Origin of the sequence: Arthrobacter sp. LjRoot78 (genome assembly GCF_964254335.1) — a bacterium.
In the GTDB taxonomy this organism is placed as follows: Bacteria; Actinomycetota; Actinomycetes; order Actinomycetales; family Micrococcaceae; genus Arthrobacter.
On sequence record NZ_CAXUTG020000001.1, the window covers coordinates 3,572,801 to 3,797,711 of the forward strand.

A 224,911-nucleotide genomic window follows, 5' to 3' on the forward strand; every position below is an offset into this window, starting at 1 on the left:
TCACCGGAGAGCTCCACCCTGGCACCGGGGGTTCCGGTTCCTGCAATGCGCTCGAGTGCCGTGAGTGCTGCGGCCTCTCCCGGCGTCGAAATGACGGGTGCCGGCAGCTCGGCCGGCAGCACCGTGACGTCGAACGAGCTGGCGCCGGAATGGCTGAAGCCGTTGACGGTTTCCGCTGTGAATCGCAGCCGGCCCGCCGGGGAGGGAGCGGTGAACTGCCACTGCCCCGAGGCGTCCACGGGGACGTCCATCGGCGCCTCGCCGAGCACGGTGATGCGCACCTTAGAACCGGCGGCTACCGCGGAGGCCGGGGCCGCAGGGACCTGCCCGGTGATGGGCTGGCCGAGCGCCACACCGGCGCCGTCAGCCGGACTCGTGAGGGAGGGTTTGTTGAGGAACAGCTGGAGCTGGACGCCGGGAAGCCGGGTCATGGCGTCCTCCAGGGTGGTGGCCACGGCGAAGTTGTTGATCGGCTGGCCGGCAACCACCTGGTCCCCCGCGGAGTGTGTGCCGACGGCGAAGTTGCCGCTGATCCAGGGTCCGCCGGAGTCGCCGCCGCTGGACTGCACGGAGGTGGACAGGAAACCGCGGAAGGCCCGGAGGTCGGCCGGGTCCGTGGTGAACCCGCCCACGACGTAGATGCCCACCTCGTCCACGGTGCCGCAGGACCAGCCGGCCGTACGGCCGGAGCGGCAGACTGCCTGCCCCGGCGACGGCGAGGCGGTTCCGATGATCTTCACGGCCGTGGATCCGGGATCCGTGGGTGCGTCCCAGCGGCTGGCTGCTGGCTGGACCTCGACGCCCGGCCGGATGCCCTCAATGACCGCGATGTCCGTGCCGACGTTTCCGGGGTTGGCTTCGTCTCCGGTGATCCAGGAGTTGCCCGGCCCGCCGAACTGGCTGAAGCCGAGGGCACCCAGCAGTGTGTTTGCCGGTGATGCCGGACGCTCCAGGTTTGCCGTGGAAAGGGTGCCGTCTTCGGTGCAGTGGCCTGCTGTGAGGACCAGCGGCTCACCCTCCGGGCTGTATGCGCCATAGCCGGCGGAGCAGATGATGCCGTTGTTGAGGACGTAGCCCTGCCCGCCGAAGAGGTCCTCCTCGGGGGCTAGCGGTGCGCCTTGCTCGAGCCGGACGTTGGTGTAGCGCGCCACGAATTCCGACGGCGAGGGCGAAGCCGCTGGGGTTCCGGGAGCCACGGTGTTCGCCGGGGTGCCGCCGGCCTCCGGCTGGTTGGTGCCGCCGGTGCGGATCACGAAGCTGCCGTTGGCGTAGGCCACTGCCTGAAGGCCTTCGGCACCCACCTCGCGGACGTAGTCCTTGAACAGCTGGTCGGTGCTGGCCGCGAAACGTTCCGGGGCGGCCGGCTGCGGCTTCGCAGCGCCGACAAGCGGCGCAGCGGCGACAGGCGGCGCGGATGCCACAGCCGGCGCAGCGGCCGCAGTCGTCGTGGCAGCCACCAGCACAAAATCGCCAGGTCCGGCCGCATTCAGTTCAGCCACCCGGGCTTCAAGCTCGGGGCCGCCCCCTTCGACCACAATCCGGCCGTTTTTCAAGCTGATTCCCACATAGCCGGGCAACGCCCGCAGGGAGGCAACGGCGTCGGCCGCGCGTTTGCCCTGGTCACCGGCCGCGTTGAACTGTTCCAGCGTCATGCCCAGGTCGCGGAGAACGGCCTCCGTCAGGCCTGCGTCGCTGATTGCGGGTGCGGAACCGCCCGCGGCGGGCGCCGACGTCGAAACCGGAGCCGATGCCGAAGGATCGGGGACCGGAGGACCGGACTCGGCGACGGCGGGAACCGCGAGGAAGGTGGCGCCGAACGCCAGGGAGGCCGTTGCGGCCAGTGCCAGGGCGCGGTTGAACGGATGCCGGCCGGAATGAAGCGTCAAGGTGTCCCCCATAGTGTGTTCACGTCGTCACCCTGCTTGCCAGCCGCGACTGGATGGCAGCCAACTCGGCCGGGGTGATCCCGTGCCGCAAAAGGTAGTTTCGGGTGTCCAGCCCCCGGACGAATTTCAGGGCTCCGCCGCCGCGTTTCTCCAGTAGTGGCACCAAAGCGTCCTCATCCAGGTAGCGCTCATGTTTGTGGGGCGGACCGACTGTCCGGTGGCGTTCGTTGATGCCCCGCATGGCAGCCTGGTAGCCGGCCACGATCTCGTGGTCTCCGGCACCGGTGAGATCCTGGAGCATGGCGGCGATCATTCCGCTGCGGTCCCGCCCGGCCGAGCAGTGGATCACTACGCCGGCGGGGGCCGCGGCTATCGACCTAAAGACGGCCGCAAGTTTGTCCGGGAACAGCCGGGCGTTGGCCGCGTAGCAGGCCGGATCGTTCAAGTAGGGGAAGCATAGTTCTTTGAACTCCGGGTGGTGCGGGTCCTCGGTGGGGGCGTGCACCACGTCGAACGCCGCCAGCACCTCCGCGCTCACCTCGGGGTCGGTGTCCCTCAGCCCTTGTTCCGACGGGTTCCGGAGGTCGATCACGGTGCGGACGCCGTCGTCGTACGCCTGTTTCCAGCCCGACTCGGTGACCCATTCCCGGCGCCCCATGCGGAAGACGCTGCCCGAAATGCGCCAGGCGTTCACGGCTCCGTCCCAGTGCACGGGCTGTCCAGGCTGTTCCATCCAGACAGCTAACCACAGACCCCCGACATCCGGCACGCGTAACGGCTGAAGTTTAGAGTGGCGTCCGGCAAATAAACGGGTACTCCGGCCCGTGTCCGGCGGGCAGGCGTCAGCGTACCGTTGGGCGTACTTGCGGCCTGGCCGCGGCCCGTGGCTCCGCAGCCCCGGTGCACAGTTCAGAACAAAGGGGAAACTGATGAGTGACCGGAAATTACGACGGCGGCGCGCGGCATTCGCGGCCGGTTTGGCAACAGTGGCGCTGGCAATGGGAACCGCGGCGGGGCCGGCGGGTGCGGCACCTGCCCTTTCCTATGTGGCGCTGGGCGACTCTTTCGCGGCCGGACAGGGTGCGGGATCGTACTTGGATTCGTGCTACCGCAGCTCACTCAGCTATCCGGCCGACGCCATTGCGAAGAAGACCGTGCGCCTTGCCGTCAACGCGGCGTGCGCGGGAGCAACAACGGACGTGGTTGTGTCCACGCAGCTCGAACGGCTGAATAAGAGCGTTGAGGTTGTGACCATCACGGCAGGCGGCAACAACCTCGACACGACCGGCTTGCTCGCGGACTGCACACCTGATCCCACCAGCCTTGCGTGCCTGCTGGGGCTCCAAGAACGCTCGATCGTCCTTGCCCAGGCAAGTCTAGACTCAGGCCCCCTCTACCAAAGCCTGCTAACCATGGTGAGCACGGTGAAAAACAAAGCACTTGATGCCCGTGTCTACGTGACCGGCTACCCTTTGCTCTTCCACTCACCGACAGTTCCCGCAGAGGTCATTGCCAACCAGCTCACATTAGGCCTGAACCTTGCTATCAAAAACGCCGTCGAGGACGGGGGTGCCACGTATGTCGATGTAGCTCCGGCCTTCTTCCGTCACGGAATCGGGTCCGGGGAGCCGTGGATCAACGGCCCCGGAGCGGGTCCAATAGATGCCTACCACCCCAACGCCGCCGGTTACCTGGCCTATAATGCAGCCCTGGCCGAAGCTGGAGCCTACTCCACGCCAACCCCCTAGCGCTGCTTGGCCAGCCTGAACTCCAGGCCGGCGCGGACCATGGGCCACTCGTGCTCCAGGATCGAGAACACCACGGTGTCCCTGAGCTGCCCGTCAGCGGTCCTGGAGTGGCTGCGCAGCACGCCGTCCTGTTTGGCTCCGAGCCGCGCAATCGCCTCGCGGGACTGGTGGTTGAGCCAGTGGGTCCGGAACTCAACCGCCGGGCACCCCAGGGTTTCAAAGGCGTGCCGCAGGAGCAGCAGTTTGGAGTCCGGGTTGGTCCCTGTGCCGTGCGAAGAAGCCGCGTTCCAGGTGGAGCCGATCTCCACGCGGGGAGTGGCGGCGTCGATGTTCATGTACGTGGTCATCCCGATCACGCGGCCGGGACCGCCGGTGGCCGGGTCAACAAGGCGCGCGGTGAACGGGAGCATGGAGCCCAGCTCCTGGAGTCCGAGCCGGCGGTCGATCTCTGCAGCCATGCCCTCCGGGGTGGGCACGCTCGTATACCAGAGCTTCCAGAGCTCACCGTCCCGGGCAGCCTCCACCAGGCCGTCGTGATGCGCGTGGCTCAACGGCTCGAGGACGACGTGTTGACCGGTCAGCGTGATGGGTTCAATGGAAGTCACCGCACCATCCTAGGGCGCAGCGGCTAGGCTGTCGGCATGATCACAGTAGCGGGAACCGTCAGCTCTCCCCTCCGGGCAGAGGAAGCCTTCACCTACCTGTCAGCGTTCGAGAACACCGCTGAATGGGATCCCGGGACCCCGGTGGTCAAGAAGCTCTCCGAGGGTCCCGTCGCCGTGGGCCACCGGTACCACGCCGAAGCCGAATTCCGGGGCAAACGGCAGACGCTCATCTACGAGGTGGTGGAGCTGACCCGGAACCACATCAAGCTGCGGGGCGAAAACAAGACCGTCATTTCCGAGGACTCCATCGACGCCACACCCGACGGGACCGGCTGCACGGTGAAGTACACGGCGCAGTTCCAGCTCAAGGGTGCCCTGAGGATCATCGAACCGTTCATGAAGCCGGCATTCATGTCACTGCGGGATCCCGCCTTGGACGGCCTGAAGTCCGCGCTCGACGCGCGGGCCGGGCACTAGGCAGCCGGGCGCTCAGCCGCCCACGCCAGGCGGGAACGCCGCCGTCGGACGCTAGGCCGGCCAGTCGAAGAAGCCCTTGCCGGTCTTCCGTCCCAGTTCGCCGCGGGACACTTTGTCGCGCAGGATCTGCGGCGGAACAAAGCGCTCCCCCAGGGTCGACTGCAGGTATTCCGCGATGCCCAGCCGGACGTCCAGTCCCACGATGTCCGTGGTCCGCAGCGGTCCGGTGGGGTGCTTGTAGCCCAGCACCATGGCGTTGTCGATGTCTTCGGCGGACGCGACGCCTTCCTCCACCATGCGCATCGCTTCCAAGGCAATGGCCACGCCCAGGCGTGACGAGGCAAAACCGGGAGCATCATTGACGACGACGGCGGTCTTGCCGAGCGCCTCAACCCACCTTTTCGCTGCGGTAGCCAACTCCGGTGACGTCCGCTCGCCAAGCACCACTTCGATCAGCGTGGACGCCGGAACCGGGTTGAAGAAATGCAGGCCCAGGAAGTTCCCCGGACGCTTAAGCTCTTTGGCCAGTCCGTTAACTGACAGCGAGGACGTGTTGGAGGCGAGGTAGGCGTCTGCGGCGAGGCGCTCCTCGATTCCGCGCAGGGACGCCACCTTCAGGTCCCAGTCCTCCGGAACGGCTTCCACCACCAGTTGGCGGTCCTTGAAGTCGTCGTAGTCAACAGTGACGGAGAGCCTGGAGACCATCTCGTCAAGGTTGCCGTCCGTGGCGCCGCGCTCGATGCTCTTGGCCGCGGCGGACTCCACGCTTTCCCGGGCGGCTTCGGCCGAGGCTTCGTCCCGTTCCACCACCAGGACGTTGGCACCGTTGATCAGGAAGGCGTGGGCGATGCCCGCCCCCATCCGGCCGCCGCCGAGGACGCCCACAGTTGCGGGAAGGCCCGCCGGAAGTACGGAATTGCCCATGGTTACTTCGTCCCGTCTGATTGGTCTGAATTCTTGACTGTTTTCTTATCTGTTTTCTTATCCAGGAAAGCCTGCATCCGGTCGAACTTCGCCTGGGATTCGAAAAGGATCCCCTGTGCCAGCTGGTCGATCAACGGGTGCGCCTCGGCCGGTGCGTGGAACACGGATTTGGTGATCCGCACGGCCAGCGGATCCTGTCGCGCAATACGGTCGGCGAGGCTGTGGGCGCCGTCCATCAGCACCGGTGCCTCGTGGATCTCGGTGATGAGGTTGACGGCGAGGGCCTGCTCAGCACGCAGCACCAGTCCGGCCAGCAGGATCTGCTTGGCAACGGGTTCGCCCACCAGCTCCTTCAGCCGCCAGCTTGCGCCGGCCGCGGCGAGGATGCCCAGGCCCGTCTCCGGATTGCCGATGCGCACGCTGGGCGTGCCGATCCGGAAGTCCGCGGCGTACGCGAGCTCCGCGCCGCCGCCCAGGCAGTAGCCGTCCAGGGCCGCAATGACGGGCATGGGCAGCTTGGCGATCCGGACGAAGATCGTGGAGTTGATGCCTTGGAGGGCGTCGTCCCGGCGCCGTTCACGCAGCTGGGCGATGTCCGCGCCCGAGGCGAACACACCGTCTGTGCCGGCGATGATGAGCACCTTGGGGTTCTGCTCAAGCGCGGCGCAGACGGCGTGGAGTTCGTCCACCATCTGCTGGTCGATGGCGTTCCGGACTTCGGGGCGGTTGAGGAGCACCACCACGCGGTCGTCACGCTCCTCGACGAGGAGGGTTTTGAAGTCAGTGGTGCTCAAGTGTCCGTTCGCGCTTTCCGGGGCCGACATTACACGCGCTCCAGCAGCATCGCGGTGCCCTGGCCGACGCCGATACACATGGTGGCGAGGCCCATCTTGGCGTCCTCGCGTTCCATCCGGCCCAGCAGGGTGATGGCGATCCGTGAGCCGCTGGAACCGAGCGGATGCCCCAGGCTGATGGCGCCGCCGTCGCGGTTCACGATCTCCGGGTCCAGCCCGAGCCGGCGCATGCTGGCCAGCGACTGGGTGGCAAAGGCTTCGTTGAGTTCGACGGCGCCGAGGTCGGCCACGCTGTAGCCGCTCCGGCCCAGCACTTTCTGGGTGGCGGGGACGGGGCCGATGCCCATGATCTCCGGTTCGCAGCCGGCGGAGGCGCCGTCGACGATGCGGGCCCGCGGGGTGAGGCCGAGCTTCTGGATGGCCGCTTCGGACGCGACAATGATGGCGGAGGCGCCGTCGTTCAGCGTGGAGGAGTTGCCTGCGGTGACGATCGAGCCGCCCTTGACCACGGGGCGGAGCCCGGCGAGGACGTCCATGGTGGTGCCGGCACGGGGGCCTTCATCGGTGTCCACCACCGTTTCGCCCTTGCGGGTCTTGACCGTCACGGGGACGATTTCGTCCTTGAACCGGCCGGCGGCGATGGCCGCGAGCGAGCGTTCGTGCGAGCGGACGGCGAAGGCGTCGGCGTCTTCGCGGGAGATTCCGTCAAGGCGGCCCACTTCCTCGGCCGTTTCGGGCATGGAGTAGGTCATTTTGCCGTCGCGGGACAGCTCGCCCTTCTGGAACAGCGGGTTGGCGAAGCGCCAGCCGATGGAGGTGTCGAAGATGGCGCCGGGCTTGGCGAAGGCCGTCTGCGGCTTTTCCTGAACCCAGGGCGCCCGGCTCATCGACTCCACGCCGCCGGCGATCACGATGTCCGCAGCGCCGGACTTGATCATCTGGCTGGCCATGATGATGGCGCTCAGGCCGGAGGCGCACAGCCGATTAACGGTGATGCCGGGGATGTGGAGAGGCAGGCCCGCGAGCAGGGTGGCCATGCGGGCCACGTTGCGGTTTTCCTCTCCGGCGCCGTTGGCGTTGCCGAGGATTACCTCGTCGATCGAATCGGGGTCAAGGCCTGCGCGGGTGACGGCTTCGCGGACCACGAGGGCGGCAAGGTCGTCCGGGCGCACGGCGGAAAGCGCGCCTCCGTAGCGGCCCACCGGTGTCCGGGCACCGCCCACCAGAAATGCCTGCGGTCCTGCTACTGATGAGGCCATGGAAACACCCTTCACGCGATTAACGGCAATGTCATCTGCGGCGGCCAGAGCACGGGGCTCAATTTACCGACCGTTCGTTCTATAAAGATTACACTGCGGCCGCAAGGGGTCAACCGGATTACGCAGCAACCCGCCCCCCGCCCCTCCGGAGGCTAGAGAACGGTGACGCCGAGATGCGCTGCGAGGAGCGGGGCCAGCAGGCTCAGCTGGTAGTCGTCGATCACCACGCCGGCCAGGCTCTCGAGTCCATTGATGGTCCGGAAGTCGGTGCCGCGCAGGTCGAAGTCCTTGAGCTTCGCGCCGGCAAGGTCAAGGGTGCCGATAGTGCAGTTCTTCAGCGCCACCCTGGTACCCGTCACGGAGCCCAGGTCCAGCTCGCTGATGATGCAGTCGCTGATCTGCACGTCTGTCAGCCTGGAGCCGCGCAGGTTGACGTAGTCCAGTTTTCCGCCGTCGATCCGTACCGAGGTCCAGCCACTCTCGTACAGCTCCGCGGAACCCCACCGGGGATTGCCGATCTCCACATCACGCAGCGTGGCCCGCGCGGCGGTAAACACCGGGGCGTAGACGTCGGCAAGGATGCAGTCCCGGAACGTCGCTCCGCGCAGCTGCGTCTCGTTGAATGATGCCCCTTCGAATTCACACTCGGCGAAGTCCGTGCCGCTCAGTTCAAGGCCGTCGGCGTCGGCTCGGCTGAACCTGAGGCCGTCGTACCGCTCACCCCGCTGGAAGTCCGGGGCGGGTTCATCCCTGAGCTCCTCGAGCCTCACCGGTGAAAGCCGCGGCGCTGTCACCTTGGGCGCTTTTCCTGCGGCCGCCCGTCCTCCGGTGGCACTTCCTGCGGCCTGCCTGCCCGCCATCAGAGGGACTCGGCCTTGGCCGCAATGTCGGCAAGGTCCTTGGCGAGCGCCTTCCGGGTGATGCTCATGCCGATCTTGCCGAAGAGGGCCATCATGACCTTGCTCAGGACGGTGGGTTTGACCACCTGGGCGCCAAAGGTCAGCGTAAGGTCCGTCCCGCCGTCGCGCTCGGCAAGAATAAACCGCGTGGTGTAATCCGCGCCGCCCTGGAGCGCCTTGACGGTAGTGGTGCCGGCCCTGGCGGACGACGGCGGTTCGGCCTGGGACACCCACATTTCCACAGTCTCGGCCCGGCCCATCATGGTGCGGGTTTCCTTCCACCGTGTGCCTTCGCCGTACCCTCCCTCGCTGAGCATCTGGACAGAGTCCACTCCTGAGAGGGTGGCAGCGGAGCCCGGGATGTCCGAGATCACGGCCCACACTTTGTCCGGGCGGGCATTGACGTGACGCGTGAGGGTGGTCTTGTGGTCCATGCCTTCGAGCCTATCCGGCATCGCCGACAACCGTCACGGGCGACGCCGACCGGACCGTCCCACGTGGTGGATTCACTTCTTGAATTAGTAAGCATGCTTTGTGTTATGGTGAAACCGCTTAGTTTTTTAACCGGCAACGAGAGGTGGAATACACCATGGGTATCGGCGACAAAATTCAGAACGAAGCAGAGCACCTCGGCGGCAAGGCCAAGGAAGCGGCCGGCAACGCCACGGACAATGACCGTCTGCGCGCAGAGGGTCAGAAGGACCAGGTTGTTGCTGACGCCAAGAAAGTTGGCGAAAACGTGAAGGACGAGTTCAAAAGAGACTAGAGCATCCCAGGCGGTGGCTTCGGCCGCTGCCGCGGGCAACGCGGCGGGCATTCCTTTGGGGGATGCCCGCCGTTTTTGTGAGATTCTCGGGTGGATAGCAACCGCCAACGGAAGGTCCGCCCCCATGACGATTATCGACCTCAGCGGGCCCGGCACTTCAGAGGGCTCCCGCAACCTCCGCGGATACCTGGCGGAACCGGCAGGAACGGGCCCGTTTCCCGCAGTCGTGATGATCCATGAAGCGTTCGGCCTCAACGATATTGCACGACGCCAAGCGGACCGGCTGGCAGCCGCCGGGTACCTGACCCTGGCGGTGGACCTCTTCAGCGACGGCGGAGCGCGGCGCTGCCTGGTCTCCACCATGGGCTCGCTCCTGTCCGGCTCGGGCAAAGCCTTCGCGGACCTGGCCGCAGCGCGGGACTGGCTGGAAAAGTCGGGGCGCACCAACGGCAAGATCGGGGTCATCGGCTTCTGCATGGGCGGCGGCTTCGCACTGCTGATCGCCAAGAACGGTTTCAACGCCGCGGCCGTCAATTACGGCAGGCTGCCCAGGAACCCGGAAGAAGCGCTGCTCGGCGCCTGCCCCGTGGTGGGCAATTTCGGCAAGGCGGACCGCTCCCTGCCCGGCGCAGCAGCGAAACTGGAAACCGCGCTGGACAAGCTGGGCATCGAACACGACATCAAGGAATTCGACGGCGCCGGGCACGCGTTCATGAACGACGCCGAGGAAGGCCCCCGCCTGCTGCGGCCGCTGTTCCGGGTCATGGGCGTCAAGCCGGACCCGGAAGCTGCGGTGGAAGCCTGGCAGCGGATCGAAGACCACTTCGCCCGGTATCTGAAGGACTAGGACCTGAAGGACTGACCCCCGGGCGCGAACGGACACTTGAGGCCCTGCGCAGGGGCCTCAAGTGTCCGTTCGCGCTTCTCACAGGGGCCTCAAGTGTCCGTTCGCGCTCACACCTGGGGAACGACGACGGCGGCGGCCACCGTGGAAGGTGACCGCCGCCGTCGTCGTACTGCCTTGGTGACAAGCGTTAGCTGAAGAGCTCGCTCTTCGGTTCGTTGTTCCTGACCTTCTGCCAGCCGAGCCACAGCACCAGGGCGAAGAACGGGATGGTGGCCAGGGTCCAGAGGCCGAGGTGGAAGACCTCGCCGGTCTTGCTGGTCATGGTGTCGAAACCGATCAGCACCGTGATGGCCAGCAGGGCAACCAGGCCGGCCCAGCTGCTCCAGGTTCCGCCCGGCGCGGGCAGCGAGGAGACCTTGCCCTTCTTCTTGCGCAGCGCGATCTGGCTGGCGAAGATGGCACCCCAGGTGAAAATCACGCCGATCGACGCCGAGTTGAGCGCCAGGTCGAAGGCGTGCGAGCCGCCCAGCCAGATGTTGAGCAGAATGCCCACGAGGTACACCGCACCGATGGCCAGGATGGCGGCGTACGGCACGTGGCTCTTGGACATCCGGGTCAGCCACTCCGGGGCGTGGCCGTTGTTGGCCATGGTGCGGAAGATCCGGCCGATCGAGTACAGGCCCGAGTTGCAGGAGGACAGGGCGGCGGTGATGACGATCATGTTCATGACGTCGCCCATCCAGCCGAGGCCCATCTGGCCGAACACCGTGACGAACGGCGAGGTGCCGGCCACGTACTGGTCAGACGGCAGCAGCATGGCCAGGAGGGTCACGGAACCGACGTAGAAGACGACGATGCGGAACACGACGGCGCGGATCGCCTTGGGGACTTCCTTGGCAGGGTCCTGCATTTCGCCGGCCGTGATGCCGACGAGTTCAATGCCGTTGTAGGCGAAGATCACGGCATTCAGGACCAGGATCATGACGAGCGCGCCCTTGGGGAACATTCCGCCTTCGGCCGCGAAGAGGTTGTTGACCGATGCGTGGCCGTCGCCCACCTGGGCGTTGGTGACCACCATGAAGGTGCCCACGGCCAGGAAGATGACGATGGCGCCGACCTTGAGGCAGGAGGCCCAGAATTCGAATTCGCCGAACGCCTTGACGCTCAGGAGGTTGACGCCCACCAGCAGCAGCAGCGCTGCGATGGCGGACAGTTCAACGGGCACGTTGGGGAAGAAGAACTGGAAATACAGTCCGATCGCGATGAGCTCGGCGATGCCGGTCATGGCCCAGTTGATGAAATACATCCAGCCGGACAGGTACGCGCCCTTTTTGCCGAACATTTCGCCGGCATAGCTGACGAAGGAACCCGATGTCTGGCGGTACATGATGAGCTCGCCGAGGGCACGCATCAGCAGGTACGCGATGACACCCGCGATGGCGTAGGAGAAGATCAGCGCGGGGCCGGTGGAGGCCAGCCGTCCGCCGGCGCCCATGAAGAGGCCGACACCGATGGCGCCGCCCATGGCGATCATGGTGACCTGGCGGCCGCTCAGGGACTTCTTGTAGCCCTCGGCGCTGAGGGTGGAGTCGACGACGGTGGATTGCACCGTCGGGCTCTCGAGTTCTGTGGGGGTACTTTGTGGCACAACTGTTCCTTGTGGGTCGGGGGATGGCCGGCTCAGGAACGCGGAGTTTTTGTACAGATAATTCGGGTTTATCCCCCGTTTGGGGCAATTATCCGGACAAAACTCACAAAGCGTCGAAGTTCGCGCGGCCTCCCCAGTTTACAAGGCCGGCAGAACCATCAGTGACGCAGACAACAGCTGGAAGGAGTCATGCCGAACTAATTCCCCTACCTGGAGGATGTTCGCAGAATAATATTCTGGTGATTGTCGATTTGGACGTCATAGCTGGTCAGAGGTTCGGCGCCGGTAGTGGAGCAGCCGGTGTCCAGCTCAAAGGCATTCTGGTGCAGCGGGCAGATCACCACACTCTGGTCGATGGTGCCGTCCGCGATCGGACCGCCCTTGTGCGGGCAGACAGCGGACAGCGCCCGCAGGCTGCCGTCGCGGAGCCGGAACACCGCCACCTGTTCGCCGTCGACGCCGAACGCCCGGCCCTCCCCGAACGGCACCTGCTCGACAGGGCCGAGGTTGAATCCCGCGCTCATCGGACCGGGACCTGTGGCAGCACCGTGAGCGGCAGCGAGGTGCGGAACTGTCCGGGCGTGAGCGGATCGTCGCGTTCGGTCCAGGGATCCACGTAGCTGTCCACGGAGGCCTGCATGGCGGCGTCCAGCCCGGCTGCAAGGCCCTCGGCATCGTCCACCACCACTGCCCGGATGTGGTCGATTCCCACCCGCGGCACGAACGCGTAAGTGCGCTCCAGCCAGTTGGCGTTCTCCCGGTAGTACTGCATGAACCGGCCGGTCAGCACCTTGACCTCCTCAGGGTCGTCAACGGTGGCCAGCAAGTCGCCCTTGCGGATGTGGGCGCCGGCCGCTCCCCCGACATAGATTTCCCAGCGGCCGCCTTCCACGGCAACCACACCGACGTCCTTGACCAGCGACTCGGCGCAGTTCCGCGGGCAGCCGGACACCGCCAGCTTAAGTTTGGCCGGCGCCTCGATTCCCTGGAACCGTGACTCGATGTCGATGCCGAGCCTGGTGGAATCGCCGGTTCCGTAGCGGCAGAAGTCCTTGCCCACGCATGTCTTGACCGTGCGGAAGCTCTTCCCGTAGGCGTAGCCGGACGGCATGTCCAGGTCCGCCCAGACCTGCGGCAGGTCCTCCTTGGGCACCCCCAGCAGGTCGATGCGCTGCCCGCCGGTCAGCTTGATCAGCGGGATGTTGTGCTTTTCGGCGACGTCGGCAATCCGGCGCAGCTGCTGCACGGAGGTCACGCCGCCCTTCATCTGCGGCACCACGGAGAACGTGCCGTCACGCTGGATGTTGGCGTGGACGCGGTCGTTGATGAACCGCGCGTCCCGCTCGTCGATGTACTGGTCCCCGAGCATCATCTTCATCAGCGACGCCAGGCCCATCTTGGATTTCGCATCCTCCGCGCTGCCCGGCGCCAGCGCGGCGAACACTGAGGACACAGAGCGGAGCCCCTGCTTGCGGATGGCCGCCATCAGCGAGGGCTTGTCCAACGGGATGCCCGGGACGTAGTAGCTGGCGGCCGGGTCCTCCGCCACGTCGCCGTCGGCCGCCCATTCCACCACCTGCTTCACCAGCAGCTTGCAGGAACCGCAGCCCTTGCCGGCCCTGGTGGCGTCCATGGCTCCGGCCACGGTGTTGCACCCGCCTTTGACCACATCCACCAGGGATTTCTTGCTGACGCCGTTGCAGTTGCAGACCTGCGCGTCGTCGCCGAGCTCGGCCACGCCCTGTTCCTCCCCGGGGCCGCCCAGATCGAACATCAGCGAGATCCGCTCCTCCGGCAGCGGCAGCCCCTGGTCGAAGGCCTGGGTCAGGTAGGCCACCTTGCGGCTGTCACCGAGGAGCGTGGCGCCCACCATCTTGTTGTCCCGGATGACGATGGACTTGAACACCCCGCGGCTGGGCTCGGAGAACACGATGTGCTCGTCCGTCTCCCGTTCGGGGCCCTGCAGGCCCATGGAGGCGACTTCGACGCCGGCAACCTTGAGTTTGGTGGCGATCCGGGAGCCGAGGTAGGCCGCAGCGGAGTCCGCGCCCGTGACGTGGTTGGCGAGCACCACGGCCTGCTCCCACAGCGGCGCCACCAGCCCGTAGACCTCCCCTCGGTGCTGGACGCATTCGCCCACGGCGTAGATGTCGTCCTCGTCCACCACGCGCAGCTGGTCATCCACCACAATGGCGCGTTCCACATGCAGTCCGCTCAGGACGGCGATGTCCACGTTGGGGCGGATGCCGGCGGCCACCACCACCATGTCGCAGTCGATGTCCGGCCGGTCCCGCAGCCGGACGCCGGTGACCTTGTCCGTGCCCAGGACCGCTGTGGTGCGGCTCCCGGTGTGCACCCGGATGCCCAGGGCCTCGACGCTCCGGCGGAGGATCGCTCCGCCGTCGGGCCCCATCTGGGCGTTCATGAGGTGCCCGCCGGAGTGCACGACGTCGACGTCGATGCCGTGGCTCTGGAGCCCGCGCGCGGCTTCGAGCCCCAACAGTCCGCCGCCGATGACGACGGCCCTGCGGCGCCTGTCCGAGGGATGGTCTTCCACCTGCGCGTGCTTCACCATGTTGCGGGTGTCATCGATGGTGCGGAAGGTGAAGACGCCGGGCTTGATGGACCCGCTGGGGGTGTAGAGGCCGTCCATCGGCGGCATGAACGACTGGCTGCCGGTGGCAATGATCAGCACGTCATAGGGAACCACGTGGCCGTTGTTGGCGAAGACGTACTTGGTGAACCGGTCGATCCGTTCCACCCGGACTCCGGCGTGCAGCGTGATGTTGTTGTCCTGGTACCAGTGCAGGGAGTTCAGGAAGATGTCCGCATCGCTTTCCTCGCCGGAGAGGACGTGGCTGAGCATGATCCGGTTGTAGTTGCCGTAGGGCTCGTCGCCGAACATGGTGATGGTGAACTGCTCGGCCCCGCCGCGCGCCAGGATCTCCTCCACCGCCCTGGCACCGGCCATGCCGTTGCCGATCACTACCAGCCGGCGGCGGGCGTCCGGTGTTCCCGGCGGCCGCTTGCCTTTCGCCGCGGGAACGGGCCCGGGCATCCTGTGCTGTTCTTTGTGCTGGGACTTGGGCTGCGTCTTGTCGGTGACGGCGGTCATCAGTGTTCCACCATGCCCAGGTCGATCACGACGAAGCCCGCCACGCCCTCGGCCGCCAGCAGGAACGCCTCAATCACCGAGCCGCCCTCGATGTCCTCCACCACGCGGAGCGGCACATGGACGTCGCTCTTGGCGCCGATGGGGAAATACCGCATGGGCACGCCGTCGCGCATCAGGACCACGGTGATCAGCTCGGAACTGGAGTTCCCGCCCCGGAAGTAGAGGGTCTGGTTGATGATTCCGTCCGGAACAAAGTGGGCAAGCTCCCGGTGGATGGGAGCGGGCTTGTCGAGGCCCGCTCCTTCAAAGGGGAAAACGCCCTGCAGGAAAAGCTTCTTGGTGATCACGGGAGGGATCCTTTCGGCCGGCTGGGTAGGCCCGGCGGCTGAGCGCGCGGGTGCTACTTGAGCGTGGGAATCACTGACTCCCTTCCATCCTGCTCCGCAGTTGTTTCGGCCCGGCGTGTGCGGAGTAACGATCCTTTAACGCAAACCTCACCGTTTTCCGGGCTGCTGCCGCGCCCCGCCACTGGACGGGAAGCTACACCAGCGCGCCGTCCAGCATGGAGTACCGCAGCCAGCTCCCGCCGTCGCCCTCCCGTGCGGCGCATTTGTTGAACCACTCCCCCAGGGCACGGTCGTGGCTCACCATGATCAGCGTTCCGCCGAATTCCGAAAGGGCCGCTTCCAGCTGCTCCACCAGCACCGGTGCCAGGTGGTTGGTGGGTTCGTCCACCAGCATGGTTCCGAAGCCCCCCAGCAGCAGCCGGGCCAGGGCGAGCCTGCGCTGCTGCCCTGCGGAAAGGCTGCCCACGGGCACGTGGAATTCGGTGGTCCGGAAGAGGCCCAGCCGCAGCAAAGCCTCCGCATGTTCGTCGATGTTCCCGCCCAGGCCGGACACGAATGCCGGAAGAAGGCGCTGCCCCGGGCGGCGCGGCGGCTCCAGTTCCTGTTGCAGATAGCCGATCCGGCCGTGCCGCACCACCGTGCCCGCGTCCGGTTCCAGTGTTCCGGCGAGGACGGACAGCAGCGTGGATTTGCCGGCGCCGTTGGGGCCCGTGATCAGGATCTTCCGGCCCGCCTCCACCCGGAAATCAGTCCGTTCAAGCCGGCCGTGAACTTCCACGCCGCGGGCTTCCAGGGCGGGGGTTTCGCTCGCAGCGGAGCCGTCGGTTGCACCGGAGCCGCCGGTCGCACCGGGGCCTTCCGCAGCGGGACCGGCGTTCGCGCCGGATCCGTCCTGCAGGTCCACCGCCAGCTTCAGGGGTACGGGCGGGCGGTCCACCGGGTTGGCCTCGAGCCGGCGGAGCCGCTCCTGGGCGTTGCGGACCTTGCTGCTCGCCGCCTGCTGCCAGGTGCCGGCCTTGAAGTCGAAGCCCATCTTGTCGCCGTCGCGCCGGCGGGCGTAACCCATTTTCCCGGCCACGGTGTCCGCCTGGAGGCGCTCGGCAGCCATCGCATCGAGCCAGCCCCGGTACTGCTGCACCCAGCGTTCACGCTCGGCTGCCTTCTCCCTCAGGTACCCTTCGTAACCGTTCCCGTAGCGGTTGACGGCGCACCGTTCGGCGTCCACTTCGATGACGGAAACGGCCACCTTGCGCAGCAGCGCCCGGTCATGGGAAACCACGACGACGGTACCCCGGTGAGCGGCCAGCCGCGCCTCGAGCCAGGCCGTACCGCTCGTGTCCAAATGGTTGGTGGGCTCGTCCAACAGGAGGATGTCCGCGGGATCAGCAAGCACACAGGCAAGCGCCACCCGGTGCTGCTCCCCGCCGGAGAGCGAACCCAGCGTCCGCTGCCGGTCCAGTCCACCCAGGCCCAGGCGGTCCAGTGCCGCTTCCACCCGCGATTCCGCGGCGTAGCCTTCGCGGAGCTGGTATTCGGTCTGCAGGTTGCCGTAGCGCTCCAGCTGTTCCTCGTCCGCATCGGCCAGTCCGGATTCCAGGCTGTCCAGCTCGGCCTCGACGGCGCGGAGTGACGCCAGTGCCTCGTCGATGGCGTCTCCTACCGTGAACGACGCCGGCAGGCCGGTGGTCTGGGCAAGGTAGCCGATGCGGCCGTGGCTTTGGGCGGTGCCCTCGTTCGGCGGCTCGAGCCCGGCCAGGATCCGCAGCAGGGTTGATTTGCCGGCTCCGTTTTCGCCGACGACGGCCACGTGCTCACCGGCGCCAATCGTGAGGTCCACGGCGGTGAAGAGCCGGCGGTCACCATAGCCATGGGTGACGCCGGTCAGGGAAAGATGTTCAGTCAAGGGAATGTCCTAGCGGGTCCGCAGTGTACGGCTGTCGCCGATATTAGTGCCGGGAATTGTGTGCGGGAATGCAGCCGGATCGAAGGGCTGCGCTTAGGACTTCATCGGTCCAGACTGCCGGGCGGAGGCATCACAGTCAAGCAGTGACACCACCATGACACCATAAATCACCAAAGGGTATTGACGTGACACCATAGTGACGCCATGATGGTGTCATGCAATTGACTCAGTACGTCGCCGCCGTCCAGTCCCAGCTGGACGTTGCCGCGGAAGCCGGCGGGCCGGACGCCCGCGCACTCAGCGAGCGCCTCACGGCCACCCTGGAATCAACGGTCAGGCTTGTCCTGCTGGAAGCACTCTCCGACGCTGCCAGCGAGATCACCCTCGAGCTGGCCCCGGCCTCGGTGGAGGTCCGGCTGCGGGGCCGCGATCCCGAGTTCGTGGTGACCAACCCGCCCGCCGCCGACGACTTCGAGACGGTGGTTGAGCGGCCAAGCCAGCAAGGCCGGCAACCCACGGAAGATTTCGACGGCGCCAGCACCTCCCGTACGACGCTCCGACTTCCGGATCACCTCAAGCAGCAGGTGGAAGAGGCAGCCGGCCTCGAAGGCCTGTCCGTGAACTCCTGGTTGATCCGGGCTGTCGCGGACGCTCTCGCCGGCCAATCAACACAACGCACCGTTCGCCGGGATCCCGGCGGGCAGAACTTCACAGGATGGGCACGCTAATGAAGACGTTCGAGACACCGCAGCCAATCGCCGTCGTGGTTGATGTTTCCATCCGGGCCGATATCTGGATCGTGGCAGGCAACCGCTCTGACACCGTGGTCAACGTCCAGCCGCGCAGTGCTACCCGCGCCCTGGACGTCAAAGTGGCCGAGCAGACCACAGTGGATTATTCGGAGGGTCGCCTCCAGGTCCGGTTGCGGCCCCTGCGCCGGTACACCTGGTTCAGTGACGGCGGCGCAGTGGACATCACTGTTGAAGTCCCCATCGGCTGCAGCCTCGAGCTGAAGTCCGGCATGGGTGACCTCCATTGCGAGGGCGAATTCAGCTCCGCCGAGCTCTCTACCGACATGGGCCACGTCCGGATGGACCACTGCACGGATCTGCGCGTCCACACCGGCATGGGCGACGTGACCGTGGAACGCGTCGCGGGCCGGGCCGAAATCAAGACCGGATCAGGCAAAGTCCGCATCCGGGAAATCGACGGAACGGCCAGCGTCAAGAACGGCAACGGCAGCACGCACATCGTTGACGCGGCCGGTGAGCTCCGCGTCAGTGCCGCCAACGGAGACGTAGCCATTGAACGGGCGGGTGCAGCCACAACCATCAAGGCCTCCAACGGAGACATCAGCGTCGGCGAGGTGGCCCGCGGGACCCTCACCCTCCAGTCCGCCGCGGGCTCACTGGCCATCGGAGTCCGCGAAGGCAGCGCGGCGTGGCTGGACCTCAGCACCAAATACGGGCGCGTCCGCAACGGACTCGACGCCGCCGCCGGGCCGGGCGATACCGACGCGAAGGTGGAGATCCGGGCCCGCAGTGCCTATGGCGACATCACCGTCCGGCGCTCCCCCGTTCCCACCGTGTAAGTACCTGACAGGCAGAAACCCAGCGAAGGAGGAACCATGGCAAGCACCACCCCTGCGGCCGTTGCAGTGGCCGGGCTGCGCAAGGCATATGGCAGCAAGGAAGTCCTTAACGGCGTTGACCTCACCGTTCCGGCGGGAACCGTCTTCGCCCTCCTCGGCCCGAACGGCGCCGGCAAGACCACCATCGTCCACATCCTGGCCACGTTGATCCGCGCCGACGGCGGGGAGGTCGCGGTGGGAGGTTTCGACGTCGGGCGCCAGGCCGACGAGGTGCGCGGGAAGATCGGGCTGACCGGGCAGTTCTCGGCCGTGGACGGCCTGCTCACGGGCGAGGAAAACCTGGCCCTGATGGGCAGGCTCCGGCACCTCCAGCCGGCCGAGCTCAAGCGCCGCACGGCAGAGCTTCTGGAAACGTTCGACCTTGTTGCGGCAGCCAAGCAGCCCCTTGCCACGTACTCGGGCGGCATGCGGCGGCGGCTGGATTTGGCCATGACCCTCATGGGCGATCCCGAGATCATCTTCCTGGACGAACCGACCACGGGCCTGGATCCCCGGAGCCGCCGCACCATGTGGGAGATCATCCAGGGACTCGTGGCCCGCGGCGTCACCATCTTCCTGACCACCCAGTACTTGGACGAAGCAGACCAGCTTGCCGACACCATCGCGGTACTGGACCAGGGCCGGATCGTGGCCCAGGGCACCCCCGCCGAGCTGAAGCGGCTCGTCCCGGGCGGGCACATCCGCCTCACGTTCGGTGACCTGGCCGCTTTGGAGCGGGCCGCCGTCGTGCTCGATCCAAGCAACCGCGACGACGACGCCCTCACCCTGGACGTCGCCGGCGACGACGGCGTCCGGTCCTTGAAGGACGTGCTGGACCGTCTGGAGCGCGCCGCCGTGGATGTGGCCGACCTGTCAGTCCACACGCCCAACCTGGACGACGTCTTCCTCGCCCTGACCAGCCAGAAGGAGAACGCACGATGAGCACCGTCAGCTATGCAGCCAGTGACGCGGCAACCATGCTGCGCCGGAACCTCAAACACGTGCTCCGCTACCCCTCGATCCCGCTGTTCGTCGCGGGGACCCCGATCATATTCCTGTTGCTCTTCGTGTACGTTCTCGGCGGGACGCTGGGCTCGGGACTGGGCGGCGGCAGGGATGACTACCTTGCGTACATTGTGCCGGGCGTGCTGATGCTCACCCTCACCGGGGGTGCGACGGGAACCGCCATCTCGGTGTCCACGGACATGACCGAAGGCATCGTGGCCCGTTTCCGCACCATGGCAATCTCCAGGGGCGCCGTTCTCACCGGCCATGTCCTGGGCAGCCTCATCGAAACCATGGCCGCCATGCTGCTGGTGGCGGCCGTGGCGGTGCTGATCGGCTTCCGGCCCACAAGTTCCCCGGCAGGCTGGCTCGGAGCCCTGGGCGTGCTGACGCTCATCGCATTCTCCGTGACCTGGTTGTCCGTGGCCATGGGCATCAACGCCAAGAGCGTCGAAACAGCAAGCAACCAGCCCATGATTTTCCTGCTGCTGCCGTTCCTGGGCAGCGGCTTCGTGCCGACGGAGTCCATGCCCGACGCGTTGCGCTGGTTCGCCGACGTGCAGCCGTTCACACCGTTCATCGAAGCCGTCCGCGGGCTTCTGATGGGCACACCCGTGGAGGCCGGCACCATGCTTGCCGCGCTTGCCTGGTGCGCAGTGTTCAGCGTGGGCGGGTACGTGTGGGCGCTATGGCTTTACAACCGCAAGTCCGTCCGGGCCTAACCGGCCACGTGCGTGCCTGCGGCGCACCGCCGCAGGCACGCGCCGCCGTCGTACGCCTCAGGCGGCGAGTGCCACTGCCTTCCGGCGGCGGGCCTTCGCCAGCCGGGTGCCGATCAGCCCCTGGCGCGGGCTGAACAGGTAGACGACGGCGAAGATGGCACCCTGGGTGAGCACCACCATGGCACCGGACGCGGTGTCCAGGTAGTAGCTGAGGTAGATGCCGGCGATCGAGCACACGGCGGAGACCACCGGAGCGATCACCAGCATGCGGGAGAACCGGTCCGTCAGCAGGTACGCCGTGGCCCCTGGGATGATCAGCATGGCCACCACCAGCACCACCCCGACCGTCTGCAGCGCCACCACGGAGGTCAGCGCGAGGAGCCCCAGCAGCAGCGCGCCCAGCCGTTTCGGCGACAGCCCGATGGCGTGGGCGTGCGTGGGATCGAAGGCGTACAGCGTAAGGTCGCGGCGCTTGAGGATCAGGATGGCGAACGCCACCACACCCAGCACCAGGACCTGGATGAGGTCCGGGATGCTGACGCCGAGCAGGTTGCCGAAGATGATGTGGTTCAGGTCGGTCTGGCTGGGCGTGACGGAGATGAGCACCAGGCCCAGGGCGAACAGCGAGGTGAACACGATGCCGATCGCCGCGTCCTCCTTCACCCGGCTTGTGTTCCGGACCACCCCGATCAGGGTGACGGCGATCAGCGCGAACACCAGCGCCCCCAGGGCAAACGGCGCGCCCACGATGTAGGCCAGCACGACGCCGGGCAGCACGGCGTGGGACACGGCGTCGCCCATGAGCGACCAGCCGATCAGCACCAGCCAGCAGCTCAGCACGGCGCAGACAATGGCGGCGAGCGCGGTGGTGATGATGGCGCGCACCATGAAGTCGTAGCTCAAAGGTTCCAACAGGATGTCGAAGAGGTCCATGGCTTAGCTCCAGTCCTGTTGCTTGGAAAGGCGGCGCTCCTGGCCCACATCAAGCACCGGGCCGACGTCGAGGACCGGGACGTCCCGGGCCGGAAGGTCCCGGTTGAGGACGTCCAGGCCGAAGGCCATGGCCAGGTGCTCGGGCTGCAGGACCACGTCGGGCGGCCCGTGCATCAGGACCTTGCGCATCAGCAGCACGGCTTCGTCGCACAGCTGCGGCAGGGCGTGGAGGTCGTGCGTGGAGATGAGGATGGTGCAGCCGTCCGAGGCGAGTTCCCGCAGCAGGCGGGTGATGGTGGCTTCGGAGCGCTTGTCCACCCCGGCGAACGGCTCGTCCAGGAGCATCATGGTGGCGCCCTGGGCGATGCCCCGGGCCACGAACGCGCGCTTCTTCTGGCCGCCGGACAGCTGGCCGATCTGCCGGTTCGCGAACTCGGACAGTTCCACCCGGTCCAGGGCGAGGTCGACGGCGGCGCGGTCCGCCTTGGAGGGGCGCCGGGTGAAGCCCTGGTGCCCGTAGCGGCCCATCATCACCACGTCGCGGACGGACAGCGGGAACTGCCAGTCCACGTCCTCGCTCTGCGGGACGTAGCCGATTCCCCCCTCCTTGCGCGCCTTGGCGGGTGACTGGCCATTGATGAGGACGCGGCCGGCGTCGGGCTTGATCATTCCCATGATCACTTTGAACAGCGTGGACTTGCCGGAGCCGTTCATGCCGATCAGGCCGCAGATCCGGGCGGTGTCCAGGCTGAGCGATGCTGCGTCCAGCGCCAGGACTTCGCCGTAGTGGACGGTGACGTTTTCAACGAGAATGGCGGGTTGGCTCATGATGCCGCTCCCGCTGGGGCACTAACCAGTGCTTCGGTGATGAGTTTGGAGTCGTGCCGGATAAGGTCCAGATACGTGGGCACGGGGCCGTCCGCCTCGGACAGCGAGTCAACGTAGAGTACGCCGCCGAATTTCGCACCCGTGGCTCCCACCACCTGGCGCATGGGGGCGTCGGACACCGTGGACTCGCAGAAGACGGCCGGGACCTTGTTCGCCTTGACGAATTCGATGGCCCGGGCGATCTGCTGCGGCGTGGCCTGCTGTTCGGCGTTGACTGCCCAGATGTAGACCTCCTTGAGGCCGGCGTCGCGGGTCAGGTAGGAGAAGGCACCTTCGCAGGTCACCAGGGCACGCTGCGCCGCGGGGACGGTTGCGAGCTTCTGCACCATCTCGTCCTTCACCGCCTGCAGTTTGGCCTTGTAGGCCGCGCCGTTCGCCTCGAACGTGGCGGCATTCTCCGGATCAAGCTCTGAGAACGCCTTCACCATGTTGTCCACGTAGATCTGCACGTTTACCGGCGACATCCAGGCGTGCGGATTCGGCTTGCCCTGGTAGGAGTCCTCGCTGATGGACATGACCTTGACGCCCTCGCTCACCACGGCGTGCGGGACATCCAGGCCCTCGACGAACTGGGCAAACCAGGCCTCCAGGTTCAGGCCGTTGTCCAGGATCAGGTCCGCTTTCGAAGCCTTCCGGATGTCGCCGGGCGTGGGCTCGTAGCCGTGGATTTCGGCGCCGGCCTTGGTGATGGATTCGACCTGCAGCTTGTCCCCTGCCACGTTCTGGGCGACGTCGGCCAGCACGGTGAAAGTGGTCAGCACCACGGGCTGCTCATCGCCGGGTCCCTGGCCCGGGGCGGCACCCCCGCACGCGGCCAGTGACAGGAAGAGGAAAGCGGCGACGACGGCGGCTCCGGCAGAGCGAAGGAAACCGGTTCGGCGGACTACTTTGGCGCACCGAAACAAAAATTTAGGCATACCGAATATTCTACCGGGCGCCGTAACGCCACTGCAACGCCGGGCCCCCGCTCCACCCAACTGACTCGCACTTAACGTCGTCATTTGCCGTTTTCACGACGTCAGCTGCCAGTCAGTTGGGGAAGCTAGGCTGGACACATGGGAACAGCTGTCCGCAATTCCCCGGCGCCACGGCCGGAGCTCTACCGTTTTTCCGCGCTCGACTACACCACCGTGGGGCTCTACGTGGCCGTCGCGGCACTCTTTGCCGTAGCCGGACCGCTGCTGCAGCCGTTGCTGCTGCAGCTGTCCCCGGACCCCACCGTGGCCGTGTACTCGGTCAACCTGCTGTTCTACGGCGGCGTGGGGATCCTGGCCGTGGCCGCTGCCCGCCATGTCGCCGCCCGCGACCTCCGCGTGCTGGCCACCAGGCCGTGGTTCACGCTGATCATGATCCCGGTGGCAGTGGTGGCCATGCTGATCCTGACCGCCATCCTGGTGGCCCTCACCGGACCCGTGCAGGGCTCCGCCAACCAGGCCAACGTGCAGGCACTCGTGCAACACGTGCCGCCCTGGCTGATCGTGCCCCTGCTGGTCATTGTGGGCCCGTTCGTGGAGGAGTACATCTTCCGCCACCTGCTGATCGGCAAGCTGAGCCGGCGCGTCAACATCTGGGTGTGCTGCGTCCTGTCCACCTTCCTCTTCGCAGCACTGCACATCGTGGGCCAGGAAACGCTGACCCTGCCCGTGCTGATGCCATATCTCGCCATGGGCGCCACGCTGGTGTTCGTCTACGTGTGGACCGGGAAGAACCTGATGTTCTCCTACTTCGTGCACGCCGCAAAGAACCTGTTGGCCGTAGTGTTCATCTACGCCATCCCGCCCGAACTGATGGAGCAGCTGCAGCAGGTCCAGCCCTAGCAGTCGCAACGCTCCCCCTACCGCCGCACGCGCCGCCGTCGTACTTTTGGGTAATGGGACTCAACATTCAGATCGTCATCGACTGCAAGAACCCGCACGAGCTCGCCGACTGGTGGGCGGAAACCCTGGACTGGGCCGTGGAGCCTCACGACGAGGCCTTCATCCGGTCCATGATCGCGCAGGGGTACGCCACCGAAGCCGAGACCAAAACCCACAAGGGCAAGCTGGTCTGGGAGGCCGGCGCCGCAATCAGGCCGGTGGAAGAGCTCGACGTCAAGGCGCCGGAGCGCCGCCTCCTGTTCCAGACCGCGCCCGAGGGAAAGACCGTCAAGAACCGGGTGCACTGGGATGTCCGCCTTGCCGGCAGGGACAAGGACGAGGTGCGCAAAGAGCTGGAGGCACGCGGCGCAACCTTCCTCTGGACGGCCAGCCAGGGCCCGCACGAATGGCACACCATGGCGGACCCAGAAGGCAACGAGTTCTGCATCAGCTGAGGCGATTACTAGACTCAATCTGTGAGCAACGTATTTCCAGCCAAGGTATCCGACGTCTTTGACCCCTCCCGGTGGCGCACCGTGGCCGGCTTCGACGACTTCCAGGACATGACCTACCACCGGCAGGTGGAGCGGGATTCGGACGGCGCGGTGCTGCGCGACCTGCCCACGGTCCGGATCGCCTTCAACCGCCCGGAAGTCCGCAACGCCTTCCGCCCCGGCACAGTGGACGAGCTCTACCGGGCCATGGACCACGCCCGCATGACCCCCAACGTGGCCACCGTGCTGCTGACCGGCAACGGGCCCTCGCCCAAGGACGGCGGGCACTCGTTCTGCTCGGGAGGCGACCAGCGGATCCGGGGGCGTGACGGGTACCGCTATGCAGAGGGCGAGACCAAGGAGACCATCGACCCCGCCCGTGCCGGCCGGCTGCACATCCTGGAAGTCCAGCGGCTCATGCGCACCATGCCCAAGGTGGTCATCGCCGTCGTCAACGGCTGGGCGGCCGGCGGCGGCCACTCGCTGCACGTGGTCTCTGACCTCACCATCGCCTCGCGCCAGCACGGCAAGTTCAAGCAGACGGACGCCACCGTGGGAAGTTTCGACGCCGGCTACGGCTCGGCGCTGCTGGCCCGCCAGATCGGGCAGAAGGCCGCCCGCGAGATCTTCTTCCTGGCCCGCGAATACTCGGCCGAGGACATGGTCCGGATGGGCGCAGTCAACGAAGCCGTGGACCACGAACGCCTTGAGGAAGTCGCCCTGGAGTACGCGGCGGACATCGCCCGGCAGTCGCCGCAGGCCATCCGCATGCTCAAGTTCGCCTTCAACCTGGCCGACGACGGCCTGGCCGGACAGCAGGTCTTCGCCGGCGAAGCGACCCGGCTGGCCTACATGACGGACGAGGCCGTGGAGGGCAAGGAAGCCTTCCTCGAGAAGCGCGACCCCGACTGGTCCCAGTTCCCGTACTACTTCTAAAGCCCGCCCAACTGACGAAGGCAGCCTCCGTGACCTCCCAGCCGCTGAACACTGAACCTGCAAACATCGAGCCGCCCAACATCGAGCCCGCACTCAAGGCGCTGGCGGACGCCCTCCACGGCGAGGGTCCCGCCGTAGAGCTTTCCGCCGACGCCGACGGCAATCCGGTGGTCTCCGCGGTGGAAACGCCGGGCTTCGAGGACGCCGCCGTGGTGGTGCGGACCTCCGGTTCCACCGGTGCCCCCAAGGCAACGGTCCTCACGGTGGAGGCCCTCGCGGCGTCCTCCGTGGCAACCGCCTTCGCGCTCAAAGGCGAAGGCCAGTGGCTGCTGGCCCTCCCCGTGCAGTACGTGGCCGGCGTGCAGGTCCTGGTCCGCTCCCTCTTCGCCGGCACGCGGCCGTGGGCCATGGACCTCTCCGGCGGCTTCACGCCGGAAGCCTTCACCGCGGCCGCCCAGGAGCTCACGGACAAGATCCGGTTCACGTCCCTGGTACCCACCCAGCTGCAGCGGCTGCTGGACTCGCCGTCGGCCGAAACGCTGGCCGCCCTCCGCCGCTTCAACGGAATCCTGCTCGGCGGCGGCCCCGCCACACCCGAACTGCTCGCCGCAGCCCGGGACGCCGGCGCGCGTGTGATCACCACCTATGGCTCCGCGGAAACCTGCGGCGGCTGCGTCTACGACGGCTTCCCGCTCGAGGACGTGCTGGCCCGCGTGGACGGGGACGGCCGTATCCTGCTGGGCGGCGCCACCCTGGCCGCCGGCTACCTCGGCGACCCCGCCCTCACCGCCGACGCCTTCTTCGAGGAGGACGGCGTCCGCTGGTACCGCACCAGCGACCTCGGCTCCATCGACGCCACCGGGAAGCTCACCGTGCTGGGCCGCGCCGACGACGTCATCATCACCGGAGGCGTCAAGGTATCCGCCACGCACGTGCAGGCCGAGCTGGAGAAGCTCGACGGCGTGCTGGCGGCTTTCGTAGCCGGCGTCCCGTCAGCGGAGTGGGGACAGGCAGTGGCGGCCTACGTCGCCGTGGAGGATGCCACGCCCGCCGGCATCGAAGGCTTCACCGCGAAGCGGCACGATGCCCTCGGCGCCCTGGCGCCCAAAACAGTCCTGGCTGCGGGCGAACTCATGATGCTGCCCAACGGCAAACCTGACCGCCTCGGCATGACCGTTCTGCTGGACGCCCGGCATCAGGGAAAATAGAAAAGCTCTTCCCAAGCTGAACCGAACAACGAACCAATCGGAGTACTGACCGTGGCTACAGCCGCACAATGGATCCAAGGCGCCCGACCGCGCACCCTGCCGGCTGCCATCGCACCGGTCCTGATCGGCACCGCAGCGGCCTTCGAGCTGGACGCGTTCAAGCCCGTCAACGCCATCCTGGCCGCGCTGGTGGCCCTGCTGCTGCAGGTGGGCGTGAACTACGCCAACGACTACTCGGACGGCATCCGGGGTACGGATGAGGACCGTGTGGGCCCGCTCCGCCTGGTGGGCTCCGGTGCTGCGAAGCCGGAGATGGTGAAGCGCGCCGCGTTCGCCGCGTTCGGGCTGGCGATGCTGTTCGGCCTGGTGCTGGTGCTCATCACGCAGGCATGGTGGCTGATCCTGGTGGGTCTCGGCTGCGTCCTGGCGGCCTGGGGGTACACCGGCGGCAAGAACCCCTACGGCTACATGGGCCTGGGCGACGTGTTCGTGTTTGTGTTCTTCGGCTTGGTGGCCACCCTTGGCACCACCTACACGCAGGCGGGGCAGGTCAGCCTGCCTGCCATCATCGGCGCAATCGGCACCGGGCTGATCGCGTGCGCGCTCCTGATGGCAAACAACGTCCGGGACATCCCCACGGACATGCAGGCAGGCAAGAAGACCCTGGCCGTGCGGCTGGGTGACAAGCACGCCCGTGAAAGCTACGTCCTGATGCTTGCCGTGGCCATCCTGCTGGTGATTGTCCTGGCACCGGCGCGCCCGTGGATGCTCATCGTGCTCCTCCTGATCCCGGCCAGCCTGATGCCCTCATGGCTGATGATCAACGGCCGGAAGCGCAAGAGCCTGATCCCGGTCCTGAAGCAGACGGGCATGATCAACCTGGGCTACAGCGTGCTGTTCTCGCTGGGCCTCGTGCTAAGCCACGGGCTCTAAGCGTCCGTGCCTCTAAGCGTCCGTGCCCCTAAGCGTCCTTGCGGGGACCTTCCGTGCGGGGGATTTCTGAGCGGACGGTGATGTCCGGGTTGGCATCCACCAGGGTGTCCTCGGCGTCGGCGTCTTCAACCTCGCCGGCGGTCCGGATGGGCTTGGCCCGGCCGGAGAACCGCTCATGCAGGGTGGCCGTGGCGGCGTCGCGCTGCTTCTGGAAGAACAGGTAGCTGATCGCGAAAGCGATGAGGCCGGCGCAGACCGCAGCGAGCAGGATTCCGATTTGGAGGAAGCTGAACAGCACGAACAGCGGCACAAACAGTGCCAGACGGATCAGGGAGTATTTCATAAAGGCCACAGTCCAAGTTTAGCCGTCCGCCGCCCGGCGCCCGGACGCTAGACTGGTGGTATGCCCCGTGTATTGGTCGCCGTTGCCGTTCTTGCCATATTCGTCTATGGCCTCGTGGACGTGATCCGGACTGACAAGCACCTCACCAGGGGTATCTCCAAGACGGCCTGGATCGTGGTGATGGTTGTCCTCCCGGTAGTGGGAGCGGCACTTTGGTTCATCATCGGCCGGCCACGTGGAAGCAGCCCCGCCCCGCAGTCGTACACCCACACCACGGCGCCGGATGACGACCCCGATTTCCTGCGCAACCTGGAAATCCGCCGTCGCAACCAGGCCGAAGCGGACCGCCTGAAGAAGCTCAAGGATGAACTCCAGGCCAAGGAACGCCAGGTCAATGGCAGCGCTGCCGGCGGCGCCGAGGGCAAGGGAAAGCCGAACGGCACCCATCGGGGCGACAAGCACACCGAGGAATCACACCACCCCGAGACCGACGCGCACGGCACCGACGAGGTCAAGTAGCGCCATTCGCGGTTGAGTAACGCCTCGGGGGAAGTAACTCGGCCCGGGGTCAGACGACGGTCGACCGCCGCTCAATCAGCACGGTGTCGCGCCACTGCCCGGCGCAGGGGCCATGGACCATGAGGGCGATGCGCCGCCGTCGTCCAACAACCGTGTAACCGTTGGCGAGGTGGAGCCTGAGGCTGGCTTCGTTTTCGGGAAAGACACTGGCCTGGATCGTCCAGATCCCGCCGGCCTCCGTGGAATCCGCCAGCGCCTGAAGCAGCAACCCGCCTACGCCCATGCCGCGGGCGTCCGCCGCCACGTAGACGGAGTGCTCCACAACCCCGGCGTAGGCCGGGCGGGAGGACACGGCCGAGACCGCCGCCCAGCCAAGGATTCGGTGTGCCGGCGTTTCGCACACCAGCCGGTGCGGAAGCAGCCGCGATGTGTTGAACCGTTCCCAGTCCGGCGCCTCGGATTCAAAGGTTGCGTGACCGGTCTCAATGCCTTCGCGGTAGATCCGCTGGACGTCCGGCCAGTCAGCGCCCGTCATGGCGCGGATCGTGAGGCCTGGTGCCGACTGCGGGTTCACAGGCTCTCGAGGAGTCCGGCCGTCTGTTCCAGCGCGCCCGGGACCAGGGAGTAATAAGCCCACGTGCCGCGCTTCTCGCGGTGCAACAGCCCGGCCTCCACCAGGATTTTCAGGTGGTGGGACACGGTGGGCTGGCCCAGGTCCAGCGGTTCAGTGAGGTCGCAGACGCAGGACTCACCCGAGTCGCCCGCCTTGACGATGGACAGCAGTCGCAACCTGTTCGGGTCGGCAAGGGCCTTGAAGACCAGGGCCCGCTGCTGGGCCTCGTCAGCGCTCAGCGCCGGCTTCACCGACGGGACGCAGCATGAGGCGTCCACCGGAGCTTCGACGATCTGCAGAGAGTTCATAGACCAATTATGCACATAGATTGACATTCATCGATATAGGTGGGGATACTCTCTATATCGATCCTCATCAATTTATCTTTTTTGGTTCCATCGGGACAAAGACCGGCCGGCGCCGTCGGGCCCTTGATTGAAGGCCCCGTCCTTGTTGCACTTGTTTACGCAGCGTTGCGGCACAGCGCTTACGAACCACTACCCAGGAGACCACATGACCGCCGAAGTGAGCACCGAACAGCTGATCATCATCGGTTCCGGCCCCGCCGGCTACACCGCTGCGATCTACGCCGCCCGCGCGGGCCTGAAGCCCCTGGTTCTGGCCGGCTCGGTAACGGCCGGCGGCGCCCTGATGAACACCACCGAGGTGGAGAACTTCCCGGGTTTCCCGTCCGGGATCCAGGGCCCGGAGCTCATGGACGGCCTGCAGGAGCAGGCGCAGCGGTTCGGCGCGCAGGTGATGTTCGACGACGTCACTGAAGTGACGCTGTCCGGGCACCTCAAGCGGGTGGTCACCGGCGCCCGCGCCACCTACGAGGCACCCGCCGTCATCCTGGCCACCGGCTCCGCCTACAAGGAACTCGGCCTGCCCGAGGAGAAGAAGCTCAGCGGCCACGGCGTCTCCTGGTGCGCCACCTGCGACGGCTTCTTCTTCCGCGACCAGGACATCGTCGTCGTTGGCGGCGGGGACTCAGCCATGGAGGAAGCCACGTTCCTGACCCGCTTCGCCCGGACCGTTACCGTGGTGGTCCGCAAGGGTGAACTCCGCGCCTCCCGCATCATGGCCCAGCGCGCCAAGGACAACCCCAAGATCAGCTTCGCCTGGCACTCCGCCGTGACCGCCATCCACGGCGACCCCAAAGTCACCGGTGTCACCCTCACGGACACCCGGACCGGGGAAACCCGCGAGCAGGCCGCCACGGGCATCTTCGTGGCGATCGGACACGTGCCGCGGACGGAACTCGTCGAGGGCCAGGTTGAGCTCGACGCCGAGGGCTACATCAAGGTGGACTCCCCCACCACGGTCACCAACCTGACGGGCGTCTTCGCCTGCGGCGACGCCGTGGACCACCGCTACCGCCAGGCCATCACCGCCGCCGGGACCGGCTGCGCCGCCGCACTGGATGCGGAGCGGTACCTGGCCGCCCTGGATGATGCGGACAGCATCGCGACGGCCTTGGTCGAGGAACCAACCCACGCCTAGGGATTCGCTGAATAGAACTTCCCAACAGGAAGGAGGTGAGCTGTATGGATACCGGATGCTGCACCGACAACGGCTGGTGCGAGGACGAATCCTGCACGGATCAGGACTGCTGCTAGCCGCCCTTCCCGCCGCCTTCCGCCTTCCGCCTTGCTTGCGAACCGCCACACCTACTCACGAAAGAGAACACCTTGGATTCGACGTCGAACCTTCCCGTCGCTGTGATCGGCGCCGGCCCCGTGGGCCTGGCCGCTGCCGCCCATCTTCTGGAACGCGGCCTGGAGCCGCTGATCTTCGAGGCCGGTACGACGGCGGGAGCCGCCATCGAACAGTGGCGCCACATCCGGCTGTTCTCACCGTGGCGGTTCAACCTCGACGCCGCCGCCGTCCGCCTGCTCGAAGCCTCCGGCTGGGAATCACCCCGGCCCACGGCCCTCCCCTACGGCGGCCAGCTGATTGATGATTACCTCGCACCGCTCGCCGCGCTCCCGGCCATCGCTTCCCGGCTGGAGACCGGTGCCCGGGTGGTCGCGGTGACCCGGTCCGGCATGGACAAGACCCACACCCGGAACCGGGACACCGCACCGTTCGTGGTGCGGGTGGAAGGTGCGGGCGGAGAGGTCCGCGACCACACGGTGGCCGCCGTCATTGATGCCTCCGGCACGTGGTCAATCCGCAATCCGCTCGGCATCTCGGGCCTGCCCGCCATCGGCGAAGAGACCGCCGCGGACCGGATCTCCTCGCCGCTGCCCGACGTCACCGGCCGGGACCGCGCCTCCTTCGCCGGCCGCCGTGCCCTGGTGGTCGGGGCAGGGCACTCAGCCGCCAACACGCTCATCAGCCTCGCGGACCTCGCCAAGGCGGAACCCGAAACCCGGATCCTGTGGGCCGTCCGCGGCGCCTCCGCCGAGAAGGTCTACGGTGGCGGCGAAGCCGACGGACTGCCCGCCCGAGGCCAGCTCGGCAGCCGGCTGCGCCGCCTGGTCGAGGCCGGCACCATCGAACTGCATACCGGCTTCGGTATTTCCTCCCTCAAGTCCCTGGACTCGCACGTCACCGTGGCAGCCGTTGACGGACGCACCCTGGACGCCGACATCGTGGTGCCCTGCACGGGCTTTCGCCCGGACCTGGATATCCTGCGCGAACTCCGGCTCGAACTGGACCCTGCCGTGGAGGCGCCCCGCCGGCTTGGCCCGCTGATCGACCCCGAATTCCACTCCTGCGGCACCGTGCCCCCGCACGGCGCCAGGCTCCTGGCACACCCGGACAAGGACTTCTACATCGTCGGCATGAAGTCCTACGGCCGGGCCCCCACTTTCCTGCTCGCCACCGGCTACGAACAGGTCCGGTCGGTGGTGGCAGCCCTCGCCGGGGACCGCGAAGCCTCGGAGACCGTCCAGCTCGAACTCCCGGAGACCGGCGTCTGCTCCTCCGACGCCGGCACCAGCTGCGACGTCCCCGCCACAGCCGCCGCGGACACCGAATCCGGCTGCTGCGCCGCTCCGGAGCCCGTGCTGGTCGGCTTCCCCACCGGGCTCTCCCACGGCCGCTCCGGCATCAACTAACGCCCGCTTCGACCCCGCAGGCATCACCGCTCACGAAGGAACCAACACCCCTATGACCCAGGAACCCAGCAGTACACCGAAGATCCCGGCCGTCCTCTTCGTCTGCAGCAAGAACGGGGGCAAGTCCCAGCTTGCCGCCGGACTGATGAAGCAGCTGGCCGGCGGGACCGTCGCCGTCTACTCCGCCGGCACCAAACCGGGGAAGTCACTGAACCCGCAGTCCGTGGAGTCGCTGGCCGAACTCGGGATCGACATCACCGGAGAACACCCGAAACCGGTCACCGAAGAAGTCGTGGACGCAGTGGACGCCGTCATCGTCCTGGGCACCGAAGCGAAACTCGAACCCCGCGAAGGCACCCGGTTCGAGGTCTGGGAAACGGACGAGCCTTCCGAACGCGGCATCGAAGGCATGGAACGCATGCGCCTGGTCCGGGACGACATCAATGCCCGCGTCCGGAAGCTGTATGCGGAGCTGACCGGGAACTAGGCGTGCCCGCCCCGGCCGACGCCCCGGCCCTGGTTGCGGAGGGTGCACCCCGCGGCGGCCTCGCCGCCCTGTGCATCACCCAGACCACCGGCTGGGGCATCCTCTACTACGCCCTGCCAGCCGCCGTCCTGCCGATCTCGGGGGACACCGGCTGGGAGCCGGCGCTGGTCACGGGAGCTTTTTCGGCCGGGCTCCTCGTGTCCGCCGGCGCCGGCATCCTCGTCGGCCGCGCCCTGGACAACACCGGCCCCCGCACCCTGATGATCGGCGGCTCGCTGGTCGGAGTCGCCGCCCTGGCCCTGGTGGCCCTTGCACCCGTCCTGCCGCTGTTTGCCGCCGCCTGGCTGTTGGCCGGGACTGCGCAGGCAGCGGTCCTGTACCAGCCGGCGTTCACCGTGATCACCCGCTGGTACGGCACCGGGCGGGTCCGGCCCCTGACCATCCTGACCCTGGCAGCGGGGTTCGCCTCCACCATCTTCGCGCCGCTCACCGCAGCCCTGAGCAGCAGCATCGGCTGGCGGGCGGCCTTCCTGGTCCTCGCCGGGCTGCTGGGACTGATCACTGTGCCGCTGCACGCCCGCTACCTCAACAAAACCTGGAATGCCGGCCCTCGAAGGGGTGCGGGAACCCTGGACCTGAGCAGCGTGCGCGCCATCCGCCGCAGCCCTGAGTTCCGCCGCCTGCAGGGCCTGATGGTGCTGCTTTGCCTCGGCCTCTACGCCACGACACTGAATATCATTCCCCTGCTGATGGAAAAGGGCGCCAGCTATGCCGCAGCCGCGCTGGGCCTCGGACTCGTGGGCGCAGGCCAGGTCGGAGGCCGGCTGCTCTTCGGCTTCATTCCGGTCCGGACGCGCCTGCCTGCCATCACCGGCGCTGCCGCCGGCGCGGTCTTGCTGCTCGCCGCACTGCCGGGACCCCTGCCTGTCCTGATCGCAGCAGGCATCCTGGCCGGCGCTGTCCGCGGCTGCCACACCCTGCTGCAGGCCACTGTCGTCGCCGACCGGTGGGGAGCGCGGAACCTCGGCACCCTGCAGGGAACCTTCGCCGCACCGCTCACAGCAGTCACCGCCGTCGCCCCCGCTGCCGGCCCGGCGGCCGCGGTATGGCTCGGCTCCTACACGGGCATGGCGTACGCCATGGCCGGCGTGGCAGCGGTCGCTGCCCTTATGGCCGTTCTGGCCTCACGGCGCGGATAGTCCGGCACAGATACTCCGGCGCGGTAGGCCGGACCGGCGGCTTGCTACAGTCCCGAGTACGAGTGCAGGCCGTTGAAGAACTGGTTCACGATGGTGAAGTTGAAGACCACGCAGAGGTAGCCCACGATCGACAGCCACGCGGCGCGGGTGCCGGTCCAGCCGCGCGTGGCTCGGGCGTGCAGGTAGCCCGCGTAGACCACCCAGATCACGAACGTCCAGACTTCCTTGGTGTCCCAGCCCCAGAAGCGGCCCCAGGCCTTCTCGGCCCAGATTGCGCCGAACATCAGGGTGAAGGTCCAGCCGACGAAGGCGATGGCGTTGATGCGGTAGGACAGGTTTTCCAGGCTCAGCGCCGAAGGCACCAGGCGCATGAAGCCCAGCTTGTCCGCGCCGCCGGAGGCGATGGTCTTCTGCCGGTGCGCCTGCACCAGCTGCAGCGCGGACATCGCGAACGTCAGCGTGAACAGCGCCGAGGACAGCACCGCGATGGACACGTGGATGACCAGCCAGTAACTCTGCAGCGCCGGCACCAGGTGCCCCACGGGGGTCCAGTAGGCCACCGAGGCCGCCACAAGCATGATGATCGCCAGGCCGATCACGAACGTGCCCAGGAACCGCAGGTCGCGGCGGATCAGGACCAGCAGGAAGACAGCGACGGCTACGAAGGCGCCGGTGGTGAGGAACTCGTACATGTTGCCCCACGGCACTCGGCCCGCACCGAGGGCACGGGTGAGCACGCCGGCGCCGTGGATCACAACGCCCAGCACCGTCAAGGCAACAGCGACGCGGGCGGGAACGCGGCGTTCGGCAGCGTAGCGCATGCCGGCGTCGGCCGTCTGCCCGGCGCCAGCTACGGCACCCTTGGAGGCGCGTCCGGTGGCCGACGACGGCCGCTCGGCACGGCCGGCAGGTCCGCTGATGTCCGAATCGGCGCGGTCAACCGGGGCGTCGTCGGCGTCGGCAAGGTCTCGTCCTGCACGGTCAACGGAGCCTCCGGCACCGACGCCGGCAGCCACGGGGACTTTGGCCGTCGCTGCCGCGGACGCCTCGGCCGCGGCCGCAGCTTTGAGGTCCACCGCGAGGAGCGCCTTGCTGCTCTTGGCCAGGTCCCAGGCGAAGGCGATAAAGGCAACCGTGTACGTTCCGGCGGCCAGCAGCATAAAGAGCTCGCTGTACTGGCCCATGGTTTCGTTGATGGCGAGCATTACTGGTCCTTCTTCGACTCGGATGAGCCGGCTGTTGACTGGATGAAGTCTTCTGGGCGAGATTCCGAGGAGGCGCCCTTGGTGGCACTCTCCGCGGGGCCATTATCCTCCGGCCCGCTGGGAGCTGTCTGTGAAGCCGTCCGGGAGTCCAGGCCCCATTCCTCCGTCAGCAGTCCGCGGATGGTTTCCGCCTCCGCCGCGAGCCGGTGGTCTTCGCCGCGGGCCAGGAGACCGTACTCCACCATGGTGCGGCCGTCCGGGTGCGTACCCGTGCGGACCCAGACCCGCCGGCGGTTCACATACAGGGAAGTCACGAGCCCGGCCACCGCCAGCAGGGCGAAGATCAGGGCGTAGAGCTGGCCCGGGTTGTGGTGGATGTCCACGCCGATGTAGCGCTTCACGCCGTCAAAGCTGATGGTGCCCTTGCCGTCCGGGAGCGTATAGGTGCTGCCGGGAGCCAGGGTAATGCCGCCGGCGTCGAGGTTCCGGGCATTGAGCGGCGTCAGCTTTTTCACGTCGAGCTCGAACACGTTCTGCGGTGCCCCGGCGTTCAGTCCGAGGTCGCCGAAATACGAGTTCAGCGTGAGCTGCGGGTTGATCAACTCCGGGTCCCCGCTGAAGGACACGCCTTCCTCGGTGACGAACGCCGTGGGCAGGAAAAACCCGGCGAACCCGAGCTGGTCCGGCTTGGCGTCCGGGACCTTGATCACCACGGAGGAGTAGTAGTTGTCGCCCTGCAGCTTCGCCACCACCGGGCCCTGCATGGCGACGTTGCCGGCGCCGTCGCGGATGGTCACCACGGGGGCGTAGCCGTTGCCGGTGAGGTAGATGCTGGTGCCGCCCAGGCTGACGGGGTCGTTGACCTTCAGCACCTGCTTCTCGGCCGGCGCATCCGGGGTTTCCCGGGTGGTCACGTCCGCTTTGAAGTCGATGGGCTGGCCGAACTTGCCCTTCGATTCACGGTCGAAGGTAATCTGGAACTTGTCCAGCTGGATGGAGTAGGGCTGGAGCTGGCTGCTCTGGAAGTTGGTGCCCGGGGTGAACTGGTCGTAGCCCACCAGGGTGTTCACGAACGTGTCGCCCTCCACCAGGATCCGCTGCCCGCTGTACCCGAACAGGCCACCGGCCGCCACGGAGACCAGCACGCCGATCAGCGACGTGTGGAACACGAGGTTGCCCACTTCCTTCAGGAAGCCGCGCTCGGCCCCCAAAGAGGGCCGCTCGCCGTCGTCGTCCCTGACATCAACGCGGTAACCGCGTTTCTTCAGCTTCGCGGCAGCGTCCGCAATAGCGTCCGACGCCGGGATCCCGGCATCCGCGGGGATCACCAACGTGCCGTACTCGGGCAGGCGGGAGAGCCTGGCCGGGGTGCGCGGAGGCTGGGAGCGCATGGCCCTGTAGTGGGCGATCGCGCGGGGAACCACGCAGCCGATCAGCGAGATGAACAGCAGGATGTAGATGGCGGAGAACCACGCGGAGGAGTACACGTCGTAGAGCTGGAGGGAGTCCAGGATCTTGCCGTAGTCCGGGTGGTCCGCAATGTACTGGGTGACGATTGAGGGGTTCGCAGGGCGCTGCGGGAACAGCGATCCGGGCACGGCCGCAACGGCCAGCAGCAGGAGCAGGAACAACGCGGTGCGCATGCTGGTCAGCTGGGTCCAGGCCCAGCGCAGCATGCCCTTGACCCCCAGCGCCGGCATGGCAGCTTCGGCCTTCGCCTTCGCCACGGGGTTCGCTGCAGCGTTGTCTGCGGGTGCAGGCTTCTTCTTTTCGTTCACTCGCTCGCTCATCAGATCGGCAATTTCACATCGGTTTGGAACCAGTACTGCAGCCCGGACACCCAGGCTCCCCATACCCCGCTGGCCATCAGCAGGCCGAGGACCACCAGGATTCCCCCGCCGATCCGCTGGATGGCGAGCCGGTGCTTGCGGAAGAAGGACATCACGCCCACGCCCCGGCGCACGGCCAGGGCAATCAGCAGGAACGGGATACCCAGCCCGAGGCTGTAGACGAAGGCCAGGAACGCGCCCTTGGCGGCCGAGGACCCTCCGGACATGCTCAGGAGCTGGACGGCGGAGTAGGTGGGCCCGATGCACGGCGCCCAGCCGAGGCCGAAGGTGATCCCCAGCAACGGCGCGCCCCACAGTCCGGCCGGCGGTTTGGCGTGGATTTTGGCGTCGCGCTGCAGCCAGCTGAAACCGCCCATGAACACGACGCCCATGATGATCACCAGAACGCCCAGCACCTGGGTGATCCAGGCATTCTGGCCGCCGCTGAGCATCGAGCCCAGCTGGCCGAACGCTCCGCCGAGCAGGACGAATATCACCGAGAAGCCGAGCACGAACAGGCCGATTCCGGCCAGCATGCGGCCGCGCTTCTGCTTCTCCAGGTCCACGCCGGTCAGCCCGGTCACATAGCCCAGGTATCCCGGCACCAGGGGCAGGACGCACGGTGAGAGGAAGGACACGAATCCCGCGAGCAGTGCCACCGGGATGGCAAGCAGCAGGGAACCGTTCAGGATGGCTTCGGCGAAGGGGCTGTTCACGTGGGAGCGCCGCCGTTACTCTGCCACGGCGGCGGCGATCAGGGCCTTAAGCGTGCCCTTTTGGATTTCCCCGAGGACACGGGAGGCCACCCGGCCCTGCTTGTCGAGCACCAGCGTGGTGGGCACGGCACCAGGAGGAACCAGTCCGGACACGGCCAGGAGCACGCCGCCGTCCTTGTCGTGGAAGCTGGGGTAGGTCAGGTTGAACGTCTTGTCGAACGCCTCGGCTGCGGCCTTTTCGTCGCGGAGATTGACGCCGTAGAACTGCACTCCCTGGGGCTTGAACTCCTGGTGGAGGGCTTCGAGGGACGGCGCTTCGACGCGGCACGGCGCACAAGCTGCGAACCAGAAGTTGAGCACGGTGACTTTTCCGACGAAGTCCGCCGGCTCCACGGTGGTGCCGTCGAAGAGCGTCCCCTTGATGCTGACGGCGGATTTGCGGTCGGCAGCAGCGAACTCGGTCACGGATCCGTCACCGGCCACGTAGTTCTTGTTGTCCCCGGCCTTGGCCTGCTTGGCCAGGGCATCCTCCTGGGCGCATGCGGAAAGCCCCAGGGTGAGCGCGGCCAGCCCCAGGCCGCCGGCGGCCAGGACACTGCGGCGGGAGGCGGCGTTGGTCGCTTCGTGTGCGCTGGCTGCCTTGTTGAACTTGAATCCGGCCACGCTCAGGCCCCCGGGGTGTTCGAGGCGCCGGGCAGGAGTGCGGCGGCAGGCTCGCTGTATTCCACGCGCAGGAGGGTGCCGTCGTCGTCGAACACCAAAGACGTGATGGACGTGAGGGTGCATTCGCGCTTGCGCGGATCGTGCCAGAGGGGCTTGCCCTCGGCGCTCAGGCGGGTGGACCAGATGGGGAGCTGGTGGCTCACCAGGATGGCTTCCGCCTGATCGCCGCCCAGCTCAATGGCCCGGAGGCGTGCATCCTGGACTGCGGCGATGACGCGTGCAGCCTGGGCTTTGTACGGCTCGCCCCAGGACGGGGTGAACGGGTTGCGCAGATGCGGCCAGTGCCTGGGCTTGAGGAGCTCGGCCTTGTTGACCCGGAGCCCTTCGAAGTGGTTGCCGGCCTCGATGATGCGCGCTTCGGTGTGGATTTCGAGGTTCAGCGCTTCGGAGATGGGGAGGGCCGTTTCCTGGGCGCGGGTCAGCGGCGAGGCCACGAGATGCACAATGTTCGCCCCGCCGGCAACGCGGTCGCTGAAGTGCACAGCGAGCGTCTTGGCCATCTGCTGCCCGAGTTCGGAGAGGTGGAATTCCGGCAGCCGTCCGTAGAGGATTCCGTCCGGATTGTGGACCTCGCCATGGCGAAGGAGATGAACAGTGGCTTGGGGCATGTTTACCAGTTTCTCAAAGATGTCGGGTGATCTGAAATCTTCTACAGGAAGTAGAACTGAGAAGTTTGGAGAAATGTTCCCTGGAGTTGGAATAAAAGATGCATATGCATGTTTATACTGGGTGAAGCAGTTAGTTGAGACTTCAAGCAAAGAAGTTTCGGCTGGCGATCAGATGTCCTTCCGCAAGAGAACTTCCACCCCAGATCACAAGGAGCAACACCATGGCACTGCCCGCCAACATCACCACCGGCACCTGGACCCTCGACAACTCGCACAGCGAAATCGGCTTCACGGTGCGCCACGCAGGCATCAGCAAGGTCCGCGGCCAGTTCACGGACGCCGTGGCCACGCTGGACCTCGCCCAGAACGTTGCCGACTCCAAGGTCAACGCAACCATTCAGACCGCCAGCTTTGACTCGGGCGACGCCAACCGCGACGGCCACGTCCGCGGCGAAGATTTCTTCGACGTCGAGGCGTTCCCGGAAATCTCCTTCGTCTCCAACGCGATCGTTCCCAAGGGCGACGCCTACGAGCTCCAGGGCGATCTCACCATCAAGGGCGTCACCCGCCCGGTGGCGCTCGAGACCGAGCTCCATGGTGTGGCTGTCGATCCGTTCGGCAACACCCGCGCCGGCCTCACCGCCGAAACCACCATCAGCCGCAAGGACTTTGGCCTGACCTGGAACGCCGTCCTCGAAGCCGGCGGCGTGCTGGTCAGCGACAAGGTTGCCATCAACCTCGAGCTCGCGTTCATCGCTCCGGCGGCCTAGTTCTTCGCCTTATAGTTCTGCACCCCACAGCACCCCGCTCCGTCCCCGCGACGGAGCGGGGTGCTGTGCTTAATCCGGCTGCTGAACCTGACCGGCCAGAATACCTCTGCGGAATGATCCATCGGGCCACCGCAGCGGGGTACGGTGGAACCAAACCATGCTGGGGGCAGGGGAACCGTCACTGATCCCGGTACCCGTTTTGTCAGTAGTCGACCCGCGAAGGACCAACTATGAGCACGCCTCCAGCCACCCCGAACGAACCCGAGAACGGCAAGCCTGGCCCCGACGCTCCCCAGTACGGGCAGAACGCGCCGCAGTCACCTGCCGCCCCCCAGTACGGCCAGCAGCCCCCGGCCACGCCGCAGTACGGCCAAAACACGCCGCCGGCCGCTCCCCAGTACGGGCAGAACGCGCCGCAGTACGGGCAGCAGCCTCCCGCTGCCCCCCAGTACGGGCAGAACGCGCCGCAGTACGGGCAGCAGCCTCCCGCTGCTCCCCAGTACGGCCAGCAGCCCTACGGCCAGGCGCCGCAGCAGTACGGCCAGTCCCCCTATGCCCAGTACCCGTCCGAACAGCCGCAGGGTCCCGGAGCCGGCGGGGTTCCGAAGATGGTCAACAATGCCTTCTGGATGATCATTGCGGCGGGCGCCCTCTGGCTCATCTCCCTTCTGGTCGCCATTCCCGCGCTGGATGATCCCGCCATGCGGAGCACGTTCGAGGAGCAGATGCGGGCAGGCGGTGCAGACATCGATTTTGAATCGATCAAGGGCGTTGTCATCGGAACCATGGTTGTGATGGGCCTCATCGGCGCCGGGCTCTACGCACTGGTTGCCTTCAACGTGCGCAAGGGCAAGAACTGGGCGCGCATCCTGGGCACCGTTTTTGCTGCCCTCTCGATCTTCAGCCTGCTTCCGCTCAGCATCGGCACCATCGCCGTCCTGCTCGGGATCGCGGCCATCGTGATGCTCTACCTCCCGGCATCGGCCCCGTACTTCCAGAAGCAGCAGCCGTTCGGCGGTCCGTACGCCCAGCCGGGCAACCCCTACGGCCGCTAACTCACACCGAAGCACCACACCACAGCACCACTATTCCACACCCGGAGGGCGTGGACTTTGGACGGCACCCGCGGCATCAGTCGCGAGCCTCCGGAGTCCGCGCCCTCTGTGTTTGGCCGGCAACCTCTTGAGCGGAAATTGAGCCGCAAACTATGCCCAGAACGCCCTTCCGCACGGTACCGTGTTACCAAAATCACGCTGGGGGCAGGTGAGGTGGCTGATCCCGGTGCCGATTACTGAGTAACCGACTCGCAAAGGATCACTAATGAGCACTCCGCCCGTCCCGCCGTCGTATCCCAGCGATCCAAGCGGCGGTTCCTACGGCCAGCAGGCACCGCAGTACGGGCAGGATCCGTCCGCCTTTGCGCAGGCACCGCAGTACGGGCAGGATCCGTCCGCCTTTGCGCAGGCACCGCAGTATGCGCAGGCGCCCCCGTACAGCCAGCCCGCGCCGCAATACGGCCAGCCGCCGCAGCAGTTCGGGCAGGCGCAGTACGGGCAGGCTCAATATGCGCAGCCGCAGCAGTCCGGGAAGCCCCAGTACTTCGCCTACCCCTCGGAATTGCCGCAGCAGGGAAACTCGGGCACCGCCGCTCCCCCGCTGGTCAACCTCTCGTTCTGGCTGCTGATCGTCGCGTGCGCGCTCTGGGTGGGCTCCGTGTTCCTGTCAATAGGTTCCATCGACGACCCCGCGATGCGGAGCCAGTTCGATGCCAGGCTGGCCACCAGCGGAGCCGACGTGGATTTCGAGGCCGTGAAGGGCGTCATTGTGGGAATGGTGGTGCTGATTGCCGCCGTCGGCGTGCTGCTGTACGCGCTGGTGGCGTTCAACATCCGAAAGGGCCGCAACTGGGCCCGTGTCCTGGGCACCATCTTCGCGGCGTTCTCCCTACTGGGCGTTCTGCAGATGGGACTCGGAACGCCGTCCATCCTGGCCGGCGTCGCGGCGATCGTACTCCTGTACCTCCCCGGGTCAGCGCCGTATTTCCGGAAGTACCAGCCGTACGCCGGCCCCTACGGGCAGCCGGGCTACCCCTACGGCCGTTAGCGGCGGCACTCTTAGGGCGGGATTACCCGACGGCGGGAGACCCGACGGCGGGATTACTCGCCGTCGTCGGGGTTCTGGATCCGCTGGGCGTGGTAGGCCAGGATCTGCAGCTCGGTGGCCATGTCTACCTTGCGCAGGTTCACGCCCGGCGGCACCTGGAGCATCACGGGCGCAAAACTGAGGATGCTTCGCACGCCGGCCGCGATGACGCGGTCGCACACGCCCTGGGCCACGGCGGCCGGCAGGGCGAGCACCACCATGTTGGCACCGGTCCGCTGGAGGACAGGCTCCAGGTCCGCAACGTCGCTGACGCGCAGCCAGCCCACCTCGTTGCCCACCACCATCTGGTCGGCGTCAAAAATCGCCACCACGTCGAAGCCCCGCGATTCGAAACCGCCGTACCGTGCCAGGGCCTTGCCGAGGTTACCGGCGCCCACGATTGCCACTTTCCAGTCCCGGGTGAGCCCGAGTGCGGCCGAGATGTTGCGGCTGAGGTACTGCACTTCGTAGCCGACGCCCCGGGTGCCGTAGGACCCGACGTGCGAGAGGTCTTTGCGGAGGGTGGACGAGCTGACGCCGGAGGCTTCAGCGAGGGACTCGGACGAGACGCGTTCGACGCCTTCGGCCAGCATTGTGGTGAGGGCGCGCAAATAGATGGTCAGCCGGGCCACGGCTGCGGGCGGAATCTGCTTGGCCGCAGTTCCGCTATCCCCATGGACAGCCTCGGGGGATGAATCCAGCGAAGTCACTATCTGCTCCATTGCGTCGCGTTGTGAGTCCACTCTAGAGCCCCCTCCGCACTGCCAACAAAGCAGAAGTCGCTGCGCCTATTTGGCCACAGCCTGGCGTAGGATCCGCTCCAGCCGGGTTTCGTCGATCTTCCAGAAGTCCCGCTGGATGCCGTCCACCAGGACAACGGGGATCTCTTCGGCGTAACGCTCGCGCAGCTCCGGCTGGTTGTCCACCAGTTGTTCCGTCCACTCGAGTCCCAGTGCCGCTGTGACCCGTCCGACGGCGTCGCGCGCCGCCTCGCAGAGGTGGCAGTCAGCTTTGGTGATCAGGACGACGTCGGGTTTTGCCATGCCTTAACCGTAGCCCGGCCGCCACCCGGCTGCGACGGCAAGCCCGCGACAGCGTGGACTCGACGGCGTGGACTCGACCATTGACTAGACTCAAGTCATGCCCGAGGAGAAGTACGTCGCCGTAATCCGGCAGCCGGCCGGTGCGCTGCAGCACGGCGAGGCCGCCTTCTTCGACGTCGACAACACCCTCATGAAGGGCGCCAGCCTCTTTCACGTGGCCAGAAAAATGCATCAGCGCGGCGCGTTCACCCTGCCGCAGGCGGCAGGCATGGCCTGGAAGCAGTTCAAGTTCATTCTCCGCGGCGAGAACATGGATGACGTCCATGCGGTCCGGGACTCGGCCCTGACGCTGGCGGCCGGCATCACCGTGGAGGACATCAAAGCCCTTGGCGAAGAAGTCTTCGACGAAATGATCGAGTCCAGGATCTGGCCGGGCACCAAGGCACTGGCCCAGCAGCACCTCCGGGTGGGACGCATGGTGTGGCTGGTGACGGCGACACCCATCGAGGTGGCGACCGTGATATCCACCCGGCTGGGCCTGACCGGGGCCCTGGGCACCGTCGGCGAAGTCAAGGACGGGGCGTACACCGGCCGGCTGGTGGGCGACATCCTGCACGGCCAGGCCAAGGCTGTGGCTGTCCAGGGCATCGCAGACGCCGAGGATCTGGACCTCAAGCGCTGCTGGGCCTACAGCGACTCACACAATGACATTCCGCTGCTGAGCATGGTGGGCCATCCCGTGGCGATCAATCCCGACGCCCGGCTCCGCCGCCACGCCCGGGACAACAACTGGCCGGTGTACGACTTCCGCTCCGGACGCCGCGCGGCCACGCTTGGGCTGAAGGCCGCCACTGTCGGCGGCGCCGCCTACGGCCTGTGGCGGGGCTTCACCCGCTTCCGCGGCCCCACGGTTTAGGACTCCGCCGCGGCGGCCGGCCCGGACGCGCCCGGCGCAGCACTGCGGCCGGGGCCTGTCAGGGCCCAAAGAAAAATGCCCGCTGCCAAAGGCAACGGGCATCTCACGCTGTAGGAAGTATCTCTACTTCTTGTTACGGCGCTGGTGGCGGGTCTTACGAAGCAACTTGCGGTGCTTCTTCTTGGCCATACGCTTGCGACGCTTCTTAATAACTGAACCCACGAAAGTTCCTTACAAACTAGATGGAGTACCTGTCTGATGGAAGAGGTCCGTGGACTAGGCAACAGACTAAACAACAAACAGATTCTTACAATAACGAAAAACGTTCCCTAACAGGGTACCGCTTATCCGGCGCTCCCACTGACCCCGCCTGACCGCACACCTTGGTTGCGGCCGCTGCGGAGGTTAGGCGGTGTCCGTCTGGCCTTCCACAACAGCACCTTTGACGTACTGTTCGACGGCGGACTCGGGCACCCGGAAGGAGCGGCCGAACCGGACGGCCGGCATCTCTCCGGAATGGACAAGGCGGTACACGGTCATTTTGGAAACGCGCATGAGCTCGGCCACTTCGGCCACAGTCAGGAACTGAGCGTTCGAGAAGTTAGACTCTGCGGACATTTCCCTTATTCCTTTGTTAACAGCTGATAAAGGCAACCCCATTGAAACCCCATTGCGGTGTGCCGATGCTGAGCCATCAACCTACCCTGTGCTAGTTACTCTAGTGGCTGATGGTGCCATTGTGAAAGTCATTTTGAGTAACCACTTTCGCTGAACCACTAGGGACTTTCAGCCCTGGCAGGCGCCCCGGCGCTTGCGGGCTGACGATGCCAGCTGGCCCAGTACCGACGCCGTGACGTCCCATTCCATACAGGCATCCGTCACGCTCTGGCCGTAGACCAGTTCGTCCGTACCGGCGGCGTGCTCGGCCACGTCGAGGTTCTGTGCCCCGCCCACCAGGAAGCTCTCCAGCATGACGCCGGCAATCGCCGCGGCTGCCGCTCCGCCGTCTTCCAGTTGCGCGCCGATTTCAAGGGCCACCTCGGCCTGGCGGTGATGGCTCTTGCCGCTATTGGCGTGGCTGGCGTCCACAATGAGCCTGGGGTTGAGCTGCTTGGCCGCCAGCTTGGCGGAGGCGGCTTCGACGTCGGCCGCGGAGTAGTTGGGTCCCTTGCGGCCGCCGCGGAGGATCACGTGCGTGTCCGGGTTGCCGGCCGTGGCCACCAGCGCGGCCCGGCCGTCGCCGTCGATCCCGAGGAACGCCTGGGAGGCCGCTGCCGCACTGCAGGCATCCACTGCCACCTGGAGGTCGCCGTCGGTCCCGTTCTTGAACCCGATGGGCATAGACAGCCCGGACGCCAGCTGACGGTGGATCTGGCTTTCCGTGGTGCGTGCACCGATGGCGCCCCACGACACGAGGTCGGCCATGTATTGCGGGCTGATGGGTTCCAGGAATTCCGTGGCCGTGGGAAGGCCAAGCGACGTGACCTGCTGTAGGAACCGGCGGGCTGCCCGCAGGCCGGTGGCCATGTCGTGGCTGCCGTCCAGGTGGGGATCGTTGATGAGGCCCTTCCAGCCCACCGTGGTGCGGGGCTTCTCGAAGTACGTCCGCATCACGATCAGCAGGTCTTCCTTGTGCTTCTCGGCCTGGCTCACCAGCCTGCGGGCGTATTCCAGGCCGGCCTTGGGGTCGTGGATGGAGCAGGGGCCCACGATCACCAGCAGGCGGTCGTCCACGCCGTCCATGATGGCCCGGACTTCGTCCCTGCCGCGTTCGACGACGTCTGCGACCCGGGCGTCAAGCGGCAGTTCCGCGATCATGTCCTGGGGTGACGGCAGGGCCTGGAATTCGCTGACGCGCAGGTTTGAGGTGGACTTGGAAGGCTGTGTTTCGGTGGCTGCTGCGGTGCTCATGGGTGCGGGGTCCTGTTCCGGAAGGTGCGGAGCGGGCCCAAATCAGAACCCGCCGGAGAAATGGCGAAGGGCAGAGAATGATCTCTGCCCTGTTGGCTCTGAAGGAAAGTTGGATGCGTGTCAGTTAGACGCGGGCCCCTCCAGAGCCAACGAAAAATACGCATACCAACGGTTAGTCATAGCCAAGACCATAACCGCGGAAACCATCCGCCGCAAACCCGGAGGCGTCACAAAACTCCACCGACGCCCTCCCCCGGCTCACCGCCCTCCCCAACTGACTCGCAGTTAACGCTCCGAAATCGCGTTTTCGGAGCGTTAACTGCGAGTCAGTTGGGAGGCGTAGGCATTACCCGAGCAGCTTGCGCAGGTACTCGAGCTGGCGGTTCCACTGGTGTTCCTGGCCGCCCTCATGGTTGTTGAACCGGTACACCTCGATGTCCTTGGCCGGCGCCCCGCTCCCAGCGCCCGCGCCGTAGGCGCTGAAGCTGGCAAAAACGGTCGACGGCGGGCAGATGTCGTCCGCCTGCGCGGCCGAGAACAGCGCCGGCGCCGTGGCCGCCCGGCCCAGGTTGACGCCGTCGAAGTAGTTCAGCACGGCGAGGATCGACTCATAACGGTCGCGGTGGCGGGCGAGGAATGCCGCGATTTCCGGATAGGGTCCGCGCGGGGTGATGTCGATGGCGCGGGGGAAGTCCTGCAGGAACGGCACGTCCGGCAGCGCGGCGATCACGCCGTCGAGCCTTCCGGCCGCAAGCCCGGCCACGGCAACGGTGATGCCGCCGCCCTGGCTGACGCCGGCAACCACTACCCTGGAGGCGTCGACGGCGGGATGCGCCTGCGCCGCCTCCACCGCGCGGAAGGCATCCACATAGACCCGGCGGTAGTAGTAGTCCTCGCGGCTTCCGGCGCCGCGGGTCATCAGTCCTGCGTGCGCCACGTCGCCGGCGGAGGGGTGCGGGTCGGCGGTGTGGCCCAGGAGTCCGCCGTAGCCCTGCCCGCGGGTGTCCATGATGAAGTGCGCGTAGCCGGCCTGCGCCCACTTGGTGTCCTGGTTGGACAGCCCGCGGCCGCCCGAATAGCCCGCGTACTGCACGACGACGGGGAGGGGCTCGTCCGCCGGGCGGTTCGCTGGCAGGTGCAGCCAGCCCTTCACCGGGGAACCGCCGAAGCCCGCAAACGTGACATCGAAGGTATCAATCACCGTCAGGTAGTTGTCCACCGGTTCGAAGACGGCGTCCAGCGGGTACTCCCGAGCCTCGCTGATAGTGCGGTCCCAGAAGGCATCAAGGTCCGCCGGAGCGGTGACGCCGGACGTGTAGTTTCGGAGCTGCTCAAGCGGTAGGTCGAAGAGGGGCATGGGTATTCCGGTTCTGTGAAGCGGGCCGATAGGTAGGATGTTGTATCTTCTCAGGCGCGCAAGGCAGGTTCAACCGTCACGACGCCACGTTGAGGACCGTGTACCAGCGCGACTGCAGATGACGTTGTTGGACGCGCTACCCCACCACTCAGACCAGCGCCGTCTGGTAGCTTTCCAACGCCTGCGAGCCGCGCACGAGTGCCCGCAGCTCGGCGAGGCCGCCGGAGACAATGCCGGCGGCCCGGGCCTGGACCAGCACGTTGCCGAGCGCTGTGGCCTCGACCGGTCCGGCGATGACGCGTTTTCCGGTGGCGTCGGCGGTGAGCTGGCACAGGAGCCGGTTCTGCGATCCGCCGCCCACGATGTGCACCACGTCCACGGGTACGTCCGCGAGGCGTTCGGCGTCGGCGATGGTCCGGGCGTAGCCTGCGGCGAGACTGTCCAGGATGCACCTTGTGATGGCGGCCGGGTCGTCGGTGAGGACGGCTCCGGTGTTCCGGACGGCTGCCCGGATCCGTTCGGGCATGTTGTCCGGGGCGATGAAGTACGGATCGTCGGCGTTGATCTGGGGCCCGCCGAACGGCAGCGCGGCGGCGGCCGTGAGCAGTTCGTCCAGTGTTGCCGTGTAACCCTGCTGAGCCCAAGTGCGCTGGCATTCGCTGAGCAGCCAGAGCCCGCCGACGTTGCGGAGGTACCGGATGGTGCCGTTCACGCCGCGTTCGTTGGTGAAGTTCGCCTGCCGGCTCGCCTCCGTGAGCACCGGTTTCGGGAGCTCGACCCCGACGAGCGACCAGGTTCCCGACGAGATGTAGGCGAAGTTCCCATGTTCGGCCGGGACGGCGGCGACGGCGGACGCGGTGTCGTGCGATCCGACGGCCACCACTTTCGTGGCCTCGGCCAGCCCGGTGCGGGCGGCGATGCCGGGCAGCAGGGTTCCGACCGTTTCGCCGGGCTGGATCAGCGGCGGGAACAGCTTCTTGGGCAAGCCCAGGGCTGCCAGGAACTCGGTGGCCCACTCCCCCGCGACGGCGTCAAACAGGCCCGTGGTGGAGGCATTCGTTGATTCCGTACGCCGCTGCCCGGTGAGCAGGAACGCGATCAGGTCCGGGATGAGCAGGGCCTGCAGCCCGTCCAGGTCCTTCTCGGTGGCCAGCTGGTAGATGGTGTTGAACTGCAGGAACTGCAGGCCGGTGGTGGCGTAGAGACGGGCCGGGTCCAGTTTTTGGTGGACCCGGGCGACGGCGGCACGGGACCGGTCATCCCGGTAGCTGAAGGGCTGGGCGATGAGGTCCCCGGCCGCATTCACCAGGCCGTAGTCCACCGCCCAGGTGTCGATCCCGATGCTGCTGATCGTTTCACCGCGCTCCCCGGCGACACTGGCCGCGGCAGCGAGCCCGGTCAGCACCTCGGCGAACAGGGCGTCGAAATTCCAGCGCAGGCCGCCGTCGGACTCCACCACACCGTTCGGGAAACGGTGCACCGTTTCCAACGTCGCTTTGCCTTCAGAACCGGCGCGGCCGGAAACACGGCCGAGGATGACCCGGCCGGAGGAGGCACCGATATCGACGGCGGCGAAGACACTGCCGGCGAACAAACCGCCGTCGATATCGCTTGATGGCACGTTACTCATCGCAGGAAAGCGGCGGCCACACCGGCGTCCACGGGAATGTGGAGGCCGGTGGTGTGGGACAGTTCGGCACTCGTCAGGACCGCGGCGGCGTTGGCCACGTGCTCAGGCAGCACTTCGCGCTTGAGCAGGGTCCGCTGGGCGTAGTACTTGCCCAGTTCCTGCTCATCCACGCCGTAGACCGCGGCGCGCTTTGCGCCCCAGCCGCCGGCGAAGATCCCGGAGCCGCGGACCACGCCGTCGGGGTTGATGCCGTTGACGCGGATGCCGTATTCGCCGAGTTCGGCCGCGAGGAGCCGGACCTGGTGGGCCTGGTCGGCCTTGGTGGCGGAGTAGGCGATGTTGTTCGGGCCGGCGAACACGGAGTTCTTCGAGGAGATGTAGATGATGTCCCCGCCCATGTCTTGGTCGATCATGACCTTCGCGCCGGCCTTGGCCACCAGGAACGAACCCTTGGCCATGACGTTGTGCTGCAGGTCCCAGTCCTTCTCGGTGGTTTCCAGCAGCGGCTTGGAGATGGACAGCCCGGCGTTGTTGACCACCAGGTCCAGCCCGCCGAACGCCAGCACCGCTTCCTGGATCGCCGCGGCGATCTGGGCTTCGTCGGTGACGTCGGCCTGCACGCCGATGGCCACGTCCGGCCCGCCGAGCTCTTCGGCGACGGCCTGGGCGTTCTCCAGGTTCAGGTCCGCGATAACCACGCAGGCGCCTTCCGCGGCGAGGCGGGTGGCGATCGCCTTGCCGATGCCCGACGCCGCACCGGTCACCAGCGCAATGCGGGTGGCGTGCGACTTCGGCTTGGGCAGGCGGGCGAGCTTGGCTTCCTCGAGAGACCAGTACTCGATCCGGAACTTCTCGGATTCCTCGATCGGGGCGTAGGTGGAGACCGCCTCGGCGCCGCGCATCACGTTGATCGCGTTGAGGTAGAACTCCCCGGCAACCCGGGCGGTCTGCTTGTTGGCGCCGAAGGAGAACATCCCCACACCCGGGACCAGCACGATGGCCGGGTCGGCGCCACGCAGGGCGGGGGAATCTGCGTCGGCATGGCGGTCGTAGTAGGCCTGGTAGTCCTCGCGGTAGTCGGCGTGCAGCTCATGCAGCCGGGCGATGGAGTCCTCCACCGAGGCGTCGACGGGCAGGTCCAGGATCAGCGGCTTGACCTTGGTGCGCAGGAAGTGGTCCGGGCAGGAGGTGCCCAGGGCTCCCAGCCTTGGGTGCTCCGCAGACTCCAGGAACTCAAGCACGACGGCGTCATCACTGAAGTGCCCCAGCTGCGGTTTGTCCGTGGACGCCAGCCCGCGGATCACCGGTGCCAGCGCGGCGGCCTTGGCCCGGCGTTCTGCTTCGGGGAGTGCGGCGTAGCCGGGAAGCTTCGCGCCGAACGGCTGCGGACGGCCGTTTTCGGCGATGTAGTTTTCGGCCTGGTCGATGATCCAGAGCGAGTTGGCTTCCGCTTCCTCGCTGGTGGCGCCCCAGGCGGTGATGCCGTGGCCGCCCAGGATGGTGCCGACGGCCTGCGGGTTGGCTTCCTTGATCGCGGCGATGTCCAGGCCAAGCTGGAAACCGGGGCGGCGCCACGGCACCCACACCACCTTGTCACCGAAGATCTTGGTGGTCAGTGCCTCCCCGTCCACCGCGGTGGCAATGGCGATGCCCGAGTCCGGGTGCAGGTGGTCCACGTGCGCCGCGTCCACCAGGCCGTGCATCGCGGTGTCGATCGACGGCGCAGCGCCGCCCTTGCCGTGCAGGCAGTAATCAAAAGCGGCCACCATTTCGTCTTCGCGGTCCACCCCGGGGTAGACATTCTTCAGTGCGTTCAGCCGGTCCAGGCGGAGCACTGCCAGGTTTTCGGCTTTCAGGGTGCCGAGGTCCCCGCCGGAGCCCTTGACCCAGAGCAGCTGGACGTCCTCGCCCGTGACCGGGTCCTTCTCGGTGCCCTTCGCCGAGGTGTTGCCGCCGGCGAAGTTGGTGTTCCGCTTGTCCGCGCCCAAGTGGTTGGAACGGGCAATCAGGTCTTCAACAGTCTTGTTAGTCATGCTCTTATGCGCCCCATCCGGCCTGGTGACCGCCCACGCGGTCTTCGTTGATCTGTTTCTGGTAGCCGCTGGCCTTGAAGGCCGCCAGCGGGTCCGCGGGCAGGCCGCGGGACTCGCGCCAGTCGGCCAGGATGGGCCGGACGTCTGTGTAGAAGGCATCGTTGAACACCGCATTCGCGGCCAGGACATCGCCGGCGCGCTGGGCTTCGCCCAGGGCGGCGGTGTCGATCAGCAGCGCCCGCGCGGTCATTTCCTGGACGTTGAGGACGGAGCGGATCTGGCCCGGGATCTTCTCTTCCAGGTTGTGGCACTGATCCAGCATCAGGGCCACACCGGAGTCCTTCCCGAACCCGCCGCCGCGGATCACCTCGTGCATGATGCGGAACAGCTGGAACGGGTCCGCCGCACCGACGATCAGGTCATCATCGGCGTAGAAGCGGGAGTTGAAGTCGAAGGAACCGAGCTTGCCCAGGCGCAGCAGCTGCATGACGATGAACTCAATGTTGGTGCCCGGCGCGTGGTGGCCGGTGTCCAGGCAGACGAACGCCTTCTCGCCCAAAGCGAGGGTCTGGGCGTAGGACGTGCCCCAGTCCGGAACGTCGGTGTGGTAAAAAGCCGGCTCGAAGAACTTGTACTCCAGCACCAGGCGCTGGTTATCGCCCAGGGCGGCGTAGATCTCCTGCAGGGATGCGGCGAGGCGGTCCTGCCGGCCGCGCATGTCGTCCTGGCCCGGGTAGTTGGTGCCGTCCGCCAGCCAGATCTTCAAATCGCTCGAGCCTGTGGCGTGCATGATCTCCAGGCACTCGAGGTGGTGATCGATGGCCCGGCGGCGCACTGAATCGTTCGAGGAGGTCAGGGAACCGAACTTGTACTCGTCGTCCTGGAACGTGTTCGAGTTAATGGTGCCCAGCCCCACGCCCAGGCCCGCCGCGTACTCGCGCAGGGCGGCGTAGTCATCCACCTTGTCCCACGGAATGTGCAGGGCAACGGTGGGAGCCAGGCCCGTCAGTTCGTGCACCTTCGCGGCGTCGGCGATCTTCTCCTGCACGGTCCGCGGGGTGCCCGGCGTGCCGAACACCTTGAAGCGGGTGCCCGAGTTGCCATAGGCCCAGGAGGGTACTTCGATGGCAAGCTCTTCCAGCCTGCCCAGCGCCGTTGCTACGTCATTCATGTTGGTTATTCCGGTCTCTTGTGTTGCTGCGGTATGGGGGGGTGGTGGTGCTGCGGCCCCGCTGCTGGAGCCTGGGTGACTCAGCGTGCTGTGGCCTCCGCCGCCGCAAGCTGATCGTCAAGATTGAAGACTTCTTCGAGGACCAGGAACCCTTCGTCGGGGGCTTGATCCGTGGTGTCCGGATTGTCAAAAAGAGAGGCCATCTCCGCCTGCCAGCGGGCGTTGACTTCCGTGAGCGCCATCCGCGCCCTCACGGCGTCGAAGTCGTCGCATTCCACGTAGCCCACCAGCAGCCCGTCCGTGCCCAGGAACAGCGAGTAGTTGTGCCAGCCCGCATCCTTGAGCGCGCTCAGCATCTCCGGCCAGACGGCCGCGTGCCTGCGCCTGTACTCATCGATCAGTCCCGGTTGGACGGAGGAGCGGAAACACACCCTCATCTGCGACTCTCCTGAATTTCGGATTCTTTGAATCGTTTCATTGTTACGATTCAAAGTACTCTTGAAGTCGAGTAGGTGTCAAGCAATTGTCAGTGGATGAAAACCGTTTATCCGGGAATGCCGTTTCGCTCGCAAGGGAACCCGCACCGGGCAAGGACAATTGGCGCGAGGGGTGTGATCCGGGCGTTTGCACACGCGGCCCCGCACGAGAGAGCTTGGAGAAACATGTCACGGTCAGCCAGCATCAAGGATGTTGCGAACCATGCCCGCGTAGCGGTGGGCACGGTTTCCAATGTCCTGAACTACCCGGACCGGGTGTCACAGCGGACCAAGGACCGGGTTCTGCAGGCCATCGACGAGCTCGGGTTCGTCCGCAACGACGCTGCCCGCCAGCTCCGGGCCGGGCACAGCCGCACCATCGGCCTGATCGTGCTCGACGTCGGCAACCCGTTCTTCACTTCCGTGGTCCGCGCCGCCGAGGATGCCGCCGCCCTGCAGGGAAGCGCCGTCCTGCTCGGAGACAGCGGGCATGATGCGAGCCGCGAGTCGAACTACATCGACCTCTTCCAGGAACAGCGGGTCCAGGGCCTGCTCATCTCGCCGGTGGGCGATGTCACCGACCGCCTCGACCAGTTGCGCGAACGCGGCGTGCCCACCGTCCTGGTGGACCGGCTGGCCGACGAGTCCAGGTACAGTTCCGTTTCCGTTGACGACGACGCCGGCGGCTACCTTGCGGCGCGGCACCTGCTGGACATCGGCCGCCGTCGGCTGGCTTTCGTGGGAGGCCCGACGTCGATACGCCAGGTGGCGGACCGCCTCCAGGGGGCGCAACGCGCCGTCGCCGAGGTTCCGGACGCTTCCTTGGAAGTGTTGGATTCCGCCGGGCAAACGGTCCTGGCGGGCCGCGGCGTGGGCGACCAACTGGTCCGCCGCAGCGCCGGCGAACTTCCGGAAGGAGTGTTCTGCGCCAATGACCTGCTCGCCCTCGGCGTGATGCAGTCACTCACCATGCTCCACACGCTGCGGATTCCGGAAGACATCGCCCTGATCGGCTACGACGACATCGACTTCGCCGTGTCCGCCGTGGTGCCGCTCTCGTCCATCCGCCAGCCCACGGACGCACTCGGCCGGACCGCCATCGAGCTGCTGGCCGAGGAAGTGGACGCCATGGGATCCGCCTCGGACCGACCCCACCACCGTGCCGTGATCTTCACTCCTGAACTGGTGGTGCGGCAAAGCACGGCGGGTGCCGCCACCCCGGACTAGGCGCGCCGGGAGGACGCTCAGACCCTTGTCTCCGATACCCCTTGGGGGTATCTTGAACTATGCCGTTGCGCTCCTTTTTCCGCCGCACCCGTTCAGCGCCGGGCCGGACGCTGCCCCACGGAAATCGACGACGGGGGGCACTCCGGATCGCCGTCGCGGCGGTGTTGACGATCATGGGTTTGCTGGTGGCCTCCACAGCGGCGAATCTCGTCCTGGAAGGGACTGAACGCTCGAATGCCGTGGCGTACGGGGAGAAAGTCCGGATCGACCAGGGCACCATCAATGTCTCCCGTTCCGGGGAAACCGGTCCGACGATCGTGCTGCTCAGCGGGCTGGGCACGCCCGCCCCGGTGCTGGACTTCGCTCCGCTGGTGCGGGAACTGACAGGTTTCCGGGTGGTGGCGGTGGAGGGTTTCGGCTACGGCTACAGCGACATGACCGCCCGGCCCCGGACCATCGAGAACATGGGCGAGGAACTTCATACCGTGCTGTCCACTCTCGCCGTCGACCGCCCGTACATCCTTGCCGGGCATTCGATAGCAGGCTTGACCACCCTGTACTACGCCAACAAGTACCCTGCGGAAGTGTCTGCCGTTATCGGCATCGACCCCTCGGTGCCCGCCGGCATGGCCTCCGAACAAGATCCCGCCCACACCGATGCGCCGGCCGCAGGCAACTTCTGGGAACGGCTTCCTTCGACCACCGGCCTGGTCCGCTGGGCCGCGGCGTTGGGCCTGGCAGACCCGGCAGGCGACAACTACACGCCGGAAGAACGCGAGCAGATGCGCATGCTGGCCAGCTGGAACTACGGCAACGGGGCGCTGACCGACGAAACGAACCGGGTGGCCGAGAACGCGGCGAAGCTCCGAATGCTCAGCTACCCAGGCCACGTTCCCGTCCTTGAGTTCCTGTCCCGGGAAACGATCGACCAGCAGCCGGAATGGCTGGGCTCCCACGAACGCCAGCTGCAGAATGTGGCGCGCCACGAGCTGGTCATCCTCGACGGGAACCACTACCTGCACTGGACGCAGTCCAAGGCCATGGCGACGAAAATAGCCGAATTCCTGAAACCGGCCGGCACCGTTCCCTGACCATCCGCGGTCCAATCGTGCGCCGGATCATCAGTTCGGGTGGGGCTACCAGTACCCGTATCAAGAGGCCCTCCCGCCGAGGATCCACTTCCTGTTGTATGGGCATAAACAACGAAAGGGAACACCCATGGCTACCTGGCTCATCACAGGATGCTCCACCGGACTCGGCCGCGCCCTCGCCCAGTCCGTGCTCGCCCGCGGCCACAACGCGGTCGTCACCGCGCGCAACGCCTCCACGCTGCAGGACATCGCGGCTGCTTACCCCGACACAGCCCTGGCCCTCCCCCTTGACGTCACCGACACAGCGCAGATCAGCTCAGTGGTGCAGCAGGCGCGGACGCGGTTCGGCGGCGTCGACGTGCTGGTCAATAATGCCGGCTACGGCTACCGCGCCGCCGTTGAGGAAGCGGACGACGCCGACATCCGGCAATTGTTCGACACCAACGTTTTCGGCGCCGTCGACATGATCAAGGCAGTCCTCCCGGACATGCGGGCCAAAAGGGCCGGGCACATCCTGAACATCTCCTCCATCGGAGCGCGGATCAAGCCGGCCGGCTCCGGATACTATTCGGCCACCAAGGCGGCCCTGGAGGGCCTGTCCGGTTCGCTCCACAAGGAACTGCAGCCGCTCGGCATCAACGTCACCGTCATCGAGCCCGGCGCGTTCCGGACTGACTTCGCCGGCCGCTCCCTCACCCAGTCCGCGACGGCCATCGCGGACTATGCGGAGACGGCCGGGAAGCGACGCAAGGAGAACGACACGGTCCACGGCACCCAGCCCGGCGACCCGGCGAAGGCCGCCGAGGCCATCATGGCGATCGCCAAAAGCGCGACCCCGCCGTCCCTCCTGGTTCTCGGCCAGGACGCGTTCAACGCCTTTGGCGCCGTCGCCCAGGCAGAGCGCGCGGAACTGGACGAATGGCGGGATCTCAGCATCAACACGAGCATCGAAGGCTAGAGCTTCTCCACCGTGAGGTTCCGGTAGGCGGCACGTAGCGGCGCCATCTGCCGGAACCCGAGATAGCCCCCGCCCAGCACCTTGTCCGAGGAATCGGTCCATTCGAAGAGGGGCAGCCCGTTGATGGAGAACGCCACGCGCGGGCCGTCCTTCACCAGTTCCATGCGGTAGAAATCCCTGGCGTCCTCCGCCGGCGGCAGCGGGTCCGCGCCCTGGGCCACCAATTCGAAGCCGGCACTTTTCCGCAGGTTGCAGGTCCGGAAGGCCCGCTCGGACTCGTACTTGTGCCGGAAGTAGGACACATGGAGGGCATCGATGTCACCGGAGTGGTATTGCGGGTAGAAGCCCGTGCGCCGGGCGAGTCCAGCCGAAAACAGGTCCTGCCCGCCGTGGCCTGTTGCCGAAAAGAACAGCATGGCCAGCCCCGGCTCGGCCAGGGGCAGGAACTCCCAGCTGATCCGGATGCCGTCCGGGAACCCCACCGGGCACCAGAAGGTCCAGTGCGCGTGGTCCCCGAACTCTTGATCGTCCAGTGCGCCGGAAAGCTCCAGGGCACTCCCCGTGCTGCCCTGCCGGAGCGGCCCCTCGGCCACCCAGCCGGACACGTCCGCCGGACCGGCAAGCGGGTTGCCGTAAAGCAGTTCCGTACTGACCAGTTCCGTCCTGACCGGGTCCGTCGTGAACCGCGGCGCGCCCACTCAGCCCCGTCCCGCCGTCGTGAATCCCGCCGTCGTGAGTCCCGCCGTCGTGCTCGTTTGCGAGCCCGGCAGGGCATCCGGTCCGAAGCCGAGCACCCCGAGCTGGCCGGCCACTTCGCCGGCGACCAGGGAGGCACCGTACTCGGAGAAGTGCGTGTTGTCGGCCAGTCCGTCAGCCCAGTGGGCGTGCCCGCCGGGACCGAAATGGCAGAACAGCGACTTCGATTCCTCGACGCCCAGCCCCGGGTAGAGCGCGCGGGTCCAGGCGTTGAGGTCGACGACGGCGAGGTGCAGTTCGAGCGCGATCTCACGGACCACTTCGGGGTAGTCCTCCAGGCTGTCTTCCAGGGTGCCGTCCGCCAGGAAGTGCCGGCGCTCCACTGAAGTGCAGAGCACCGGCACCGCCCCGAGCGCCTGCACCTCCGCCACCATCCGGCGCAGGTTTGCCGCGTACCCCGTCCTCGCGGCCAGATGGGGGTGTTTCTGGTCGTTGTGGCCGAACTGGATGAGCACCAGGCTGCCCGCCTCCGCTGTGTCCAGGAGCTGGCCCCAGAGCCCCTCTTCAACGAAGGACTCCGTGCTGGCACCGCCTTTCGCGAAGTTGTGCACCGCGGCCCAGGGGTGGACGTGCCTGGGCAGCCGCGCGCCCCAGCCGCTCATGGGGTACTCGTGGGTGGGACAGTTGGCCACAGTGGAATCACCGGCGAGCAGGATTTTCATGCTGTTCTTTCTGTTGGGGTGTCCTGGAGATGCTGGCTCAGCCCTTGACGGAGCCGATGAGCATGCCTTTGGCGAAGTGTTTCTGCAGGAAGGGATAGAAGATCAGGATGGGCAGGGTGGCCACCACGATCACTGCGAATTTGATGCCCTGTTCGGGCGGGATGTAGTTCGGGTCCACATTGCCGGCGCCCAGGAGGTCGGACGAGGCGGTGACCTGGCGCAGGTACATCTGCAGGGTCCATTTGGAGTTGTCGGACAGGTACAGCAGGGGCGACATGAAGTCGTTCCAGATGCCCACGGCGTAGAAGAGCGCGAACGTGGCCAGCACGGGTTTGGACAGCGGCAGCAGGATCCGCCAGAGGATTCCGATTTCCGTGGCGCCGTCCATCTTGGCGGACTCTTCCAGCTCGGCGGGGAGTTCCTGGAAAAAGTTCTTGATGATGATCAGGCTGAACGGGTTGATGGCTGCCGGCAGGATCAGCGCCCAGTAGCTGTTGAGCAGGCCGAGGTCCTTGATCAGCAGGAAGGTGGGGATCATGCCGCCGGAGAACACCATGGCGAAGACCACCAGGGACAGGATCAGCTGGCGGCCGCGGAGGTTCCGCTTGGCCAGCGGGTAGGCCATGGTGACCGTGAGGATGAGCTGGACCACGGTGCCCACTGCCGTGACCAGCACGGTGGTGACAAGCGCCCGGATGAACGCGGGCGTGGAAAAGATGTACTCATAGGCTCCCAGGCTGAACTGCTCCGGCCAGACGAAGAAGGCCCGGCGGGTGATTTCCGCTTCGGTGGCAAAGGAGCCGGCGAACACGTAGACGAACGGCAGCAGTGTCAGGACGCCGATCAGCGCCAGGAAAACGTAGTTGGCGGCATCGAAGATCCGGCCGCCGGTGGTGTTGTGAATCTTCATTAGAACAGTCCGCTCTGGTTGAACCGCTTGGCCAGGGCGTTGGTGCCGAAGATCAGCACGATGCCCACCAGGGACTTGAACAGGCCCACCGCGGTGGAATAGGAGTACGCGCCCTGGGTGATGCCCACGAAGTACACGTAGGTGTCGAAGACGTCGGCCACGTCGCGGTTGAGGGCGTTGGTCATGAGGTAAATCTGCTCGAAGCCGGTGTTGAGCATCTGCCCGATCGCCAGGATGAGCATCACGATGATGGTGGAGCGGATCCCGGGCAGGGTGATGTGCCAGACCCTGCGGAACCTGCCGGCGCCGTCGATGATCGCGGCCTCATACTGGTCCTGGTCCACGGTTGCCAGCGCTGCCAGGAAGATGATGGTCCCCCAGCCGGTGTTCTTCCAGATCTCCTGGAGCACAATGAGCGGCCGGAACCAGGCGGGGTCGGACAGGAAGTCGATGTCCGTGCCAAGCACTGAGTTGATGAACAGGAACAGCGGCCCGAAGTCCAGGGCGAACAGCAGGAAGCTCAGCGACGCCACGATGGTCCAGGACAGGAAGTGCGGGATGTAGACGAGCGTCTGGACCGTGCGTTTGAGGATAGACAGACGGACCTCGTTCAGCAGCAGCGCCAGGACGATGGTCAGCGGAAACGCGATCCCGAGGTTCAGGAACGCGAGGATCAGGGTGTTGCCCAGCAGCCGGCCGAAGTCGGGGTTGGAGAAGAAATCCTGGAAGTGCTGGAAGCCCACCCAGGGGCTTGCGTTGACGCCCAGGAACGGGACGTAGTCCTTGAACGCGATGGACACCCCGTACATCGGGGCGTACCGGAACACCGCAAAGTAGATGACCCCCGGCAGCAGGAGCAGGTACAGCCACTTGTAATGCGCGAAGTGGACGGCGAAGCGGCGTCGCCGCCCCGGGGCAGGCGCTGGTGGCGGCGCCTGCTCCGGGGCTTTGACGTCAACGGTGGACGTTGTCACTTGCTGTCCTGCCAGAGCTTGTTGATCTCTTCCTGGACCTTGTCGCCGCCGCTGGTCTTCCACAGCTTGATGGCATCTTTCAGGCCCTGTTCGTCAGTCTGGCCGGCCAGGTACTTGATCCGGGCGTCAGCCACGATGTTGTCCAGCTGCGCGCCCTTGGCAACGTAGGTGGGCGAAACGAACGCCGCTGCCGGGTTGTAGACGGCGCTCTTCAGGTCCTCCGCCATGACCTCGACCCGCTTGTCGAAGACTTCCTGCTCGTAGGCCGAGGCCTGCTTGACGGGGTAGAAGTTGTTGCCCGTGACGTTGGTGCCCAGCTGCGCGTAGCTCTTGATGTCCGTGGCCACGGTCTTGCCTTCGGGGGTTTCGGGTTTGATGGTGGCTGCCTTGCCGTCCTCGACAGTGAAGTTGACGCCTTCGATGCCGTTGTTGAGGAGCGCGGCCACTTCCTTGGAGTTCATCTTGTCGAGGAACTGCAGAACGTTCTTCAGTTCAGCCTCGGTGCGGACGCTGGTCTTGGGCACGGCCAGGAAGCCGGAGTAGCCGTCGGTGGGATGCGTGTGCAGTTCGCCGTCCGGGCCTTGGAGCCCTCCGACGAAGCCCACCTTGTTCTGGAAGTCGTTCGGGTTGGCCTGCTTGAACAGGTTGATCAGGACGCTGACGCGGGAGTCGACGTCGACGATGATGCCGCCCTTGCCGTTGAAGAACGGTTCGTTCCACTTGGTGCCGTCAAAGGTGGCAAAGTCCGGGTTGATGAGCTTCTCGTCCACCATCTTCTTGACGAAGCGGTTGGCTTCCAGGAACTCCTCGGTCTCGAAGCTCGGGATCAGTTTTCCGTCCCTTTCGGTCCACCGGTTGCCCGCGCCGTACCAGGTTTCAATCATGTCGTACGGACTGTTGGTGCCCAATGCCCCGAACTTGGGAACGGTGATGCCCCACGTGTCGTTCTGGCCGTTGCCGTCCGGGTCCTGTTCGGTGAACGCTTTGGCCACCTTGTACAGGTCCTCCGTGGTTTCGGGAGCCTTCAAACCGAGCTTGTCCAGCCAGTCCTGGCGGAACATGACGGCCGACCGGATGGGGTTGCGGGCACGAAAGACGCCGTAGACCTTGCCGTTGACGCTGGCGTTCTTCTCGACCTCCGGAAAGGTGGTCTTCAGGTTGGGGTACTCGTCCAGCTTGTCCGTGAGGTCCCAGAAGGCCCCGGCCTCGGCGTTCTTGACGAAGCCCGGGGACTTGCCCTGCACCACCATGACCTGCGGAATCTCGGAGGAGGCGAGCGTGATGTTCATCTTGTCCTCGTAGGACGCGTTCGGCGTCCAGGTGATGCTCACGTCCTTGCCGGTGAGCTCCTCCAGCTTCTGCTGCACGGCGCCGTCGGCGGACGGCGGCTGCGCCTCCAGGAACGGCGCCATGATGGTGATCTTCGAGGAATCCGCAGCCGGCGCTTCACCCCCGCTGCAAGCCGTGAGGGTCAAGGCGGTGGCGGTCACGACGGCGGCCGCCAGGCTGAGTTTTCTACGGGTCATGATGTTTTCCTTTTCCACTTCTTCGGGGTCGGTTGGGTCAGTTTTGGGGCTGACTCTGAAGTCAGATGGGTGTTCGGGAAGTCCGGGGCGACTTTTGATACGTTTCATTTGGTTTCCCGAAAAAATTAGTAACACTGAAGGCGGAGGACTCCACGCGGCAGATCCGGCAGCTCATGCGGGCGTCGGATGGCTCAGCCAAGGGGAGCTCCAGCCATTGCAGCCGGGAACCTGGCGGCCGCGGCAGCCTCGTCAACATTGCCGGCGACGGATTCGTCGTTCGCAGTGAAAAACCGGTCGCACAGCCAGCCGGTCACGTAGAGCCACGCTCCGACACTGAAGAACGGAATGAGACCCGGCACGGCCTGGCTGGCGAATAGCGCGACGGCAGTCACGAACAGCAGGATTGCCGTGCCTGCCAGGTGCCGGAGGGCAAACCGCGATGACATCAGGAGGTACTGCGGAAGCGGCAGCTCGTAGCGGGCAAACATGGGAAAGAGGTGGCAGGCGACGGCCGCCAGGAAGATCGCGGCCAGGAAAGCACCCGCCGCCATCAACTGCGACAGGAGGTCACCGGAGCGGGAGAAGTAATTCCAGTTCAGCGCCAGCGCCGCACCGGCCAACAGGACCGGCAGCATCAGGCCATTGGCACGGCCGAAGTTGCGTCCAAACTCCCCGGCAAATGAGCGGAGCAGCGGAGCAGCCTCGCCCCTGACCCTGCGGCGCACCAGGATCTGCGCCGCTGCCGTGGCAGGCCCTATCCCGAGGACGCCCAGCCCGGCGAGCGAGAACACCATCCACAGCAGATTCAAGCAGGCAATCCACAGCAGGGTATCGAAAAATGAGTACGCCTTGGCATTAAAACTTCCAGCCAGCACAGCCAGCCCCCTTCGGATCTCCATCGTTGCAGAAACGGGGGCCGCAGTGGTCCACGTCACGTCAGTAAGCGGTTTCTCGAAAATCTAGACGCTTTTGAAGCGGCGGTCAAGGTGCAATTTGAATCGTTACATATTCACCGGTGCCGGGTTAGACTGGTGGCGACAACAAGTTGGAAAGCGCTTACCAACAGCTGGAGCGGGACCCACGGCCTACTCTAAAAGCGACGGGCACGGGCCTGCGCCCGGCGAATTCCGCACCGACACCGACGTCAGACCCGGCCCTGGGAAAGGGAAATACCGGGAACAGAAGAGGAGAGCCATGGGCACCCTGTCCGAGCCCGTCCCGGAAGAACGCAAAATGCCCACCGAAGAACGCAAAACCACCTCCGCCCCGGCCAGGGTGGCACTCGTCGGCGTTCACGGCTTCGGCACCCACCACCTCCGCAACCTTGAAAGGCTCCAGCAAGGCGGAGCCGTCACCCTCGTGGCTGTCGCCGACCCGAATCCCCCGGCCGCCGGCGCGCTCCCTCCCGGGACCGCGGTGTTCGGCACCCTGGACGAACTCCTTGCAGCAACCCCTGCGCTGGACCTCGTCATTGTGGCCACTCCCATCCAGACGCACGCACCCCTGGCTCTCACCGCCCTCCCCCACGCCGACGTATACCTGGAGAAACCCCCGGTAGCATCGCTGGCCGATTTCACCCGGCTGCAGGACGCCGCCGCAGCCGCCGGACGGAGTGTCCAGATCGGTTTCCAGAGCCTGGGCTCGCAGGCCCTGCAGGCCATCGAAGACCTGCTCGCGGCCGGGGAAATCGGCACCCTCCTGGGAATCTCCGCCACCGGCCGCTGGGTGCGCGACCGCGCGTACTACAAACGGTCGCGCTGGGCGGGCAAGCGCAGCCTCGACGGTGTCGACGTCGTTGACGGCGTGGCTACCAACCCCCTGGCGCACGCCATCGCCACCGCCTTACGGATAGCCGGCGCGCGGACCGCGGACGATCTCTCCTCGGTGGAAACGGACCTCTACCGCGCCAATGACATCGAGTCGGACGACACCTCCGTCATCCGGGTCCGCACCACGTCCGGCCTTCCCATCACCTGCGCACTGACCCTCTGCGCCACGGAATCCGTGGAACCCTACATCACCCTGCAGGGCAGCGAAGGCACGGCAGTGTTCCACTACACCGAAGACCGCGTGACCGTCAGCACTGCCGCCGGCGAGCGCCACGAGGTTTTTGCCCGGGACGACCTCACCGAGAACCTGCTGGAGCACTTGCGGCACCGCCGCCTGCAGGACCTGCCGACGGGCGGGCAGTTGATCAGTTCCCTCGCGGACAGCGGAGCATTCATGCGCGTTCTGGAGGCTATCCGCACCGCCGAGGCCCCTGCCCTGGTCCCGGACCGGTACCTCGACTGGGTAGGCCAGGGCGACTCCGCCCACGCCGTGATCACGGGCGTCGAAGATGCGCTGGAACGCGCGACGGCGGCGCACGCCACCTTCAGTGAACTCGGCCTGCCCTGGGCGCGGCCTTCCGCCGACGGTGCGGACACATTGGCACTTTCCACGGTGCCGCTCGTTACTGCCCGAACCGGTTCCGCCCTCGCGGCCCGTCTCTCGCCCCGCCCGTACCTGCATCCGGTGCGATCGCTCGGCGGAGTCACTGTCACCGACCACCTGCCCGCGGACCACCCGTGGCACCTGGGTGCCGGCATCGCACTGCAGGACGTGAACGGCACCAATTTCTGGGGCGGCAAGACCTACACCCGCGCTGCCGGGCGGTACGAGGAACGCCCGGACCACGGCCGGATTGTGCTGCTCGCGGCAAGGTCAGAACCGCCATCACCGGCCGGCGACTCCCTCCACCAGGACCTGGGCTGGCAGGCACCGGACGGCAGCGAACTCCTCCGCGAGCGCCGCACCACCCGCGCCGGCAGAGTGGACCACCGCACCTGGCGGCTGGACCTGGCAACTGAACTGACCGCCGTCGTCGACGCGTCGCTCGGCGGTCCCGGGTCCAACGGTGCCGCGGGCAGCGGCTACGGCGGGTTCTTCTGGCGGCTGCCCGCGTGCTCCGCGGCGGACGTCTTCACGGCGGACCGGCAAGGTGAGGCGGCCGTCCACGGCTCCGTCTCGCCTTGGCTGGCCTGGACCGCGGAGTTCCCGGAGGGCGCGGCGAGCCTGGTGTTTGCCGCGCCGGCCGAGGCACCCGACCCCTGGTTCGTCCGGCTGCACGGCTACCCGGGGGCGGGTTCGGCCCTGGCCTGGGACCGTCCGGTAATCCTCGCCGCGGGAGAATCCGTCCGGCGCTCCTTCACGGTGTGGATCGCTGACGGCGTGCTGACCCCCGCCGAGGCTGCCGCATTGGCTGCTGACAGATGACGGGCCTTCTTGCCGCCGTCGGCTTCCTCACCGACGGGCTTGAAACCTGCCTGACGGCAGCGAGGCGCCCTCACTTCGGCTGGGCGCTCGAGGCCGGGAAAGGCAACGATCCGGCCTCCTGCTATCAAGGCGCCTACCAGCTCCGGCTCAGCGACGCGGCCGGTAAGCTGCTGTGGGACTCGGGCACCGTGGCCTCCGGCGAGCAGCACTACGTTCCCTACGGCGGTCCGGACCTCGCGCCGGACGCCGACTACCGCTGGGCCGTCCGTGTCCACGACGCCGCAGGCGTCCCCGGGCCCTGGTCCGCGCCGCAGGGTTTCAGCACGGGCCTCGACACTCCGGACTGGAATGCCGAATGGATCCGCCGGGCGCCCGGCGGCCGCGCTCCACTGGAAGTGCTCGACGGCGCCTTGCGGGTTGCCGGTTCGCCCTACCTCCCGCTCCCCTGCACGCCCGTCCGCCAGCTCCGGCTGGAGGCGCGCCTGAGGCCGGTGATGGGATGGGCGGGCCTGCTCCTGCGCACCACCGGCCCCGGTACCGGCCTGCTGCTGGAACTGAATTCCGCCGGGACCGTGGTTCTCCGGCGCGCGGCCCCGTGGGAGATCCCCTCCGCTTCAGTGCCCGCGACCGAGATCCTGGCCAGCGCCCACCAGGAACGCGACGTGAACATCAGCCAGGAACGGCTGCCCGGCAAGGACCTGGTCCCCGGCACATGGCAGGACCTGACAGTCACCGATGACGGACGCACCATCACGGTGACGCTCGACGGCGCGCACTTACTCAGCGTCGACGAGCCCGTCCCCGCCGGGTTCCGGGGAAGCCTTGCCCTGCACCAGGGCCCGCGGAGCCAGGCCGAATACGGCTCGATCGTGGTCACGGACGGTGCCGGGGCGGAGCTCAACTGCTGCACCGGCAGCCCGGCCGGCCAGTTTCTTGTTAACCACCGGTTCGATGCCGGAGCTGACCCCGTAAGTGCATGCCTCGCCGAGTGGACCCGCACCACAACCCACCGCCAGCCCGACGAGTGGACGCTGGCCCGCGCGGACGTACCGCTTTCCGGCAAGGTGGTGCGCGCCAGGCTGTTCGCCGCCGCCAGCCACCAGGCCGTGTTCAGCATCGGCACGGCATTCTCCGGCAGGGCAGTCCTGGAGACGTCGTCCTTCGGCTACCCGGGTGAGGGCTATTACGATGCCGCCGACGTCACCGCCATGCTGCAGACCGGGGTCCGCAATGTGGTCCTTTCCGCCCGGGTGCACTGGTACGGTCCGGGTCAGGGCAGGGCTGCCGGAGTTCCCGGGTTCCTGGCCCAGCTCCACGTCGACTATGACGACGGCCGCCGCGAGGTGTTCGGCACAGGTCCCGGCTGGCAGGTGGCGGAAGGTCCGTACCGGCAGTCCGGTTACCGGAACGATGAAGGCGACCCGGTGGAGCATCTGGACGCCACCGCCCCGGCCGTCTGGGAACCAGCCACGTCGCTCGGCAGGCACCCGGTCACCGACTTTCCCGCCGTACTCCCCCGGCGCACGTTCCTGGCCCGGACACCCGTCCGCGCGGCCAGGCTGCTGACCGCGCACGACGGTACAGTCGTGGCGGACTTCGGCCGCGTACTCCCCGCCCGGCCAACGGTGGACTTCGCCGACGGCCTGGCCGGCCGCACCGTGATGATCCGCGCCGGCTACACCCTGGGTCCGGACGGCCGGGTTGACCGCGGCAAGTCCGCCAGCCAGAACACCGATATGTCCTTCCCCTACACCCAGGTTTCCGGGCCGCAGCGCTATGAAGCCGCCGTGCATCTGGGGTTCCGGTACCTCGAAGTACCCGGGATTCCGGCGGGGGAAATCGCCGCGGTGAGCGGCGTCGTCGTACATTCCGAACATCCCGGAAGCGGTCAGTGGGAGGGCAGCTTCAGCAGTTCCGATCCGGCCCTTGACGCCGTGTTCACGCTGCTGCGGGACTCCGCGCTGTACGGCGTGCAGGAACAGTTCGTGGATACCCCCACCCGCGAAAAGGGCCAGTTCCTCGGCGACGCCGTCAACATCTCCTACGCCACCATGGCGCTCTTCGGCGAACGGAACCTGACGGCCCAGGCCTTGCGCGAGTTTGCGGCATCGGCCGGGCGGTACTGGTCCGACGGCGGCGAGCACGGCCGCTACAACGCTGTGTATCCCAACGGCGACGGCAAGCGCGACATCCCTGACTTCTCCCTGATGATGCCCGAATGGGTGGAGGACTACCACCGGAACAGCGGCGACACCGCGCTGGTGGAAGAGCTGCTGCCGGCCCTGCGCGCCACCGCCGGTTACGTCCTGCGCCACATCCCGGCAGAAGGCCCGACGGCGGGGCTCGTTACCTGCCTCGGCGGCGGCTCGGGCCCCTACCTCCACGGAATCGTGGATTGGCCGGCGCCCGGGCGGTTCGGCTACGACATGGAATGCGCCGCGAAAACCACGGTTAACGCCCAGGCTGTCTCCGTCCTGAATGCAGTGGCCGGGTTGTGCGAACTGACCGGTCGACGCCGGGAGGCCGCTGAGTACCGCGCGCACTCGGACGAGCTGTCCGCCGCCATCAACATCCGCCTGCGCGTGGACGGCGCGATGGTGGACGGACTGCACGCCAACGGCACGCCAAGCGGCCATGCCTCCCAGCACGCCACGTCCTTCCCGATGTCGCTGGGCATCACCCCGGAGATCTGGGTGGAGCGGGACGGCCGGCGGCTGGCCGGGATGGGAATGCGGCAGGGTCCCATGACTGTGCACCGCCTGGTGCGGGCACTGCTCGCGGCGGGGATGGTGGACGAGGTGCTGGACCTGCTGACGAACCCCGGGCAGCCCGGCTGGGCCCGGCTGCTGGAATCCGGCGCCAGTTTCACGTGGGAAGCCTGGGAGCTGGACGAGGCCACGGATTACAGCCAGTCGCACGCGTGGTCCGCTTCCGTGATCCGGGAAATCCTTAGCCACGTGCTCGGCGTCCGGGTGGCAGACGGCGGAACTGAGGTCTGCATCCAGCCGCCGTCCTGCCGGCTGCAGCATGCCCGCGGGAGCGTCCCGCTCCAGCGGGGAATGGTTTCGGCCAGCTGGCGCCGCGGGGCCGCCGGAATGGAACTGAGCTGTACGGTGCCCGCCGGAGTCCGCGCCGCCGTTGTGCTGCCGGCCGGCCGTTACGCGGTGGAGGGCCCGACGCCGGATGCCGCCGTCGTCGGGCCCTGCACGGGAACTGATCCCGTCACGTTCCGGATCGATCCGGGGACCTGGCTGTTCCGGCCGGAGCAGCCGGCCGGAACAGCCAGATTTTAGCCCTGCCCGCTAGCTGAGTCCGCTCTTGATCTCCTCGATCGACTTCTTCGCGGCTTCCTCCGGGCTCAGCCGGCCGAAGTGGACCTCGGTGACGAAGCGGGTGAGGATTTCCGAGGCCGGGCTGGACCCTGCCGGCGGGACAACGGGGGCGTCGCCCACTTCATCCGCAATATCGTTGATGAAGGAAGCCGTGGCGGCGTCCGCCGGGCTTAGCTTCGACTGAATGGCGTCGCGCACCTCGGAGTTGCCGGGAATGCCGCGGTCAGCCAGCGCAATCTCGCCCGCCTCAACGCTGTTTGCCAGGAAATCGATGAACTGTTGCGCCTCTTTCGGGTGCTTGGTGCGCGAGCTCGCCGACCAGAGCTGGGACGCTTTGTAGTACTGCTGTGCCGACTTCGCGTCACCGGCCGTGCTCGGCGGCCGCTTGATCTCCAGGGGCTGGCCGGAGGCTCTTGGCCTCGAACGCGTCAATCAGTCTCTGGGTCATTTTGTGCCGGACATCCGAGCCCCACCAGGTGAAGCGCAGCGTCACGGGGCCGCCGGCATCGGACTGGGCACCACCTCCGCAGCCGGAAAGGGTCAGCGCGAGGGCGGCTGCCACTGCCGCGATCTTGGGAGTCCGGGATTTCAGGGCGCGAAAAATCATTCGATGTCCTCTTCGACGGGTGGAGTGGGACGAGCGAGAAAGCGCTTTCTCATCCACCCTAAATGTGCTCCGGGTCACAGTCAATAAGGATGCCCTGCCGAGTTTCTGTCCGGCTCAAGGGACGTCGGCGGATGGTTAGCTCCGCGTTAGCTGGACAAAAACCCGGCGCCGGACCGCCGTCGGGCATTGAGCCACAGCAGCATCCCGATGACTGCAGCGGACAGCATCCCGAGCGCGCCGGTCACCACCAGGCCGGTCCTGACGCCGAACTCTTCCGTCAGCCAACCGGCCAGCAGCCCGCCGAGGGCGTGTCCGCCCAGCAGCAGCGGCAAGTACAGGGCAAGGACGCGGCCCCGGACGTCCGCGCCGGCCTCCAGCTGGACGGTGGTTGCCGCGCTGGTCAGGAAGAGCAGCGTCATCACCCCCACCAGCACCAGCATGGCCACAAACAGCTCCTGCGTCGGCATCAGGGCAGCCACCAGCTGGGTCAGCCCGAACAGCCCCGCGCTCACCACTATTCCGCGGCGCCCCAGGGTGCGGAGCCGCGCCGCCAGCAACGCGCCGGCCAGGGCACCGCCGGCGCTGAAAGTATTGAACATGCCAAAGCCTGCGGCGCCGCTGTGCCAGACGTCGTTGGCGAACGCCGCAAGCACCACGGGTCCGTTCATGCCGAACGCGCCCAGGAGTCCGGCCAGCAGCATCACCAGCAGGAGGGAGTGCCGGTGGCGCACGTAGCGGAAGCCGGCCAGAACCTGCCCGCGCCCGCGAAGGGGCGGCTCGCTGGGGTGGAGCTGGGAGGTACGGATGGCAGTAATCATGCCCAGTACCGCCAGGCACACCAGCGCGTTCGCGGCGAACGCGGCAGCCGAACCCGCCTTGGCGATCAGCAGGCCGCCGAGGGCGGGGCCCACCATCGCGCCGAGCTGGCCTATCGCGTTGTTCAGGCCGATCGCGGGACGCAGCGCGGCATCCCCCACCACCTCGTTGACGAACACCTGACGGGCAGGGCCATCAACGGCGGACGTAATGCCCAAAGCCACACAGCAGGCATAGACGGCCCAAACGGTGATCCCGCCGCCGGCATCCAGCACGGCGAGGGCCAGGGCCAGGACGGCGGTGACGGACTGGCAGATCAGCAGGATGCGGCGCTTCGGGAAGAGGTCGACCAGGACGCCGCTGAGGGGGCCCACCACCAGCATGGGCAGGAACTGGAGCGCCACCGCCACGCCCACGGCCGCGGGGCTTCCGGTCAGCTGGAGCACCAGCCAGTCCTGGGCAAGGCGCTGCATCCAGACGCCGGTGCTGCCGGCGAGCTGAATGGCGACGAACAGGCGGTAGTTGCGCTGCGCCAGCGGGTGGTACCAGCGCGGCGGCCGTTCTGAGCCTGGCGCGGGGGCTTGCGCAGAGGCCTGTTCGGGGGCTCGTCCTGAATCTTGTTCGGGGGCTTGGAGGGACTCTTCGGACGGGTGGCGCTCGGAAGTCACGTCTGGCTCAACTCGGTTGTGAAGTGGACCTGCTGGGACGAAATAGTGCTATGCGCGCGCCGAGCGCATCTTGACTGCGGCCGAGGCCAGGATGAGGGTGCCCGGCACCACGACAAACAGGGCGGCCAGCATCCAGACGAACACCACCGCGGCAAAGAGGGCGGCGGCCAGCAGGAGGGAGCCGCTCCAGTCCCGCAGCGAGAGTGCTTTGGCGGCATCAAGGGCGGACGGCCAGCCGCGGCCTGGCGCCGGGCCGCCCGCAAAGTCTGACCACGCTGCGGCAGTGCGCAGCAGCAGGATGGCTCCTGCGGCCGCCAGGATGACCGTGGCCGGAAGGACCACCGAACTCCCCGGCAGCTGCCCGACTATTGCGAGCAGGAGGTTCAGGACAATCACGACGGCGGCTGCCGCCGTCGCGATTCCCAGCTTCCAGCTGCCCGGCAGGGCCGAGCGGAACGTGCCCCAAAGGACACGGAGGGAGTCATCCCTTCCGGAGAGGTGCCGTTCGAGGTGGGCGATGCCCGCGGCGTAGGCGGCCGGGATGGTGACCAGCGGAATGGACAGCACCAGCACCAGTACTCCGGCCAGCAGGGTCTCGGAAAACAGTGCGAAGCGGTTGACCGGGATCGGTTCCTCGCGGCCGGACGCGGGTGTGGTGCTGTCCACGCCGTCAGCCCTTGAGGCCCTGGGTGGAGACGCCTTCGACGATGTAGCGCTGGAAGACGAGGAAGAAGATCAGCACCGGCAGCAGGGCCAGGACGGACATGGCGATCATTGCTCCGTAGTCCGAGCTCTGGGTCTGGTCCACGAAGAGGCGCAGGGCCAGTGGCAGCGGGTACTTCTCCGGGGTGTTCAGGTAGAGGAGCGGGCCCAGGAAGTCGTTCCAGCTCCAGATGAAGGAGAAGATCGACGTTGAGATCAGGGCCGGTTTCATCAGGGGCAGCATGATGGAGGTGAAGATCCGGACGTGGCCTGCGCCGTCGATGCGTGCCGCTTCATCGAGTTCGGCCGGGAGGTTCCGCATGAACTGGACCATGAGGAAGACGAAGAACGCGTCGGCGGCGAGGAACTTGCCGATCAGCAGCGGGATGTAGGTGTCCACGAGGCCCAGCTGCTGGAACACGATGTACTGCGGGATGATCACGACGTGGAACGGCAGGAGCAGGGTGGCGATCATCATGCCGAAGAGCACGCTGCGGCCCGGGAACTTGATCCGTGCGAACGCGTAGGCCGAGACGCTGGCCGAGAGGATGGTTCCCACCACCGCGCCGATGGCCAGGACCAGGGAGTTGGTGAAGAACTGCAGGGTGGAGACCCCGCCGATCCCGTCCATGGCGGTGACGAAGTTATCGAAGCTGAAGTTTTCCGACCACAGCGACGTGTTCGCGCCACCGATCTCGGAGTTCGGCTTGAACGATGAGGCGACCATCCACAGTGCGGGGTAGAGCACCACACCGGTCAGGGTGAGGGCGAGGATGTGGAAGATGACGCTCTTGGCGCGCTTGCCACCCGCGGACTCGGACTTCGGGTTGTACACGGGCGCCGGGGCTTGTGCTGCCGGCTTGATGGGTTTCGGCTGTGTGGGGGTTGCCATGGTTGTCATTTTGCATCACCGCTGTAGTGGACCCAGGATTTGGAGGTTTTGAAGAAGATCAGCGTGATGATGCCGACGACGATCACCAGGAGCCAGGCCATCGCCGAGGCGTAGCCCATCCGGAAGTCGCTGAAACCGCGCAGGTAGAGGTAGAGGGTGTAGAAGAGGGTGGAGCCGGCCGGGCCGCCTTCACCGTTGGAGATGATGTAGGCCGAGGCGAAGATCTGGAAAGCGTGGATGGTCTCCATCAGCAGGTTGAAGAAGATCACCGGGGAAAGCATGGGCCAGGTGATGTTGAAGAACTTCCGGACCGGACCCGCTCCGTCCATGGACGCCGCTTCGTAGAGGTCTGCCGGGATCTGCTTGAGGCCGGCCAGGAAGATGACCATCGGGGCGCCGAACTGCCAGACGGTCAGCAGGATCATCATCGGCATGGTCATGGAGGGGTTGCCCACCCAGCCGCCGAGGTTGATGCCGAAGAAGGACAGGCCCTGGTCCACCGGGCCGGAATCGCCGAACATCGCCTTCCACACGATCGCGATGGAAACGGAAGCGCCGATCAGGGACGGGGCGTAGAACGCTGACCGGTAGAAGCCCTGTCCCTTGCGCTTGCTGTTCAGGAGCATGGCGACAGCGAGTGCGGCAGCGAGCTTGAGCGGGGTGCCGAAGACGACGTAGGACAGGGTTACGCCCACGGACTGCAGGAACCGTTCGTCCTGGAACAGGGTGGTGTAGTTGTCCAGCCCGATCCACTTGGGCGGGTCGAAGAGGTTGTAGTTGGTGAAGGAGAGGTAAAGCGAGGAAATCATGGGCCCGACAGTGAGGGCGATGAATCCCAGCAGCCAGGGCAGCAGGAAGGTGTAGCCGGCGCGGGCGTCCGCACCCCGCTGCCGCGATTTGCGCGGCAGCGGCGGCGTGGACGACGTCGAACGCCTGTTCAGGGTTGGGCTTTGAGTCATGTCTATTCCGTCAGTTGCGAATGCCTGGATCAGGAATTCTGCTTGATGAGGTCTTCGGCTTCCTTGAACCAGGCATCGGCTGCACCATCGACGGTCACCTTGCCGAAGTTCAGGTCGGAGCTGATGCGCTTGAAGGAGGTTTCCAGCGTGCCGAAACCGACGATGGGCGGCTCGGGGGCGTCCTTGAGGTACTTTTCGATGGACTTCTCGTAGTCGACAACGAGCTTGTCCGTGCCCTCGAAGGTGGTTCCGTCGCGCTGGGTCTTCGACGCCGGGACGCCGCGGGAGGTCTTGAAGATCTGGCCGACCTCGGGGTCGTTGACCATAAAGTCGATGAACCGCGCGGCGGCGTCCTTGTACTTGGTCTTGGCACTGGCAACCATCAGCATCGAGGGCTTGAGGAACAGGCCCAGGTTGTCCTTGTCATCGGAAGGAACCGGGACAAGCTTGAGTTCCTTGGCGCCGCTGTCTCCAAGGTAGGCGGCCATGAAGTTGTCCCAGGTGGATTCGGTGGCGGAGACGTTGGAGCCGAACGGCGACTTCGGAGCGAGCTGGGTGACGCGCTCCTCGGAAACGATGGCAGGGGTGCCGCGGAGAGCCGCTGTCTGGTTCCACCACTTCTTGAGGTCGTCCTTGCTGAAGCCGAGCTTGCCGTCCTCGGTGAAGGCTTCGATGTTGTTCTGGCGCAGCCAGATGTTGAACATCCACCAGATGCCCGTGTAGTCCGTGCCGCCGAAGAGAGCGCCGTTGCTTTTTGCCCCGACCTCGGCCAGGAAGGCGTTGTACTCCTTGTAGGTCCAGGTGCCGTCCGGTTCCGCGATACCCAGGGACGCGAGCTTGGCCGGATCGTAGTAGACGGCGAAGGCGTTGGTGCTGGTGGGAATGCCGTAGGTCTTGCCGCGGATCTGGCCGGAGGGCAGCAGCGACTTATCGAAGGCGTCCGTGTTGATCTTGACGGTGCCGAGGTCCAGGAGCTGGTTGCGCTGGCCGTAGTCCCGCAGGTAGGACAGGTCCCACTGCATCACGTCCGGCAGGCCGCCGCCGGCGGCCTCGGTGGCCCGCTTCTGCCAGTACCCGGCGAAGTCGGTGAAGTTTCCGTTGACCTTGATGTCCGGATTCTTCGACTCGAACAGTGCAATCGCCTTGCGGGTGCGCTCCGCGCGGTCGTCGTTGCCCCACCAGGTGTAGTTGATGGTGACCGGGTTCGACGCGGAACCAGTCTGTGCCGGAGCGGGCTGGCCGCAGGCCGCCAGGACAGCGGCAGATGCGGTGCCCAGTGCCACGGTGGTGAGGAAATTCCGTCTGTTGATCATAAGAGCCTCCTTGCTCGGTTGTGTAAGCGCGATTCCCTGTGATTCTCTACAACGAGAGTAGTGATCTGGCTTACACGCTTTCTGAAACGATACAATATCCCCATTCCCACATTTGGGCAAGCGTTTTCCAAACATCCGCTTTCATGCCATGATCGTGCACCAGCATCGACGAAGGAGTCCCATGTCATCCCAGCAAGAATCCACTCCGCCACCGGTGTGGAACAGCCTCGAAGGCATTGCCTTCGGAGGCGACTATAACCCGGAGCAGTGGCCGGTCAGCACCCGGTTGGAGGACCTGGAACTGATGCAGGAAGCCGGAGTCACCTTCCTCAGCGTCGGCATCTTCTCCTGGGCACTACTGGAGCCCTCCGAAGGCGAATATGACTTCGGCTGGCTGGACGACGTCCTGGACAACCTGGCCGCGGCCGGCATCAAGGTGGCCCTCGCAACCGCCACGGCCGCTCCGCCGGCCTGGCTGGTGCGCAAGCACCCGGAAATCCTCCCGGTCACGGCTGACGGCACCGTGCTGGGTCCCGGCTCACGGCGGCACTACACGCCGTCGTCGGCCGCTTTCCGGCGGTACGCAACCGGCATCACCCGGGTGCTGGCGGAACGCTACAAGGACCACCCGGCGCTGGCGCTGTGGCATGTGGACAACGAACTCGGCTGCCATGTTTCGGAGTTTTACGGTGAGGAGGACGCCGCCGCCTTCCGCCGCTGGCTTGAACAGCGCTACGGGACCATTGACGCGCTCAACGCCTCATGGGGAACGGCATTCTGGTCCCAGCATTACGCCTCGTTCGAGGAGATCCTGCCGCCCGGCGTGGCACCGTCCACCCTCAACCCCGGCCAGCAACTGGACTTCCAGCGCTTTAGTTCCTGGGCCCTGATGGACTACTACCGCACCCTGCTGGGGGTACTGCGGGACGTGACGCCGGAGGTGCCCGCCACCACAAACCTCATGGTGTCCAGCGCCACGAGGTCCATGGACTACTTCGACTGGGCCGGGGACCTGGACGTGATTGCCAACGACCACTACCTCGTGGCCGCCGATCCTGAGCGGCAGATCGAACTCGCGTTCAGCGCAGACCTCACCCGCGGCGTTGCGGGCGGTGACCCGTGGATCCTGATGGAACATTCGACATCGGCAGTGAACTGGCAGCCGCGCAACCAGCCCAAGATGCCAGGCGAAATGCTGCGCAATTCCCTGGCGCATGTGGCCCGCGGCGCGGACGCCGTGATGTTCTTCCAGTGGCGGCAGAGCTTCGCCGGCTCGGAGAAGTTCCACTCCGCCATGGTCCCCCACGGCGGACGGGACACCCGGGTGTTCCGGGAGGTGGTGGGGCTCGGCTCCGCACTGCAGAAGCTGGCGTCGGTGCGCGGATCCCGCGTGGAATCGCGGGTGGCCATCGTGTTCGATTACGAGGCCTGGTGGGCCAGCGAAATTGACTCCAAACCCAGCATTGATGTGAAGTACCTGGACCTGATGCGCGCCTTCCACCGGTCCCTGTTCCTGCGCGGGATTTCGACGGATTTTGTGCACCCTTCCGCGTCGCTGGAGGGTTACGATCTGGTGCTCGTGTGCACCCTGTACAACGTCACCGACGACGCCGCGGCCAACATTGCGTTGGCGGCCGAAGGCGGTGCCACGGTCCTGGTCAGCTACTTCAGCGGGATCGTTGACGAGCAGGACCACGTCCGGCTCGGCGGGTACCCGGGCGCGTTCCGTGACCTGCTGGGTGTCCGGGTGGAGGAATTCCATCCGCTGCTGGCCGGGTCCACCGTCAAGCTCAGCGACGGCGGCGTGGGGACGGTATGGAGCGAGCATGTCCACGCGGCGGGCGGGGCTGCCGGTGACGCCGGCACAGAGGTCCTCGCGACGTTCACCGAGTACCCGCTAGACGGCGTTCCAGCACTTACACGGCGCTCGGCGGGTTCCGGATCAGCGTGGTACCTGGCCACTTTCCCGGACCCGGACGGCATCGAAGCGCTGGTGGACCGTCTGCTAGCCGAGTCCGGAGTTTCCGCTGTGGCCCAAGCGGACCAGGGCGTCGAGTTGACGCGGCGCCGCAATGCTGACGGCACCAGCTTCGTGTTCGCCATCAACCATTCGCGTGCGGACGCCAGGGTGGAGGTGGCCGGGGCCGATTTGCTGTCCGGTGAACGGTTCACGGGATCGGTTCCTGCCGGCGGCGTGGCGGTGGTCGCGGAGGACTAGCCCCGCACCGAGATGGCATGCAGAAGTGCCCCCACCCGATTCGCAAGGATCGGATGGGGGCACTTTCAGCAGGAACTGCTAGCTGATGGCCGACTTCATTTCGTCAACAGCCTTCTTGCCGGCTTCCTCAGTAGACAGCCGGTTGAAGAGAACCTCCGAGGTGTAGCGCTTGACGATCTCCGCGATGGCGCCGGCTCCCTTCGGCGGCGGGGCCGGGGCTTCACCGAGCTCGTCCTTGATCTGGTCGATGAACTTGACCACCTTGATGTCGGCGGGGGTCAGCTTGGCCGCGATTGCCGCCCGGACTTCGGAGTTGGGGTAAACGCCGCGGTCGGCCAGGAGCGTTTCGCCGGCCTTGGTGTTGTTGGCCAGGAAGTTGATGAACTTGGCGGTTTCTTCCGGGTGCTTGGTGCGTGACGACGCGGACCAGAACTGGGAGGCCTTGTACCAGAGCTTGGCGTCGGCGGATGTGCCGGTCTTGGACGGGAACCGCAGGATCTGCAGCTCACCGCCTGCAGCCTTCTCCAGGGCCGGCAGCTGGTTGGACCACCAGAAGGCGAGCCCGTTCTTGCCCGTCGCCAGGCCACTCTGGTCCAGCGGCGCCGCTTCGGCCTCAACCACCTCGGATGCCGAGGGCACAGCCTTCTTCTCGCTGAGTTCCTTCAGGAACGCCCACCACTCGGCGATGTCGCCCGGCTCGAAGCCCAGCTTCCCGTCGCTGGTGTACAGCGACTTTCCGTTCTGCCGGAGCCAGACGCCGAGCGACGCTTCATCGGTGCCGTAGGCTGCGGCGCCGTAGGTGCCCTTCGGCGACTTCGCGGTGACCTCGGCGGAAATGCGCTCGAAGTCTTGCCACGTCCAGGTGCTGTCGTCCGGCAACTCAACGCCGGCAGCCTTGAACACGGCAGGGTTGGCCAGGATGGTGGCTGCGTTGATGCCCGCGGGAATGCCCGTCAGGCCGTCCTCGTTCTTGCCGGCGTTAAGGGCGGCTTCGTCAAGCTTCGAGGTGTCAATGTCGTACTTGGACAGATCCAGGAGGGCGCCGCGGCTAGAGTACTCCGTGATGTATTTTTCGTCCATTTGGATGATGTCCGGGGCGTCGTTGGCCGCCACCTGGGTGGCGAGCTTGTCCCAGTAGCCGCTCCAGTCGCCGAACTCCGGCTTGATCTTGATGTTCGGGTTCTCGGCTTCGAAGGCGGCAATCGCGGCCTGCGTCAGCTGCGCCCGTTTGTCCCCTCCCCACCAGGAGAACCGGAGTTCGACTTTGCCATCGGCGCTCTGCGGCGCCGCTCCCCCGCCGCAGGCACTGAGGGCCAGGACGACGGCGGCAGCTGCGGCGACCGCGCCGGTTCGGCGCAGCCTCCGTCCGGCTGGGGCGGATGTTGCCTCTGCTGCACCACGACGGGCGGCTGAGGCGGGGCGGGAAAATAGCGGCACTTGAGTCTCCGATCTTCTTTGATCTTGAAAGCGGACGGGGTTCGGTACTGATTGGTCTGGAAAGTCTGTGAGAAAACGCTTTCTCATAACTGAGAATACAAGCAAGACACTTGTAATACAAGGTGTTTCGGCGGGCCAATTTGAACTGCCACCTAACGCGCCGGGGCGGACGGACAACGAACATCCGCCCACCCCGGGAACTGCTGCAAAGCTAACTGCCAGGAGCTACCGCAAGCAGCCCGGAAGGCCACGCACAGAGCACGGCTGGTGCACGGGCAGGCCTACTTGATGCCCGTCGTCGCGATTCCCTTGATCAGGAAGCGCTGGCCGAACAGGAACACCAGGAACACCGGCAGCAGGGACACGATGGACATTGCGAAGAGCGAGCCCCAGCTGGTGGCCGACTGCGAGTCCACGAAGGCACGCAGGGCAACCGGCACGGTGAACATCTCGGGATCGGTCAGGTAGATCAGCGCGCCGAAGAAGTCGTTCCAGGTCCAGATGAACGTGAAGATGGTGGTGGTGGCCAGCGCCGGAACCATCAGTGGCAGGATGACCCGCAGGAAGATGCGCGGGTGGCCGGCGCCGTCGATGCGGGCAGCCTCGTCCAGCTCCTTGGGAATGCCGCGGATGAACTGCACCATGAGGAACACGAAGAATGCGTCCGTGGCCAGGAGCTTGGGCACAATCAGCGGCCAGAAGGTGTTCACCCAGCCGATCTGCGAGAACAGGATGTACTGCGGAACGATGATTACGTGGAACGGCAGCATGATGGTCAGCAGCATGACGCCGAAGAACAGCTTCTTGCCGCTGAACTGCAGCCTGGCGAAGGCGTAGGCGGCCATGGAGCAGGAGATCAGGTTTCCCAGGATCGAGCCGATCACCACCACCGCCGAGTTGAGCATGTAGTGGCCGAAGGGATGGGTCAGCGCGGACCAGCCGTCGACGTAATTGCCCATTTCCAGGCTGTTCAGCCAGAGGCCCGGTTCGCGGAAGATCAGGTCATTGGGCCGCAGCGACGAGACAACCATCCACAGCAGCGGGTAGATCATGATGCCGCCGGTGAGGATCAGGACGGCATGTTTGGCCAGGGCCTTGATGCGCGCGCTGCGGCTGAAGGCCAGGGTTCCGCGGGATTCGCGTTTCCGGCTGCCGCCCTTGGAGCCTTTGCCCTTCGTTTTCTCTCCGGCGGACGGCACTTTCTCCGGAGCCGGTTTGGTCTGTAGTTCAGTCATCGTAGAACACCCAATACTTTGAAGCGATGAAGTTGATGGCCGTGAAAGCGCCGATGATTACCAGCAGGAACCACGCCATCGCCGAGGCGTACCCCATGTCGAACTGGCCGAATCCCTTCTGGTAGAGGTAAAGCGTGAAGAACATGGTGGAGTCGGACGGTCCGCCGTTGCCGCCCGAGACGATGAAGGCCTGGGTGAAGGACTGGAACGAGCCGATGATCTGCAGGACCAGGTTGAAGAAGATGATCGGGCTCAGCATGGGCAACGTGATCCGCCAGAACTTCTGCAAGGTGGTGGCTCCGTCAACCTCGGCCGCCTCGTAGTACATGTTGGGAATCTGGCGGAGGCCGGCGAGGAAGATGATCATGGGGCTGCCGAAGGTCCACACGTGGAGCAGGATGATGGATCCCAGCGAGGTGGACGGGTTCGAGATCCAGCCCGGACCGGTGATTCCGAACATGGCCAGCACCTGGTTGACCAGGCCGGAGGTTCCGAAGATCTGCTTCCAGAGGATCGCTACAGCCACCGAGCCGCCGAGCAGGGACGGCAAGTAGAAAATGGACCGGTAGAACGGCAGGCCCCGCAGTCCCTTGTCCAGCACCAGTGCGATCAGCAGCGCAACGGCCAGCTGGAGCGGAACCCCGACCAGGACGTAGGTGAATGTTACGCGAAGTGAATTGTGGAGCCGCGCATCACCAAGCATGCGGGTGAAGTTGTCCAGCCCCACCCATTCCGGCGGCTGCAGCAGGTTGTAGTCCGTAAAGGAAAGGTAGAGGGACATGATCATGGGGCCGACAGTGATGGCCACGAGGCCGATCAACCACGGCAGCAGGAAGATGTAGGCAGCCTTGTTGTCGCGGCGGTTCGCGCGTTTTTCCTCGGGCGTGGCCGGCCCTTTGCGCCGGCTGATGGAGGACAGTTCGCTGATAGCGCTCATTGCCTCCCCCTCGGTGGACGGACGCCTGCCGGCGTCCCGGGGTGATGCTGTGCGGCCATGTGGTCTCCTTTGGTCATCGTGGCCTTCCACGGCGGGCTGGTGTGAAGTGCTTTTCGCCGTCCCGGGCCGCGCGGACCGTTCCGACACTACCCGTCTGCGTGGCTTCCGGAGTGACCGGGCCAACAGCGGCTTTGTACCAAAGTAAACGCTTTCTTGACCGCTGTACAGCCTTTTGCTAATTTTTGAGAAAGCGTTTTCTGACTTTCGGCCACCTCCGGATCAGAGCACAGCGAAAGGCAGGACAACGATGTTTGCACCCGGCACCGCGCCGCGGCCCAGCGCCATCGGCGGCTACGAGGACTGGCCGTCCTATCTGCGCACCCATCCGCGGCACATTGCGGAGACTTCCGCGGGGCAGGAACTGGCGGACGCCCTCGGTGTTCCTGCGGCGCCGCAGTCCGCCGCACTGAGCGCGGCGGTGATCGAGTCGGAAGCAACGCACGACGGCGTCACTACTTCGCGGGTCAGCTGGCAGTTGGGCTTCGGTCCCCGCACCGGCGCCTGGTTCCTGCGTCCGGCCGGCGCAACAGGGCCTTTGCCCGGAATCCTGGCGCTCCACTGCCACGCCGGCATCAAGTCCGTCGGCGCGGGCCGCCTGGTTGATCGGCGCCTGGCGGATCCGCAGGTCGCTGACCTTCAACAATGCCTTTACGGCGGCCGCCCTTTTGCCACCTGGCTCGCAATGCGGGGCTTCGCCGTCCTGGCCCACGACACCTTCTCGTGGGGCAGCCGCCGCTTCAACCTCGGCACGCCCCCGCGGCGGACTGCCGCCGTCGTGGAGGGCCGCAAGTCGCTCTGGCGGGAGGCCGGCGTCGTGCCTTCCGAAACGGAGCTGTACGACGCCGCCGCGGCGGCCCATGAGGACACGGTGGCGAAAGCGGCGGGACTCCTGGGCACGAGCTTCGCCGGGATGGTGGCGCACGACGACCTCGCTGCGCTGCACGTCCTTGCCGGCCTCCCGGGCGTGGACGCCGGCCGGCTGGGCAGCGTCGGATTCTCCGGCGGCGGCGGCAGGTCACTCGTGCTGGCCGCACTCAGCCCGCTCGTCCGAAGCTTCGTCGTCACCTGCATGATGACCACCTACCGCTCGCTGGTCCCGGCCTACCTGGACGCCCATTCCTGGCTCCTCCAGACCCCTGGCCTGTCCCGGCTGGGCGATTATCCCGAACTGGCGTCACGCTCCACCGCGGACAGCTTCCTGGTGCAGTACGCGCTGGCGGACGATCTGTTCCCCGAGCACGGAATGCGCGACGCCGACGCCGTTCTGGGCGCCCGGCCCACCGGCCGCTACACCGGCAGCTTCTGGCCGGGCGGACACGCTTTCACCACGGACATGCAGGAGGAAGCCGCCGGCTTCCTCCTGCAGCAGCTTTCCCCGGTTCCCCTCGCCACAGCCCGCCAGAACGGACTCTCATGACAGCCGATACTTTCAGTTCTGCCACCACCGGCCAACGCCGGCAGGCCACTGCCCCGGTGCCGCGGGTCGCCCTTGTGGGCGCGCACGGCTACGGGGCCCGCCACCTGGACAATCTGGCCCGCCTCGGCGCGCTCAACCTCGTGCAGCTCGTGTCGGTGGCGGACCCCCGCCCGCCGGCCGAGGGCACGCTTCCTGACGGCGTGGCCACGTTCGCGTCGCTGGAGGAACTGCTGGCAGCCGGGCCGGCGCCCGACGTCGTGATTCTGGCCACGCCCATCCAGACCCACGCGCCGCTTGCCCTGGCGGCGATCGCCGCCGGAGCCGATGTCTACGTGGAAAAGCCGCCCATGGCGTCCCTGGCCCAGTTCGACGAGGTGCTCGTCGCGGCCCGGCGGGCCGGCCGGCTGGTGCAGGTAGGCTTCCAAAGCCTGGGGTCCCACGCCCTGCCGGCCCTGGACCGGCTCGTGGCGTCGGGTGAAATCGGCGAGGTCCGCGGAGTGGGCGCCGTCGGCACGTGGGTGCGCACCAAGGGCTATTTCAAACGCTCACGCTGGGCCGGCAAACGCAGCATGGACGGTACGGACGTGGTGGATGGCGTAGCCACCAATGCCCTGGCGCATGCCGTGGCCACCGGGCTTAAGATCGCCGGCGCGGAATGGGCGGACGATATCCTGTCCGTGGAGACGGACCTCTACCGTGCCCACGCAACCGAAAGCGACGACACCTCGGTGATCCGGGTCCGCACGGCCCGCGGCGCCGTCCTCCTCTGCGCCCTGACCCTCTGTGCCGACGAACAGACCGCGCCGGTCGTCACCGTCCACGGCACCCTGGGCCGGGCCGATTTCTACTACACCGAGGACCGGCTGACCGTTACAACGGCCGGCGGCGAGCGCACCGAAACATTCGGCCGCACCGATCTGCTGGAGAACCTGCTGGCAGCCCGCCGCTCCCCTGCCAGTGCGCACCAGCTGCTGAGCCCCCTGGCCGGGAACGGCGCCTTCATGACGGTGCTGGAAGCCATCCGGACGGCGGAGCCTCCCCGTGCGATCGGCGCCGCGCACGTCACGTGGGAAGGCGAGGGCGACGACGCCCGTCCCGTGGTCCGCGGAATCCGCCAGCTGGTGCGCAGGGCCGCTGCGGCACAGGCAACTTTCGCCGAACTCGCCGCACCGTGGGCCCGGGAGCTGCCCGGTGATCAGCCCGCATTCACGGTGAACGGCCGCGCAGTGGCCCGCGGAAACGACGGCGGCCGGATAGCACCCACATCATCGCCCCGCCCGTACCTCCACCCGGTCAGCACCCTGGCGGGCACCGTACTGACGGACCATCTACCCGAGGACCATGTGTGGCACCTCGGCGCGGGGGTTGCCATCCAGGACGTGGACGGCGTGAATTTCTGGGGCGGCCGCACCTATACCCGCGACGCCGGCGCCTACGTCTGGCGTCACGACCACGGCCGCATCGTCACAGTCGCGGCTGACCTTGACGAGAATGCGCGGACCGAAACCCTGAGTTGGCTCCGGCCGGACGGCACTCCCCTCCTGAGCGAACAGCGGACGTGGAGCTGGGCCGCCGTCGGCACCTCCACGTGGCGGCTCACGCTGGACTTCACGCTGACGCCGAACGGACCGAACCCGGTCTCGTTGGGCAGTCCGGGCTCGAACGGCCGGCCGCAGGGCGGCTACGGGGGCTTCTTCTGGCGACTTCCCGCCGTCGACGGGTCAAGGGTGTGGACAGCGTCCGCGGAAGGGGAAGAATCCCTCCACGGCGCGGTCCCCTCCGCCGCGGCGCCGTGGCTGGCGTGGTCAGGCGCCTTCCGGAAGGGAGAGCCCGACGGCGGTCCCGCCACGCTGGTCTTCCTGCCGCGGCTGGAGCCCGAGCAGCCCGGCGACCCCTGGTTTGTCCGCGTGGCGGGGTATCCCGGCGTCGGCCTCTCCCTGGCATGGGAGCAGCCGGCAGTGGCCAGCCACGCCAACCCGCTCCACCGGACCGTCACCGTGCTGGTGGCCGACGGGCTCCTGTCCACCAGCGATATCGAACAGCTCATCAATACCTTGGGAGAAACCGCATGAACACCGTTACACAGCAAACGCAGCAGACGCAGCAGTCGCAGCAGTCGTCGAAACCCGTCAACGCCGCGGCCCCGGGAAACCCGGCCGACCGGGCCGTCAAACGGCAGCGCCTCCTGGACATCCTGGACGCTTCGGGCCGGGACTCACTCCTGCTCACCACCAATACGGCGCTGACCTGGTACCTGGACGGGAGCCGGGTCCACATCAGCCTCGCTGGCGACCCCGTCGCGGCCATGCTGGTTGACCGCGACGGCGACCATCTGGTCACCTTCAACAACGAGGCCGCCCGGATCTCGGCGGAGGAACTGCCCGACGGCGTCGCCCTCCACACGGTGCCCTGGCACGGGCAGCTGCACGTCGCCGCTTCCATGCTGGCTCCGGGAGGGAAGCCGCTGTCGGAGGCCGACGTCACCGCCGAGCTGAGGACGGCACGCCAACAGTTCCTGCCCGGCGAAAGCGCCCGGTACGCCCGGCTCTGCGCCGACGTGGCTGCTGCCATGACCAACGTCCTCGCCGGGGTCACCCCGGAAACCACCGAGTTCGCCGTGGCTTCCGCCCTGGCCGCACGGATCGTGGCGATGGGGGCCGAGCCGCTGGTGCTCCTGTGCAACGGCGCCGGCCGCAGCGGGTTCCGGCATCCGCTGCCCACCCATGCACCGATCGGGCGGCGGGCCATGGCGGTGGTGTGCGCGCGGCGCAACGGGCTGGTGGCCAACGTGACCCGCTGGGTCCGGTTCGACGCCGGCACGCCGGCCGAACTCGATGCCGAAGCCCGGATTGCCGCGGTGGAAGCGGACATCTTTGACGCCACCGTTCCCGGGGCACGCCTTGACGGCATCTTCGCGGAAATTCGGGAAGCCTACGTCCGGCACGGCTTCGGCGCGGACCAGTGGACCCTGCACCACCAGGGCGGTCCGGCCGGATATGCAGGCCGCGACCCCCGGGCGACTCCCGCAACCGACGACGCGGTGGTTCTCAACCAGACCTTCACGTGGAATCCGTCCGGTCCGGAAGTGAAGATCGAGGACACGGTGCAGCTCACCGGGGCCGGGATCGCCGTCCTCAGCGTGGATCCGCGCTGGCCCGCCGCCGTCGTGAACGGCGTCCGGCGGCCTCTCACGCTGGAGCCGTAAGCACGCAACATGGAGTCACCGGTATAGACCGGTAAGCGGTATCGGGAGAAAACCACAGAGATTTTTCTGCGCCGGACGGCGATTAAATGGCCCATCGATTGGATTTGACTTGAAAACCGAGTGCGATTCGGTGGGGCCCGGCGACTCCCGGCAGCGCTGAAACGTGCGGCTGCACGATCCGCGGCAGCGGGGTTGTTGAGCCTCCGTTACGTGGCCGGCAGCGGGTTTTTTGGCGTGTTCTTTCTCACGATCGGTTCCCTTGCGGGCCGGACTGGAGCGTCAATAGCGTGGCACGGGACCGCGACGCACCAGCGAAGGACTGCAATGCCATCAGCACCCGCCAAGACGGACCCGCCCGCCCCGACAAAACCACCGACCGAGGACAAGGCGGCCAAGCGGGGCCCGACAAACCGGCGCCCGTTCCTGACCGACGGACTCCGCTGGGACCTGCCGGCATCCCTTGTGGTGTTCCTCGTGGCCGTCCCGCTGTCCCTGGGCATCGCGGCCGCCTCAGGCGCCCCGGTCATGGCCGGCCTGATCGCAGCCGCCGTCGGCGGGATCGTCGCCGGAAGCCTGGGCGGTTCACCGCTGCAGGTCAGCGGACCCGCCGCCGGACTGACAGTCATCGTGGCCGGCCTGATCGAACAATTCGGCTGGCCGGCCACCTGCGCCATCACCGCGGCGGCCGGCGTGCTCCAGGCGCTGCTGGGCCTGGCACGGGTGGGCCGCGTTGCGCTTGCCATCGCGCCGGTGGTGGTCCACGCCATGCTCGCCGGCATCGGCATCACCATCGTGCTGCAGCAGCTGCACGTGATGCTCGGCGCAGAGTCCGCCAGCGAGGCGTGGGACAACATCATGGCCATGCCTGGCAGCATTTTCGCCGCCGACCTCGCTGCGGCAGTCCTCGGCGCGGTGGTCATTGCCCTGCTGCTCGGCTGGAAACACCTTCCCGCGGCAGTACGCCGGGTTCCGGGTCCCCTGGTCGCCGTCATCGCGGCCACCGCCCTCTCCCTGCCCTTCAACGTGGACCGGATCACTTTCGACGGTTCCCTGCTGGCCGCGTTGTCCCTGCCCGAGATGCCCGGCGGGAACTGGACCGCCGTGGTCATTGGCGTCGTGACCGTGGCACTGATTGGCAGCGTTGAATCCCTGCTCTCCGCCGTGGCAGTGGACAAGATGCACCACGGACCGCGCACGGACTTCAACCGCGAACTCCTGGGGCAGGGCGCCGCCAACGTGACCTCCGGAATGCTGGGAGGGCTGCCCGTCACCGGAGTGATCGTGCGGAGCGCCACCAACCTCGAGGCCGGGGCCCGGACGCGGAAGTCGGCCATACTCCACGGCGTCTGGGTGCTGGTCTTCTCGCTGCTGCTGGCAGGACTCATCCAGCTGATTCCCCAGGCCGTCCTCGCAGGCCTGTTGATTGTGATCGGTTCCCGCCTGGTCCGGGCGGCCGACATCCGGACAGCACGGCGGACCGGTGACCTCACCGTCTACGGGGTCACCCTGTTCAGCGTCGTGTTCATCAACCTCCTGGTGGGCGTGTTGACCGGATTGGTCCTTGCCGTCGCCCTGGTTCTCTGGCGCGTGGCGCGGGCCAGCATCCATGCGGAACGGACCGGCGCCGGCGACGGCAACCGCTGGCGGGTGGTGATCGACGGGTCCTGCAGTTTCCTCTCGCTGCCGCGCCTGAGCACTGTCCTGGCGTCTGTTCCGGCCGGCACCCACGTCACGGTCGAGCTGGAGGTGGACTTCCTCGACCATCCCGTGCACGACACCCTTGAGGCCTGGCGCAGCCGCCACGTGGGCAACGGCGGCACGGTAGTCATCGAGGAAAGCGGCACCGCCACGCTGCACGATGCCCAGGCGGGCCCGCCGAGCCGCGGCAGTTCGCGTTCCGCCCTGAGAAGCGGGTTCGCCCCGTGGCGCAGCTGGCAGCGGCGGCTCATCGGGCCCGCCGCTGCCGGACAGGACGCGGCGGAGCAGGACGCGGCAGGGCAGGACGAGGCAGGGCAGGACGTTGCTGGAGCACACGTTTCAGGGCCTGACGTTCCGGGGCCGCTGCGTTCGGTGCTGGACGGCGTGGACAACTACCACCGCCGGAACGCCCATCTGGTGCGTCCCCATGTGCAGGAGCTGTCCTCGTACCAGGATCCGGGCACCCTGTTCGTGGCCTGCTCGGATTCGCGCCTCGTGCCGAACCTGATCACCAGCAGCGGCCCGGGTGATCTCTTCACCGTGCGGAACGTGGGCAATGTGGTGGGCGACGACGGCCGGGACGCCTCCATCGAGGCAGCCCTGGAGTTTGCCGTCAACGAACTCTCCGTGGAGTCGATTGTGGTCTGCGGGCATTCAGGCTGCGGTGCCATGACCGCCCTGTGGGCGGACCCGGAGGGCACGGTTGATCCGGAGGGCGCTGGCGATCGAGGCGCGGGCGATCGAGGCGCCATCGACGTCTGGCTCGACCACGCCCGGCCAAGCCTGACGGCTTTCCGCGACGGGCACCCCGTACAGGCAGCTGCAGCCGAGGCGGGTTACGGTGCCGTAGACCAGCTGGCCATGGTGAATGTTGCGGTCCAGCTCGACAGGCTCCAGCGCCACCCCGGTCTGCAGGAACCGCTTGCGTCAGGACGCATCCATGTCGCCGGGCTGTTCTACGACATCTCCACGGCCAGGGTCCTGCAGATCACGCCCGAGGGCATCGACCATCTGGACCCCGCCGCAAGCAGCCGCTGAGCGGGCCTGCTCAGGCGTTGGAGAACCACACGACGTGCGGTTCCCGCCGGGCCGCGCGCGGAGCGGCGAGCCGCTCCGCGCTGGCCACCTTGTCCACTCGGGCAGAGTCCACGCGGGCAGATCCGCGCCTCGCGGCCGCAGGCTTGGCGGGTTCAGGCCTCGCGGCCGCAGGCTTGGCGGGTTCAGACCTCGCGGCCGCAGGCTTGGCGGGTTCAGGCCTGGTCGGTTTAGCCGTCACAGGCTCAGCCCGGGCTTCCTCAACAGGAACCGTCCTTTCGACCCTGACAATTTCCAAGGCCTCCACGTCCAGCAGCTTTCGCGCCCCCGTTCGCGAATCCACGATCCAGAAAAGGTCCGTGGAAGGAATTGTCTCCGTCACGCTCCCCCGGTGGAACAACCGGCCCTTGTGCCAGGCCTCAATTTCTTCCCCGACTGCCAAATCCGAACACGTCCGGATGGTTGAGTTTCCGCTTGCTTCCACTGTGTGCCTCCCCTGGCGATACTCCTGGGATCAGCTTCCCCCAACAAGATTGCGGCTACGTTTCCGGGCGGTGATCTTCCTGTGTCGCCTGCCCGTGAACTGACCCGTGAAGCTAGGGAAGCACCAGCACACCGTCCACACGGCGCGGAATGCCCAGCGGGTTGGCTTCACGCAGGGCAGGATGGAGCACCGCTTCGGGAGCATCCTGGTAGGCAACGGGACGCTGGAAGCGGCGCACCGCCGTCGAGCCCACCGAGGTGAACAGCGAGGTGGTGGCCGGGTAGGGCCCGCCGTGCTGCTGCGCCCAGTTCACGGCGACGCCGGTGGGCCAGCCGTCAAACAGCACACGGCCGGCGAGGCCGGACAGCTGCTCCACCAGGCCGGACACATCCTCGCCCGGCTGCGCGTGGACGGTGGCGGTCAGGCTGCCGGGCACCAGGGCGAGCGCTTCGGTCAACTCGTCCTGGCCCGAATACTCGATCAGCAGCGTGGTGGGTCCGAAGCACTCCTCCAGCAGTTCCTCCGGGCGCTCCCGCACGTTGGCCGCGGAAGTCAGGAAGACCACCGGCGCGGCACCGTTTGCAGCAGCGTCCTGGTCGACTGACCCGACGACCACCTCGACCGCGGCCGCACCTGTTGCATCGGTCAAGGAAGCGACGCTCTGCAGCCCGTCCGGGTAGGCCTCGGCGATGCGCTCCGTCAGCATGGGCGCCGCCCCCTTGTCCGTGGAAGCTTCCGCCAGCAGCGCCGGGAAGTCGGTGCCGGCCGGGATGAACACAAGCCCAGGCTTGGTGCAGAACTGCCCGGCGCCGAGGGTGAAGGACCCTGCGAGGCCTGCGGCCAGTTCACTGGCACGTTCCTGCAGTGCTGCCGCGGTGATGACCACCGGGTTCAGGCTGCCCAGTTCGCCGTAAAACGGAATGGGCTCGGGCCGGGAAACGGCCAGGTCAAACAGTGCCCGGCCGCCCGGAATGGAGCCGGTGAAGCCCACAGCCTTGATCGCCGGATCCTGCACCAGCGCGGTGCCGGCTTCCCGGCCGCTAATCAGCGCGAAGAAGCCGTCCGGGGCACCGGCTGCGGCCAGCGCCTCCGTGACGATTTCCGCTGTCCGCTCGGACAGCCTGAGGTGGCCGGAGTGCGCCTTCACAATCACGGAACAGCCGACGGCGAGCGCAGACGCCGTGTCACCGCCCGCCACCGAGAACGCGAACGGGAAGTTCGACGCCGAGAAGACGGCCACCGGCCCGATCGGCTTCAACAGCCGCCGCAGGTCCGGTTTGGGCGGCGTGGCCGAAGGGTCGGCATGGTCGATCACCGCTTCAAGGTAGGACCCTTCGGTGATCACCGCGGCGAAGAGCCGCAGCTGCCCGGTGGTGCGGGCCACTTCCCCGGTGAGCCGTGCGGTACCCAGCCGGGTTTCCGCATCGGCAATGGCCACCAGTTCCGTTACGTTGGCGTCCAGAGCGTCGGCGACGGCATTCAGCCAACGGGCCCGTTCGACGTCGGACGCTGCCGCGGCCGCTTTGGCCGCCCGGGTGGCGGCAGCCGTCAGGGCGGTGAGGTCGAGGGTTGCTGTTGTCACAATGAGTTCCTGTCCTGATGGTCGGAGAGGTCCGAGAAGGCGAACCCCAGCCCTGGCCGGCCGGCGAGCGTGAGCCGGCTGTTGCTGACGTGCACGGGCGAGGGCGCGTCCAGCACGCCGAGCTGCTCGAAGGAGGCGTCCTCGACGTCCTCCACCAGCGTGGGCTCGGCCATGGTCAACGCGAGCTGGCCGGAGAGCTCCGGCAGCAGGTGCGGCATGACCCTGATGCTGTGCGTGCGGGCGAGTTCCACGATGCGCCGGAAGGGGGTGATACCGCCGACCCGGATGATGTTGGGCTGGATGATGTCCACCGCTCCCGCCTCGATGAAGTCGCGGAAGCGGTAGATGGTGTGCAGGTTCTCGCCCAGCGCGATGGGCACGGGCGAGTGTTTGCGCAGCCTGCGGTAGGCCCAGAGGTCGTCGGCGCGGAGCGGTTCTTCCAGCCATTCGAGGCCGAACTCCCCCAGCACGTCCAGGGCCCGGAAGGTGGCGGGCAGGTCCCAGCGCTGATTGGCGTCGATCATGAGCTTGCGGTCCGGGCCCAGGACCTTGCGGACGGCGGCCACGCGTTCGGCGTCCTCCCGGATGTCCGGCTTTCCCACCTTGATCTTGACGGCGTTGTGCCCGGCCGCCACCCAGCGTACCACCTGGGCCACGAGCTCCCCGAGTGAATAGTGCAGGTTCACGCCGGAGCCGTACACCTCCACGGAATCCTGGCGCTGGCCCAGCAGCCCGGTCACAGAGGTTCCGGCGCGGCGTGCCTGCAGGTCCCACAAGGCAAGGTCAACACCGGCCATGGCGATGGTGGTCAGTCCCCCGCCGCCGGCTTCGTGCAGCCGCTGCCACAGCCGGTCCCACACTCCTTCGGGATTCGCGTCGAGCCCCTTGATGAAGGGCGCGACGTCGAAGTCGAGGAGGGCTTTGACCGCCTGCGGGCCGATGGTGGGCGTCCAGGAGAAGCCGTGGCCAGTGCCGCCGTCGTCCGTTTGGAGTTCGGTGACGATCACATGGTTTTCCGGTGCCTCCGCACCCCAGCTCCGCAGGAGCGGAACCGTCAGGAGGCGGCTGGACAGTCCCGTAATGAGCGGTGCGGTCCGGACCGCTTCGGCAACTGGCGCTTCGGCAACTGGCGAGCCCATTAGCGGCCGGCCAGCTCGTAGCCCTTGGCCAGGATGGACTTGAGCTGGACGAGCTGGTCCTCGGTGGGATCAACTAGCGGGGCGCGGACCGGACCGACCGGCAGGCCGCCCAGGCGCAGCCCGGCCTTGATCAGGGAGACACCGAAACCCGGGGTCTGGTCGCGGAGGCGGACCAGCGGAGCGTAGAAGCCCTCCAGCAACGCGTGCCGGCGGTCCTCGTCGCCGGAGATGTAGGCATCGTAGTAGGCCTTGGCGATTTCCGGCGCCATGGCGAACGCAGCCGAGGAGTACAGCGGGATGCCGAGGCCGCGGTAGGCGCCCTGGGTCAGTTCCGCGGTGAGCAGGCCATTGAAGAGCAGGAAGTCCTCGCGGCCGGTGGCGTTGATGGCACTGACGATTTCCTGGGCAAGGCCAACGTCGCCCAGCCCGTCCTTGAAGCCGATCACCTTGGGGTTGGCGGCCAGGCGGGTCATGGCGGCGGCCGTGTACTTGGCGTTGCCGCGGTGGTAGACGATCACCGGCAGGCTGCTGGACGCGGCCACCGCCTCGATGTACGCCACCAGGCCCTCGGTGGGGCCGGTCACGAGGTACGGCGGGAGGACCAGCAGGGCGTCCGCCCCGGCTTCCTGGGCCACGCGGGCGGCGGCGAGGGCGTGTCCCAGCGGCCCGCCGGCACCGGCCACCACCGGCACCTGTCCCGCAACGGCTTCGACGGCGGCGGTCACCACGGTGCGCACCTCGTCAATGCTCAGCGCATGGAACTCGCCGGTGCCGCAGGCCGGAAACACGCCGCCCGGTCCATGCGGCAGGCGGGACGTGATGTGCTCCTTGAGGATGTCCACGTCCACGGTCCCTTCCGGTGTGAAGGGCGTGACGGGAAAGAACAGTACGCCGTCGAATTTCATCGGGTCTCCTTTGATCCTGTGCCTGCCGCGACCAGCACGGCAGGGGTCTCGTCGTTGAGGTTGGTGTCAGTCTTCAGCTCGCTCCGCCAGCTTCGCCTGGGTTCCCAGCCGAGCAGCTCGCGGGCCTTGTCGATCGAAAAGGCCGGGCTGGTGCCGGTGAGTCCGCCCGCAAGCTCCGAACTGCCGGGCAGGAACTGCGGCATCAATTCGGCAAGCGGTGTGGTGGCCAGCGCGTCGGCGGCTCCCACGAAGAAGGTCTGGCCGTTGGGGATGGTGTCCATCTTGGCCAGCAGCAGGTCCAGGAAGTCCGCCACGTCCCGCGCATCCACGTAATTGAAGAGCGCCGGTGCGGACAGTGCGGGGTCTGCGAGGCGCTCGGCAACGGTGTGGCCCTGCTGGGTGGGCGCCCCCTCCCATTCCTCGGGCGAGATCACATAGCAGGGCCGGAAGGCCGCGTAGCGGATGGCGTCTCCCTGGGCAGCGGCGAACATCTGCACTGTCTGTTCGGCAATGAGCTTGGACAGCGCGTAGGCGTTCCAGGGTTTTGGGGTGGTGCGCTCATCCACCGGGAAGCCCTCCGGCAGCCAGCCGGCCGGCGAACCGTACCCCAGCACGGTGGGGCTGCTCGCCGTGACGATCTTGCCGATGCGCAGTTCGGTCGCCGCGCTCACGACGGCGTATGCCAGCCTCGTGTTGGTGCTGAAGATGACGTCTTCCGGCGCGCTGAACGGTACGGCGATCGCCGCAAGGTGGACGACGGCGTCGGGCGCTGTTTCGCGCAGGAGGCGCACTGCCTCCCCCGGCGCCAGAAGGTCGGCTGTGTGCTGCTCAACGCCGTCGGGCAGCTGGGCCGCGGGGACGGCGTCACGGTCCACGGAGATGACGTGGTGGCCTGCGGCGGCGAGGCCGGCAACAACGCTGCGCCCCAGCCGGCCGGAGCCGCCGGTAACAAAAATCCTGCTCATGGTGGTTCCTTTAGGATTTCAGGCCGCGGGCTAGGCGCCGCGGCGAAGGTCGGCTCCGAGGTCCAGGTCCGCGGTGCGGACCGGCAGCCCGGATTCCAGGGAGGCATTGCCGGCAATGCCTACGGACACGGAGCGGAGGCCGTCGAGGTAGCCGGATGGGCGGCCCAGCGGGTCCTCGCCGGGGCCGTTGAAGAGGTCGGAGAGCAGGAGTTCGTCGCCGCCGCCGTGGCCTCCTTCACCGTTGACGATCGGCACTTCATAGGCCGCCTCCCAGTGCCGCTGGACCACGAGTCGTTCGCCGTTGCGGCGGACCGCGTCGTCCTCTTCGACCGGCGTCGCGGAGGGGTCCACCACGGTCTTCTTGTCGGTGCTGTGCACAACTGCTGCGCGTTCCACCACTTCGAGTTCGGCCCGGCCCTCGGTGCCGTTGACCGACACGCGGTAGCCTTCCCACGGGCTGTGTGCGTTCAGGGAGTAGCTCAGGCGCGGGCCGCCCTGGTACTCCACGACGAGGGCAAGGTTGTCTTCGATGGTGATGCCGCCGGTGAAGACGTCCTGGTCGCGGCGGTAGCCGTCGTAGTGCTCGTTGTCCAGGAACAGTGCCTTGAGGCGTTCGTCTTCGCGCAGGTCCAGCGCAAAGGGGTCCTTCTTGGCGGAAGCCTGCCCGCCGGCGTCGGGCGTTCCACGCTCCGGACGGGGCCCCAGGCCGCGCTCGGCGGCGTTCTTGTCGCCGTAAAACTTCAGTCCGCCCGAGGCGAAAACGCGCTCGGGAACGTCGTCGATCCACCAGTTGACCAGATCGAAGTGGTGGGAGGCTTTGTGGATCAGCAGTCCCCCGGAGTTCTTCTTTTCGCGGTGCCAGCGGCGGAAATAGTCCGCGCCGTGCACGGTGTCCAGGACCCAGCTGAAGTCGATGGACGTGACCTTGCCGATCACGCCGCTCTGGATGATTTCCTTCAGGGCGCTGTTGCGTGGCGAGTACCGGTAGTTGAAGGTGACCACCACGTTGCGGCCAGTCTCTTCCACGGCCCTGGTGATCCGGCGGCAGCCCTCGGCGTCGATGGTCAGGGGCTTTTCGACGACGACGTCGGCACCGGCCTCGAGGCCTTCCACGATGTAGTCGGCGTGGGTGTAGTCCGGCGTGGTCACCACGACGCGGTCAATGCCGTTGTCCCGGATGAAAGCGGTCAGATCGGCGGGATCGAAAGCCGCGACGGGACCGGGAGCGCCGAGTTCCTGGATGAGCTTCTGGTAGAACTCCACGCGGCCGGGGTTCACGTCGGAGAAGGCCACCAGTTCGGCGGTGTCCGCGTGCTTGCCGAAGATCGCGCGGATGTACATCTCGGAGCGGCCGCCGGTGCCGATCAGTGCGATGCGGGCTTTGCGGACAGGGCTGGCGGAGACAGAGCCGGCGGCTGCGTCGGCTGTTGTGTCGCTGGCTGTGGTGTCGTCGGCTGCGACGGTGCTGCCCGGAGTGACGGTGTTGGCGGTGTTGCCCATTGCGGTGTAACCCTTTCGGAAGGCAGGAACGCTGGCCGCTTGACGGCCGGTAGTGGTGCGGTGAGAATTGTGAGAAAGCGTTTTCTCGGAGCGTTATAAGCTTTGTATCAAGACTCTGGCGGTCCCGTCAACCATCCCCCGAACGGGGAGGCCCGAACGGGAAGACAAAACCGGCTGGAGTCGGAGAAGCCCGGAAAGGGGCAGCATTGGGCAGGAGAGCCACCACCCGGCGAATCGGCATTGCCGACGTCGCCCTCAAGGCAGGCGTTTCGCACGCCACCGTGTCGCGTGTCATGAACGGCAACTTCACGGTTGATCCCACCATCGCCGAGCGGGTCCGGGCGGCCGCAACCGAGCTGAACTACCAGCCAAACCCGGTGGGCCGCAGCCTGGCGCTGGGCAAGACGGACACCATCGGGATCGTGGTGCCGGACCTCTCCAACCCCACGTTCCAGGCCATCCTCCGCGGCCTCAGCATGGCGGCCGCACAGGATGGCTACCGCGTCCTGATCGCTGATTCCTCCGAAGTGTCCAGCGAGGAAGCCATCCTCGCCGGCGAGGCGCGCCGACGCTGCGACGGCCTGGTCTTGTGCGCACCGCGCATGGCCGACGCCGAACTGGAAGAGCTGGCGCCGTCGCTCCAGCCCATGGTGCTGATCAACCGCACCACCGTGGACACCCATACGCCGAGCCTCATGGTGGACTACGGCCAGGGCATCCAGGAACTGGCCGAGCACCTCGTGGGCCTGGGCCATACCCGGCTCGCCTTCCTGGCCGGCCCGGCCCGAAGCGCGTCGAACGGCCTGCGCCTCGCGGGCCTGGCAAAGTTCACGGCGGCCCACCCGGGGATTGAACTGCAAATGCTCGACGGCGGCTCCACCTTTGAGGCGGGGCACCAGTCAGTGGATGCCGTCCTGGCAAGCGGCGCCACGGGCATCCTGGCCTTCAACGACCTCGTGGCCATGGGCCTGCTGAGCGGACTCCACGAGCGCGGCATCCGGGTCCCTGAAGACATGTCCGTCACCGGCTTCGACGACATTCCGTTTGCCCGCTACACCACCCCAACGCTTACGACGGCGGCGGTTCCCATCACCGAACTTGGCCAGCAGGCGTGGCACCGGATGCGGGACCTGATCCGCAACATACCCTCCGACGAAGCCGCCGGGGGGCCCACGGTGTTCGAGCCAAAGCTCGAGGTCCGCAGCAGCTCGGGAGCCGCACCCGGGACCGCCTAAACCGCCCAGCCCCGACTCGGGCGAGTTCCGCCTAACCCGCTCGCCGCGGCTCCGAGCCGAGGCGCCGGCCGGGGCGCCGGGCGCCGGCGGGGCACCTAGGCGCCGGGCGGCGCCAGCAGCACGTCGACGAGCTGCGTCAGGCCGTCCGCCATATCCACGCTCTTGTCGTAGAGCCACTGCAGCTGGAGGCCGTCGAAGGCCGCCACCACCAGCCGGGCCAGCATCGTGGCGGACACGTCCGCGCGCACTTCACCGGCGCCCTGGCGCCGGCCGATATCCTCGGCCAGTTCCGCCACCACCTGGGCATAGCGTTCCTGGAAATAGGGGTGCGAGTCATGCCCCGGATCATTCGCCGTCGCCGAAGCCACGGCATAGAGCGTGGTCAGCCCCGGCTCCTTGCGGTTGCGCTCAGCGATCGGCGCCATCAGCCGCAAGCCCACCTCCTCGTGGTCGCTGATGGCCAGGCTCCGCCGGTCCCGCTCCGCCAGCACCGCCGTCAGCAGCTCCTGCTTGCCCCGGAAGTAGTGGAACAGGGTAGCCTCCTTGACCCCCACCAGCTCCGCTACGCGCTTGAGCGCCGTCCCTTCGAAGCCTTCGGTGGCAAAAACATCGGTGGCCGTCTGGATGATCTGTTCGCGGCGTTCCGCTCCCTTTGCGTACTGGCCGCGTGGCTTCGACGTTGACATTGAGTCAGTGTATTTCACTTTTTTCGATGAAAATCTAGTCACACTCGGTTTTTGTCGCTACCATCGTTCTCAGGACCCAACGGAGGGTCACTTTTCGTCAGGAGGCAATGTGGCCGTCAAGACCATTCCCCAGGATTCCGAGGCTTCTCCGGCCGGCGGAACACTCATCAGCAGTACTTCAACAAGCACCGCCGCTTCGAGCACCACCGCCTCTGGCGCGGCGCCCGCTGCGGCACAGACCAAGGCCCCGCGCGCCTACGTCATCGGCATGCCCATCGCCAGCGCGGGGCTCTGGATGGCGGTGCTGGCTCCGGCCCTGGTGGTCCTGGCCATCAAGGTCTCGGAAATCACCACGCCGGACACCCGCGCCGGGGCGCTGAGCCTCGTGGCCGGCGTCGGCGCCCTGGTTGCCCTGCTCGCCAACCCGTTCTTCGGCAGGCTGAGCGACCGCACCACGTCACGGTTCGGCATGCGCAAACCCTGGATCGTCGGCGGCTCCCTCCTGGGGCTCGCCTCCTTGTTCCTGCTGGGTTCGGCCACGGGTGTTGCCGGCGTGCTGGTTGCCTGGGTCATCGCCCAGCTCGGCTTCAACGCCGCCCTCGCAGCACTCGTGGCCACGCTTCCGGACCAGGCCGCCCCGGCTGAGCGCGGGCGCCTCTCCGGCCTGATCGGCATGACCCTTCCGATCGGCTTGGTCGCCGCCGCCTTCTTCGCGCAAATGTTCGATAACGCGCTGCAGATGGCCGTGGTGCCCGGAATCGTCGGCACCGCAGTGGCCATCGCTTTCGCCTTCACCTTCAAGGACCGCGTGCTGACGGAAAAGCCCGCCCCGCTGAACCTCAAGGAGATCCTGGGCTCGTTCTACTTCAACCCCCGCACCTACCCGGGACTGGGCTGGGCGTGGCTCACCAAGTTCATGGTCTACATCGGCTACTGCGCCGGCCTGCTCTACCTGCCGTACTTCTTCACGGACCACCTGCACGTGGCTGAAACCCAGGTCACCAGCCTGGTGTTCCAGGCCACCCTGGTCAGTTCCGCCGGCACGGTCGCCACGAGCCTCGCCGGCGGCTGGATCAGCGACCGCATCGGCAAGCGCAAAGGCATGGTGATCATCTCCGCCCTGATCATGATGGTGGGCCTGATTGTCATTGCCACCAGCAGCACCACCGGCCAGGTCCTAGTGGGCCAGGCGATCGCAGGACTGGGCCTTGGTTGCTTCAGTGCCGTGGACGTCGCCCTCATCACCGACCTCCTGCCCGGCAGCCAGGGCGACAACGCCAAGACCTTCGGTGTCTTCAACATTGCCCAGGCACTCCCCCAGTCCCTTGTGCCCGCTGTCGCCTTCCCTGTGATCGCCTTCGGCGGCTACCCCGCACTGTTCCTCGGCGGTGCGGCCATCGGCATCATCGGCGCCGTCCTCGTCATCCGCATCAAAGGAGTCAAGTAAATGAACCCCGCACTTTCACCGGCCGTGCTGGCCCCGGCGTCGGATTCCCCGGACGCCGAGGCCCGGATCCGCAAACTCGCCCAAAGCCTCACCCTCGAACAGCAGGTACAGCTGCTGACCGGCGCGGACGTCTGGTCCACCCACGCCGTTCCGGAAATCGGCCTGAGCCGCGTGGTGATGTCGGACGGCCCCGCCGGCGTCCGCGGTGAAGACTTCGACGAGCGCCACGACTCCGTCTCCCTGCCGTCGTCGTCCGCCTTGTCCGCCACCTGGAGCGTCGAAACAGCGCGCCGCTACGGCCAGGTCCTCGGCCAGGAGGCGCGCCGCAAGGGTGTGCACGCCGTCCTCGGCCCCACCATCAACCTGCACCGCTCCCCGCTGGGCGGCCGGCACTTCGAATGCATGAGCGAGGATCCGCGGCTGACCGCAACCATGGCCGCCGGGTATGTTGCCGGCGTGCAGTCCATGGGTGTCGGCGCCACCCCCAAGCATTACCTGGCCAACGAGGCCGAGACGGACCGCTTCACCGCCGACTCGGTAGTTGACGAACGTCCGCTGCGCGAGCTCTACCTGGCGGCCTTCGAAGACGCCATCACAGAAGCCCGCGCATGGCTGGTGATGAGCTCCTACAACTCCATCAACGGCACCACGGCGAGTGAAAACAAGCTGCTCGAAACCCCGCTGTCCACGGAATGGGGTTTCAACGGCGTCGTGGTCTCGGACTGGACCGGAGTCCGCTCGGTGGATGCGGCCAACGCCCACCAGGACCTGGAAATGCCGGGACCCGTGGGCCACTGGGGCCCCAAGCTGCTGGCCGCCGTCAAGGACGGCCGTGTCAGCCGCGACGCCATCGTGGAAAAGGTCACCCGGATCCTGCGGCTGGCGGCGCGCGTCGGCTCACTCGAAGGATTCGCGCCTGCGGTGACCGAGCTCCCCGCCCAGCTGAACGGCGCCGCCGTCGCCCGTGAAGTGGCTGTCCGCGGCGCAGTGCTGGTCCGCAACGAAGGCGGAATCCTTCCGCTCGACGCCACGAAGCTCGGCAGCGTGGCGGTCATCGGCCACAACGCCGAAGAAGCACGCACGCAGGGCGGCGGCAGCGCCACCGTGATGCCCAAGTACACCGTCTCGCCCCTGCAGGGCCTCCGCAAGGCACTGCCCGACGACGTCAAGGTCAGCTATGTCCGCGGCGCCAAGGTGGCCGAGGGCCTCCAGGCCTTCCCCCGCACCTCGCTCCGCAACCCCGTGTCCGGAGTGCCCGGAATCCGCGTGACGTTCCTTGCCCCTGACGGCACGGAGATCTCCGGCGAAGACCGCCTCGCCTCGCACCTGATCTGGTTCGGGATCGGAATTCCCGACGGCGCCGCCTCCATCCGGATGGAGGCAGACTGGACTGCCGAAACGGCGGGCGTCCACCACCTGGGCGTCGGCACCGTGGGCCAGATCCGGCTCGTACTTGACGGAGCCGAGGTGTTCAACAGCGAGCTCGAAGACGACACCGACGTCCTCGGCGCCGCCCTGTTCGATCCGCCCAAGACCGTCCATGCCACCGCAACAGCCGCCGGCCAGAGCGTCCGGATCGAGGCCGAATACCAGCTGCCCGCGGAGCAGGTCATCCCCTTCACCGCCATCCTGCTCGGTGAGGAAACCGTGGTGGCGGACCCGCAGTCGGAGATCGACGCCGCCGTGGAAGCCGCACGGGCAGCCGATGTCGCCGTTGTGGTGGTTGGCACCAACGCGGCCATCGAATCAGAAGGTTTCGACCGCAAGGACCTGGACCTCCCCGGCCTGCAGAACCAGCTGGTGGAAGCCGTGGCCGCAGTGAACCCGCGCACGGTGGTGGTGGTGAACTCCGGTTCGCCCGTGCTCATGCCGTGGCTGGACAAGGTGGGCGCCGTGCTGCTGGGCTGGTTCGGCGGCCAGGAATTCGGCACGGCCATCGCCGACATCCTGCTGGGTGCCGAGGAGCCGGGCGGCCGCCTGCCCACCACCTGGCCGGCCGCGCTGGCGGATGTCCCCGTCCTCAACACCACGCCGGTGGACGGCAAGGTGGTCTACTCCGAGGGGATCCACATCGGCTACCGGGCGTGGCTCAAGCAGGAAGCCGCGGGCGGAGCCGCTCCGGCCCTGCCGTTCGGCTTCGGCCTGGGCTACACCACCTTTGAGCTCGGCACCGCCCACGCGCCCCAGTACGTGAGCGCCGGCCAGGACGTTGTGCTGCACGTCCCGGTCCGGAACACCGGCACACGCACCGGCCGCGAAGTGGTCCAGGTGTACCTCGACCGTGCAGAGTCTGCCGTGGAGCGACCGGTCCGCTGGCTCGCCGGCTACGCCGGAACGCACCTGGCGCCGGCGGGAACGGACAGCGTTGAGGTCCGTATTCCGGCAAAGGCCTTCGGGCATTACGACGGCGGCTGGCAGTTCGAGCGGGGCACGTTCCGCCTGCTGGTGGGACGGCACTCTGCCGACGACTTCCAGACGCTGGAGATCGAACTGCGCTAAGCCATTACTCATGGCTAAAGCCGGGCTGGATCCGAATCCTTCGGGCCCAGCCCGGCTTCTTTGTAATACCCCTCGATATGGGCCGCCACGAGCCCGGCCGCCCTGCCGCCGTCGTGGTTGTTAATGGCGGCGAGGATGTCGCGGTGTTCGGCGCGGAGCCGTGCGGCGGTGGCGTCCCAATCGGGAAGGTTCGCTGTGAGTTTGCCGGCGTAGCTTTGGATCGCTTCCCGGAGGGAGCCCATCATGGCGCTGACCACGGCGTTGCCCGCGGCCTCGGCGAGGGCAAGGTGGAAACGGACGTCGAGGGCCAGGAACTCATCGGTATCCGGGCAGGCGTCCATCTTTTCGAGCAGCGAGGCGGCCTCCGCCAGGGCCGGAGAGTCCGTGCGGGCCCGGGCAACGGCCCAGGACTCAAGCAGGACGCGGGTCTGCACAATGTCCGCGACCGGCAGGTGCGAGGTGGCCACATGCAGGCGCAGCGCCGAGCCGAGCGCCGCCGTCGGGTCCGCGATGACCACGGTGCCGGCGTCGGGACCGGATCCCACGCCGGCCCGGACTACCCCCATGGCTTCCAGAATGCGGATGGCTTCACGGACGGAGGTGCGCGAGACCTGCAGCTGTTCGGCCAGCGTCCGCTCCGCCGGCAGCCGGCCGCCCAGGGCCAGTTCGCCGCTGGAAAGCTGGTTCTCGATCCATTGCAGGACCAATTGATGAGTACGCATGGGCCAATGGTACTTGATGTGGTTGGACCACATCCCTTAGAGTGTGGTTAGACCACAGAGCCACCACCACAGCCCGATGCCCCGGAGGCAGCAATGACGCACACCATCCAGCCCAACAACCCCGAGACCACCCCGGCCCCCGAAACATCGGATGCGCCGGCCGCTGGCGCCGCCGCGCCAGCGGGCACCTCCCTGTCCGGCGCATTGAACGGCGCAGTAGCCAAGGCCTCAGCCGCGGTCCCGGCAGCCCTCAAGCGCCGCGTGCCTAAATACTCGGACCTCGCGCCGCTGATGCAGTTCAAGAAGCCGGAGTTCAGCCGCGCCGCGAAGCTGCAGCGCGCCAGCACCATCTGGGAACTGCGGGACATGGCCAAGCGCCGCACCCCGCAGGCTCCCTTCGACTACACCGACGGCGCAGCCGAAGCCGAGATCACCCTGCGCCGTGCCCGTGAGGCCTTCCTGGACATTGAATTCCGGCCGGGCATCCTCCGGAATGTCTCCAGTATCGACCTGAGCACCGACATCCTGGGCAAGCCGTCGCGCCTGCCCGTCGGTATCGCGCCCACGGGCTTCACCCGGATGATGCAGTCCGAAGGCGAATACGCCGGGTCCCAGGCCGCCGAGGCCGCCGGGATCCCCTACACGCTCTCCACCATGGGCACCGCGTCCATCGAGGACGTTGCCGAGGCCGCGCCGAACGGCCGGAACTGGTTCCAGCTGTACCTGTGGACGGACCGCGACCGCTCCCTCGAACTCATCGAGCGCGCCGCCAAGGCAGGAAACGACACCCTGATGGTCACCGTGGATACCGCCGTCGCCGGCGCCCGCCTCCGCGACGTCCGCAACGGCATGACCATTCCGCCGGCGCTGACGCTGAAGACCGTGCTGGATGCGTCCTACCGCCCGGCCTGGTGGTTCAACTTCCTCACCCACGAGCCGCTGACCTTCGCGTCGCTCTCCCGCTACACCGGCACGGTGGCCGACCTGATCAACTCCATGTTCGATCCCACCCTGACGTTCGAGGACCTGGACTGGCTGCGCGAAACCTGGAAGGGCAAGCTGGTGGTGAAGGGCATCCAGACCGTCGAGGACGCCCGCAAGGTGGTGGACCACGGAGCCGACGGCGTCGTGCTCTCCAATCACGGCGGCCGCCAGCTGGACCGTGCGCCCATCCCGTTCCACCTGCTGCCGGACGTCAAGGAAGCGTTCACCAGGGACAACTCGGACGCCGCAATCATCCTGGACACCGGCATCATGAGCGGCGCGGACATAATTGCCGCGCTTGCACTGGGCGCCGACTTCACGCTGATCGGCCGCGCCTACCTGTACGGCCTCATGGCCGGCGGCCGGGCCGGCGTGGACCGTGCCATCCAGATCCTGGAAAAGGACATGACCCGCACCATGGCACTGCTGGGCGTCAGCAAGCTCTCCGAGCTGACCCCGGACCACGTGCGGATCCTCGGCAAGTAGGCCGGGTCCCGTTTTCGGAAACCCGCCCAACTGACTGGCAGTTAACGCTCCCAAAACGCGTTTTCACAGCGTTAACTGCTAGTCAGTTGGGTGGGGCCGGGCTACTTCTTGCGGCCGAACTTGGGCAGGTTCGCGATGAGGTCGGCGGCCTTCGTGGCGGCCCGGCCCACGGTGCGGCCGATCTGCTGTGGGACGGTGTCATCCCCGGCCGTGGCCACGGGGATCGCAACGGCCGGGCTCAGCTGGCCGCCTTCCGAGGCCGCGGACACCGCCGCAGCGGCCGGTCGGGCGGTGCCAGCAGCAGCCGGCACCGGCGCCGGCGCCGCGGTTTCCGCGGTCTGCTCCGTCTTTACCTCCAGGATCTGGGCGGCCGGGGAGCTGACGACGGCGGCGGCGCGCGGCCCGACGTCGAACGTCCCCAGCCAATCGGCGACGCCGGCAAGGGGCTTGGGGTTCAGCGCGTAGTAACGCTTCTGGCCCTGGGCGCGCATGCTGACGAGGTCGGCCTCGCGGAGTACCTTCAAATGCTTGGAAATGGTGGGCTGGCTGGCGTCCAGTTCCTCTACCAGTTCCCCCACTGCTTTGTCCCCCGAACGGAGGGAGACCAGAATGTCACGCCGGGTTGCCTCAGCAATGACGGCAAATACGTCGTCTGTCACCATGTGATCCACCCTAGCGACATATACGCCGGATGGCATCCACTATTTCGTCCCGCGCACGACCGCCATTGCCCTGTACCGGCGCCGGTGCTAGAACGGACTCACGGCTGCCCGGGGCTGTCCGGCTGCAGCCGCTCAAACATGAGGGGTGGGTGGCAATGGATTTCCTCCGCCAGCAGCTGTTCAACATCATCGCGTTTGTGTTTTTGGGCCTGTTCGTGGCGGTCTGGGGCTCCGTGCTGCTGCGCGTCGGGTTCTGGGTGCCGGACGGCAGGACGGTTGCGCCGCCACTGAACGGTGCCCTGGTCACCGCGGCGGGCGTGCTGGCCACCTCGCTGAGCTCGCTGACGGCGTCGGCCCTCGGATTCACCATCGCCGAGGTGCGCCGCGACGAAGAGGTCCGCCGCGACCTTGCGCCGGGCGACGCGGATGCCGTCTCCTTCAACCCGGCCGAGGTCACTGCCCGCCTGTCCGGCCGGATCGTGGCCGCAGTGGTGGTGTACCTGGCCGTGGGGCTGCTGGTGTTGCTGCTCTGGCTGGTGAAGGGAACAGCGTCCACCGACTTGATCGGCGCCTTCGCGCTGTCCTTGCTGGGCTGGCTCATCGGGGCCGCCGGGGTGGTGTTCCAGACCGAGAAGCCGATTTCCTAGCCTAGACAGGCCAGCGCTAGTCGAACCAGGGATCCAGTCCGTACAGCGGGAACACTTCCTTGCGCGTGGCCATCACGGTGCGGTCCACTTCGTCGTTGGGATCGAAGCCCACCTCCCACGAACGCCACCACACGTCCACGTCGTCGCCCATGAATTCGGGCGCCGGCACGCCGTAAACGGCCCCGTACTTCTCCTGGACGTACTGCCGCCAGTCGGCCGGGACGGGGGTGCGGAGCGGCACCGGACGGCCGGCCGCGATGGCAATCAGGTGGCTCCAGGACCGCGGCACCACGGTGATCACGTTGTAGCCGCCCCCGCCGGTGGCAATCCACCGGTTGTCGCAGTAGCGGGCAGCGAGATTCCCGACGGCGGTGGCCGCTTCACGCTGGCCGTCCACGCTGATGTTGAGGTGCGTCAGTGGATCCAGCCGGTGCGAGTCGCAGCCGTGCTGGCTCACAATCACCTCGGGCTCGAAGGCACCGATCAGTTGCGGCACCACCGCGTGGAATGCCCGGAGCCAGCCGGCGTCGCCGGTGCCGGCTGGCAGGGCCACGTTCACCGCGCTGCCTTCGGCGTTGGGGCCGCCGATCTCGTTTGCGAAGCCCGTCCCGGGGAACAGGGTCAGGCCGGTCTCGTGCAGTGAAATGGTGAGGACCCGGGGGTCATCCCAGAAGATGCTCTGTGTCCCGTCGCCGTGGTGTGCGTCGACGTCGATATATGCGACGCGCTGCACACCGCCGTCGAGCAGTTTCTGGATCGCCAGGGCCGCATCGTTATAGATGCAAAAACCGCTGGCGCGTTCACGGGAGGCGTGATGCATGCCGCCGCCGAAATTGACGGCCCTGACTGCGCTGCCGTCCAGGATGGCACGGGCAGCCAGCAGTGAGCCGCCGGCAAGCCGCGCGCTGGCCTCGTGCATGCCGGGAAACGCGGGGTCGTCTTCCGTCCCGAGGCCCCGTTCAAGGTCGGGGACGTCCGGGTTTGAGCTGACGCGGCGGACCGCAGCCACGAATTCGGGACTGTGGACGGTGCACAGTTCGTCGTCGCCGGCCACGTCCGGGGCGGCCACGGTGACGTGTCCCAGGTCCAGCAGGCCCAGGCTGCGGGCCAGGCGGGCGGTCAGCTCCATGCGTTCGGGGGCCATCGGGTGCCCGTGGCCGAAGTTGTAGGCAGTCATGGCCATGTCCCACACCACCATCGTTGGCAGTGCGGGCTGCGTGAGTCCGGGCAGGAATGTCATCAAGGACAGGCTACCTGAGCCGGGCACCCGGATTTCCCGGTCATCGCGCGGAATATAGTGGTTTACTACTGAAGGAAGCCGATTCAACCGAGGAAAAGCCGCACATGACGCAAAGCCAGCCGAGGTCCCAGAGCCCGGCTAACTGGCATCCCGGCATGCCGGAGCGTGAGGGCCTGTGGATTTTCACGGGTATCCGCGACTTTATCGACAACATCGCCAACACGTCGCCGGCACGGCTGGCGCTGACCGCGTTCGGTGTCGTCATCATCTTGTTCACAGGGCTTCTGTCCCTGCCGGCGTCCTCCGCCTCCGGCGATTTCACTCCCCTGCACCAGGCTCTCTTCACCGCGGTGTCCGCGGTCTGCGTCACCGGCCTGACCGTCGTTTCCACCGCGGTGCACTGGTCCTTCTTTGGCCAGCTGGTCATCCTGATCGGCATTTTCGTCGGCGGCCTGGGCACGCTGACGCTGGCCTCGCTGCTGGCGCTGATGGTCAGCAAGAAGCTAGGCGTCCGAGGCAAGCTGATTGCCCAGGAAGCCATGAACAACGCCGGCCGCCTTGGCGAAGTGGGCACCCTGCTGCGGATCGTCATCACCACCTCCGTGGTCATTGAGGCTGCCCTCGCCGTTGCCCTGGTCCCCCGCTTCCTGGCGCTGGGAGAGAGCTTCGGCCAGTCGGTGTGGCATGGCGTCTTCTATGCGATCTCAGCCTTCAACAACGCCGGTTTCACGCCGCACTCGGATGGCATCGTCCCGTACGAGACCGATCTCTGGATCCTGGTCCCGCTGATGCTCGGCGTCTTCCTGGGCAGCCTGGGTTTTCCCGTGGTGATGGTGCTGCAGCAGAACGGGCTGAACTGGAAGAAATGGAACCTGCACACCAAGCTGACCATCCAGGTGTCGTTCATCCTCCTGGCGGCCGGAACGGTGCTGTGGGGGCTCATGGAGTGGGAGAACATGCGGACCATCGGTTCCATGGACATCGGCGACAAAATCACCCACTCGCTGTTCGCCTCCGTGATGACCCGGTCCGGCGGCTTCAACCTGGTGGACCAGAACCACATGGAATCCACCACCATGCTCCTCACCGATGCCCTGATGTTCGCCGGCGGCGGTTCGGCCTCAACGGCCGGCGGCATCAAGGTGACCACCATCGCCGTCATGTTCCTGGCCATCGTGGCCGAGGCCCGCGGCGACGCCGACGTGAAGGTTTACGGCCGCACCATCCCGCAGGGAACCATGCGGGTGGCCATCTCGGTGATCGTCGCTGGCGCGACGCTTGTCTCCGTCTCAGCCTTCATGCTGCTGCACATCAGCGGGGCGTCCCTGGACCGGGTGCTCTTCGAAACCATCTCAGCCTTCGCCACCGTGGGCCTCAGCACGAACCTCAGTGCCGAGCTGCCGCCGTCGGGCGTTTATGTCCTGTCCGCGCTGATGTTTGCCGGACGCGTGGGCACCGTGACCCTCGCCGCTGCGCTGGCCTTGCGCCAGCGCAGCCAGCTGTACCACTACCCGGAAGAGAGGCCCATCATTGGCTGATTCCTCAGGCGCCGTAAATCGCCCCGCCCACAACGCCCCCGTGCTGGTGATTGGACTGGGCCGCTTCGGCTCATCCACCGCCGAACAGCTGGTCAAACAGGGACGCGAGGTCCTGGCGATCGAACGCGACCGCAACCTGGTGCAGAAATGGGCCCCCGTGCTCACGCACGTCGTCGAGGCCGACGCCACCAACATCGACGCCCTGCGGCAGCTCGGCGCGCAGGAGTTCAGCTCCGCCGTGGTGGGGGTGGGCACGTCCATCGAGTCCTCGGTGCTGATCACCGTGAACCTTGTGGACCTCGGGATCCAGCACCTCTGGGTCAAGGCGATCACCCCGTCCCATGGCAAGATCCTGACCCGGATCGGCGCCAACCACGTGATCTACCCGGAGGCCGACGCCGGCGTCCGTGCCGCGCACCTGGTGTCCGGACGGATGCTGGACTTCATCGAGTTCGACGACGACTACGCGATCGTGAAGATGTATCCGCCGCGGGAGACTGTCGGGTTTACCCTCGAGGAATCCAAGGTCCGTTCCAAGTACGGCGTGACCATTGTGGGCGTGAAGACCCCGGGCGAGGACTTCACATACGCCCGCCCGGAGACCAAAGTGTCATCGCGGGACATGCTGATCGTGTCCGGCCACGTGGACCTGCTGGAACGGTTCGCCGCCCGCCCGTAAGCGGTCCCGCCCGTAACCGGTGCAGGGTTTGTGCGGCGGCCCCGGCCGAGGCGGCTAACCGAGTTGCTGGGTGATTTCGGCTGCCCGGGCGGCCGCGGCGCGGGCGCCGTCGGCGATGATCGATGGCAGGCCGCGCTCGTCGAACGTGGCAATGGCGCGCTCGGTGGTGCCGTTCGGGCTGGTCACGGCCTTCCGCAGTGCGGTGGGATCCGCGCCGGGCTCAGCCAGCATCAGGCCGCCTCCCGCAACCGTTTCCCGTGCCAGCAGGAGTGAGAGCTCCGGATCCAGCCCCAGTTCGACGCCGGCCGCCGCCATCGCCTCGGCCAGGTAGAACACGTAGGCCGGCCCCGAACCGCTGATGGCGGACAGTGCATCCACCTGCTCTTCGGGCACCTCCACGACGGTCCCGGCACCTTTGAGGATGTCCTTGGCCAGTTGCAGCTGTTCGGCCGAGCAGTTGGTTCCGGGCGAGACGGACACGACACCGCGCCCGAGTTTGGCAGGCGTGTTCGGCATGGTGCGGATCACGGGCTGGCCCGCCGGCAGCGCAGCTTCGAGCTGCGCGATGGACACCGCGGCTGCCACACTGATCACGATGGTTTTCGGGGACAACGCACCGCTGATTTCCCTCGCGAGGTCGGCAATTCCCACAGGCTTGACGCCAAGGATTACGACGTCGGAGCCGGTGGCCGCCTGCATGTTGTTCTCCGGCTCCTCTTCGCCGGCTATGGCCGTAATGCCGGGGTGCCGCTGGGCAAGTTCGGCGGCACGCTCTGCGCGCCGGACGGTGGCCACGACATCCGCGGGATCCGTTCCTGCCTCCAGCATGCCGCTCATGACGGCCTCGTTCATGGATCCACAGCCAAGGAATGCGATTCGGTTGCTCATTGGTCCATCATGGCAGTTCGCCGCGCTTTGTCGCATCCGGCCCTATTCACAGCTCGCTCACATGATGGCCGCAGCTTCTTCACAAAGTGGACCCATAACGTAGTTATTACCTCATTGAGGGTGCGAGTGATGAGGCAAGCATGGGGATGTTTGCCTGGCACCGGTGGTCTGCAGCAGGTTTCCCCCATTTTCCTGCAAGGGCCGCCGGTGCTTCTCTTTTAAGTCCTGACTCCCGGCCCGGCCCTCAGGCCCTGCCGGTGCATATTGCCAGCCAACGCACAGGGAAAATTCCTGAAACACCCAAACTGGGTCGCTAGCTTGGAAAGTGCCTCACAGGTGCGAGTGATGACAGCCGGTTCTTCGGAACCGGCGCGGCGCCGGGCGGCTGCGGAAGGGTTCCCCCAATTCCTTCGGCAGGACCGTCCGGCGCTTTCTCTCTTAACCGGGGCTTTTGTCGTTTACCGGTGCTTTGCGCCCGGAACGGACGCGTTCAGGACAACGGCAGGTCAGCCGCGGGTAGTTCAAGCAGCCGGCCGCCAAGGAACCGGCGCTCCGCCGCGTTTCCGGCCAGGGCAAGCGCCTTCTGGTATTCCTGCCTGGCTTCGGAGTAGCGGCCCAGGCGCCGGAGGAGGTCCGCACGCACCGAGTGGAATACGCCGTAGCCTCCAAGGTCCAGCCCATCAACCAGCTCGAGGGCCGCGGCGGGGCCGTGCACTTCGGCAACAGCCACCGCCCGGTTGAGGGCCACCACCGGACCGGGCGACGCCTGCAGCAGCTGATCGTACAGCCGCAGGATCTGGTCCCAGTCCGTCGCACCGGCCGACGCGGAGTCGCTGTGGACCGCGTTGATGGCGGCCTGCAGCTGGTACGGTCCCGGCCGGTTCAGGCGGAGGCACCGGCGCACAATGGCCTGGCCTTCGAGGATCAGGTCCTGATCCCACAGCGCCCGGTCCTGGTCCGCCAACAGTACTGTGCCGCCGTCGGGCGTCATTCTGGCTGCGCGCCGCGATCCAATCAGCAGCAGTAGCGCCAGCAGCCCCTGGGCTTCGGGTTCGTCCGGCATCAGCGAAACCAGGACCCGGGCCAGCCTGACGGCCTCCGCGCAAAGCTCGTCACGGACCGGTGCCTCGCCGGAGCTGGCGCTGTAACCCTCGTTGAAGATGAGGTAGACGACGGCGAGCACGGCCGTCAGCCGCTCCGGCAGTTCCGCGCCGCGGGGAACGCGGTAGGGAATCCGGGCGTCACGGATTTTGGCCTTGGCCCGGACCAGCCGCTGGGCCATGGTCGTTTCCGGCACCATGAAGGCGCGGGCAATCTCCGCGGTGCTCAGCCCGCCCAAGAGGCGAAGCGTCAATGCCACCCGTGCCGGTGTTCCGAGGGCGGGGTGGCAGCAGGTGAAGATCAGCCGCAGCGTGTCGTCGTTCACGCCGGCCTCCCCTCCCAGTTCATCCAGCAGCAGGTCTTCGGGCGCCGCTCCCGAGGCGTCCCCGCCCCGGGCGTGAAGCAGCGCCGCCTGGGCATATTTGTCGTCGCGGGCTGCGTCACGCCGGAGCCGGTCAATGGCCCTGTTGCGGGCAGTAGTGATGATCCACCCGGCCGGGCTGGGCGGGATGCCCGCGGACGGCCAGCGCTGCACGGCCGCGGTGAACGCGTCCTGGACGGCGTCCTCGGCGGTGTCAATGTTGCCGAATATCCGGACCAGGACTGCCACGGCGCGGCCGTACTCCCGGCGGAAGATCCGTGCCATCGCGACGGCGGGATCCGCGAGGCCGGGATCCCCCGCACCGGTCCCGGAATCGTGTCCCGTCATCGGATGCGTCCGAACGCCTAATGCTGGAAGGGGCGGACTTCGACCGGCAGGGTCACGATCTTTGCCAGCCTGCGGGCCCAGCCGAGTGCGGCGTCAAGGTCGTCCACGTCAATGACGGTGAAGCCGCCCAGGTGCTCCTTGCCTTCGGTGAAGGGGCCGTCGGTGATGAGCACGTCGTCCCCCTGCGGTCGCAGGACTGTGGCGGTGTCCGCCGGATACAGGCCGGCAGCGAACACCCAGGCGCCGGCCGCTTTCATCTCCTCGTTGAGGGTCCCCAGCTCGCGCATGATGGGCTCCAGGAACTCCGCGTCCGGCACGGGACCGTCGGGCTGGTAGATGCTGAGCAGGTACTGTGACATTTGGTTTTCCTCCTTGCGGATCCGGCCGGCCTGGTGCCGGCGTCTCACCCTCTACACGAACGGCCGCCGCCCGTATCGACACATCCCGCTTCCTTTTTGAGAAAACCTGTGGAAAGTGCGGCTAGGCCTCCCGCGCAGCGACCAGCGGGTGGCTGAGATGCTGGCGTGCGAACGTCAGGGTTTCGTTCAGCCACTCTTCGCGCTCCCCCGCGAACTTCGCCCGTCGGGTGGAGATTTCCGCCACCACCACGCCGTCGAATCCGTTACTTGCCAGGTGCTGCAGCGCTTCGGCGCAGCCCTGGTTGCCGCGCCCGGGAATGAGGTGCTCGTCCCGTCCGGAGCCGGACCCGTCCGTGAGGTGGATATGCCTGAGCTTGCTGCCGAGGGCTTTGATCGCCTCAACGCTGTTGGCCCCCGCGGTGGCGGCGTGCGAGAAGTCCCAGGTGACGTCGTCGTAATCCTGCCCCAACGGGTCCCAGTGCGGCAGGTAGGCGACCGTCTCCCGCCCGCGCACGCGCCACGGGTACATGTTTTCGACGGCGATCCGTACCTGGTACATGTCGGCGAGCTGCCGGATGCCGGCCGGGAAATTCTCCGCGTAGTTGTTTTGCCAGCGGAACGGCGGATGAACCACCACGGTGCCGCAGCCCACCTCGCGGGCCATCCGGCAGGACATTTCGATCTTGTTCCACGCCGAACCCCAGACTTTCTGGGTCAGCAGCAGCGTGGGCGCATGGATGGAGACGATCGGCTGCCGGTAGCGGTGGCTGAGCTCCAGGAGGGAGTGCGGGCTTTGGCTGGTCGTGTTGTTGGTGACCATCACTTCAACGCCGTCAAAGCCGAGGTCCTGCGCCACGGCGAAGGCGTCGTGCACGCTGAGCGGGTAGACGGACGCGCTGGACAGCGCCACCGGGATCACACGGTTTTCGTCAGGGGAACCTTCGACGCCGGCGCTCATCTCAGTCGGCCCTACCGCCGGCCGCGCCTGCCGGGGACCCTGCGGCAGCCGCGGCGGCTACGGTGGCGGGGGCCGGGGCGGTTATCGGGGCGGGGGCGGTTGCGGCAGCCGGGCCCGGGGCTGCCGCTACCGGCGGCAGCGCTACGGGGGATGCGGGTTCCAGGGGACCCTCGAAAATCAGCTGGTCCAGCCTGCGGAGGATCAGTCCTTCACGCAGCGCCCACGGGCAGATCTTCACCTTCTTGAATTCGAAGAGTTCCAGGGCTGCTTCGGCCACGAGGGCTCCCGCGAGGAGCTGGTTGGCGCGGGCTTCGGACACACCGGGGAGGTGCAGCCGGTCCTCGGTCTTCATGGCCGATATCCGCTGTGCCCAGATGCCGAGGTCCGTGGCGCCCAGTTCGCGCTTGACGTACGGTCCGGCGGCGCTCGGGGCCGCACCAGCTATGCGCGCCAGGGAACGGAAGGTTTTGGATGTCCCGGCCACCACGTTGGCCCTGCCCAGCTCGTTGAAGCTTTTGACAGCGGGTTTCAGGGTGGCCCGGATGTAGCGCCGGAGCTCCTTGACGCTTTTCGCCGTGGGCGGGTCCTCGTGCAGCCAGTCGCGGGTGAGGCGGCTCGCTCCCAGCGGCACGGACGTGGCCAGCTCCGGCAGCTCATCCTGGCCCAGTGCCATTTCGAAGGAGCCGCCGCCGATGTCGAGGTTCAGGATGGGTCCGGCGCCCCAGCCGTACCAGCGCCGGACGGCAAAGAACGTCATGGACGCTTCTTCGCTGCCGGTGAGTTCCTGGAGCGTCACGGTGGTTTCGTGCTTGACCCTGGCCAGCACGGCCGGCCCGTTGGTGGCTTCGCGGATGGCCGAGGTACAGAATGCCAGCAGGTCCTGGGCTTTGTGCTTGGCAGCGAACTCCCACGCTTCCAGCACGAATTCGATGAGTTCGTGCTGGCCGGCGTCGTTGATGTTTCCTTCGGCGTCGAGGAACTGCACGAGCGAGAGCGGACGTTTATGCGAGGCAAAGGGCACCGGGCGCGCGCCGGGATGCGCATCAACCAGGAGCAGGTGGACGGTGTTTGATCCTATGTCGAGGACGCCTAGACGCATTCTGCCATTATTCACCGATAGCAAGCCGCCGGCGCAACTGCGTCGGCGGCTTGCCTGTCTGCGTCGGGATTAGAAGCGGCTGCTACTCGGCTGCTGCGTCGGCGGACTCCGTTGCAGGCTGGTCGGCCCGCTTGAAGTCGCGGCGGATGTTGGCCACGCCCTCGGGGTCGATTTCAAAGCCGAAGGCGCTGCCCGGATTGATCACCATACCGAGCTCATCGCCGAGGTTGCCGATGATGGCGGCTCCCTGGGTGCCCAGGACGTTGGGGGCCGCGTCGAGGAACTGCTGGTCCACCCGGCTCGGGTGCGAGAAAACGGCAAGTACGGGCTTTCCCTCGGCGTTGGACAGCACCAGTGGTTCCACCTGCGCGTCTTCGCCTTCAAGCGCATCGGAGCTGATGATGTAGACCTCGTTGTTGAGGAACGACAGGATGACGTCCACCGGGTTGGCATCCGGGTGGTCACCTGTGGCGAGCTTCTCTTCAAGGTCGTTCAGGGGCTGGATTTCCGCGGGTGCAGGCTGTTCAGTCATGTCTCTACTCGACCACGTTTCCCGGGCGGGGCGCAAACGCGAATTCGCCGGACAGCTGCGAAATCGCCGGAAAATTCCGGCGATTTCGCACGCTTCCGGCGAATTCAGCGAGCACGGGGCCACTCTACTTCTTGGCGACGGCCTTCTTCTTGGCCGGGGCCTTGCGTGCGGCGGCGGGACGCTTGGCCGGGCCCTTGGCGCGCTTCTCCGCCAGGAGTTCCACAGCCTGCTCGCGCGTCAATTCCTCCAGCGAGGTGGAACGCGGAACGGTGATGTTGGTGATGCCATCGGTGATGTACGGGCCGAAGCGGCCTTCCTTGACCACGATGTTCTTCTCGGACACCGGGTCCGGGCCGAACTCGGCGAGCGGCGGCACGGCGGCGCGGGCGCCCCTCTGCTTGGGCTGGGAGTAGATCTCCAGCGCCTGTTCCAGCGTGATGGTGAAGATTTCCTCTTCGGAGCCGATGGACCGCGAGTCCGTGCCCTTCTTCAGGTACGGGCCGAAGCGGCCGTTCTGCACGGTGATGACGTTGCCTTCGGCGTCCTCGCCGAGTACGCGCGGCAGGCTCATGAGCTGCAGGGCCTCTTCCAGGCTGACCGTGTCCACGCTCATCGAGGCGAACAGCGAACCGGTGCGCGGCTTGGCCTTGACGGGCTTCTTCGGCGGCTTGGGCTTGCCGTTCTTGTAGTACTCCACCGGCTGGTTGGCCAGTTGCTCGTCCGTCATTTCCGGAATGACTTCCGTAACGTACGCGCCATAGCGGCCGTTCTTGGCCACCACGGTGTGACCGGTGTGCGGGTCATCGCCCAGGACACGTTCCTCCGGCGCGGCCGTCTCCATCAATTCCTTGGCTTTGGCGGCCGTCAGCTCATCCGGAGCCAGGTCCTCGGGGACGTTGGCACGGGCAGACTCGACCACCTCGCCGGTCTTTGGGTCGACCGTGGGGATTGAGCTTTCCAGGTACGGGCCGAACTTGCCCACGCGAAGGGTGATGCCCTCGGCGATCGGCACGGAGTTGATTTCCTTGGCGTCGATTTCGCCCAGGTTGTTCACGATGCTCAGCAGACCGGGGTCGGAGTCTTCGCCGTAGTAGAAGTGCTTGAGCCAGGCGGCGCCCACGGCCTGGCCGTTGGCGATCTTGTCCAGGTCGCCTTCCATGTCCGCGGTGAACTCGTAGTCCACGTAGTCATGGAAATGCTGTTCGAGCAACCGGATCACGGAGAAGGCGATCCAGCTCGGGACCAGCGCGGAGCCCTGCTTCCGCACGTAGCCGCGGTCCTGGATGGTGGAAATGGTGGAGGCATAGGTGGACGGGCGTCCGATGCCTTTCTTTTCCAGCTCTGCCGTCAGGGAGGCTTCCGTGTAGCGCGGCGGCGGCGAGGTCTCGTGGCCAACGGCAACGATGTCCGAGGCGGTGAGTGCATCATCCTTGGCCACGTTGGGCAGGCGGCGGGCTTCCTCGGAATCGTCGTCGCCGCGGCTTTCGTCCTTGCCTTCCTCGTAGGCTGCCAGGAAGCCGGGGAACGTGATGACCGTGCCGGAGGCGGAGAACTCGGCATCCCGGCCGTCCGCTGCCACCGCGCCGAGGCGGATGGTGGCCGTGGAGCCCTTGGCGTCGCCCATCTGGGAGGCGACGGTGCGCTTCCAGATGAGCTCGTAGAGCCGGAATTCGTCACCCGAAAGCTGCTTGGCCACCTGCGCCGGGGTGCGGAAGGAGTCACCGGCGGGGCGGATAGCCTCGTGGGCTTCCTGCGCGTTGGCTGCCTTGCCGGTGTAGACCCGGGGCGACTGCGGCACGTACTCCGGGCCGTAGAGTTCGGAAGCCTGGCGCCGGGCGGCCGTCACAGCTTCGTCACTCAGCGCGGACGAGTCCGTACGCATATAGGTGATGTAGCCGTTTTCGTAGAGGCGCTGGGCCACCTGCATCGTGCTCTTGGAGGAGAACCGCAGCTTGCGCCCGGCTTCCTGCTGCAGCGTGGAGGTGGTGAAGGGAGCGGCCGGACGGCGGGTGTACGGCTTGGTGTCGACGGAGCGGACACGGAATTCGGCGGTCTGCAGGCCCGCCGCGAGGGACGTGGCGAGTTCCTCGTTCAGGTGCGCGACGTTGCGGGAGGTGAGTTCGCCGTCGTCGTTAAAATCACGGCCGCTGGCCACCTTGGCGCCGTCAACGGCCGCCAGCTTTGCTTTGAAGGAACCGGAGCCGGCGCCGAACTGGCCCGTGAGGTCCCAGTAGGACGCTGCCTTGAACGCCATGCGTTCCCGTTCACGGTCCACCACCATGCGGGTGACCACGGACTGGACGCGGCCGGCTGACAGGCCGCGGGCCACCTTGCGCCACAGCACCGGGGAAATTTCGTAGCCGTACAGGCGGTCCAGCACGCGGCGTGTTTCCTGCGCATCCACGAGGTCCTGGTCGACGTCGCGCAGATTGCCCATGGCGCGCTGGATGGCTTCCTTGGTGATTTCGCCGAACGTCATCCGGTACACCGGCACTTTGGGCTTGAGCACTTCCAGCAGGTGCCACGCGATGGCCTCGCCCTCGCGGTCCCCATCGGTTGCGAGGTAAAGTTCGTCGGCGTCCTTGAGCGCTGCTTTGAGCTCAGACACCTTCTTCTTCTTGTCCGCGGACACCACGTAGTACGGCTTGAAGTCGTTTTCGATGTCGACGGCGAACTTGCCAATGGAGGTCTTCTTGAGTTCGGCGGGGAGCTCCGAAGGCTGCGGCAGATCACGGATGTGACCGATGGAGGCCTCCACGATGAAGCCCTCGCCCAGGTACTTGGCGATGGTCTTGCTCTTGGCCGGAGACTCCACGATCACGAGTTTTTTGCCGGTTTTGGCCTTGCTTGGCACGGTGCTCCTACAGAAAAAGGTTGGCTCGGGCAGATGAGCCCATACTCGCCTAGTTCACCATATTTTGAAGGATGATGCGCATTCATGTGGAAAACGGGGGCCGGGCATCACTTGCGGTCGTCAGGAATCATGGACCACATTGTGGCCATTCTCTCGGCACCCTCGGGGACCTGGTCCGGGTCCTCAAGCTCGTATTCCTTAAGCAGCCCGAACACCTTCGCGGTGAGCTCCGAGCGCTGCGCGGCTGTCAGGTACAACAGGTGCGTGGAGAGCACCACGACACCGGGCGCCTCCGTGGATTCGCTGATTTTCCGGCGTTCGTCACGGACCTTGGCGTAGGCATCGACCCTGCGCCGGAAGGCGTCCAGCTCGAGGTCCAGGACGGCAAACTCGGGGCTGGCCACTCCCCCGCCTGAATTGATGGTGAAGTCCGTTCCGGCAGCCCGCCACCGGCGTTCCCGTGCATCGCCGGCAGTGGCGGCCGGCTCCACGATTCCCCATTTCTGCAGGGCCCGCAGATGGTAGCTCATGGCGCTCGGCGTCAGGCCGGTCTGCGCGGCAAGCTCCGTGGCCGTCCGGCTGACCTGGGTGGAATACAGCTCCGAGATCACTTCCAGCCGTGCCGCGTGGGCAAGCGCGCGGATGGCCTTGGGGTCGGTGATCTCCACTTTCTTTTCCGGCCGTGCCCTGCGCCTGGCACCCTCTAGTGCGGCCGGCTCCGTTTCTGGAGTTTCTGCATTCACGCCTCCATTCTATCGGCGATCCGGCAACTCTGAAAGAAACGCTTGACATTCCCTTGCGGCGGGGGGTAGTTTCGCGGACATGGGGGACACGGCCGGGAGATCGCCTGCCTTAATACAAGTAAATCCAGCGCTTTGGCGAAACCGGGACTTCCTGCTGGCAAGCAGCGCCCGGTTCATGGCTGCCGCCGGCATGGGTGCCGTTGTGGTCAGCGTGATGCTGCATCTGCAGGCAGTCACCGTGGCCGGCACCGTCCCGCTCGCGGGCTCCTGGCTCGTAGCCACCTACCTGCTGTGTTCGGCCCTTCCGCTGGTGGTCCTTGCTCCGTGGGCAGGACGGCTCGCTGACACCAGGGATTCCCGCACACTCGCGACGGCGGCTTCCGCAGGAAGTGCCGCAGCGGTTGCAGGCATGGGGCTGAGCATGCACTATCTGGAACACTACATTCCCGCGCTCTTCGCCCTCACGTTCCTTCTGAACGCCTGCCAGGCCGTGGCCGGCCCGACGTTTCAGGCCCTGTTGCCCCGGATTGTCGGGGAAGAACGAACACCCAGTGCCGTGGGCACCATGCAGGCAACGATCATGATCGCGGGAATGGCAGGGCCTGCGGCAGGCGGAGTGCTCAGCGGGTGGGGCGGTTCACTGCTCGTATTTTCCGTGGCGAGTGCCCTATACGTCCTGATGGGAGTAGGCGCGTTCCTGATCCGGACCCGGAGGGGCACGTCCGCCGACCGTGCCGGGCGGAAGCTGCCCGCTCTGATGAACGGGCTCGGGCTTATCCGGCGGGACAGCCTGGTGTGGGCCCTGGTGCTCGGCGCACTGTTTTTCATTGCCGTGGGGGAAGCAACCAACGTCCTTGAGGTGTTCCTCGTCCGGGGCGAGATGGGCGCTTCCGAAACGCAGTACGGCCTGCTCGTGGCCGCTTTTGCCCTGGGAATGGCCGCCGGGGCCGTTCTCGCCGGCCGGATCAAAACAGCCCCGGTCCGGCTCCGCATCCTCTTGGGGTCCATGGCGCTGACGTCCGCGGTACTCGCCGTCATTGGGCTGGTGCCCACCGTGGAGATGATGTTCGTCGCGTACACCGGGATGGGGGTCTTCTGCGGCGTCCTCAATGCCTGCTTCGGAGCGATCGTGATCCTGCGGATGCCCGAGGAAGGCCGCGGCCAGGCGATGTCCATGATCGGCGGCCTGACCCGGGCCATCACCGTTGTGGCGTTGGCGTTCGGGGGACTCCTCGGCGTCCTGCTGCCGGTCCGGGCCGCCTTCCTGCTGGTCGGCGGGATCGGCGCGCTGGTGTCCTTGACCATCGCCATAATTGTTCTGTGGCGCTTCGGTTCAGACGACCTGGCTCCGGCCGGACAAGCCGAAGCCGGACACGCCGAAGCGGGCCAAGCCGGGGCCGGGCAGGCCGGCGTCATCGCAGATCCGGCAGGTCCTGACGGTCCGGAGGAAGCGCCCGTCGTATCCGGTTCAGGCCGGCAGGAGGAACCCGTCGAGGACCAGGTTCCGGACTTCGGCGAGGAGCCCGTTCCGGAACGTTTCGCCGTCGAACCCGTCGCCCCCGCCCAGCAGCGCTTCAAGGGCACCGGTGATCTGCCCGACGGACAGATCACCGTCGCACGCTGACACGAAGCCGGCAAGCTCAGTACTCAGCAGGTTGGTGCGCCGAAGCCCGGAGCCCTGGCGCAAAAGGATCACGCCGGGATGTTCCGCACCGGGCCGCTGGTGGCGCTCCTCCGTGACGTCCTCCGCCACCAGCAGGTGGGTGGCGGCAAGATTGTTCGCGGCCACCCAGTCGGCCCGCTCCACCGCTGCGCCCAGGCACGGGCCAATGGGCTGCTCGACGGGATAAGTGATTTCCTCGAAGCGGCTGATGACCGGCCGGGCGCCCGGCGCGGGGCGCCGAAGGAAGATCATGCCAAAGCCGATCCCGGCCACGTTGCGTGAGGCAAAGTCGTCCAGGTAGGCGGCGTAGGCGTCCTGGTAGTGCTGCCGGTCGCGGGATTCCGAAGCGTCCCGCAGCCACGTTTCGGCGTACTGTTCCGGCCCCACGAGCTCGCGCTGGATGAACCAGGCGTCCACGTCCGGTCCGGCCCAGCTTTGCGGCCGCTCGTACCAGGCGGTCCCCGCGGTGACCTCCCAGTTGCCCAAGAGCTGGGCTGTTCCGGCCGGAGCCAGGACGGACGGCAGTTGCCGGACCAGCGACGCGACAATGTCGTCCCCGGGCAGCCCGCCGTCGCGGTAGGTGAACTGGTCTGCGGCGGCCTCCCCCAGGCTCCGGGGCGTGATCACGAACGGCGGATTGGACACCACCAGGTCAAAGGTTTCGCCGGCCACGGGTTCCAGCAGCGAACCCAGCCGCAGGCTCACCCGGTCCTCCGGCTTGGCCGGGTCGATATGCAAGGCTTCGGCGTTCAGGAGAAGGTTGAACCGGGTGAAGGCAAGGGCCCGGGCAGAGAGGTCCGTGGCTGTCACGTGGTCCGCGTGGTGCAGGAGATGGAAGGTCTGGATGCCGCAGCCGGTGCCCAGATCGAGGGCCTTGGAAACCTGGCGGCGGATGGTGGTCTGCACCAGCGTGGTGGAGGCCTGCCCGATCCCCAGCACATGATCGTGGCGCAGGACGCCGGGCTGCTGATGCGCCGCGAGGTCGCTGGCCACCCACAAGTCGGCGCCGCCGCTACTGTCCGCATCCCTATCGTCCGGGTCTGCCTCGTCTGCGCCTGTCACGGCATTGCCGCGCCAGCCGTACGGCCGGAGATCGGCCTTCGCCCTGACGGTTCGCCACGCAGCATCCGTGCCGACCTCCCCCGAGGACGGTTCGACGAGCCCCAACGCGAGGAGACCCTCCGTGCGGATCCCCGGGAGGGCGGCGTCGAGCACTTCAGCGTGCTGTGGCACGGCCAGGAGCCACAGGCGTACGACGGCGGCGAGCGCCGCTGCGTCAGGGTCGCCTTGCGCGGCGGCGTCGGTGGCAATCAGCGACGGGATGAGCTGGTCGCGGCCGAGCGCGGAATAGGCGGATTCGCCGAGCAGCCCGGCGACTCCGTCCACGGTGTAACCGATGGCCCGCAGGTCCGCCGCGAGAGCGGACAGCAGCTCCGGGAGGTCGCTGCGTGGGGCGTCGGAGGTGTTGCCGGCCGTGAAGTGCATAGCTGTTTCAGTCACGGTGCAAGTCTAGGGTTCCGGGGCGTGCCCGCTGGGCTTCGTCCGCCGGTATACGCTCGCCTTCGTTCGCCGGCCCGATTCACCGGGATAGTCCCGCCTACGGCGGGATTGTCAGCAGCACCACCTATGCTTCTGAGCATGAGCCGCAAAAGTGTGATCTTCGTTGACGCAGGTTTCCTCCTGGCCACGGGCGGGCTGCGGGTCACCGGGAACTCCCTCCGCTCGGCATTTTCGGTTCAGTACAAGAACCTTGTGGACGGCATCCAGGAATTTGTCAGCGAACGCGACAGCCGGGATCTGCTGAGGATGTACTGGTATGACGCCGCCAAGGATGGCGTGTTCAGCGACGAACACAAGCGGATCGGCCTGCTGCCCGGAGTCAAGGTCCGGCTGGGGCGGATGTCCTACAACGGCGAGCAGAAGGGCGTGGACCTCAAGCTCGGCCTGGACCTCGTGGGAGTTGCGCGGAACCGTTCGGCCGACGTCGCCTACCTGTTGTCCGGCGACGACGACCTTGCCGAAGCGGTGGAAGCAGCGCAGGACCTCGGCATGAAAGTGGTGCTGCTGGGGATTGAGAACCAGGGCCACCGGCTCGGCGTCACAGCGGTGGCCGAGCATCTGGCGCTGCAGGTCGACGACATCGCCACACTGCCGCAGTCACTCTTGGACCGTTGCTTTGCGAAGTCGGCGCCGGTGGCGGAGGCTGCCGTCCAGGCCGCTGCGCCCTCCGACGTCAGCGTTTCGAGCAACGGCGCGGGCCATGCTCCCGGCACGAGGCCTGTTCCGGGGCCCGGTGTTTTACAGGCCTTCAGTCCCGCGGAGTCGGGAGCAGGCGCTGCCGCACCCTCCGGTCCCGAGGCTGCCGGCGCTCCCGCTGGCGCCGAGTCCGCCGATGACTCGGTGTCCGCTGCTGCCAGCCCGGCAGGCTCACCCAGCCGGCCCGTGCCGACGCCGGGCCCACGGCGCGTACCGCAGGACCTGCGGCCGGTGCCGCCAGCCGGCATGGTGCGCCGGGAACCGGTGTATTCCACTGCAACAGGCGCCCCTGCTGCCCAGAGCCCCTGGTTCGACCTGGTGGAGAGCGCCGAGGCGGTGGCAGTCAGCCTGGCGGACAACTGGCACGGCAGCGTCAGCCAGCGGGAACTCAACGAACTCCTTGCAGAGCGTCCCCTGCTCCCGCCGACGATTGACCGGGTCCTGATCAAGGACTGTGCCGCGAAGATCGGCGAAGCGAAGACGGACCTCCAGGACATCCGGAAGGCCATCCGGGCTGCGTTCTGGCGCCGCCTCGACGAGCTGGTTTAGCAGCGCCATGGCAACGCCCCGCAGAGGCGGGCAGCGCCGAAGTTGGTTGCGGCCGGGGCGCGTTCCGGGGCACCATGGTCCTATGCATCTGCAGCAACGATTTATCAGCCCTCGGCCGCTTTCCGGCCGCACGGGCTTCTTGCTGCGCGCATAATTGCGGGCGCCGGGGTCCGTCCGGTGCAGCGGCTGAGGGTGATTCCTCCCTTCCCACAGCTGCCCCAAAGGATCCCCCATGAAGAACTACCTCTCCCTGACAGAACTCAATGCCGCACTCGCCCTGCGCGACCTGACGGACCCCGCCACCGGAGCACACGCCATGCAGCGGCTGCTGGCGGACGTCGTCGCCGCGCTGGAACGGCGCTGGGACATCCCGTCCGAAACCCACCGGCTCAACCCGCTGGTGGCCACCGCGGACAACTACGACCGGCTGGGCTATGCGCCCGGGGACGTCACCCGGGACTCCCGGTATTCGCGCCATGTCAGCCCCACCGTGATGCTGCGGAGCCACACGTCGGCGGGCATCCCGGCAGTCCTCGACTCACTCCGCGGCGAGCAGGGCCGCTACGACCGGCTGCATGTGCTGCCCGGGCTGGTCTACCGCCGGGACGCCATTGACCGCACGCATGTGGGAGCGCCGCACCAGGTTGATCTGTGGCGCATCACGGCGCGCGGCTTGCTGGGGACCGCGGACCTGCAGGCGATGATGGCGGCAGTTGTTGAAGCCGTACTTCCGGCGGCGGAGCACCCCGGCGTGCAGTGGCGGGCAACCCCGGCCACGCACAGCTATACGGCGGCCGGCCGGCAGCTGGACGTATTGGTCACCCTGCCGGACGGCCGCAGCGGATGGCTGGAACTCGCCGAGTGCGGCCTGGTGGCTGCCCCGGTGCTTCGCAGCTCCGGCTTGGATCCCCGGAGGTGGGCCGGCCTGGCCCTCGGCATGGGGCTGGACAGGGCGCTCATGCTGCGCAAGGGCATGGACGACATCCGGCTGCTCCGCTCGGAAAATCCGGAGATCCAGGCGCAGCTGCTGGACCTGACGCCCTACCGCCCGGTTTCACTCATGCCGGCAGTCTGCCGGGACCTCTCGCTGGTACTCACGGACTCTGCCGAGGCCGACGTCGAGCTGCTGGGCGACCTCGCACGGTCCGCCCTTGGCAAGGAGGCGGATGTCCTTGCCACCCTGGAGATCAAAGCGGTGACGCCGACGGCGGAACTGCCGCCTGCCGCCGTCGACCGCCTCCGCATGGGGCCGGGCGACGTCAATGTCCTGCTCCGTCTGGCGCTCCAGCCGCTCGACCGGACGCTGACCGATGAGCAGGCGAACCGGCTGCGGGACCGGGTGTACGTTGCGCTGCACCAGGGCAAGGTGCAGGAGCTGATCGCCGGCTAGGCCTTCCCCGGGGCGGGTCAGGGCCCCGGCAGGGGTCCGGACCAGCCCTTTTCAACAGGTAAGTTGGAGGTATGTTTTCACGTTCAACCGGGCCCTGGCGGCTGTCTGCGCTGAGGCGCGTCGTCGGCATGGCGGCACTCGGCGCCTGCCTCGTGGTGGCCGCTTCGGCCTGCTCCTCAGCCGTGTCCATCGAGAATGCGGACGTCCCGGCCTGGAAGGCCACGGCCCTGCCAACCGCCGGCGGAACCGTGCTGGAGGATGCCGGCAAGATCCTGAACCGCCAGCCGCTGGTCAAGGACGCAGCCGACGTTCCGGCCGGCGTCTACACGCTGACGATGACGTGCGACGGCGGGGGCAAGGCCTTCTTCACGGTCAGTACCGGAGGAACGAAGCTCGCCGAAGCCGGAGCCGCCTGCAACGGCAGCCGCGAGCGCGCCAAAGTCACTGTCCCTGCCACCGGGCCCGTGCAGATCAGTACCTCCAGCGTGGACGCTCCGCTTATCTACGCCTACCATCTGGCGGCGGCGGGCTAGCTGTGACTTGCACCGTCAGCGATGGTGCGTATGCTCAGGGGCATGTCAGCTCTTTGGGGGAAGCGGATGGTCAGCGTTGCCGTGGTTGTGCCTATTCTGGCCCTGCTCGCCGCGGTGCTAGGCGGTTGCGAATACGGCACGGACCAGTACGCGGACGACGGCGATCCTGATCAGTCCCGACCGACCGCCGGTGCGTCCACCACGGTTGCCGCACCACCGGTTCCGCTCGCCAGCATGGATCCCGCACTCGAGGCTGAGCTGGAACGAAACATGGCCGCCGTCGAACTGAAGCTGGCGGACCTGCCCGCGGGGGCGAGCGGCGGCGCAGGGAGTATCGGCGGGCACAGCAGCGCAGGCAGCGGACTCACATTCAGCGTCGTCCTGACACAGGCGGGGACATATACGCTCACGGCCATCTGCGTAGGCGCGGCCAAGGCGAAGCTGATGGTCACCTCACGCGGAGCAGTCAGCAGCTCGCAAAGCAACGATGTGCCGTGCGGAACGCTGGTCAAATGGCGGGTGGAGCTGGGAACCGGGCCGGTCACCGTCCACCTCGTGAGTCCGGACGAAGCCGGCCTCCACAAAGCCGCAGTGGGCGCTGTACGCATCTTCGACCCCATGCCTGGCGGCCCCGTGCTCTGACGTTCGCGTGGCTCGGTTGGCCGCATCCGGCCGCCTCTGGTTCGGGCCTGTCTGCGGGCCTAGAGTCAGAGTATGCACACCGTGCAGGCACCCCTGGTGCCACGGCGGACGGCCGCGGCAGCCGCCGTCGTGCTTTCCGGTGTTCTGGCCGCAGGAGCGGCGCTGGGCGGCTGCGAGTACGTGTACGACGACGGCCGCGGGCCGCTGCCGACCGCAACGGCGCCGCCGTTTACGGATGCGGCACTCCCGCAGGACCCCCGCCGGAACCTGCCGGTGACCGGCGCGGAACTTGATCAATGGGTGGAACAGGTCCTCCCGGAGACGGCCGGGCAGGTTTTCCATACGGGCTTCGGGCTGCTCAAAGCGGGCACCACGCGCCAGGAAAGCACCGGGCACCTGCCAAGCGGGACATACTCGCTGACGCTGGCCTGCAAGAGCCCCCGCCGGGTGTCGTTCACGGTACGCAACGGGGAGCTCGCGCTCGTGGACCTAAGCCTGCGGTGCGGAACGTCAAGGGTGAACGTGATCCATGTGGCCAATGACGCCGTGCTCAGTGTGGAAGTGGCAGCACAGTCGGCAGCGAACTTCGCCTACCGGATCAGCCGGCTCTGAACACCGGACTAGGCAGCGCAGCCTTCCGGGCAGCGGAGGGTCTCCGGGCTGGAGGCGCACTCCGCGCAGTACAGCGTGAGGGTGCGGCAGCTCGGGTTGGAGCAGTTCTCGAATTTGCTGGTGGGGCCCGAACAGCGAACGCACTCGCCGATCGTTTTGGCGTCCTCGCTGAATTCGAGGTGCATGCGCTTGTCGAAGACGTAGAGCGACCCTTCCCAGAGGCCCTGGTCCTTGAAGGTTTCGCCGTAGCGGACAATGCCGCCGTCGAGCTGGTAGACCTCCTTGAAGCCTCGGTTCACCATGAGGCTGGAGAGCACCTCGCAGCGGATTCCGCCGGTGCAGTAGGTGACCACCGGCTTGTCCTTGAGGGAGTCGTACTTGCCGGACTCGAGTTCCTTGATGAAGTCGTGCGTGGTGGCCACATCCGGAACTATCGCGTCCTTGAACTTGCCGATCTGGGCTTCAAACGCGTTGCGGCCGTCGAAGAACACCACGTCCTCGCCGCTTTCCTTCTTGGCGTCCACCAGCTGGTGGAGTTCCTCGGGCTTGAGATGCGTGCCTCCACCCACCACGCCGTCGACGTCCACCTTGAGTTCGCCGGGGGCACCGAAAGACACGATCTCATCCCGCACCTTGACGCTGAGGCGGGGGAAGTCGGCCGCTCCACCGTCCGACCATTTGACGTCGATGCCGTGGAAGCCCTTGTATTCGCGCGTTGTCTTCACGTACTGTTTGACAGCGTTCAGCTCGCCGCCCACGGTCGAGTTGATGCCGTCCTTGGAGATCAGGATGCGGCCGGTCAGGCCGAGCTTTTCGCAGAGGGCGCGCTGCCACAGGCGCACGGCGTCGGGGTCCGCGATCGGAGTAAAGCCGTAAAAGAGCACAATTCGGTTTAAAGCCACGTGTTTAAGGGTACTTGCTGACTGAAAGCCGCTGAAACGGGGCCTTTGCCTCTACCGGCGGCTCCGGTCACAATTCAGTAAGCAAGCCCGCTTCCCGGCCCATACCCCCTGTTGCTTGCGGCAGGGCTGGAATACTCTCATCACATGAGCCCAGACGCCATGGTTGAAGACATCACCCGCCTCGTGGAAATCTGGGTGACCGGATGGGCCGGTTGCCGAGGCTACGAGACGCGAACGGAAGGCCGCTTCCCGGCCGCGCTGCGCGCGGACACCACCAAGGAGTGGGAGTACTTCGCCCACGATCCCTCTGACACCGAATTCGCCGAGCTCGCCGCCAAGACCGCCGAAGCTCCGGCCAGGATCCTCACCATACTGACCAACGACGTCGCTCGATACACCTATTTGGCGCAGCAACACGGGCTGAACGTCACCTCTGCATCCCAGACGATGATGATCGTGGACATGGAAACCCAGGACTCCGAAGATCCTTGGCTTTCCGACGATGACTTGAAGCTGACCACATCAAAGAAGGACAACGTCCACCACGCCGTGGTGCGCGCCGGCGAAGCCGTTGCCGCCAGCGGACGCGTTTTTGTGGTGGGTCACACCGCCGTCTTCGACAAGATCGTCACGGAACCGGCCTACCAGCGGCGCGGGCTGGGGAGTTTCATCATGAAGGCGCTGGCGGCGCAGGCCTTCGAGCACGACGTGGAAAATGGCCTGTTGCTGGCTTCCCTTGACGGGCAGAAGCTTTACTCGCACCTGGGCTGGACCACCTTGTGCCATGTGCTGATGCTGTCCGCCTCGGACGAAGGCTCCGACCTGTCCGTCGGCTGACGATGCCTGGGCCGGCAGGCTTGTTGATGCTGGTCGTCGCTGCCGGCTGCTTCCGGGGGCGTAATTCCGGCTGTTCGTGCCGGGCGATTTGAGCCCGGATGAAACAATACTGAAGTGAACCCCCATGACTCCCTGATTCCCCTGCTGGGCCGTGGCCCGGACCCGGAGCAGCTGCGTCATGTCCGCACCATTCCCGCCCGGCAGGCGGTGAACGAACCGTGGCCGGAATGGGCCCACCCCGACCTCGTCAAGGCCTACGGCACGCTGGGTATCCACGAGCCGTACCGTCACCAGATCCAGGCGGCAAACCTTGCCCACGGCGGGGAGCATGTGGTGATCGCCACCGGCACAGCGTCCGGTAAATCGCTGGCCTATCAGCTGCCTGCGCTGGACGCGATCCACCGCTCGGAGCTGCGGGTGCTTGCCGAACCGGGAAAGATCCACGACGACGGCGCCGTCGCCTTATACCTCTCACCCACCAAGGCCCTGGCCGCCGATCAGCTCGCCGCCATCCGCTCTCTCAGGCTCCCGACCGTCAGGGCTGAAACGTACGACGGCGACACGGACCCCGCGTCGAGGCGCTGGATACGGGACCACGCGAACGTAATTCTGGCCAACCCCGACATGCTGCACTTCGGCATCCTGCCCAACCATGCCTGGTGGGCCAGCTTCTTCCGTCGGCTCAAGTACGTCATTGTGGACGAGGCCCATAGCTACCGGGGTGTCTTCGGTTCCCATGTAGCCAACCTGATGCGGCGACTGAGGCGAATCTGTGCCTATTACAGCGCCGGCGCCTCCCAGCCCGGCCCGGTGTTCATCGCGGCCTCGGCAACGGCATCCGAGCCGGGAACGTCCTTCGGCCGGCTCATCGGGGCACCCGTCCGGGCTGTGTCCGAGGATTCCTCACCGCACGGCTCCACCACGGTTGCCTTCTGGGAGCCGGCCCTGACGGAGCTGCGCGGCGAGAACGGCGCGAAGGAACGCCGGACGGCCGTGGCGGAAACCGCCGAGCTGCTGGCCAACCTGGTGTCCTCCCGCATCCGGACGATTGCGTTCATCAAGTCCCGGCGCGGGGCGGAGACCATCTCGGCAATCACCAAGCGGCTCCTGGATGAGGTGGATCCCAGCCTCCCCCAGCGCGTTGCCGCCTACCGTTCCGGCTACCTCCCGGAGGAACGGCGGGCTCTGGAGAGGGCCCTGAGGTCCGGGGAACTCCTGGGTGTCTCCAGTACATCGGCGCTCGAACTCGGCATCGACATCTCCGGGCTCGACGCCGTCCTGGTCGCTGGCTGGCCCGGCACCAGGGCTTCCCTGTTCCAGCAGATCGGCCGGGCGGGGCGGGCCGGCCAGGACGCCATCGCCGCTTTTGTGGCCAGCGACGATCCCTTGGACACCTACCTGGTGAACCACCCCGAAGCCATCTTTGATGTTTCGGTTGAAGCGACGGTATTCGATCCCTCCAATCCGTACGTGCTGGGGCCGCACCTGTGCGCCGCCGCAGCGGAACTGCCGCTGGGTTATGCAGAACTTGACCTGTTCGGCCCCACGTCGGAGAAACTGCTGGACCAGCTGGTGTCCCAGGGTTACCTGCGGAAGCGGCCGGCAGGCTGGTTCTGGACGCATCCGCAGAGCGCGGCGGCCATGGTGAATCTGCGGGCCGACGGCGGCGGGCCGGTGAGCATCGTCGACGCCGAGACAGGTTCCCTGCTCGGCACGATGGACTCCCCGCAGACGCATTACCAGGCCCACACGGGTGCCGTGTACGTGCATCAGGGCGACAGCTACGTCGTGGAGGACCTGAACGAGGGAGACCACTGCGTGATGGTGCGCCGCGCCAACCCGGACTACTACACCACGGCCCGCGACGTGACCCAGATCGAGGTCCTGGAGACGCAGCGGACAGCTCAGTGGGGCGACGTCGCCGTGCACTTCGGCGATGTGAAGGTAACAACACAGGTGGTCTCCTTCCAGCGCAAGGCACTGATTTCGAATGAGATTCTGGGCGAGGAACCGCTTGAGCTGGGCGCCCGGGACCTGTTCACCAAGGCTGTCTGGTTTGTGGTCGACAACCGTTCGCTGACGGGGGCGGGGCTGATCGAAGCCCAGTTCCCCGGCGCACTGCACGCCGCCGAACATGCTGCCATCGGGCTGCTCCCGCTCGTCGCTTCCAGCGACCGCTGGGACATCGGCGGGGTGTCCACTGCCATTCACGCCGACACCGGAGTGCCCACCATCTTCGTGTATGACGGGCACCCCGGCGGCGCAGGCTTTGCCGAACGCGGCTTCGACAAGGCCAAGGTGTGGCTTTCCGCGACCCGTGACGCCATAGCGGCCTGCGAGTGCGACGCCGGCTGCCCGTCCTGTGTGCAGTCGCCCAAATGCGGCAACAAAAACAACCCGCTGGACAAGGCCGCGGCGATCACCTTGATCGACGTCCTCCTTAAGGACGCCACCGAGCAGCCCGCCGGGCAGGCTGCCGGGCAAGCGGGAGCTCCCCGGCCGCATACCGCAGGGGCGGAAGAGCGCGCGGCCCGCTTCTGAGACCGGCCTATGGCGGCGGGCCTGCCCGGGCATGCCCGGTGGCCGCGCCGAACATGCTTCGGGTCAGGAGCTCCGTCCGGACCTCCACTGTGTTGCTTCCCCCTTCCGTGCAGCTGGTGATTTTCGCCCCGTGCCGGCCTGCGACGTCGGCCGCAACGGTGCACGGCACACCCTGGCTGATCCCGCGCAGTGCGTCCGCGGCCGCCAGCGCTGCGAGGTCCGCGGCTGCTGCAGCCCTGGACGCCATCACGGCTGACTGGGCCAGGAGCAGCATCAGCGCCATGGCCACCATCACCACCATCCCGAGCCCGGCGGCAAGAACCGTCCCGGATCCGCGCTCATGAGCCTGGCCCGGATGGCCATCTTCCACAGTCAGCGGGTCCGGAAGCCCGGCTTCCACGTTTCCCCGCGGCGAAATTTCCGGCGCGCTCACGAGGCCTCAGCTTCCAGATCTTGAAGCCTCCCCTGTGCGGTCGGCGCCCGTACGGGCCACGCCTCCTGCGGACGCAGGCGTGCGGACTCGGCCGTTTCGCCCCGTGCCAACGCCCGGGCAGACAACGTCCACGGCACAATCGACCCGACGGGGCCGGAGACCCTGCCGGACACCGTGACACTGAGCCATTCACCGTCCGCCACGACCGATGATGACGCCGAGGCTCCGGCGAGCTGCCGCACGATTCCCTCGACCGCGCCCGCATCCTCCCCGCGCGCCAGGGCCCTCGCCCCTGCCCTGGCAGCCTCCTCCAGCCGAAGCTGGGTAATCCCCGCCGCCGACCCGGCAAGCAGCAGTGCCAGGAGAAGGAGGACGGCCGGCAGTGCCACCGCAAATTCGGCAGTGACCGCCCCGCGGTCCTTCCCCGAACCCCGGAAGGCCTTCATCGCTGGCGCACGCCGGCGCAAGCCCGGCATCATGGCAACGCCAGCGCCGTCCGGATCAGGTTCAACAGGAAGCCCCGCACTTCATCGCTTCGGAGGATGAACACCAGGATTCCCGCAAAACCTACGGCAGCCAGTGTGGCGATGGCGTATTCCGCGGTGGCCATTCCCACCTCGGATCCCATGAGCCGGCCGCGGGCCGGGGCCGTAACGGGCGCCGCGTCCCTGGCGCCGGGGTAGATCTCGTGCACCTCCGCGTCGGCCTGGCCAGCGGCTTCGGAGGGCTCAGGCTGAGCTTGGGGACGGTGGTTGGAAGTGATTGACATGGTATTTCCTCTCATTGGCCTCCGGCTGATGTGCCGGCTGACTCGACTCTCCCGGCTGGGCCGAACGGAGATAAGGGGGAAGCCCGGCTAAGTGGATAAGCCCGGAAAGTCCCGGCTGTGGAGGAACACTTGGGCGCCGTGACGCCCTAGGCCCGGCTGCAAGGGTCAGCTTCCCGACGGCAGCATCGCGAGCAACACCGGAACCACGCCAAGGCAGATAAAGGCGGGCAGCGAACAGAGGCCCAGCGGGACCACCAGCCGCACGCCGAGCGCGGCCGCACGCTTTTCCGCTGCCCTGAAGCGCTCCCGCCGCAGCCTTGCGGCCTGAGCGTAGAGAATGGCCGACGACGGCGCTCCCGTCAGGGCCGCAAAACCCAGGGCCTGCCGCAGGACCAGCAGCTCAGGGGTCCGGACCTCGGAACTGCGCCACGCGGTCTCCCAGTCGGCACCAATGGCCAGCGCGGACACCACGGGCCGCAGCGACCGGTGATACTCAGGTGCGGCTGAGTCCGCGACGAGCTCCAAGGCACGCCCGATCCCCGACCCGGCGTCCAGCATTGCTCCGATCAGCTCCAGCATCATTGCTATGTCGCGCAGGCCCTCGCCGGCCGGCCGAGGGGCCCCGGTTGTGGTTCCACCCTGGCCGTTAATTCCGACGCCGGGATGCCCCTGGCGCTGCCGGAGGAGCCTCCTGTGGGCGCTGCCGCGCCCGGTCAAAGCCAGTGCCGCGGCGGCGGCCAGCATCAATGCGACGGCCACAGCCGGCAGCCATGCCGCCGTCATGATGTTCCAATGGCCGAGCGGACAAGCCTGGCCGACCAGATCCGGCCAGCCCCTGTCAGCACCACGCCGGCAGCGAGCGCAGCAATCCCTAACGGCGTGCCGAGCAGGATGGACAGCGGATCCACACCCAGGGCGACGCCCAGCCCAAGACCCAGGACGGGAAGCCAGGTCAGGAGGGTAACGGTGGCTTTCGGCCCGGCCAAGGCGGTCTGGCGGGCTGCTTCGGCGTCGTCCTCCACTTCAAGCTGCGCCGCCAGGCGGGTCAGTACGTCCGCCAGCGGGCATCCGCTCGCTGCGGCAATGTCGAAGCACGCGGCGAGCTCACCCCAGATTCGTCGTTCGCGGCTCTGGCTACCGGGGAAGGCCGCAGCGGATGCCGACCGGATGGCCTCGGCCACGGGGGAACCCCGCATCGCGGCCGCCCTTGCCACGGACACCATCGACAAGGACGCAGGAGAGAGTCCCTGAACGTCGTCCGGTCCGGCCCCGGGACGCTCCTCCGCGGCATAGACCATCCAGAGTTCGTCCCACAGTCGCGACGGTGTTCGGCCGCCTTTGAGCAGTGCCGCCAACTGTTGGACCACAACCGTCAGGGGCACGCAACGGGATCGTTGACGGGGCTTTCCGGGCAAGACGGAGAGCCGGGCCTTTGCCGTAGCGCGCGAGGCGCCACTCCCCCTGCCATTACGGGCACTTGGGCCGCCGGTCCGGCCCCGCGACTCGGGGTGTCCGGTACGCAGCGCCGTGCGGATTCTTCCTGATCGGCCGCCGGGAGGCCGGGCCACCAGCCACGCAGCCAATGCCAGCACGATGATCAGCAGAATCATCATCCGTGTGCCCCGGACCCGGGTTCCGTCGGCACCGCATCGCAGCCACCGGTCAGGGATTCGTCAATGTCCAGCCTCCGAGCCAGCCCCGGCCACGACGGACCCGGGCTGATGGTTCCACCCCGCACGGAAACAGCCACTGAGACTTCCAGTCCGTGGGCGCCGTCTTCAACGACACCGATGCACGCCACGTGACGGAGGCCGCGGGACCGTTCGACGTGCACGACGACGTCCAGTGCACTGGCAACCTGCAGCCGCATGGCGTCCTGGCCCATCCCGGCGAGGGCGCCGAGCGCCGTGAGCCGGGCAGGCACGGCCGCCGCCGTGTTGGCGTGGATGGTTCCGCCGCCGCCGGTGTGTCCGGTGTTCATGGCTGTCAGCAGTTCGCGAACCTCTGCCCCGCGGCATTCCCCTACCACCAGGCGGTCGGGCCTCATCCGGAGAGCCTGCCGGACCAGTTCGGCCAGATCCACTGCACCGCCGCCTTCGAGGTTTCCGTGCCTCGATTCAAGCGACACCACGTGGGGATGGACGGGATTAAGTTCGGCGGCGTCTTCGATCAGGACCAGCCGTTCGCCGGGATGGCTCAGCCCCAGGAGCGTGGACAGCAGGGTGGTTTTACCTGATCCCGTGGCACCGCTGACCAGGAAGCTCAGGCGCCGGGAAACCATGCGTTCCAGCACGTCCTTGACCAGGGCACCGAACATGCCGCCCTCCCGAAGTTCGTCCAGCGTGAACACCTCGTGGCGGCGTATTCGGACGCTCAAGAGTGTTCCAGCGGTCGAAATGGGCGGCAGGACCGCGTGGATGCGGTATCCGGCCTCCAGCCTGACGTCCACGCAAGGGGACCCGTCGTCAAGGCGCCGCCCGCCCGCAGCCACGAGGCGGGCCGCCAGGGAACGGACCTCATTTTCAGAGGAAAACGACACCGGCGCCTGCTCCAGCCCGTTTCCGCGGTCCAGCCAGACAGAGTCCGGGGCGTTGACGAAAATGTCGGTCACGGCCGGGTCCCTCGTCAATACCTGCAGCGGCCCCAAACCGTTGAGCTCAGCACTGATCCGCTCGACGGCGGCCAGCGATCCGGCTGTACCCAGGAGTCTGCCCGTGGCCTGAACCGCCGCTGCCACGCGGGACGGGGTCACCGGGCCGGAATCGGCCATCACTGATTCCCTCACCGATTCGAGCAACCCGGCGTCCAGGGCGCTGCTCTGCCGCCGCCTTAAGCCTCCGGCCGGACCGGGAAAGCGGGGCAGCCCCGGCGACTGCGACGGCGTGGTCATGGCAACCCGCCGCCCAGCAGATCCAAAACCGAGGCGGCGAACCGGCGCACGGTGCGCCGCCGGCCCATCTCCAGCAGGCGGCCGAGCTCCGTGGCATTGGCCGTGCCCTTCACTTCCGGGACGAGTCCCTGCAGGGGCAGCCCCACGGATTCGGCTATCAGCGGCCCGTCGAGGACGGCCCCCGCTTTGCCCCGGATCACCAGGGCCGTGTCCACCGGCGGAAGCTCCTGCAGCAGCCTGGCGGATGAAACGGCGGCTTTCAGCTGCGCGGGCGCCACTACCAAAATGCGGTCGCAGTCCCAGGCGAAAGTCCGCAACGGTTCCGTTCCGCGGCCGATGTCCACCAGGACCAGTTCGTAGCCCCGCCGCGCAGCGTCGAGGACGCCGCCCACGGTGGCGGCTTCCACGCCGGACTGGCGTTCGCGGCTGCCCGGCCAGGACAGGAAAGAGAACCCGCCCGCCACAGGAAGAGCGTCGGACAACTGTTCAGGATCGATGCTCCCGCTCGCTTCCGAAAGATCGGTCCATCGAAGGCCCGGTATTTCCTCCGCGGCCAAGGCAAGCTCCAGGCCACCGCCCCACGGGTCGCCGTCGATCAACAGGACCCGGGCTCCCCACTCCGCCGCGGCCTGGGCGATCCAGATCGCAGCGGTGGTGGCACCGGCTCCGCCGCACCCACCGGTCACCCCCAGGACCAGTCCGCCGGCTTCCGGCGACCGCGAGCGGCTCAGGTATTCTGCCAGCCACGCGGCAGCGTCCGGCAGCACGGCCACCCGTTCGGCTCCCAGGACCGCGGCGAGGTGCCAGAGGCTGTCGCCTTCGCCGCTGAGCCCGACGAGTACAGCGGGTGCGCGGCGGCGGGGCGGCAGTTCGCGGATATCACTGCCCACGAGGACCACGGCCGCGGTGTCCCAGAACGGTGCCGCCTCGGTGGCGTCGGCGGCGACGCGAAGCTGGCCGCCGGCAGCCGCTACGATCCGCTCAACCTCGCCGCGCAGGAAGTCGAAGCCGGTCACCAGGAGCGTTTCCGCGGACTCGGCGGGAAGCCATGCGCCGGGAGCCCGCTCCCCCGCTGACGCGCCCCTGCCCGAGGCAGCTGCCGCGGGTACACCGCGGGCCGCCGGACCGGCCAGGCCGGCCGGATCAGGCGGCCTGCCTCCGTCAGGCTGCCGCCCCAACTGCTGCCGCCCCCGCGCTTGCTGACTCCGCGCTTGCCGATTCCTTGCCTGCCGATTCCTCGCCTGCCGGCCGGTTGGCTCCTGGGTAGTGGGACCGGCGGCCGTCACGTGGCCGGGACCGGTGAATTCCGGCGTGAACTCCGGTGTGGGTTCCTGAAGATGCTGCCTGCTCATCCTGCCACTGTGCCGGGCAGCCGCGCCGCCGGACAGCCCCACGGCAAGCCATGTGGACAACCCCCTGCACCGAGCACCTGTGGAGGGGTAGTGAGCCCACAGGACAAGCACTCGGAGTGCACGCTGTCAGCGATCGCCGAACCTGCGGCGCAGACCATGCCGCTCCACAAGGCAGAATTGAGGCTATGTATCTGCTGCTGTCCGCCCACGCTGACGGCGCAGCCCTCCAGGAGCTCACACCGGACGGCTCCCCCGCCCCGGGCAGCCCCGAACCGCGCCTGATCAGCGCCGGTGAGCTGGCCGGCGTCGTACGTCAACTCGAAAAGCGGCGCCCGCGCTGGATCTGGCACCGGACGCAGGAGTGGTACCCGGCGCTACTGGCGGCAGGGGTTGAGCTGGAGCGCTGCCATGACCTCACGCTCTGCGGCGCCATCCTGGCCCATTCGGAGTTCACCGCCCACACGGACTACGCCCGCAACGCCGAAAAGCTCACGCAGGACGACGACTCGCAGCAGCCGCCCCGCACCCTCCAGCCGCCGCCCCAGCCGGCACACCAGGGGGCACTCTTTGAAGACTCCGGACTGAGCCGTCAGCCCAGGCACTCGCCGGAAGAGCTGCGCACCGAGTTCGCCGCCCAGCAGGAAGCGCTGGGCCAGGCGGGCACGGATGCCAACCGAAGGCAGCGCCTGCAACTGCTCCTCGCCGCGGAATCCGCTGGCGCCATGATCGCCGCGGAAATGCAGCACACCGGCGTGCCCTGGCGGGAAGAACTGCATGAGCAAATCCTGGCGGACTACCTGGGCCCTCGCCCGCCGCTGGGCCACCGGCCCGCCAAGCTCGAGGCGTTGAACACCGAGCTCCGCAGGCTCCTGAATTCCCCAAGCCTGAACCCGGATTCGCCGCAGGACCTTATGCGCGCCCTGCACCGGAACGGTATCGAGGTCAAGACCACCCGGCAATGGGAGTTGAAGGAATCCAGCCATCCGGCCATCGAGCCGCTCCTTGCCTATAAGAAACTGTCCCGGCTGCATGCGGCCAACGGCTGGGCCTGGCTGGACGCCTGGGTGAACAACGGCCGCTTCCAGCCCGAGTATGTGGTGGGAGGTGTCGTCTCCGGACGGTGGGCATCCCGCGGCGGCGGTGCACTGCAGATTCCGCGCCAGATCCGCGGCGCGGTGCACGCCGATCCCGGCCACAAACTCATCGTGGCCGACGCCTCCCAGCTTGAGCCGCGCGTTCTGGTTGCCCTGGCGCAGGACTCCAAAATGGCCGAAGCAGCCCGGGACAAGGACCTCTATGCCGGTATCGCTGCGCAGGGTTTCGGCGGTGACCGCGCCAAGGCGAAGGTGGCCCTGCTCGGTGCCATCTACGGTGCCACAACGGGCGAATCCGGGCGGCTCATGCCGCAACTGACGCGCACCTATCCGCGCGCCGTCGGCTTCGTGGAACAGGCCGCCCGTGATGGCGAAGCGGGCGGAACCGTCACCTCGAGGCTGGGCCGCAGCAGCCCGCCGCCGTCGGACCGCTGGCTGCAGAGCCAGCAGTCCACCACGGCGGAGGAACAGCGCCGCGCAGATGCAGTTGCCCGCTCCCGCGGCCGGTTCACCCGCAACTTCGTGGTCCAGGGCTCTGCCGCTGACTGGGCCGCCTGCTGGCTGGCGGAATTACGACGGCGGCTCCGCGCAATGCGGTCGGCCGGCGGCACCGCCGGCGAACTGGTGTTCTTCCTCCATGACGAAGTGATGGTCCACTGCCCTGACGATTCAGTGGATGCCTGCATTGGCGCCATCGAGGAGGCAGCCGCGGCGGCCAAGGAACTGCTGTTCGGCCGGATTCCGGTGGAATTTCCGGTGAGCGTGGCCGTTGTGGACTCCTACGACAACGCCAAATAGCTCTCCGAAAGACGCGGCCTGTAACGTACCCGCGGGTAGCTTTGTGAACTGTCTCACCTCCCGGTTAAGCTCAATTAGCCGGTTTGCAGCAGTGGCAGTGCAGCACCGAAAAAGAACCGGCCGATGCAATGACGCATGGAAATTTGGGGAGGCACCACACAATGGCTGGCACATTCGAAATCATCAACGCTGAAGAAGAAGCTTTCTACTTCCGGCTCAAGGCCGACGACGGCACGGTAGTGGCGGTTTCGCCGCGGTTCAAGACACTCAAAGGCGTGGTCGCTGGCATCGATGCCGTCCGCGAGAACGCAGCCACAGGACTCGTGGTCAACCGCGCCCGGCGGGAACTGGCCACCGGCTAGCCCCGGCCCAACGGGGCGGGCTGCCCAGAGGCGGACGCCGGTCCGGCCCGCAGACCCGTCCGGGAAGTCAAATATCGATCTGGTGCAGCCGGGTCCGGTCCCACGGAACGGCCCAGCCCAACTGATCAAACAATTCGTTCAGGATCATCCCGGTGAAACCCCAGACCACTACGTTGTTCACTGCAAAGGCGGGGCTCAGGAACGACTGGCCGCCCCGGCTGACGGTTGCCATCACCCTGTTGTCCGGGTCCAGCAGGTCGCGGACCGGGATCCGGAACACCTGGGCCGATTCGCCGTAGTCCACCACCCGGACCGGAGACGGCGAGTGCCACCAGGCGAGCACCGGCGTCACCAGGAAATTCCCGCGGGGCAACGCCAGCTGCGGCATGGCGCCGAGAACCTCCACACCGGCCGAATCGAGGCCGGTCTCCTCCTCCGCTTCGCGGAGGGCAGCTTCAATGGGTGTTTCGCCCGGGTCGATTCCGCCGCCCGGAAACGCCACCTGGCCGGGGTGGTCGTCCAGGGTGTGGGCACGTTCCAGCAGCAGGACATCAAGGTCGGCCGGGGCCAGGTGTTTCGAGGAAACGGCGGGCACGTTGTCCAGGGCGCCGAAGAGCATCAGCACGGCGGCCTTGCGGGCAACGGAATCGTCCACGGTCAGGTTCCGCCAGTAGGGATTGCGCTCCGGGCCGTTCCCGGCGGTGATGGCGTCAATGAGGCCGACGAGGTCCTGGCGGGCAGTCATTTCCCCCGCTTTTGTGATTCCATCCGGATTTCGGCAGCCCGGTGGGTCTCCGCCAGGAGCTGGGCGAGGAGGGCTTCCTGCCCCGGGGCCAGCTCGTATTTGAGCAGCTTGGCTGCTTTCACCGGATCCGTCTCCCCTGCTCCGTAGCTGGGGCACCACGTGGCCACCGCGCACGCACCGCAGGCTGGTTTGCGCGCATGGCAGACGCGCCGCCCGTGAAAGACCACCCGGTGCGACAGCATGGTCCAGTCCCTCGGCTCGAACAGCTCGGCCACGTCGGCTTCGACGCGCACGGGATCATCCGAGTCGGTCCAGCCGAACCGGCGGGCCAGCCGGCCAAAGTGCGTGTCCACGGTGATTCCGGGAATGCCGAAAGCGTTGCCGAGCACCACGTTGGCGGTTTTCCGGCCAACTCCGGGCAGCGTCACCAGGTCCTGCAGCCGGGGCGGCACCTCGCCGTCGTACTCGTCCACCAGCCGGTTGCAGAGCGCCATGACGTTCCGCGCCTTCGCGCGGAAGAACCCCGTGGGCTTGAGGATCACCTCAAGCTCGGCGGGGTCCGCCTCTGCCATACTCCGGGCATCCGGATAGCGGTCGAACAAGAGCGGCGTGACCTGGTTGACCACGACGTCGGTTGTCTGGGCCGACAGGACCGTGGCCACCAGCAGCTCGAAGGGGCTGCGGAAATCCAGCTCGGCGTGCGCGTAAGGGTAGAGCTCCGCGAGCGCCCGGTTGATCCTGCGCGCACGCCGCTTGAGCGCCAGCAGGGATTCGCCCGCCGCCCTGGGGGTGATGCTGCCCGGATTGGGAGTCCCGGAAACGGTGGCCATCAGGACCGGCTAGCCGCGCTCGATGTTGCTGAGGTCCCGCAGCACGCCGACGCGGCCGTCGGTATGCTGCACCAGGAATTCGTGCCCGCGGTCTTCCAGGGCCAGAACCCACCCGCCGGGTTCGATCACGAACGCAGGCATGCCCGTCCGCTCGTCGACTGCAGTCCGGGGCTGGGCGACGGCGAACCAGAACGCCTCGTGGACCGGCTGCTCGCCGTGTTCTTCCGGACGGCTGTAGGGGTCTACGGTGGCGCCGATGGGCTCCTGCGACTTCACCTGCGGGTTCAGCATCGTCGCAGCGGGCGCCGAAGCTGCCGGAGCCGCCGCTGCATGCTCCGAGGCAGCGGGCGCCGGGGCTACGGGCGCCGACGTTGCGGGCGAAGCACCCGTGGCGGGATCGGCGACTGACTCGGGGCCTGCGGCTGCGGGAACTGCGGCAGCCTGCGTCCGCTCAGCAGCAGAAGGAACGACGCCGGCAGCCTGCGTCCTCTCCGCAGCGGAAGGAACGACGTCGGCAGCCTGCGTTGCGGGCGAAGCGTCTGTACCGCGGCTGGCGGCGGCGGCACCTACTGCTGCTGCCGCAGTAGCGGCAGCAGCGTTGTTGCCGGCTGCGTTGCCAGACATGGCAGTGGCGGCCGCAGCCGGCACTGAGTCAGCATGCGGCGCGGCGCCCTGCGTCGTCCCCCGCTGCGTTGCTGCATGCTGCGTTTCTCCGTATGAGGTTGCTGCGTGCGGGGCTTCACCGGAGCCGGCTCCGGCGTACGGGCGGTCGGCCTTCGGCGCACCGGTGGCCGTTGCGCTTCCTGCTGCTGCGGCGCCTGCTGCACCCGCGGCACCCGCGGTCAGTCGCTTCGACCAGCCGGCCAGCGTGCTGGAACCCGGCTCCTTGGCGGCCTTGGGCTCCTTCGGGGCGCTGGGCTTGCGGAACGGCGCGGCGGACTCTCGGGCCACAACGTGTGCAGGAACTTCCGCGCGGTCCAGGAAGTCACCGGCAAGGACGGGAATGAATCGTGCCAGCACCGTGGCGGCAAACAGTCCGACGGATCCGATCAGGCCCACCAGCATCACCGGAATAAAGGCTTCGGCGGCGGACAGGAAGAAGAACCCTGCGGAGAACGACGCCACCACGGATGCGAACTGGTCAATTGACAGCGATCCCACCCGCACCTTGGACTCCGGGCTAAGCCGGCGCGCCACGAAGAGGGCCGTCACGATCAGCGGCAGGATGATGCCCAGGCCCAGGAAGAACAGGCTGCCCAGGTTCCACAGGTTGTAGCGGGAATCGAACATCGGGATCAGCGACGCGACGAACAGAATCAGCGTTGAGGTGAAGACGGTGAGATCCCGCACGGTGAACGGGCCGAGCACCGTTTCGTTCTTCTTGGCCGTCAGCCTGCTTCCCGCAGACTTTGGCTCGTCGGAGCCTGCCGGCCTACCGGAATTCGCCGGGCCGGTCGCTTGGCCGGTCGCCTGGCCGGTCGCCTGACCGGGATGCGTATGGACGGCCTTATGCTGTCCATGGCTTTGCTGGTTCATTCTGTTCTCCTTAGCACGGCGACGCCCTGGACAGCGTCTCCTAACGGCAGGCAGGAACGGGACCGCAAGCGGTCCTGTCGCCTCCATCGGATGTCACAACTCCATCTCAGCCTAGCCAAGTGGTTGGCTGATCACTAGCTGACGGGCCGGAGGCGGGCCCGGCAAAACACCCGCGGATTTCCCTAGCACACCCGCCTGTTTGCCGGGTGAACGCGGGGCGGCCGGGAAGGCCGGCGGAGGCTCCGGCTCCGGCACGGGAGGGCACGTCCCCTGCCGCCCGGGAACCATTCGGCGCTTAATAAACACCGCTCACGGTTCGCTATGTGACGAGGCACACGTCTGGCGCGGGGCAGGCGTTAGTGTGTATTTCGGAACAGCTCTTTGCGGTACAGCCGCGACCAGCCGATGCCCGATGCCGCGCATGCGGCCCGGCTGCGGCCCGGTGGCGGCCCGTCCCGCGCAGCAAAGATCGATGAATGATGAGGTTCACCATGTCCCAGGACACACCCAGCTCCACGGCCACCGCTGCACACACCGACGTGCCGGCCAATTTGTCCACCGCCGGAGCCGTTGCAGTCTCCGCAGCAGCCGCAAGCCCGTCAGCCAACGGAGCCCAGGGCGGGAACGGCGACGCCTTCGAAAACCTCTCCCAGGAGAACCGGAAGTTCGCCCCGTCCGAAGAGTTCGCTGCCAACGCGGTGGTCACCGCTGCGGATTATGCTGAGGCCGACGCCGGCCGTCCGGCTTTTTGGGCGAAGCAGGCCCGCGAACTGCTCACCTGGAGCAAGGACTTCACCGAGACCCTGGACTGGTCCAACCCGCCTTTCGCGAAGTGGTTCGTCGGCGGCGAAATCAACGCCGCGTACAACGCCCTGGACCGGCACGTGGAGAACGGGCTCGGGGACCGGGTCGCCATCTACTTTGAAGGCGAACCGGGCGATTCCCGCTCCTACACATATGCGCAGCTCACCGAAGAGGTGAAGAAGGCTGCGAACGCGTTCGAGTCCCTCGGCGTGGCCAAGGGCGACCGCGTGGCCGTGTACCTGCCCATGATCCCCGAAGCCGTCATCACGTTGCTGGCCTGCGCCCGGATCGGCGCCGTCCACTCGGTGGTGTTCGGCGGCTTCTCCGCCGAGGCCCTGCGCTCCCGGATCGACGACGCCGGGGCCAAACTCGTCGTCACCGCCGACGGCACCTACCGCCGGGGCAAGCCCAGCTCCCTGAAGCACGCGGTGGACGACGCCTTGTCCCACGAAGGGGACGGCAGCGGGCACACCGTGCAGAACGTCGTCGTCGTCAAGCGCAACGGCCAAGACGTGGACTGGCACGAGGGCCGGGACCACTGGTGGGCCGACACGGTTGGCACTGCTTCCCCGGACCACACGGCCGTGGGCCATGACTCCGAGCACCCGCTGTTTATCCTCTACACCTCCGGCACCACCGGCAAGCCCAAGGGAATCCTGCACACCACCGGCGGGTACCTTGCCCAGGGCGCCTACACCCACAAGGCCGTCTTCGACCTGCACCCGGAAACCGACGTGTACTGGTGCACCGCCGACGTCGGCTGGATCACCGGCCACTCCTACGTCGCCTACGCCCCGCTGATCAACGGCGCCACCCAGGTCATGTACGAAGGCACGCCGGACTCCCCGCACCAGGGCCGCTGGTGGGAGATCATCGAGAAGTACAAGGTCTCCATCCTCTACACCGCACCCACCGCCATCCGCACCTTCATGAAGTGGGGCAAGGAGATCCCTGCCAAGTTCGACCTCTCCTCGATCCGCGTCCTGGGCTCCGTGGGCGAACCCATCAACCCCGAAGCCTGGATGTGGTACCGCGACGTCATCGGCGCCAACGCCGGCAAGAACGGCGAGAAGAAGGAGAACCCGGCACCGATCGTGGACACCTGGTGGCAGACCGAAACCGGCGCCCAGATGATCGCCCCGCTGCCCGGCGTCACGGCCACCAAGCCCGGCTCCGCCCAGGTTCCGCTGCCGGGCATCGCCGTCGATGTGGTCGATGAGCTCGGCGAATCCGTGCCGAACGGGCACGGCGGCTTCCTGGTGATCCGCGAACCGTGGCCGGCCATGCTCCGCGGCATCTGGGGCGACCCGGAAAGGTTCAAGGAGACTTACTGGTCTCGCTTCGAGACCATGTACTTCGCGGGCGACGGCGCCAAGAAGGACGACGACGGCGACGTCTGGCTCCTGGGCCGCGTGGATGACGTCATGAACATCTCCGGCCACAGGCTTTCCACGGCGGAAATCGAATCCGCCCTGGTCAGCCACCCGGCCGTTGCCGAGGCAGCAGTCGTGGGCGCCGCCGACGAAACCACCGGACAGGCCGTCGTCGCGTTCGTGATCCTTCGTGAAGATGCTGTGGACTCCGGCGACGCGATCGTCCAGGAACTCCGCAACCACGTGGGCAAGGAAATCGGTCCGATCGCCAAGCCCAAAACCATCCTGGTGGTGCCCGAACTGCCCAAGACCCGCTCCGGCAAAATCATGCGCCGGCTCCTCAAGGACGTCGCCGAAGGCCGCGAGGTAGGCGACGCCACCACGCTGGCCGACAACACCGTCATGGCGCAGATCGCCCACTCGCTCCGAAAGTAGCGGCCGCTCAGAAAGTAACAGCCCCGGAAGCTTTCCGGGCACCAGCCGGCCCCGTTTCCCTCGCCACGGCGGGGAAAACGGGGCCGCGGTGCTTTGTGACGATTCAAATAACGGTTGCCGCCAAAATGTTCTTTCCCGTTCTTTCCTGTTCCCTTTTGAGACGTTATAGTCATGAGCATGTGAGGTGTCTCACATGCAGCTATTTTTCAAGGGAGAGAACATGGCAGCACAGTTTGATGCGTCGGCAACCGCTTTTCCGAGCCGGCGGACCATCCTCAAGACCGTCGGCGTCGGCGCAGCAGGCCTGGCCGGGATTCCGTTCCTCGCGGCCTGTACCGGCGGGAGCGGGCCGTCGGCCACAGGTTCCGACTCGCCCGGCCTGACGTTCGGTTCCGGGTCCTCGGATGATGTTCCCAAGCGCGCCTACCAGGCCGTCACGGACGCCTTCACCGCCAAGACCGGCAAGAAAGTCACCACCAACGTGGTGCCGCACAACGATTTCCAGAACAAGATCAACTCCTACCTGCAGGGCTCTCCGGACGATACCTTCACCTGGTTTGCCGGTTACCGCATGCAGTACTACGCGGGCAAGGGACTCCTGGCACCCATCGACGACGTCTGGGAGAGCATCGGCGCCAACTACTCCGACGCGCTGAAGAAGGCTTCCACCGGACCTGACGGCAAGATGTATTTCGTCCCCAACTACAACTACCCGTGGGGTTTCTTCTACCGGAAGAGCCTCTGGGCGGAGAAGGGCTACGAGGTTCCGGAGACTTTCGACGCGCTCAAGGCCCTGGCCACGAAGATGAAGGCTGACGGCATCATTCCCATCGGCTTCGCCGACAAGGACGGCTGGCCGGCCATGGGCACCTTCGACTACATCAACATGCGGCTCAACGGCTACCAGTTCCACGTGGATCTGTGCGCCCACAAGGAATCCTGGGACCAGCAGAAGGTCAGCGCCGTTTTTGACACGTGGGCCGAACTCCTTCCGTTCCAGGACCCGGCAGCCCTGGGCCAGACGTGGCAGGACGCGGCAAAGGCACTGGAAGCCAAGAAGACCGGCATGTACCTCCTCGGGTCCTTCGTGACCCAGCAGTTCACTGATCCCGCCGTCCTGGCGGACATCGGCTTTTTCGCCTTCCCGGAGATCGCCATGGAAGGCCGCGACGCCGTCGAAGCCCCCATCGACGGCCTCCTGTTGTCAAAGAAGGGTGGCGAAAACAAGGCGGCCCGGGACTTCATGGCCTTCCTGGGATCTGCCGAGGCCCAGGACGCGTACGCCGCGGTGGATTCGTCCAACATTGCCACGGCCAAGGGCACCGACACGTCCAAGTTCACGCCGCTCAACAAGACGTGCGCGGACACCATCGCGAACGCCAAATACATCAGCCAGTTCTTCGATCGGGATGCCCTTCCCGCGATGGCCAACAACGTGATGATCCCTGCGCTGCAGAGCTTCATCAAGGACGGCAAGATGGACGTCAAAAACCTCGAAGCCCAGGCCAAGACGCTGTACGCCGCCCAATAGCGAGGGAAGACTTCCATGAGCAGCACCGCACGAGAACTGATTCCGCCGGAATCCCGGGAGCCTGAAGGCGCTCCCGGGAGAACCGGCAAGGCCAGGGGCGGGCGGGTCCGCCGCCTGTCCGGGCGGGACAAGCTTGTCCTGTCCCTGATGGTAGGCATCCCCACCCTGATCGAACTGACCCTGGTGTGGCTGCCCATGCTGATGTCGGTGGGCCTGAGCTTCACCCGGTGGAACGGCCTGGACCTGGGCGACATCCGCTCCGCCGGCCTGGACAACTACCAGTACATCTCCCAGGACTACCCGCCGTTCTGGCCGGCGGTGCAGCACAACATGCTGTGGCTCCTGTTCCTGGCACTCATCGCAACGCCGCTGGGCCTGCTGCTGGCTGTGCTGCTGGACCAGAACATCCGCGGCAGCAAGATCTACCAGAGCATCTTCTTCGCCCCCGTGATGTTGTCGCTGGCGCTCATCGGCATCATCTGGCAGCTCTTCTACCAGCGCGATAACGGGCTGCTGAACTTCCTGCTGGGCACGGCCGGGACGCCGCAGGCCGTGGACTGGTTCGGGGACTCCTCGGTGAATATCTGGGCAGCCATGATCGCGGCCACCTGGCGGCATGCCGGCTACGTCATGCTCCTGTATCTGGCCGGGCTCAAGGGGGTGGATCCCAGCCTCAAGGAGGCCGCCGCGATCGACGGGGCCAACGGCTACCAGACGTTCTTCCGCGTGGTGTTTCCGGCCATGCGCCCCATCAACATCGTGATCGTGGTCATCACCATCATCGAGTCGCTGCGGGCCTTTGACGTGGTGTACGTCATCAACCGCGGCACCAACGGCCTGGAAATGCTCAGCGCCCTGGTGATCCAGAACCTCGTGGGCGAAGGCCAGGTGATCGGCGTCGGCTCGGCCCTGGCGGTGGTGCTGCTGGTCATTTCCCTCGTCCCCATCGTCTTCTACCTCAGCCGCACGTTCGGCAAGGAGAACAAAGCATGAGCACCACCACAGCCCGCGCCGGCGGACAAGATACCGCCCCCGCCCCCAGGTCCGGCAGCCGGCCGAAGCGCCACTACGGGACCCACATTTTCCTGACGGTCATGGCCGTCATGTGGCTGATCCCGTTGGGCTGGTCCGTCTTCACTGCCCTCCGGCCGGTGGCGTCCACCAACGAGCACGGCTATTTCAGCCTGGCCGGGGCCTTCAATTTCGACAACTTCATCCAGGCCTGGACGCAGGGCGGATTCGCCACCTATTTCTGGAACTCGGTCATCATCACGGTTCCCGCCGTGCTCGTGACCCTGTTCCTGGCCTCCCTGATGGCGTTCGCCGTGAGCCGGGTGAGCTGGAAGTTCAACATCACCCTGCTCATCATGTTCACCGCCGGCAACCTGCTGCCGCCGCAGGTCCTGGCCGCGCCGTTGTTCGAGATGGCCAAACACTTCGAAGTGCCATATTCCTTCAGCGATTCCGGCAACATGCTGAACACGTACATCATCGTCATCGCCGTCAACACGGCCTTCCAAATGGGATTCTGCACGTTCGTGCTCTCCAACTACATGAAGGCACTCTCCGCCGACCTGACCGAAGCCGCGTTGGTGGACGGCGCCGGCATCTGGCGGCAGTACCGCGAGATCATCCTGCCGCTGTGCCGGCCGGCGTTTGCTGCGCTCGGCACCCTGCAGGTCATCTTCATCTACAACGACTACTTCTGGCCGCTCCTGTTCATCCAGAGCGGCAACCGGCTCCCGATCACCACTGCCATCAACAACCTCCAGGGCCAGTTCCTGAACAACTACAACCTGCTGGCGGCCGGCGCCGTGATCACGGTCATCCCCACGCTGGTGATCTACCTGCTCCTGCAGCGGCAGTTTGTTGCGGGGCTGACTCTTGGTTCTTCCAAGGGGTAGACCATGATGGAACCTGACGGGGGCAGCACTCCCCCGCCCGCAGCCCGAAAGGAATTCCATGCTCCCCGCAGCACGCCACCAGGCAATCGTGGACGCCGTCCAGCGCGAGAGGGTGGTCCGCGTCTCGGACCTGGCCCAGCAGCTTGGTGTGTCGCTCATGACCGTTCGGCGGGACATCGAGCTGCTCGAGGAAGGCGGCCGGGTGGAGCGGATCCACGGCGGCGCCAAGCTTCCCGGCGATGCCAGCACGCACGAACCGGGCTTCGAGCAGAAATCCACGCAACTCACAGCCGAGAAACGGGCCATTGCCCTGGAAGCGGCGTCGCTTGTCCATGAAGGGATGGCGGTGGGGCTGGGCGCCGGAACCACCACGTGGGCGCTGGCCAAGGAGCTTGTCAACGGACCACGGATCACGGTTGTGACCAACTCCATCCGCATTGCCGACGTGTTCCATCACGGCTCATCCTCCGGTGCCGGACGGTACGGTTCCACGGTGATCCTGATCGGCGGCGAACGCACGCCGTCGGACGCGCTGGTTGGACCGATTGCGACGGCGGCGCTGAAGCAGCTGCACCTGGACCTGCTGTTCCTGGGCGTCCACGGCATGGATCCCGATGCCGGCTTCACCACGCCCAACATGCTGGAGGCCGAGACTGACCGCGCGTTCGTGGCGGCCTCGCGCAAGGTGGTGGTGGTGGCCGACCACACCAAGTGGGGCACGCAGGGCATGAGCACCATCGCGGGGTTCGAGGAGGCCGATGAGGTCATCAGCGACGCCGGCCTCAGCTCGGACGCGCGCCGGTTCCTGCAGGAAAGCGTCAGCCGGCTGCGGATCGTCGACGCCGGCTAGCGGTGTTGCCGGAAAGCTCTACGGGCAGCCGCAGGACTGCCTGACCAGCAGCTTCGTGGGAAAGACGTGGTGCCGGGGCGGCTCGCCGCGGCCCGCACCGACCAGCGCGCGCACTGCGGCGTCCGCCATGGCGCGGACCGGCTGTTCCACGGTGGTCAGCGGGGGCCAGGAATATTCGGCCTCCACTGAGCCGTCGAAGGCGGCCAGGGCAATGTCGTCCGGCACAGTGAGTCCCGCTTCGTGCAGGGCCCGCAGGATGCCCACCGCCTGCATGTCCGAACTCGCAAAAACAGCGGTGGGCCGGTGCCCCGACGCCAACAGGCGTTTTCCCGCGGCGTAGCCTCCGTCCCGGGTGAAGGCGCTGCGCGCGATCGGGCCCTCAGGCAAGCCGGCGGCCTTAAGCGCCTGCAGCCAACCCTGTTCGCGGTCATCGGCCTCATTGGCCGTGGTGGTACCCATGGCCAGTCCGATGTTGGTGTGCCCATGCCCGATCAGGTGTTCCACGGCAGTGCGGGCACCTGCGGCGAGGTCCACGCCAACGCTGGTGACGCCGGCGGGCCTCTCGCTGTGGCTTAGCAGGACCGATGAAATCTCCGCCGCTTCCAGGTCCGCAAGGTCCGGTTCGGAGAGGACGCTGGCGAGCACCACTCCGTCCACCTGGCGCGCGGCGAGGTTCCGGATGTGCCGGCGTTCCTTGGCGAGGTCGCCGTCGGAGTTGGTCAGGAACAACGCGTAGCCGAGCTCGCCGGCAGCGTCTTCCACCGCGTGCGCCAGCAACGAAAAGAACGGGTTGCTGTTGTCCGGAATGATCAGGCCGATGGTCTCGCTGGACCCGAGTTTGAGCGCGCGTGCGGCGGCGTTGGGACGGTAGCCCAGGACGCGGATCGCGTCCTGGACCTTCGCTTCCGTGGCAGGTGCCACCCGTTTTGGGCCGCCGTTGACAACGTAACTGACCACCGCCGTGCTCACACCCGCATAGCGGGCAACATCCTTGCGGGTTACCGGACCTCGGGTCGGGTGCGTTGCGGGAATGGTCATGGAGTACATGCTAGCTATGCGTCCCGCGGTGCGTCGCCAAAATCGCGGATGGGCAAGCGTTCGCCGTTCTGCTGGGCCGAGGCATGCGCCACGATTCCGGGAAGCGTGAACCGCGCGGCCACCCAGGCATTGACGGGCGGCAGCGTTCCCTCATTGACTGCCGTCACGAAGTCGTCCACCAGGAACTGGTGGCTTCCCTCGTGCCCGTTCGGGGCGCCGCGGAATTCCTCCGGGAGGCGACTGCGGTCATGCACGGGGGCAAGGCCGGAGATGAACGCGTCGCGCAGTTCCGGGGCGACGTCGGCCAGCGAGGGGTCGTCCAACGGGATGCTGGGCCGGGTTTCCACCTGTTCGGAGATGTCGTGGACGTTTTCCTTGTCCTGCCACACCGTGACCTTGGCCAGCTGCTCGAAGCTGGCTTCGGTGCCGAAGAAGCGGAACCGGGATTCACGGATGTGCGACGGGTACCCCACCCGGCGCATCTCGTTGGTCCGCATCGCGCCGCCGTCGTTCAGTTCAAAGAGCGCGGTGGCGTTCGAGAAGTCGTTGCCGAACATGCTGACTTCCTTGTCGAAGACGCCGTCCCCGCGGTCGTCCTTGACGCCGATGCAGCTGACACTGACCGCGTGGGACGGCAATGCGCCCAGGACGCCGCCGATGGCGTGGGTGGGGTACAGCATGGGCGGGTAGCTCGCCGTCGACTTCCAGGTGTCTCCGCCGCTGTACTGGTAGGCGTCGTAGAAGCCCAGGTCCATGTCGTGGACGTAGTCGCCTTCGCTGTAGAAGATCCGGCCGAATTTGCCGGCGGCGTGCTGGTTGCGGGCGTAGACAGTGGCGGGGTTGTAGTAGCTGGTCTCCCCCATGGCGTAGACCAGCCCGGTTTCCTTCACGGCCTCGATGATGCGCTCGATCTGTTCTTCCGAAACTGCCATGGGCACTGCGGAGTAGACGTGCTTGCCGGCGCGGAGCGCCTGCTCCACCAGCGGACCGTGGGTCCAGCGCTGCGTGAAGATGGCGACGGCGTCGACGTCGGACGCCAGCAGCTCCTCGAAGCTTGCCTTGGTGCCGTCGAGCCCCCAGCGCTCCTGCGCCGCCGCGGCGCGTTCCGGCCGTTCGTCGACGGCGTAAACCTCGCTGACGCCCGGGTGGAGCTTAAATAGATGGGCGAAATGGCCGCCGAACTGTCCGACACCGACGACTCCTATTGAAAACGCCATTGTTTACCTTCCCTTGGATGGCCCGCGATTGCGGGCATGAAGGCCCCGGTTGGGCCTGGGCCAAAGTCTTCCACCCGAATCTACTCGAGTCAACGAGTTATCAAGTGCAGCCGTAATTTTCTTTGTTTGCAGGAAAAAATACTTGCCACCCCCAATCTACTCGTGTAGATTCATCATCAGTTGTTACCCACATCACAGTCAGGAAAGGGTCGATGATGACCACCCTTACCAAGCAGCAACAGGACCCGGCAGCCCGGGCCGGACTCCCCAAGGCAGGGAAGACCGCCCGTAAGGGCCGCCTCCGCCGGCTCGGCGACTTGAAGATGGCATTGTTCTTCATCTTCCCGGCAATGATCGGCTTTGTTCTCTTCTATCTGGTGCCCACCATCCGGGGCGTCTACCTCAGCTTCACCGAGTACAGCATCCTGGGCGACCCCACGTGGATCGGCATCAAGAACTACACCGCCATGCTTGGCGATGAACTGTTCTGGAACGCCATGGGGGTTACCGTCCAGTACGTCGGCCTGAACATCGGCTTCCAGACCGTGATCGCCCTCGGACTGGCCCTCCTGATGCACCGGGTGGCAAAGTCCACGTTCATCCGCGGCGCGTTGCTGCTTCCCTTCCTGGTGGCCAACGTCATCGTCGCCCTGTTGTGGTTCTGGATGCTCGACTACCAGATCGGCATCGTCAACGAAATCATCAACTGGATGGGCCTGCCGCGCATCGCCTTCTTCGGCAGCGAGCAATGGGCCATCCCCACCATCGCCGCCGTCAACGTCTGGCGGCACATGGGCTACACGGCCCTCCTGCTCTTCGCCGGGCTGCAGTCGATTCCCAACCACGTCTACGAGGTTGCTTCGCTGGACGGGGCGTCCCCCACCCGGACCTTCTGGAGCATCACCATGCCGCTCCTGCGTCCCGTGTTGGTGCTGGTGCTCGTCGTAACCGTCATCGGTTCGTTCCAGGTGTTCGACACCGTGGCAGTGACCACCGGCGGCGGGCCCATCAACGCCTCCCGCGTCATCCAGATGTACATCTACCAAAAGGCCTTTGGCGAATCGGACTTCGGCTACGCATCGGCCCTGTCCGTCATTCTCTTCCTCATTCTTGCCCTGGTGGCCTTCGTGCAAATGAAGTTCCTCAAGGGCAACGAATCGGATCTGGACTAAGGAACCCCAGCCATGAGCACCTCCACACTCACCCGCAAGTCCGTCAACAAAGTTCCCGTCAACAAGAAGCCCGTCAACTGGCGGCGCGTCGGAGCCTGGGCCCTCGTGGCCGTCGCAGTCGCCGTCACCGTGGCACCCTTCCTGTGGATGCTCCGCACGGCACTGTCCACGAATGCCTCGTTGGCCTCCAACGCCGGCAACCTCCTTCCCGCCGACTTCAACCTCGGGGCCTTCAAACGGGTCCTCGGAATGCAGAGTCCCGAGGAGGCCATCGCCGAGGGAGGCTCGGGAGCTGCGATCAACTTCTGGCTCTACCTGCGGAACTCGATCATCTTCGCCAGCGTCACCACGGCAGGGCAGGTCTTCTTCAGCGCCATGGCAGCCTACGCGTTCTCCCGGCTCCGCTGGCCCGGACGGAACGCCGTATTCGGTCTGTTCCTGGCCACCATGATGGTCCCGCCGATCTTCACAGCGCTGCCGAACTTCCTGATGATCAAGAACCTGGGCCTGCTCAACACCTTTGCCGGCATGACGCTGCCCTTCCTGTTCATGACCCCGTTCGCCATCTTCTTCCTGCGCCAGTTCTTCCTCAGCATGTCCCGGGAAGTGGAAGAAGCCGCCATGCTCGACGGCGCCAAGCACCTACGGATCTTCTTCCAGATCGTCCTGCCCAACGCAGCGGCGCCGCTGGCCACACTGGCCCTCCTCACTTTCATCGGCCAGTGGAACGAATACTTCTGGCCGCTCCTGGTGGGCCAGGACGAAAACGTCCGGGTGCTCACGGTGGGCCTGGGCGTCTTCAAGTCCCAGTCGCCGCAGGGCGCCCCCGACTGGACCGGCCTGATGGCCGCAACGCTCGTGGCCGCACTCCCGGTGCTCCTGCTGTTCATTGCCTTCGGCAAGAAGGTGGTCAACTCCATCGGCTTCTCCGGAATCAAGTAACACCCCCAGTTCACTTTCCCCAGAAACACGTTCGTCTCCAGAACCACCCTCGAAAGGTCCATCATGAAGAAAACCATCGGCGTCGCAGCTGCCGCCGCGGCAATCGCACTGTCCCTCTCCGCCTGCGGCGGAGGCAGCACCGCCTCCACCGAGGCCAAGGGCGAAATCAACTACTGGCTGTGGGACGCCAACCAGCTTCCTGCCTACCAGCAGTGCGCTGACGATTTCACCAAGGCCAACCCGGACATCAAGGTCAAAATCACCCAGCGCGGGTGGGATGACTACTGGACCACCCTGACCAACGGCTTCGTCGCCGGCACCGCCCCGGACGTCTTCACGAACCACCTCTCGAAGTACCCTGAGTACGCCGCCAAGAAGCAGCTGCTCTCCCTCGATGACGCCGTGGCCAAGGACGGCATCAAGCTGGACAGCTACACCAAGGGCCTGCCGGAGCTGTGGGTCGGCCAGGACGGCAAGCGCTACGGCCTGCCCAAGGACTGGGACACCGTCGGCCTGTTCTACAACAAGGCCATGGCCGACTCGGCCGGCCTGACCGCCGAGCAGATGGCCAACCTCGACTGGAACCCGAAGGACGGCGGCAGCTACGAGAAGGCCATCGCCCACCTCACCGTGGACAAGAGCGGCAAGCGCGGCGACGAGGCCGGCTTCGACAAGAACAACGTGGCTGTCTACGGCCTGGGCCTGGCAGGCAGCGGCTCCGGCCAGGGCCAGACCGAATGGAGCTTCCTCAGCGCCACCACGGGTTGGACCGCCACTGACAAGAATCCCTGGGGGACCAAGTTCAACTACGATGATCCCAAATTCCAGGAGACCATCGCCTGGTGGGCCGGCCTGATCGAGAAGGGCTACATGCCCAAGCTGGAAACCACCGTTGGCGCCAGCCTGGCGGACAACTTCGGTGCCGGCAAGGCGGCCATCAACACCACGGGTGACTGGCTGATCGGCCAGTACAAGACCTACAAGGGCGTGGAGACGGCGTTCGCCCCCACCCCCAAGGGTCCCGACGGCAAGCGTGCCAGCATGTTCAACGGCCTGGCCGACTCGGTCTGGGCGGGCACCAAGAACCCGGCAGCATCCGTCAAGTGGGTTGAATACCTCGGCTCCACCGCGTGCCAGGACGTTGTGGCTTCCAAGGCCGTCGTCTTCCCCGCCATCACCAGCTCCTCCGAAAAGGCAGCCGAAGCGTTCAAGGCCAAGGGCACCGACGTCTCGGCCTTTACCACCCACGTCGAGGACGGCACCACGTTCCTCTTCCCCATCGCGGACAAAGCGGCCAAAGTTGACGGCATCATGAAGCCCGCAATGGACGCCGTGCTCTCCGGCAAGAAGCCTGCCAGCTCCTTGACCGAAGCCAACAACCAGGTGAACGATCTCTTCAAGTAGACCTCACCTGTAGTGGCTGCGTAGTGGTCGCAGCCACGGCCCCGGGTGCCGCCGTTTCATCCTCGCGAAGCGGCGGCACCCGGGGCGCTCCACACCGCACCTTCATACGAAACACACCATACAAACCCCGCGGGCAGCGTCACGGTACGCTCACCGCCACATCGAAAGAGTAACCCCATGGATCCCCTGCACCTCCGCTCCGCCGGCACCAGCCTGGTGATCAGCTTCGACAGCGGGGAGGCCGAGGTCATTCATTGGGGCGCCGATCTGGGCGCTTCACTGCCCGATCTGGCAATCCTCGGCGAACCGATCCCGCCCTCCGCCGTCGACGCCGCCGTCCCCGCCGGGCTGCTGCCGCAGGCATCGTCGAGCTGGCGCGGACGCCCTGCCCTCCGCGGGCACCGGATCGCCGACGGCGTGCCCGGCTACGATTTCTCCGTCCGCCTCCGCGTCGCGGACGTCAAAACCGGCGGAAAGTCCGCCGCCGGGAATTCAGCTGTGATTGTCCAGTCAGATCCGGACGCCGGCATCACCGTCGAATCCACGCTGGAACTGCACGCCGGCGGACTGCTGGAAATGCGCCACACCGTCACCAACACCGGCACTTCACCCTTTCAGCTCGACGAACTGGCCACCGTGCTGCCGGTGGCTCCTGACGCCGTCGAACTCCTTGACCTGACCGGACGCTGGTGCCGTGAACGCCACCCGCAGCGCCGGGCCATCCAGCAGGGAACCTGGGTACGGACAGGGCGGCACGGGCGCACCGGCCACGATTCCTCGCTGCTGCTGGCGGCCGGCACGGCGGACTTCGGCAACCGCCATGGCAGGGTCTGGGCCACCCACCTTGCCTGGAGCGGAAACCACGAACAGTTCGCGGACACCATCGGCGACGGCCGGACCATGATCGGCGGCTCCGAGCTGCTGGGCCCGGCCGAAGTAATCCTCGAGCCGAACGGCAGCTACACCACCCCCGCACTCTTCGCGGCGTACTCGGACCGCGGCCTGGATGGCATCAGCGAGGCCTTCTACAGCTGGTTCAGGAACCGTCCGCACCACGTGCTGCCCTCGGCGTCAGCCGTTTCAGGCGCAGGCAAGGCGGGAACCGGCAAGGCCCGGCCCGTGGTGCTCAACGTCTGGGAAGCCGTCTACTTCAACCACGATCTCAGCACGCTGATCGAACTGGCGGATTCGGCGGCGGACCTGGGCGTGGAACGCTTCGTGCTCGACGACGGCTGGTTCCGTGGCCGCCGGCATGACCAGGCGGGCCTCGGCGACTGGTACGTTGACGAGGGCCTGTGGCCGGACGGCCTCACACCGCTGATCGAGGCCGTCACGTCCCGCGGGATGGAATTCGGCCTCTGGGTTGAGCCGGAAATGATCAACCTGGACTCCGATGTGGCGCGCGCCCACCCGGAATGGATCGTTGGACCCGCTGTCCGGTCCCACAAGGACGGCGGCCGGCTGCCACTGACCTGGCGCCATCAGCACGTGATCGACCTGGTCAACCAAGAGGCCTGGCAGTACGTCTTTGACCGCATCGACGCCCTGCTCCGCGAAAACAACATCAGCTACCTGAAGTGGGACCAGAACCGGGACCTCACCGAGCACGGCCACGCCGGGCGCTCCTCCGTGCACGAGCAGACACTCGCCGCCTACCGCCTCTTTAGCGAGCTCAAGGGGGCCCACCCGGGCCTGGAGATTGAGAGCTGTTCGTCCGGCGGCGCCCGCGTGGACCTGGGGATCCTGGAAACGACCGACCGGATCTGGGCTTCGGACTGCAACGACGCCCTGGAGCGCCAGACCATCCAGCGCTGGACCGGTCTGGTGGTGCCGCCGGAGCTGGTGGGCGGTCACATCGGCCCCACCACGTCCCACACCACGGCACGCACGCACGACATTTCGTTCCGAGCCATCACTGCCTTCTTCGGGCACTTCGGCCTGGAATGGGATGTCCGCCAGGTCCACGGCGCGGAGCGCGAAGAACTCAAGCGGTTCATCGGCCTTTACAAGGAGCACCGCGGCCTGATCCACTCCGGCCGGATGGTCCGCGCCGACGTTGCCGACGATTCGCTCATGCTTCACGGCGTGGTGTCCCAGGGCACCCCGGCGACCGGAGACACGGCCGCACTGTTCGCGCTGGTCAGCACCAGGACCTCGTTCGCGGAGCGTCCGGGACGCATCAGCATTCCGGGACTGGACCAGGACCGCAGCTACCGGGTTGAGGCCATCTTCCCGACGCCCGGCGACGCAGACTATGCGCACAACTTCACCCAGGCGCAGCCACCGGCCTGGCTGGCCGCCGGAGCGGAAGCCAGCGGCCGGTTCCTGGCCGAGGTGGGGCTGCCCATGCCCGTCCTCAACCCGGAACACGCACTGCTGCTGCGCTTGACTGCCGTGTAGGTTCAGCGACTCCCAAAGAGCCTGCCGGCCGGGTACCAAACCCGGCCGGCAGGCTCTCTGCTTTCCACGTCCGCTTAGCGGGCGTCCAAAGTCCGCTTAGCGGGCGTCGACAAGGACCACCTCGTACTTGCTGGCCCCTTGAACGCCGAACTTCGCGTTAACCACGGCGAGGGTATCGCCGAACAGGGCCGCCGTCGTCGGGACCTGGAAGTCAGGGCTGGTGATGACGTCCTTGACCTCGAAGGAATCCAGCCGGGAGTCCAGCCGGACGCGGCTCACCTGGTTGATCATGTTTTGAACGGCCCAGAGGGTGTTCCCCTTCACCACAATCCCGTCCACGTAGGGCAGGCTGGCACCTGTGATCTTTGCACTGTCGGCGGTCTCACCGGAGCCCGGCTCCACCGTATACAGGGCTTCGTTCGCGGAATGGGCCAGTATCAGGGTCCGGCCGCCCCGGACGGCCGCAATGCCGTTCAGGTTGAAGTCGGCGGGAGTCTCTGCAGCAGGTCCTTTCAGCGTGAGCGTCCTGACGTCGTCGCCCGGCTTGCCGTGTCGGTCAACGGGGACGAAGTACAGCTCGCCCTTCGTGGAGTTGGTGAACCAGGCGCCGTCATCCGTCACCGCGACGTCGTTGATGAAGGCCGGATCCCGGGTCAGCTGGTAGGTGGCCACAGTCTTCCGCGAGCCGGTGTCATAGACGTAGGCCTGGCCGGTGGTGCCGCCGGCAACGAAGAGCAGGCCGTTCTCCACGTCAACTTTCATGCCAACCGCCATCCGGCCGTCTGGAACGTCGATGAAGAGCCTGGCGGTTCCACGGCGGGTATCTCCGCGGTAGATGTCCCCCTTGAACAGGTCCCCGGCGAAAAAGGTGGTGCCCTCGCCCTCAGCTATGCCTTCGGCGGACGACGCGCCGGGAAGCTCGATGACCTTGTCATCGCCCTTGGTCGACGGCGGACCGGCAGACGCGACGGGTGCCGGAATGATGAGTGCTGCGAGGGCCACCAGTCCCACGGCGGCACGGCGCATTGCTTTTCCTGAATCCACATTTTTGCAGCGCATGATGACGCTCTCTCCAGATCGGGCTTTTCGCGCGAGCTGACCGGTACGGGAGCTCCGCACGATGGTCCTTCAAGTCTAGGCACCGGCACAAAGCGTGGCCAGAGGCCCGGAAATGGCATGCGTGCCAAGATGAAGCATGACCGATTCGTGTGAGGTTTTGGTGGTGGGCGCCGGGCTTGCAGGGCTCCAGTGTGCCCGGGAGCTGCAGGCAGCCGGGCGTGACGTGCGGGTGTGGGAAGCGGCCGACGACGTGGGCGGCCGGATCCGCACGGAGCACGTGGACGGATTCCTGGTGGACCGCGGGTTCCAGGTTCTGAATCCCGCCTATCCGGCCGTCCGCCGCTGGGTGGACGTCAGTGCCCTGGAGCTGCAGCCGTTCGGCGCCGGGCTCGGTGTGCGACGTGACGACGGTCTCGCGGTGCTGGCCCATCCCCTGCGCGAACCGCAGCTGATCGCCAGGACCGTTGGCAGCGGCCTTGCGTCGCCGCGCGAGGTGGCAGCCCTCCTCCGCTGGGCGGCTCCCGCCGTCGTCCGGTCCTGGCGGCAGTACGACGGCGGCGGACGTCGCGCCGCCGTGTCTGGCCGGGACGTGACGCTGCGGCAGGCACTGGACGGTGCGCGTGTGGCGGGCGAACTCCGCCGGGTGGTTGAACTGTTCTTCGCCGGGGTGCTCCTCGAAGACGACGGCAGCACCTCCAACGACTTCGCCCGGCTCCTGCTGCGCACCTTCGCGCTCGGAGTGCCGGGGCTGCCGCGAATGGGCATGCAGGCCCTGCCGCGGCAACTGGCCGCCTCGCTCGCCACGCCTGTCCGCACCGGGATAAAGGTGAATTCCATCCGGCGCGAAGGCGGCTCCATGCTGGTCCGTGCCTCCGGTGCCGAGCTCCGGGCAGAGCAGGTGGTGGTGGCTACGGACCCGGCCGGCGCCGAAACCCTGGCGCCAGGAAACCACGGCGGCGGTGCGGCGGGCGGCGTTCCTGCCATGAAGGGGGTGCTGACGCACTGGTTCGCGGCCGGCGAGCCTCCGTCCCGGCTGAACCTGCTCTGCGTTGATGCGCGGGAGCGGCCCGGCGGCCCCCTGGTCAATACGGCGGTCGTTTCCACCGCAGCTCCGGGTTATGCCCCCGCCGGCAGGCACCTTGTGCAGACGTCGGCGCTGCTCGGCCCCGGCCGGCCGGTGCCCGGCGATGACGCAGTCCGCCGGCACGCCGCTGAAATCTACGGAGCGGATGCCACCGGATGGGAACTGGTGGCCCGGCACGAAGTTCCGAATGCCCTGCCGGTCCAGCCTCCTCCGTTGGGGTCCCCGCAGCCAGCTGAGATCTCACCCGGAGTCTTGATCTGCGGCGACCACCGCGCCACCGCCTCCATCCAGGGCGCCCTCGAAAGCGGCCACCTCGCGGCGCAGGCTGTCCTGCGCGCGGACTTCCGGTAGCGCGGATGCGGTTATCCGTGTCCCGGCACATCGAGGCGCCCGCCGCGGACGTGTGGGAGCTGCTCACCGACGTCGGCCGCTGGCGTGAATGGGGGCCTTCCGTGACGGGTGCAGAACTGGACTCGCCCGGCTTCACCGCCGGCAGCACCGGGCGGGTGCGGACGGTTACCGCTGTCACATTGCCCTTCACGGTGACGGAATACCGGGCGGGCCGTTCCTGGTCCTGGTCCGTGGCCGGAATCCGCGCGACCGGGCACCTTGTGGTTCCGGAAGGGGACGGCTGCCGGGTCACGTTCACGGTTCCTTGGTGGGCGCCCGCCTACCTCCCAGTTTGCTCTGCGGCACTGCGCCGCATCGCCAGGATCACGGTCCGCCCCGTCAGCCCGCCGTAAAGAACAGCGCACGCCGCCTGCGAAGCGATAGATTTGCTCTCATGACTGAAGCCTCCCCCGCCACCGAAGCCGGCCGCGGCACCATCCTTGTCCTCAACGGACCCAACCTGAACCTGCTGGGTACCCGGGAACCGGAGAAGTACGGCACCGCAACGCTGGCCGACGTCGAACAGCTCGCCAAGGAGGCCGCCGCCGCCTACGGCCTGGAGGTTGAATGCTTCCAGTCCAACCACGAGGGTGCGCTGGTTGATGCCATCCACGCCGCGCGGGGCAAGGCCATCGGCATCGTCCTCAACGCCGGCGCCTACACCCATACGTCTGTGGCCATCCGCGACGCCATCTCCGCAGTACAGCTGCCCGCGGTGGAAGTCCACATCACCAACGTCCATGCCCGTGAAGAGTTCCGGCACCACTCGTATCTTTCGGACATCAGCAAGGCCGTGATCGCCGGCGCCGGCGTGATGGGCTACCGGTTCGCCGTCGAATACCTCGCAGAACTGAACGCCGGCAGGGCCTGATCATGGGCGCGGGGAACGCGGGCACAGCGGACTGGTACCGGAACTTCGGTACGGTCGATGCGCCGGCGTCCTCCCCGTGCTACGCAGAGTGGTCGCTGGGAATCGCCGGCGATCCTGAACTGATCAGCCGCATTGAACAGTGGCCGCACAACAAGCGGCAGCCCCTGCTGATCCTGGCGGCAGCGCGGTTCCTGGGCGCCGGGATTACCCCGTACCGAGAGTTCCGGGAGTTCCTCCTGGCGCACTGGGACGAGGTCTCGCGGATCGTGCTCTCCCGCGCCACGCAGACCAACGAGGCAGGCCGGTGCACCACTCTGCTGCCGTCCCTCGCCGTCATCGCCGGCTCGACAGGCCGTCCCCTGGCACTGATCGAGGTGGGTGCCTCGGCCGGGCTCGCGCTGTTTCCGGACAAATACGCTTATGAGTACGACGACGGCGCGTCAGTCACGCGGCTGGTGCCACAACCGGACGGGGCCCGGTCCGCGGCGGAGGAGCCGCCCGTTCTGCGCTGCACCGTGGAAGGGGCCGTCCCGCTTCCCGCAGAGCTCCCCCACGTGGTGTGGCGGGCCGGGATTGACCTGAACCCCCTGGACATCAACGACCCCGACGACGTCGCCTGGCTTGAAGCCCTGATCTGGCCGGAGCAGGACTTCCGCCGCGAGCGGCTGCGCCGGGCCATCGCCATAGCGCAGCAGGATCCGCCGCTGCTGGTGGCCGGCGACCTCAACGAGCAACTGGTGTCGCTCGCCGACCAGGCGCCGCCGGACGCGACCCTGGTGGTATTCCACAGCGCCGTGATGGCCTATCTGGACGCCTCCCAGCGGGAAGCCTTCCGTGCCACGATCGGCACCCTTGCGGCAGAGCGCGGCTGCCACTGGCTGTCCAACGAGGGCCACACGGTACTTGCCCAGGCCGACGGCTCCGTGGTGGTGCCGGAAATGGATGACTCGCGGCTGCAGGGCCGGTTCCTGCTCCTCCAGGACGGTGTGCCCGTGGCCATCGCCGGGCCGCACGGCCAAACCCTGGAGTGGCTCTAGGGCCCCCGCCCGCTTACTTCTGCATGCAGTGCCCGCTTATTTCTGGATGCACTGCCCTGAGGAAACGGGGCTGCTCAGGCCCGGCGCCTGGGCGGCCACCGGCCCGAGGTCGTCCATGGTGATGGCAAAGCCCAGCTCGGCATCCGACGTGGCTTTCGCGAAAATCACACCGGCAACCAGGCCTTCAGTGGTGAGGAGGGGCCCGCCGGAGTTGCCCGGCTGGACATCGCCGGCAAGCCGGTACACGTCTTCCGGTGCCGGGTTGCCGCCATAGATGTCAGGGACCAGGACGGTGGCGATGTCCTGGACCGTTGCCGGTTTGGACTGGAAAGGCCCGCCGTGCGGGTAACCTGCGAACGCGGCCGGGCTGCCGGCCGGCAGGTCCGCACTCAGTTGGAGCGGGGACGACGGAAGTCCGTCCACGGCAAGGACAGCGAGGTCATGCTGGCTGTCGAAGTAGACCACCCGGCCGGGCAGGGCCCCTCCTCCCGGGATCTCCACCACAGGCTGCGACACGCCCGCCACCACATGGGCGTTGGTCACAACACGCCCCGGCGACACCACGAAACCGCTTCCGGTCTGGTTCTGGCCGCATTGGTAGGCGGTGCCCGCGATTTTCAGGACCGACTCCGCGGCCTGGTTCAGGGCCGGTGTGTCCGTGCTCGCGTTGGGAATGGCTACCTGCTGGCCTTGCCCGAGCCCTTCGATGAGCGTGGGTATGCCGTCCCCGATCACGGTGGAGCGCAGCTGCGCCACGGCTGTTTTCACCGGCACGGGCGTGAGTCCGTCGATAAAGCGAATGACCTTGGACTCCGCCAACTGCTGGGAAACGAACGGCACGCCCAGGGCGCTGATGCTGAAGGAGAGCATGGACATGACGAGGGCCGCCACCACCACGTTGACTGCTCCGCCCACCACCCGGTCCATGGCCCGCAGCGGCTGGATCCGCACGGCACTGCGGATTTTGCGGCCGATCATGGTTCCCAGCGCATGCCCCAGGACAATAAGCACGACGGCGGCGGCAACGATCGCGGTGAGCCGCCAGCCGCTGTCCTCCACTAGGTTGCTGACGATGGGCACGGACACAAACGCAGCCACGGCACCGACGATAAACCCGGCAATGCCGCCAAGGGTCACCAGGAAGCCATTGCGAAGGCCATAGATCAGGTAGGACAGCAGCGTCAGGATCAAGGCCAGGTCCAGGATGGTCAAGCCGAACACACGGGCTCCTCACAAAAACAGGTAAGCCCCAATTCTAGTGGCGAACCCTGACAGTTTGCCGTGACTGACAGCCGCCCGGGGCAACCGCGAGGCGCTCCGGAAAGCCCGGTCCCGCCGTCGAAATCTGCGTTGTAAAGGCGCCCCACAGGTCCGGTACCGGCCTCAGAACCGCCATTTCAGGCGTTTCGCGTGCCAAGTACGTCACAGAACCTTCAAAATTCTGAAACAATGGCTGAAGCGCCCCAGCCGACACATTTTACTCAGGAGATTTCATGGACATCGAGGTATTGCGCCGCGCACCCCTTTTCGCCACGCTCGACGACGAAGCATTCCGTCTGCTCACGGACGAGCTCACCGAGGTGGACCTGTCACGCGGAGCCTCGGTCTTCCGCGAAGGCGACCAGGGTGATCAGCTCTACTTCATCGTCTCCGGCAAGGTGAAGCTGGGCCGCACGTCACCGGACGGCCGCGAGTCCCTGCTGGCAATCCTCGGCCCGGGTGAGCTCTTCGGCGAAATGGCCCTCTTCGATCCGAGCCCCCGCACGGCCACGGCAACTGCCGTCTCGGAGACCCGCCTTGCCGGCCTGAAGAACGAAAGCCTCAACGCACTGCTGCGTACCCGCCCGGAGGTCTCGGCCCAGCTGCTGCAGGCACTGGCACGCCGCCTGCGCCGCACCAACGACTCCCTGTCGGACCTTGTTTTCTCCGACGTTCCGGGCCGCGTGGCCAAGGCGCTGCTGGACCTGGCCGACCGCTTCGGCCGCCCGGCAACCGACGGCGTCCTGGTGGCCCACGAGCTCACCCAGGAAGAGCTGGCCCAGCTGGTGGGTGCCTCCCGCGAAACCGTGAACAAGGCCCTGGCCGAATTCGTCCAGCGTGGCTGGCTCCGCCTGGAAGCCCGTGCCGTAGTGATCCTGGACATGCAGCGCCTCCGCCAGCGGTCACGATAGTCAAACTGCGTCCGGCCCGAGGCCGGCATCCTCCGCGTGCTGCACCTCCATCGCTTTAACGCACGCTTCCGGATGCCGGACCTCGGGCCTTTGCGTTTAATCAGGGAAATTGCCGGTCGTGCCCTTATCGGGAGAATGACGCGCAAAAATCCCCGCGACACAGAAAATGCCTGGCGACACCCGAATAACGGTGTCGCCAGGCATTTTCAGTGTCGTCAGCCAATTTGCGAGTCGTCACCGATCGGCCTCCAGCACCAGGACCGACAAGAACTGCGAGAGCGTCGCCGAAAAAGCGACAGGAACTGCGAGAGCGTCGCCGAAAAAGCGACAGGAAGTGCGAGAGCGTCCGTTGAAGCCGGGCGGCGGTCCTTCGAATAGGAGCGCATCGGACTCCGGAGGTCGCCCAGCGACCGGAGTGACGCCCATCGAGCGTGTTTAAGCGACGCGAAGGCCGGTGCCCGGCTAACGCGACCACCGGCACTGCCGGACCGCGCCTAGCGCTCCCGCTGCGGCTCGCCGGCGACCGTCTTGGCAGCCTCGACTTCGAGCATCAGCTTGCCGCCTTCTTCGACGAGCTTCGGCTGGTAGACGTGTGCCTTGCGCTTGTAGCTCAGGTAGGCGATGCACCCGTTAGCTGCCGCCATCTTCTCCAGCATGATCTCGGAGCCCGGAACCAGCAGCCGGCCGAGGGTTAGGCCCACGGTGTTTTCCTGGCCCACTTCATCGCCCAGGGCGGTGGTGTCACGCTCCGCGATGACCTTGCTGGCACAGACCCAGCGGCCCCACACACCCTTGCTTTCCAGCAGCGTGGGCTGCTGGTTCACGGGCACAGTGGCGGCAAAGTAGCGGGTATTGAAGCGGCGGTGGGCAAAGTCGGGGCTGAGCCAGTTGACCAGCGGTTTCAGCAGGTCCGTGCGGATGGAAAGCCCGCGCTTGGCCAGGACGTCGGTGAAGGATTTCTCCTGCTCGGCAACAGCGATCCGGGCGCGCATCCATTCCGGAGTGGAAGTGGCTTCCACCGTGGTGGACAGGTCCGGGCCGGCCAGAAGCACACCGGTTTCTTCGAAGAGTTCGCGGATGGCGCCCACCACGTGGCGGCGCGCCAGCCCGACGTCGTCCGTTCCCATTTGTTCCGCCCAATGCTGCGGTGAGGGGCCGAGCCAGCTGACGGCGTCGTCGTCGGACGCCTCAAGGGAACCGCCGGGAAAGGCGAGGACTCCGAGCGGCGAGGATCCGGGACGGTAGCCCAGCCATGTTTCCAGCCCCGTGGGGGCGTCGCGGAGGAGGACCACGGAGGATGCGAGGCGGGCGGCACGTGGCGTCCGCTCGCCGTGTTCGAGCCAGCTTTGTGCTGCCCCCTCAAGATCGGGAGGCAGCACAAACAGGCGACGGGCTAACTGGGGCAAGGGAAGTGACCGGCCTTAGCTAAATTCGGCGATCAGTTCGACTTCGACCGGCGAGTCCAGCGGCAGGACCGACACGCCGACGGCGGACCGGGCGTGCTGGCCGGCATCGCCGAGGACCTTGCCCAGGAGTTCCGACGCGCCGTTGATGACGCCCGGCTGGCCCGTGAAGGACGGATCGGAGGAGACGAAGCCCACCACCTTCACGATCCGGGTAATACGGTCGAGGTCGCCGATCACGCTCTTCACTGCCGCCAGGGCGTTGACTGCGCAGACCGCAGCGAAACGCTTGGCGTCTTCGGGAGAGACCGTCGGTTCGTCGGCGAAGCCTTCGGTGCCCGTGGACACCTTGCCGGTAGCTTCGAGTTTGCCGTTAATAAAGGGCAGCTGGCCGGAGGTGTAAACGTGGTTGCCGGAGATGACTGCCGGGACGTAGGCGGCCACCGGGGCCGCGACGTCCGGAAGGGTCAGTCCCAGCTCAGCCAGCCGCTGTTCCACGGCCGATACCGGCGCTCCGTTTTCCGCGCCGGAGGCCGAATTTTCCGCGCGGGCCGGGGATTCCGGCGCCGTGCCTGCGGGGCTTGTCATAACTACTGCTTCTCCCTCTTGAGGTAGGCAACGAGGCCGTTGCCGTCAGGACCGGTGACGACCTGGACGAGCTCCCAGCCGTCCTCTCCCCACTGGTCCAGAATCTGCTTCGTGGCGTGAATAATGAGCGGAATCGTGGCGTACTCCCATTTGGTCATGAGCTAAAGACTAGTCCTTGCCGGTAAAGTGGAAAACATGGCGACTGGTAAGAACCCTTTATTCGACACGGCCACCACCCTCGGAAAGATCCTTGCTTTCCTTGGCGTGAGCGCTATTTGTGGTGTCCTGGTAGCGGGCCTGCTGGTCCCGGCGGCCGCTGTTTCCGGCAGCACAGCCAGCGGTTCCATCGAGTTCTTCGACACCCTCCCGGCGGAGCTGCAGGTGGACCCGCCCAGCCAGTCCACCAAAATCCTTGCTTCCGACGGAAGCCTGATCGCCAACCTCTACGCCGAAAACCGGACACGCGTTGCACTGGACCAGATGTCGCCATTCATCAAGGACGCAGTGATCGCCATCGAGGACAGCCGCTTCTATGAGCACGGCGGCGTGGACACCACCGGCATCATGCGCGCGCTGGTCAGCACCGCCCGAGGTAACAAGCAGGGTGCCTCCACCATCACGCAGCAGTACGTGAACAACGTCATCAACGCCTCCCTCGAGGCCGAAGGCAACACCGAGGACATCAAGCTCAACGGCGTGAACAAGGGCGTGGGCGACAAACTCCGCGAAATGAAGCTGGCCATCGCCCTGGAGAAGAAGTTCACCAAGGAGCAGATCCTCGAGGGTTACCTCAATATCGTGTTCTTCAACCGGGACGCCTACGGCATTGAAGCCGCGTCCAAATTCTTCTTCAGCACCACAGCGAAGGACCTCACCCTCCCGCAGGCCGCGCTGCTGGCCGGCGTAGTGAACAGCCCGTCCTTCTATGACCCCACCACCAACCCTGAGAACGCGAAGAACCGCCGCGACCTGGTACTCAAGGCGATGTACACGCAGGGCAAAATCAAGCAGCCCGAGTACGAAGCAGCTGTGGCCGCCCCGGTGGAAACCAAGGTCACCCCTGCCCGCCAGGGTTGTGCCTATGCGTCCACCGCCCCGTATTTCTGTGATTACGTCCTGCACCTGCTGCTCAACGATCCGGCCTACGGCGCAGATGCCACGGAGCGCGAGCGGAAGATCTTCCGCGGCGGCCTGACCATCACCACCACCCTTGACCCCAAGGCTCAGAACGCGGCCCAGGCCCAGGTGGACGCGTCCGCGGGCGCCAACCCGGACAAGTGGGGCGCTGCGGTGGTTTCCGTCCAGCCGAACACCGGCAAGATCACCAACATGGCGCAGAACACGGTGTGGTTCGCCGGCGACGGCAAGTTCGACAGCCAGCTCAACTTCAGCGTTGACCAGTACGACGGCAACGGCAACGACCTCAACGGCCTCGGCGGTGCACAGCCCGGTTCAACGATGAAGCCGTTTACATTTGCCGAGTGGCTCAACGAGGGCAACTCGATGAACACGATCCTGAACGGCGCGGTTCGTCGCTATCCGCAAAGCTTCCCGTGGAAGAACACCTGCCAGACCCCGACTGTTGGCTGGTATGACAGCACCAACGGCGAATCGACGGACCTGCAGAATGCCGAGCCGAACTACTACCGTTCGATGACGGTCCTTGACGGGCTGGCCAACTCAATCAACACCATGACGTTTGCCACCGCCGCCAAGGTGGACCTGTGCGGAATCCAGAAGATCGTGGACGCCGTGGGCCTCCACGAAGGCCTCCCGCAGCGGGACGACACGGGAAAGATCACCAACCCGACGCCGCCGATCACCATGACGACGCTGGGCAACCTTCTTGGTTCCAGGCAGACGTCGCCGCTGGCCATGGCGAGCGCCTTCGCCACGTTCGCGAATGACGGTAAATACTGCGCCCCGATCGCGATCACTTCGGTGACGGACCAGACCGGCGCCCAGCTGCCGGCCCAGGCCACGAGCTGCCGCGATGCGCTCAAACCGGAAGTTGCCCGCGGCGTGAACTACGCCCTCCAGGAAGTCCTCAACCGCGGTTCAGGCTCACTCATCCAGCCCCGGATTTCCACCAAGACCAACTTCCCCATCGCAGCCAAGACCGGTACCTCCAACAACAACGGGTCGACCTGGGTGGTGGGCCACACCACCGGCCTGGCCACCGCGGCGTGGTTCGGTGACGCGCTCGGAACGCAGCAGCGCGCAGGCCAGAACGTGACCGTCAACGGCAAGTTCTATACGGGCATCGACGGCTACATGATTGCCGGTCCGATGTTCTCCAACTTCATGTCCCAGGTTGCGCCCGCGTACGGCACCAACCCGTTCACGGCACCGCCGTCCAACATGGTCAACGGGGCGCCCACGCGGACCACCACCCCGACGACGCAGAGCACCGCACCGGCAACCGCGCCGGCCACTCCGGCTCCGTCGCCGGAGCCCAGCAAGGACAACGGCAAGGGCAACGGGTAGCGCACCGATGGGGGACAAAGCAACGCTGGCAAGCCGCGCCCGGAGCATCGGGCGCGGCTTTGCCGTAACCGCAGCGGCGGGCGCCGCAGCCGGCATGGCAGCGACGGGGTACGGGCTGTGGGAAAAGAACCAGTTCGTCCTGCGCGAAGAAACCCTGCCGATCCTTCCGGCCGGTTTCGGTCCGTTCCGGATCCTTCACCTGAGTGACATCCACTTCGTCCCGGGACAGAACCGGAAGGCCCAGTGGCTGTCCTCGCTCGCGGAACTGGAACCGGACCTGGTGGTGAACACTGGGGACAACCTCAGCCATACCAAGGCGATCGACCCGCTCCTGAAGGCGCTGGCTCCCCTCCTGGAATACCCCGGCGTCTTTGTGCCCGGCTCCAACGACTACTTCGCGCCCACCATCAAGAATCCGGCCTCCTACTTCCTAGGCCCGTCGAAAGCCCAGAAGAAACCCGTGGAACTCGACTGGCCCAGGCTGCGCTCCTACTTCGGAATGTCCGGCTGGGTGGATTTAACCAACCGCCATCAGTCCGTAGTGCTGAACGGCCTGCGCTTCGATTTCTCCGGCGTCGACGATCCCCACCTGGGCCTGGAGAAGTACGCCGGCTGGCCCCGCGGAACCAAGGGCCAGGACAGGACCCCCCACCTCCGCGTGGCAGTCATCCACGCCCCTTACCAGCGCGTGCTGGACCACTTCACCGAGGACGCCGCGGACCTCCTCCTGGCCGGCCATACGCACGGCGGCCAGATCTGCCTGCCCGGGTACGGCGCACTGGTGGCCAACTGCGACCTCCCCACGTGGCGCGCCAAGGGACTCAACAACTGGGAAAAAAACGGAAGCTCGACGCCGGTCAACGTCTCCGGCGGGATCGGCACCTCGCGCTTCGCACCGGTTCGCATCGCCTGCCGGCCCGAAGCCGTGCTGCTGACGCTGACCTCTGGCTGACTCACCGGTGATCGAGTCCGTCGAGATCCCGGTTTCGACAAGCTCAACCACCGGCCGGGCCATTGCGGAGCGCAATGACTGGGAAAGCTTTCCGAGCGGCCCCGAATCCTGTGAACCGTATCACTCGATGGCATAGGGTAGTTGCTAAAGGAAACTACATTCGCAGTTGAGCTTTAAGAAGCGGGCATGGCCAAGCAGACTCCATTCTTCACGTCAATCAGCCGTCTCTATCCCCATGTGAAGCCGATCATCCCCCGGCTTGTGATGGGACTTTTGTGCGCACTCTTCGCCAGTATCGTGGCGCTGGCCATCCCCCAGGTCCTGCGGGTACTCATCAATGACTCGCTCCGGCCGGGAGGCGCCACGGACGCTGTGTGGGTCGCCTCCCTGATCATCCTGGGCCTGGGCATCGCCGAAGCCGGGCTGGTTGCCCTCCGCCGCCAGTTCGTCATCAACCCCGCAACCACCGTGGAAACGCGGATGCGCGTGTCCCTCTACGGGCACCTGCAGGACCTGACGGTCTCCTTCCATGACCGCTGGGGATCCGGTCAGCTGCTCTCCAGGGCCATGACGGACCTGAACTTCCTGCGCCGCTGGATGGCGTTCGGTGCCATCATGCTGGTGGTGACCACCCTGACGGTGGTGATCGGCGTCGTCGTGATGTTTGCCATGAGCTGGCAGCTGGCACTGATATTCCTGGCCGCGGCCGCGCCCATCATGATCTACGGCTTCCGGTTCAGGACCCGCTTCAGCAAGGTGGCCCGACGCAGCCAGGACCAGGCCGGCGACCTCGCCACCACGGTCGAGGAATCGGTGCACGGCATCCGCGTGCTCAAAGCGTTCGGCCGCAGCCGCGAAGCCCTGGAGAACTTCAACGAACAGGCCGAGGAACTCCGCCAGACCGAGATCGCCAAGGCGAAGCACCAGGCCACCTTCAGCATGGTGGTCACCCTCCTCCCCGAGCTCGCCCTCGGCGCCGGGTTGGTGGTGGGCATCATGCTGGCTGCGGACGGCCAGCTGAGCATCGGTTCGCTCGTGGCCTTCTTCGCCACCGCAGCCGTGGTGGCCGCGCCCGTGGAATTCAGCGGCATGCTCCTGGCCATGGCGCTGACCGCCAAGACGGCCATCGACCGGCACTTCGAGGTCATGGACGCCGCCAACACCATCACCAGCCCGGAGCATCCCCGGGAACCCGGCCTGCTCAAGGGCGCGCTCAGCTTCAACGCGGCGACGTTCGCCTTCGAGGACGCCCCGGACAAACCGATCCTCAAGGACGTCAGCCTGGACATCCGCCCCGGCGAAACCATGGCCCTCGTGGGAATCACCGGCAGCGGCAAGAGCGCGCTGCTCCAGCTGGTCCCCCGGCTCTATGACGTCACGGCCGGCTCCATCACCATCGACGGCGTGGACCTGCGCGAGTTCTCCGTGGAACAACTTCGCACCGTGGTGGGTGTGGCCTTCGAAGACACCACGCTGTTCTCCAATTCCGTCCGCGACAATGTGCTGCTGGGGGCAAAGGAGCGGAGCCAGGAAACGCTGGAGGAAGCCCTGGACGTTGCCCAGGCCCACTTCGCCTACTCCCTTCCGGATGGCCTGGACACGCTGATCGGTGAGGAAGGCCTCAGCCTGTCCGGCGGGCAGCGCCAGCGCATCGCCCTGGCCCGCGCCATCGCCGCGAAGCCCAAGGTGCTGGTCCTGGATGATCCCCTGTCCGCCCTGGACGTCAACACCGAGGAACTCGTCGAAGCCCGGCTGCGCGAGGTGCTCGCCGACACCACCACACTGATCGTCGCCCACCGGCCCTCCACCGTGGCACTGGCGGACCGGGTGGCGCTGCTCGAGGACGGCCGGATCGCCGCCGTCGGGACCCACGCAGAACTGCTGGCGCACAACGAGCACTACCGCTACGTGATCGCCAGCCTTGAAACGGAACCGCGGGACCTGGATTCCGAACTGTCGGACCTCTCAGATTTAAGGGACGAGTCCAAGGAGATTTCCCGATGACCACCGCTACCTTCGGCACCGCCAACGAGGACAACGCCCACCTGAGCAAAAGCGAAAGCAAAACCGTACGACGGCGGTCGCTCGCCTTGCTGGGGTCCCTGATCCGTCCCGTCCGGCTGAGGTTCTGGCTCACCATCACCATGGTGGTCCTCTCCCAGGCCGCCCGGGTGGCCGGTCCGGCGCTGATCGCCTTCGGGATCGACCATGCAATGCCGGCACTCCGCGCCGGGGACAACGTGCCGCTGGTGCTCACCGGCGTCGCGTATCTTGCCGCGGCGATTGCCACGGCCGGCCTCACGGCACTGTATGTGACCTCGACGGCGAAGCTGAGCCAGGCGATGCTGCTGGACCTGCGGGTCCGCGTCTTCCGGCATACGCAGCGGCTCAGCCTTGAGTTCCACGAGAAGTACACGTCGGGGCGGATTATCGCCCGGCAGACCTCCGACCTTGAGGCACTGCGTGAACTGCTGGACTCCGGCGTCAGCTCCCTGGCCTCGGGGATGCTCTTTATGGTGTTCACCGCCATCACGGTGTTCGCCCTGGACTGGCGCAGCGGCCTCATCGTGCTGGCCGCGGGCGTTCCCATGTACTTCCTGGCCCGCTGGTACCAGAAGCACTCCCAGATCGCCTTCCGCGAATCCCGGGTGGTGTCAGCCCGGCTGATCGTGCACTTCGTGGAAACCATGACGGGCATCCGGGCCGTGAAGGCCTTCCGCAAGGAGCGCGACAACGCCGCGCGCTACGGCGAACTGTCCGAGGACTACCGCAAGGTGACCGTACGCTCGATCAACCTCAACGGCGTATTCCAGCCGGGGCTGGTGCTGATCGGCAACGTCTGCGTCGCGGTGGTGCTGCTTTTCGGCGGCTTCCGTGTGCTGGGTGGGGACCTCGCCGTCGGCGTGCTTCTGGCCCTGATCCTGTCCACCAAACGGTTCTTCCAGCCCGTGGACCAGATGGCCATGTTCTACAACTCCTTCCAGAGCGCCCAGGCGGCCCTCGAGAAGGTCTCCGGCCTGCTCGAGGAGGTTCCCACCGTTCGGCCGCCGAAGAACCCCATAGCGCTCCCCGACGCCCGCGGCACCATCGACTTCAATGGCGTGGAGTTCCGGTACGGCGACGGACCCGTCATCATCCCCCGGCTGGACCTGCATATTCCGGCCGGGCAGATCGTGGCCCTGGTGGGCCAGACCGGTGCCGGCAAGTCCACGCTGGCGAAACTGATCGCCCGCTTTTACGACGTGACCGAGGGGTCGGTGACACTGGACGGGGTGGACCTGCGGAACCTCACCACGCCGGACCTGCGGCGGAACGTGGTGATGGTGACGCAGGAAGCCTTCCTGTTCAGCGGCTCCGTGGCGGACAACATTGCACTTGGCCGTCCGGAAGCCTCCCGCGAGGAGATCGAAGAGGCTGCCCGGGCCGTTGGCGCGCACGACTTCATCATGGAACTGCCCCAGGGATTCGACACCGACGTCAACAAGCGCGGCGGGCGCGTCTCAGCCGGCCAGCGCCAGCTCATCAGTTTTGCCCGGGCGTTCCTGGCCCGCCCGGCAGTACTCATCCTCGACGAAGCCACCTCCTCGCTGGACATCCCGTCGGAGCGTCTGGTGCAGAGCGGGCTCGCCGGCCTGCTGGCGGGCGTGGCAGGGCACGACGCCGGCCGCACGGCCCTGATCATCGCCCACCGGCTCTCCACAGTGGAGACCGCCGACCGCGTCCTGGTGGTCCACGACGGACGCGTCGTGGAGGATGGTACGCCGGAGGAACTGATCGGCGGCGGCGGGCGATTCGCAGAGCTGCACGGGGCGTGGAAGGACTCGCTGGTGTAGCTCCCGCGGGGCTTCCGGGCGCCGATTTCACATGAGGGCCGGAATCGGATACTCTTGTGAAGTTGCTTTTGAAGCAACGGATCGGGATGTGGCGCAGCTTGGTAGCGCGCGTCGTTCGGGACGACGAGGTCGCAGGTTCAAATCCTGTCATCCCGACCAAAAGCAAAGAGGGTCTTCCATTCGGAAGGCCCTCTTTGCGTTGCTCCTACGGTGCTGCCGGCCGTGGCCTCAGAGGCCCTCGAACGTGGATCGCTGGCTGGACTGGCCGTCGCCCAGCAGTGGAACCCGTGGCCGGTTGGAGCCGTCGTCCTCCCGGTAGTCTCCGCGCGTTTCATAGGTCTGGACCTGGTTCACGTACCGGTGCCTAAGCCGGAGCCCGTAGGCAAAGAGCACGAGCGCCTCCAGCAGCGACGCAATGCCCACAATCCCCCACACCAGGGTTCCGTCGTCGGCCGTTCCACCCACGACGGCGATTATCGCCGACCCCGCCACGGCGGCGACGACCAGCGAGGTCCCAGCGATGGTCCACGCGGCATGGGCGCGCTTCAAGTCATTCGGTTCCCTGCGGTTCATGACACTCCCCTTGCGTCGTTTTGCCAAAAAAATAGCTCCGGGACATGGTTCGCGCATGTCCCGGAGCTTGTGTTCCCTTGCGGGAAGTACGTCAACCGCCTACATCGGGTCCGGCCAGTTGCCGATGTATGCCGGGAGAGACATGGGGTCCGGCCAGTTGCCGATGGCCTGGGCAAACTGCATGGGATCGGGCCAGTTGCCAATAGCGGTGGTGCTTCCCAGCTGATCCGCCCAATTGCCGGTAGGACCTGCAGACAACACTGCGGGGGCTGCGGCTGAAAATGCCAGTGCGCCAGCCAGTGCGGCGGCGGCTGCAATCTTCTTCAACATTAGGTTTCCTCAATACGAGTCGGATTCGTTACAAAGTCAGCACTGCCCTTGTTGACATACATTGTAAAATGTTTTCCACAGAGACTGTCAAGCATTTGGTATAAAGACTGTCCGGAATAAGGAGGAAACCCGTGGGGAACGGATTCGGGGAGAAGCTCCGCGCCGAACGACTCGAACGTGGGTTGACGCAAGCAGAACTGGGAAAGGACCTCTATTCTCCCAGCTACATCTCCCTCTTGGAAACAGGTCGGCGTGAACCAACCGCCGATGTTATAGAAGAGTTAGCCCGCCGGCTGGAGCTGGCCCCCAAAGCGTTGGAAGCCTGGAGCCAGCCCATCTCGGTCAGCGACGCCGAGTATGTCCTGGCCGGACTCTATGCCCGGCAGGCCTGGGACCTCCGGGACTACCCGCTCGCGGCGGCCCACGCCGCCACTGCCGCCCAGATTGCCCTCGAAGGCAAGAACACCAGCGCATGGTGGAACATGACCTACATGCAGGCGGAATGCCTGATGAAACAGGGGCAGCTGCAGGAGTGCCAGAACATCATGCAGCACCTCCTGGAGCACCCCATGGCCACCGAGTCCGCCGGACTCGGGGTGCGTGCCCGGCAGATGCTTGCCGCAGTGTGCCACGGGCAGGGACAGCTGGCCACCGCCGTCGAGCATGCCCAGAAGGCCGTGGAACTGTGCTCGCAGCTGCCTAAGGGCTCCACGCTGATCATCGGCGCCCTGCGTGCGCTGATCGGCGCCCTGGCCGAGAGCGGCCGGCTGGACGAAGCCTGGACGTACTGCCAGGCCATGAACGACCAGATGGACGACCAATCCATCTCACAGCTCGCAGGCGAGGTGGCTTGGGTGATCGGCAACGTGGCTTTTATGCGGCACGACTACCCCGAGGGCATCAAGTACCACGAGCGCGCCGCCAAACTGCTCTCCCCGGCCAACGACATCGAGCTGTGGGCACGCTTCAACAAGGCCTCCGCCGCCGTCCGGCTCTCCTCCGGCATTGTGGAACCGGAGACCCTGTCCGCGATCGAGCGCGCCGAACTGGCATTGTCGATCGTAGGCGGCAACAAGACCGACCAGCTCGAGGTGGCCTTCATCCGCGCGCGCTGGCTGTACCTCACGGGTGACATCCCGGCCGCGGTGGAGAAGCTGCGCGAGATCCACGCCGAGCGGAAGGCCCTCGCCCGTCACACGGCCGGCGAAGTTTCACTCCTGCTGGGGAAGTCACTCAAGGCCGCGGGGGAATCGGATGAAGCCCTGGTGCTCCTCGAGGAAGCGCAGCAGGAATTCAGTGCCGCCGGTGCTTCCGACCGTGTCCAGCAGGCCATGGACGCCGTACTGGAGATCAAACTCGCCCAGCGGCGCGCTGCCGCGGCCAAGGCCGCGGCAGAAGCCAGCTAGGCGAACTTCCGCCCGGTGAGCTTTTCGTACGCTTCGACGTAGCGGCCGCGCGTGCGGCTCACCACGTCCTCCGGGAGTGCCGGCGGCGGCACGTCCGAAGCCCGGTCCCAGCCGGACTCGGCGGACGTCAGCCAGTCACGGACATACTGTTTGTCATAGGACGGCTGGGCTTTACCCGGCTCATAGGTGGCCGCGTCCCAGAACCGCGAGGAGTCCGGGGTGAGGACCTCGTCGCCCAGGGTGATGACGCCGGTCGACACGTCAAAGCCAAACTCAACCTTGGTGTCGGCAAGGATGATGCCGCGCTCCCGGGCGATTTCCTCGGCCTTGGTGTAGATCTTCAGGGTCAACTCACGGAGGCGGGCGGCGACGTCTTCGCCCACCAGTGCCACCACGGCGTCATAGGTGATGTTTTCGTCGTGCTCCCCCACCTCTGCCTTCGCTGACGGCGTGAAGATGGCTTCGTCGAGGCGGGAACCGTCCACCAGGCCCTCCGGCAGCGGAATGCTGCACACGGTGCGGGACTCCCGGTACTCCAGCAGTCCGGAGCCGGTGAGGTAGCCGCGGGCGATGCATTCCACCGGGAACATGTCCAGCTTCTTGCAGATCATGGCGCGGCCTTCGACTGCTGCCGGAACGCCGTCCTCCACGGTGGAAGCCAGCACGTGGTGTTCCACGTCCAGCTGGTCGAACCACCACAGGCTCAGCTGGGTGAGGATCCGGCCCTTGTCCGGGATTTCGCTCGACAGGACATGGTCGTAGGCGCTGATGCGGTCGCTGGCCACCACGAGGACGCATTCCTGGCCGAACTTCGCCACGAGGGAATCGTCAGCGGGAACGTAGAGGTCCCGGACCTTCCCGGAGTAGACGTGCCGCCAGCCCGGGAGGTCCAGTGTTTCGGTGTCCAGGCCGGCCTTGGGAGCCGTCTCAAGGGGGGAATTCTCAGTCATGCTATGCCTTCGCCTTCGTCACGGGCAGCGTTCCGGTGGCGCTGGATACCACCTTGATTTCGCCGCGCGCCGCCTTGCGCCCGATGTCGGTGCGGAACTGTCCGCCTTCAAGCTGGATCAGTTCCACGCCGTCGTACGCCCGTTCGCGGGCCTCTACGAGGTCGGTTCCCAGCGCCACCACGGCAAGGACGCGCCCGCCGGCGGAGACTACTTTGCCTTCCTCGTCCAGCTTGGTGCCCGCGTGGATGACGTGTACGCCTTCCAGCTCGTCAGCCTTCTTGAGTCCGCGGATCCGGTCGCCGGTCCTCGGGGTGTCCGGGTAGTTCTCGGAGGCGACGACGACGGCAACGGCGGTGTCCTTGGACCAGCGCAGCTCTTCCGCCTTGTCCAGTTCGCCCTTGGCCGCGGCCAGGAGCAGCGATCCCAGCGGAGTCTTGAGCCGGGCCAGGACGGCCTGGGTTTCGGGATCGCCGAAGCGGACGTTGAACTCGATGACGCGGGTACCGCGCGAGGTCAGGGCAAGGCCCACGAAAAGCACGCCGACGAAGGGGGTGCCGCGGTGCGCCATCTCGTTGACCGTGGGCTGCGCCACGCGGTCGATGACTTCCTGGACCAAGCCTTCCGGGGCCCACTCCAGCGGGGTGTAGGCGCCCATGCCGCCAGTGTTGGGGCCTTCGTCGTTGTCGAAAATGCGCTTGAAGTCCTGCGCCGGGGAGAGTGCGACGGTGTTCCGGCCGTCGCACAGGACGAAGACGGAAACCTCGGGTCCGTCCAGGAACTCCTCGATCACCACGGAGCCCCCGGCGTCGAAGCAGGTCTGGGCGTGGGCCAGGGCTTCGTCCCGGTTGTTGGTGACCACCACGCCCTTGCCGGCGGCCAGGCCGTCGTCCTTGACCACGTAGGGGGCGCCGAAGGTGTCCAGTGCGTCCGCGGCTTCCTCGGCGGTGCTCGCAACCCGCGCCATGGCGGTGGGCACTCCGGCCTCGGCCATGACCTGCTTGGCAAAGGCCTTGGATGCCTCCAGCTGGGCGGCCGCTTTGCTGGGTCCGAAGACCGGGATTCCTGCGGCGCGGACGGCGTCGGAAACCCCTGCGGCCAGGGGCGCCTCGGGCCCGACCACCACGAGGTCCACACCCAGCTTGGTTGCCAGGGCAGCCACGGCGTCCGGATCATTGCCGTCAATGGCGTGGGTGGGGACCAGCTTGCCGATGCCCGCGTTGCCCGGAGCCGCGTGGACTTCGGAAACGTTGGGGTCTGCAAGCAGGGAGCGGACAATGGCGTGTTCGCGGCCACCAGGGCCAATGACGAGTACCTTCACAGTCTCCAAGGGTACTTTGTGCACCCGGTCCGCTCCTAAGCCGTGACCCGCCCCCGTCAATCCTTAACGCCGGCGGCTACGAACCACCGGCATGAAGAAGCTCACGAACTGGCTCAAGGGTCCCACCGCGCTGGCCGCGCTGGCAGGCGTGGCCGCGGCCGCCGTCGTACTTTCCGTTGCGGAACTGATCGGTGCGTTCTTCACGGCGCGGGCAACGCCAATCATTGCCCTTGGCTCCACTTTCATCGACTTCACGCCGCCGTGGCTGAAGGACTTTGCCATCGCGACGTTCGGCACCAATGACAAGGCTGCACTGTTCGCGGGCATGGGGCTCACCATCTTCCTGCTGGCCTGTGTGCTGGGTGCGGTGGCGTACCGGAAGTGGGCGCTGGGCGTGGCCGGCGTCCTGCTGATGGGCGCCGTCATTGTCGCCAGTGTGGTGACCCGGGCAAGCGTGGAGCCGTTGGACGCCATCCCCTCGCTGATCGGCACCGCCGCCGGGCTGGTGGTGCTGCGCCTGCTGATGACGCGCCTGTGGCGGATGCGCCAGTGGCCCGGTGTGGCCGCGGATGTGGCAGCCAAGGGCGCCGAACGCCCGGCCACGACGCGTCGCGCCTTCTTCGCCGCAACCGGGATCACTGCCGCGGCGGCTGCCATCGCGGCCACCGGGGGCCGCCTCCTCAGCGCGGCACGCAGCAACGTCGCCCAGGCCCGTGAATCCCTGCAGCTCCCGTCGCCGGCAAAGGCCGCCCCCGCCATCCCGGCCGGAGTGCAGTCAGCCGCCCCGGGCGTCACGCCGTGGGTCACCCCCAACAATGAGTTCTACCGGATCGACACCGCCTTGAGCGTGCCGGAGATCAACGCCCAGGACTGGGAGCTCCGGGTGCACGGCCTGGTGGAGCAGGAAGTCACGCTCACGTTCCAGGACCTGCTCGACGCCGAGCTGATCGAATCGCACGTGACCCTCACCTGCGTGTCCAATCCCGTCGGCGGAAACCTCGCCGGCAACGCCAAGTGGCTGGGCTTTCCCCTCCGCGAGGTCCTCAAAATGGCCCGCCCCACGGAGGGCGCCGACATGGTGCTGTCCACTTCCGAGGACGGCTTCAGCGCCTCGACGCCGCTCGAAGTGCTGCGGGACGACCGGGACGCCATGCTGGCGATCGGCATGAACGGAGAGCCGCTGCCGCTGGAACACGGCTACCCCGTGCGCATGGTGGTCCCCGGCCTGTACGGCTTCGTCTCTGCCACCAAGTGGGTGGTGGACCTCGAAGTCACCCGCTTCGCGGACAGCAAGGCGTACTGGACGGACCGGGGCTGGTCCGAGCGCGGCCCCATCAAGACCATGGCCCGGGTGGAGGTGCCCAAGTCCTTCGCGCAGGTCGCGGCCGGCAAGGTGGCGATCGGCGGCACCGCCTGGGCGCAGACGCGCGGCATCACCAAGGTGGAAGTGCAGATCGACAACGGGCCGTGGACCGAGGCCGTGCTGTCCACGGAAGCGTCCGTGGTGACGTGGCGACAGTGGTCGTTCGAGTGGGATGCAACCCCGGGGCCGCACTACATCAAGGCCCGCGCCACCGACGGTACCGGCGAGGTACAGACGGACAAGCGAGCCGATCCCGTGCCCGACGGCGCGTCCGGCTGGCAGTCGGTCATGGTGACCGTGCAATAGCCCGGCCATGGCCCCTGATTTCCCGGGTTTCCAGCACCGGCACCATAGACTTTAGCCATGCCAGAAAATCCGCATGCAACATTCACAGTGGAGTCCGCCGTCGAACTGGCAGTCGTGGAACGAAGCGGTTTCGTTGAATCGCGGCACATCGGCTCAGCCGTGGTTCTTGCCGCCGACGGAACGGTAGTCACGCAGCTCGGCGACATCACCACCCCTATCTACGCCCGCTCTGCGCTGAAGCCGCTCCAGGCCCTCGCCGCCATGCAGGCCGGCGTCCCGCTGCGCGGCGCCCAGGTTGCCCTGGCCTGTGCCAGCCACACCGGGTCGCTGGACCACATGGATGTGGTGGAGGGGATGCTCAAGGCCGCCGGCGTCAAGGAAGAGCAGCTGCAGTGCCCCACCGCCTGGCCGCAGGACGAGAACGCCCGCCACTGGCTGATCCGGTCCGAGCAGGGCAGGTCCAAGCTCGCGTTCAACTGCTCGGGCAAACATGCGGCGTTCCTGTGGGCCTGCACGGAGAACGGCTGGGACACCCACAGCTACCTTGAACCCAACCATCCGCTGCAGCAGCGCGTCCGTTCCGCGATCGAAGAGTACTCCGAGGAGCGGATCGCCCACCTGGGCATCGACGGCTGCGGTGCTCCGGTGGCAGCCATCTCGCTGACCGGACTGGCCCGCGCTTACTCCCGGCTGGCCAAGGCTCCGGGGGACAAGAACTCCAATGCCCGCGCCGCCACCATCGCCACCTCCATGCTGGACTACCCGTGGGCTGTCCAGGGCAAGGGCGAGCCGAACACCATCGTGATGGACGAACTGGAGATCATCGCCAAGATCGGCGCGGAAGGTGTGCTGGCCATGGCCACCACCACGGGCGTCTCCGTGGCCATCAAGGTCCTGGACGGAAACCTGCGCGCCACCACCCTGGTGGGGCTCACGCTGCTGGCCGCCTCCGGCGCCGTGGACATCCCGGGCGTCTCCAGCGTCCTGGAAAAAGTGGTGGAACCCGTGCTCGGCGGCGGACGGCCCGTGGGCAAGATCCGGCTGGGCCACGCCGTCTCGGCCCTGTTGGACTGACATGGCCGTTTCACGACGACGCATCGATATCGACGAAGGCCGCGCCGCCCTGGCCGCGTGGCTGGCAGCCGGCGTCCCGGCGTCCGGCGTTCCGCGTGCCGTGACGGCGACGGCGGTGCGCTACTCGCTGGAAGAGGTCACCGCGAGGGCGCCGGGCAACTCCGTAGAGGTCCGCGTTCCGCCGTTCGGCGTCACGCAGTGCGTGGAGGGCCCCCGCCATACGCGCGGGACTCCCCCGAACGTGATTGAGTGCGACGCCGGCACCTGGCTGGCGATGGTCACCGGCCGGTTGAGCTGGTCGGACGCTGTGGCGTCCGGGAAAGTATCCGCGTCAGGGCTCCGGGCGGACCTGTCGGAGCTGCTCCCGCTGTAGCTAGTTGACCTTGGCCGGGAGCTCGGCTGCCGGGTGCGGGACGGTGCTCTGGAGCTTTGTGGACAGCGCGATCACCACGCCCAGCACAAACGCCATCACCGCGATCAACAGGGACATGATGGCCACGTGGCCGTAGCCGTCAATCCGCGGATCAAGGAACGGGTAGGGGTACCAGTCCGCGAACGGGCCGCGCAGCAGGCTGTATACCAGGTATGCAAGCGGGAAAACCAGCCAGATGAGGGACTCCCGCCGCGAGATCCGCTTCCGGGGCAGGTCCACGAGCCAGTCGATCACGATCACTGTGGGCATGGTGTAGTGCAGCACCACGTTGATCCACGGAACCGCCGTGTCCACCTCGATGTTGCTCAGCAGCAGGCTGTAGGTGATCCCGGTGATGGTCATGTACATGGTGGCGGCGCCGCGCAGGAGCTGCAGCCAGCGGGCGGTCCGCCCCTGCCAGGCGTACCAGCCGGCAATTCCGAACGTTGCCGTGGCGATGATATTGGACTCGACCGTGAAGAAGCTGAAGAAGTTCAGCGGCCGGTAGCTGGCGATGTTCTGGACGTTGTACGTGAACTGTCCCACGAGCGCCGCCAGACACAGCGCCGCGAAGAAGTACCGGAATAGTGCACGTCCCCTGTTTGCCGTCATGGGTTGATCCTGGGCCAGGCCTGCGGGGAAGTTCGGGGAAAAACGCGCAGCCCCGCCCCGGTGTTTTCCGGGACGGGGCTGCGTTTGGTGCGGTTCTTGCGGGTTTCCGGTTGTACGGCCGGCCCCTATTCGTGGTTGATCGCGGCCGAACTGCGCTCCGGCGGACCTGAGTGGCCGCCGGGACGGCTCATTTGGAATCCGGGGATGTCCTTGGGGTTGGGACCGCCCCGGAACTTGGGCGACGGTGCTTCGCCGCCGCTGATCCGGGCAAGCTCCTGGTCCTCGAAGTCATCCTCGACGCCGAGCATGATGGCCGAGTCGTGATTGGTGATTTCGCCGCGGAAGGCACGGACCATGACGCTGCGGTCGAATTGGCCCTCCCATTTGGAGACCACGAACGTGGCCACGCAGTTGCCCAGCAGGTTGACCACTACGCGCATGGAATCCATGAGGCGGTCCGCGCCCAGGAGCAGGGCCACGCCGGCAACCGGGAAGATCCCGAGGGCGGCAGCGGTGGCCGACAGAGCGAGGAACGAGGAGCCGGGCACTCCGGCCATGCCTTTGGAGGTCAGGAGGAGGACACCGAGAGCGGCCAGCTGCTGGCCGAGGTCCAGGTGGTGGCCGAAGGCCTGCGCCAGGAAGAGCAGCGAGATCGACAGGTAGATCGCGGCGCCGTCGAGGTTGAACGAATAGCCGGTGGGAACCACGAGGCCGGTAGTGGCGCGTGAGCAGCCGGCATTGGTCAGCTTGGTCATGATGCGCGGCATCACAGCCTCGGTGGAGGCGGTACCGAGCGCCAGCAGGAACTCCTCGCGGGTGTACTTCAGGAAGTGCCAGAGCGGAACGCGGGCAAAGCCCCAGGCCACGAGGAAGAGCAGTCCAATGAAGACGACGGCCGCGCCGTAGCAGGCGGCAATCAGCAACGCATAGGTACTGAGGGTGTCGAGTCCGTACTGGCCGATGATGAACGCCATGGCGCCGAAAGCGCCGATCGGGGCCACCTTCATGATCCAGGACATGATCTTGAAGATGAGCTCCAGGACGGTCTCCATGAGGCTGATGACCGGCATGCAGCGCTCGCGTCCGATGACGACGATGGCCGCGCCGAAGAACACGGAGAAGAACAGCACCTGCAGGAGGCTGTTGTTCGCGAAGGCGCCGATGACGCTGGTGGGAATGACGTCCAGGATGAAGGCTGCGGCGTCCTTGGGCACGGCATGGCCGGTCTTGGCGTCCAGGGCCTCCTGGGACAGTGTGCTCGGATCGATGTTCAGCCCGGCACCGGGCTGGACGATGTTGCCTACGATCAGGCCGAAGACCAGCGCGAACAGCGTGGCCGCGGTGAAGTAGAGAAGGGCTTTGACTCCGACCCTTCCGACCGCCTTGACGTCGCCTACGGCCGAAATGCCGGTGACGATCACCAGGAAAATCAGCGGCGCGATGATCATCTTGATGAGCTGGATAAATCCATCACCGAGAGGCCTCAGCTGCGAGCCGAGGTCCGGCCAGAAATGTCCGATAAGAACACCTGCCACGACGGCGATCAGAATTTGGAAGAAGAGCGACCTATACAGGGGCTTCTTCTTCGACGGCGCCGAACTCGCCTTCAGCGCCGCGGAATCTGGGATCTTCATTGATCTGTACCTATCAATCGGGAACAGCCCCGGAGATCGGGGTCTGTTTCCAAAGTAACCCCGCTCACATTATTCCGCAAGGGGAAATACAGTTTTCACAATGCGGAAATCTATGACGGTCTGCGGGCACGAAAAAAGCCACGGCCGCGGACGTCCGCACCCTGGATTGCAGGTGCGGATGTCCGCTTCCGTGGCGGAATCTAGCGGAGTCTTCGGCTGTCAGCCGCGGCCGATGAATGGCATGCCCGCGGCGGTGATCACCACCGAGCCGACGCTGGCGGACGGCGGCATGCCGGCCATCAGGAGCACCGCACGTGCGGCGTCCTGCACCGGGAACGTGGGCTCCGCCCTGCGGCTGCCGTCAGCCTGCAGGGCACCGGAGTCCACGCCGATGGTGCCCATGATGTCCGTGGCCGTATTGCCGATGTCGATTTGGCCGCATGTGATGCCGAACTCCCGGCCGTCCAGATCGATGCTCTTGGTCAGGCCTGTCATGGCGTGCTTGGTCACCGTGTAAGCCACGGTCCGGGGCCGCGGCGAATGAGCGGAAATCGACCCGTTGTTGATGATCCGGCCGCCCTGCGGCTCCTGGGCTTTCATGGCCCGCACCGCAGCGGCAGCGCACAGCATGGAACCGCTGAGGTTCACCGCCACAACCGCATCCCAGTCGGCCACGCTGATCTCGTCCACCGACGCGGCCGGGCCGAACACGCCCGCGTTGTTGAACAGGACGTCCACTCTCCCCCACTTCTGGCGGGCCGCAGCGAAAAGGCGCTCGACGTCGTCGGGCACTGTCACGTCGCACGGCACCGTCAGGGACTGACGGTGGCCGGCAGCGGACTCCAGCAGCGGAGCCTCGCGGCGGCCGGCAAGCACCACGCGGTACCCCTCGGCCAGCATGAGCCGCGCTACCGCCCGGCCGATCCCGGAACCTGCTCCGGTCACGACGGCGACCGGCCCCGGCCGGTGGGGTGGAACGGGCCTGTGGGTTGCAGTCATTCGTCGCTCCTTGCGTTGAGGGCCGGGCTGCCCAAGCCCGGGCTACCGCGCGGCAGGCACTTCCGCTGCCGTTATGGGCCAGCCTATGACTGTCTTGGGCCGCGGTGTGGCGTAAGTCCGGACTTTGGACGTGGACAGTCCCAGCCGCACGAGGGACTCCGCGATTGTCACGGCCGCCGCCACTCCGTCCACCACCGGAACCCCGGCACGCTGGCGGATCTCCTCGTCCAGTCCGGCCATGCCGCCGCAGCCCAGGACAATGACCTCGGCTTTGTCCTCGCGGACGGCAACCAGCGCCTGCTCGACGATCGCTTCCACGGCCCGCTCCGGCTCCTCTTCCAGCTCCAGGACCGCCATGCCGCTGGCCCGAACGGAGGCGCACCGGGCGTCGAGGCCGGCCAGCTTCAGCCGGTCCTCGATCAGCGGAACCGCCCGGTCAAGGGTGGTGACCACTGAATACTTGTGTCCGAGGAACATCGCCGTGGAGGCTGCCGCCTCGGTGATGTCGACGACGGGGACGTCCAGGAGCTCCTGCAGCCCCTCCCGTCCGTGCTCGCCGTAGCCGGCCTGGATAACGGCGTCGAACGGTTCCGGGTAATTGACCACGGCGTCCATGACGGCGATCGCAGCGAGGTAGCTTTCGAAGTTTCCCTCGCAGGAGTCCGCGCCGAACCGCGGCGTGATCCCGACGATCTCGGTGCCCGGCGCCGCGACGGACCGCGCCTGGGCCGCGATGGAGTCGGTCATGGACTGCGTTGTATTTACGTTGGCGACAAGAATGCGCATGTCTGTCTCTTCCGTTTTCCGTGCTGAACTTTTCCGTGCCGGACTTTTCCGCGGCGGGGTGTCAGTGGGTGCTCGCGATGGCGATGGCTTCGCCGTCGACATCTTCCAGCCGCTGCGAGCGGTCCGCAATGAAGTAGTACACCACTGCGGCGATGCCGGCCGCGAAGAACCACGCAAACGGGGCGGCTGCCTCGAGCGCCGGAACGAAGGCTATCAGGAGCGCGACGGCGGCTGCCGGGACCAGGGCGATGATGGCCCGGGGGTTGAAGCCTTTCGTGTAGTAATACGCTCCGGCGGGGTCGTCGCTGTAAAGCTCCGGCACATTGACCCGTCCTCGGCGCAGCAGCCAGTAGTCGGCCATGACTACGCCGAACAGCGGGCCGAGCAATGCCCCTAGGCCGCCGAGGAAGTACACGATCACGAGCGGGTTGTTGTAAAGGTTCCACGGCAGGATGATGAGTCCGATGGTGCCGCTGACCCAGGCCGCCTTGCGGAAATTCAGGTGCTTCGGGAACAGGTTGGTCAGTGCGTAGACCGGGGCCACGAAGTTGGCCATCAGGTTCACGGCGATGGTCAGGATGAGCAGGGCAAGGCAGGCCAGGACAAGGAACAGCGTGTTCGGAATGGTCTGGACAATGTCCGACGGGCTCTGGATGACAGTGCCGTTGATTTTGAACTGGCCGCCGGCCATGACCACCACGATGGCGCCGAAGAGAAGCATGTTGATCGGAATTCCCCAGAAGTTGCCTCGGACCACGGCCTTCTTGGAGACGGCGGACCGGGTGAAGTCGCAGAAGTTCAGGACGAACGTTCCGTAGATGGCCACCCAGAGGGCACCGCCGGCGAAGATGGTGCGCCACATGTCGGCGCCTTCGAGGGCGTTGTCCGAGGCCCAGGCGATGGAACCGCCGGCTTCAACGAAGATCCAGATGGCGATGGCCGCCATGGTCACCAGGATGACGGGGCCGGCAAATGCTTCGTATTTGCGGATCATCTCCATGCCGAAACTGACAATGACCAGCTGGACGATCCAGAGGAACACAAAGGCCGCCCAGCCCAGCGTGGATAGTCCGAGGACCGAGTTGGTGTCCAGTTCATGCAGCGAAGGAACCATGGCCACGAGCATGACGCGGAGCACGACCGACGCCAGGTAGGTCTGGATGCCGAACCAGGCAACCGCCACCGCGCCGCGCAGGAGGCTGGCGATCTGGGCTCCCCTGATACCGAAGCTGATCCGGCTCATGACGGGGAACGGCACGCCGGTCTTGACGCCCATGAAGCCGGAGAAGCTCAGGAGGGCGAACAACAGGACTGCGCCGACTCCAAGGGCAAGGAGGATCTGCCAGCCGCCGAGGCCCAGTGCGAAGAGGCCGATGGCGAAGGCATAGTTGCCGAGGCTGTGGACGTCATTGGCCCACAGGGTAAAGATGCTGTAGCTGGTCCAGCGGCGGCCTTCGCGCTTTGTTGGAGCAAGGTCAATGTTGTACAGGCTGGGACTGATGGTGCGCCCGGACGCGGCACTTGCGGCTTCGCACAGGGCATCGACGCCCGTTGCAGGATGGACCGGCTGGCCCGACGTCACTGTCGGGCCGGGAGCCGTTTCGACGCCGACTGATGGGGTCGTCTGCATCTGGATCTCCAGTTCTAGGGATGGGTTGGGGCGGAAGTCTGCGCTTCCGAAACTTGGTTCCACATTATGGAAAACTGGTTTTGTGGAGTGGAATAACTTTATGACCTGCGTCACGCCGCGGTCAAGGAGGCGGCACTGTCACAATCGGTCCGCAAGCACCCTTGAAGCCGTCCCGGTGCGCCGGATCACAACCCCGCCTTGACCACTCGCCCGCTCCTGCATAATCTCGAATGGCAAGAATGTTTTCTCACAATACGAAAACTTAGAGCCCAGACATTCAAAGATGAAAAGAGGCTGCCGTGGCTGCAGGAGAAGATACCTCCCATATCCTCAGCGGGTTGACTAACCAGCTGCCTGATCGTGATCCGGAAGAGACCGCCGAATGGATTGAGTCCCTGGATACGCTGATCAGGGAACAGGGCACCGAGCGTGCCCAGTACATCATGCGCAGTCTCCTGCAGCGTGCCGGCGCCCAGAGCGTCGGGGTTCCGATGGTCACCACCACGGACTATGTGAACACCATCCCGGTGGACCAGGAAGCGGAGTTCCCCGGGAACGAGGAATACGAACGCCGCTACCGGGCGTACATGCGCTGGAACGCCGCGGTGATGGTGCACCGGTCCCAGCGGCCGAACATCGGCGTGGGCGGGCACATCTCCACCTACGCCGGGGCCGCGACCCTGTACGAGGTCGGCTTCAACCACTTCTTCCGCGGCAAGGACCACCCCGGCGGCGGGGACCAGGTCTTCTTCCAGGGCCACGCCTCCCCCGGCATGTACGCCCGCGCGTTCATGGAAGGACGCCTGAGCGAAGAGGACCTGGACGGGTTCCGGCAGGAAAAGTCCAAGGCCGGCCACGCCCTGTCCTCGTACCCGCACCCGCGGCTGATGCCGGACTTCTGGGAATTCCCCACGGTGTCCATGGGCATCGGGCCGATGAACGCGATCTACCAGGCCCAGTCCAACCGGTACCTGCACAACCGGGGCCTGAAAGACACCTCGGACCAGCAGGTCTGGGCGTTCCTGGGCGACGGGGAAATGGACGAGCCCGAGTCCCGCGGCCTGCTCCAGCTCGCCGCGAACGAGAACCTGGACAACCTGAACTTCGTGATCAACTGCAACCTCCAGCGCCTTGACGGACCGGTGCGCGGCAACGGCAAGATCATGCAGGAACTCGAAGCGTTCTTCCGCGGCGCGGGCTGGAACGTCATCAAGGTCGTCTGGGGCCGGGAGTGGGATGACCTGCTGACCCGGGACGCCGACGGGTCGCTGGTGAAGATCATGAACGAAACCCCGGACGGGGACTACCAGACCTACAAGGCCGAGTCCGGCGGGTTCGTCCGCGAGCACTTCTTCGGGAAGACCCCGCAGACCAAGGAACTGGTCGCGGACCTGAGCGATGACCAGATCTGGAACCTCAAGCGCGGCGGCCACGACTACCGCAAGGTCTACGCCGCGTACAAGGCCGCGACCGAATTCAAGGGCAAACCCACCGTCATCCTGGCCAAAACCGTCAAGGGCTACGGACTCGGACCGCACTTCGAAGGCCGCAACGCCACCCACCAGATGAAGAAACTCACCCTGGATGACCTCAAGGAATTCAGGGACTACTTGAGGATTCCGATTTCCGACGCACGGCTGGAAGAGGACCCGTACAGCCCGCCCTATTTCCACCCCGGTGCGGACGCTCCCGAGATCGCCTACCTCCTTGAACGAAGAAGGGAACTAGGAGGCTACACGCCCGAGCGCCGGCCCAACCACAAGGCCATTGAATTGCCCGACGCCAAGACCTTCGATGTCGCCAAGCGCGGCACGGGCAAGCAGCAGGCAGCCACCACCATGGCCTTCGTCAGGCTCCTCAAGGACCTGCTCCGCGACAAGAAGTTCGGGCACCGGATCGTTCCCATTGTTCCGGACGAATCCCGGACCTTCGGCATGGATGCTTTCTTCCCGACGGCGAAGATCTACAACCCCAAGGGCCAGAACTACCTGTCCGTGGACCGGGACCTGGTCCTGGCCTACAAGGAATCCGCCCAGGGCCAGCTGATCCACCCCGGCATCAACGAAGCCGGCGCCGTCGCAGCCTTCACCGCCGCCGGCACCGCCTACGCCACCCACGGGGTGCCGCTGATCCCGGTCTACGTGTTCTACTCCATGTTCGGCTTCCAGCGCACCGGCGACGCCTTCTGGGCAGCCGCGGACCAAATGACCCGCGGCTTCATCATCGGCGCCACCGCAGGCCGGACCACCCTCACCGGCGAAGGACTCCAGCACGCCGACGGGCACTCCCCAATCCTCGCCGCCACCAACCCGGCAGTGGTCACCTACGACCCCGCCTACGGCTACGAAATGGGCCACATCGTCCGCGACGGCATCGAGCGCATGTATGGACCTGAGGCTGCAAGCGGCGAAGGAACCGGAGCCGCATCCGATAAAAACCTGATGTACTACATCACCGTCTACAACGAACCCATCACCCAGCCCAACGAGCCAGAGAACCTCGACGTCAACGGTGTGCTGAAAGGCATCTACCGGGTGTCTGCGTCGAGCACTGAGGGTCCGAAGAGCCAGATCCTGGCTTCGGGCGTTTCGGTGCCGTGGGCGCTGGAGGCCCAGCGGATCCTGGCTGAGGACTGGGGCGTCTCGGCGGACGTCTGGTCCGTCACGTCCTGGAACGAGCTCCGCCGCGACGGCCTGGCGGCCGAGGAGGAAGCCTTCCTGAACCCCGGTGAACCGGCCCGGATCCCGTTTGTGGCCCAGCAACTGGCCGATGCGCAGGGCCCCGTCGTGGCGGTCTCGGACTACATGAAGGCCGTCCCGGACCAGATCCGGCAATTTCTGCCGCATCAGTTCGCCTCGCTCGGCGCGGACGGCTTCGGCTTCTCCGACACCCGCGCCGCGGCACGCCGCTTCTTCAAGAACGACACCCACTCCATCGTGGTGAAGACGTTGCAGCTGCTCGCGGCAAGGGGCGACGTGGAGGAGGGCGCGCCGTCGTACGCCATGGACCGCTACAAGCTCCTGGATGTCAACGCCGGCACCACCGGCGGAGCGGGCGGCGACGCCTGAGCGGCTCATCCCTACGACAGTTGACGGCAGTCGTCCTCTGGAACAACTGCCGTCAACTGTCGTGTGGCTGGATAGGCTGGGGCGATGGCTGACATACGGGAACGGAGTACGACGGCGGTGCTGCTCGCCGCCGGGGCGGGCACCCGTTTGGGGCGGGGCCCCAAGGCCCTGCTGCCGTTCCGCGGCCGCACCCTGGTGGAAGTGCTCGCCGGGGTGCTGCTCGACGGCGGCTGCCGCGACGTCGTGGTTGTCCTCGGGGCCGACTCGGCGAACGTCGGCAACACCGCGGACCTGACCCCGTACACCGTCGTCCAGAACCCTGACTGGCAGACCGGGATGGGCGGTTCGTTCCGGTCTGGCGTTGCGGCCGCGACAGCCGGGGACCATGTGCTGATAGCGCTGGTCGACCAGCCCGGGCTGACCCGGGAAACAGTGGCCCGGCTCCTGTCGTTGCACCGGCCAGGCCGGGTGACGGCCGCCGCCTACCGGGCACCGGACGGCGCCCTCGAACGGGGTCATCCGCTGCTGCTGGACGCCACCTTGCGTGCCGAAGCGGCGGAATCAGCAACGGGCGACGCCGGTGCACGCTTCTTCCTCGGGGCCCACCCGGAACTCATCGACCTGGTGGACTGCAGCGACCAGTCCGGCGGCGGGGACCTGGATTCACCGGACCAGCTGGGGCTGCTCGACTAGAGCAGTTCAGTGCCGCATTCCCGCTGCGAGCAACTCCTCCAGTCCGCGTTTGAAGCCGGACCGGCCGCCATGGGCGGGATGCCTGATCTTCGTCGCGTCCAGTCCGCTCCGCTGCAGGCTGCGGTGCGCCACGTTGCCCACCGCCACCACGGTTTCAATGGGAAACAGCTCCGTCAGCGACTCCCAGAACGGTGTTCCGAGTGCCGCTTCCGCTGCCGTGGGAGTGCGGTTGGACAGCGGACGTCCCGCCACGTGCGTATGCCACGGACAGGCGCTCCACAGCAGCGGCAGGAATTCCAGCTCGGCCAGCACGTCCCACATCACCGTTGCGGTGGGCTCCGCGGCAATCCCCGCAGCATCCGGCGGCAGCACGTAGCCCTTCCCCGGTCCGAACAGCCCGAAGCTGTTGGCCGGCCCCTCAAACATGGTGCGGTTCGTGAAGGGAACTCCGGTGATCCGCATGCCCCTGAACCCGGGGGCCTCCCCCACCAGCAGCACCTTCGGGGCGCGGTCCAGCATTTCCTGGAGGTAGATCTGCAGGTTCCGCCGCCGCCGCGCATTTTCCGGGACGGCGTGATCGAAGAAGTTGTTGCACGCCGGGCCGGTTGCCACGGCCGCGAGCCTGTCAACGAAGGCCGCTATGGACGGCGTGCTCACGTTGGCCCCCTTCCAAGCGCGAACGGGCAGATATGGCCCTCGAAAGCGGCCGGGTTGGGGTCATTATCTGCCCGTTCGCGCCAAGGTGACCCGGCTACCAGCGCGGGTGGATCGCTTCGCGGAAGTAGCGGTCGTAGATTTCATGGACACCTACGTCGAACGTCGCGTCGATGCCGCTGACGCCCGCGGCGGCAGCGTTGGAGCGGGCCTGCTCCACGTTCCGCGCCCCCGGGATGACGGTGCTGACACCGTCCTGCGCCGCGATCCACGCGATGGCCGCCTGTGCGGTGCTGACGCCGTCGGGCACCAGTTCCTCGAACTCGGCCACCGCTTTGAGGCCCTGCCCGAAGTCCACGCCGGAGAAGGTCTCCCCGACGTCGAACGCGGAGCCGGTGCGGTTGTAGTTCCGGTGGTCGTCCGCCGCGAAGGACGTGTCCTCGGTGTACTTGCCGGAGAGCAGGCCCGAGGCGAGCGGGACCCTGGCGATGATGCCCACCCCGGCTGCCTCGGCCGCGGGCAGCACTTCGTCCAGCGGCTTGAGCCGGAAGGCGTTGAGGATGATCTGCACGGTGGCCGTGCCTTCGTGGCGCATGGCTTCGAGGGCTTCGTCGGTCCGCTCCACGCTGACGCCGTAGTTCCGGATGGCACCTTCGGCCACGAGGATGTCCAGTGCGTCGTAGACCTCGGCGTTGCTGTACACGGCGGTGGGCGGGCAGTGCAGCTGGACCAGGTCCAGCTGCTCGAGGCCCAGGTTGCGCCGGGACCGGTCCGTCCACTCACGGAAGTTGGCGAGGTTGTAGTTCTCCGGCTGCTGGTCCATCCGGCGGCCCATCTTGGTGGCCACGGTGATGTCCAGGCCCGGGTTGTCCGCCAGGAACGCGCCGATGGCCTGCTCGCTCCGGCCGTCGCCATAGACGTCCGCGGTGTCGAAGAACGTGACGCCCTCTTCCACGGAGGCGGCCAGGATGGCCTGCGCCTGCGCGGGGTCCACGTTGCCCCAGTCCGCGCCAAGCTGCCACGTGCCCAGCCCAACGATGGAGACGTTCCGTCCGGTCTTGCCCAACAATCGCTTTTCCATCATCCGACTATAGGCCGTTAGCGCTCTCAAGGCGCGTGGCCAGTCCCGCTTCCTTCAGCCCCAGGTAGATCTTGTCCCGTGCGATGGGGAGCTCGGCGAACCTCACCCCCGTGGCGTTCCGGATAGCGTTGGCGAGCGCCGGTGCCACCGGGTTGAACGGGCTCTCGCTCATCGATTTCGCCCCGAGCGGGCCCAGTTTGTCGCTGGTCTCGGCGAAATAGACCTCGCTGCGGGGCACGTCCGCGAAGGTGGGGATGTGGTATTGCCGCAGGATGTCCGTGGTGACCTTCCCGCCGTCGTCCACCTTCACTTCCTCGTACAGCGCGGCGCCGAGGGCCTGCGCGATCCCGCCTTCGACCTGCCCGCGGCATTGCCGCGGATTGACCACCACGCCGGCGTCGGCGGCCTGCACGCTCTGCAAAATCTTCAGTTCGCCGGTTCCGGTGTTGACGGCCACCCGGAAGCCTTGGACGTTGAACGCCACCGATCGCGGCGTGCCGCCCCAGTGCCCCTCGGTGGCAAGCTCGACGCCGGCGGCTGCAGCGGCGTCGAAGATTTCCGTCAGCGGCACCCGCGTTCCCTCGCACACCACGGCGTCCTCGTCCAGCACGCAGCCGGAGGACTGCACCTGGCGGATGCCGGCGGCGAACGCCCGGATCCGGATAGCGAGCTCTTCCGCCGCCGCCAGCGTGGCCTTGCCGGCCACCACGGTTCCGGCCGAGCCGAACGCGCCGGTATCGTGCTGCACCAGGTCCGTGTCCGACTGCCGTACGGTGATTCGCGCCGCCGTCGTGGACAGGGCGGTGGCCGCGAGCTGGGCGTGGACAGTCGTGGTGCCGTTGCCGAATTCGGCGGTCCCGACGTCGGCGGCGTACGTTCCGTCCGGAAGGAGCCGGAGCCTGGAGTGGGCAAAGTGGCCCCGTGGCGGGACGGTGTCGATCATGGACAGCGCCGTCCCCTCCCCCGTGACCCAGTCCGGGCCCAGGTCATCGAGGCCGGCGGCCCGGTAGCGTTCGAGCCCGCGGGCCAGCGCGTCCTGCACCAGGCTGGTGCACTGGTCCAGCCCGTAGCTGCCGTAGTGCACGTCCTCTTCCGGTTCGGAGTGCGTGGAGAGCATGTCGTCACCTTCGAGGACCATGTTGCGGCGGCGGAACTCCAGCGGATCCATCCCGATCCCGGTGGCGAGCTCGTCGATGCCCGACTCGATGGCGAAGATCATCTGGCTCAGGCCGTAGCCCCGGAACGCGCCGGACGGCACCGTGTTCGTGTACACCGCGTGGGCGTCCACCTTCTTGTTGGCGCACTTGTACACGCCGAGGGATTCGCCGCAGCCGTGGAACATCACGCCCGGGGCATGGTTGCCGTAGGCGCCGGTGTTGGTGAGCACGTCCAGCTGCAGCGCGGTGAGCCGGCCGTCCCTACTGGCCCCGGCCTTGAGGTGGATGGTGAACGGGTGCCGGGTGGTGGCGGCCGTGAACTGCTCGGTCCGGGTGAATTCGAGCTGCACGGGGCGCTTCAGTTTCAGCGCGGCCAGGGCCACGACGTCCTCGGTGAGCACTTCCTGCTTGCCGCCAAAGCCGCCTCCCACGCGGCCGGCCACCACGCGGATCTGTTCCTCGGGCAGGTCAAAGACCCGCGCGAGGGTGCGCCGGACCAGGAACGGGACCTGGCTGGAGGTGCGGACCTGGAGCCGGCCGTCGTCGTCGACCGAGGCGATCGCGGCGTGCGTTTCCAGCGCAGTGTGCTGCACGCGGTGGGTCCGGTAGGTCTGCTCATGGATGAAGTCGGCCTCGGCAAACCCGGCGGCTACGCTGCCCAGTTCCGAATGCAGCTCCGCCACAACGTTCTGTTCGGGCCGGCTGATGCGCGCCGTGGCCGCGTCCTTCCCGCCGTGGACCGCCAGGGCCCCGGGGCGCATCGCTTCCTCGGGAGTGAAGACCGCCTCCAGCACCTCGTAATCGACGTTGAGGGCGCGCACGCCGGCTTCCGCCGCCGCCACGGAATCGGCGACGACGGCGGCAACTTTCTGCCCGATGAACCGGACGACGTCGTCCAGGACCCGGGTGTCGTCCGGATCGTCGGTGTACAGCTCATGCTGGGCCGTGGAGAACAGCTGCGCGGGGGCGTCCTCGTGGGTGAAGACGGCCACCACGCCGGGGATCTCCAGTGCGGCGGTTGAGTCGATGGAAAGCACCCGGGCGTGGGCGTGCGGTGACCGCAGGAGTTTCAGGTGCAGCAGTCCGGGCAGTTCCTCCGCGGGCACGTCCAGTGTGTAGCGGGCCCTTCCTGTCACGACGGCGAGGCTCGCCGGGGCGGGAACATCGGCACCAAGCTGGCCCGGCTTGGGCTCGGGCTGCCCTTCGCCGGCGATCCCCGAACCGGGACCCTTGGGGTCCGGGTGCCCTTCACGGCCGCAGACGGCGTCCTCGATGGCCCGGTAGCCGGTGCAGCGGCAAAGGTTTCCCTTGAGGTTCCGGGGCAGGTTTTCCTTTTGCTCCTCGTCGAACGTGGCGGCCGTCATCACCATGCCGGCAGTGCAGAATCCGCACTGGAACCCCTGGCGGTCCAGGAACTGCTGCTGCATCGGGTGGAGGGCGTCGGCGTCGGACGCGGTTCCGTCGGCGCTTCCACAGGTCCCTGCCAGCCCCTCAATAGTGGTGACGGCGTGCCCTTCGGCCCGAACGGCCGGGTAGATGCAGCTGTGGACGGGCGTGCCGTCCACGTGGACCGTGCAGGCGCCGCAGTCGCCGCCGTCGCAGCCTTTCTTGACGCCGAAGTTGCCCTGCTCCCGCAGGAAGGTGCGCAGGCACTGCCCGGGACGCGGCTCGGCCGCAGCCGGGACGCCGTTGATTTCAATGGCGCGGGTGGTCTCGTTGGCCATGCTCAGGCCCCTTCCTGCTGAGGCGAAGCCTGCGGTGAAGACGTTTGCTGTGGTGAAGCTGAGTGCTGTGGAGATTTTCGCTGCGGCGGCCAGAAGTCCCCGGAAACACGGGCCGGCGGAACCCCGGCAGGGGCTGCCAGTTCTGCCCTGATTTCCTCCGCGAGCCGGTAGGTCATGTCCTTCCGCCAGGCGGGCAGCCCGTGGATGTCGTCGTGGTAGAGCTCCGCCGGGATGGCGGCGTCGAGCGCTTCGACGAGGGTAGCTGCGGAGACCGTAGCGTCGGACTGCGCGGCGAAGCGCAGCTGCACGGGGCGCTTCGTGGCGGCGGTGACGGTGAGGACCAGGGTGCCGTCGGCGTCGAGCCTTCCGATCAGCAGCACCCCGGACCGTCCCAGGTTGCTCAGCGACAGGCGCCGGAACGCCACGCGGGACGCAAGCGCCGACGCCGGGAGGTGGATGCTGCGCAGGAGTTCGCCGGGTGCCAGGCAGTTCTTGCCGTCCCCCGTGACGAAGCTGGCCACCGGCACCGTGCGGCTGGTCCCGCCGGGGCCCAGCACAGTAGCTTGCCCGTCGAGGGCGGCGCACAGCGAGATCATGGGCCCGGCCGGCAGCGAGGTGCAGAGGTTGCCTCCCACGGTGGACATGTTCCACACCTTGAATGAGGCCACGAAGGAGTCGCAGCAGGGCCGGATGAGGTCCAGGGCGGTCCAGGCAGCTGCCCTGTCCTGGCTGGCGGAAGCGGGCCCGGCGGCAGGCGCCACGGCATCGGACTCCGGCAGGGCATAGAGTTCGGCCACTGTGCAGGTCGCTGCAAGCTCGATGCCGTTATCCGTCACCGTGACGGCGGGCCAGCCGGAGTCACCGAGGTCCAACAGGCGCCGAAGCGGCTCCTTGCCGAAGGCGAGGCTCCCGTAGGAGAAGAGGACTGTTCCGCCGGCGAGCCAGGCATCGCCGTCGCGCCATTCTGCCGGGTCCTGGGTGCGGACCACGGCCTCGATGGTGTTCATGTCCATGGGGTCTCCTGGTGTTGCGGGGTGCTGAAGTTCTGAGTTGTAACGGTGTGGATGGGGCCGGTGTGAATGGGGCCGGCACCGTCCTTCAGCGACGATGCCTGCACGGATGCACCGGCGGTGCGGCTGCGGCTGGCCACGAGTTCGGCGGTGATGGACACCGCCACTTCGGCCGGGGTGACTGCACCGAGGTCCAGTCCGATGGGCGAATGCAGCCGGGACAGGTCTTCGGCGGTGACGCCCGCGGCAAGCAATGAGTCGACGCGCTGCCGGTGGCTGCGGCGCGATCCCATCGCGCCGACATAGGCCAGGTCCAGGCCCAGCGCGGTTTGCAGCAGCGGAATGTCGAATTTGGGATCGTGGGTCAGGACGCACGCCACGGTCCGGGCGTCGATCCGTCCTGCCGCTGCTTCCCCGGCCAGGTAGCGGTGCGGCCAGGCCGTGACCACCTGCTCCGCACCGGCGAAGCGTGACTGGCTTGCGAAGGCCGGCCGGGCATCGCACAGCGTCACGTAATAGCCCAGCAACTGGGCGGCGGGCAGCAGGGCTGCGCCGAAGTCGTTGGCGCCGAAGATCAGCAGCCGGGCGGGTGGCAGCCGGCTCTCGACAAGCAGGCTGATCGGCTCCGGGCTCGGTTCCGGGCCGGTGGCCGAGTTCGTAGCGTGGTTCTGTGGCACCGTTGCGCCGGAAACGCAGCCCTCCGGCGGGGCAAGCCGCACCAGGCCGGTCCGGCCGTCGCGGAGCAGCGGTTCCAGTTGGGCAGCGGCTGCCCGCAGCAACTGCCGTGCGGGCGGTGCGCCGATGGATGCCAGTCCCATCAGCGCCGCAAGTTCAGCCGAGGAATCCACCCGGAAGCTGGCCGGATCCGGGATCACGACGGCGCCGCCCCCGTTCGCGTCCACCCTCCGGATCAGCGCGAGAGCGCTGGCGGGTCCGGGACCGGCAAGGGTCCGCAGCTTCTCCAGCCGGAGCCCTTGGGGCGCCGAGCCCAGCGGCTCGATGTGGATCTCCAGCTCACCGCCGCAGGTGAGCCCGACGGCAAACGCGTCCTCGGCGCTGTAGCCGAAAAACTCACGGCGTGTGCCGCCGTCGTGCATCGCCTGCAAAGCCGCCTCCACCACGGCGCCTTCAACGCAGCCGCCGGACAGGCTCCCCAGCACTTCGCCGGCTTCGGACACGAGCATGGACGTGCCCAGCGGCCTCGGCACGGATCCGCCCGCGCCCACCACGGTGGCCACTGCGCAGCGCTGGCCGGTGACGGCGGGCTGCCACTCCCTGAGTGAGGGCATCAGATCCAACATTGCTGCACTCCCTTTTCCTGTGCGGCGATGGTGTCCATATTCTCGTTCCTATCCTGCGCCGGGGGAAGCACCGGCAGTTGTGGCGCCTGCGTCAGTTTCATTGCAGTTTTTACTGCGATTGAGTTGGCCGCCAGTTGGCGGACCGCATTTTGGTGGACCGGGGCCGGCCCCATCTGCCTGCCCCGGTCCGGTCTAAGGGTGTTCCTACGTCCGGGTTCCTACGCGCCCAGCAGGGCGTTAATGGGACCGCGGGCGAAGTACACCAGGAAGCCGGCCGTGACCACCCACATGAGTGGGTGCACTTTCCGGATCTTGCCCGAGCAGGCGCTGATGACCGCCCAGGAGATGAAGCCGACGCCGATGCCGTTGGCGATGGAGTAGCTCAGCGGCATGGTGACGATGGTCAGGAACGCCGGCAGCGCCACGGAGAATTTGCTGAACTTGATCTCGCGGATCTGGGCCATCATCATCGCGCCCACCACCACCAGGGCGGCGGCGGCAACTTCCAGCGGCACCACCGAAGTGAGCGGTGTCAGGAACATCGAGCCCAGGAACAGCACACCCGTGACCACGGAGGCCAGCCCGGTACGGGCCCCTTCCCCGATGCCCGCGGCGGAATCGATGTACACGGTGTTGGACGACCCCGAGGTCGCACCTCCGGCCACGGCTCCCAGGCCTTCAACGATAAAGGCCGACTTCAGCCGGGGGAACGTGCCGTCCTTGTGCGCCACGCCGGCGCTCTTGGCCAGGCCGGTCATGGTGCCCATGGCGTCGAAGAAATTGGTGAACACCAGCGTGAACACCAGCATGGTTGCGGCGAGCCCGCCGATCCGGCCGAAGGCGCCGAACAGGTCGAACTGGCCCACCAGGGACAGGTCCGGGGCGGACACCAGGTGGCCGGAGAGGACAGGGGTGTTCAGGTGCCAGCCGCCGGGGTTGCTCGCGCTGCCGGGGCCGATCTTCATAACGGCCTCAACCACGGCGGCCAGTGCGGTGGTGGCCACGATGCCGATCAGCAGGCCGCCCTGCACCTTCCGGGCCACGAGGACTCCCATGACCAGCAGGCCCACAATGAACACCAGGGTGGGAACCGAGGTGATGGATCCGTTGTCGCCCAGCTGGACCGGAGGACCGGCCGTGGTGGCCCGGACAAAGCCGGAATCCACGAACCCGATGAAGGCGATGAACAGGCCGATGCCCACCGTGATAGCGGCCTTGAGCTCCTTGGGAACCGCCCGGAAGATGGCGGTCCGGGCGCCGGTGACACCGAAGAGGACGATCAGGATGCCGTTGATGACCACCAGGCCCATGGCCTCGGCCCAGGTGACCTCCTGGATCACGGCCACGGCAAGGAAGGAGTTGATGCCCAGGCCGGCCGCGAGCCCGAAGGGCAGGTTGGCGATCAGCCCGAACAGGATGGTCATGACGCCGGCGGTGAGGCCGGTGACCGCGCCCACCTGCGCTGCGGACAGCCAGCCGCCGGCAACATCGGTGGGGGCATTGTCCGCGCTGAAGCCACCAAGGATCAGCGGGTTCAGGATGACGATGTAGGCCATGGTAAAGAACGTGACCAGGCCGCCGCGCACCTCGCGGACCACAGTGGAACCGCGCTTGGTGATATCGAAGAAGCGGTCCAGGAAAGCGTTCGTCGGCTGCGGGCGCTTGGGTGCGGCAGGCCGCTGCCCGTTGCCTTGCGGATGCCCGCCCGTGGTGGTGTCCAGGATTGTCATCTCAGCCACCGGCCCTAGTAGTCAATCCTGGAGTCGAGCGTATTCCAGGTGTTGAAGGGTTCGAGGATCGGCGGTGCCTGCGGGTCGTCGAGTTCCAGCTTGGCCACCGGCATGAGCGCGTCGCGCCCGCCGTTTTCGAAGTACTCGTAGAACACGGCGTCGTCGAAGCCCACGGAGGCGGCGTCGTGCCGGTCCGCCGCAAACACCACCCGCTCCACCCTGGCCCACAGCGCCGACGCGAGGCACATGGGGCACGGCTCGCAGCTGGTGTAGAGGGTTGCGCCGGTGAGGTCGAACGTGCCCAGCTCGCTGCAGGCGCGGCGGATGGCCGTGACTTCGGCGTGGGCTGTGGGGTCATTCGTGGCGGTGACGCGGTTGACGCCGCCGAACGTTTTTCCGTCTGCCGTGACGATGACGGCGCCGAACGGGCCGCCGCTGTTCAGGACGTTGGCCGTGGCCAACCTGATTGATTTGGCCAGGTAATCCTGGGCCGTGACGGTGGTACTCATGATGCGACTCCCTTTGCTGGGAAGCCGGTACGCCGAGGTGGGACGAAATGGCCAGATGCGACGGTTACCAGGCTTCAGCATGTGCTTTTGAAGGTTAAGTTGCGCCTGGTAGATAGCTTCCCCGGAGTCCGGGGGCCCGCCTTTGGCAAAATCGAGATTAGCACCGGAACGTGAGCTGCGCCATAGGTTTTGGAAAGTTAATTTCGTGATGTGAAATTTAGTCGGCCGGGCGGGGCCCCGGAAGGGGGGCCGCAGGCTGTCACAATCCAGTGCGTTGACGCGGCGCTTCCCGCCGTCCTACGCTGATGCCCAACCGGCGCTCGCCTTCGACTGCGCCGGGAGCCTGGATCAGCAGACAGGCCCTCACTGAGCTGGCATTTCATCCGCACGCTCAGACAGGACTCCCCCCTATGGCTACCCGACCCTCCGCGCACCGGCTCTGGATCCGGAACCCGCTCGCGGCCTTCACCGCCAACACCCTGGACGCCTCCGGCGGCATCGTGGTGAGCGGCGGTGTCATCACGGAAGTGCTCGCCGCCGGCCAGTTGCCGTCAGGTCCCTGCCGGGAAACGTTCGACGCCGGCAGCCACGTCCTGTTTCCCGGCCTGATCAACACCCACCACCACTTTTACCAAACGCTGACGCGCGCCTGGGGTCCGGTGGCCAACGCCCCGCTGTTCCCGTGGCTGCAGAACCTGTACCCGGTCTGGGCGCGGCTCACGCCGCGGGACCTGGAACTGGCCGCTACGGTTGCCCTTGCGGAGCTGCTGCTCTCCGGCTGCACCACTGCCGCTGACCACCACTACCTCTTCCCGGCCGGCATGGAGGACGCCATCGACATCGAGGTCCGCGCGGTGCGGGAGCTGGGCATGCGGGCCACGCTCACGCGCGGTTCCATGACGCTCGGGGAGGACGACGGCGGGCTGCCGCCGCAGTCCACCGTCCAGGCGCCGGAGGTGATCCTGGCGGACAGCGAACGGCTCATCCGCGAGTACCACGAGCGCGGCGACGGTGCCGTGATCCAGATTGCCCTGGCCCCGTGTTCGCCGTTTTCCGTGACCAAGGAGATCATGGCCGAAAGCGCCTCACTCGCAGAGCGGCACGACGTCCGGCTGCACACGCACCTGGCCGAAACCCTGGACGAGGAGGACTTCTGCCGGGAGATGTTCGGGCTGCGCACGGTGGAATACCTGGAGAGCGTGGGCTGGCTGACGGACCGGACCTGGCTGGGCCACGGCATCCATTTCAGCGACTCGGAAATCGCCGCGCTGGGAGCCGCGGGCACCGCCGTCGCGCATTGCCCCACGTCCAACATGCGGCTGGCTTCAGGCACGGCACGCGTGCTGGAACTTGAAGACGCAGGAGTCCCGGTGGGGCTGGGAGTGGACGGTTCGGCGTCGAACGATGCCTCCAACATGATCCTGGAGGCGCGGCAGGCGCTGTACCTGCAGCGGCTGCGCTACGGTGCGCAGGTCCCGGTGGAGCGCGCGCTGGGTTGGGCGACGCGGGGGTCGGCGGCCGTGCTGGGCCGCGGTGACCTGGGGCAACTGGCGCCGGGAATGCAGGCGGACCTGGCCCTGTTCAAACTCGACGAGCTGCGGTTCTCCGGCAGCCACGATCCGGTGGCCGCGCTCCTGCTGTGCGCAGCAGACCGGGCCGACCGGGTGATGGTAGGCGGTCAATGGCGGGTGGTCGACGGGCAGATTCCGGGGCTGGATATTGCCGGGCTAATCGCGGAGCACTCGGCCGCGGCCCGGAAGCTGGTGAACGGGTAGCCGGGGCCTATGCCCCGGCATCCGATCGTTGCTAGCGTTGCGGCATGAGCCCGTCGAAGACTCCGGCCGAGATCCTCACCATTGACGGCGCCGAGGTTCGCATCTCGAGCCCGGACAAGGTGGTGTTCCCCGAGCCCGGGCTGACCAAGCTCGACCTGGTGCGCTACTACCTCGCAGTCGCGGATGGTGCGCTGCGAGGCGCCGGGGGCCGGCCGATGGTGCTCAAGCGCTTCCCGAAGGGCATCGACGCCGAACCGTTCTTCCAGAAACGCGTGCCCGAAAACCACCCCGACTTCATCGACACGGCAACACTGCACTACGCCTCCGGGACATCGGCCGAAGAGGCCGTTATCCGGAATGCCGCGGGCCTGGCGTGGGTGGTGAATCTTGGCTGCCTGGACCTCAATCCGCATCCCGTACGCGCCGAGGACCTCGAGCATCCCGACGAACTCCGGGTGGACCTCGATCCGATGCCGGGGGTCGACTGGTCTCAAATGGTGGACGTCGCCTATGTGGCGCGTGAGGTGCTCGACGACGCGGGGCTGGTCGGGTGGCCGAAGACGAGCGGCTCGCGCGGACTACACATCCTGGTGCGCATTGCGCCGCGGTGGTCGTACCGCGACGTGCGGCTCGCCGCCGAGACGCTCGCCCGCGAGGTGGAGAACCGCGCTCCCGGCCTGGCCACCGCGAGGGGGTGGAAGGAGGAACGCGGCGAGAGTGTGTTCGTCGACTTCAACCAGAACGCCAAGGACCGCACCGTGGCATCCGCCTACTCGGTCCGGCCACTGCCCGACGCCCGGGTTTCGACGCCGCTCACCTGGGACGAGGTCCGCAGCACCCGGCCGGAACAGTTCACGGTGCCCACGGTGCTGGAGCGCTTTGCGAACCTCGGCGACCCTCACGCCGGGATCGACGACGCGGCGGGCACGCTCGACGGGCTCCTCGCCCTGGCAGCCGAATTCGGGCCCGCCGAGAAACCGCCTCGCAGCGGTGATGGATCAGGCCGCCGGCAGTCGACGATGCCGCTGATCGAGGTGGCCCGGACCAGGACCAAGCCCGAGGCGCTCGCGGCACTCGACGAGTGGAAATCCCTGCACGCGGACGTCGTCCCGGCCCTGCACCCCGCCGACATCCTGGTCGATGGAATGCGCGGATCAAGCTCGCTCTGGTACCGGGTGCGGGTGAACCTGCAGCACGTTCCGGATGCGGAGCGTCCGCCGCAGGAGGAGCTCATCGCCGACTACGATCCCTGGGCGGGCAGGGAGTGGCCGGGGCGCCCGGAGTCCTGAGGCCCGCGACACGCACAGTGCCAGGCGAAACGCAAAGTGCTAGCCGAGGATGCGTGCAGCCAGCCCCGTTACCGACGTTGGCCGCCGAAACCCGGCAGGCCGTGGACCCAGCGCGAGAACCGGCCCGGGACGTGTTCCCGGTCTGCGGGCAGGTAGAAGTCCGGATCCGTTCCGCCTCCAAGGGGGAGGTAGAACTCCTGGACTGAGGGTGCCGCCGTCTGTGCCGGTGCAACCGGCGTTGTGTCCTGCTGGTACATCTGATCCTCCTCCGAGGTGGTTGATGGCTCGTTCAAAGATTCCGCAAAATGGAAAATAACTTTTGCTATGTGAAATAGCCTAGGGTGAGCCCCTGGTGTTCGTCAATGGTTCCGGGCGCCTTCCGGTCACAATCGGATTTTTCAAGGAGTGATGTACACCACGGCAAAGCTCGGCTACGCTTTAAGTCAACTCGTGGCGTAGGTCACGTAACCTGGGAGCAGCAGGCAGGGTCGTAATGAGCTGGCGTCATTGGATGCCGGCTCTTTTTTGTTGGGTCGGCTCCATCAGAAACGCGTGCGAAACACGCGCTTAATTTCAATGATGGAACCTAGGTTCCACATCACGGAAGTTGGGAACAGACCATGAGCAGCAAAATCATCCTCGGCCAGAACCAGTACGGCAAGGCCGAAGTCCGGGTTGTAAAAATCACTCGCGACACCGACCGCCACGAGATCGAAGACCTGAACGTCACCTCGCAGCTTCGCGGGGACTTCGCCGCCGCCCACCTCGAAGGCGACAACAGCCACGTCGTTGCCACGGACACGCAGAAGAACACCATCTACGCGTTTGCCCGTGAGGGCGTCGGCTCACCGGAGGCATTCCTCCTGCGGCTGGGCGAGCACTTCACGTCCAGCTTCGGCTGGGTCACCGGCGGCCGCTGGGAAGCCGAGTCCTACAGCTGGGACCGGATCCAGGCCCACGGCGCGGAGCACGACCACTCCTTCGTGCGAAAGGGCCAGGAAGTCCGCACTGCGGTTTTGGTCCGCGACGGCGGGGCAGCACACCTCATCTCGGGCCTGAAGGACCTCACCGTCCTCAAGTCCACCCAGTCCGGCTTCGTCGGCTACCCGCGGGACAAGTACACCACCCTGCCGGAAACCACCGACCGCATCCTTGCGACGGATGTTTCCGCCCGCTGGCGCTTCAACGCCAACACCGACTTCAGCTCGCTCGATTTCAACAAGAGCTACGAAGACGTCAAGAGCCTGCTGCTGGAGGGCTTCACCGAGAAGTACTCGCACGCCCTGCAGCAGACCCTGTTCGACATGGGCGCCAAAGTTCTGGAGGCACACGGCGAGATCGACGAAATCAAGTTCTCGATGCCCAACAAGCACCACTTCCTGGTGGACCTCTCGCCATTCGGCCTCGATAACCCCAACGAGGTCTTCTTTGCCGCCGACCGCCCGTACGGCCTGATCGAGGCCACCGTCCAGCGCGAGGACGCCGCCCCGGCGGACATCGCCTGGTCCGGCATCGCCGGCTTCTGCTAAGCCGCACGTAGCAGGCCGCGCCTGGGGTTGAGCCCGTCGAAATCCCTTGGGTATCGACGGGCTCAACCAGCGGCCACCGACCAGCGGCCACGCGTCGATTGAACCCGTCGAAATCCCCACCAATGATTCACAACTGTTAGCCAGACACCGTTAGCCAGACAAAGACGTCTGCCATGAACCAAGAAAGTCTGCCATGAACACCAAGAAGAAATCCGGCGCTGCAAAGGCCGCCACCGGCCGCAAGCAGTCCGACCGCCCCGAAGACCAGCGGCTGCCCCTCGGAAGCACATTCGCCTACGGCTTCCAGCACGTGCTCACCATGTACGGCGGCATCATCGCCCCGCCGCTGATCATCGGCGCAGCCGCCGGCATGTCATCGCAGGACATCGGCCTGCTGATCGCGGCCTGCCTTTTCGTCGGCGGCCTTGCCACGATTCTCCAGACGGTAGGCATCCGGTTCTTTGGATCCCAGTTGCCCCTGGTCCAGGGCGTGTCCTTCGCCGGTGTTTCCACCATGGTGGCGATCGTCCACGGCGGCGGCGGGATCCAGGCGGTCTTTGGCTCGGTCATCGCGGCCTCGCTGATCGGCCTGCTCATCACCCCGTTGTTTTCCAAGATCATCCGCTTCTTCCCGCCGGTGGTGACGGGCACGGTCATCACCACCATCGGCCTGACGCTGATGCCGGTCGCGGCCAACTGGGCCATGGGCGGCAACAGCAAGGCGCCGAACTACGGCAGCATGGCCAACATCGGCCTGGCCGCAGCCACCATGGCGATCGTGCTGCTGCTCAGCAAAGTGGGCAACGCCGCCATCTCCCGGCTTTCCATCCTGCTGGCCATGGTGCTCGGCACGGTGATTGCGTTCGTCTTCGGCATGGCGGATTTCTCCAAGGTGGGCCAGGGCGAAATCGTCGCGTTCCCCACCCCGTTCGCGTTCGGCCCGCCCACCTTCGAAATCGCCGCGATCATCTCCATGCTGATCGTCATCCTGGTGACGCTCACCGAGACCTCCGCGGACATCATCGCAGTCGGCGAGATCGTGGGCACCAAGGTTGACTCCAAGCGCATCGGCGACGGCCTGCGGGCGGACATGCTCTCCAGCGCCATCTCGCCGCTGTTCAACTCGTTCACCCAGAGCGCCTTTGCCCAGAACGTGGGACTGGTCGCCATCACGGGCGTCAAGAGCCGCTTCGTGGTCAGCGCCGGCGGCCTGATCCTGGTGATCCTGGGCCTCCTGCCGGTTCTTGGCCGGGTGGTCGCGGCGGTGCCGACGCCCGTCCTGGGCGGTGCCGGCGTCGTACTCTTTGGAACTGTTGCCGCCAGCGGCATCCGGACACTGGCCAAGGTGGAGTACCGGAACAACATGAACCTGATCATCGTGGCAGCATCCATCGGCTTCGGCATGATCCCGATCGCCGCGCCGGCGTTCTACGACAAGTTCCCCTCCTGGTTCGGCACCATCTTCCACTCGGGCATCAGCTCGGCCGCGGTCATGGCCATCCTGCTGAACCTGCTCTTCAACCACCTCAAGGCCGGCAATTCCGAGAACCAGTCCGTCTTTGTGGCCGGCACCGGCCGCGTGGTCCGCGAAGAAGACCTCAAGTGCCTGGCGGACGGCGACCGTTACGAAGGCGGCAAGCTGATCGACTGCGACGGCAAGGAAGTCCCGGTGGAGTCGGCGTCGAAATCTGACCACTAAGCCCACCGACTGGCACAACAAGCGCGAACGGACAGTTACGGCCCCTTTCCGAAGGGCCGTAACTGTCCGTTCGCGCTTTGCTCGGGCTGTGAGACGGTTGTTTCATGAGGATCGATGAACGAATCGAACGGCAGTATGCAGAGCTGAGCCCCCAGGAGCAGAAGGCGGCGGACACCCTCCTGGACCACCTCGGGGACCTCGCCGTCTACAACGCCGCGGAACTCGCCAGGCTGAGCGGCGTCTCGAAAGCGACCATGAGCCGGCTGTTCCGCCGCCTCGGCTTCGAGGATTTCAACGAAGTCAAGGAACACACCCGGTCCATCCGTTCCAGCGGGATGCCGCTGGGTCCGCAGTCGTCCGACGGCGGCCCGGCCGCCCACTTCGGGCAGGAACAGGAAAACCTGCGCCGCCTCGCCGAATCGCTCGACGAGGACAAACTGTCGGAGGCCAGCGGCAAGCTCGCCGGCGCCGGAACCGTGCTGCTGCTCGGCTTCCGCAACAGCTTTCCCGTAGCGCTGCACTTCCGTCAGCAGCTCCTCCAGTGCCGCCCGGCGGTGGCCGTGGCGCCGCAGCCCGGGCAGAGCATCGGCGAAGAGCTCGCCGGCCTGGGCGCCGGGGACGCGGTGGTCCTGTTTGGCTTCCGACGGCGGCCTGCCGGGTTCCGCAAAGTCCTCCAGGCAGCGTCTGCCACCGGGGCAACCACGGTTCTGATCGGGGACCCGAGCGCACGCCGGCTGGCCGCGGACGCCACGCTGTGGCTCGAGTGCCCGGTGGACGGCGCGCATGCCTTTGACAGCTACGCCGCTGCCATGAGCCTGGTCAGCGTGCTCGCGAACGGCGTCCTCGTAGCCCTCGGACGGCCCGGGCGCGAGCGCGTCCGCGACGTTACGGGCTTGTTCGACACCCTGGGCGAAATCGAAGCGAAGTAGGTCGCCCCGAAGTAAACAGGATTTCTTGCACCAGAAACAGCTCTGAAACATTGGTTCCATCTAATTGAAAGTGTGAAACGGCCGGATCGGCGGCTGTCCCAATCTTTCAGAGGAAACCATGACAGACTCCGCGATGGCCGCACCCCGGGTTGAAGCGCCCGCCCGCACCGGCCAGCTCCCCGACTACGATCCCCAGCTCAGCAATGAGGACCTCGTCCCCCTGAAGAACCAGCGCTGGACCAGTTACAACCTGTTCGCCTTCTGGATGTCCGACGTCCACAGCATCGGCGGCTATGTCACGGCCGGCAGCCTCTTCGCCCTGGGCCTGGCCAGCTGGCAGGTCCTCGTGGCACTGCTGGCGGGCATCGTGATCGTCAACATCTTCTGCAACCTCGTCGCCAAGCCCAGCCAGCTGACCGGTGTCCCGTACCCGGTCATCAACCGGGCCGTCTTCGGCGTCAAGGGCGCCAACATCCCGGCCATCATCCGCGGGCTGATCGCGGTTGCCTGGTACGGCGTCCAGACCTTCCTCGCCTCCGAAGCCCTGGTGATCGTCTTCCTCAAGTTCTTCCCCGGCATGGCACCGCTGTACGACGTCGAACAGAACGGTTTCCTGGGACTCTCCACCCTGGGCTGGATCTGCTACGGCATCCTCTGGGTGGCCCAGGCCGCGCTGTTCTGGAACGGCATGGAAAGCATCCGAAAGTTCATCGACTTCGCCGGTCCCGCCGTCTACGTGGTGATGCTGGTCCTGGCCATTTACCTGGTCTCCAAGGCCGGCATCGGCAACATCAGCCTGAATCTTTCGAGCGGTCCGCCCCTGGATTTCGCAGCCTCCATCCCCGTGATGATCTCCGCCATCGCCCTGGTGGTTTCCTACTTCTCCGGTCCGATGCTCAACTTCGGCGATTTCGCGCGCTACGGCAAGAGCTACAAGGCCGTGAAGAAGGGCAACTTCCTGGGCCTGCCGGTGAACTTCCTGTTCTTCTCGCTCCTGACCGTCATCACGGCTTCGGCCACCATCCCGGTGTTCGGCCGCCTCATCACGGACCCGGTCAAGACGGTCCAGGAAATCGACACCGTATTCGCCGTCCTGCTGGGCGGACTAACCTTCGTCATCGCCACCGTGGGCATCAACATCGTAGCCAACTTCATTTCGCCCGCGTTCGACTTCTCCAACGTCAGCCCGCAGAAAATCAGCTGGCGGGCAGGCGGCATGATTGCCGCCGTCGGCTCCGTTATCCTGACCCCGTGGAACTGGTACTCCAACAACGACGCCATCCACTACACCCTGGGTGTCCTGGGCGCCTTGATCGGCCCGCTGTTCGGCATCCTGATCGCCGGGTACTACGTGGTGAGCCGACAGAAAGTCTGGGTGGACGACATGTACACGCTGAAGACCACCGGCCGGTACTGGTTCCGCAACGGCTACAACCCGAACGCGGTCAAGGCGGTGGCCATCAGCGGCGCCATCTCCATCGCGTCCGTGGTAATCCCCAAGATCCTGCTCGACACCGGCGCCACCTCGGTGAACGCCACCTGGATCGGCAACTACAGCTGGTTCCTCGGATGCGCCCTCGGCTTCGTCGTCTTCCGGGCGCTGGAGCGCAAGTCCCCGATGATCTCGCTCGAACCCGCCGGGGAGGACAGCGGAGCGGTCAGCGACGGCACGCTGGTTTAGCACCCGCCGCCGTCGAAACCCTGGCCCTCCAGTTGTCAAGCGCGAACGGACACTTGCGGCCCCCTGCCATCAGGAAGACGGGCCGCAAGTGCCCGTTCGCGCTCGGAGTAGGGGGCTTAAGTGCCCGTTCGCGCTTGGAGGTACGGCGGGACGTACGACGGCGGGGGTCAGTTTTGGTTGAGCTCGTCCGAGATTGCCTGGGCTGCTTCGCGCAGCAGCGGCACGGCGCGTTCGGCGAAGGACTGGTCCACGCGGGACACCGGCCCGGACACGGAAATGGCCGTGGGCGTCGGCGCGTTCGGGACCGCCATCGCAAAGCAGCGGACGCCGATCTCCTGCTCCTCCTCATCGATGGAGTAGCCGCGTTCACGGATCAGCTTCAGGTCAAGGAGCAGGGAATCGATGTCGCCGATGCTCTTGGGAGTGGGCGTGGGCATGCCGCTGCGCTGGACGATCCCGCGCACGGTCTCGTCGTCGAGCTGGGCCAAGATCGCCTTGCCCACGCCGGTGGCGTGGGTGTGGGCGCGGCGGCCCACTTCGGTGAACATGCGCATGGAGTGCAGGGACGGGACCTGGGCCACGTAAATGACCATGTCCGAGTCCAGCACCGCCATGTTGGAGGTCTCCCCCAGCCGGTCCACGAGGGACTTGAGCTGCGGCCGGGCGAGTGCACCAAGCTGCTTGTTGGCGCCTTCGCCGAGCCGGATGAGCCGCGGGCCGAGGGCATAGCGGCGGTTGGGCAGCTGGCGGATGTAGCCCAGCGTGACCAACGTGCGCAGCAGGCGGTGGATCGTGGGAAGCGGCAGGTCGGTGGAGGACGAGAGCTCGCTGAGCGTGACGTCTCCGCCGGCATCAGTGATCAGTTCCAAAAGTTCGAAGACGCGCTCAACGGACTGCACGCCTCCCGGGGCTTTTTCAGCCATAACCGTGGTCTCCTGCGGTATCGGTTCCGACAACTCTTATCCACATCGTGAAAAAAATTGCTTAGAAGACCCAAGATACAGCACGCGCACGCCTCCGTCGATGCACTTTCAGGGCTTGTGTTTCCACAAAGTAGATAATAATATCCATAATACGAAAATATTTGATTGAGCAGTACGCCCGGAGGCACTCAGCGTCCGGGCCCGACGAGGAGGAACATTCAATGGCGAACCCGAGCCCCGGAAATTCGATCACCCTGCGCGTTGAGGCGCCGTCCAGCTTCACCGCGACCAGCGAACTGGCCGCCGCCGTCGGAGCTGCCGGCGCAGCCATCACCGCCCTGGACGTCACCGAGTCCCACCACGAGACCCTGGTTGTGGACGTCACCTGCAACACCACCGACGACGAACACGCCGCCCGCGTCAAGGACGCCCTGAACGCGCTCGACGGCGTTACGGTCCAGCATGTCTCCGACCGCACGTTCCTGATGCACCTCGGCGGCAAGCTCGAGGTGGTCCCGAAGGTCGCCCTCCGCAACCGCGACGACCTGTCCCGCGCCTACACCCCCGGCGTCGCCCGCGTCTGCCTGGCCATCGCGGAGGACCCCTCAGCGGCACGCAACCTGACCGTTAAGCGCAACACCATCGCCGTCCTGACCGACGGTTCAGCCGTCCTTGGCCTGGGCAACATTGGCCCGGCCGCGGCCCTGCCCGTGATGGAAGGCAAGGCCGCCCTGTTCAAGCAGTTCGCCAACGTTGACGCATGGCCGGTCTGCCTGGACACCCAGGACACCGAGGAAATCATTATGATCGCCAAGGCCATGGCCCCCGTCTACGGCGGCATCAACCTTGAGGACATTGCCGCCCCGCGCTGCTTCGAGATCGAAAACCGGCTCCGCGAGGAACTGGACATCCCGGTCTTCCACGACGACCAGCACGGAACGGCAATCGTCACCCTGGCGGCGCTAGTCAACGCGCTGCGCGTAGTGGGCAAGAAGCTCGCCGACGTCAGGATCGTGGTGTCCGGAGTCGGCGCCGCGGGCTCGGCCATCATCCAGCTCCTCAAGGCTCAGGGCGCGCAGCACATCATCGCCGCCGGCCGCTCAGGCGCCATCCACTCCGGCGCGGAATACAGCGACGAACACCGCAGCTGGATCGCGGCCAACACCAACGAGGAAGGCTTCTCCGGCACCCTGCACGAGGCACTCGTCGGAGCGGACGTCTTCATCGGCGTCAGCGCCCCGCACGTGATCGGCGAGGAGCAGGTGGCCGCCATGGCCAAGGATGCGATCGTATTCGCCATGGCTAACCCCACCCCGGAAATCGACCCGGTGGTAGCGTCGAAGCATGCGGCAGTGGTGGCTACGGGGCGCAGCGACTTCCCCAACCAGATCAACAACGTCCTGGCATTCCCGGGGTTCTTCCGCGGGCTGCTCGATGCCGGCGCCTCGGACATCACGCCGGACATGCTCGTGGCCGCAGCCGAAGCCATCGCCAACCGCGTGGCTGACGACGAACTCAATGCCAGCTACATCATCCCCAGCGTTTTTGACCCGCACGTTGCCGCCGACGTTGCCGCGGCCGTAGCCAACGCAGCGCACGCAGCACGGGCGGCCAATGCAGCAAACGCAGCCACTGCAGCCCTAGAACCCGCCAACGCCTGATTCGCAGCCCAGAAAGGACCCGGACAATGGCTCTCTCAGTCACAGACCCGCAGCCGATTGCACGAGCAGAGGAAATCCTCACCCCGAAGGCCCTGGCCTTCGTCGAGGAGCTCCACAAGCGGTTTGCGGGCACCCGCGCCGAACTCCTCAAAGCCCGCGTGGCCAAGCGCGAGCAGGTGGCCCGGACCGGAAAGCTTGATTTCCTGCCCGAAACCAAGGATGTCCGCGAGGGTGACTGGAAGGTGGCTCCGGCGCCTGCCGCGCTGCAGGACCGCCGCGTGGAAATGACCGGCCCTGCCTCGCCGGCCAAGATGGCCATCAATGCCCTTAACTCCGGTGCCAAGGTGTGGCTGGCTGACCTCGAGGACGCCAGCACACCCACCTGGGCCAACGTCATCGACGCCATCCTGAACCTGCGCGACGCCGCCGCCGGAACCCTGAGCTACACCTCGCCCGAGGGCAAGGAATACCGGCTCCGCACCGATGCCCCGCTCGCCGTCGTGGTGGCCCGCCCCCGCGGCTGGCACATGGATGAGCGCCACCTCCTGCTCGACGGCGAACACACCGTGGGCGCGCTGGTGGACTTCGGCCTGCACTTCTTCCACACCGCCAAGCAGCTCCTCCTCAACGGCCAGGGCCCGTACTACTACCTGCCCAAGATGGAGAGCCACCTCGAGGCGCGCCTCTGGAACGAGGTGTTCGTCTTCGCGCAGGACTTCCTGGGCATCCCGCAGGGCACCATCAAGGCCACCGTGCTGATCGAGACCATCCCTGCAGCGTTCGAGATGGACGAGATCCTGTACGAACTCCGTGACCACGCAGCAGGGCTGAACGCCGGCCGCTGGGACTACCTGTTCAGCATCATCAAGTACTTCCGCGACGCCGGGGCGGAGTTTGTGCTGCCGGACCGCGCCACCGTGGCCATGACGGCACCGTTCATGCGCGCCTACACCGAGCTGCTGGTCAAGACGTGCCACCACCGCGGCGCGTTTGCCATGGGCGGCATGGCGGCCGTCATCCCCAACCGCCGCGAACCCGAGGTCACCGCCCAGGCGTTCGAGAAGGTGCGTGCGGACAAGACGCGCGAGGCCAACGACGGCTTCGACGGCTCATGGGTGGCCCACCCGGACCTGGTCCCGGTGTGCCAGGAAGTGTTCGATTCCGTCCTGGGCGAGCGGCCCAACCAGCTGGACAAGCAGCGCCCGGAGGTCAGCGTCACCGCGGACCAGCTCCTGGACATCGCCTCGGCCGACGGCAAGGTCACGGAGGCCGGGCTTCGCCTGAACCTCTACGTCGCGGTCGCGTACACGGCCGTGTGGATCTCGGGCAACGGCGCGGTGGCCATCCACAACCTGATGGAAGACGCCGCCACGGCCGAGATCTCCCGTTCGCAGGTCTGGCAGCAGATCCGCAACAGCGTGGTCCTGGCCGATACCGGCAACACGGTCACGCGGGAACTGGTCAGCACCATCCTGGCCGAGGAGACCGAAAAGCTCCGCGGCGAAGTGGGCGAGGAGTCCTTCGCCAGGTACTACAAGCCGGCCAGCGAACTGATCGGGGACATCTGCCTGTCCGAGGAGTACACCGATTTCCTCACCACCCCGGCCTACGAACTGGTGGGCTGAGGCATGGCGGTTCCCTCCGGCTCCCTCAGCGCGGACGATCTGGCGCAGATCGACGCACAGCTGGCCCCCACCGACCGGCTGCTGGAGCGCAACTACCCGGGCGACGACGGCACACGCCAGCCCGTGCATACCGTGTATGTACCGGCGGACCGTTTCACGCCGTCGTTCGCTGCTGAGTGGGGCGCCGAGGCGCTGGCGGCGGCGGAAGCCCACGGCGGCCTAGCGCGTCTGGGCCACTTGCTGGGCCAGGACACCGAACTCGCCGAGGCCGTGGCGTCACGCGTCCAGGCCAAGCTGGAAAGCGAACCGATTGAAGACCTGCGCCTGGACTTCGAAGACGGTTTCGGTGACAGGGGCGACGACGCCGAGGACGCTGCCGCTGTTGCGTCGGCTTCCGCCGTGGCCGCCGCAGTCGCGGCCGGCTCAGCGCCCCCGTTCATCGGCATCCGCTTCAAGTGCTTCGAAGCGGCTACCCGTGCCCGCGGCCTCCGGACCCTGGACCTGTTCGTTTCCGGGCTGGCAGCGGCGGGCGAGCTGCCGCAGGGCCTGATCCTCACCCTTCCCAAAGTCACCACCGTGGCGCAGGTGAAGGCCATGGAATTCGCCGTCTCCCGGCTGGAGGAAGCGCACTCACTGCCCGCCGGCCGGCTGCGGTTCGAGGTGCAGGTGGAAACGCCGCAGCTCATCCTCGGCGCGGAAGGAACGTCGCCGGTGGCGCAGTTGCCGCACGCGGTCCCGGGACGGATCAGCGGCCTGCACTACGGCACCTACGACTACTCCGCCTCGTTGCAGATCTCGGCGGAATACCAGTCCATGGAGCACCCGGTGGCGGACTTCGCCAAGGAAGTCATGCAGCTGGCGGTGGCCGGAACGGGCATCCGCCTGTCGGACGGCTCCACCAACATCATCCCCGTGGGCGACAACGTGGAAAACGCGTGGCAGCTGCACGGCCGGCTGGTGCGGCGTTCCCTGGAGCGCGGCTACTACCAGGGCTGGGACCTGCACCCGGCCCAGCTGCCGAGCCGGTTCGCGGCCACCTACGCGTTCTACCGCCAGGGCCTGCCCGCCGCGGCGGCCCGGCTGCGCAACTACGTGGACCGCACCGAGGGCGGGGTCATGGACGAACCCGCCACCGCCCGCGCCCTGGCCGCGTTCGTGCTGCGCGGCGTCCAGTGCGGAGCCGTCGGCGCCGAAGACGTCCAGGCGCTTGCCGGCGTCGGAATCCCCCAGTTGACCGGCCTTGCGCACCCGCGGCTGGCCCACTCCACTTCGAAGTAAGGATCCTATGATGGGAAAGTATTACTACCCCCAGGGCGGCCTGCCGCCGCAGACCCACCTCACCACGGAACGGGCCATCGTCACGGAGGCGTACACGGTCATCCCCAAGGGCGTCATGACCGACATTGTGACCAGCACCCTGCCGGGTTTCTCCAACACCCGCTCCTGGATTCTGGCCCGCCCGATTGCCGGGTTTGCCACCACGTTCTCGCAGCTCATCGTGGAGATCGGCCCCGGCGGCGGCGCTCCCAAAGCCGAGTTTGAGCCCGGCGTCGAAGGCGTTGTCTTCGTCACCAAGGGAAAGGTCAACCTGACCCTCGACGGCGAACTGCACCAGCTTGAGGAAGGCGGCTATGCCTACCTGGCCGCCGGCTCCACCTGGGGCCTGGAGAACGTCTCGGATGACATTGTCTCCTTCCAATGGATCCGCAAGGCCTATGAGCGGCTTGAGGGTTACGAGGCAAAGTCCTTCGTCACCAGTGACGCCGAGGTGGAACCCACCGCCATGCCGGATACCGACGGCGCCTGGAAGACCACCCGCTTCACGGATTCCAGCGACCTGGCCCACGACATGCAGGTGAACATTGTGACGTTCCAGCCGGGCGGGGTCATCCCGTTCCCGGAGACCCACGTCATGGAGCACGGCCTGTACGTCCTCGAGGGCAAGGCCATGTACCTGCTCAACAACGACTGGGTTGAGGTGGAGGCCGGCGACTTCATGTGGCTGCGCGCCTTCTGCCCGCAGGCCTGCTACGCCGGCGGCCCGGGCGAGTTCCGCTACCTGCTGTACAAGGACATGAACCGCCAGATCCGCCTGACCTAGGCCTGGCCTTCCCACCCCAACTGACTGGCAGTTAACGTCGCCAAAACGCGATTTCGCAACGTTAACTGCGAGTCAGTTGGGGGTTAACGGGACTTTATCCGGGTTCCGACGGCGGCATCCGTTAGCTATTGACGCATCGGAATGCCCTGAGGAACATGAGTTCCGTGGCACGGATTCGCGCACTGCCGTTCCGGACCGCGGCCGCGGCAACCGTCGCCGTGCTGGTCGCCGCACTGGGCGGCTGCACTGCGGCCCCGGAACCGCCGGAGCAGCCATCGTCCCTGGCACGGCTGGCGGCAGCGCTGGAAGAGTTTGGCAACGAAATGCTCGACGACGGCGCCCCCGCCGTCCTGATGCAGGCCAAAGTTCGGGGTGCGGAATGGTCCCGGGCCTCCGGCGTCAGGAGCCTGGAGGACGGGGAACCGCTGGAGATTGAGGATCCCGTGCCTATCGGAAGGGTGACCGAGTCCTTCGTGGCCGTGTCCGTGCTCAAACTCGCGGTTGAAGGCAGGCTCAGCCTTGATGACCTTGTCAGCCAGCATTTGCCGGACTTCGAGAGCATCATGCGCCCGCCCGGGCCGGTCAAGATCCGGCGGCTGCTGCAGCATGAGTCCGGGATGCCGGACTACCTCATCCCGCTCCTTCAGCAGGGCAGCCTGGGCGAGGTGCTGGCCACCGGCCGCAGCCACCGGGAACTCCTCGCCCTGGCCGCGACCCAGAAGTGGGAGCCGAGGCTGGCGCAGGGTTATGAGTACTCAGGTTCGAACTACGTCGTGCTGGGCATGATCGTGGAACGGCTTCGAGGGTTGCCGATCAGCGACGTCCTGCGGTCCGACGTGACAGTGCCGCTGGGCCTCACAACCACGCGGATGACCGAACGCGGTCCCGCCCCTCCCTCGCTGGTCCACGGCTACGTCACCGCTTCCGGCGAGCGCCTGGACGTCAGCTACCCCGCAGTCCGCGCCGGCGACCCTGCCGCGGGCCTGGTGTCCACCGTCGGCGACCTGAACACCTTTTACGCCGCGTTGCTCGAGGGCCGCCTGATTCCACGGGCCATGGTCACGGACATGCAGACCCCGCCTTACGCCCGGTACGGGATGGGGATCCAGCGCTGGAACGATACCTGCACCAACAACTTCTACTACGGCCGTGCCGCGGACACGGCCGGCTACGGGACGATTTCGATGTCCAGCGCTGACGGAACCCGGCAGGCATCGGTCTCCCTTGCTTCCCCGCCGCAGCCCTTCAGCTTAAAGGGCAACGGCCTGGCGGACGACCTCGTCGACGTCGTGGAGGAAGCCCTCAACTCAAGCTGTTAGGACTCGCGCTGGTGGGACCGGCGCCCCTAGTACCGGCATGGCGCGCCGCCGAAGCTAAGCACACTGAGTAAATCTCTTGCATGCGGCCGCCGCGGACCATAGCGTTGAAGAATCCGAGCATCGAGGAAAGGCAACGAAATGACGCTGTATCAACCAGAGCCGGTGGAGATTTCAACGCGCATGCGTCCCGGCGAGTGGACGGAATCCAGCCTTGAAGAACTGGTCACGTCGTACCGCGCCAAGCTGATGGAAATGGGGGCAGGGCCCACCGATGTCATCACCGAAGTTGAACGGGACGACGACGGTTCGGTCAGTATCGCAGTCTCCTGGAACAAGGGCGCCATCGCCGACGCCTGACCCCGTCCCGCACCATGAGCAGGACTAGGAGCTTCTGGCGAGCCTGCCAATAGCGCTGTCGCGCAGGTTCGCCAGGAGCTCCCGTGGATTCCCGTATGTTTCCACGGCGCCGGCCTCCAGCAGCTCGGCGGCGGAGGTTCCGCCGCAAGTGAGTCCGATGGTGGGAATGCCAAGCCGGCCGGCGGCGTAGACGTCCCAGACGGCATCGCCCACGTAAACCACGTCCCCCGCCTGCAGGCCCACCGCATCCAGCGCCGCTTGCAGGATGTCCGGAGCGGGCTTCCCCGCCTTGGCATCGTTGGCACTGGTCGCGGCGTGAAGATAGGAATCCGCCCGCAGCGCTGACCGCAGCGCGTCAAGGTCCTGCTTCCGGGCGGAAGACGCCAGAGCAACCGCAAAGCCGCTTTCATAGCACTGGGCCAGAAGGTCCCGGGCCCCGTCCAGCGGACGGAGGGCGGGCCAGAAGGTGGCGAAAACCGCTCCGTGGGAGGACATGATCGCTTGGTCTCCCGACTTGTCGCGATCTGCCGGCAGCAGGTGCTCCAGCAGCTCCGCACCGCCCATCCCCACGGAACGATGGATGGACGCCATCGGGACGTCCAGCCCAGCCCCGCGGAAGGCCTGCCACCACGCGAGGGTGTGCAGGTAGCAGGAATCGACCAGGGTCCCGTCGACATCGAAGAGGACGCCGCGCTTCCGGCCGCCCGGCCCGTTAGGTGACACAGCAGTCAGGTGACATAGCAGTTAGGTGACACACGCGTTGAGGGACATGGCTCGCCGTGTTTCAGTAGTGCGTGCGGGCACGCTTGAGACCCGTGGCTCCGGTTGGCCGCCCGGACCCCAGGACGCCTATGTTCTTCGGTGTCTTGACATGCTGCCGCACGGGTGGCTGCTTCAGCGGCTCGGAGTCCTGGCTTTCGCTGAGGTCCCGGATCAGCCCGGTGCCTGCGATTTCCCTGGCCTTGGCCACACCGGCCGCTGCGGCACGCTTGGTGGGGAAGGTCACTGAGATCGCCATCAGCGTTCCGTTTCCGTCGATGAGCTTAACGCGGTATCCGCCGTCGGGCGCATCAACCAGTTCGAAATATCCAGCCATTGCAGTTCCTCCGCTTCAACCCCAACCTGAGGTATTAGTAAGTATACTTACCTATGCGGGTAAGGGAAGTCCCGGTGGCTTGTTGAAGCCTTGACTTGTTCAGGCACTGGCTGGTTCAGGCACTGACCACCGAAAGCACATTGCCGGCCGGGTCCTTGAACCACGCAATCGCCATGCCGCCCTCCTTCATGATCCCCTTGGCATCAGTGGGCATTGCAGGGTCATCGTAGATTTTGGTTTGGACACCCAGACTGTTCAACTCGTCCACGGCCTGTTCAACGTCCCCCGCGACAAGGTTCAGCACGGTGAATGTCGCCGCTTCGTGGTTATTCTTCGGATAGATCATGACCCGGGAACCCGACGGGAGCTGCACCTGGAGGGTTCCCATCGCGCTTTCGGAAACTTCCAGTCCCAGCGTCTCGCCGTAGAACTGCCGGGCCTTCTCCAGATCATCAACGCTGAAGCTGGAAAAGGCGTCTTTTGGCTTGAACATGGCACTCCTTGCACCTGGAATCCGTTAGATACGGCCCAGAGTGCCACAAGCCGGGCCCCTTGGCGAGGGGTTCCGGCGTGCTCTTCAGGAGGCAGCGGTTCGGCGAAGAACCTGGCGCTGGCGGCCCAGCCCCTCGACTTCCAGTTCCAGCACATCGCCGTCCTGGAGGTAGGGGAAGCGCCCCGAAAGAGCCACACCCTCGGGCGTGCCCGTCAGGATGACATCGCCCGGCTCCAGCACCATGAACTGGCTCAGGTGGTGCACCACCGCCGAAACGTCAAAGATGAGGTCCGCTGTGGACGAGTCCTGGCGCAGTTCACCGTTCACCCAGGTCCGCAGCCGCAGGGCCGACGGATCCAGGTCAGCGGCCGGAACAAACCAGGGGCCGAGCGGCGTGGAGGCTGGGAGCGACTTTCCCTTCACCCACTGTCCGGCGGCGCCGGGAAGCTGGTACTCCCGCTCCGACAGGTCGTTGGCCAGCACATAACCGGCGACGCAGTCCGCGGCCTCGTCCGCCGATGCCAGGTAGGATGCCCGGCGTCCGATCACAACAGCCAGCTCGACTTCCCAGTCGTACTTGCCGGACAGCGGCGGGATGGGGGCGTCGTCGAACGGCCCCGCTACTGTGTTGCTGGGCTTCAGGAACACCACCGGAACCTCCGGGACGGCTGCCCCGGACTCCGCGGCATGCCCGGCGTAGTTCAGGCCGATCCCCACAACGGCCCCCGGGCGGGCCAGCGGTGCGCCGACGCGAAGTGTGCCGGCGTCGGGGATTGCCGACAGGCTCCCGGCCGCAAGGGCATCGCGGACCCGGGCAACACCGGCGGCTTCAAGGAACGCTCCGTCAATGTCCGCGGCAATGCCGTCGAGGGAAAACCACTTTCCGTTGGCCCCGGGGCCGTCCGGCTGAACGGCCGGCTGTTCCCTGCCCGGATCTCCGAGACGCGCAAATTTCACCGGTCCACACTCCTTTGTGCCTGCTCCAATAGGTTCCGTGACCATGGAACCACGCAGCAGGCACCGGCCCCCAGCTGAACCAAATGTGACCGGCCCGGGGCGGAGGTTAGTGCCCGTGCATGGGGGCGTCACTGCGCTGGACACTGTCCTCATGCAGCTCCATGGCACTCATGACAAGCGCGAAGTGACTGAATGCCTGCGGCGTGTTCCCCAGCTGGCGGCCCGACTCCACGCCCCACTCCTCGCTGAGGAGACCCACATCGTTGCGCAGTGCCAGGAGCCGTTCGAACAGCTCCTTGGCTTCGCGGCGCCGGCCCACGCCGATGAGTGCTTCCACCAGCCAGAAGGAGCAGGCAAGGAAGACGCCTTCGTCGCCCGGCAGCCCGTCGTCCGCCTCTTCCGGGCGGTACCGGAGCACGAAACCGTCGTGGGTGAGTTCGCGTTGCACGGCCTCAATGGTGCCCAGCACTCTGGGGTCATCCGGTGGCAGGAAGCCGACGCGCGGAATCAGCAGTAGGCTCGCGTCCAGCTCCGGGCGCCCGTAGGACTGGACAAAGGTATTGCGCTCCGCGTCGAAGCCGTTCGCCATGACGTCGGCGTGGATCGTGTCGCGCAGGGCCTCCCAGCGGTCCGCCGGCCCCACCAGGCCGAAGTCCCGCACGCCCTTGACCATCCGGTCCGCCGCAACCCAGGCCATCACCTTGGAGTGTGTGAAGTGGCGCTGCGGTCCGCGCATCTCCCACAAGCCGTTGTCCGGGCGCTGCCAGGCACCTTCGAGGTGTTCCATGAGGGCAACCTGGACGTCCCAGGCTTCGTCGCTGTGTTTCAGCAGGGAGTGCCGGGTCAGTGCCAGGCAGTCCAGCACCTCACCCCACACGTCCAGCTGGAGCTGGCCGGCGGCACCGTTGCCGATCCGGACGGGTGCTGAATTTTCATACCCCGCCAGCCACGGCAGCTCCATCTCCGGCAGCCGCCGCTCCCCGTGGATGCCGTACATGATCTGCAGGTCCGCCGGGTCCCCGGCCACCGCCCGCAGCAGCCAGTCCCGCCAGGACGCCGCCTCCTCGGTGTAGCCTGCGGCCAGCAGAGCCTGCAGCGTCAGCGTGGCATCCCGCAGCCAGCAGTACCGGTAATCCCAGTTGCGGGGGCCGCCCAGCTGTTCGGGCAGTGACGTGGTCACCGCCGCCACAATGCCTCCGGTCGGAGAGTAGGTCAGCGCCTTCAGGGTGATCAGCGAGCGCTGGATGGCATCCCGGTACGGTCCGGTGATTTTGCATTTGGCGGACCATTCGCGCCAGAACAACTCCGTTGAGTCCAGGTATGCCTCCGGGTCGATGGACCGGGGCCGGGGCAGGTGGCTCGGGGTCCAGGTCAGCACGAAAGGAATCCGCTCGCCTGCGCGGACCGTGAAGTCGCTGACAGTGTGCATGCGTTCGCCCCGCAGCGGGGCGTCGGTGACCAGATAGGCCGCATCCGGGCCGGCGATGGCGTGGATGCCGTGGTTGTCGTGCCGGACCCACGGCACGATGTGGCCGTAGTCGAACCGTAGCGCCAGTTCGCCTCGCATCCGCACGGAACCGCGGACGCCGACAACGATCCGCACAATGTCCGCCACGCTGTCGCGCGGCGGCATGAAGTCGATGACCTTCACCTTGCCGCCGGGAGTTTCCCACTCCGTTTCCAGGATGAGGGTTCCCTTGCGGTAGTGGCGGCGCGTGCACTCCCCGCCGTCGGCAGGCGCCAACAGCCACCGCCCGGCCTTCGGCGTGTCCAGCAGCGCGTTGAAGCAGGCCGGCGAATCAAACCTCGGCAGGCACAGCCAGTCGATGGAGCCCTCGGTGCTGATCAGGGCAGCCGTATGCAGATCGCCCACCACGGCGTAGTCCTCTATGCGTGCCATGGACCTTACAGTGCCACAACCGGTCCGGGCCGACTACTATCCAAGGCATGCTGCAACGGAACTTCGGAAACTCTTCCCTGACCGTGTCCGCGCTTGGATTCGGCGCCGGGCATATCGGTTATGACGACGTTAGTGAGCGGGAAGCCCACGGCCTCCTTGACCGGGCAGCGGATCTGGGCGTCACGTTCATCGACACTGCACGGGGCTACGGCCTCTCCGAGGAACGGATCGGCTCCTGGCTGCCCGGCCGGCGCGAGTCTGTGGTGCTGTCCACGAAGGTGGGCTACGACGTCGACGGCGCTGAGGACTGGAGCGCTGCAGCGGTGACCGGCGGCGTCGACGAGGCCCTGCGGAAACTGGGAACGGACGTAATGGACGTCGTATTCCTGCATTCCTGTCCGCTCGCTGTCCTGCAGCAGGGCGATGCCGTGGAGGCGCTGCTGCGCTGCGTGGAGGCCGGAAAGGTCCGGGTGCCCGGCTACAGCGGAGAGAACGACGCCCTCGCCTGGGCCGGAAACGCCGGCCTCTTCGGCGCCCTGCAGTCCTCCGTGAACCTCGCAGACCAGCGCTCGCGGAGTGACGTCCTGCCTGCCGCCGGCCGGCAGGGACTGGGGGTGGTGGCCAAGCGGCCGCTCGCCAACGCGCCCTGGCGCCATGCCGAGCGCCCCGTGGGCGTGTACGGCGAGACGTATTGGGAAAGGCTCCGCCGGATGGACGTCGAGCCGGAAACGGATGACTGGCAGGGCACAGCGCTGCGGTTTTCGGCCTTCAGCCCGGGCGTGAGCACGGCGATCGTGGGGACCTCCCAGGTGCGCAACCTTGAGGCCGCGGCCGCCGCCGTCGGACGTGGACCGCTGCCTGACTTTGAGCGCCGGCGTTGGGAAGACGCGTTCGCCCCGCATGCGCCGGACTGGGCCGGCGAGGTCTGAGCCCGGCGCGGACTGACTGACACCCAACGAAATCATGGGGATCCACATCGGCACATCCGGCTGGAGCTATGACCACTGGGAGAACGTGCTCTACCCGCCGGGCCTTCCGGCCCGCGACCGGCTGGCCCACTATGTGGCGCGGTTCAGCACGGTGGAACTGAACGCAAGCTTCTACCGCTGGCCGCGGGAATCATCCTTCGCCAGCTGGCGCCGGCGCCTTCCGGAGGGTTTCATGATGTCCGTCAAGGCCCCGCGCGGCCTCACCCATGCCAAGAAGCTCTACGGTCCCGATGCCTGGGTGGAGCGGATCATCAAGTGCTGGCATGAGCTCGGTGACAAGCGCGCGGTGCTGCTGGTTCAGCTCCCGCCGGGCCTTGGCCGCGACGACGCCCGTCTTGACTACTTCCTGGCGGCCCTGCCTTGGTGGGTGCGCGTGGCAGTGGAGTTCCGCCACCCCAGCTGGGACCATCCGGAGGTGTATGCACTGCTGGAGCGCCACGGGGCCGCCTATTGCATCATGAGCGGCGCCAACCTGCCCTGCATCCTGCGGGCCACGGCGCCATTCGTGTACGTCCGCCTGCACGGGCCGGACCACGAGTACCTCTACGGCGGCTCGTATTCGGAGGATGACCTCCGATGGTGGGCTGACCGCATCCGGGAGTGGAAAGGCCAGGGCAGGGACGTGTTTGTCTATTTCAATAACGACGGCGGCGGCAACGCCGTGCGGAATGCCGACACCTTGCGGTGGCTGCTCGGGGAAGGCTGACTTCTTATTTGCGGTGCAGCTTGTTACGGTGCGGCGCCTTAGTACCAGCACGCCGGTGCCGACGGGCGCCGTTGTGGCAGAGTGGAAGCATGGAATTGGCGCCGCAGGAATCATCGTTGCCCGGAACCCACGCGCTCCGGGCGGCACACAGGGTCTCGGACACTGTCAACAGCGTCCGAATTAGGCTTGCCCGGCGCTGGAATTTCGTTCCCCAGACCGTCGCCTACCAGGGGTACGGCTCCACGTCGTGGGTGCGTGTCCTCGGCAGGGTGGTGCTGACCACGAAGCCCAAGCCGGGAAGCCGCGCCGAACACGCCGCGAAAAACGGCAACCAGAACATCCGCGGCTGGCGGGCGTTCACCAGCGTCCCGCTGCAGTTCACCGAAGTGGACATCGAAATCGAGGGTGTGACCACCCGCGTCAAGGCGGACCGCGGCGGCCTCGTGGACACTGTGGTGGACGTAGCACTCTCCCCCGGCTGGCACACAGCGACCCTGCGGGCCGTCGGAACCGAAGCGGTGCAGGCCAACATCATCGTGATAGGTCCTGACACCAAGTTCGGCATCGTGTCAGACATCGACGACACCGTGATGGTCACGGCGCTGCCCAGGCCGTTCCTAGCCCTGTGGAACACCTTCGTGCTCAGTGAGCGGGCACGCATGGCCACGCCCGGAATGCCGGTGCTGATGGACCGCCTGGTGGTGGAGCACCCCGATGCGCCGGTGATCTACCTGTCCACCGGACCGTGGAATGCCGCACCCACGCTGGCACGGTTCCTGACCCGCAACATGTATCCTTCCGGTCCCCTCCTGCTGACGGATTGGGGGCTGACCCAGGACCGCTGGTTCCGCAGCGGCCAGGAGCACAAGAACGGCAACCTGGACCGGCTCGCCAAGGAATTCCCCGATATGCGCTGGCTGCTGATTGGCGACAACGGCCAGCACGACGAGCAGATCTACTCCAGGTTTGCCCGGGATCACGGCGAGCGTGTGGCCGCGATCGCCATCCGCCAGCTCTCGGTGGGCGAGTCCGTCCTGGCCGGCGGTCACTCGGAGAACGGGGACCACACGGGCTCAAAGGTCCCGTGGATCTACTCCCCCGACGGCGCAGGCATCACCAAGGGCCTCGCCGACCTCAAGATCGTCTAGCAGGCGAACGCGCGGCCGGCGCGCGGCCGGCCGCGTGAGGCGTCATGCCACCGGCTCCGGCTCACCCGCCGCACTCGAATTGACTGCCGTGGCTGCTCCGTCCTTGCGGGCTTCCTGCAGCTCCTGGAGCCAGTAGTAAGAGGCTTTGGGTGTCCTGTTCAGCGTCTCAAAGTCGACATGCAGAAGGCCGAACGGCTGCTTATAGCCCGCGGACCACTCGAAGTTGTCGAGCAGGGACCAGACGTAATAGCCGCGCAAATCAATGGATTCCGCGGGGCCTCCGGGGCTTGTGGCCTCCACCGCGCTGGAAATGTGCTCGGCGAGATAGCGCAGGCGGCGCTCGTCCGGAATGATGATCCGATCCCCGGCCTTGTCCCGCACCACCAGGTCCTCAAAGCTCGCTCCGCCTTCCGTGATGAAGACCGGCGGCAGGTCGGGGTAGCGTTCGGCCATTTCGGTAAGCGCCACTGGCATGTAGTCGGGCCTGATCGGCCACCCGTATGCCGTGGTCTCGGCGTCGGGAAACTCGGTGATGTGGAAGGGCGCGCCGGGAGCGCTGCCGCTGAGGTCATCCCCCATGGCCTCCGCCATCCCGGGAGGAACTGCGCCGTCGCCGGGCCCGGCCGCGACCATCGTAGGCATGTAGTAGTTAAGCCCGTAGAAATCCAGCGGCTGCGAGATTAGTTGCAGGTCTTCGTCGGAGGGGCTGAACGAACTGAAGAACGTGGCGGCCCGGATGACGTCCGGGTACTTCCCGAGCAAGACAGGATCGGCGAACAGCCTGTTCTGGAAGACGTCCATAAGCGTTGAGCTCAGCTTGTCCAGCGGGTTGATAGAGGCCGGAATCATGGGTGAGTAGACGTTGGTGATGCCGATCTCGCCAGGGACGTTGGCTGCACGCAGTGCCTGCATGGCCAGGCCGTGGCCAAGGAGCTGGTGGTGCACGGTGGGCAGCGCGTTAAGCAACTGCGCTTCGCCGGGCGCGTGGAGGCCCAGGGCGTAGCCGTTGGTTGTCACGGTGGCCGGCTCATTGACGGTGACCCAGCGGGCCACGCGGTCGCCGAATGCCGCGGCCGCGATGGAAGCAAACTCGCCGAGCCGGTATGCCGTGTCCCGGTTCAGCCAGCCACCGGCTTCGTCGAGCGGCAGGGGCGTGTCCCAGTGGTACAGGGTGACCATGGGTGAGATGCCGCTGGCCAGCAACTGGTCCAGCAGGCGGTCGTAGAAATCCAGGCCCTTCGGGTTGACCGGGCCGCTTCCGCCGGGCTGGATACGGGACCAGGACAGCGAGAACCGGTAGGAATCCACACCCAGGTCCTTCATCAGCGCCACGTCTTCGGGCATCCGGTGGTAGTGGTCACAGGCCGTGACGGGGCTGTGGTCGTCCACTATTGCGCCGGGCTTCTTCGCAAACACGTCCCATCCGGACGGTCCGCGGCCGTCCTCGTCGAGGGCGCCCTCAATCTGGAAGGCCGCTGTGGCGACGCCCAGAGTGAATGATGGGGGGATCCTGGCAGCCAGGTCCTTGGCGGAATAGTTCATCTGCTTGATCCCTTATGTGGTTTCCGATAGTGGACTGATTTTAGTGCACCGTGGCGTCGGAGCCGAAGAGGAATTCCTTGGCGTGTGCCAGTGCCTTCTTGAAGGCATCGTTGCGGAGCGTGATCAGGTGCTCGGAGTCGTCCGCGGCAGGTTCAAGGTAGCCCGTGAAGCCCGGGCGAAGCACCCAGATGTCACCGCCCGGCGGAAGATAGAAGACCCCAAAGGACCGGTGCTGGCTGTCATCCGGGGTCCAGATGGGAACCACGGCCAGTGCCGCACCCGTCTCAGGATGGATCCACTGGGCCCGCGGGAGCGGCTCCTCGTGGGCCTCGGGGTCCAGGAACGGGGCTGTGCCCACGCCCCACCTTTGCTCGAAGCGTTCGTGGAACGCCGGAATCAGATGGGAATCAAAACGGCGCCAAGCGCTCATGGACTGCTCCTCTTCTACTTATCCGGTGCCCGGCCAGGGGCCGCGCTCCCAAAGCACTGGTGTGACCCGCAGCAGCGGGGGCTGCGGAGTGTGTACCCGGCGGACCGGCACCTCGCGAGGCCCGCCGCGGTTGAAATCGCGGTTGATGTGCGTAACGGACAGTGCGCGGTCATATTCAGCGCGCGTTTTCGCATCACTGAGCACCGCGAAGGCTTCCATGATGCCCAGCAGCCCGCTGTTGGCTATGCCGTCCGAGCCGCCGGCACCTTCACTGGACCAATCCGGGTTGCCGGACCGGTCCCGGAGGTCGGGATGATGGAGCCGCATCAGGGCCCGATACGCACGCGAAATCTCCTGACGCGTGGCCGTCCTGGCCACGTTCAGTACGCCGTAGTAGTCAGGCAACTGGTTGGTCATCGCGTTTTCACACTGCCTGCCTCGTCGCGGGGCGGCTGCGGCGGCTGCGTGCCGGGGCTGCGTGCCGGGGCGGCGGCCGGTACCGACCGGCTGCCGCCCCGGGGCGCTTGATTGACGACTAGGTGCTGATCTCGTGCATCGTGTCGTGCTTGGTTTCGATCGCGATCTTGCGCGGCTTCGCCTGCTCGGCAACAGGGATGCGGAGGGTCAGCACACCGGCGTCGTAGCTGGCCTTGACGTTCTCCGTGTCCAGGGTGTCACCGAGGATCAGCTGGCGGCTGAAGACGCCGCGGGGTCGCTCCGAAACGACCAATTCCACGTTGGGCTGGGTTTGATCGCGCCGTTCAGCCCGAACAGTCAGTACGTTCCGCTCAACATTGAGGTCCACAGAGTCGACGTCGACTCCTGGCAGATCGAACGCGACGACGAACTCCCCGTCTTCCTGCCAGGCATCCATCGGCATGGCCGCGGGCCGCGCCGCGGTTCCAAACACCTGCTGGGTGAGCCTGTCCAGTTCACGGAACGGGTCCGTACGCATCAACATCATGTCCCACTCCTTCAGCTTGTGGTTGTTCCAGTTCTTTCTCGGTACCCGCCAATATCTATCGTGGCTGGTATAGATTTTTTATAGCACTGGTGAGAAACTGTGGCAAGGGCATTTGGCCCGAAAATCTTTGGGAGGATCATGGCAGAGCGCAGTGCGGAGACAGGCCTGTACGCGATCTCCGTGGTGGCCCACCTGGTGGGAACCGGCCAGCAGAACATCAGGCTATACGAGAGGAAAGGCTTGCTCACCCCGGACCGCACCTCCGGCGGGACGCGGCAGTACAGCGATGCCGACCTCGCCGTACTCAAACGCATCGGCGAACTGCTGGATGAGGGGCTCAACCTGGCCGGCGTGGCCAAGGTGCTGCAACTCGAGGCGGACAACGCCAGGCTCAGGGTCGAACTGAAAAGAGCCCGCGCACGCTTGCGCGACTGACCAATAGTGCCGACCCCGGGCTGACCCGAATGGCAGAGAGGATCAGGGCCGGCCACCGGCAATCAGATAGGACTCCTCGAGGAGCTCCGCCAGTTCCTGCCCGTCGATCAGGGACAGCCGGACCAGGACCAGCTGCGGTGACCGCTCATGGTGCGGAGTCCAGAAGTACGTTTCCGGGTTTGTTCCGGCGAGCGCTTCCCGTTCACGGGTCTTGACGGTGAGGACGCCGTCCTCCCAGATCCTGGCCATCAGGGTCCGTGCGAACCACGCGGGCTGGTTCCAACTGGGCCGTTCCGTGACGCCCGGCAGTGACAGGCAGAGGCGGCGGACGTCCTCTTCGTCTGCCACCCGCGGCTAGTTTTCGACCGTATCGGCCTTGGACAGTTCACCGGTGATATGTTCTCCCGGGATACGGGCCGTTCGCCAGGTGTCCAAGGCAATGACGGCGCCCAGGACCACGAAGGAGATGAACAGGGAGGCGAGTGCATCGCTGACCCAGTGGTAGCCGAGGTAGAGCCGGCTGATTGAGGCAAGGAAAATCCCGAAGAGGGCCGCGGCGAAGCCGGCCACTGCCGGCCACGTGCTTTGGCGGCGCGAGAAGATCAGGAACGTGGTGACCAGCAGGAAATCGCAGGCACCGAGCACATGCCCCGAGGGGAAGGAGAACGTGACGTCTGGGCCGAAGAGCATGAGGTCCAGGGGCGGGCGCTGGCGGCCGACCGACCGGCCGATGATTTGTGCGAGCGCAACTCCGGTGAGCATGGCGCCTGCCAGAAGCAGTGGCCGCCAGGCGTGCTTGGCGGCGATGCCCCACACCACGGTGACAACCAGCACGATGATCGGCAGGGCAACAGGCCCGAAGACAATCGCGAGGAAGATCATCAGGGCCGTGATCGGCTCCGAGCGCTGGGTGACAAGCCAGGACCGCGCGGGTTCATCCAGTCCGGTCAGGCCGTCCCGCCCCAGGACGTCCGTCAAGGTCAACAGGAAGAGTCCGGTGCCCAGGATCATCAGGATCACGGCGATGCGGTAGAGGTTCTTCCGGGACGCAGCGCTCATATACCGTTCTTCGACGACGAATTTGTCATGGAAAACCCGCCACCAGTGAGGCGATTTCCGGGATCGATCTTCAGCCATGTGCCGCTTCCACCTATGCAGTCTTATAGATTTGTGTCCGCTGACATTATCCCGGTTCCGCGATTTTGGCTCGCGGTACCGGGAATCCGGTTCCGCCGGCATCCTCGGCGCACCCGCCTCGACGGCCGCACCGGTAGCCTGACTGCATGGGTGCCATGAACGAACTTATTGACCAGGCCGCGGTCGGCAGGCTGGTGCGCGTGCTCGCGCATGCCGCCCCCGCCGTGTCCTGGTCCAACGCCGAAGCTGCCGGTGCCTCGCTGGCGGACCTTAGCCTGCGCGAACGGACCGACCACGTGAGCCGGGGACTGCTCGCGGATCTGGCCGCTGCCGGAAGTCCCGGGGACTATTCGACGGCGGCGCACATCTTCCGCCGCGCCCTCACCGACCCCGACTTCACCGGCTGGACCATATGGCCGGTCACGGAAACAGCAGTGGCACTCGCCCTCGAATCGACCGGATCCGCCGATTTTGAAGACTGCCTCCAGCTTCTCGCCGAGCTGACTCCGCGGCTGACCGGGGAATTCGCCATCCGGCGGCTGCTGGCCGCCGACCTGGACCGTGCACTCGCCGTCGTGATGACCTGGACCGCCCACCCCGACGCGCATGTGCGCCGCCTCGCCAGCGAAGGGACCCGCCCGTACCTCCCCTGGGCAGTCCGGGTTCCGGGCCTGATCCAGCGCCCTGAGGCCACGATCCCCATCCTCGACGCCCTCTACCGGGATCCGCACGAATACGTTCGCCGTTCGGTGGCAAACCACCTCAATGACCTGGCACGCCACTCTCCCGAGGCAGTCGTGGCTGCGGCTGCGGCGTGGACAGCAGCCCCGGATGCCAATACGCCGTGGGTGGTCCGCCACGGGCTGCGCACCCTGATCAAGAAGGCCCACCCTGGCGCCCTGGCCCTCCAGGGGTTCGCTCCGGCGTCGCTCTCGGTGTCCCCGCCCAGGCTGGACCGGGATACCGTGGCGCTGCCGGCGGACCCCGCCTTCGAATTCGAGATCTCCAACACGGGGGCCGCCCCGGCCAAGCTCGCGGTGGACTACATCGTGCACTATAGGAAGGCGAACGGCTCCCAGGCAGAAAAGGTCTTCAAACTGACGGCCCTGACCCTG

205 protein-coding genes, 1 tRNA gene and 1 pseudogene (2 of these 207 cut by a window edge) are annotated in these 224,911 nt (G+C 66.6%); 91 read left to right on the top strand and 116 right to left on the bottom strand.

Going from position 1 to position 224,911, the window contains the following annotated elements; genetic code table 11:
• Positions 1-1,886: the 5' portion of a trypsin-like serine protease gene (locus ACSQ1X_RS16620; protein WP_436058466.1), read on the bottom strand. The gene continues 577 nt to the left of window position 1, outside the view; the window shows 1,886 of its 2,463 coding nt (coding positions 1-1,886); it begins with the start codon at positions 1,884-1,886; the stop codon falls past the left edge of the window.
• A 19-nt stretch (positions 1,887-1,905) separates the two neighbouring features.
• Positions 1,906-2,619: a tyrosine-protein phosphatase gene (locus tag ACSQ1X_RS16625; RefSeq protein WP_436058467.1), complete on the bottom strand. Its 714-nt coding sequence runs from the start codon at positions 2,617-2,619 to the stop codon at positions 1,906-1,908.
• Positions 2,620-2,815: 196 nt separating this feature from the next.
• Here ACSQ1X_RS16625 and ACSQ1X_RS16630 point away from each other — a divergent pair, with 196 nt between their 5' ends.
• Positions 2,816-3,634, top strand: coding sequence for an SGNH/GDSL hydrolase family protein (locus tag ACSQ1X_RS16630; RefSeq protein ID WP_436058468.1), 819 nt, complete (start codon positions 2,816-2,818; stop codon positions 3,632-3,634).
• Here ACSQ1X_RS16630 and ACSQ1X_RS16635 read toward each other — a convergent pair.
• Complete coding sequence (locus tag ACSQ1X_RS16635) at positions 3,631-4,239, bottom strand: GNAT family N-acetyltransferase (RefSeq protein WP_436058469.1); 609 nt, start codon at positions 4,237-4,239, stop codon at positions 3,631-3,633. The genes ACSQ1X_RS16630 and ACSQ1X_RS16635 overlap by 4 nt on opposite strands.
• Before the next feature lie 36 nt (positions 4,240-4,275).
• Between ACSQ1X_RS16635 and ACSQ1X_RS16640 the strand changes: the two genes are divergently transcribed.
• Positions 4,276-4,716, top strand: coding sequence for an SRPBCC family protein (locus ACSQ1X_RS16640; protein ID WP_436058470.1), 441 nt, complete (start codon positions 4,276-4,278; stop codon positions 4,714-4,716).
• A 51-nt stretch (positions 4,717-4,767) separates the two neighbouring features.
• Here the strand turns inward: ACSQ1X_RS16640 and ACSQ1X_RS16645 are convergent, their stop codons facing one another.
• From ACSQ1X_RS16645 to ACSQ1X_RS16665, 5 genes are all read right to left on the bottom strand, one after another.
• On the bottom strand, positions 4,768-5,640 hold the full coding sequence (locus ACSQ1X_RS16645) for a 3-hydroxyacyl-CoA dehydrogenase family protein (protein ID WP_436058471.1): 873 nt from the start codon (positions 5,638-5,640) through the stop codon (positions 4,768-4,770).
• Between the two features lie 2 nt (positions 5,641-5,642).
• Complete coding sequence (locus tag ACSQ1X_RS16650) at positions 5,643-6,464, bottom strand: enoyl-CoA hydratase/isomerase family protein (RefSeq protein WP_436058472.1); 822 nt, start codon at positions 6,462-6,464, stop codon at positions 5,643-5,645.
• Positions 6,464-7,693, bottom strand: a complete 1,230-nt coding sequence (locus ACSQ1X_RS16655; RefSeq protein WP_436058473.1) for a thiolase family protein — start codon at positions 7,691-7,693, stop codon at positions 6,464-6,466. The genes ACSQ1X_RS16650 and ACSQ1X_RS16655 overlap by 1 nt, the downstream gene beginning before the upstream one ends.
• A gap of 152 nt (positions 7,694-7,845) precedes the next feature.
• Entirely contained in the window at positions 7,846-8,553 is a 708-nt protein-coding gene (locus ACSQ1X_RS16660; RefSeq protein ID WP_436058474.1) for a pentapeptide repeat-containing protein, read from the bottom strand.
• Positions 8,553-9,026, bottom strand: coding sequence for an SRPBCC family protein (locus ACSQ1X_RS16665; protein ID WP_055804701.1), 474 nt, complete (start codon positions 9,024-9,026; stop codon positions 8,553-8,555). The genes ACSQ1X_RS16660 and ACSQ1X_RS16665 overlap by 1 nt, the downstream gene beginning before the upstream one ends.
• 155 nt (positions 9,027-9,181) lie before the next feature.
• Between ACSQ1X_RS16665 and ACSQ1X_RS16670 the strand changes: the two genes are divergently transcribed.
• Positions 9,182-9,358 carry a CsbD family protein gene (locus ACSQ1X_RS16670; protein WP_011693098.1) on the top strand — a complete coding sequence of 59 codons (177 nt, stop codon included), beginning with the start codon at positions 9,182-9,184 and terminating at the stop codon, positions 9,356-9,358.
• Between the two features lie 124 nt (positions 9,359-9,482).
• Positions 9,483-10,205, top strand: a complete 723-nt coding sequence (locus ACSQ1X_RS16675; protein ID WP_436058475.1) for a dienelactone hydrolase family protein — start codon at positions 9,483-9,485, stop codon at positions 10,203-10,205.
• 187 nt (positions 10,206-10,392) lie between these two features.
• Here ACSQ1X_RS16675 and ACSQ1X_RS16680 read toward each other — a convergent pair whose 3' ends face one another.
• From ACSQ1X_RS16680 to ACSQ1X_RS16700, 5 genes are all read right to left on the bottom strand, one after another.
• The gene (locus ACSQ1X_RS16680; protein WP_436058476.1) at positions 10,393-11,853 is read right to left on the bottom strand and encodes an amino acid permease; all 1,461 of its coding nucleotides are present in this window, start codon (positions 11,851-11,853) and stop codon (positions 10,393-10,395) included.
• Positions 11,854-12,059: 206 nt separating this feature from the next.
• Positions 12,060-12,377 (bottom strand): Rieske (2Fe-2S) protein, encoded by a 318-nt coding sequence (locus ACSQ1X_RS16685; protein ID WP_055804709.1) that lies wholly within the window; start codon positions 12,375-12,377, stop codon positions 12,060-12,062.
• On the bottom strand, positions 12,374-14,911 hold the full coding sequence (nirB, locus tag ACSQ1X_RS16690; RefSeq protein WP_436059355.1) for a nitrite reductase large subunit NirB: 2,538 nt from the start codon (positions 14,909-14,911) through the stop codon (positions 12,374-12,376). Before nirB ends, ACSQ1X_RS16685 begins: the two co-directional genes overlap by 4 nt.
• Before the next feature lie 56 nt (positions 14,912-14,967).
• The gene (locus ACSQ1X_RS16695; protein ID WP_436058477.1) at positions 14,968-15,315 is read right to left on the bottom strand and encodes a molybdopterin oxidoreductase; all 348 of its coding nucleotides are present in this window, start codon (positions 15,313-15,315) and stop codon (positions 14,968-14,970) included.
• Between the two features lie 193 nt (positions 15,316-15,508).
• Complete coding sequence (locus ACSQ1X_RS16700) at positions 15,509-17,218, bottom strand: ABC-F family ATP-binding cassette domain-containing protein (RefSeq protein ID WP_436058478.1); 1,710 nt, start codon at positions 17,216-17,218, stop codon at positions 15,509-15,511.
• Between the two features lie 215 nt (positions 17,219-17,433).
• On the opposite strand from ACSQ1X_RS16700, the gene ACSQ1X_RS16705 reads away from it, so the two are divergent.
• The 4 genes from ACSQ1X_RS16705 to ACSQ1X_RS16720 are packed head-to-tail and all read left to right on the top strand — an operon-like array spanning position 17,434 to position 20,575.
• Positions 17,434-17,946, top strand: coding sequence for a histidine kinase (locus ACSQ1X_RS16705; protein ID WP_436058479.1), 513 nt, complete (start codon positions 17,434-17,436; stop codon positions 17,944-17,946).
• Positions 17,946-18,809 (top strand): DUF4097 family beta strand repeat-containing protein, encoded by an 864-nt coding sequence (locus tag ACSQ1X_RS16710; RefSeq protein WP_436058480.1) that lies wholly within the window; start codon positions 17,946-17,948, stop codon positions 18,807-18,809. Before ACSQ1X_RS16705 ends, ACSQ1X_RS16710 begins: the two co-directional genes overlap by 1 nt.
• Positions 18,810-18,845: 36 nt before the next feature.
• Positions 18,846-19,790, top strand: coding sequence for an ATP-binding cassette domain-containing protein (locus ACSQ1X_RS16715; RefSeq protein ID WP_436058481.1), 945 nt, complete (start codon positions 18,846-18,848; stop codon positions 19,788-19,790).
• Entirely contained in the window at positions 19,787-20,575 is a 789-nt protein-coding gene (locus ACSQ1X_RS16720) for an ABC transporter permease (protein WP_436058482.1), read from the top strand. The genes ACSQ1X_RS16715 and ACSQ1X_RS16720 overlap by 4 nt, the downstream gene beginning before the upstream one ends.
• 57 nt (positions 20,576-20,632) lie before the next feature.
• Here the strand turns inward: ACSQ1X_RS16720 and ACSQ1X_RS16725 are convergent, their stop codons facing one another.
• Genes ACSQ1X_RS16725 through ACSQ1X_RS16735 form a run of 3 tightly spaced genes read right to left on the bottom strand, consistent with a single transcriptional unit; the run spans position 20,633 to position 23,313 of the window.
• Positions 20,633-21,508, bottom strand: coding sequence for a metal ABC transporter permease (locus ACSQ1X_RS16725; protein ID WP_055804725.1), 876 nt, complete (start codon positions 21,506-21,508; stop codon positions 20,633-20,635).
• Positions 21,509-21,511: 3 nt separating this feature from the next.
• On the bottom strand, positions 21,512-22,336 hold the full coding sequence (locus tag ACSQ1X_RS16730) for a metal ABC transporter ATP-binding protein (RefSeq protein WP_436058483.1): 825 nt from the start codon (positions 22,334-22,336) through the stop codon (positions 21,512-21,514).
• Positions 22,333-23,313: a metal ABC transporter substrate-binding protein gene (locus tag ACSQ1X_RS16735; protein ID WP_436058484.1), complete on the bottom strand. Its 981-nt coding sequence runs from the start codon at positions 23,311-23,313 to the stop codon at positions 22,333-22,335. The genes ACSQ1X_RS16730 and ACSQ1X_RS16735 overlap by 4 nt, the downstream gene beginning before the upstream one ends.
• A gap of 138 nt (positions 23,314-23,451) precedes the next feature.
• Here ACSQ1X_RS16735 and ACSQ1X_RS16740 point away from each other — a divergent pair, with 138 nt between their 5' ends.
• The 5 genes from ACSQ1X_RS16740 to ACSQ1X_RS16760 all read left to right on the top strand — a co-directional run bounded on the left by ACSQ1X_RS16740 (position 23,452) and on the right by ACSQ1X_RS16760 (position 27,823).
• Complete coding sequence (locus tag ACSQ1X_RS16740; protein WP_436058485.1) at positions 23,452-24,213, top strand: CPBP family intramembrane glutamic endopeptidase; 762 nt, start codon at positions 23,452-23,454, stop codon at positions 24,211-24,213.
• 53 nt (positions 24,214-24,266) lie between these two features.
• Positions 24,267-24,707, top strand: a complete 441-nt coding sequence (locus tag ACSQ1X_RS16745) for a VOC family protein (RefSeq protein WP_436058486.1) — start codon at positions 24,267-24,269, stop codon at positions 24,705-24,707.
• A 21-nt stretch (positions 24,708-24,728) separates the two neighbouring features.
• Positions 24,729-25,682 (top strand): 1,4-dihydroxy-2-naphthoyl-CoA synthase, encoded by a 954-nt coding sequence (locus ACSQ1X_RS16750; protein WP_055804738.1) that lies wholly within the window; start codon positions 24,729-24,731, stop codon positions 25,680-25,682.
• A 65-nt stretch (positions 25,683-25,747) separates the two neighbouring features.
• The gene (locus ACSQ1X_RS16755; RefSeq protein WP_436059356.1) at positions 25,748-26,890 is read left to right on the top strand and encodes an AMP-binding protein; all 1,143 of its coding nucleotides are present in this window, start codon (positions 25,748-25,750) and stop codon (positions 26,888-26,890) included.
• Between the two features lie 51 nt (positions 26,891-26,941).
• Positions 26,942-27,823, top strand: a complete 882-nt coding sequence (locus ACSQ1X_RS16760) for a 1,4-dihydroxy-2-naphthoate polyprenyltransferase (protein ID WP_055804742.1) — start codon at positions 26,942-26,944, stop codon at positions 27,821-27,823.
• A 28-nt stretch (positions 27,824-27,851) separates the two neighbouring features.
• Here the strand turns inward: ACSQ1X_RS16760 and ACSQ1X_RS16765 are convergent, their stop codons facing one another.
• A complete protein-coding gene (locus ACSQ1X_RS16765; RefSeq protein WP_436059357.1) occupies positions 27,852-28,166 on the bottom strand; it encodes a DUF4229 domain-containing protein in 315 nt (104 codons plus the stop codon).
• 60 nt (positions 28,167-28,226) lie between these two features.
• On the opposite strand from ACSQ1X_RS16765, the gene ACSQ1X_RS16770 reads away from it, so the two are divergent.
• Complete coding sequence (locus ACSQ1X_RS16770; protein WP_055804748.1) at positions 28,227-28,685, top strand: PLDc N-terminal domain-containing protein; 459 nt, start codon at positions 28,227-28,229, stop codon at positions 28,683-28,685.
• A 49-nt stretch (positions 28,686-28,734) separates the two neighbouring features.
• Here the strand turns inward: ACSQ1X_RS16770 and ACSQ1X_RS16775 are convergent, their stop codons facing one another.
• Both ACSQ1X_RS16775 and ACSQ1X_RS16780 read right to left on the bottom strand, forming a co-directional pair.
• Entirely contained in the window at positions 28,735-29,220 is a 486-nt protein-coding gene (locus tag ACSQ1X_RS16775; RefSeq protein WP_436058487.1) for an N-acetyltransferase family protein, read from the bottom strand.
• A gap of 35 nt (positions 29,221-29,255) precedes the next feature.
• Positions 29,256-29,606 carry an ArsR/SmtB family transcription factor gene (locus tag ACSQ1X_RS16780; protein ID WP_055804751.1) on the bottom strand — a complete coding sequence of 117 codons (351 nt, stop codon included), beginning with the start codon at positions 29,604-29,606 and terminating at the stop codon, positions 29,256-29,258.
• Between the two features lie 217 nt (positions 29,607-29,823).
• On the opposite strand from ACSQ1X_RS16780, the gene trxB reads away from it, so the two are divergent.
• The 4 genes from trxB to ACSQ1X_RS16800 all read left to right on the top strand — a co-directional run bounded on the left by trxB (position 29,824) and on the right by ACSQ1X_RS16800 (position 34,049).
• The gene (gene trxB, locus ACSQ1X_RS16785) at positions 29,824-30,801 is read left to right on the top strand and encodes a thioredoxin-disulfide reductase (protein ID WP_436059358.1); all 978 of its coding nucleotides are present in this window, start codon (positions 29,824-29,826) and stop codon (positions 30,799-30,801) included.
• Positions 30,802-30,989: 188 nt separating this feature from the next.
• Complete coding sequence (locus tag ACSQ1X_RS16790; RefSeq protein ID WP_436058488.1) at positions 30,990-32,363, top strand: FAD-dependent oxidoreductase; 1,374 nt, start codon at positions 30,990-30,992, stop codon at positions 32,361-32,363.
• A 52-nt stretch (positions 32,364-32,415) separates the two neighbouring features.
• The gene (locus ACSQ1X_RS16795) at positions 32,416-32,850 is read left to right on the top strand and encodes a low molecular weight phosphatase family protein (protein ID WP_055804757.1); all 435 of its coding nucleotides are present in this window, start codon (positions 32,416-32,418) and stop codon (positions 32,848-32,850) included.
• A 2-nt stretch (positions 32,851-32,852) separates the two neighbouring features.
• On the top strand, positions 32,853-34,049 hold the full coding sequence (locus ACSQ1X_RS16800) for an MFS transporter (protein ID WP_436058489.1): 1,197 nt from the start codon (positions 32,853-32,855) through the stop codon (positions 34,047-34,049).
• Between the two features lie 44 nt (positions 34,050-34,093).
• Here the strand turns inward: ACSQ1X_RS16800 and ccsB are convergent, their stop codons facing one another.
• From ccsB to ACSQ1X_RS16825, 5 genes are all read right to left on the bottom strand, one after another.
• Complete coding sequence (ccsB, locus tag ACSQ1X_RS16805) at positions 34,094-35,254, bottom strand: c-type cytochrome biogenesis protein CcsB (protein ID WP_436058490.1); 1,161 nt, start codon at positions 35,252-35,254, stop codon at positions 34,094-34,096.
• Positions 35,254-37,044 (bottom strand): cytochrome c biogenesis protein ResB, encoded by a 1,791-nt coding sequence (gene resB, locus ACSQ1X_RS16810; RefSeq protein WP_436058491.1) that lies wholly within the window; start codon positions 37,042-37,044, stop codon positions 35,254-35,256. Before resB ends, ccsB begins: the two co-directional genes overlap by 1 nt.
• Positions 37,044-37,799, bottom strand: a complete 756-nt coding sequence (locus ACSQ1X_RS16815; protein WP_436058492.1) for a cytochrome c biogenesis CcdA family protein — start codon at positions 37,797-37,799, stop codon at positions 37,044-37,046. Before ACSQ1X_RS16815 ends, resB begins: the two co-directional genes overlap by 1 nt.
• A 15-nt stretch (positions 37,800-37,814) precedes the next feature.
• Positions 37,815-38,390 (bottom strand): TlpA family protein disulfide reductase, encoded by a 576-nt coding sequence (locus tag ACSQ1X_RS16820; RefSeq protein ID WP_055805119.1) that lies wholly within the window; start codon positions 38,388-38,390, stop codon positions 37,815-37,817.
• Positions 38,391-38,464: 74 nt separating this feature from the next.
• Positions 38,465-39,130, bottom strand: coding sequence for a histidine phosphatase family protein (locus ACSQ1X_RS16825; RefSeq protein ID WP_436058493.1), 666 nt, complete (start codon positions 39,128-39,130; stop codon positions 38,465-38,467).
• Positions 39,131-39,351: 221 nt separating this feature from the next.
• On the opposite strand from ACSQ1X_RS16825, the gene ACSQ1X_RS16830 reads away from it, so the two are divergent.
• The 3 genes from ACSQ1X_RS16830 to ACSQ1X_RS16840 all read left to right on the top strand — a co-directional run bounded on the left by ACSQ1X_RS16830 (position 39,352) and on the right by ACSQ1X_RS16840 (position 42,003).
• Positions 39,352-39,900, top strand: a complete 549-nt coding sequence (locus ACSQ1X_RS16830; RefSeq protein WP_055804769.1) for a YceI family protein — start codon at positions 39,352-39,354, stop codon at positions 39,898-39,900.
• A 230-nt stretch (positions 39,901-40,130) separates the two neighbouring features.
• A complete protein-coding gene (locus tag ACSQ1X_RS16835) occupies positions 40,131-40,955 on the top strand; it encodes a hypothetical protein (protein WP_436058494.1) in 825 nt (274 codons plus the stop codon).
• 265 nt (positions 40,956-41,220) lie between these two features.
• Complete coding sequence (locus ACSQ1X_RS16840) at positions 41,221-42,003, top strand: hypothetical protein (protein WP_436058495.1); 783 nt, start codon at positions 41,221-41,223, stop codon at positions 42,001-42,003.
• A gap of 53 nt (positions 42,004-42,056) precedes the next feature.
• Here ACSQ1X_RS16840 and ACSQ1X_RS16845 read toward each other — a convergent pair whose 3' ends face one another.
• Positions 42,057-42,752 carry a redox-sensing transcriptional repressor Rex gene (locus tag ACSQ1X_RS16845; RefSeq protein ID WP_055804776.1) on the bottom strand — a complete coding sequence of 232 codons (696 nt, stop codon included), beginning with the start codon at positions 42,750-42,752 and terminating at the stop codon, positions 42,057-42,059.
• Positions 42,753-42,830: 78 nt separating this feature from the next.
• A complete protein-coding gene (locus ACSQ1X_RS16850) occupies positions 42,831-43,085 on the bottom strand; it encodes a glutaredoxin family protein (protein WP_043483637.1) in 255 nt (84 codons plus the stop codon).
• A gap of 97 nt (positions 43,086-43,182) precedes the next feature.
• Here ACSQ1X_RS16850 and ACSQ1X_RS16855 point away from each other — a divergent pair, with 97 nt between their 5' ends.
• Positions 43,183-44,001 (top strand): HAD family hydrolase, encoded by an 819-nt coding sequence (locus ACSQ1X_RS16855; RefSeq protein WP_055804779.1) that lies wholly within the window; start codon positions 43,183-43,185, stop codon positions 43,999-44,001.
• Positions 44,002-44,124: 123 nt separating this feature from the next.
• Here the strand turns inward: ACSQ1X_RS16855 and ACSQ1X_RS16860 are convergent, their stop codons facing one another.
• From ACSQ1X_RS16860 to ACSQ1X_RS16895, 8 genes are all read right to left on the bottom strand, one after another.
• Positions 44,125-44,223 (bottom strand): 30S ribosomal protein bS22, encoded by a 99-nt coding sequence (locus tag ACSQ1X_RS16860; protein ID WP_003792170.1) that lies wholly within the window; start codon positions 44,221-44,223, stop codon positions 44,125-44,127.
• Positions 44,224-44,406: 183 nt separating this feature from the next.
• Entirely contained in the window at positions 44,407-44,619 is a 213-nt protein-coding gene (locus tag ACSQ1X_RS16865) for a helix-turn-helix domain-containing protein (RefSeq protein WP_055804781.1), read from the bottom strand.
• A 168-nt stretch (positions 44,620-44,787) separates the two neighbouring features.
• Positions 44,788-45,912, bottom strand: a complete 1,125-nt coding sequence (locus ACSQ1X_RS16870; protein WP_436058496.1) for a 3-deoxy-7-phosphoheptulonate synthase — start codon at positions 45,910-45,912, stop codon at positions 44,788-44,790.
• Positions 45,913-46,258: 346 nt separating this feature from the next.
• Positions 46,259-47,269, bottom strand: a complete 1,011-nt coding sequence (locus tag ACSQ1X_RS16875) for an acetylxylan esterase (RefSeq protein ID WP_436058497.1) — start codon at positions 47,267-47,269, stop codon at positions 46,259-46,261.
• A 148-nt stretch (positions 47,270-47,417) separates the two neighbouring features.
• On the bottom strand, positions 47,418-48,890 hold the full coding sequence (locus ACSQ1X_RS16880; RefSeq protein WP_436058498.1) for a rhamnulokinase: 1,473 nt from the start codon (positions 48,888-48,890) through the stop codon (positions 47,418-47,420).
• Between the two features lie 5 nt (positions 48,891-48,895).
• On the bottom strand, positions 48,896-50,932 hold the full coding sequence (locus ACSQ1X_RS16885) for a bifunctional aldolase/short-chain dehydrogenase (RefSeq protein ID WP_436058499.1): 2,037 nt from the start codon (positions 50,930-50,932) through the stop codon (positions 48,896-48,898).
• A 4-nt stretch (positions 50,933-50,936) separates the two neighbouring features.
• Positions 50,937-52,103, bottom strand: a complete 1,167-nt coding sequence (rhaI, locus tag ACSQ1X_RS16890) for an L-rhamnose isomerase (RefSeq protein WP_436058500.1) — start codon at positions 52,101-52,103, stop codon at positions 50,937-50,939.
• Positions 52,104-52,183: 80 nt separating this feature from the next.
• Positions 52,184-52,540: an L-rhamnose mutarotase gene (locus tag ACSQ1X_RS16895; RefSeq protein ID WP_436058501.1), complete on the bottom strand. Its 357-nt coding sequence runs from the start codon at positions 52,538-52,540 to the stop codon at positions 52,184-52,186.
• Positions 52,541-52,765: 225 nt separating this feature from the next.
• Here ACSQ1X_RS16895 and ACSQ1X_RS16900 point away from each other — a divergent pair, with 225 nt between their 5' ends.
• The 3 genes from ACSQ1X_RS16900 to ACSQ1X_RS16910 all read left to right on the top strand — a co-directional run bounded on the left by ACSQ1X_RS16900 (position 52,766) and on the right by ACSQ1X_RS16910 (position 55,855).
• The gene (locus ACSQ1X_RS16900; protein WP_436058502.1) at positions 52,766-53,806 is read left to right on the top strand and encodes a LacI family DNA-binding transcriptional regulator; all 1,041 of its coding nucleotides are present in this window, start codon (positions 52,766-52,768) and stop codon (positions 53,804-53,806) included.
• A 185-nt stretch (positions 53,807-53,991) separates the two neighbouring features.
• A complete protein-coding gene (locus tag ACSQ1X_RS16905) occupies positions 53,992-54,897 on the top strand; it encodes an alpha/beta fold hydrolase (protein WP_436058503.1) in 906 nt (301 codons plus the stop codon).
• 127 nt (positions 54,898-55,024) lie between these two features.
• A complete protein-coding gene (locus ACSQ1X_RS16910) occupies positions 55,025-55,855 on the top strand; it encodes an oxidoreductase (RefSeq protein WP_436058504.1) in 831 nt (276 codons plus the stop codon).
• Here ACSQ1X_RS16910 and ACSQ1X_RS16915 read toward each other — a convergent pair.
• The 6 genes from ACSQ1X_RS16915 to ACSQ1X_RS16940 form a co-directional block, all read right to left on the bottom strand.
• Positions 55,852-56,553: a DUF1961 family protein gene (locus ACSQ1X_RS16915; RefSeq protein ID WP_436058505.1), complete on the bottom strand. Its 702-nt coding sequence runs from the start codon at positions 56,551-56,553 to the stop codon at positions 55,852-55,854. The genes ACSQ1X_RS16910 and ACSQ1X_RS16915 overlap by 4 nt on opposite strands.
• The gene (locus ACSQ1X_RS16920; RefSeq protein WP_436058506.1) at positions 56,554-57,273 is read right to left on the bottom strand and encodes a rhamnogalacturonan acetylesterase; all 720 of its coding nucleotides are present in this window, start codon (positions 57,271-57,273) and stop codon (positions 56,554-56,556) included.
• A 37-nt stretch (positions 57,274-57,310) separates the two neighbouring features.
• Positions 57,311-58,183: a carbohydrate ABC transporter permease gene (locus ACSQ1X_RS16925; RefSeq protein ID WP_436058507.1), complete on the bottom strand. Its 873-nt coding sequence runs from the start codon at positions 58,181-58,183 to the stop codon at positions 57,311-57,313.
• Complete coding sequence (locus tag ACSQ1X_RS16930) at positions 58,183-59,157, bottom strand: ABC transporter permease (RefSeq protein WP_055804813.1); 975 nt, start codon at positions 59,155-59,157, stop codon at positions 58,183-58,185. Before ACSQ1X_RS16930 ends, ACSQ1X_RS16925 begins: the two co-directional genes overlap by 1 nt.
• The gene (locus ACSQ1X_RS16935; protein ID WP_436058508.1) at positions 59,154-60,683 is read right to left on the bottom strand and encodes an extracellular solute-binding protein; all 1,530 of its coding nucleotides are present in this window, start codon (positions 60,681-60,683) and stop codon (positions 59,154-59,156) included. Before ACSQ1X_RS16935 ends, ACSQ1X_RS16930 begins: the two co-directional genes overlap by 4 nt.
• A 191-nt stretch (positions 60,684-60,874) precedes the next feature.
• A complete protein-coding gene (locus ACSQ1X_RS16940; protein WP_436058509.1) occupies positions 60,875-61,558 on the bottom strand; it encodes a YesL family protein in 684 nt (227 codons plus the stop codon).
• Positions 61,559-61,877: 319 nt separating this feature from the next.
• Here ACSQ1X_RS16940 and ACSQ1X_RS16945 point away from each other — a divergent pair, with 319 nt between their 5' ends.
• Positions 61,878-63,938, top strand: a complete 2,061-nt coding sequence (locus ACSQ1X_RS16945; protein ID WP_436058510.1) for a DUF6807 family protein — start codon at positions 61,878-61,880, stop codon at positions 63,936-63,938.
• Positions 63,935-67,231 carry a family 78 glycoside hydrolase catalytic domain gene (locus ACSQ1X_RS16950; RefSeq protein WP_436058511.1) on the top strand — a complete coding sequence of 1,099 codons (3,297 nt, stop codon included), beginning with the start codon at positions 63,935-63,937 and terminating at the stop codon, positions 67,229-67,231. The genes ACSQ1X_RS16945 and ACSQ1X_RS16950 overlap by 4 nt, the downstream gene beginning before the upstream one ends.
• A 9-nt stretch (positions 67,232-67,240) precedes the next feature.
• On the opposite strand, the gene ACSQ1X_RS16955 is transcribed toward ACSQ1X_RS16950, so the two are convergent.
• The 7 genes from ACSQ1X_RS16955 to ACSQ1X_RS16985 form a co-directional block, all read right to left on the bottom strand.
• Entirely contained in the window at positions 67,241-67,702 is a 462-nt protein-coding gene (locus ACSQ1X_RS16955; RefSeq protein ID WP_436058512.1) for a hypothetical protein, read from the bottom strand.
• A complete protein-coding gene (locus ACSQ1X_RS16960; protein ID WP_436058513.1) occupies positions 67,632-67,877 on the bottom strand; it encodes a hypothetical protein in 246 nt (81 codons plus the stop codon). Before ACSQ1X_RS16960 ends, ACSQ1X_RS16955 begins: the two co-directional genes overlap by 71 nt.
• A gap of 146 nt (positions 67,878-68,023) precedes the next feature.
• Complete coding sequence (locus tag ACSQ1X_RS16965) at positions 68,024-69,229, bottom strand: MFS transporter (protein WP_082506933.1); 1,206 nt, start codon at positions 69,227-69,229, stop codon at positions 68,024-68,026.
• Positions 69,230-69,409: 180 nt separating this feature from the next.
• Positions 69,410-70,027: a Poxvirus protein I5 gene (locus ACSQ1X_RS16970; RefSeq protein ID WP_436058514.1), complete on the bottom strand. Its 618-nt coding sequence runs from the start codon at positions 70,025-70,027 to the stop codon at positions 69,410-69,412.
• A gap of 4 nt (positions 70,028-70,031) precedes the next feature.
• Positions 70,032-70,964, bottom strand: a complete 933-nt coding sequence (locus ACSQ1X_RS16975) for a carbohydrate ABC transporter permease (RefSeq protein WP_436058515.1) — start codon at positions 70,962-70,964, stop codon at positions 70,032-70,034.
• On the bottom strand, positions 70,961-71,914 hold the full coding sequence (locus ACSQ1X_RS16980) for a carbohydrate ABC transporter permease (RefSeq protein ID WP_055804832.1): 954 nt from the start codon (positions 71,912-71,914) through the stop codon (positions 70,961-70,963). The genes ACSQ1X_RS16975 and ACSQ1X_RS16980 overlap by 4 nt, the downstream gene beginning before the upstream one ends.
• 29 nt (positions 71,915-71,943) lie before the next feature.
• Positions 71,944-73,227 (bottom strand): ABC transporter substrate-binding protein, encoded by a 1,284-nt coding sequence (locus ACSQ1X_RS16985; protein WP_055804835.1) that lies wholly within the window; start codon positions 73,225-73,227, stop codon positions 71,944-71,946.
• 181 nt (positions 73,228-73,408) lie between these two features.
• Between ACSQ1X_RS16985 and ACSQ1X_RS16990 the strand changes: the two genes are divergently transcribed.
• Positions 73,409-75,445 carry a beta-galactosidase gene (locus tag ACSQ1X_RS16990; RefSeq protein WP_436058516.1) on the top strand — a complete coding sequence of 679 codons (2,037 nt, stop codon included), beginning with the start codon at positions 73,409-73,411 and terminating at the stop codon, positions 75,443-75,445.
• Positions 75,446-75,523: 78 nt separating this feature from the next.
• Here ACSQ1X_RS16990 and ACSQ1X_RS16995 read toward each other — a convergent pair whose 3' ends face one another.
• From ACSQ1X_RS16995 to ACSQ1X_RS17005, 3 genes are all read right to left on the bottom strand, one after another.
• Positions 75,524-76,882 (bottom strand): ABC transporter substrate-binding protein, encoded by a 1,359-nt coding sequence (locus ACSQ1X_RS16995; RefSeq protein WP_436058517.1) that lies wholly within the window; start codon positions 76,880-76,882, stop codon positions 75,524-75,526.
• Between the two features lie 281 nt (positions 76,883-77,163).
• Complete coding sequence (locus ACSQ1X_RS17000) at positions 77,164-78,117, bottom strand: carbohydrate ABC transporter permease (protein WP_055804845.1); 954 nt, start codon at positions 78,115-78,117, stop codon at positions 77,164-77,166.
• On the bottom strand, positions 78,110-79,054 hold the full coding sequence (locus ACSQ1X_RS17005) for a carbohydrate ABC transporter permease (protein ID WP_436058518.1): 945 nt from the start codon (positions 79,052-79,054) through the stop codon (positions 78,110-78,112). The genes ACSQ1X_RS17000 and ACSQ1X_RS17005 overlap by 8 nt, the downstream gene beginning before the upstream one ends.
• Before the next feature lie 307 nt (positions 79,055-79,361).
• Here ACSQ1X_RS17005 and ACSQ1X_RS17010 point away from each other — a divergent pair, with 307 nt between their 5' ends.
• The 4 genes from ACSQ1X_RS17010 (at position 79,362) to ACSQ1X_RS17025 (ending at position 86,472) form a co-directional block, all read left to right on the top strand.
• Positions 79,362-80,531, top strand: coding sequence for an acetylesterase (locus ACSQ1X_RS17010; RefSeq protein ID WP_436058519.1), 1,170 nt, complete (start codon positions 79,362-79,364; stop codon positions 80,529-80,531).
• Complete coding sequence (locus tag ACSQ1X_RS17015) at positions 80,528-82,603, top strand: DUF6807 family protein (protein WP_436058520.1); 2,076 nt, start codon at positions 80,528-80,530, stop codon at positions 82,601-82,603. The genes ACSQ1X_RS17010 and ACSQ1X_RS17015 overlap by 4 nt, the downstream gene beginning before the upstream one ends.
• Positions 82,600-83,736, top strand: a complete 1,137-nt coding sequence (locus tag ACSQ1X_RS17020) for a M24 family metallopeptidase (protein ID WP_436058521.1) — start codon at positions 82,600-82,602, stop codon at positions 83,734-83,736. Before ACSQ1X_RS17015 ends, ACSQ1X_RS17020 begins: the two co-directional genes overlap by 4 nt.
• A gap of 324 nt (positions 83,737-84,060) precedes the next feature.
• The gene (locus ACSQ1X_RS17025; protein WP_436058522.1) at positions 84,061-86,472 is read left to right on the top strand and encodes a SulP family inorganic anion transporter; all 2,412 of its coding nucleotides are present in this window, start codon (positions 84,061-84,063) and stop codon (positions 86,470-86,472) included.
• Positions 86,473-86,482: 10 nt separating this feature from the next.
• Here ACSQ1X_RS17025 and ACSQ1X_RS17030 read toward each other — a convergent pair whose 3' ends face one another.
• The 6 genes from ACSQ1X_RS17030 to ACSQ1X_RS17055 form a co-directional block, all read right to left on the bottom strand.
• Positions 86,483-86,851, bottom strand: a complete 369-nt coding sequence (locus ACSQ1X_RS17030; RefSeq protein ID WP_436058523.1) for a hypothetical protein — start codon at positions 86,849-86,851, stop codon at positions 86,483-86,485.
• 214 nt (positions 86,852-87,065) lie between these two features.
• Positions 87,066-88,535, bottom strand: a complete 1,470-nt coding sequence (locus tag ACSQ1X_RS17035; RefSeq protein ID WP_436058524.1) for an aldehyde dehydrogenase (NADP(+)) — start codon at positions 88,533-88,535, stop codon at positions 87,066-87,068.
• The gene (locus ACSQ1X_RS17040; RefSeq protein ID WP_436058525.1) at positions 88,532-89,674 is read right to left on the bottom strand and encodes a mandelate racemase/muconate lactonizing enzyme family protein; all 1,143 of its coding nucleotides are present in this window, start codon (positions 89,672-89,674) and stop codon (positions 88,532-88,534) included. Before ACSQ1X_RS17040 ends, ACSQ1X_RS17035 begins: the two co-directional genes overlap by 4 nt.
• Positions 89,674-90,579 carry a 5-dehydro-4-deoxyglucarate dehydratase gene (locus ACSQ1X_RS17045; RefSeq protein ID WP_436058526.1) on the bottom strand — a complete coding sequence of 302 codons (906 nt, stop codon included), beginning with the start codon at positions 90,577-90,579 and terminating at the stop codon, positions 89,674-89,676. Before ACSQ1X_RS17045 ends, ACSQ1X_RS17040 begins: the two co-directional genes overlap by 1 nt.
• Entirely contained in the window at positions 90,576-91,544 is a 969-nt protein-coding gene (locus ACSQ1X_RS17050) for an NAD-dependent epimerase/dehydratase family protein (protein ID WP_436058527.1), read from the bottom strand. Before ACSQ1X_RS17050 ends, ACSQ1X_RS17045 begins: the two co-directional genes overlap by 4 nt.
• Before the next feature lie 30 nt (positions 91,545-91,574).
• Positions 91,575-93,044 (bottom strand): Gfo/Idh/MocA family protein, encoded by a 1,470-nt coding sequence (locus ACSQ1X_RS17055; protein WP_436058528.1) that lies wholly within the window; start codon positions 93,042-93,044, stop codon positions 91,575-91,577.
• Positions 93,045-93,250: 206 nt separating this feature from the next.
• Between ACSQ1X_RS17055 and ACSQ1X_RS17060 the strand changes: the two genes are divergently transcribed.
• A complete protein-coding gene (locus ACSQ1X_RS17060; RefSeq protein ID WP_436058529.1) occupies positions 93,251-94,279 on the top strand; it encodes a LacI family DNA-binding transcriptional regulator in 1,029 nt (342 codons plus the stop codon).
• Between the two features lie 95 nt (positions 94,280-94,374).
• Here ACSQ1X_RS17060 and ACSQ1X_RS17065 read toward each other — a convergent pair whose 3' ends face one another.
• Positions 94,375-94,965 carry a TetR/AcrR family transcriptional regulator gene (locus ACSQ1X_RS17065; protein ID WP_436058530.1) on the bottom strand — a complete coding sequence of 197 codons (591 nt, stop codon included), beginning with the start codon at positions 94,963-94,965 and terminating at the stop codon, positions 94,375-94,377.
• A 109-nt stretch (positions 94,966-95,074) separates the two neighbouring features.
• On the opposite strand from ACSQ1X_RS17065, the gene ACSQ1X_RS17070 reads away from it, so the two are divergent.
• Both ACSQ1X_RS17070 and ACSQ1X_RS17075 read left to right on the top strand, forming a co-directional pair.
• Positions 95,075-96,412: an MFS transporter gene (locus ACSQ1X_RS17070; protein ID WP_436058531.1), complete on the top strand. Its 1,338-nt coding sequence runs from the start codon at positions 95,075-95,077 to the stop codon at positions 96,410-96,412.
• Entirely contained in the window at positions 96,413-98,911 is a 2,499-nt protein-coding gene (locus tag ACSQ1X_RS17075; protein ID WP_436058532.1) for a beta-glucosidase family protein, read from the top strand.
• 14 nt (positions 98,912-98,925) lie between these two features.
• Here the strand turns inward: ACSQ1X_RS17075 and ACSQ1X_RS17080 are convergent, their stop codons facing one another.
• Positions 98,926-99,633, bottom strand: coding sequence for a FadR/GntR family transcriptional regulator (locus ACSQ1X_RS17080; protein WP_055804884.1), 708 nt, complete (start codon positions 99,631-99,633; stop codon positions 98,926-98,928).
• Positions 99,634-99,726: 93 nt separating this feature from the next.
• On the opposite strand from ACSQ1X_RS17080, the gene ACSQ1X_RS17085 reads away from it, so the two are divergent.
• A complete protein-coding gene (locus ACSQ1X_RS17085; protein WP_436058533.1) occupies positions 99,727-101,103 on the top strand; it encodes an alpha-hydroxy acid oxidase in 1,377 nt (458 codons plus the stop codon).
• A 101-nt stretch (positions 101,104-101,204) separates the two neighbouring features.
• Here ACSQ1X_RS17085 and ACSQ1X_RS17090 read toward each other — a convergent pair whose 3' ends face one another.
• Positions 101,205-101,765 carry an ArsR/SmtB family transcription factor gene (locus tag ACSQ1X_RS17090; RefSeq protein WP_436058534.1) on the bottom strand — a complete coding sequence of 187 codons (561 nt, stop codon included), beginning with the start codon at positions 101,763-101,765 and terminating at the stop codon, positions 101,205-101,207.
• Positions 101,766-101,920: 155 nt separating this feature from the next.
• Here ACSQ1X_RS17090 and ACSQ1X_RS17095 point away from each other — a divergent pair, with 155 nt between their 5' ends.
• On the top strand, positions 101,921-102,412 hold the full coding sequence (locus ACSQ1X_RS17095; RefSeq protein ID WP_436059359.1) for a hypothetical protein: 492 nt from the start codon (positions 101,921-101,923) through the stop codon (positions 102,410-102,412).
• A 16-nt stretch (positions 102,413-102,428) separates the two neighbouring features.
• On the opposite strand, the gene ACSQ1X_RS17100 is transcribed toward ACSQ1X_RS17095, so the two are convergent.
• The gene (locus ACSQ1X_RS17100) at positions 102,429-103,652 is read right to left on the bottom strand and encodes an acetoin utilization protein AcuC (RefSeq protein WP_436058535.1); all 1,224 of its coding nucleotides are present in this window, start codon (positions 103,650-103,652) and stop codon (positions 102,429-102,431) included.
• 104 nt (positions 103,653-103,756) lie between these two features.
• On the opposite strand from ACSQ1X_RS17100, the gene ACSQ1X_RS17105 reads away from it, so the two are divergent.
• The gene (locus ACSQ1X_RS17105) at positions 103,757-105,190 is read left to right on the top strand and encodes a TrkH family potassium uptake protein (protein WP_436058536.1); all 1,434 of its coding nucleotides are present in this window, start codon (positions 103,757-103,759) and stop codon (positions 105,188-105,190) included.
• Positions 105,183-105,869 (top strand): potassium channel family protein, encoded by a 687-nt coding sequence (locus tag ACSQ1X_RS17110; RefSeq protein ID WP_043437835.1) that lies wholly within the window; start codon positions 105,183-105,185, stop codon positions 105,867-105,869. The genes ACSQ1X_RS17105 and ACSQ1X_RS17110 overlap by 8 nt, the downstream gene beginning before the upstream one ends.
• 54 nt (positions 105,870-105,923) lie before the next feature.
• On the opposite strand, the gene proC is transcribed toward ACSQ1X_RS17110, so the two are convergent.
• The 8 genes from proC to ACSQ1X_RS17150 all read right to left on the bottom strand — a co-directional run bounded on the left by proC (position 105,924) and on the right by ACSQ1X_RS17150 (position 115,112).
• Positions 105,924-106,757 carry a pyrroline-5-carboxylate reductase gene (gene proC, locus ACSQ1X_RS17115; protein ID WP_436058537.1) on the bottom strand — a complete coding sequence of 278 codons (834 nt, stop codon included), beginning with the start codon at positions 106,755-106,757 and terminating at the stop codon, positions 105,924-105,926.
• A 490-nt stretch (positions 106,758-107,247) separates the two neighbouring features.
• Complete coding sequence (locus ACSQ1X_RS17120; protein WP_436058538.1) at positions 107,248-108,567, bottom strand: RNA polymerase sigma factor; 1,320 nt, start codon at positions 108,565-108,567, stop codon at positions 107,248-107,250.
• 17 nt (positions 108,568-108,584) lie between these two features.
• A complete protein-coding gene (locus tag ACSQ1X_RS17125; RefSeq protein ID WP_436058539.1) occupies positions 108,585-108,926 on the bottom strand; it encodes a YciI family protein in 342 nt (113 codons plus the stop codon).
• Between the two features lie 121 nt (positions 108,927-109,047).
• Positions 109,048-109,884: a sugar phosphate isomerase/epimerase family protein gene (locus tag ACSQ1X_RS17130; protein ID WP_436058540.1), complete on the bottom strand. Its 837-nt coding sequence runs from the start codon at positions 109,882-109,884 to the stop codon at positions 109,048-109,050.
• 1 nt (position 109,885) lies between these two features.
• On the bottom strand, positions 109,886-110,983 hold the full coding sequence (locus ACSQ1X_RS17135) for a Ppx/GppA phosphatase family protein (protein WP_436058541.1): 1,098 nt from the start codon (positions 110,981-110,983) through the stop codon (positions 109,886-109,888).
• 82 nt (positions 110,984-111,065) lie between these two features.
• Positions 111,066-111,515 carry an SseB family protein gene (locus ACSQ1X_RS17140; protein ID WP_436058542.1) on the bottom strand — a complete coding sequence of 150 codons (450 nt, stop codon included), beginning with the start codon at positions 111,513-111,515 and terminating at the stop codon, positions 111,066-111,068.
• A gap of 124 nt (positions 111,516-111,639) precedes the next feature.
• Entirely contained in the window at positions 111,640-114,369 is a 2,730-nt protein-coding gene (gene topA / locus ACSQ1X_RS17145; protein WP_055804920.1) for a type I DNA topoisomerase, read from the bottom strand.
• A 107-nt stretch (positions 114,370-114,476) separates the two neighbouring features.
• Positions 114,477-115,112: an ArsR/SmtB family transcription factor gene (locus tag ACSQ1X_RS17150; RefSeq protein ID WP_436058543.1), complete on the bottom strand. Its 636-nt coding sequence runs from the start codon at positions 115,110-115,112 to the stop codon at positions 114,477-114,479.
• Between the two features lie 214 nt (positions 115,113-115,326).
• Here ACSQ1X_RS17150 and ACSQ1X_RS17155 point away from each other — a divergent pair.
• Positions 115,327-116,379, top strand: a pseudogene (locus ACSQ1X_RS17155) (MFS transporter); the annotation flags it as partial.
• 201 nt (positions 116,380-116,580) lie between these two features.
• Here ACSQ1X_RS17155 and ACSQ1X_RS17160 read toward each other — a convergent pair.
• A complete protein-coding gene (locus tag ACSQ1X_RS17160; protein WP_436059360.1) occupies positions 116,581-118,260 on the bottom strand; it encodes a DUF7059 domain-containing protein in 1,680 nt (559 codons plus the stop codon).
• A 153-nt stretch (positions 118,261-118,413) separates the two neighbouring features.
• On the opposite strand from ACSQ1X_RS17160, the gene ACSQ1X_RS17165 reads away from it, so the two are divergent.
• The 5 genes from ACSQ1X_RS17165 to ACSQ1X_RS17185 all read left to right on the top strand — a co-directional run bounded on the left by ACSQ1X_RS17165 (position 118,414) and on the right by ACSQ1X_RS17185 (position 122,757).
• Positions 118,414-119,580 (top strand): NYN domain-containing protein, encoded by a 1,167-nt coding sequence (locus ACSQ1X_RS17165; protein ID WP_436058544.1) that lies wholly within the window; start codon positions 118,414-118,416, stop codon positions 119,578-119,580.
• Between the two features lie 232 nt (positions 119,581-119,812).
• Complete coding sequence (gene srmL, locus ACSQ1X_RS17170) at positions 119,813-120,970, top strand: PheS-related mystery ligase SrmL (RefSeq protein WP_436058545.1); 1,158 nt, start codon at positions 119,813-119,815, stop codon at positions 120,968-120,970.
• A gap of 71 nt (positions 120,971-121,041) precedes the next feature.
• Positions 121,042-121,503: a hypothetical protein gene (locus ACSQ1X_RS17175; RefSeq protein ID WP_436058546.1), complete on the top strand. Its 462-nt coding sequence runs from the start codon at positions 121,042-121,044 to the stop codon at positions 121,501-121,503.
• 42 nt (positions 121,504-121,545) lie between these two features.
• On the top strand, positions 121,546-122,145 hold the full coding sequence (locus ACSQ1X_RS17180; RefSeq protein WP_436058547.1) for a hypothetical protein: 600 nt from the start codon (positions 121,546-121,548) through the stop codon (positions 122,143-122,145).
• Positions 122,146-122,217: 72 nt separating this feature from the next.
• Positions 122,218-122,757, top strand: coding sequence for a hypothetical protein (locus ACSQ1X_RS17185; protein WP_436058548.1), 540 nt, complete (start codon positions 122,218-122,220; stop codon positions 122,755-122,757).
• Positions 122,758-122,765: 8 nt separating this feature from the next.
• Here the strand turns inward: ACSQ1X_RS17185 and trhO are convergent, their stop codons facing one another.
• The gene (gene trhO, locus ACSQ1X_RS17190; protein WP_436058549.1) at positions 122,766-123,659 is read right to left on the bottom strand and encodes an oxygen-dependent tRNA uridine(34) hydroxylase TrhO; all 894 of its coding nucleotides are present in this window, start codon (positions 123,657-123,659) and stop codon (positions 122,766-122,768) included.
• 144 nt (positions 123,660-123,803) lie between these two features.
• Here trhO and ACSQ1X_RS17195 point away from each other — a divergent pair, with 144 nt between their 5' ends.
• Both ACSQ1X_RS17195 and ACSQ1X_RS17200 read left to right on the top strand, forming a co-directional pair.
• Complete coding sequence (locus ACSQ1X_RS17195; protein ID WP_055804946.1) at positions 123,804-124,496, top strand: GNAT family N-acetyltransferase; 693 nt, start codon at positions 123,804-123,806, stop codon at positions 124,494-124,496.
• 114 nt (positions 124,497-124,610) lie between these two features.
• Positions 124,611-127,037 (top strand): DEAD/DEAH box helicase, encoded by a 2,427-nt coding sequence (locus ACSQ1X_RS17200; RefSeq protein ID WP_436058550.1) that lies wholly within the window; start codon positions 124,611-124,613, stop codon positions 127,035-127,037.
• A gap of 7 nt (positions 127,038-127,044) precedes the next feature.
• On the opposite strand, the gene ACSQ1X_RS17205 is transcribed toward ACSQ1X_RS17200, so the two are convergent.
• The 7 genes from ACSQ1X_RS17205 to ssd form a co-directional block, all read right to left on the bottom strand.
• Positions 127,045-127,407, bottom strand: a complete 363-nt coding sequence (locus ACSQ1X_RS17205) for an Rv3654c family TadE-like protein (protein WP_436059361.1) — start codon at positions 127,405-127,407, stop codon at positions 127,045-127,047.
• A gap of 59 nt (positions 127,408-127,466) precedes the next feature.
• Positions 127,467-127,949: a TadE family type IV pilus minor pilin gene (locus tag ACSQ1X_RS17210; protein WP_436058551.1), complete on the bottom strand. Its 483-nt coding sequence runs from the start codon at positions 127,947-127,949 to the stop codon at positions 127,467-127,469.
• Positions 127,946-128,239 (bottom strand): DUF4244 domain-containing protein, encoded by a 294-nt coding sequence (locus tag ACSQ1X_RS17215; RefSeq protein ID WP_055804956.1) that lies wholly within the window; start codon positions 128,237-128,239, stop codon positions 127,946-127,948. The genes ACSQ1X_RS17210 and ACSQ1X_RS17215 overlap by 4 nt, the downstream gene beginning before the upstream one ends.
• Before the next feature lie 165 nt (positions 128,240-128,404).
• Positions 128,405-129,022 (bottom strand): type II secretion system F family protein, encoded by a 618-nt coding sequence (locus tag ACSQ1X_RS17220; RefSeq protein ID WP_436058552.1) that lies wholly within the window; start codon positions 129,020-129,022, stop codon positions 128,405-128,407.
• Positions 129,019-129,852, bottom strand: a complete 834-nt coding sequence (locus ACSQ1X_RS17225; protein WP_436058553.1) for a type II secretion system F family protein — start codon at positions 129,850-129,852, stop codon at positions 129,019-129,021. Before ACSQ1X_RS17225 ends, ACSQ1X_RS17220 begins: the two co-directional genes overlap by 4 nt.
• Positions 129,849-131,129 carry a TadA family conjugal transfer-associated ATPase gene (locus ACSQ1X_RS17230; protein ID WP_436058554.1) on the bottom strand — a complete coding sequence of 427 codons (1,281 nt, stop codon included), beginning with the start codon at positions 131,127-131,129 and terminating at the stop codon, positions 129,849-129,851. The genes ACSQ1X_RS17225 and ACSQ1X_RS17230 overlap by 4 nt, the downstream gene beginning before the upstream one ends.
• Positions 131,126-132,145, bottom strand: a complete 1,020-nt coding sequence (gene ssd / locus ACSQ1X_RS17235) for a septum site-determining protein Ssd (RefSeq protein ID WP_436059362.1) — start codon at positions 132,143-132,145, stop codon at positions 131,126-131,128. Before ssd ends, ACSQ1X_RS17230 begins: the two co-directional genes overlap by 4 nt.
• Before the next feature lie 521 nt (positions 132,146-132,666).
• On the opposite strand from ssd, the gene ACSQ1X_RS17240 reads away from it, so the two are divergent.
• Together ACSQ1X_RS17240 and ACSQ1X_RS17245 are read left to right on the top strand one after the other, a co-directional pair.
• Positions 132,667-134,373, top strand: coding sequence for a bifunctional 3'-5' exonuclease/DNA polymerase (locus ACSQ1X_RS17240; protein ID WP_436058555.1), 1,707 nt, complete (start codon positions 132,667-132,669; stop codon positions 134,371-134,373).
• A gap of 161 nt (positions 134,374-134,534) precedes the next feature.
• The gene (locus tag ACSQ1X_RS17245) at positions 134,535-134,735 is read left to right on the top strand and encodes a YegP family protein (RefSeq protein WP_055804971.1); all 201 of its coding nucleotides are present in this window, start codon (positions 134,535-134,537) and stop codon (positions 134,733-134,735) included.
• A 67-nt stretch (positions 134,736-134,802) separates the two neighbouring features.
• On the opposite strand, the gene ACSQ1X_RS17250 is transcribed toward ACSQ1X_RS17245, so the two are convergent.
• Genes ACSQ1X_RS17250 through ACSQ1X_RS17260 form a run of 3 tightly spaced genes read right to left on the bottom strand, consistent with a single transcriptional unit; the run spans position 134,803 to position 137,846 of the window.
• Positions 134,803-135,480, bottom strand: coding sequence for an NUDIX hydrolase (locus tag ACSQ1X_RS17250; protein ID WP_055804974.1), 678 nt, complete (start codon positions 135,478-135,480; stop codon positions 134,803-134,805).
• Complete coding sequence (nth, locus tag ACSQ1X_RS17255; RefSeq protein WP_436058556.1) at positions 135,477-136,310, bottom strand: endonuclease III; 834 nt, start codon at positions 136,308-136,310, stop codon at positions 135,477-135,479. Before nth ends, ACSQ1X_RS17250 begins: the two co-directional genes overlap by 4 nt.
• Before the next feature lie 9 nt (positions 136,311-136,319).
• The gene (locus ACSQ1X_RS17260) at positions 136,320-137,846 is read right to left on the bottom strand and encodes a hypothetical protein (protein ID WP_436058557.1); all 1,527 of its coding nucleotides are present in this window, start codon (positions 137,844-137,846) and stop codon (positions 136,320-136,322) included.
• A gap of 491 nt (positions 137,847-138,337) precedes the next feature.
• Here ACSQ1X_RS17260 and acs point away from each other — a divergent pair, with 491 nt between their 5' ends.
• From acs to ACSQ1X_RS17285, 5 genes are all read left to right on the top strand, one after another.
• Positions 138,338-140,458 (top strand): acetate--CoA ligase, encoded by a 2,121-nt coding sequence (acs, locus tag ACSQ1X_RS17265; protein WP_436059363.1) that lies wholly within the window; start codon positions 138,338-138,340, stop codon positions 140,456-140,458.
• A 220-nt stretch (positions 140,459-140,678) separates the two neighbouring features.
• Positions 140,679-141,989 (top strand): ABC transporter substrate-binding protein, encoded by a 1,311-nt coding sequence (locus tag ACSQ1X_RS17270; RefSeq protein WP_436058558.1) that lies wholly within the window; start codon positions 140,679-140,681, stop codon positions 141,987-141,989.
• 15 nt (positions 141,990-142,004) lie between these two features.
• Complete coding sequence (locus tag ACSQ1X_RS17275; protein ID WP_055804983.1) at positions 142,005-142,982, top strand: carbohydrate ABC transporter permease; 978 nt, start codon at positions 142,005-142,007, stop codon at positions 142,980-142,982.
• Positions 142,979-143,893, top strand: coding sequence for a carbohydrate ABC transporter permease (locus tag ACSQ1X_RS17280; RefSeq protein ID WP_436058559.1), 915 nt, complete (start codon positions 142,979-142,981; stop codon positions 143,891-143,893). The genes ACSQ1X_RS17275 and ACSQ1X_RS17280 overlap by 4 nt, the downstream gene beginning before the upstream one ends.
• A 58-nt stretch (positions 143,894-143,951) precedes the next feature.
• Positions 143,952-144,743 carry a DeoR/GlpR family DNA-binding transcription regulator gene (locus tag ACSQ1X_RS17285; protein ID WP_436058560.1) on the top strand — a complete coding sequence of 264 codons (792 nt, stop codon included), beginning with the start codon at positions 143,952-143,954 and terminating at the stop codon, positions 144,741-144,743.
• An 18-nt stretch (positions 144,744-144,761) separates the two neighbouring features.
• On the opposite strand, the gene ACSQ1X_RS17290 is transcribed toward ACSQ1X_RS17285, so the two are convergent.
• Entirely contained in the window at positions 144,762-145,781 is a 1,020-nt protein-coding gene (locus ACSQ1X_RS17290) for a LacI family DNA-binding transcriptional regulator (protein WP_436058561.1), read from the bottom strand.
• 14 nt (positions 145,782-145,795) lie between these two features.
• A complete protein-coding gene (locus ACSQ1X_RS17295; protein ID WP_436058562.1) occupies positions 145,796-146,998 on the bottom strand; it encodes a Gfo/Idh/MocA family protein in 1,203 nt (400 codons plus the stop codon).
• Positions 146,999-147,213: 215 nt separating this feature from the next.
• Between ACSQ1X_RS17295 and ACSQ1X_RS17300 the strand changes: the two genes are divergently transcribed.
• From ACSQ1X_RS17300 to ACSQ1X_RS17315, 4 genes are all read left to right on the top strand, one after another.
• Complete coding sequence (locus ACSQ1X_RS17300; protein ID WP_436059364.1) at positions 147,214-148,170, top strand: carbohydrate ABC transporter permease; 957 nt, start codon at positions 147,214-147,216, stop codon at positions 148,168-148,170.
• A 12-nt stretch (positions 148,171-148,182) separates the two neighbouring features.
• Positions 148,183-149,112: a carbohydrate ABC transporter permease gene (locus ACSQ1X_RS17305; RefSeq protein ID WP_055804993.1), complete on the top strand. Its 930-nt coding sequence runs from the start codon at positions 148,183-148,185 to the stop codon at positions 149,110-149,112.
• Between the two features lie 63 nt (positions 149,113-149,175).
• Entirely contained in the window at positions 149,176-150,516 is a 1,341-nt protein-coding gene (locus ACSQ1X_RS17310) for an ABC transporter substrate-binding protein (protein WP_436058563.1), read from the top strand.
• 177 nt (positions 150,517-150,693) lie between these two features.
• A complete protein-coding gene (locus ACSQ1X_RS17315) occupies positions 150,694-152,916 on the top strand; it encodes an alpha-galactosidase (protein ID WP_436058564.1) in 2,223 nt (740 codons plus the stop codon).
• Between the two features lie 96 nt (positions 152,917-153,012).
• On the opposite strand, the gene ACSQ1X_RS17320 is transcribed toward ACSQ1X_RS17315, so the two are convergent.
• Positions 153,013-153,942, bottom strand: coding sequence for a hypothetical protein (locus ACSQ1X_RS17320; protein WP_436058565.1), 930 nt, complete (start codon positions 153,940-153,942; stop codon positions 153,013-153,015).
• Between the two features lie 169 nt (positions 153,943-154,111).
• On the opposite strand from ACSQ1X_RS17320, the gene ACSQ1X_RS17325 reads away from it, so the two are divergent.
• From ACSQ1X_RS17325 to ACSQ1X_RS17340, 4 genes are read left to right on the top strand one after another with little or no spacing between them, the layout of a single operon-like run.
• A complete protein-coding gene (locus ACSQ1X_RS17325; protein ID WP_436058566.1) occupies positions 154,112-155,410 on the top strand; it encodes an NAD(P)/FAD-dependent oxidoreductase in 1,299 nt (432 codons plus the stop codon).
• Positions 155,411-155,415: 5 nt separating this feature from the next.
• A complete protein-coding gene (locus tag ACSQ1X_RS17330) occupies positions 155,416-155,802 on the top strand; it encodes an SRPBCC family protein (protein WP_436058567.1) in 387 nt (128 codons plus the stop codon).
• Between the two features lie 41 nt (positions 155,803-155,843).
• Positions 155,844-156,320 carry a type II 3-dehydroquinate dehydratase gene (aroQ, locus tag ACSQ1X_RS17335; RefSeq protein ID WP_055805009.1) on the top strand — a complete coding sequence of 159 codons (477 nt, stop codon included), beginning with the start codon at positions 155,844-155,846 and terminating at the stop codon, positions 156,318-156,320.
• A 2-nt stretch (positions 156,321-156,322) separates the two neighbouring features.
• On the top strand, positions 156,323-157,357 hold the full coding sequence (locus ACSQ1X_RS17340) for a DUF2332 domain-containing protein (protein ID WP_436058568.1): 1,035 nt from the start codon (positions 156,323-156,325) through the stop codon (positions 157,355-157,357).
• Between the two features lie 36 nt (positions 157,358-157,393).
• On the opposite strand, the gene ACSQ1X_RS17345 is transcribed toward ACSQ1X_RS17340, so the two are convergent.
• Positions 157,394-158,578, bottom strand: a complete 1,185-nt coding sequence (locus ACSQ1X_RS17345; protein ID WP_436058569.1) for a MarP family serine protease — start codon at positions 158,576-158,578, stop codon at positions 157,394-157,396.
• A gap of 272 nt (positions 158,579-158,850) precedes the next feature.
• Here ACSQ1X_RS17345 and ACSQ1X_RS17350 point away from each other — a divergent pair, with 272 nt between their 5' ends.
• Positions 158,851-159,528: a Crp/Fnr family transcriptional regulator gene (locus tag ACSQ1X_RS17350; protein ID WP_011693220.1), complete on the top strand. Its 678-nt coding sequence runs from the start codon at positions 158,851-158,853 to the stop codon at positions 159,526-159,528.
• Positions 159,529-160,022: 494 nt separating this feature from the next.
• Here the strand turns inward: ACSQ1X_RS17350 and ACSQ1X_RS17355 are convergent, their stop codons facing one another.
• Genes ACSQ1X_RS17355 through ACSQ1X_RS17365 form a run of 3 tightly spaced genes read right to left on the bottom strand, consistent with a single transcriptional unit; the run spans position 160,023 to position 161,677 of the window.
• Positions 160,023-160,934: an NUDIX hydrolase gene (locus ACSQ1X_RS17355; RefSeq protein ID WP_436058570.1), complete on the bottom strand. Its 912-nt coding sequence runs from the start codon at positions 160,932-160,934 to the stop codon at positions 160,023-160,025.
• A gap of 15 nt (positions 160,935-160,949) precedes the next feature.
• A complete protein-coding gene (locus ACSQ1X_RS17360) occupies positions 160,950-161,519 on the bottom strand; it encodes a RidA family protein (RefSeq protein ID WP_436058571.1) in 570 nt (189 codons plus the stop codon).
• Between the two features lie 2 nt (positions 161,520-161,521).
• Positions 161,522-161,677 (bottom strand): DUF4177 domain-containing protein, encoded by a 156-nt coding sequence (locus tag ACSQ1X_RS17365; RefSeq protein ID WP_011693223.1) that lies wholly within the window; start codon positions 161,675-161,677, stop codon positions 161,522-161,524.
• 37 nt (positions 161,678-161,714) lie between these two features.
• On the opposite strand from ACSQ1X_RS17365, the gene ACSQ1X_RS17370 reads away from it, so the two are divergent.
• The 5 genes from ACSQ1X_RS17370 (at position 161,715) to ACSQ1X_RS17390 (ending at position 168,950) form a co-directional block, all read left to right on the top strand.
• Positions 161,715-164,006 carry a transglycosylase domain-containing protein gene (locus ACSQ1X_RS17370; RefSeq protein ID WP_436058572.1) on the top strand — a complete coding sequence of 764 codons (2,292 nt, stop codon included), beginning with the start codon at positions 161,715-161,717 and terminating at the stop codon, positions 164,004-164,006.
• Positions 164,007-164,013: 7 nt separating this feature from the next.
• Positions 164,014-164,958 carry a metallophosphoesterase gene (locus tag ACSQ1X_RS17375; RefSeq protein ID WP_436058573.1) on the top strand — a complete coding sequence of 315 codons (945 nt, stop codon included), beginning with the start codon at positions 164,014-164,016 and terminating at the stop codon, positions 164,956-164,958.
• Positions 164,959-165,144: 186 nt separating this feature from the next.
• Complete coding sequence (locus ACSQ1X_RS17380) at positions 165,145-166,962, top strand: ABC transporter ATP-binding protein (RefSeq protein ID WP_436058574.1); 1,818 nt, start codon at positions 165,145-165,147, stop codon at positions 166,960-166,962.
• Positions 166,959-168,791 carry an ABC transporter ATP-binding protein gene (locus tag ACSQ1X_RS17385; RefSeq protein WP_436058575.1) on the top strand — a complete coding sequence of 611 codons (1,833 nt, stop codon included), beginning with the start codon at positions 166,959-166,961 and terminating at the stop codon, positions 168,789-168,791. The genes ACSQ1X_RS17380 and ACSQ1X_RS17385 overlap by 4 nt, the downstream gene beginning before the upstream one ends.
• A gap of 82 nt (positions 168,792-168,873) precedes the next feature.
• Positions 168,874-168,950, top strand: a tRNA-Pro gene (locus tag ACSQ1X_RS17390).
• A 69-nt stretch (positions 168,951-169,019) separates the two neighbouring features.
• On the opposite strand, the gene ACSQ1X_RS17395 is transcribed toward ACSQ1X_RS17390, so the two are convergent.
• Together ACSQ1X_RS17395 and ACSQ1X_RS17400 are read right to left on the bottom strand one after the other, a co-directional pair.
• Entirely contained in the window at positions 169,020-169,364 is a 345-nt protein-coding gene (locus ACSQ1X_RS17395) for a hypothetical protein (RefSeq protein ID WP_436058576.1), read from the bottom strand.
• Between the two features lie 99 nt (positions 169,365-169,463).
• A complete protein-coding gene (locus ACSQ1X_RS17400) occupies positions 169,464-169,694 on the bottom strand; it encodes a hypothetical protein (protein WP_436058577.1) in 231 nt (76 codons plus the stop codon).
• A 131-nt stretch (positions 169,695-169,825) separates the two neighbouring features.
• On the opposite strand from ACSQ1X_RS17400, the gene ACSQ1X_RS17405 reads away from it, so the two are divergent.
• The gene (locus ACSQ1X_RS17405) at positions 169,826-171,100 is read left to right on the top strand and encodes a helix-turn-helix domain-containing protein (protein WP_028269883.1); all 1,275 of its coding nucleotides are present in this window, start codon (positions 169,826-169,828) and stop codon (positions 171,098-171,100) included.
• On the opposite strand, the gene ACSQ1X_RS17410 is transcribed toward ACSQ1X_RS17405, so the two are convergent.
• Both ACSQ1X_RS17410 and purD read right to left on the bottom strand, forming a co-directional pair.
• Positions 171,097-172,050, bottom strand: coding sequence for a phosphoribosylaminoimidazolesuccinocarboxamide synthase (locus ACSQ1X_RS17410; protein ID WP_436058578.1), 954 nt, complete (start codon positions 172,048-172,050; stop codon positions 171,097-171,099). The two genes, ACSQ1X_RS17405 and ACSQ1X_RS17410, sit on opposite strands and share 4 nt — an antisense overlap.
• 1 nt (position 172,051) lies before the next feature.
• Positions 172,052-173,368, bottom strand: a complete 1,317-nt coding sequence (gene purD / locus ACSQ1X_RS17415; RefSeq protein ID WP_436059365.1) for a phosphoribosylamine--glycine ligase — start codon at positions 173,366-173,368, stop codon at positions 172,052-172,054.
• Between the two features lie 91 nt (positions 173,369-173,459).
• Here purD and ACSQ1X_RS17420 point away from each other — a divergent pair, with 91 nt between their 5' ends.
• Genes ACSQ1X_RS17420 through ACSQ1X_RS17430 form a run of 3 tightly spaced genes read left to right on the top strand, consistent with a single transcriptional unit; the run spans position 173,460 to position 176,484 of the window.
• Positions 173,460-175,037: a molybdopterin-dependent oxidoreductase gene (locus tag ACSQ1X_RS17420; RefSeq protein ID WP_436058579.1), complete on the top strand. Its 1,578-nt coding sequence runs from the start codon at positions 173,460-173,462 to the stop codon at positions 175,035-175,037.
• A 57-nt stretch (positions 175,038-175,094) separates the two neighbouring features.
• Positions 175,095-176,111 (top strand): asparaginase, encoded by a 1,017-nt coding sequence (locus ACSQ1X_RS17425; protein ID WP_055805045.1) that lies wholly within the window; start codon positions 175,095-175,097, stop codon positions 176,109-176,111.
• A 1-nt stretch (position 176,112) separates the two neighbouring features.
• A complete protein-coding gene (locus ACSQ1X_RS17430; RefSeq protein WP_436058580.1) occupies positions 176,113-176,484 on the top strand; it encodes a sterol carrier family protein in 372 nt (123 codons plus the stop codon).
• On the opposite strand, the gene ACSQ1X_RS17435 is transcribed toward ACSQ1X_RS17430, so the two are convergent.
• The 5 genes from ACSQ1X_RS17435 to ACSQ1X_RS17455 form a co-directional block, all read right to left on the bottom strand.
• The gene (locus ACSQ1X_RS17435; RefSeq protein WP_436058581.1) at positions 176,485-177,135 is read right to left on the bottom strand and encodes a Pr6Pr family membrane protein; all 651 of its coding nucleotides are present in this window, start codon (positions 177,133-177,135) and stop codon (positions 176,485-176,487) included.
• 125 nt (positions 177,136-177,260) lie between these two features.
• Complete coding sequence (locus ACSQ1X_RS17440; RefSeq protein ID WP_436058582.1) at positions 177,261-178,769, bottom strand: cation:dicarboxylate symporter family transporter; 1,509 nt, start codon at positions 178,767-178,769, stop codon at positions 177,261-177,263.
• Between the two features lie 219 nt (positions 178,770-178,988).
• On the bottom strand, positions 178,989-179,768 hold the full coding sequence (locus tag ACSQ1X_RS17445; protein ID WP_436058583.1) for an SDR family oxidoreductase: 780 nt from the start codon (positions 179,766-179,768) through the stop codon (positions 178,989-178,991).
• A gap of 42 nt (positions 179,769-179,810) precedes the next feature.
• Complete coding sequence (locus tag ACSQ1X_RS17450) at positions 179,811-180,554, bottom strand: aspartate/glutamate racemase family protein (protein ID WP_436058584.1); 744 nt, start codon at positions 180,552-180,554, stop codon at positions 179,811-179,813.
• Positions 180,555-180,615: 61 nt separating this feature from the next.
• Positions 180,616-182,184, bottom strand: coding sequence for an NCS1 family nucleobase:cation symporter-1 (locus tag ACSQ1X_RS17455; RefSeq protein ID WP_436058585.1), 1,569 nt, complete (start codon positions 182,182-182,184; stop codon positions 180,616-180,618).
• Positions 182,185-182,483: 299 nt separating this feature from the next.
• On the opposite strand from ACSQ1X_RS17455, the gene aceE reads away from it, so the two are divergent.
• Together aceE and nboR are read left to right on the top strand one after the other, a co-directional pair.
• A complete protein-coding gene (aceE, locus tag ACSQ1X_RS17460) occupies positions 182,484-185,252 on the top strand; it encodes a pyruvate dehydrogenase (acetyl-transferring), homodimeric type (protein ID WP_436058586.1) in 2,769 nt (922 codons plus the stop codon).
• Positions 185,253-185,336: 84 nt separating this feature from the next.
• Positions 185,337-185,945, top strand: a complete 609-nt coding sequence (gene nboR, locus ACSQ1X_RS17465; protein WP_436058587.1) for a nicotine blue oxidoreductase — start codon at positions 185,337-185,339, stop codon at positions 185,943-185,945.
• Positions 185,946-185,951: 6 nt separating this feature from the next.
• Here the strand turns inward: nboR and ACSQ1X_RS17470 are convergent, their stop codons facing one another.
• The 7 genes from ACSQ1X_RS17470 to ACSQ1X_RS17500 all read right to left on the bottom strand — a co-directional run bounded on the left by ACSQ1X_RS17470 (position 185,952) and on the right by ACSQ1X_RS17500 (position 195,111).
• Complete coding sequence (locus ACSQ1X_RS17470; RefSeq protein ID WP_436058588.1) at positions 185,952-186,602, bottom strand: uracil-DNA glycosylase; 651 nt, start codon at positions 186,600-186,602, stop codon at positions 185,952-185,954.
• Positions 186,603-186,696: 94 nt separating this feature from the next.
• Positions 186,697-187,680, bottom strand: a complete 984-nt coding sequence (locus ACSQ1X_RS17475; protein ID WP_055807669.1) for an aldo/keto reductase — start codon at positions 187,678-187,680, stop codon at positions 186,697-186,699.
• Between the two features lie 7 nt (positions 187,681-187,687).
• On the bottom strand, positions 187,688-190,561 hold the full coding sequence (locus tag ACSQ1X_RS17480; RefSeq protein ID WP_436058589.1) for a molybdopterin-dependent oxidoreductase: 2,874 nt from the start codon (positions 190,559-190,561) through the stop codon (positions 187,688-187,690).
• 2 nt (positions 190,562-190,563) lie between these two features.
• Complete coding sequence (locus ACSQ1X_RS17485; RefSeq protein WP_436058590.1) at positions 190,564-191,574, bottom strand: FAD binding domain-containing protein; 1,011 nt, start codon at positions 191,572-191,574, stop codon at positions 190,564-190,566.
• Positions 191,565-192,872: an XdhC family protein gene (locus ACSQ1X_RS17490; RefSeq protein ID WP_436058591.1), complete on the bottom strand. Its 1,308-nt coding sequence runs from the start codon at positions 192,870-192,872 to the stop codon at positions 191,565-191,567. The genes ACSQ1X_RS17485 and ACSQ1X_RS17490 overlap by 10 nt, the downstream gene beginning before the upstream one ends.
• A 218-nt stretch (positions 192,873-193,090) precedes the next feature.
• The gene (locus tag ACSQ1X_RS17495) at positions 193,091-194,602 is read right to left on the bottom strand and encodes an NCS2 family permease (protein ID WP_436059366.1); all 1,512 of its coding nucleotides are present in this window, start codon (positions 194,600-194,602) and stop codon (positions 193,091-193,093) included.
• Positions 194,603-194,616: 14 nt separating this feature from the next.
• The gene (locus ACSQ1X_RS17500; protein WP_028271151.1) at positions 194,617-195,111 is read right to left on the bottom strand and encodes a nucleoside deaminase; all 495 of its coding nucleotides are present in this window, start codon (positions 195,109-195,111) and stop codon (positions 194,617-194,619) included.
• 410 nt (positions 195,112-195,521) lie between these two features.
• Between ACSQ1X_RS17500 and ACSQ1X_RS17505 the strand changes: the two genes are divergently transcribed.
• Both ACSQ1X_RS17505 and ligD read left to right on the top strand, forming a co-directional pair.
• Positions 195,522-196,886: an 8-oxoguanine deaminase gene (locus ACSQ1X_RS17505; RefSeq protein ID WP_436058592.1), complete on the top strand. Its 1,365-nt coding sequence runs from the start codon at positions 195,522-195,524 to the stop codon at positions 196,884-196,886.
• A gap of 44 nt (positions 196,887-196,930) precedes the next feature.
• Complete coding sequence (gene ligD, locus ACSQ1X_RS17510) at positions 196,931-198,175, top strand: non-homologous end-joining DNA ligase (RefSeq protein WP_436058593.1); 1,245 nt, start codon at positions 196,931-196,933, stop codon at positions 198,173-198,175.
• Between the two features lie 68 nt (positions 198,176-198,243).
• Here the strand turns inward: ligD and ACSQ1X_RS17515 are convergent, their stop codons facing one another.
• Positions 198,244-198,432: a hypothetical protein gene (locus tag ACSQ1X_RS17515; RefSeq protein ID WP_436058594.1), complete on the bottom strand. Its 189-nt coding sequence runs from the start codon at positions 198,430-198,432 to the stop codon at positions 198,244-198,246.
• Between the two features lie 363 nt (positions 198,433-198,795).
• On the opposite strand from ACSQ1X_RS17515, the gene pucL reads away from it, so the two are divergent.
• The 4 genes from pucL (at position 198,796) to ACSQ1X_RS17535 (ending at position 204,013) form a co-directional block, all read left to right on the top strand.
• Complete coding sequence (gene pucL, locus ACSQ1X_RS17520) at positions 198,796-199,704, top strand: factor-independent urate hydroxylase (RefSeq protein WP_436058595.1); 909 nt, start codon at positions 198,796-198,798, stop codon at positions 199,702-199,704.
• A gap of 193 nt (positions 199,705-199,897) precedes the next feature.
• Entirely contained in the window at positions 199,898-201,403 is a 1,506-nt protein-coding gene (locus ACSQ1X_RS17525; RefSeq protein WP_055807230.1) for a nucleobase:cation symporter-2 family protein, read from the top strand.
• A gap of 104 nt (positions 201,404-201,507) precedes the next feature.
• The gene (locus ACSQ1X_RS17530) at positions 201,508-202,332 is read left to right on the top strand and encodes a MurR/RpiR family transcriptional regulator (RefSeq protein ID WP_436058596.1); all 825 of its coding nucleotides are present in this window, start codon (positions 201,508-201,510) and stop codon (positions 202,330-202,332) included.
• A 118-nt stretch (positions 202,333-202,450) separates the two neighbouring features.
• Positions 202,451-204,013, top strand: a complete 1,563-nt coding sequence (locus ACSQ1X_RS17535) for an NCS1 family nucleobase:cation symporter-1 (protein ID WP_436058597.1) — start codon at positions 202,451-202,453, stop codon at positions 204,011-204,013.
• Positions 204,014-204,180: 167 nt separating this feature from the next.
• On the opposite strand, the gene ACSQ1X_RS17540 is transcribed toward ACSQ1X_RS17535, so the two are convergent.
• A complete protein-coding gene (locus ACSQ1X_RS17540) occupies positions 204,181-204,936 on the bottom strand; it encodes an IclR family transcriptional regulator (RefSeq protein ID WP_011693256.1) in 756 nt (251 codons plus the stop codon).
• Between the two features lie 221 nt (positions 204,937-205,157).
• On the opposite strand from ACSQ1X_RS17540, the gene ACSQ1X_RS17545 reads away from it, so the two are divergent.
• The 6 genes from ACSQ1X_RS17545 (at position 205,158) to ACSQ1X_RS17570 (ending at position 211,999) form a co-directional block, all read left to right on the top strand.
• The gene (locus ACSQ1X_RS17545) at positions 205,158-206,597 is read left to right on the top strand and encodes an NAD-dependent malic enzyme (protein ID WP_436058598.1); all 1,440 of its coding nucleotides are present in this window, start codon (positions 205,158-205,160) and stop codon (positions 206,595-206,597) included.
• 26 nt (positions 206,598-206,623) lie between these two features.
• On the top strand, positions 206,624-208,222 hold the full coding sequence (aceB, locus tag ACSQ1X_RS17550) for a malate synthase A (protein ID WP_436058599.1): 1,599 nt from the start codon (positions 206,624-206,626) through the stop codon (positions 208,220-208,222).
• 3 nt (positions 208,223-208,225) lie between these two features.
• On the top strand, positions 208,226-209,500 hold the full coding sequence (locus ACSQ1X_RS17555; RefSeq protein ID WP_436058600.1) for a DUF6986 family protein: 1,275 nt from the start codon (positions 208,226-208,228) through the stop codon (positions 209,498-209,500).
• A gap of 10 nt (positions 209,501-209,510) precedes the next feature.
• A complete protein-coding gene (locus ACSQ1X_RS17560) occupies positions 209,511-210,323 on the top strand; it encodes a bifunctional allantoicase/(S)-ureidoglycine aminohydrolase (RefSeq protein ID WP_043431026.1) in 813 nt (270 codons plus the stop codon).
• Positions 210,324-210,478: 155 nt separating this feature from the next.
• Entirely contained in the window at positions 210,479-211,642 is a 1,164-nt protein-coding gene (locus ACSQ1X_RS17565; RefSeq protein ID WP_436058601.1) for a serine hydrolase domain-containing protein, read from the top strand.
• Positions 211,643-211,780: 138 nt separating this feature from the next.
• Positions 211,781-211,999, top strand: coding sequence for a hypothetical protein (locus ACSQ1X_RS17570; protein ID WP_055807248.1), 219 nt, complete (start codon positions 211,781-211,783; stop codon positions 211,997-211,999).
• Positions 212,000-212,023: 24 nt separating this feature from the next.
• Here the strand turns inward: ACSQ1X_RS17570 and ACSQ1X_RS17575 are convergent, their stop codons facing one another.
• The 5 genes from ACSQ1X_RS17575 to ACSQ1X_RS17595 form a co-directional block, all read right to left on the bottom strand.
• Positions 212,024-212,722, bottom strand: coding sequence for an HAD family hydrolase (locus ACSQ1X_RS17575; RefSeq protein WP_436058602.1), 699 nt, complete (start codon positions 212,720-212,722; stop codon positions 212,024-212,026).
• 61 nt (positions 212,723-212,783) lie between these two features.
• Positions 212,784-213,095, bottom strand: coding sequence for a DUF1508 domain-containing protein (locus ACSQ1X_RS17580; protein ID WP_055807253.1), 312 nt, complete (start codon positions 213,093-213,095; stop codon positions 212,784-212,786).
• Positions 213,096-213,210: 115 nt separating this feature from the next.
• Complete coding sequence (locus ACSQ1X_RS17585) at positions 213,211-213,588, bottom strand: VOC family protein (protein WP_436058603.1); 378 nt, start codon at positions 213,586-213,588, stop codon at positions 213,211-213,213.
• 84 nt (positions 213,589-213,672) lie between these two features.
• A complete protein-coding gene (locus ACSQ1X_RS17590; RefSeq protein WP_436058604.1) occupies positions 213,673-214,545 on the bottom strand; it encodes a fumarylacetoacetate hydrolase family protein in 873 nt (290 codons plus the stop codon).
• Between the two features lie 106 nt (positions 214,546-214,651).
• Positions 214,652-216,445: a glycoside hydrolase family 15 protein gene (locus ACSQ1X_RS17595; RefSeq protein WP_436058605.1), complete on the bottom strand. Its 1,794-nt coding sequence runs from the start codon at positions 216,443-216,445 to the stop codon at positions 214,652-214,654.
• A 47-nt stretch (positions 216,446-216,492) separates the two neighbouring features.
• Here ACSQ1X_RS17595 and ACSQ1X_RS17600 point away from each other — a divergent pair, with 47 nt between their 5' ends.
• The 3 genes from ACSQ1X_RS17600 (at position 216,493) to ACSQ1X_RS17610 (ending at position 219,288) form a co-directional block, all read left to right on the top strand.
• Positions 216,493-217,374 carry an aldo/keto reductase gene (locus tag ACSQ1X_RS17600; protein ID WP_436058606.1) on the top strand — a complete coding sequence of 294 codons (882 nt, stop codon included), beginning with the start codon at positions 216,493-216,495 and terminating at the stop codon, positions 217,372-217,374.
• 34 nt (positions 217,375-217,408) lie between these two features.
• Positions 217,409-218,140 carry a DUF72 domain-containing protein gene (locus ACSQ1X_RS17605; protein ID WP_436058607.1) on the top strand — a complete coding sequence of 244 codons (732 nt, stop codon included), beginning with the start codon at positions 217,409-217,411 and terminating at the stop codon, positions 218,138-218,140.
• 89 nt (positions 218,141-218,229) lie between these two features.
• Complete coding sequence (locus ACSQ1X_RS17610; protein ID WP_436058608.1) at positions 218,230-219,288, top strand: App1 family protein; 1,059 nt, start codon at positions 218,230-218,232, stop codon at positions 219,286-219,288.
• A gap of 42 nt (positions 219,289-219,330) precedes the next feature.
• Here the strand turns inward: ACSQ1X_RS17610 and ACSQ1X_RS17615 are convergent, their stop codons facing one another.
• The 4 genes from ACSQ1X_RS17615 to ACSQ1X_RS17630 all read right to left on the bottom strand — a co-directional run bounded on the left by ACSQ1X_RS17615 (position 219,331) and on the right by ACSQ1X_RS17630 (position 222,221).
• A complete protein-coding gene (locus ACSQ1X_RS17615; RefSeq protein ID WP_436058609.1) occupies positions 219,331-220,830 on the bottom strand; it encodes a GH1 family beta-glucosidase in 1,500 nt (499 codons plus the stop codon).
• A 40-nt stretch (positions 220,831-220,870) separates the two neighbouring features.
• Entirely contained in the window at positions 220,871-221,260 is a 390-nt protein-coding gene (locus ACSQ1X_RS17620; protein WP_436058610.1) for a hypothetical protein, read from the bottom strand.
• 18 nt (positions 221,261-221,278) lie between these two features.
• Complete coding sequence (locus ACSQ1X_RS17625) at positions 221,279-221,677, bottom strand: J domain-containing protein (RefSeq protein WP_436058611.1); 399 nt, start codon at positions 221,675-221,677, stop codon at positions 221,279-221,281.
• Positions 221,678-221,795: 118 nt separating this feature from the next.
• Positions 221,796-222,221: an Hsp20/alpha crystallin family protein gene (locus ACSQ1X_RS17630; protein ID WP_055807675.1), complete on the bottom strand. Its 426-nt coding sequence runs from the start codon at positions 222,219-222,221 to the stop codon at positions 221,796-221,798.
• Between the two features lie 141 nt (positions 222,222-222,362).
• Here ACSQ1X_RS17630 and ACSQ1X_RS17635 point away from each other — a divergent pair, with 141 nt between their 5' ends.
• Entirely contained in the window at positions 222,363-222,659 is a 297-nt protein-coding gene (locus tag ACSQ1X_RS17635) for a MerR family transcriptional regulator (RefSeq protein ID WP_055807284.1), read from the top strand.
• A 42-nt stretch (positions 222,660-222,701) separates the two neighbouring features.
• Here the strand turns inward: ACSQ1X_RS17635 and ACSQ1X_RS17640 are convergent, their stop codons facing one another.
• Both ACSQ1X_RS17640 and ACSQ1X_RS17645 read right to left on the bottom strand, forming a co-directional pair.
• A complete protein-coding gene (locus tag ACSQ1X_RS17640; RefSeq protein WP_436058612.1) occupies positions 222,702-223,007 on the bottom strand; it encodes an MmcQ/YjbR family DNA-binding protein in 306 nt (101 codons plus the stop codon).
• Between the two features lie 6 nt (positions 223,008-223,013).
• A complete protein-coding gene (locus tag ACSQ1X_RS17645; protein ID WP_436058613.1) occupies positions 223,014-223,796 on the bottom strand; it encodes a phosphatase PAP2 family protein in 783 nt (260 codons plus the stop codon).
• A gap of 146 nt (positions 223,797-223,942) precedes the next feature.
• Here ACSQ1X_RS17645 and ACSQ1X_RS17650 point away from each other — a divergent pair, with 146 nt between their 5' ends.
• On the top strand, positions 223,943-224,911 hold the 5' portion of the coding sequence (locus ACSQ1X_RS17650; RefSeq protein WP_436058614.1) for a DNA alkylation repair protein. Its footprint extends 144 nt past the window's final position; the window shows 969 of its 1,113 coding nt (coding positions 1-969); it begins with the start codon at positions 223,943-223,945; its stop codon lies beyond the right edge, outside the window.

Bases quoted from the DNA above. Each gene is read 5' to 3' on its own strand.
- ACSQ1X_RS16625 (WP_436058467.1), bottom strand. From the start codon at position 2,619: ATGGAACAGCCTGGACAGCCCGTGCACTGGGACGGAGCCGTGAACGCC.
- ACSQ1X_RS16630 (WP_436058468.1), top strand. From the start codon at position 2,816: ATGAGTGACCGGAAATTACGACGGCGGCGCGCGGCATTCGCGGCCGGT.
- ACSQ1X_RS16640 (WP_436058470.1), top strand. From the start codon at position 4,276: ATGATCACAGTAGCGGGAACCGTCAGCTCTCCCCTCCGGGCAGAGGAA.
- ACSQ1X_RS16645 (WP_436058471.1), bottom strand. From the start codon at position 5,640: ATGGGCAATTCCGTACTTCCGGCGGGCCTTCCCGCAACTGTGGGCGTC.
- ACSQ1X_RS16650 (WP_436058472.1), bottom strand. From the start codon at position 6,464: ATGTCGGCCCCGGAAAGCGCGAACGGACACTTGAGCACCACTGACTTC.
- ACSQ1X_RS16655 (WP_436058473.1), bottom strand. From the start codon at position 7,693: ATGGCCTCATCAGTAGCAGGACCGCAGGCATTTCTGGTGGGCGGTGCC.
- ACSQ1X_RS16660 (WP_436058474.1), bottom strand. From the start codon at position 8,553: ATGGCGGGCAGGCAGGCCGCAGGAAGTGCCACCGGAGGACGGGCGGCC.
- ACSQ1X_RS16665 (WP_055804701.1), bottom strand. From the start codon at position 9,026: ATGGACCACAAGACCACCCTCACGCGTCACGTCAATGCCCGCCCGGAC.
- ACSQ1X_RS16670 (WP_011693098.1), top strand. From the start codon at position 9,182: ATGGGTATCGGCGACAAAATTCAGAACGAAGCAGAGCACCTCGGCGGC.
- ACSQ1X_RS16675 (WP_436058475.1), top strand. From the start codon at position 9,483: ATGACGATTATCGACCTCAGCGGGCCCGGCACTTCAGAGGGCTCCCGC.
- ACSQ1X_RS16685 (WP_055804709.1), bottom strand. From the start codon at position 12,377: ATGAGCGCGGGATTCAACCTCGGCCCTGTCGAGCAGGTGCCGTTCGGG.
- nirB (WP_436059355.1), bottom strand. From the start codon at position 14,911: ATGCCCGGGCCCGTTCCCGCGGCGAAAGGCAAGCGGCCGCCGGGAACA.
- ACSQ1X_RS16705 (WP_436058479.1), top strand. From the start codon at position 17,434: ATGCAATTGACTCAGTACGTCGCCGCCGTCCAGTCCCAGCTGGACGTT.
- ACSQ1X_RS16710 (WP_436058480.1), top strand. From the start codon at position 17,946: ATGAAGACGTTCGAGACACCGCAGCCAATCGCCGTCGTGGTTGATGTT.
- ACSQ1X_RS16715 (WP_436058481.1), top strand. From the start codon at position 18,846: ATGGCAAGCACCACCCCTGCGGCCGTTGCAGTGGCCGGGCTGCGCAAG.
- ACSQ1X_RS16720 (WP_436058482.1), top strand. From the start codon at position 19,787: ATGAGCACCGTCAGCTATGCAGCCAGTGACGCGGCAACCATGCTGCGC.
- ACSQ1X_RS16725 (WP_055804725.1), bottom strand. From the start codon at position 21,508: ATGGACCTCTTCGACATCCTGTTGGAACCTTTGAGCTACGACTTCATG.
- ACSQ1X_RS16730 (WP_436058483.1), bottom strand. From the start codon at position 22,336: ATGAGCCAACCCGCCATTCTCGTTGAAAACGTCACCGTCCACTACGGC.
- ACSQ1X_RS16735 (WP_436058484.1), bottom strand. From the start codon at position 23,313: ATGCCTAAATTTTTGTTTCGGTGCGCCAAAGTAGTCCGCCGAACCGGT.
- ACSQ1X_RS16740 (WP_436058485.1), top strand. From the start codon at position 23,452: ATGGGAACAGCTGTCCGCAATTCCCCGGCGCCACGGCCGGAGCTCTAC.
- ACSQ1X_RS16745 (WP_436058486.1), top strand. From the start codon at position 24,267: ATGGGACTCAACATTCAGATCGTCATCGACTGCAAGAACCCGCACGAG.
- ACSQ1X_RS16765 (WP_436059357.1), bottom strand. From the start codon at position 28,166: ATGAAATACTCCCTGATCCGTCTGGCACTGTTTGTGCCGCTGTTCGTG.
- ACSQ1X_RS16770 (WP_055804748.1), top strand. From the start codon at position 28,227: ATGCCCCGTGTATTGGTCGCCGTTGCCGTTCTTGCCATATTCGTCTAT.
- ACSQ1X_RS16775 (WP_436058487.1), bottom strand. From the start codon at position 29,220: ATGACGGGCGCTGACTGGCCGGACGTCCAGCGGATCTACCGCGAAGGC.
- ACSQ1X_RS16780 (WP_055804751.1), bottom strand. From the start codon at position 29,606: ATGAACTCTCTGCAGATCGTCGAAGCTCCGGTGGACGCCTCATGCTGC.
- ACSQ1X_RS16795 (WP_055804757.1), top strand. From the start codon at position 32,416: ATGACCCAGGAACCCAGCAGTACACCGAAGATCCCGGCCGTCCTCTTC.
- ccsB (WP_436058490.1), bottom strand. From the start codon at position 35,254: ATGCTCGCCATCAACGAAACCATGGGCCAGTACAGCGAGCTCTTTATG.
- resB (WP_436058491.1), bottom strand. From the start codon at position 37,044: ATGAGCGAGCGAGTGAACGAAAAGAAGAAGCCTGCACCCGCAGACAAC.
- ACSQ1X_RS16825 (WP_436058493.1), bottom strand. From the start codon at position 39,130: ATGCCCCAAGCCACTGTTCATCTCCTTCGCCATGGCGAGGTCCACAAT.
- ACSQ1X_RS16830 (WP_055804769.1), top strand. From the start codon at position 39,352: ATGGCACTGCCCGCCAACATCACCACCGGCACCTGGACCCTCGACAAC.
- ACSQ1X_RS16835 (WP_436058494.1), top strand. From the start codon at position 40,131: ATGAGCACGCCTCCAGCCACCCCGAACGAACCCGAGAACGGCAAGCCT.
- ACSQ1X_RS16840 (WP_436058495.1), top strand. From the start codon at position 41,221: ATGAGCACTCCGCCCGTCCCGCCGTCGTATCCCAGCGATCCAAGCGGC.
- ACSQ1X_RS16850 (WP_043483637.1), bottom strand. From the start codon at position 43,085: ATGGCAAAACCCGACGTCGTCCTGATCACCAAAGCTGACTGCCACCTC.
- ACSQ1X_RS16855 (WP_055804779.1), top strand. From the start codon at position 43,183: ATGCCCGAGGAGAAGTACGTCGCCGTAATCCGGCAGCCGGCCGGTGCG.
- ACSQ1X_RS16865 (WP_055804781.1), bottom strand. From the start codon at position 44,619: ATGTCCGCAGAGTCTAACTTCTCGAACGCTCAGTTCCTGACTGTGGCC.
- ACSQ1X_RS16870 (WP_436058496.1), bottom strand. From the start codon at position 45,912: ATGAGCACCGCAGCAGCCACCGAAACACAGCCTTCCAAGTCCACCTCA.
- ACSQ1X_RS16875 (WP_436058497.1), bottom strand. From the start codon at position 47,269: ATGCCCCTCTTCGACCTACCGCTTGAGCAGCTCCGAAACTACACGTCC.
- ACSQ1X_RS16885 (WP_436058499.1), bottom strand. From the start codon at position 50,932: ATGACTAACAAGACTGTTGAAGACCTGATTGCCCGTTCCAACCACTTG.
- rhaI (WP_436058500.1), bottom strand. From the start codon at position 52,103: ATGAATGACGTAGCAACGGCGCTGGGCAGGCTGGAAGAGCTTGCCATC.
- ACSQ1X_RS16895 (WP_436058501.1), bottom strand. From the start codon at position 52,540: ATGAGGGTGTGTTTCCGCTCCTCCGTCCAACCGGGACTGATCGATGAG.
- ACSQ1X_RS16900 (WP_436058502.1), top strand. From the start codon at position 52,766: ATGTCACGGTCAGCCAGCATCAAGGATGTTGCGAACCATGCCCGCGTA.
- ACSQ1X_RS16910 (WP_436058504.1), top strand. From the start codon at position 55,025: ATGGCTACCTGGCTCATCACAGGATGCTCCACCGGACTCGGCCGCGCC.
- ACSQ1X_RS16920 (WP_436058506.1), bottom strand. From the start codon at position 57,273: ATGAAAATCCTGCTCGCCGGTGATTCCACTGTGGCCAACTGTCCCACC.
- ACSQ1X_RS16925 (WP_436058507.1), bottom strand. From the start codon at position 58,183: ATGAAGATTCACAACACCACCGGCGGCCGGATCTTCGATGCCGCCAAC.
- ACSQ1X_RS16935 (WP_436058508.1), bottom strand. From the start codon at position 60,683: ATGACCCGTAGAAAACTCAGCCTGGCGGCCGCCGTCGTGACCGCCACC.
- ACSQ1X_RS16945 (WP_436058510.1), top strand. From the start codon at position 61,878: ATGGGCACCCTGTCCGAGCCCGTCCCGGAAGAACGCAAAATGCCCACC.
- ACSQ1X_RS16950 (WP_436058511.1), top strand. From the start codon at position 63,935: ATGACGGGCCTTCTTGCCGCCGTCGGCTTCCTCACCGACGGGCTTGAA.
- ACSQ1X_RS16960 (WP_436058513.1), bottom strand. From the start codon at position 67,877: ATGATTTTTCGCGCCCTGAAATCCCGGACTCCCAAGATCGCGGCAGTG.
- ACSQ1X_RS16975 (WP_436058515.1), bottom strand. From the start codon at position 70,964: ATGACAACCATGGCAACCCCCACACAGCCGAAACCCATCAAGCCGGCA.
- ACSQ1X_RS16980 (WP_055804832.1), bottom strand. From the start codon at position 71,914: ATGACTCAAAGCCCAACCCTGAACAGGCGTTCGACGTCGTCCACGCCG.
- ACSQ1X_RS16985 (WP_055804835.1), bottom strand. From the start codon at position 73,227: ATGATCAACAGACGGAATTTCCTCACCACCGTGGCACTGGGCACCGCA.
- ACSQ1X_RS16990 (WP_436058516.1), top strand. From the start codon at position 73,409: ATGTCATCCCAGCAAGAATCCACTCCGCCACCGGTGTGGAACAGCCTC.
- ACSQ1X_RS17000 (WP_055804845.1), bottom strand. From the start codon at position 78,117: ATGACTGAACTACAGACCAAACCGGCTCCGGAGAAAGTGCCGTCCGCC.
- ACSQ1X_RS17005 (WP_436058518.1), bottom strand. From the start codon at position 79,054: ATGAGCGCTATCAGCGAACTGTCCTCCATCAGCCGGCGCAAAGGGCCG.
- ACSQ1X_RS17010 (WP_436058519.1), top strand. From the start codon at position 79,362: ATGTTTGCACCCGGCACCGCGCCGCGGCCCAGCGCCATCGGCGGCTAC.
- ACSQ1X_RS17015 (WP_436058520.1), top strand. From the start codon at position 80,528: ATGACAGCCGATACTTTCAGTTCTGCCACCACCGGCCAACGCCGGCAG.
- ACSQ1X_RS17020 (WP_436058521.1), top strand. From the start codon at position 82,600: ATGAACACCGTTACACAGCAAACGCAGCAGACGCAGCAGTCGCAGCAG.
- ACSQ1X_RS17025 (WP_436058522.1), top strand. From the start codon at position 84,061: ATGCCATCAGCACCCGCCAAGACGGACCCGCCCGCCCCGACAAAACCA.
- ACSQ1X_RS17040 (WP_436058525.1), bottom strand. From the start codon at position 89,674: ATGGGCTCGCCAGTTGCCGAAGCGCCAGTTGCCGAAGCGGTCCGGACC.
- ACSQ1X_RS17045 (WP_436058526.1), bottom strand. From the start codon at position 90,579: ATGAAATTCGACGGCGTACTGTTCTTTCCCGTCACGCCCTTCACACCG.
- ACSQ1X_RS17050 (WP_436058527.1), bottom strand. From the start codon at position 91,544: ATGAGCAGGATTTTTGTTACCGGCGGCTCCGGCCGGCTGGGGCGCAGC.
- ACSQ1X_RS17055 (WP_436058528.1), bottom strand. From the start codon at position 93,044: ATGGGCAACACCGCCAACACCGTCACTCCGGGCAGCACCGTCGCAGCC.
- ACSQ1X_RS17065 (WP_436058530.1), bottom strand. From the start codon at position 94,965: ATGTCAACGTCGAAGCCACGCGGCCAGTACGCAAAGGGAGCGGAACGC.
- ACSQ1X_RS17075 (WP_436058532.1), top strand. From the start codon at position 96,413: ATGAACCCCGCACTTTCACCGGCCGTGCTGGCCCCGGCGTCGGATTCC.
- ACSQ1X_RS17080 (WP_055804884.1), bottom strand. From the start codon at position 99,633: ATGCGTACTCATCAATTGGTCCTGCAATGGATCGAGAACCAGCTTTCC.
- ACSQ1X_RS17085 (WP_436058533.1), top strand. From the start codon at position 99,727: ATGACGCACACCATCCAGCCCAACAACCCCGAGACCACCCCGGCCCCC.
- ACSQ1X_RS17090 (WP_436058534.1), bottom strand. From the start codon at position 101,765: ATGGTGACAGACGACGTATTTGCCGTCATTGCTGAGGCAACCCGGCGT.
- ACSQ1X_RS17095 (WP_436059359.1), top strand. From the start codon at position 101,921: ATGGATTTCCTCCGCCAGCAGCTGTTCAACATCATCGCGTTTGTGTTT.
- ACSQ1X_RS17100 (WP_436058535.1), bottom strand. From the start codon at position 103,652: ATGACATTCCTGCCCGGACTCACGCAGCCCGCACTGCCAACGATGGTG.
- ACSQ1X_RS17105 (WP_436058536.1), top strand. From the start codon at position 103,757: ATGACGCAAAGCCAGCCGAGGTCCCAGAGCCCGGCTAACTGGCATCCC.
- proC (WP_436058537.1), bottom strand. From the start codon at position 106,757: ATGAGCAACCGAATCGCATTCCTTGGCTGTGGATCCATGAACGAGGCC.
- ACSQ1X_RS17120 (WP_436058538.1), bottom strand. From the start codon at position 108,567: ATGACGGGACACGATTCCGGGACCGGTGCGGGGGATCCCGGCCTCGCG.
- ACSQ1X_RS17125 (WP_436058539.1), bottom strand. From the start codon at position 108,926: ATGTCACAGTACCTGCTCAGCATCTACCAGCCCGACGGTCCCGTGCCG.
- ACSQ1X_RS17130 (WP_436058540.1), bottom strand. From the start codon at position 109,884: ATGAGCGCCGGCGTCGAAGGTTCCCCTGACGAAAACCGTGTGATCCCG.
- ACSQ1X_RS17135 (WP_436058541.1), bottom strand. From the start codon at position 110,983: ATGCGTCTAGGCGTCCTCGACATAGGATCAAACACCGTCCACCTGCTC.
- ACSQ1X_RS17140 (WP_436058542.1), bottom strand. From the start codon at position 111,515: ATGACTGAACAGCCTGCACCCGCGGAAATCCAGCCCCTGAACGACCTT.
- ACSQ1X_RS17160 (WP_436059360.1), bottom strand. From the start codon at position 118,260: ATGCACTTCACGGCCGGCAACACCTCCGACGCCCCACGCAGCGACCTC.
- ACSQ1X_RS17165 (WP_436058544.1), top strand. From the start codon at position 118,414: ATGAGCCGCAAAAGTGTGATCTTCGTTGACGCAGGTTTCCTCCTGGCC.
- srmL (WP_436058545.1), top strand. From the start codon at position 119,813: ATGAAGAACTACCTCTCCCTGACAGAACTCAATGCCGCACTCGCCCTG.
- ACSQ1X_RS17175 (WP_436058546.1), top strand. From the start codon at position 121,042: ATGTTTTCACGTTCAACCGGGCCCTGGCGGCTGTCTGCGCTGAGGCGC.
- ACSQ1X_RS17180 (WP_436058547.1), top strand. From the start codon at position 121,546: ATGTCAGCTCTTTGGGGGAAGCGGATGGTCAGCGTTGCCGTGGTTGTG.
- ACSQ1X_RS17185 (WP_436058548.1), top strand. From the start codon at position 122,218: ATGCACACCGTGCAGGCACCCCTGGTGCCACGGCGGACGGCCGCGGCA.
- ACSQ1X_RS17195 (WP_055804946.1), top strand. From the start codon at position 123,804: ATGAGCCCAGACGCCATGGTTGAAGACATCACCCGCCTCGTGGAAATC.
- ACSQ1X_RS17210 (WP_436058551.1), bottom strand. From the start codon at position 127,949: ATGATGCCGGGCTTGCGCCGGCGTGCGCCAGCGATGAAGGCCTTCCGG.
- ACSQ1X_RS17215 (WP_055804956.1), bottom strand. From the start codon at position 128,239: ATGTCAATCACTTCCAACCACCGTCCCCAAGCTCAGCCTGAGCCCTCC.
- ACSQ1X_RS17220 (WP_436058552.1), bottom strand. From the start codon at position 129,022: ATGACGGCGGCATGGCTGCCGGCTGTGGCCGTCGCATTGATGCTGGCC.
- ACSQ1X_RS17225 (WP_436058553.1), bottom strand. From the start codon at position 129,852: ATGATGATTCTGCTGATCATCGTGCTGGCATTGGCTGCGTGGCTGGTG.
- ACSQ1X_RS17230 (WP_436058554.1), bottom strand. From the start codon at position 131,129: ATGACCACGCCGTCGCAGTCGCCGGGGCTGCCCCGCTTTCCCGGTCCG.
- ACSQ1X_RS17240 (WP_436058555.1), top strand. From the start codon at position 132,667: ATGTATCTGCTGCTGTCCGCCCACGCTGACGGCGCAGCCCTCCAGGAG.
- ACSQ1X_RS17245 (WP_055804971.1), top strand. From the start codon at position 134,535: ATGGCTGGCACATTCGAAATCATCAACGCTGAAGAAGAAGCTTTCTAC.
- ACSQ1X_RS17250 (WP_055804974.1), bottom strand. From the start codon at position 135,480: ATGACTGCCCGCCAGGACCTCGTCGGCCTCATTGACGCCATCACCGCC.
- nth (WP_436058556.1), bottom strand. From the start codon at position 136,310: ATGGCCACCGTTTCCGGGACTCCCAATCCGGGCAGCATCACCCCCAGG.
- ACSQ1X_RS17260 (WP_436058557.1), bottom strand. From the start codon at position 137,846: ATGAACCAGCAAAGCCATGGACAGCATAAGGCCGTCCATACGCATCCC.
- acs (WP_436059363.1), top strand. From the start codon at position 138,338: ATGTCCCAGGACACACCCAGCTCCACGGCCACCGCTGCACACACCGAC.
- ACSQ1X_RS17270 (WP_436058558.1), top strand. From the start codon at position 140,679: ATGGCAGCACAGTTTGATGCGTCGGCAACCGCTTTTCCGAGCCGGCGG.
- ACSQ1X_RS17275 (WP_055804983.1), top strand. From the start codon at position 142,005: ATGAGCAGCACCGCACGAGAACTGATTCCGCCGGAATCCCGGGAGCCT.
- ACSQ1X_RS17280 (WP_436058559.1), top strand. From the start codon at position 142,979: ATGAGCACCACCACAGCCCGCGCCGGCGGACAAGATACCGCCCCCGCC.
- ACSQ1X_RS17285 (WP_436058560.1), top strand. From the start codon at position 143,952: ATGCTCCCCGCAGCACGCCACCAGGCAATCGTGGACGCCGTCCAGCGC.
- ACSQ1X_RS17290 (WP_436058561.1), bottom strand. From the start codon at position 145,781: ATGACCATTCCCGCAACGCACCCGACCCGAGGTCCGGTAACCCGCAAG.
- ACSQ1X_RS17295 (WP_436058562.1), bottom strand. From the start codon at position 146,998: ATGGCGTTTTCAATAGGAGTCGTCGGTGTCGGACAGTTCGGCGGCCAT.
- ACSQ1X_RS17300 (WP_436059364.1), top strand. From the start codon at position 147,214: ATGACCACCCTTACCAAGCAGCAACAGGACCCGGCAGCCCGGGCCGGA.
- ACSQ1X_RS17305 (WP_055804993.1), top strand. From the start codon at position 148,183: ATGAGCACCTCCACACTCACCCGCAAGTCCGTCAACAAAGTTCCCGTC.
- ACSQ1X_RS17310 (WP_436058563.1), top strand. From the start codon at position 149,176: ATGAAGAAAACCATCGGCGTCGCAGCTGCCGCCGCGGCAATCGCACTG.
- ACSQ1X_RS17315 (WP_436058564.1), top strand. From the start codon at position 150,694: ATGGATCCCCTGCACCTCCGCTCCGCCGGCACCAGCCTGGTGATCAGC.
- ACSQ1X_RS17320 (WP_436058565.1), bottom strand. From the start codon at position 153,942: ATGCGCCGTGCCGCCGTGGGACTGGTGGCCCTCGCAGCACTCATCATT.
- ACSQ1X_RS17325 (WP_436058566.1), top strand. From the start codon at position 154,112: ATGACCGATTCGTGTGAGGTTTTGGTGGTGGGCGCCGGGCTTGCAGGG.
- ACSQ1X_RS17330 (WP_436058567.1), top strand. From the start codon at position 155,416: ATGCGGTTATCCGTGTCCCGGCACATCGAGGCGCCCGCCGCGGACGTG.
- aroQ (WP_055805009.1), top strand. From the start codon at position 155,844: ATGACTGAAGCCTCCCCCGCCACCGAAGCCGGCCGCGGCACCATCCTT.
- ACSQ1X_RS17340 (WP_436058568.1), top strand. From the start codon at position 156,323: ATGGGCGCGGGGAACGCGGGCACAGCGGACTGGTACCGGAACTTCGGT.
- ACSQ1X_RS17350 (WP_011693220.1), top strand. From the start codon at position 158,851: ATGGACATCGAGGTATTGCGCCGCGCACCCCTTTTCGCCACGCTCGAC.
- ACSQ1X_RS17360 (WP_436058571.1), bottom strand. From the start codon at position 161,519: ATGACAAGCCCCGCAGGCACGGCGCCGGAATCCCCGGCCCGCGCGGAA.
- ACSQ1X_RS17365 (WP_011693223.1), bottom strand. From the start codon at position 161,677: ATGACCAAATGGGAGTACGCCACGATTCCGCTCATTATTCACGCCACG.
- ACSQ1X_RS17370 (WP_436058572.1), top strand. From the start codon at position 161,715: ATGGCGACTGGTAAGAACCCTTTATTCGACACGGCCACCACCCTCGGA.
- ACSQ1X_RS17375 (WP_436058573.1), top strand. From the start codon at position 164,014: ATGGGGGACAAAGCAACGCTGGCAAGCCGCGCCCGGAGCATCGGGCGC.
- ACSQ1X_RS17380 (WP_436058574.1), top strand. From the start codon at position 165,145: ATGGCCAAGCAGACTCCATTCTTCACGTCAATCAGCCGTCTCTATCCC.
- ACSQ1X_RS17385 (WP_436058575.1), top strand. From the start codon at position 166,959: ATGACCACCGCTACCTTCGGCACCGCCAACGAGGACAACGCCCACCTG.
- ACSQ1X_RS17395 (WP_436058576.1), bottom strand. From the start codon at position 169,364: ATGAACCGCAGGGAACCGAATGACTTGAAGCGCGCCCATGCCGCGTGG.
- ACSQ1X_RS17400 (WP_436058577.1), bottom strand. From the start codon at position 169,694: ATGTTGAAGAAGATTGCAGCCGCCGCCGCACTGGCTGGCGCACTGGCA.
- ACSQ1X_RS17410 (WP_436058578.1), bottom strand. From the start codon at position 172,050: ATGACTGAGAATTCCCCCCTTGAGACGGCTCCCAAGGCCGGCCTGGAC.
- ACSQ1X_RS17420 (WP_436058579.1), top strand. From the start codon at position 173,460: ATGAAGAAGCTCACGAACTGGCTCAAGGGTCCCACCGCGCTGGCCGCG.
- ACSQ1X_RS17425 (WP_055805045.1), top strand. From the start codon at position 175,095: ATGCCAGAAAATCCGCATGCAACATTCACAGTGGAGTCCGCCGTCGAA.
- ACSQ1X_RS17430 (WP_436058580.1), top strand. From the start codon at position 176,113: ATGGCCGTTTCACGACGACGCATCGATATCGACGAAGGCCGCGCCGCC.
- ACSQ1X_RS17435 (WP_436058581.1), bottom strand. From the start codon at position 177,135: ATGACGGCAAACAGGGGACGTGCACTATTCCGGTACTTCTTCGCGGCG.
- ACSQ1X_RS17440 (WP_436058582.1), bottom strand. From the start codon at position 178,769: ATGAAGATCCCAGATTCCGCGGCGCTGAAGGCGAGTTCGGCGCCGTCG.
- ACSQ1X_RS17445 (WP_436058583.1), bottom strand. From the start codon at position 179,768: ATGACTGCAACCCACAGGCCCGTTCCACCCCACCGGCCGGGGCCGGTC.
- ACSQ1X_RS17450 (WP_436058584.1), bottom strand. From the start codon at position 180,554: ATGCGCATTCTTGTCGCCAACGTAAATACAACGCAGTCCATGACCGAC.
- ACSQ1X_RS17455 (WP_436058585.1), bottom strand. From the start codon at position 182,184: ATGCAGACGACCCCATCAGTCGGCGTCGAAACGGCTCCCGGCCCGACA.
- nboR (WP_436058587.1), top strand. From the start codon at position 185,337: ATGGCTGACATACGGGAACGGAGTACGACGGCGGTGCTGCTCGCCGCC.
- ACSQ1X_RS17475 (WP_055807669.1), bottom strand. From the start codon at position 187,680: ATGGAAAAGCGATTGTTGGGCAAGACCGGACGGAACGTCTCCATCGTT.
- ACSQ1X_RS17480 (WP_436058589.1), bottom strand. From the start codon at position 190,561: ATGGCCAACGAGACCACCCGCGCCATTGAAATCAACGGCGTCCCGGCT.
- ACSQ1X_RS17485 (WP_436058590.1), bottom strand. From the start codon at position 191,574: ATGGACATGAACACCATCGAGGCCGTGGTCCGCACCCAGGACCCGGCA.
- ACSQ1X_RS17490 (WP_436058591.1), bottom strand. From the start codon at position 192,872: ATGTTGGATCTGATGCCCTCACTCAGGGAGTGGCAGCCCGCCGTCACC.
- ACSQ1X_RS17495 (WP_436059366.1), bottom strand. From the start codon at position 194,602: ATGACAATCCTGGACACCACCACGGGCGGGCATCCGCAAGGCAACGGG.
- ACSQ1X_RS17500 (WP_028271151.1), bottom strand. From the start codon at position 195,111: ATGAGTACCACCGTCACGGCCCAGGATTACCTGGCCAAATCAATCAGG.
- ACSQ1X_RS17505 (WP_436058592.1), top strand. From the start codon at position 195,522: ATGGCTACCCGACCCTCCGCGCACCGGCTCTGGATCCGGAACCCGCTC.
- ligD (WP_436058593.1), top strand. From the start codon at position 196,931: ATGAGCCCGTCGAAGACTCCGGCCGAGATCCTCACCATTGACGGCGCC.
- ACSQ1X_RS17515 (WP_436058594.1), bottom strand. From the start codon at position 198,432: ATGTACCAGCAGGACACAACGCCGGTTGCACCGGCACAGACGGCGGCA.
- pucL (WP_436058595.1), top strand. From the start codon at position 198,796: ATGAGCAGCAAAATCATCCTCGGCCAGAACCAGTACGGCAAGGCCGAA.
- ACSQ1X_RS17525 (WP_055807230.1), top strand. From the start codon at position 199,898: ATGAACACCAAGAAGAAATCCGGCGCTGCAAAGGCCGCCACCGGCCGC.
- ACSQ1X_RS17530 (WP_436058596.1), top strand. From the start codon at position 201,508: ATGAGGATCGATGAACGAATCGAACGGCAGTATGCAGAGCTGAGCCCC.
- ACSQ1X_RS17535 (WP_436058597.1), top strand. From the start codon at position 202,451: ATGACAGACTCCGCGATGGCCGCACCCCGGGTTGAAGCGCCCGCCCGC.
- ACSQ1X_RS17540 (WP_011693256.1), bottom strand. From the start codon at position 204,936: ATGGCTGAAAAAGCCCCGGGAGGCGTGCAGTCCGTTGAGCGCGTCTTC.
- ACSQ1X_RS17545 (WP_436058598.1), top strand. From the start codon at position 205,158: ATGGCGAACCCGAGCCCCGGAAATTCGATCACCCTGCGCGTTGAGGCG.
- aceB (WP_436058599.1), top strand. From the start codon at position 206,624: ATGGCTCTCTCAGTCACAGACCCGCAGCCGATTGCACGAGCAGAGGAA.
- ACSQ1X_RS17555 (WP_436058600.1), top strand. From the start codon at position 208,226: ATGGCGGTTCCCTCCGGCTCCCTCAGCGCGGACGATCTGGCGCAGATC.
- ACSQ1X_RS17560 (WP_043431026.1), top strand. From the start codon at position 209,511: ATGGGAAAGTATTACTACCCCCAGGGCGGCCTGCCGCCGCAGACCCAC.
- ACSQ1X_RS17565 (WP_436058601.1), top strand. From the start codon at position 210,479: ATGAGTTCCGTGGCACGGATTCGCGCACTGCCGTTCCGGACCGCGGCC.
- ACSQ1X_RS17570 (WP_055807248.1), top strand. From the start codon at position 211,781: ATGACGCTGTATCAACCAGAGCCGGTGGAGATTTCAACGCGCATGCGT.
- ACSQ1X_RS17580 (WP_055807253.1), bottom strand. From the start codon at position 213,095: ATGGCTGGATATTTCGAACTGGTTGATGCGCCCGACGGCGGATACCGC.
- ACSQ1X_RS17585 (WP_436058603.1), bottom strand. From the start codon at position 213,588: ATGTTCAAGCCAAAAGACGCCTTTTCCAGCTTCAGCGTTGATGATCTG.
- ACSQ1X_RS17595 (WP_436058605.1), bottom strand. From the start codon at position 216,445: ATGGCACGCATAGAGGACTACGCCGTGGTGGGCGATCTGCATACGGCT.
- ACSQ1X_RS17600 (WP_436058606.1), top strand. From the start codon at position 216,493: ATGCTGCAACGGAACTTCGGAAACTCTTCCCTGACCGTGTCCGCGCTT.
- ACSQ1X_RS17605 (WP_436058607.1), top strand. From the start codon at position 217,409: ATGGGGATCCACATCGGCACATCCGGCTGGAGCTATGACCACTGGGAG.
- ACSQ1X_RS17610 (WP_436058608.1), top strand. From the start codon at position 218,230: ATGGAATTGGCGCCGCAGGAATCATCGTTGCCCGGAACCCACGCGCTC.
- ACSQ1X_RS17615 (WP_436058609.1), bottom strand. From the start codon at position 220,830: ATGAACTATTCCGCCAAGGACCTGGCTGCCAGGATCCCCCCATCATTC.
- ACSQ1X_RS17620 (WP_436058610.1), bottom strand. From the start codon at position 221,260: ATGAGCGCTTGGCGCCGTTTTGATTCCCATCTGATTCCGGCGTTCCAC.
- ACSQ1X_RS17625 (WP_436058611.1), bottom strand. From the start codon at position 221,677: ATGACCAACCAGTTGCCTGACTACTACGGCGTACTGAACGTGGCCAGG.
- ACSQ1X_RS17630 (WP_055807675.1), bottom strand. From the start codon at position 222,221: ATGTTGATGCGTACGGACCCGTTCCGTGAACTGGACAGGCTCACCCAG.
- ACSQ1X_RS17635 (WP_055807284.1), top strand. From the start codon at position 222,363: ATGGCAGAGCGCAGTGCGGAGACAGGCCTGTACGCGATCTCCGTGGTG.
- ACSQ1X_RS17645 (WP_436058613.1), bottom strand. From the start codon at position 223,796: ATGGCTGAAGATCGATCCCGGAAATCGCCTCACTGGTGGCGGGTTTTC.